At 43.2% G+C, this 230,686-nt stretch carries 208 protein-coding genes and 3 tRNA genes (2 of these 211 running past the window's edge); 134 read left to right on the top strand and 77 right to left on the bottom strand.

Annotated features, from left to right (window positions below; all coding sequences use genetic code 11):
- The 8 genes from ACPD8L_RS11415 to ACPD8L_RS11380 all read left to right on the top strand — a co-directional run.
- Positions 1-612, top strand: partial view of a cation diffusion facilitator family transporter gene (locus ACPD8L_RS11415; protein WP_116216549.1) — the 3' portion only. 30 nt of this gene lie to the left of the window's left edge; only the last 612 of its 642 coding nucleotides appear in the window; its start codon lies beyond the left edge, outside the window; it ends in the stop codon at positions 610-612.
- Positions 605-1,027 carry a Fur family transcriptional regulator gene (locus ACPD8L_RS11410; RefSeq protein WP_116216550.1) on the top strand — a complete coding sequence of 141 codons (423 nt, stop codon included), beginning with the start codon at positions 605-607 and terminating at the stop codon, positions 1,025-1,027. Before ACPD8L_RS11415 ends, ACPD8L_RS11410 begins: the two co-directional genes overlap by 8 nt.
- A gap of 27 nt (positions 1,028-1,054) precedes the next feature.
- Positions 1,055-1,846, top strand: coding sequence for a cation efflux transmembrane domain-containing protein (locus tag ACPD8L_RS11405; RefSeq protein ID WP_181898143.1), 792 nt, complete (start codon positions 1,055-1,057; stop codon positions 1,844-1,846).
- A gap of 33 nt (positions 1,847-1,879) precedes the next feature.
- Positions 1,880-3,844: a heavy metal translocating P-type ATPase gene (locus ACPD8L_RS11400; protein ID WP_116216551.1), complete on the top strand. Its 1,965-nt coding sequence runs from the start codon at positions 1,880-1,882 to the stop codon at positions 3,842-3,844.
- A 29-nt stretch (positions 3,845-3,873) separates the two neighbouring features.
- Positions 3,874-4,998 carry a DUF4238 domain-containing protein gene (locus tag ACPD8L_RS11395; protein WP_116216552.1) on the top strand — a complete coding sequence of 375 codons (1,125 nt, stop codon included), beginning with the start codon at positions 3,874-3,876 and terminating at the stop codon, positions 4,996-4,998.
- Between the two features lie 174 nt (positions 4,999-5,172).
- Complete coding sequence (locus ACPD8L_RS11390) at positions 5,173-5,544, top strand: ArsR/SmtB family transcription factor (RefSeq protein WP_116216553.1); 372 nt, start codon at positions 5,173-5,175, stop codon at positions 5,542-5,544.
- Positions 5,545-5,556: 12 nt separating this feature from the next.
- On the top strand, positions 5,557-6,159 hold the full coding sequence (gene merTP, locus ACPD8L_RS11385) for a mercuric transport protein MerTP (RefSeq protein WP_099546398.1): 603 nt from the start codon (positions 5,557-5,559) through the stop codon (positions 6,157-6,159).
- Positions 6,159-6,365, top strand: a complete 207-nt coding sequence (locus ACPD8L_RS11380) for a GDCCVxC domain-containing (seleno)protein (protein WP_099546397.1) — start codon at positions 6,159-6,161, stop codon at positions 6,363-6,365. Before merTP ends, ACPD8L_RS11380 begins: the two co-directional genes overlap by 1 nt.
- Before the next feature lie 382 nt (positions 6,366-6,747).
- On the opposite strand, the gene ACPD8L_RS11375 is transcribed toward ACPD8L_RS11380, so the two are convergent.
- Positions 6,748-6,821, bottom strand: a tRNA-Ala gene (locus ACPD8L_RS11375).
- A 56-nt stretch (positions 6,822-6,877) separates the two neighbouring features.
- The gene (locus ACPD8L_RS11370; RefSeq protein ID WP_116216554.1) at positions 6,878-7,675 is read right to left on the bottom strand and encodes a universal stress protein; all 798 of its coding nucleotides are present in this window, start codon (positions 7,673-7,675) and stop codon (positions 6,878-6,880) included.
- 53 nt (positions 7,676-7,728) lie between these two features.
- Between ACPD8L_RS11370 and ACPD8L_RS11365 the strand changes: the two genes are divergently transcribed.
- The 4 genes from ACPD8L_RS11365 to ACPD8L_RS11350 all read left to right on the top strand — a co-directional run bounded on the left by ACPD8L_RS11365 (position 7,729) and on the right by ACPD8L_RS11350 (position 11,316).
- Positions 7,729-8,229, top strand: coding sequence for a GNAT family N-acetyltransferase (locus tag ACPD8L_RS11365; protein ID WP_423943438.1), 501 nt, complete (start codon positions 7,729-7,731; stop codon positions 8,227-8,229).
- An 11-nt stretch (positions 8,230-8,240) separates the two neighbouring features.
- Positions 8,241-9,575 (top strand): MATE family efflux transporter, encoded by a 1,335-nt coding sequence (locus ACPD8L_RS11360; protein ID WP_421810358.1) that lies wholly within the window; start codon positions 8,241-8,243, stop codon positions 9,573-9,575.
- 88 nt (positions 9,576-9,663) lie between these two features.
- Positions 9,664-10,431, top strand: coding sequence for an enoyl-CoA hydratase/isomerase family protein (locus ACPD8L_RS11355; RefSeq protein ID WP_421810359.1), 768 nt, complete (start codon positions 9,664-9,666; stop codon positions 10,429-10,431).
- A 117-nt stretch (positions 10,432-10,548) separates the two neighbouring features.
- Positions 10,549-11,316: a UDP-2,3-diacylglucosamine diphosphatase gene (locus ACPD8L_RS11350; protein ID WP_116216558.1), complete on the top strand. Its 768-nt coding sequence runs from the start codon at positions 10,549-10,551 to the stop codon at positions 11,314-11,316.
- On the opposite strand, the gene ACPD8L_RS11345 is transcribed toward ACPD8L_RS11350, so the two are convergent.
- The 4 genes from ACPD8L_RS11345 to ACPD8L_RS11330 all read right to left on the bottom strand — a co-directional run bounded on the left by ACPD8L_RS11345 (position 11,313) and on the right by ACPD8L_RS11330 (position 15,225).
- Positions 11,313-12,569 (bottom strand): MFS transporter, encoded by a 1,257-nt coding sequence (locus tag ACPD8L_RS11345; RefSeq protein WP_116216559.1) that lies wholly within the window; start codon positions 12,567-12,569, stop codon positions 11,313-11,315. The two genes, ACPD8L_RS11350 and ACPD8L_RS11345, sit on opposite strands and share 4 nt — an antisense overlap.
- A 6-nt stretch (positions 12,570-12,575) precedes the next feature.
- On the bottom strand, positions 12,576-14,264 hold the full coding sequence (gene recJ / locus ACPD8L_RS11340) for a single-stranded-DNA-specific exonuclease RecJ (RefSeq protein ID WP_423943436.1): 1,689 nt from the start codon (positions 14,262-14,264) through the stop codon (positions 12,576-12,578).
- Between the two features lie 48 nt (positions 14,265-14,312).
- Complete coding sequence (locus tag ACPD8L_RS11335; protein WP_116216561.1) at positions 14,313-14,663, bottom strand: four helix bundle protein; 351 nt, start codon at positions 14,661-14,663, stop codon at positions 14,313-14,315.
- A 139-nt stretch (positions 14,664-14,802) separates the two neighbouring features.
- Positions 14,803-15,225 carry an OsmC family protein gene (locus tag ACPD8L_RS11330; RefSeq protein ID WP_423943434.1) on the bottom strand — a complete coding sequence of 141 codons (423 nt, stop codon included), beginning with the start codon at positions 15,223-15,225 and terminating at the stop codon, positions 14,803-14,805.
- 57 nt (positions 15,226-15,282) lie between these two features.
- On the opposite strand from ACPD8L_RS11330, the gene ACPD8L_RS11325 reads away from it, so the two are divergent.
- The 3 genes from ACPD8L_RS11325 to ACPD8L_RS11315 all read left to right on the top strand — a co-directional run bounded on the left by ACPD8L_RS11325 (position 15,283) and on the right by ACPD8L_RS11315 (position 17,279).
- Positions 15,283-15,885: a carboxymuconolactone decarboxylase family protein gene (locus ACPD8L_RS11325; protein WP_421811009.1), complete on the top strand. Its 603-nt coding sequence runs from the start codon at positions 15,283-15,285 to the stop codon at positions 15,883-15,885.
- Between the two features lie 155 nt (positions 15,886-16,040).
- Positions 16,041-16,643 (top strand): hypothetical protein, encoded by a 603-nt coding sequence (locus tag ACPD8L_RS11320; RefSeq protein WP_423943432.1) that lies wholly within the window; start codon positions 16,041-16,043, stop codon positions 16,641-16,643.
- Positions 16,644-16,694: 51 nt separating this feature from the next.
- A complete protein-coding gene (locus ACPD8L_RS11315; protein WP_423943431.1) occupies positions 16,695-17,279 on the top strand; it encodes a Crp/Fnr family transcriptional regulator in 585 nt (194 codons plus the stop codon).
- Here the strand turns inward: ACPD8L_RS11315 and ACPD8L_RS11310 are convergent.
- The 3 genes from ACPD8L_RS11310 to ACPD8L_RS11300 are packed head-to-tail and all read right to left on the bottom strand — an operon-like array spanning position 17,273 to position 19,302.
- Positions 17,273-17,851, bottom strand: coding sequence for a uracil-DNA glycosylase family protein (locus ACPD8L_RS11310; protein ID WP_421810363.1), 579 nt, complete (start codon positions 17,849-17,851; stop codon positions 17,273-17,275). The two genes, ACPD8L_RS11315 and ACPD8L_RS11310, sit on opposite strands and share 7 nt — an antisense overlap.
- A 41-nt stretch (positions 17,852-17,892) precedes the next feature.
- Complete coding sequence (rsmI, locus tag ACPD8L_RS11305; RefSeq protein WP_423943429.1) at positions 17,893-18,564, bottom strand: 16S rRNA (cytidine(1402)-2'-O)-methyltransferase; 672 nt, start codon at positions 18,562-18,564, stop codon at positions 17,893-17,895.
- Positions 18,565-18,612: 48 nt separating this feature from the next.
- On the bottom strand, positions 18,613-19,302 hold the full coding sequence (locus ACPD8L_RS11300; RefSeq protein WP_421810365.1) for a hypothetical protein: 690 nt from the start codon (positions 19,300-19,302) through the stop codon (positions 18,613-18,615).
- 158 nt (positions 19,303-19,460) lie between these two features.
- Between ACPD8L_RS11300 and ACPD8L_RS11295 the strand changes: the two genes are divergently transcribed.
- The 7 genes from ACPD8L_RS11295 to arfB all read left to right on the top strand — a co-directional run bounded on the left by ACPD8L_RS11295 (position 19,461) and on the right by arfB (position 26,793).
- The gene (locus ACPD8L_RS11295; protein WP_116216568.1) at positions 19,461-20,105 is read left to right on the top strand and encodes a thymidine kinase; all 645 of its coding nucleotides are present in this window, start codon (positions 19,461-19,463) and stop codon (positions 20,103-20,105) included.
- Positions 20,098-21,207 (top strand): alanine racemase, encoded by a 1,110-nt coding sequence (gene alr, locus ACPD8L_RS11290; protein ID WP_423943865.1) that lies wholly within the window; start codon positions 20,098-20,100, stop codon positions 21,205-21,207. The genes ACPD8L_RS11295 and alr overlap by 8 nt, the downstream gene beginning before the upstream one ends.
- Positions 21,208-21,284: 77 nt before the next feature.
- Entirely contained in the window at positions 21,285-21,692 is a 408-nt protein-coding gene (gene mscL / locus ACPD8L_RS11285; protein ID WP_116216569.1) for a large-conductance mechanosensitive channel protein MscL, read from the top strand.
- 339 nt (positions 21,693-22,031) lie between these two features.
- Positions 22,032-23,045 (top strand): aspartate-semialdehyde dehydrogenase, encoded by a 1,014-nt coding sequence (locus ACPD8L_RS11280; RefSeq protein ID WP_423943427.1) that lies wholly within the window; start codon positions 22,032-22,034, stop codon positions 23,043-23,045.
- A 74-nt stretch (positions 23,046-23,119) separates the two neighbouring features.
- Entirely contained in the window at positions 23,120-25,273 is a 2,154-nt protein-coding gene (locus ACPD8L_RS11275) for a prolyl oligopeptidase family serine peptidase (protein ID WP_423943426.1), read from the top strand.
- A 142-nt stretch (positions 25,274-25,415) separates the two neighbouring features.
- Positions 25,416-26,411, top strand: a complete 996-nt coding sequence (locus ACPD8L_RS11270) for an ABC transporter ATP-binding protein (protein WP_423943425.1) — start codon at positions 25,416-25,418, stop codon at positions 26,409-26,411.
- The gene (arfB, locus tag ACPD8L_RS11265; protein ID WP_423943423.1) at positions 26,389-26,793 is read left to right on the top strand and encodes an alternative ribosome rescue aminoacyl-tRNA hydrolase ArfB; all 405 of its coding nucleotides are present in this window, start codon (positions 26,389-26,391) and stop codon (positions 26,791-26,793) included. The genes ACPD8L_RS11270 and arfB overlap by 23 nt, the downstream gene beginning before the upstream one ends.
- Here arfB and ACPD8L_RS11260 read toward each other — a convergent pair whose 3' ends face one another.
- The 4 genes from ACPD8L_RS11260 to ACPD8L_RS11245 all read right to left on the bottom strand — a co-directional run bounded on the left by ACPD8L_RS11260 (position 26,794) and on the right by ACPD8L_RS11245 (position 30,560).
- Complete coding sequence (locus ACPD8L_RS11260; protein WP_136565129.1) at positions 26,794-27,123, bottom strand: hypothetical protein; 330 nt, start codon at positions 27,121-27,123, stop codon at positions 26,794-26,796.
- 257 nt (positions 27,124-27,380) lie between these two features.
- The gene (locus ACPD8L_RS11255; protein ID WP_423943422.1) at positions 27,381-27,830 is read right to left on the bottom strand and encodes a 3-oxoacyl-ACP synthase; all 450 of its coding nucleotides are present in this window, start codon (positions 27,828-27,830) and stop codon (positions 27,381-27,383) included.
- 13 nt (positions 27,831-27,843) lie between these two features.
- Positions 27,844-29,196 carry a sensor histidine kinase gene (locus tag ACPD8L_RS11250; RefSeq protein WP_423943421.1) on the bottom strand — a complete coding sequence of 451 codons (1,353 nt, stop codon included), beginning with the start codon at positions 29,194-29,196 and terminating at the stop codon, positions 27,844-27,846.
- A complete protein-coding gene (locus ACPD8L_RS11245; RefSeq protein ID WP_116216583.1) occupies positions 29,196-30,560 on the bottom strand; it encodes a sigma-54-dependent transcriptional regulator in 1,365 nt (454 codons plus the stop codon). The genes ACPD8L_RS11250 and ACPD8L_RS11245 overlap by 1 nt, the downstream gene beginning before the upstream one ends.
- Positions 30,561-30,734: 174 nt before the next feature.
- Between ACPD8L_RS11245 and ACPD8L_RS11240 the strand changes: the two genes are divergently transcribed.
- The 9 genes from ACPD8L_RS11240 (at position 30,735) to ACPD8L_RS11200 (ending at position 46,921) form a co-directional block, all read left to right on the top strand.
- Entirely contained in the window at positions 30,735-32,102 is a 1,368-nt protein-coding gene (locus ACPD8L_RS11240; protein WP_423943420.1) for a TolC family protein, read from the top strand.
- 8 nt (positions 32,103-32,110) lie between these two features.
- A complete protein-coding gene (locus ACPD8L_RS11235; RefSeq protein WP_423943418.1) occupies positions 32,111-33,361 on the top strand; it encodes an efflux RND transporter periplasmic adaptor subunit in 1,251 nt (416 codons plus the stop codon).
- Between the two features lie 67 nt (positions 33,362-33,428).
- Entirely contained in the window at positions 33,429-34,124 is a 696-nt protein-coding gene (locus tag ACPD8L_RS11230) for an ABC transporter ATP-binding protein (RefSeq protein WP_116216585.1), read from the top strand.
- 36 nt (positions 34,125-34,160) lie between these two features.
- Positions 34,161-36,539, top strand: a complete 2,379-nt coding sequence (locus ACPD8L_RS11225) for an ABC transporter permease (RefSeq protein WP_423943417.1) — start codon at positions 34,161-34,163, stop codon at positions 36,537-36,539.
- A gap of 24 nt (positions 36,540-36,563) precedes the next feature.
- The gene (locus tag ACPD8L_RS11220; protein WP_423943416.1) at positions 36,564-38,999 is read left to right on the top strand and encodes an ABC transporter permease; all 2,436 of its coding nucleotides are present in this window, start codon (positions 36,564-36,566) and stop codon (positions 38,997-38,999) included.
- Positions 39,000-39,022: 23 nt separating this feature from the next.
- The gene (locus ACPD8L_RS11215) at positions 39,023-41,422 is read left to right on the top strand and encodes an ABC transporter permease (protein ID WP_423943414.1); all 2,400 of its coding nucleotides are present in this window, start codon (positions 39,023-39,025) and stop codon (positions 41,420-41,422) included.
- Between the two features lie 26 nt (positions 41,423-41,448).
- Positions 41,449-43,809: an ABC transporter permease gene (locus tag ACPD8L_RS11210; protein ID WP_423943412.1), complete on the top strand. Its 2,361-nt coding sequence runs from the start codon at positions 41,449-41,451 to the stop codon at positions 43,807-43,809.
- 18 nt (positions 43,810-43,827) lie between these two features.
- Entirely contained in the window at positions 43,828-46,245 is a 2,418-nt protein-coding gene (locus tag ACPD8L_RS11205; protein ID WP_423943411.1) for an ABC transporter permease, read from the top strand.
- 13 nt (positions 46,246-46,258) lie between these two features.
- A complete protein-coding gene (locus tag ACPD8L_RS11200; RefSeq protein ID WP_423943409.1) occupies positions 46,259-46,921 on the top strand; it encodes an ABC transporter ATP-binding protein in 663 nt (220 codons plus the stop codon).
- Between the two features lie 91 nt (positions 46,922-47,012).
- Here ACPD8L_RS11200 and ACPD8L_RS11195 read toward each other — a convergent pair whose 3' ends face one another.
- The 7 genes from ACPD8L_RS11195 to pdxA form a co-directional block, all read right to left on the bottom strand.
- Positions 47,013-48,128, bottom strand: a complete 1,116-nt coding sequence (locus ACPD8L_RS11195; RefSeq protein WP_423943408.1) for an NAD(P)/FAD-dependent oxidoreductase — start codon at positions 48,126-48,128, stop codon at positions 47,013-47,015.
- Between the two features lie 34 nt (positions 48,129-48,162).
- The gene (gene accC / locus ACPD8L_RS11190; protein ID WP_116216593.1) at positions 48,163-49,515 is read right to left on the bottom strand and encodes an acetyl-CoA carboxylase biotin carboxylase subunit; all 1,353 of its coding nucleotides are present in this window, start codon (positions 49,513-49,515) and stop codon (positions 48,163-48,165) included.
- A gap of 88 nt (positions 49,516-49,603) precedes the next feature.
- Positions 49,604-50,095: an acetyl-CoA carboxylase biotin carboxyl carrier protein gene (accB, locus tag ACPD8L_RS11185; RefSeq protein ID WP_421810378.1), complete on the bottom strand. Its 492-nt coding sequence runs from the start codon at positions 50,093-50,095 to the stop codon at positions 49,604-49,606.
- 27 nt (positions 50,096-50,122) lie between these two features.
- Positions 50,123-51,118, bottom strand: a complete 996-nt coding sequence (locus ACPD8L_RS11180) for a beta-ketoacyl-ACP synthase III (protein ID WP_116216595.1) — start codon at positions 51,116-51,118, stop codon at positions 50,123-50,125.
- A gap of 172 nt (positions 51,119-51,290) precedes the next feature.
- Positions 51,291-51,491, bottom strand: coding sequence for a 50S ribosomal protein L32 (rpmF, locus tag ACPD8L_RS11175; RefSeq protein WP_072876398.1), 201 nt, complete (start codon positions 51,489-51,491; stop codon positions 51,291-51,293).
- A 7-nt stretch (positions 51,492-51,498) separates the two neighbouring features.
- Positions 51,499-52,029 (bottom strand): YceD family protein, encoded by a 531-nt coding sequence (locus ACPD8L_RS11170; protein WP_116216596.1) that lies wholly within the window; start codon positions 52,027-52,029, stop codon positions 51,499-51,501.
- A 113-nt stretch (positions 52,030-52,142) separates the two neighbouring features.
- On the bottom strand, positions 52,143-53,195 hold the full coding sequence (pdxA, locus tag ACPD8L_RS11165; RefSeq protein ID WP_293303817.1) for a 4-hydroxythreonine-4-phosphate dehydrogenase PdxA: 1,053 nt from the start codon (positions 53,193-53,195) through the stop codon (positions 52,143-52,145).
- A 58-nt stretch (positions 53,196-53,253) separates the two neighbouring features.
- Here pdxA and ACPD8L_RS11160 point away from each other — a divergent pair, with 58 nt between their 5' ends.
- Positions 53,254-53,844, top strand: coding sequence for a riboflavin synthase (locus tag ACPD8L_RS11160; protein WP_423943405.1), 591 nt, complete (start codon positions 53,254-53,256; stop codon positions 53,842-53,844).
- A gap of 19 nt (positions 53,845-53,863) precedes the next feature.
- Here ACPD8L_RS11160 and ACPD8L_RS11155 read toward each other — a convergent pair whose 3' ends face one another.
- Together ACPD8L_RS11155 and ACPD8L_RS11150 are read right to left on the bottom strand one after the other, a co-directional pair.
- Complete coding sequence (locus ACPD8L_RS11155; protein ID WP_423943403.1) at positions 53,864-54,952, bottom strand: acyltransferase family protein; 1,089 nt, start codon at positions 54,950-54,952, stop codon at positions 53,864-53,866.
- 10 nt (positions 54,953-54,962) lie between these two features.
- Positions 54,963-56,774, bottom strand: a complete 1,812-nt coding sequence (locus tag ACPD8L_RS11150; RefSeq protein WP_116217603.1) for a sodium:solute symporter family protein — start codon at positions 56,772-56,774, stop codon at positions 54,963-54,965.
- Between the two features lie 69 nt (positions 56,775-56,843).
- Here ACPD8L_RS11150 and ACPD8L_RS11145 point away from each other — a divergent pair, with 69 nt between their 5' ends.
- Complete coding sequence (locus tag ACPD8L_RS11145) at positions 56,844-57,599, top strand: sulfite exporter TauE/SafE family protein (RefSeq protein WP_423943402.1); 756 nt, start codon at positions 56,844-56,846, stop codon at positions 57,597-57,599.
- Between the two features lie 65 nt (positions 57,600-57,664).
- Here the strand turns inward: ACPD8L_RS11145 and ACPD8L_RS11140 are convergent, their stop codons facing one another.
- Positions 57,665-58,204, bottom strand: a complete 540-nt coding sequence (locus ACPD8L_RS11140; RefSeq protein ID WP_423943400.1) for a DUF2911 domain-containing protein — start codon at positions 58,202-58,204, stop codon at positions 57,665-57,667.
- A 176-nt stretch (positions 58,205-58,380) separates the two neighbouring features.
- Positions 58,381-59,076, bottom strand: coding sequence for an NUDIX hydrolase (locus tag ACPD8L_RS11135; protein ID WP_116216601.1), 696 nt, complete (start codon positions 59,074-59,076; stop codon positions 58,381-58,383).
- Between the two features lie 98 nt (positions 59,077-59,174).
- Between ACPD8L_RS11135 and ACPD8L_RS11130 the strand changes: the two genes are divergently transcribed.
- The 10 genes from ACPD8L_RS11130 (at position 59,175) to ACPD8L_RS11085 (ending at position 70,442) form a co-directional block, all read left to right on the top strand.
- Positions 59,175-60,026 carry an SDR family oxidoreductase gene (locus ACPD8L_RS11130; protein WP_293303809.1) on the top strand — a complete coding sequence of 284 codons (852 nt, stop codon included), beginning with the start codon at positions 59,175-59,177 and terminating at the stop codon, positions 60,024-60,026.
- 9 nt (positions 60,027-60,035) lie between these two features.
- Positions 60,036-61,214 carry a mannonate dehydratase gene (uxuA, locus tag ACPD8L_RS11125; RefSeq protein WP_421811011.1) on the top strand — a complete coding sequence of 393 codons (1,179 nt, stop codon included), beginning with the start codon at positions 60,036-60,038 and terminating at the stop codon, positions 61,212-61,214.
- Complete coding sequence (uxaC, locus tag ACPD8L_RS11120) at positions 61,211-62,617, top strand: glucuronate isomerase (RefSeq protein WP_421810383.1); 1,407 nt, start codon at positions 61,211-61,213, stop codon at positions 62,615-62,617. The genes uxuA and uxaC overlap by 4 nt, the downstream gene beginning before the upstream one ends.
- Before the next feature lie 16 nt (positions 62,618-62,633).
- A complete protein-coding gene (locus ACPD8L_RS11115) occupies positions 62,634-63,614 on the top strand; it encodes a TRAP transporter substrate-binding protein (RefSeq protein ID WP_293303805.1) in 981 nt (326 codons plus the stop codon).
- 2 nt (positions 63,615-63,616) lie between these two features.
- Positions 63,617-64,081, top strand: a complete 465-nt coding sequence (locus ACPD8L_RS11110) for a TRAP transporter small permease (protein WP_293303803.1) — start codon at positions 63,617-63,619, stop codon at positions 64,079-64,081.
- Positions 64,081-65,385 (top strand): TRAP transporter large permease, encoded by a 1,305-nt coding sequence (locus ACPD8L_RS11105; protein WP_423943399.1) that lies wholly within the window; start codon positions 64,081-64,083, stop codon positions 65,383-65,385. The genes ACPD8L_RS11110 and ACPD8L_RS11105 overlap by 1 nt, the downstream gene beginning before the upstream one ends.
- An 11-nt stretch (positions 65,386-65,396) precedes the next feature.
- A complete protein-coding gene (locus tag ACPD8L_RS11100; protein ID WP_423943397.1) occupies positions 65,397-66,797 on the top strand; it encodes a 3-keto-disaccharide hydrolase in 1,401 nt (466 codons plus the stop codon).
- A gap of 10 nt (positions 66,798-66,807) precedes the next feature.
- Complete coding sequence (locus ACPD8L_RS11095; RefSeq protein WP_293303799.1) at positions 66,808-68,139, top strand: Gfo/Idh/MocA family protein; 1,332 nt, start codon at positions 66,808-66,810, stop codon at positions 68,137-68,139.
- 3 nt (positions 68,140-68,142) lie between these two features.
- Complete coding sequence (locus tag ACPD8L_RS11090) at positions 68,143-69,324, top strand: Gfo/Idh/MocA family protein (protein ID WP_116216608.1); 1,182 nt, start codon at positions 68,143-68,145, stop codon at positions 69,322-69,324.
- 152 nt (positions 69,325-69,476) lie between these two features.
- On the top strand, positions 69,477-70,442 hold the full coding sequence (locus ACPD8L_RS11085; protein WP_116216609.1) for a PIG-L deacetylase family protein: 966 nt from the start codon (positions 69,477-69,479) through the stop codon (positions 70,440-70,442).
- Between the two features lie 52 nt (positions 70,443-70,494).
- Here ACPD8L_RS11085 and ACPD8L_RS11080 read toward each other — a convergent pair whose 3' ends face one another.
- The 3 genes from ACPD8L_RS11080 to mce form a co-directional block, all read right to left on the bottom strand.
- The gene (locus tag ACPD8L_RS11080) at positions 70,495-71,151 is read right to left on the bottom strand and encodes a hypothetical protein (protein WP_423943394.1); all 657 of its coding nucleotides are present in this window, start codon (positions 71,149-71,151) and stop codon (positions 70,495-70,497) included.
- 130 nt (positions 71,152-71,281) lie between these two features.
- A tRNA-Ile gene (locus ACPD8L_RS11075) sits at positions 71,282-71,355 on the bottom strand.
- Between the two features lie 60 nt (positions 71,356-71,415).
- Positions 71,416-71,823 carry a methylmalonyl-CoA epimerase gene (gene mce / locus ACPD8L_RS11070; protein WP_116216631.1) on the bottom strand — a complete coding sequence of 136 codons (408 nt, stop codon included), beginning with the start codon at positions 71,821-71,823 and terminating at the stop codon, positions 71,416-71,418.
- A gap of 102 nt (positions 71,824-71,925) precedes the next feature.
- Here mce and rbfA point away from each other — a divergent pair, with 102 nt between their 5' ends.
- Together rbfA and ACPD8L_RS11060 are read left to right on the top strand one after the other, a co-directional pair.
- Positions 71,926-72,321: a 30S ribosome-binding factor RbfA gene (gene rbfA, locus ACPD8L_RS11065; RefSeq protein WP_116216632.1), complete on the top strand. Its 396-nt coding sequence runs from the start codon at positions 71,926-71,928 to the stop codon at positions 72,319-72,321.
- A 2-nt stretch (positions 72,322-72,323) separates the two neighbouring features.
- Positions 72,324-73,532, top strand: a complete 1,209-nt coding sequence (locus ACPD8L_RS11060; RefSeq protein WP_423943392.1) for an ABC transporter permease — start codon at positions 72,324-72,326, stop codon at positions 73,530-73,532.
- On the opposite strand, the gene dusB is transcribed toward ACPD8L_RS11060, so the two are convergent.
- Entirely contained in the window at positions 73,529-74,521 is a 993-nt protein-coding gene (dusB, locus tag ACPD8L_RS11055) for a tRNA dihydrouridine synthase DusB (RefSeq protein WP_421810386.1), read from the bottom strand. The two genes, ACPD8L_RS11060 and dusB, sit on opposite strands and share 4 nt — an antisense overlap.
- Positions 74,522-74,572: 51 nt before the next feature.
- Positions 74,573-76,993 (bottom strand): outer membrane beta-barrel protein, encoded by a 2,421-nt coding sequence (locus ACPD8L_RS11050; protein ID WP_423943390.1) that lies wholly within the window; start codon positions 76,991-76,993, stop codon positions 74,573-74,575.
- A gap of 152 nt (positions 76,994-77,145) precedes the next feature.
- Between ACPD8L_RS11050 and lepA the strand changes: the two genes are divergently transcribed.
- Positions 77,146-78,942: a translation elongation factor 4 gene (lepA, locus tag ACPD8L_RS11045; protein ID WP_423943389.1), complete on the top strand. Its 1,797-nt coding sequence runs from the start codon at positions 77,146-77,148 to the stop codon at positions 78,940-78,942.
- 30 nt (positions 78,943-78,972) lie between these two features.
- Here lepA and ACPD8L_RS11040 read toward each other — a convergent pair whose 3' ends face one another.
- Both ACPD8L_RS11040 and ACPD8L_RS11035 read right to left on the bottom strand, forming a co-directional pair.
- Entirely contained in the window at positions 78,973-79,275 is a 303-nt protein-coding gene (locus ACPD8L_RS11040) for a hypothetical protein (protein WP_423943388.1), read from the bottom strand.
- Positions 79,276-79,424: 149 nt separating this feature from the next.
- On the bottom strand, positions 79,425-81,263 hold the full coding sequence (locus ACPD8L_RS11035) for a cation:proton antiporter (RefSeq protein ID WP_116216637.1): 1,839 nt from the start codon (positions 81,261-81,263) through the stop codon (positions 79,425-79,427).
- Between the two features lie 199 nt (positions 81,264-81,462).
- On the opposite strand from ACPD8L_RS11035, the gene ACPD8L_RS11030 reads away from it, so the two are divergent.
- The 11 genes from ACPD8L_RS11030 to ACPD8L_RS10980 all read left to right on the top strand — a co-directional run bounded on the left by ACPD8L_RS11030 (position 81,463) and on the right by ACPD8L_RS10980 (position 93,412).
- Positions 81,463-82,329, top strand: a complete 867-nt coding sequence (locus ACPD8L_RS11030; protein WP_423943387.1) for an MBL fold metallo-hydrolase — start codon at positions 81,463-81,465, stop codon at positions 82,327-82,329.
- Between the two features lie 17 nt (positions 82,330-82,346).
- Entirely contained in the window at positions 82,347-83,999 is a 1,653-nt protein-coding gene (locus tag ACPD8L_RS11025; protein ID WP_423943385.1) for a S8 family peptidase, read from the top strand.
- Between the two features lies 1 nt (position 84,000).
- Positions 84,001-85,851 (top strand): M1 family metallopeptidase, encoded by a 1,851-nt coding sequence (locus ACPD8L_RS11020; RefSeq protein WP_423943384.1) that lies wholly within the window; start codon positions 84,001-84,003, stop codon positions 85,849-85,851.
- A 73-nt stretch (positions 85,852-85,924) separates the two neighbouring features.
- Positions 85,925-86,308 (top strand): ribonuclease P protein component, encoded by a 384-nt coding sequence (gene rnpA / locus ACPD8L_RS11015; protein WP_116216641.1) that lies wholly within the window; start codon positions 85,925-85,927, stop codon positions 86,306-86,308.
- Entirely contained in the window at positions 86,292-87,923 is a 1,632-nt protein-coding gene (locus ACPD8L_RS11010; RefSeq protein ID WP_293303746.1) for a S41 family peptidase, read from the top strand. Before rnpA ends, ACPD8L_RS11010 begins: the two co-directional genes overlap by 17 nt.
- 134 nt (positions 87,924-88,057) lie before the next feature.
- A complete protein-coding gene (locus tag ACPD8L_RS11005; protein ID WP_116216643.1) occupies positions 88,058-89,014 on the top strand; it encodes a hypothetical protein in 957 nt (318 codons plus the stop codon).
- Between the two features lie 59 nt (positions 89,015-89,073).
- On the top strand, positions 89,074-90,024 hold the full coding sequence (locus tag ACPD8L_RS11000) for a DUF2157 domain-containing protein (protein ID WP_423943381.1): 951 nt from the start codon (positions 89,074-89,076) through the stop codon (positions 90,022-90,024).
- Positions 90,021-91,088: a DUF4401 domain-containing protein gene (locus ACPD8L_RS10995; protein ID WP_423943379.1), complete on the top strand. Its 1,068-nt coding sequence runs from the start codon at positions 90,021-90,023 to the stop codon at positions 91,086-91,088. Before ACPD8L_RS11000 ends, ACPD8L_RS10995 begins: the two co-directional genes overlap by 4 nt.
- Positions 91,075-91,563 carry a GDYXXLXY domain-containing protein gene (locus ACPD8L_RS10990; protein WP_423943378.1) on the top strand — a complete coding sequence of 163 codons (489 nt, stop codon included), beginning with the start codon at positions 91,075-91,077 and terminating at the stop codon, positions 91,561-91,563. Before ACPD8L_RS10995 ends, ACPD8L_RS10990 begins: the two co-directional genes overlap by 14 nt.
- Before the next feature lie 15 nt (positions 91,564-91,578).
- Entirely contained in the window at positions 91,579-92,814 is a 1,236-nt protein-coding gene (gene dcm, locus ACPD8L_RS10985) for a DNA (cytosine-5-)-methyltransferase (protein ID WP_423943376.1), read from the top strand.
- Positions 92,804-93,412, top strand: a complete 609-nt coding sequence (locus tag ACPD8L_RS10980) for a hypothetical protein (RefSeq protein WP_423943374.1) — start codon at positions 92,804-92,806, stop codon at positions 93,410-93,412. Before dcm ends, ACPD8L_RS10980 begins: the two co-directional genes overlap by 11 nt.
- A gap of 1 nt (position 93,413) precedes the next feature.
- Here the strand turns inward: ACPD8L_RS10980 and ACPD8L_RS10975 are convergent, their stop codons facing one another.
- Together ACPD8L_RS10975 and ACPD8L_RS10970 are read right to left on the bottom strand one after the other, a co-directional pair.
- Positions 93,414-93,854, bottom strand: a complete 441-nt coding sequence (locus ACPD8L_RS10975) for a GNAT family N-acetyltransferase (protein ID WP_423943372.1) — start codon at positions 93,852-93,854, stop codon at positions 93,414-93,416.
- Between the two features lie 62 nt (positions 93,855-93,916).
- Positions 93,917-94,348: an RpiB/LacA/LacB family sugar-phosphate isomerase gene (locus ACPD8L_RS10970; RefSeq protein ID WP_423943370.1), complete on the bottom strand. Its 432-nt coding sequence runs from the start codon at positions 94,346-94,348 to the stop codon at positions 93,917-93,919.
- A 593-nt stretch (positions 94,349-94,941) separates the two neighbouring features.
- Between ACPD8L_RS10970 and rnr the strand changes: the two genes are divergently transcribed.
- From rnr to ACPD8L_RS10955, 3 genes are read left to right on the top strand one after another with little or no spacing between them, the layout of a single operon-like run.
- On the top strand, positions 94,942-97,125 hold the full coding sequence (rnr, locus tag ACPD8L_RS10965) for a ribonuclease R (RefSeq protein ID WP_423943368.1): 2,184 nt from the start codon (positions 94,942-94,944) through the stop codon (positions 97,123-97,125).
- 52 nt (positions 97,126-97,177) lie between these two features.
- A complete protein-coding gene (locus ACPD8L_RS10960; protein ID WP_423943367.1) occupies positions 97,178-97,858 on the top strand; it encodes a head GIN domain-containing protein in 681 nt (226 codons plus the stop codon).
- Between the two features lie 6 nt (positions 97,859-97,864).
- Positions 97,865-98,524, top strand: coding sequence for a LysE family translocator (locus ACPD8L_RS10955; RefSeq protein WP_116216653.1), 660 nt, complete (start codon positions 97,865-97,867; stop codon positions 98,522-98,524).
- Between the two features lie 27 nt (positions 98,525-98,551).
- Here the strand turns inward: ACPD8L_RS10955 and ACPD8L_RS10950 are convergent.
- The 6 genes from ACPD8L_RS10950 to ACPD8L_RS10925 form a co-directional block, all read right to left on the bottom strand.
- Positions 98,552-98,622 (bottom strand) — tRNA-Cys (locus ACPD8L_RS10950).
- A 45-nt stretch (positions 98,623-98,667) separates the two neighbouring features.
- Positions 98,668-99,030 (bottom strand): dihydroneopterin aldolase, encoded by a 363-nt coding sequence (folB, locus tag ACPD8L_RS10945; RefSeq protein WP_116216654.1) that lies wholly within the window; start codon positions 99,028-99,030, stop codon positions 98,668-98,670.
- Positions 99,031-99,073: 43 nt separating this feature from the next.
- A complete protein-coding gene (locus ACPD8L_RS10940; protein WP_116217608.1) occupies positions 99,074-100,024 on the bottom strand; it encodes a PorP/SprF family type IX secretion system membrane protein in 951 nt (316 codons plus the stop codon).
- Between the two features lie 20 nt (positions 100,025-100,044).
- Entirely contained in the window at positions 100,045-114,333 is a 14,289-nt protein-coding gene (locus ACPD8L_RS10935) for a T9SS type B sorting domain-containing protein (protein ID WP_423943365.1), read from the bottom strand.
- 2 nt (positions 114,334-114,335) lie between these two features.
- On the bottom strand, positions 114,336-116,414 hold the full coding sequence (locus ACPD8L_RS10930) for a PorP/SprF family type IX secretion system membrane protein (protein ID WP_423943364.1): 2,079 nt from the start codon (positions 116,412-116,414) through the stop codon (positions 114,336-114,338).
- A gap of 6 nt (positions 116,415-116,420) precedes the next feature.
- Entirely contained in the window at positions 116,421-118,682 is a 2,262-nt protein-coding gene (locus tag ACPD8L_RS10925) for a T9SS type B sorting domain-containing protein (RefSeq protein WP_423943362.1), read from the bottom strand.
- Positions 118,683-118,948: 266 nt separating this feature from the next.
- On the opposite strand from ACPD8L_RS10925, the gene ACPD8L_RS10920 reads away from it, so the two are divergent.
- Entirely contained in the window at positions 118,949-120,634 is a 1,686-nt protein-coding gene (locus tag ACPD8L_RS10920) for a glutamine--tRNA ligase/YqeY domain fusion protein (protein WP_423943360.1), read from the top strand.
- 234 nt (positions 120,635-120,868) lie between these two features.
- Here the strand turns inward: ACPD8L_RS10920 and ACPD8L_RS10915 are convergent, their stop codons facing one another.
- Positions 120,869-121,795 (bottom strand): SPFH domain-containing protein, encoded by a 927-nt coding sequence (locus ACPD8L_RS10915; RefSeq protein WP_293303721.1) that lies wholly within the window; start codon positions 121,793-121,795, stop codon positions 120,869-120,871.
- Positions 121,796-121,883: 88 nt separating this feature from the next.
- Positions 121,884-123,389 carry a glutamate--tRNA ligase gene (gltX, locus tag ACPD8L_RS10910; protein ID WP_423943359.1) on the bottom strand — a complete coding sequence of 502 codons (1,506 nt, stop codon included), beginning with the start codon at positions 123,387-123,389 and terminating at the stop codon, positions 121,884-121,886.
- 163 nt (positions 123,390-123,552) lie between these two features.
- Between gltX and ACPD8L_RS10905 the strand changes: the two genes are divergently transcribed.
- From ACPD8L_RS10905 to ACPD8L_RS10885, 5 genes are all read left to right on the top strand, one after another.
- Complete coding sequence (locus tag ACPD8L_RS10905) at positions 123,553-126,921, top strand: hypothetical protein (RefSeq protein ID WP_423943357.1); 3,369 nt, start codon at positions 123,553-123,555, stop codon at positions 126,919-126,921.
- A complete protein-coding gene (gene ybeY / locus ACPD8L_RS10900) occupies positions 126,914-127,333 on the top strand; it encodes an rRNA maturation RNase YbeY (protein WP_116216661.1) in 420 nt (139 codons plus the stop codon). Before ACPD8L_RS10905 ends, ybeY begins: the two co-directional genes overlap by 8 nt.
- 3 nt (positions 127,334-127,336) lie before the next feature.
- Positions 127,337-129,205: a tRNA uridine-5-carboxymethylaminomethyl(34) synthesis enzyme MnmG gene (gene mnmG / locus ACPD8L_RS10895; protein ID WP_423943356.1), complete on the top strand. Its 1,869-nt coding sequence runs from the start codon at positions 127,337-127,339 to the stop codon at positions 129,203-129,205.
- A gap of 132 nt (positions 129,206-129,337) precedes the next feature.
- Complete coding sequence (locus ACPD8L_RS10890; protein WP_423943354.1) at positions 129,338-130,168, top strand: class I SAM-dependent methyltransferase; 831 nt, start codon at positions 129,338-129,340, stop codon at positions 130,166-130,168.
- 239 nt (positions 130,169-130,407) lie between these two features.
- The gene (locus ACPD8L_RS10885; protein ID WP_423943352.1) at positions 130,408-130,914 is read left to right on the top strand and encodes an OmpH/Skp family outer membrane protein; all 507 of its coding nucleotides are present in this window, start codon (positions 130,408-130,410) and stop codon (positions 130,912-130,914) included.
- A 102-nt stretch (positions 130,915-131,016) separates the two neighbouring features.
- Here ACPD8L_RS10885 and ACPD8L_RS10880 read toward each other — a convergent pair whose 3' ends face one another.
- Genes ACPD8L_RS10880 through ACPD8L_RS10870 form a run of 3 tightly spaced genes read right to left on the bottom strand, consistent with a single transcriptional unit; the run spans position 131,017 to position 133,406 of the window.
- Positions 131,017-131,817, bottom strand: a complete 801-nt coding sequence (locus ACPD8L_RS10880) for an endonuclease/exonuclease/phosphatase family protein (RefSeq protein WP_423943350.1) — start codon at positions 131,815-131,817, stop codon at positions 131,017-131,019.
- A gap of 32 nt (positions 131,818-131,849) precedes the next feature.
- On the bottom strand, positions 131,850-132,245 hold the full coding sequence (locus ACPD8L_RS10875) for a DoxX family protein (RefSeq protein ID WP_423943348.1): 396 nt from the start codon (positions 132,243-132,245) through the stop codon (positions 131,850-131,852).
- A gap of 9 nt (positions 132,246-132,254) precedes the next feature.
- The gene (locus ACPD8L_RS10870) at positions 132,255-133,406 is read right to left on the bottom strand and encodes a DNA polymerase III subunit (protein ID WP_423943347.1); all 1,152 of its coding nucleotides are present in this window, start codon (positions 133,404-133,406) and stop codon (positions 132,255-132,257) included.
- Positions 133,407-133,538: 132 nt separating this feature from the next.
- On the opposite strand from ACPD8L_RS10870, the gene ACPD8L_RS10865 reads away from it, so the two are divergent.
- The 3 genes from ACPD8L_RS10865 (at position 133,539) to ACPD8L_RS10855 (ending at position 137,464) form a co-directional block, all read left to right on the top strand.
- Positions 133,539-134,729, top strand: coding sequence for a phosphoglycerate kinase (locus ACPD8L_RS10865; RefSeq protein WP_423943345.1), 1,191 nt, complete (start codon positions 133,539-133,541; stop codon positions 134,727-134,729).
- A 119-nt stretch (positions 134,730-134,848) separates the two neighbouring features.
- On the top strand, positions 134,849-136,462 hold the full coding sequence (locus tag ACPD8L_RS10860; protein ID WP_423943344.1) for a lytic transglycosylase domain-containing protein: 1,614 nt from the start codon (positions 134,849-134,851) through the stop codon (positions 136,460-136,462).
- Between the two features lie 12 nt (positions 136,463-136,474).
- Complete coding sequence (locus ACPD8L_RS10855) at positions 136,475-137,464, top strand: DUF4837 family protein (protein WP_423943342.1); 990 nt, start codon at positions 136,475-136,477, stop codon at positions 137,462-137,464.
- Between the two features lie 86 nt (positions 137,465-137,550).
- On the opposite strand, the gene ACPD8L_RS10850 is transcribed toward ACPD8L_RS10855, so the two are convergent.
- Positions 137,551-137,721, bottom strand: coding sequence for a DUF6747 family protein (locus tag ACPD8L_RS10850; RefSeq protein WP_313786778.1), 171 nt, complete (start codon positions 137,719-137,721; stop codon positions 137,551-137,553).
- Between the two features lie 73 nt (positions 137,722-137,794).
- On the opposite strand from ACPD8L_RS10850, the gene ACPD8L_RS10845 reads away from it, so the two are divergent.
- The gene (locus ACPD8L_RS10845; RefSeq protein WP_423943341.1) at positions 137,795-137,938 is read left to right on the top strand and encodes a hypothetical protein; all 144 of its coding nucleotides are present in this window, start codon (positions 137,795-137,797) and stop codon (positions 137,936-137,938) included.
- 32 nt (positions 137,939-137,970) lie between these two features.
- On the opposite strand, the gene ACPD8L_RS10840 is transcribed toward ACPD8L_RS10845, so the two are convergent.
- Positions 137,971-140,013 (bottom strand): OmpA family protein, encoded by a 2,043-nt coding sequence (locus ACPD8L_RS10840; RefSeq protein ID WP_423943339.1) that lies wholly within the window; start codon positions 140,011-140,013, stop codon positions 137,971-137,973.
- Between the two features lie 225 nt (positions 140,014-140,238).
- A complete protein-coding gene (tatA, locus tag ACPD8L_RS10835) occupies positions 140,239-140,433 on the bottom strand; it encodes a twin-arginine translocase TatA/TatE family subunit (RefSeq protein ID WP_116217611.1) in 195 nt (64 codons plus the stop codon).
- 167 nt (positions 140,434-140,600) lie between these two features.
- On the opposite strand from tatA, the gene ACPD8L_RS10830 reads away from it, so the two are divergent.
- The 16 genes from ACPD8L_RS10830 to ACPD8L_RS10755 all read left to right on the top strand — a co-directional run bounded on the left by ACPD8L_RS10830 (position 140,601) and on the right by ACPD8L_RS10755 (position 158,429).
- On the top strand, positions 140,601-141,470 hold the full coding sequence (locus ACPD8L_RS10830; RefSeq protein ID WP_423943337.1) for a M23 family metallopeptidase: 870 nt from the start codon (positions 140,601-140,603) through the stop codon (positions 141,468-141,470).
- The gene (locus ACPD8L_RS10825; protein WP_423943335.1) at positions 141,471-142,967 is read left to right on the top strand and encodes a GH3 auxin-responsive promoter family protein; all 1,497 of its coding nucleotides are present in this window, start codon (positions 141,471-141,473) and stop codon (positions 142,965-142,967) included.
- A 56-nt stretch (positions 142,968-143,023) separates the two neighbouring features.
- Entirely contained in the window at positions 143,024-144,709 is a 1,686-nt protein-coding gene (locus tag ACPD8L_RS10820) for a DUF6909 family protein (protein ID WP_116216673.1), read from the top strand.
- Positions 144,710-145,004: 295 nt separating this feature from the next.
- A complete protein-coding gene (locus ACPD8L_RS10815) occupies positions 145,005-145,712 on the top strand; it encodes a hypothetical protein (RefSeq protein WP_147300806.1) in 708 nt (235 codons plus the stop codon).
- Positions 145,713-145,725: 13 nt separating this feature from the next.
- Positions 145,726-146,502 carry a dTDP-4-dehydrorhamnose reductase gene (gene rfbD, locus ACPD8L_RS10810; RefSeq protein WP_423943333.1) on the top strand — a complete coding sequence of 259 codons (777 nt, stop codon included), beginning with the start codon at positions 145,726-145,728 and terminating at the stop codon, positions 146,500-146,502.
- Between the two features lie 59 nt (positions 146,503-146,561).
- Positions 146,562-147,623 carry a dTDP-glucose 4,6-dehydratase gene (rfbB, locus tag ACPD8L_RS10805; protein ID WP_423943332.1) on the top strand — a complete coding sequence of 354 codons (1,062 nt, stop codon included), beginning with the start codon at positions 146,562-146,564 and terminating at the stop codon, positions 147,621-147,623.
- A 6-nt stretch (positions 147,624-147,629) separates the two neighbouring features.
- Positions 147,630-148,493 (top strand): glucose-1-phosphate thymidylyltransferase RfbA, encoded by an 864-nt coding sequence (gene rfbA / locus ACPD8L_RS10800; RefSeq protein ID WP_421810415.1) that lies wholly within the window; start codon positions 147,630-147,632, stop codon positions 148,491-148,493.
- Between the two features lie 5 nt (positions 148,494-148,498).
- Positions 148,499-149,032 carry a dTDP-4-dehydrorhamnose 3,5-epimerase gene (rfbC, locus tag ACPD8L_RS10795; protein ID WP_423943863.1) on the top strand — a complete coding sequence of 178 codons (534 nt, stop codon included), beginning with the start codon at positions 148,499-148,501 and terminating at the stop codon, positions 149,030-149,032.
- A 135-nt stretch (positions 149,033-149,167) separates the two neighbouring features.
- A complete protein-coding gene (locus tag ACPD8L_RS10790) occupies positions 149,168-149,749 on the top strand; it encodes an acyltransferase (RefSeq protein ID WP_293303683.1) in 582 nt (193 codons plus the stop codon).
- Entirely contained in the window at positions 149,746-150,840 is a 1,095-nt protein-coding gene (locus tag ACPD8L_RS10785) for a DegT/DnrJ/EryC1/StrS family aminotransferase (RefSeq protein WP_293303681.1), read from the top strand. Before ACPD8L_RS10790 ends, ACPD8L_RS10785 begins: the two co-directional genes overlap by 4 nt.
- A complete protein-coding gene (locus ACPD8L_RS10780; protein WP_421810416.1) occupies positions 150,837-151,775 on the top strand; it encodes a Gfo/Idh/MocA family protein in 939 nt (312 codons plus the stop codon). The genes ACPD8L_RS10785 and ACPD8L_RS10780 overlap by 4 nt, the downstream gene beginning before the upstream one ends.
- Before the next feature lie 7 nt (positions 151,776-151,782).
- Entirely contained in the window at positions 151,783-153,051 is a 1,269-nt protein-coding gene (locus ACPD8L_RS10775) for an oligosaccharide flippase family protein (RefSeq protein ID WP_423943861.1), read from the top strand.
- Entirely contained in the window at positions 153,048-154,292 is a 1,245-nt protein-coding gene (locus tag ACPD8L_RS10770) for an O-antigen ligase family protein (RefSeq protein WP_423943330.1), read from the top strand. The genes ACPD8L_RS10775 and ACPD8L_RS10770 overlap by 4 nt, the downstream gene beginning before the upstream one ends.
- Positions 154,293-155,287: 995 nt before the next feature.
- Positions 155,288-155,554 carry a hypothetical protein gene (locus tag ACPD8L_RS10765; protein ID WP_421810418.1) on the top strand — a complete coding sequence of 89 codons (267 nt, stop codon included), beginning with the start codon at positions 155,288-155,290 and terminating at the stop codon, positions 155,552-155,554.
- 247 nt (positions 155,555-155,801) lie between these two features.
- Positions 155,802-157,331, top strand: coding sequence for a D-glucuronyl C5-epimerase family protein (locus tag ACPD8L_RS10760; protein WP_423943328.1), 1,530 nt, complete (start codon positions 155,802-155,804; stop codon positions 157,329-157,331).
- Positions 157,332-157,334: 3 nt separating this feature from the next.
- Positions 157,335-158,429 carry a glycosyltransferase family 4 protein gene (locus ACPD8L_RS10755; protein ID WP_421810420.1) on the top strand — a complete coding sequence of 365 codons (1,095 nt, stop codon included), beginning with the start codon at positions 157,335-157,337 and terminating at the stop codon, positions 158,427-158,429.
- Between the two features lie 36 nt (positions 158,430-158,465).
- Here the strand turns inward: ACPD8L_RS10755 and ACPD8L_RS10750 are convergent, their stop codons facing one another.
- From ACPD8L_RS10750 to ACPD8L_RS10730, 5 genes are all read right to left on the bottom strand, one after another.
- Positions 158,466-159,338: a metallophosphoesterase family protein gene (locus tag ACPD8L_RS10750; protein ID WP_421810421.1), complete on the bottom strand. Its 873-nt coding sequence runs from the start codon at positions 159,336-159,338 to the stop codon at positions 158,466-158,468.
- 2 nt (positions 159,339-159,340) lie between these two features.
- The gene (locus tag ACPD8L_RS10745) at positions 159,341-159,961 is read right to left on the bottom strand and encodes an inorganic diphosphatase (RefSeq protein ID WP_421810422.1); all 621 of its coding nucleotides are present in this window, start codon (positions 159,959-159,961) and stop codon (positions 159,341-159,343) included.
- 27 nt (positions 159,962-159,988) lie between these two features.
- Positions 159,989-160,714 (bottom strand): polyphosphate polymerase domain-containing protein, encoded by a 726-nt coding sequence (locus ACPD8L_RS10740; protein WP_423943326.1) that lies wholly within the window; start codon positions 160,712-160,714, stop codon positions 159,989-159,991.
- Positions 160,695-163,520, bottom strand: coding sequence for a hypothetical protein (locus ACPD8L_RS10735; RefSeq protein ID WP_423943324.1), 2,826 nt, complete (start codon positions 163,518-163,520; stop codon positions 160,695-160,697). The genes ACPD8L_RS10740 and ACPD8L_RS10735 overlap by 20 nt, the downstream gene beginning before the upstream one ends.
- A 198-nt stretch (positions 163,521-163,718) precedes the next feature.
- Positions 163,719-164,411, bottom strand: coding sequence for a DUF4956 domain-containing protein (locus ACPD8L_RS10730; protein WP_293303655.1), 693 nt, complete (start codon positions 164,409-164,411; stop codon positions 163,719-163,721).
- 269 nt (positions 164,412-164,680) lie between these two features.
- On the opposite strand from ACPD8L_RS10730, the gene wecB reads away from it, so the two are divergent.
- The 5 genes from wecB (at position 164,681) to purD (ending at position 170,615) form a co-directional block, all read left to right on the top strand.
- The gene (gene wecB, locus ACPD8L_RS10725; RefSeq protein ID WP_293303654.1) at positions 164,681-165,772 is read left to right on the top strand and encodes a non-hydrolyzing UDP-N-acetylglucosamine 2-epimerase; all 1,092 of its coding nucleotides are present in this window, start codon (positions 164,681-164,683) and stop codon (positions 165,770-165,772) included.
- Entirely contained in the window at positions 165,772-166,971 is a 1,200-nt protein-coding gene (locus ACPD8L_RS10720; RefSeq protein WP_293303653.1) for a glycosyltransferase family 4 protein, read from the top strand. The genes wecB and ACPD8L_RS10720 overlap by 1 nt, the downstream gene beginning before the upstream one ends.
- A 74-nt stretch (positions 166,972-167,045) precedes the next feature.
- Positions 167,046-168,197 (top strand): glycosyltransferase family 4 protein, encoded by a 1,152-nt coding sequence (locus ACPD8L_RS10715; protein WP_293303652.1) that lies wholly within the window; start codon positions 167,046-167,048, stop codon positions 168,195-168,197.
- Positions 168,194-169,165 carry a UDP-glucuronic acid decarboxylase family protein gene (locus ACPD8L_RS10710; RefSeq protein WP_423943322.1) on the top strand — a complete coding sequence of 324 codons (972 nt, stop codon included), beginning with the start codon at positions 168,194-168,196 and terminating at the stop codon, positions 169,163-169,165. The genes ACPD8L_RS10715 and ACPD8L_RS10710 overlap by 4 nt, the downstream gene beginning before the upstream one ends.
- Positions 169,166-169,343: 178 nt before the next feature.
- A complete protein-coding gene (purD, locus tag ACPD8L_RS10705) occupies positions 169,344-170,615 on the top strand; it encodes a phosphoribosylamine--glycine ligase (protein WP_423943320.1) in 1,272 nt (423 codons plus the stop codon).
- Here the strand turns inward: purD and ACPD8L_RS10700 are convergent.
- Positions 170,610-170,831, bottom strand: coding sequence for a DUF6341 family protein (locus ACPD8L_RS10700; protein ID WP_116216695.1), 222 nt, complete (start codon positions 170,829-170,831; stop codon positions 170,610-170,612). The two genes, purD and ACPD8L_RS10700, sit on opposite strands and share 6 nt — an antisense overlap.
- Before the next feature lie 39 nt (positions 170,832-170,870).
- On the opposite strand from ACPD8L_RS10700, the gene ACPD8L_RS10695 reads away from it, so the two are divergent.
- The 3 genes from ACPD8L_RS10695 to ACPD8L_RS10685 are packed head-to-tail and all read left to right on the top strand — an operon-like array spanning position 170,871 to position 173,477.
- The gene (locus ACPD8L_RS10695) at positions 170,871-171,800 is read left to right on the top strand and encodes a DUF6427 family protein (protein ID WP_423943319.1); all 930 of its coding nucleotides are present in this window, start codon (positions 170,871-170,873) and stop codon (positions 171,798-171,800) included.
- Between the two features lie 38 nt (positions 171,801-171,838).
- The gene (locus ACPD8L_RS10690; protein WP_423943317.1) at positions 171,839-172,444 is read left to right on the top strand and encodes a DUF4254 domain-containing protein; all 606 of its coding nucleotides are present in this window, start codon (positions 171,839-171,841) and stop codon (positions 172,442-172,444) included.
- Complete coding sequence (locus ACPD8L_RS10685) at positions 172,404-173,477, top strand: glycosyltransferase family 9 protein (protein ID WP_423943316.1); 1,074 nt, start codon at positions 172,404-172,406, stop codon at positions 173,475-173,477. The genes ACPD8L_RS10690 and ACPD8L_RS10685 overlap by 41 nt, the downstream gene beginning before the upstream one ends.
- Here the strand turns inward: ACPD8L_RS10685 and ACPD8L_RS10680 are convergent.
- Entirely contained in the window at positions 173,474-174,085 is a 612-nt protein-coding gene (locus ACPD8L_RS10680; protein ID WP_423943314.1) for a TetR/AcrR family transcriptional regulator, read from the bottom strand. The genes ACPD8L_RS10685 and ACPD8L_RS10680 overlap by 4 nt on opposite strands.
- Before the next feature lie 351 nt (positions 174,086-174,436).
- Here ACPD8L_RS10680 and ACPD8L_RS10675 point away from each other — a divergent pair, with 351 nt between their 5' ends.
- The 8 genes from ACPD8L_RS10675 to ACPD8L_RS10640 all read left to right on the top strand — a co-directional run bounded on the left by ACPD8L_RS10675 (position 174,437) and on the right by ACPD8L_RS10640 (position 179,190).
- Complete coding sequence (locus tag ACPD8L_RS10675; protein ID WP_293303646.1) at positions 174,437-175,309, top strand: carboxypeptidase-like regulatory domain-containing protein; 873 nt, start codon at positions 174,437-174,439, stop codon at positions 175,307-175,309.
- The gene (locus ACPD8L_RS10670; protein ID WP_293303645.1) at positions 175,309-176,208 is read left to right on the top strand and encodes a carboxypeptidase-like regulatory domain-containing protein; all 900 of its coding nucleotides are present in this window, start codon (positions 175,309-175,311) and stop codon (positions 176,206-176,208) included. Before ACPD8L_RS10675 ends, ACPD8L_RS10670 begins: the two co-directional genes overlap by 1 nt.
- Positions 176,209-176,337: 129 nt before the next feature.
- Positions 176,338-176,841 (top strand): hypothetical protein, encoded by a 504-nt coding sequence (locus tag ACPD8L_RS10665; RefSeq protein ID WP_421810428.1) that lies wholly within the window; start codon positions 176,338-176,340, stop codon positions 176,839-176,841.
- Positions 176,842-176,961: 120 nt separating this feature from the next.
- Positions 176,962-177,603, top strand: a complete 642-nt coding sequence (locus ACPD8L_RS10660; protein ID WP_421810429.1) for a hypothetical protein — start codon at positions 176,962-176,964, stop codon at positions 177,601-177,603.
- 17 nt (positions 177,604-177,620) lie between these two features.
- Positions 177,621-177,914: a hypothetical protein gene (locus ACPD8L_RS10655; protein ID WP_421810430.1), complete on the top strand. Its 294-nt coding sequence runs from the start codon at positions 177,621-177,623 to the stop codon at positions 177,912-177,914.
- A 76-nt stretch (positions 177,915-177,990) separates the two neighbouring features.
- Positions 177,991-178,428: a hypothetical protein gene (locus ACPD8L_RS10650; RefSeq protein ID WP_421810431.1), complete on the top strand. Its 438-nt coding sequence runs from the start codon at positions 177,991-177,993 to the stop codon at positions 178,426-178,428.
- Between the two features lie 2 nt (positions 178,429-178,430).
- Positions 178,431-178,796 carry a hypothetical protein gene (locus ACPD8L_RS10645; protein WP_423943311.1) on the top strand — a complete coding sequence of 122 codons (366 nt, stop codon included), beginning with the start codon at positions 178,431-178,433 and terminating at the stop codon, positions 178,794-178,796.
- Positions 178,789-179,190, top strand: a complete 402-nt coding sequence (locus tag ACPD8L_RS10640) for a hypothetical protein (RefSeq protein WP_423943310.1) — start codon at positions 178,789-178,791, stop codon at positions 179,188-179,190. The genes ACPD8L_RS10645 and ACPD8L_RS10640 overlap by 8 nt, the downstream gene beginning before the upstream one ends.
- A gap of 36 nt (positions 179,191-179,226) precedes the next feature.
- On the opposite strand, the gene arsS is transcribed toward ACPD8L_RS10640, so the two are convergent.
- From arsS to ACPD8L_RS10625, 3 genes are all read right to left on the bottom strand, one after another.
- Positions 179,227-180,315: an arsenosugar biosynthesis radical SAM (seleno)protein ArsS gene (arsS, locus tag ACPD8L_RS10635; protein WP_423943309.1), complete on the bottom strand. Its 1,089-nt coding sequence runs from the start codon at positions 180,313-180,315 to the stop codon at positions 179,227-179,229.
- Positions 180,316-180,325: 10 nt separating this feature from the next.
- Complete coding sequence (locus ACPD8L_RS10630; RefSeq protein WP_136564998.1) at positions 180,326-180,661, bottom strand: arsenosugar biosynthesis-associated peroxidase-like protein; 336 nt, start codon at positions 180,659-180,661, stop codon at positions 180,326-180,328.
- 85 nt (positions 180,662-180,746) lie between these two features.
- The gene (locus ACPD8L_RS10625) at positions 180,747-181,460 is read right to left on the bottom strand and encodes a TIGR04282 family arsenosugar biosynthesis glycosyltransferase (protein WP_423943307.1); all 714 of its coding nucleotides are present in this window, start codon (positions 181,458-181,460) and stop codon (positions 180,747-180,749) included.
- A gap of 277 nt (positions 181,461-181,737) precedes the next feature.
- Here ACPD8L_RS10625 and ACPD8L_RS10620 point away from each other — a divergent pair, with 277 nt between their 5' ends.
- Positions 181,738-182,517 (top strand): patatin-like phospholipase family protein, encoded by a 780-nt coding sequence (locus ACPD8L_RS10620; protein ID WP_423943305.1) that lies wholly within the window; start codon positions 181,738-181,740, stop codon positions 182,515-182,517.
- Position 182,518: 1 nt separating this feature from the next.
- On the opposite strand, the gene ACPD8L_RS10615 is transcribed toward ACPD8L_RS10620, so the two are convergent.
- On the bottom strand, positions 182,519-183,568 hold the full coding sequence (locus ACPD8L_RS10615) for a 2Fe-2S iron-sulfur cluster-binding protein (RefSeq protein WP_293303635.1): 1,050 nt from the start codon (positions 183,566-183,568) through the stop codon (positions 182,519-182,521).
- Between the two features lie 234 nt (positions 183,569-183,802).
- Between ACPD8L_RS10615 and ACPD8L_RS10610 the strand changes: the two genes are divergently transcribed.
- Positions 183,803-185,293 carry a BspA family leucine-rich repeat surface protein gene (locus ACPD8L_RS10610; protein ID WP_423943303.1) on the top strand — a complete coding sequence of 497 codons (1,491 nt, stop codon included), beginning with the start codon at positions 183,803-183,805 and terminating at the stop codon, positions 185,291-185,293.
- Between the two features lie 205 nt (positions 185,294-185,498).
- On the opposite strand, the gene ACPD8L_RS10605 is transcribed toward ACPD8L_RS10610, so the two are convergent.
- From ACPD8L_RS10605 to ACPD8L_RS10595, 3 genes are read right to left on the bottom strand one after another with little or no spacing between them, the layout of a single operon-like run.
- Positions 185,499-185,870, bottom strand: a complete 372-nt coding sequence (locus ACPD8L_RS10605) for a SnoaL-like domain-containing protein (protein ID WP_116216711.1) — start codon at positions 185,868-185,870, stop codon at positions 185,499-185,501.
- A 38-nt stretch (positions 185,871-185,908) separates the two neighbouring features.
- A complete protein-coding gene (locus ACPD8L_RS10600; protein WP_423943301.1) occupies positions 185,909-186,568 on the bottom strand; it encodes a DUF2461 domain-containing protein in 660 nt (219 codons plus the stop codon).
- Entirely contained in the window at positions 186,565-186,882 is a 318-nt protein-coding gene (locus ACPD8L_RS10595; protein ID WP_423943299.1) for a hypothetical protein, read from the bottom strand. The genes ACPD8L_RS10600 and ACPD8L_RS10595 overlap by 4 nt, the downstream gene beginning before the upstream one ends.
- 111 nt (positions 186,883-186,993) lie before the next feature.
- Between ACPD8L_RS10595 and ACPD8L_RS10590 the strand changes: the two genes are divergently transcribed.
- The 19 genes from ACPD8L_RS10590 to ACPD8L_RS10500 all read left to right on the top strand — a co-directional run bounded on the left by ACPD8L_RS10590 (position 186,994) and on the right by ACPD8L_RS10500 (position 204,193).
- Entirely contained in the window at positions 186,994-188,007 is a 1,014-nt protein-coding gene (locus ACPD8L_RS10590; RefSeq protein WP_116216714.1) for a GlxA family transcriptional regulator, read from the top strand.
- 114 nt (positions 188,008-188,121) lie between these two features.
- On the top strand, positions 188,122-190,659 hold the full coding sequence (gene porW, locus ACPD8L_RS10585) for a type IX secretion system periplasmic lipoprotein PorW/SprE (RefSeq protein ID WP_423943298.1): 2,538 nt from the start codon (positions 188,122-188,124) through the stop codon (positions 190,657-190,659).
- 21 nt (positions 190,660-190,680) lie between these two features.
- Positions 190,681-191,112, top strand: coding sequence for a bactofilin family protein (locus ACPD8L_RS10580; RefSeq protein ID WP_293303631.1), 432 nt, complete (start codon positions 190,681-190,683; stop codon positions 191,110-191,112).
- Positions 191,090-191,326 carry an AtpZ/AtpI family protein gene (locus tag ACPD8L_RS10575; RefSeq protein WP_423943296.1) on the top strand — a complete coding sequence of 79 codons (237 nt, stop codon included), beginning with the start codon at positions 191,090-191,092 and terminating at the stop codon, positions 191,324-191,326. Before ACPD8L_RS10580 ends, ACPD8L_RS10575 begins: the two co-directional genes overlap by 23 nt.
- Entirely contained in the window at positions 191,323-191,715 is a 393-nt protein-coding gene (locus ACPD8L_RS10570) for a DUF6168 family protein (protein ID WP_116216718.1), read from the top strand. Before ACPD8L_RS10575 ends, ACPD8L_RS10570 begins: the two co-directional genes overlap by 4 nt.
- Before the next feature lie 114 nt (positions 191,716-191,829).
- Entirely contained in the window at positions 191,830-192,969 is a 1,140-nt protein-coding gene (atpB, locus tag ACPD8L_RS10565; RefSeq protein ID WP_423943294.1) for a F0F1 ATP synthase subunit A, read from the top strand.
- A 31-nt stretch (positions 192,970-193,000) separates the two neighbouring features.
- Positions 193,001-193,192, top strand: coding sequence for an ATP synthase F0 subunit C (gene atpE / locus ACPD8L_RS10560; RefSeq protein ID WP_053970734.1), 192 nt, complete (start codon positions 193,001-193,003; stop codon positions 193,190-193,192).
- Positions 193,193-193,282: 90 nt separating this feature from the next.
- A complete protein-coding gene (locus ACPD8L_RS10555) occupies positions 193,283-193,783 on the top strand; it encodes a F0F1 ATP synthase subunit B (RefSeq protein ID WP_129653938.1) in 501 nt (166 codons plus the stop codon).
- A gap of 7 nt (positions 193,784-193,790) precedes the next feature.
- Positions 193,791-194,330, top strand: coding sequence for an ATP synthase F1 subunit delta (gene atpH / locus ACPD8L_RS10550; protein ID WP_421810441.1), 540 nt, complete (start codon positions 193,791-193,793; stop codon positions 194,328-194,330).
- Positions 194,331-194,332: 2 nt separating this feature from the next.
- Positions 194,333-195,913 (top strand): F0F1 ATP synthase subunit alpha, encoded by a 1,581-nt coding sequence (atpA, locus tag ACPD8L_RS10545; protein ID WP_421810442.1) that lies wholly within the window; start codon positions 194,333-194,335, stop codon positions 195,911-195,913.
- A gap of 99 nt (positions 195,914-196,012) precedes the next feature.
- Positions 196,013-196,870 carry an ATP synthase F1 subunit gamma gene (gene atpG / locus ACPD8L_RS10540; RefSeq protein ID WP_116216724.1) on the top strand — a complete coding sequence of 286 codons (858 nt, stop codon included), beginning with the start codon at positions 196,013-196,015 and terminating at the stop codon, positions 196,868-196,870.
- 130 nt (positions 196,871-197,000) lie between these two features.
- Positions 197,001-198,470 (top strand): lipopolysaccharide biosynthesis protein, encoded by a 1,470-nt coding sequence (locus tag ACPD8L_RS10535; protein ID WP_293303625.1) that lies wholly within the window; start codon positions 197,001-197,003, stop codon positions 198,468-198,470.
- Complete coding sequence (dut, locus tag ACPD8L_RS10530; RefSeq protein WP_129653943.1) at positions 198,460-198,894, top strand: dUTP diphosphatase; 435 nt, start codon at positions 198,460-198,462, stop codon at positions 198,892-198,894. The genes ACPD8L_RS10535 and dut overlap by 11 nt, the downstream gene beginning before the upstream one ends.
- Before the next feature lie 83 nt (positions 198,895-198,977).
- The gene (locus ACPD8L_RS10525; RefSeq protein ID WP_421810443.1) at positions 198,978-199,289 is read left to right on the top strand and encodes a GIY-YIG nuclease family protein; all 312 of its coding nucleotides are present in this window, start codon (positions 198,978-198,980) and stop codon (positions 199,287-199,289) included.
- Positions 199,290-199,359: 70 nt separating this feature from the next.
- On the top strand, positions 199,360-200,376 hold the full coding sequence (locus ACPD8L_RS10520; RefSeq protein ID WP_293303623.1) for a sugar phosphate nucleotidyltransferase: 1,017 nt from the start codon (positions 199,360-199,362) through the stop codon (positions 200,374-200,376).
- A 34-nt stretch (positions 200,377-200,410) separates the two neighbouring features.
- Positions 200,411-201,337 (top strand): tetratricopeptide repeat protein, encoded by a 927-nt coding sequence (locus tag ACPD8L_RS10515; RefSeq protein WP_423943289.1) that lies wholly within the window; start codon positions 200,411-200,413, stop codon positions 201,335-201,337.
- Positions 201,334-202,125: a lipoprotein insertase outer membrane protein LolB1 gene (gene lolB1 / locus ACPD8L_RS10510; RefSeq protein ID WP_293303621.1), complete on the top strand. Its 792-nt coding sequence runs from the start codon at positions 201,334-201,336 to the stop codon at positions 202,123-202,125. Before ACPD8L_RS10515 ends, lolB1 begins: the two co-directional genes overlap by 4 nt.
- Before the next feature lies 1 nt (position 202,126).
- Positions 202,127-203,353, top strand: a complete 1,227-nt coding sequence (locus ACPD8L_RS10505) for a murein hydrolase activator EnvC family protein (RefSeq protein WP_423943287.1) — start codon at positions 202,127-202,129, stop codon at positions 203,351-203,353.
- Positions 203,354-203,356: 3 nt separating this feature from the next.
- Complete coding sequence (locus ACPD8L_RS10500; RefSeq protein WP_421810446.1) at positions 203,357-204,193, top strand: aldo/keto reductase; 837 nt, start codon at positions 203,357-203,359, stop codon at positions 204,191-204,193.
- 338 nt (positions 204,194-204,531) lie between these two features.
- Here the strand turns inward: ACPD8L_RS10500 and ACPD8L_RS10495 are convergent, their stop codons facing one another.
- Together ACPD8L_RS10495 and ACPD8L_RS10490 are read right to left on the bottom strand one after the other, a co-directional pair.
- Positions 204,532-205,044, bottom strand: a complete 513-nt coding sequence (locus ACPD8L_RS10495; protein WP_293303616.1) for an acyl-CoA thioesterase — start codon at positions 205,042-205,044, stop codon at positions 204,532-204,534.
- A gap of 58 nt (positions 205,045-205,102) precedes the next feature.
- A complete protein-coding gene (locus ACPD8L_RS10490; protein WP_421810447.1) occupies positions 205,103-206,047 on the bottom strand; it encodes an HU domain-containing protein in 945 nt (314 codons plus the stop codon).
- Positions 206,048-206,152: 105 nt separating this feature from the next.
- On the opposite strand from ACPD8L_RS10490, the gene dprA reads away from it, so the two are divergent.
- Positions 206,153-207,259, top strand: a complete 1,107-nt coding sequence (dprA, locus tag ACPD8L_RS10485) for a DNA-processing protein DprA (RefSeq protein WP_421810448.1) — start codon at positions 206,153-206,155, stop codon at positions 207,257-207,259.
- Positions 207,260-207,301: 42 nt separating this feature from the next.
- Here the strand turns inward: dprA and trpS are convergent, their stop codons facing one another.
- The 3 genes from trpS to ACPD8L_RS10470 all read right to left on the bottom strand — a co-directional run bounded on the left by trpS (position 207,302) and on the right by ACPD8L_RS10470 (position 210,321).
- A complete protein-coding gene (gene trpS / locus ACPD8L_RS10480) occupies positions 207,302-208,270 on the bottom strand; it encodes a tryptophan--tRNA ligase (protein ID WP_421810449.1) in 969 nt (322 codons plus the stop codon).
- 83 nt (positions 208,271-208,353) lie between these two features.
- Positions 208,354-208,596 (bottom strand): GlsB/YeaQ/YmgE family stress response membrane protein, encoded by a 243-nt coding sequence (locus ACPD8L_RS10475; protein WP_116216735.1) that lies wholly within the window; start codon positions 208,594-208,596, stop codon positions 208,354-208,356.
- Between the two features lie 105 nt (positions 208,597-208,701).
- Entirely contained in the window at positions 208,702-210,321 is a 1,620-nt protein-coding gene (locus ACPD8L_RS10470) for a sensor histidine kinase (protein ID WP_423943285.1), read from the bottom strand.
- A gap of 449 nt (positions 210,322-210,770) precedes the next feature.
- Between ACPD8L_RS10470 and ACPD8L_RS10465 the strand changes: the two genes are divergently transcribed.
- The gene (locus tag ACPD8L_RS10465; RefSeq protein WP_421810451.1) at positions 210,771-211,505 is read left to right on the top strand and encodes a lysophospholipid acyltransferase family protein; all 735 of its coding nucleotides are present in this window, start codon (positions 210,771-210,773) and stop codon (positions 211,503-211,505) included.
- Positions 211,506-211,542: 37 nt separating this feature from the next.
- Here ACPD8L_RS10465 and ACPD8L_RS10460 read toward each other — a convergent pair whose 3' ends face one another.
- The 6 genes from ACPD8L_RS10460 to recA form a co-directional block, all read right to left on the bottom strand.
- Positions 211,543-213,342, bottom strand: a complete 1,800-nt coding sequence (locus tag ACPD8L_RS10460; protein ID WP_423943283.1) for an Ig-like domain-containing protein — start codon at positions 213,340-213,342, stop codon at positions 211,543-211,545.
- Between the two features lie 169 nt (positions 213,343-213,511).
- A complete protein-coding gene (locus ACPD8L_RS10455) occupies positions 213,512-214,630 on the bottom strand; it encodes a histidine kinase (RefSeq protein WP_423943281.1) in 1,119 nt (372 codons plus the stop codon).
- Between the two features lie 183 nt (positions 214,631-214,813).
- Positions 214,814-216,292, bottom strand: a complete 1,479-nt coding sequence (locus ACPD8L_RS10450; protein WP_423943279.1) for a hypothetical protein — start codon at positions 216,290-216,292, stop codon at positions 214,814-214,816.
- Positions 216,293-216,303: 11 nt separating this feature from the next.
- Complete coding sequence (locus ACPD8L_RS10445; RefSeq protein WP_423943277.1) at positions 216,304-216,840, bottom strand: RNA polymerase sigma factor; 537 nt, start codon at positions 216,838-216,840, stop codon at positions 216,304-216,306.
- A 36-nt stretch (positions 216,841-216,876) separates the two neighbouring features.
- On the bottom strand, positions 216,877-217,314 hold the full coding sequence (locus ACPD8L_RS10440; RefSeq protein ID WP_116216741.1) for a hypothetical protein: 438 nt from the start codon (positions 217,312-217,314) through the stop codon (positions 216,877-216,879).
- A 104-nt stretch (positions 217,315-217,418) separates the two neighbouring features.
- The gene (gene recA, locus ACPD8L_RS10435; protein WP_116216742.1) at positions 217,419-218,426 is read right to left on the bottom strand and encodes a recombinase RecA; all 1,008 of its coding nucleotides are present in this window, start codon (positions 218,424-218,426) and stop codon (positions 217,419-217,421) included.
- A gap of 287 nt (positions 218,427-218,713) precedes the next feature.
- On the opposite strand from recA, the gene trhO reads away from it, so the two are divergent.
- The 8 genes from trhO to ACPD8L_RS10395 all read left to right on the top strand — a co-directional run bounded on the left by trhO (position 218,714) and on the right by ACPD8L_RS10395 (position 226,616).
- Positions 218,714-219,745: an oxygen-dependent tRNA uridine(34) hydroxylase TrhO gene (gene trhO, locus ACPD8L_RS10430; protein ID WP_293303605.1), complete on the top strand. Its 1,032-nt coding sequence runs from the start codon at positions 218,714-218,716 to the stop codon at positions 219,743-219,745.
- Positions 219,746-219,952: 207 nt separating this feature from the next.
- The gene (locus ACPD8L_RS10425; RefSeq protein ID WP_421810456.1) at positions 219,953-221,107 is read left to right on the top strand and encodes a PSP1 domain-containing protein; all 1,155 of its coding nucleotides are present in this window, start codon (positions 219,953-219,955) and stop codon (positions 221,105-221,107) included.
- Positions 221,100-221,585, top strand: a complete 486-nt coding sequence (locus ACPD8L_RS10420; RefSeq protein ID WP_293303603.1) for a gliding motility lipoprotein GldH — start codon at positions 221,100-221,102, stop codon at positions 221,583-221,585. Before ACPD8L_RS10425 ends, ACPD8L_RS10420 begins: the two co-directional genes overlap by 8 nt.
- A gap of 2 nt (positions 221,586-221,587) precedes the next feature.
- Positions 221,588-223,918: a penicillin-binding protein 1A gene (locus ACPD8L_RS10415; protein WP_421810457.1), complete on the top strand. Its 2,331-nt coding sequence runs from the start codon at positions 221,588-221,590 to the stop codon at positions 223,916-223,918.
- A gap of 96 nt (positions 223,919-224,014) precedes the next feature.
- Positions 224,015-224,722, top strand: coding sequence for a CoA transferase subunit A (locus ACPD8L_RS10410; RefSeq protein ID WP_423943274.1), 708 nt, complete (start codon positions 224,015-224,017; stop codon positions 224,720-224,722).
- A 10-nt stretch (positions 224,723-224,732) separates the two neighbouring features.
- Positions 224,733-225,089: a four helix bundle protein gene (locus ACPD8L_RS10405; protein ID WP_129653967.1), complete on the top strand. Its 357-nt coding sequence runs from the start codon at positions 224,733-224,735 to the stop codon at positions 225,087-225,089.
- Between the two features lie 37 nt (positions 225,090-225,126).
- Positions 225,127-225,780 (top strand): 3-oxoacid CoA-transferase subunit B, encoded by a 654-nt coding sequence (locus ACPD8L_RS10400; protein WP_116216749.1) that lies wholly within the window; start codon positions 225,127-225,129, stop codon positions 225,778-225,780.
- Positions 225,781-226,091: 311 nt separating this feature from the next.
- Positions 226,092-226,616 carry a GNAT family N-acetyltransferase gene (locus ACPD8L_RS10395; protein WP_423943273.1) on the top strand — a complete coding sequence of 175 codons (525 nt, stop codon included), beginning with the start codon at positions 226,092-226,094 and terminating at the stop codon, positions 226,614-226,616.
- Here ACPD8L_RS10395 and ACPD8L_RS10390 read toward each other — a convergent pair.
- Positions 226,605-226,925: a hypothetical protein gene (locus tag ACPD8L_RS10390; protein WP_293303599.1), complete on the bottom strand. Its 321-nt coding sequence runs from the start codon at positions 226,923-226,925 to the stop codon at positions 226,605-226,607. The genes ACPD8L_RS10395 and ACPD8L_RS10390 overlap by 12 nt on opposite strands.
- Before the next feature lie 146 nt (positions 226,926-227,071).
- Between ACPD8L_RS10390 and ACPD8L_RS10385 the strand changes: the two genes are divergently transcribed.
- A complete protein-coding gene (locus ACPD8L_RS10385) occupies positions 227,072-227,785 on the top strand; it encodes a helix-turn-helix domain-containing protein (RefSeq protein WP_423943272.1) in 714 nt (237 codons plus the stop codon).
- Between the two features lie 11 nt (positions 227,786-227,796).
- Here ACPD8L_RS10385 and ACPD8L_RS10380 read toward each other — a convergent pair whose 3' ends face one another.
- From ACPD8L_RS10380 to ACPD8L_RS10365, 4 genes are all read right to left on the bottom strand, one after another.
- Positions 227,797-228,942, bottom strand: coding sequence for a methionine aminotransferase (locus tag ACPD8L_RS10380; RefSeq protein ID WP_423943270.1), 1,146 nt, complete (start codon positions 228,940-228,942; stop codon positions 227,797-227,799).
- A complete protein-coding gene (locus ACPD8L_RS10375) occupies positions 228,935-229,441 on the bottom strand; it encodes a very short patch repair endonuclease (RefSeq protein WP_423943268.1) in 507 nt (168 codons plus the stop codon). The genes ACPD8L_RS10380 and ACPD8L_RS10375 overlap by 8 nt, the downstream gene beginning before the upstream one ends.
- Positions 229,442-229,739: 298 nt before the next feature.
- On the bottom strand, positions 229,740-230,486 hold the full coding sequence (locus tag ACPD8L_RS10370) for a succinate dehydrogenase/fumarate reductase iron-sulfur subunit (protein ID WP_116216756.1): 747 nt from the start codon (positions 230,484-230,486) through the stop codon (positions 229,740-229,742).
- A gap of 6 nt (positions 230,487-230,492) precedes the next feature.
- Positions 230,493-230,686, bottom strand: the end of a protein-coding gene (locus ACPD8L_RS10365; RefSeq protein WP_116216757.1) for a fumarate reductase/succinate dehydrogenase flavoprotein subunit. The gene runs 1,810 nt beyond the window's last position; only the last 194 of its 2,004 coding nucleotides appear in the window; its start codon lies beyond the right edge, outside the window; the stop codon is at positions 230,493-230,495.

The raw sequence follows: 230,686 nt of genomic DNA, 5'->3' as shown, positions 1-230,686 counted from the left end.
GTAGCAAGAACCTTACAGATTTGGAACGTCATCTACGATGTTATTGAAGTTGCGGTCTCGCTTATTGCTGGATTTACAGCAAATAGTTCGGCTCTGATAGGTTGGGGATTGGACAGCACGATTGAAGTGGTTAGTGCGGGAACATTAGGCTGGCGACTACACGGCGAGATTAAAGGTATCGATGAAGAAAAAGTAAAACGAAGACAAAAAATCACGTTAAACGTAATTGCAGTTTCCTTTACGCTCATCTGTATTTTCATTTCCTACGATTCCATTACAAAGCTTATAAATAAAGAAACCGCAAACTGGAGCACGATGGGACTGATTATATTATTGGTTTCCCTGGTTGTAAATCCTATCCTGATCTATTTCAAAAGAAAGTATGGAAAGAAATTAGACAGTCCAGCCTTGCTGGCTGATGCTAAAGACACCTTTATTTGCTTATACCAAACCGTGGTCGTACTTATAGGATTGCTATTGGTCAACTGGTTAGGCTGGTGGTGGGCAGATCCTGTGGCTGCATTACTTATCGTTCCGTACGCTGCAAAAGAAGGCTATGAAGCCTACAATAAAGCTAAAAATATCAATTATAACACCGCACAAAATGACTGAAATTGAAAAAACATTAAATGACCATAACGTGCGTCCCACCGCAATGCGCATCTTGATTTATAAGTATATGGCCGATAGGGATGCCGCCATCGCCCTGACTGATATTGAGAATGCTTTCGCAAAAGCGGATAGAACCACATTGTACCGAACCCTAAAAACGTTTGAAGAAAAAAACGTGGTGCATCACATAGATGACGGAACTGGAATCTCTAAATACGCACTTTGTGAAGAAGGCTGTAATTGTGAAATAGAACAGGATTTGCATTTACATTTTCATTGCACTAACTGTGACGAAACAGTTTGTTTAACGGAACTAAAAATCCCGCATATCAATTTGCCAGATGGATATTTGGCAGAGGATGTTAATCTCGTGGTTACGGGAATATGCGAAAAATGCAGCAGTAATTTACTTTAATAAACAAACGAACAAATTAGATTGATTTTGAAAAAAAGCACTTTTATAATAACTAAAATGGACTGCCCTTCAGAAGAGCAGATGATTCGGATGAAGTTAGAGTCTTATGCTCAAGTAAAACACTTGGATTTTGATATTCCAAACAGAAAATTGGAAGTATATCACGTGGACGACGTCAAGGCGATAAAAACGTCTATAGCCAGCTTAAAACTTGGGGATTCCTTAGAAGGAACCACAGAAGCCGAACCACCCGTAATGGAAGACCAATCCAAACAAAAAAGAATCCTATGGTGGGTCTTGGGCATCAACTTTGGCTTTTTCGTTATCGAAATGACCACCGGTTGGATTTCTTCTTCGATGGGTCTTGTGGCAGACTCATTAGATATGCTGGCAGATTCCATCGTATATGCATTAAGCCTATTTGCGGTAGGCGGTGCCATTTCAAGAAAAAAGAAGGTTGCGAAATACAGCGGATACTTTCAGATGGCATTGGCAACACTTGGGTTTGCAGAGGTCTTGAGAAGGTTTTTTAGCAATACCGAAACACCCTTGTTTCAATGGATGATTATCGTTTCAATTTTCGCATTGGCAGGTAATTTGATATCGCTCTGGCTCATCAACAAGGCAAAGAGTCAAGAGGCTCATATGCAGGCAAGTGCCATTTTTACATCCAATGATATTATTGTTAATGGTGGTGTTATAGTAGCTGGGGTGCTGGTTTATTTTCTGAATAGTAAATGGCCCGATTTAGTGATTGGCGGCATCGTTTTCACTTTTGTAATGCGCGGTGCATTGAGAATATTGAAATTATCGAAGTAGTTTTTAAAATGATATCAAACTTGATTAGAACATATGAAAAAGAAAAAAATAAACTTACGTGACTTAGAACCAAAAAAACAACAAGGCGAGCACAGTCACGACGATGGCCATAACCATAGCAGCCCTGAAGAAATTTCAAATTTCAGAACCTATCTACCGGCTATTTTCAGCTTCGTAATGTTGATAGCCGGAATTGCTATTGATTACTTTGATGCGTTTCCTTTCTTCAAAGGATGGATTCGCGTAGTATGGTACACGGTAGCCTATATCCCTGTGGGATTCCCTGTAATAAAGGAAGGCTGGGAAAGTATTAAAAAGGGGGATTTCTTTACTGAATTCTTCTTAATGTCCATTGCAACCCTCGGTGCTTTTGCCATAGGCGAATACCCTGAAGGTGTAGCCGTTATGCTATTTTATGCCGTGGGCGAACTCTTCCAAAATGCGGCCGTTAACCGTGCTAAGGGAAATATAAAAGCCTTACTCGATGTAAGACCCAATGAGGCTTTGGTTTATCGTGATGATGATTTTGTTTCAGTAAATCCCGAGACTGTTGAGATTGGCGAAAAGATACAGGTGCGTGTAGGCGAAAAAGTTCCGCTTGATGGCATTCTGCTTTCTGAAAAGGGTTCTTTTAATACTGCTGCCTTGACAGGCGAAAGCAAACCTGATACTATTGCTAAAGGTGATACTGTTTTTGCAGGAAGCATAAATCTTGATGGCGTAATCGAGATTGAAACCACAAAAGAATTTAAAGACAGTTCCATTGCACGAATTTTGGATATGGTGCAGAATGCAACCGCCAGAAAATCAAAGACCGAATTGTTCATTAGAAAATTTGCACGGATTTATACACCAATCGTGGTATTCCTCGCTATCGGACTTACTTTTCTGCCTTACTTTTTTATAGATGATTATGTATTTAGGGATTGGCTCTATCGAGCATTGATATTCCTCGTAATTTCCTGCCCTTGTGCGCTGGTCATTTCCATTCCTCTGGGCTATTTTGGCGGATTGGGTGCGGCATCGCGAAACGGTATTCTATTCAAGGGTGCATCCTTTTTGGATGCAATGACCCAAGTAAACACGGTCGTAATGGACAAAACAGGAACCGTTACCAAAGGCGTTTTTAAAATCAAGGAAATCAATTCCATCACATTTGAGGAAGCCGAATTTATGAAATACCTGATGGCGATGGAAGAACAATCTACTCATCCCATCGCAAAAGCAATTCTCGAATACAAAGCGGACGGGTCAGATTATGAAGCGACAGATGTATCGGAAGTTGCCGGAAAGGGATTGAAAGGAAAGGTCAACGGGAAAACGGTATTGGTAGGTAACAAAGCCTTGATGACCTCAAACAGCATAGAAGTCCCTTCGGAAACAGATGGTATTGTAGAATCAATCGTTATGGTGTCCATAGATGGAACATTTGCAGGTTATGTTACCATTGCAGATGAATTAAAGGATGATGCGCACCAAGCCATTAAACAAATTAGGGATGCAGGAATTTCCAAAATTATAATGCTATCGGGTGACAAAGACTCAATTACACAACAGGTTGCAAAAGAGTTGAAAATCGATTGGGCAAAAGGCGGACTGTTGCCTGAAGATAAACTCAATGAGGTTGAAGAGCTCAAAAAGCAACCCGAAACCAAAGTAGCATTTATTGGCGATGGTATTAACGATGCACCCGTTTTGGCAGCAAGTGGTGTAGGTATTGCAATGGGTGGTTTGGGTAGCGACGTTGCTATAGAAACAGCCGATGTTATCATACAGACCGACCAACCCAGTAAGATTGCAAGAGCGATTAAAATTGGTCGTTCAACGCGACGAATTGTCTGGCAAAATATTGCGCTTGCATTTGGTGTCAAGGTCATAGTCCTCATTCTCGGTGCAGGTGGATTAGCGACAATGTGGGAAGCTGTTTTTGCTGATGTGGGTGTGGCGTTTTTGGCTATATTGAATGCGATACGATTGCAGAAGATGGAATGGAATTAGTACATTCATGAAAATTCATTATTTCATGTATGGCTAAAAACGAACCCATCAAGCAACAATACATACCACGGTCTTACCTGAAAAATTTTGGTGTTGAAGGTAATAACGGCAACTATTTTGTTGATGCTTACAGATTGGAAGATGATTTGCTTCTTGAACAGATTAGTACAAAAAGTATTTGCTTTCAGAAAAATCTTTATACGATTCCGAATGCCGAGATTGATAGGAAATACGATTTGGAATATCATTATGCCGAACACGTCGATTCTGAATTCCCTAAGATTTATAAACTACTTGTCGATGAAAATGTGAAGATATTGACCTCTGAGCAAAAAAGGCAAGTACTATACGTCTGCCTATCCCTTTATTTTAGAACCCCGAGGTTTCTTAATCATCAGAACGCATTTACCGACCAAATTTTAGATAGAATGTTATTGTACGCCGACGAAAACGGCGATGTGAAATTTACATTTGAAGAAGAAAAGCACGAATTCAATATTAAGGATATTGGTAAAGTTAGACACGAATTTAAAGAGCGTAACAGGATTAAATTCTTGGTTCAACATTTGGAAAAATGGAAAGAATTTGTGGATTTCAAATATGATTGTACTATAAATGTCCACCGAATCAATGATGAGGATGCACCATTAATTACTTGCGATAATCCGGTATCAATACGCGGCGTAAAATCAACTCGATTTGAAGGCCTTTTTAATCCTGACTCAGTAATAACTTTGCCTTTAGATACCAAATACTACTTAGAAATCTTTCCAAACAGTATTGCTGATGGTCAAACCAGAATTAATAGGATGGTTCACGATAGGGACTATGTTTTTACTACAAATGGAATCGTTCAGATTAATGCTGAGAAATTGATAATTGGAAAACCGGGTACGATAGAACGACATTTTGAAATTCAATCGAGTTACGAGGATTCTGAAAATGGGGAACAATTTGTTGAAAAGGCAAAGTACAAGTTAGAGCAACTTCAGAAATTTACCGAACTTTTTGAAAAAAAGGGATTAACTTCAAAAGAAACCGTTGGTCAACTGAGAAAAATGCTAAGTCATGAATATTTCAAAGATGAAGACCAACTTATTCAAATGAAAAGGCTACTTATTGCTGCCGGACATTGGAATCAGAATCCGAAATAGAAATATCATAGTCCCCTATTTTTTTCACTGGTGCTACAAAAACTCGGTAGGCATTCGTCTATAAAAACTAAAACAAAGAACCAATCCAACTTCCTAAATAATATGTCTACAGTTTTAGTATATAAGTATTTGCTTAAATAATGATATATTTGTAGACGCGTTAAGTTAAAATTGATGAGCTTGGAAATAACCTGTACCCGGAATGAAGCCGACCATAAACAAATATCACGGTGCAAGAGGACAATAGAAAATTCTTCCGATAGTTTTAAGGCCATGAGCAAAATTTTGGCCCTTGCCGGAAGTGAGGTACGACTGAAAATCCTATTTCTTTTGAACATAGAAAATGAATTGTGTCCTTGCGATATTGCTGACATTCTTGAAATGAGTGTCCCCGCGGTATCCCAACATATCCGTAAAATGAAGGATGCAGGAATTATCACATCGAGACGTGAAGGTCAAACATTATATTATTCGTTGGTAAAGAGTGAGGATAATGTTTTAAATGGAATTTTCAGTTCAATTTCGATAAGAAAGAAAACAGCTTAGAAAGTTTAAATTATGGCATCGAATAATACTTCAAACACCGCGGCCTATACCAGTATTTTTACCGCAGTTGCAGCATCAATATGCTGTATTACCCCTGTCTTGGCACTGATTGCTGGAACAAGCGGCATTGCATCTACCTTTTCCTGGGTCGAGCCGTTTAGACCCTATTTTATCGGCTTGACCATTATTGTTTTGGTATTTGCATGGTATCAGAAATTACGGCCAAAAACAAAGGAAGAAATAGATTGTGCCTGTGACGATGATGCGAAACCTACATTTTGGCAATCCAAACAATTTTTGTTCATCGTAACCGTATTTTCGGGATTGATGCTGGCCTTCCCGTACTATTCCAACTTATTTTATGCACAGCCCACAAAGGACATCGTCTATGTCTCTCAATCCAATATCGAAAAGCACACGTTTTATGTTGAGGGAATGACTTGTGTGGGTTGTGAGGCACACGTAGAAAGTGAAGTCAATAAGTTGGATGGAATTATTTCGGTAAAAACCAGCTACGAAAATGCCAACACCATAGTGGAATTTGACAAGACCAAAACCGATTTGCCCGCAATCAAAAAAGCCATAAACAGTACAGCTTATAAAGTAGTCAAATAATGAGACCTCAGTTAATATCAACAATTACTTGCCCAAATTGCGGGCTTGAAAAAGAAGAGGAAATGCCAACAACGGCCTGTCAATTCTTTTATGAATGTGACAATTGCAAAAAAGTCCTTAAGCCAAAAGAAGGGGATTGTTGTGTCTTTTGTTCCTACGGTACTGTCGCTTGTCCACCTATTCAGAATAACGAAGATTGTTGCTGATTGATTGCCTACACAGTTCTCTAGTAAAAGAAAACTTTTTCGGTGCATTTAAAAACAGTTCATTTTAACGGCCCTTTTTTTGAACTTCTTTTCTATTTCAAAAATTCTGTTGTCATTCGGTCACATTTGTGGTCTCTTTTATTTGTTTCGTTAATTGACCTTTTATGGGACTTAGATTCATAAATCTAATACTGAAGCTAACGCATGTAATAAATGTGATACTTTTTCAAAAAATTATGCTATAAAGGATTAAAAAGCATAGAAATAGCCCAATTTGAATCAAATAATACCGAGCTTAATTTAAAACCAGTTTTGCGTGCAAATTGCGTGCAAATGAAAAAAGCTCCAAAAGTTAAAAACTCTTGAAGCCTTACTGTTACTGTGGAGAATACCGGATTCGAACCGGTGACCTCTTGCCTGCCAGGCAAGCGCTCTAGCCAACTGAGCTAATCCCCCTAAGAGAGCGCAAAGGAAATACTTTTTTCCGAAACTATCAAAAATAGTGCGCCTGCTTAGTCTTTTTTAACGCTGAGCACCAATACGGGAATGGGTACAAAGAACTCGGACTTTCTAATGGTGTTCTTTTCCCACAGTTTTTTAAAGAACCCGCGTTTTCTTCGGAACACGCACAGCATGTCCGGATGTTCGTTCCTAAAATGCTCCGTTACCCCCAGATAGGTGGTGGCGTTTTCGGTAATGGTCAACTGCTTGCTCAAGTCCATAAGGGCGGTGTTCACCTTAAGATCATCCTCGGAATACCCGGGGCGTTTTACCAACAACAGACTCACCTCTGCCCTGAATTTGTTCTTTATGGTCACCAAGGGGCTCAAAATGCTGCTCCGTTTCAAGATCCCCGACCCAAAGGCCGTCAAAACCTTCTTGATCGGCTTGAACTCGGTTCCCTTGGGAACGATCAAAGTGGGGATATCGGTCTGTTTAATGATCCTCCCCGATGTGTTCCCCAGATAAAGCTCCTCCATAATGTCGTTGCTTCGTGGTGCTATAATGATCAGGTCTATGCCCAACTCCTTGTTTATGCTGTTCAGGCCATCCACAATATCACCATTGTACGTGGCCATCTTGATTTCCACACCTTTGGTGTCCACTTGGTCAATGACTTCCTTTAAATGCTCCTTGCCACTTTTTGAAACCTTCTCTTCCACATTGGCCAAGCTCCCGATCCCAGTAGCTACATGGAACACATCCATGACAAAGATCTTGGCACCAAAGTTCGATGCAAAGTCTACGGCATACTGCAAGGTTTGTGAAGAATCCGGTGATGTTCCAATGGGTACAAGAATGTTGTTCATTATTTGGCTGTTATGATTTAACCCTAAATTTACAATTAAATTGAAATGAATCCATGATACGGCACGCAAAGATATCTGAAATTGACCATATCCTGACCATTACCAAGGCCTGCGCCCTGAAAATGCAGTCCAAAGGTATTTTTCAATGGAACGAGAACTATCCCAACAAGGCTGCTTTTATCAATGACCTTGACCGAAACGAACTCTACGTGAAGGAGCACGAAGGCTCCGTTGTGGGGGCCATTGTGGTTTCCACCTTCATGGATGAGGAGTATGTGCCCATAGAATGGCTCACCCCAAATGGCAACAGTACCTACATCCACAGACTTTGCGTGGACCCGGCCTGTCAGGGCAAGGGTTTTGCCCAAGAGCTCATGGATTTTGCGGAGGAACATTCCAAAGCAAAGGGGTTTGTATCAGTGCGGTTGGATACGTTCTCGCAAAACAAACGGAACCAGCGTTTTTATGAGCAACGGGGGTATCAAAAGCTGGGCGATATCTTCTTTCCCAAACAAAGTGAGCATCCTTTTCATTGTTATGAATTAGTGCTGTAACTTGCAGCGTCTTGAGCACGCAGATCAATTTTAAAAGCATCAACCAACTGGCAGTTCCCGCCACCATTTCGGGCATTGCGGAACCCATTCTTTCCATAACGGATACCGCCATTGTGGGCAATATCCCCGTGGATGGTTTGGAGTCGCTGGCCGCGGCCGGGATTGTGGGGTCATTTTTGTCCATGCTCATCTGGGTGCTGGGCCAAACCCGAAGCTCCATTTCCGCGATCATCTCCCAATATTTGGGTGCCGGCAAATTGGAAGAGGTGAAACATCTGCCCGCACAGGCCATCTTTTTCAACATTTTGTTGAGCATCGTAGTGCTGTTGTCCACCGTCTTTATCATTGAGGATATTTTTAGCCTTTTCAATGCCACGGGGAAAATATTGCAGTATTGCATTTCTTACTATTCCATTAGGGTCTGGGGCTTTCCCCTCACCCTGTTCACCTTTGCCATTTTTGGCATTTTTAGAGGGTTGCAGAACACTTTTTATCCCATGGTGATTGCCTTGATCGGTGCCGTACTCAACATTGTGCTCGATTTTCTATTGGTCTATGGAGTGGACGGCTATATCCCGGCCCTATATCTGGATGGGGCCGCTTGGGCCAGTTTGATATCGCAGGCCATTATGGCCTTGATTGCGTTTGTCCTTTTGCTGAAAAAGACCGACATCAGTCTTAGACTGGTACTGCCGCTGAACAAGGAACTCACCCGATTGGTCTTCATGAGCCTCAACCTTTTTGTACGGGCATTGGCACTGAATGCCGCATTGATCATCGCGGTTAGGGAAGCCACCTCCCTTGGCGACAAATACATTGGAGCACATACTATTGCGATAAATCTTTGGCTCTTCGCCGCCTTTTTTATTGATGGATATGGCGCCGCCGGAAACAGTATGGGCGGAAAATTGTTGGGAGCCAAGAACTACAATGGTTTGTGGCAACTCGCCAAGAAAATTATTTTCTATGGGCTCACGGTCAGTGTGGTCCTTATGCTGATAGGTTTTGTGTTCTACAGACCCATTGGGCATCTTTTTTCCAACGAGACCGTGGTGCTGGAAACCTTTTACGGCATTTTTTATATCGTTATTCTAGGCTTGCCCATGAATACCTTGGCCTTTGTTTTTGATGGTCTTTTTAAAGGTCTGGGCGAAATGAAATACTTGCGGAACGTGCTGCTCTCGGCCACCTTTTTGGGCTTTATTCCGGCGCTGTATCTTGGTAAATACCTCGGGTGGGGATTCCATGCCATTTGGATTGCCTTTGTGGTTTGGATGATGATCAGAGGATTTGCCTTGGTCTGGAAATTCCGGCAAAAGTTCAGGCCCTTGGTGCAAAACGTTTAATTTAGTGATTGAAAAGCTCAAGAACCAAGAACCAAGAACCAAGAACCAAGAACCAAGAACTCATAACTCATAACTCATAACTAAAATAATGCCCACAGACAGACCCAACGGAAGTTTATATACCAAGATCGACAACGGTGTTGCAACGGTAGAATTTGGCCATCCTGCCAGTAATTCCTTTGTTTCTGAACTTTTAGAGCGATTGACCAAGGAGTTTGACAAGCTTTCCGGGAATGATTCGGTTTCGTTGATTGTCCTTAAATCGGAAGGGGAGCGTGCTTTTTGTGCCGGTGCTTCCTTTGACGAACTGGTGGCCATTTCCAATTTGGAAGAGGGGAAGGCTTTTTTCAGTGGCTTTGCCAATGTAATCAATGCCATGCGCAAATGTCCCAAACCCATCATCGGAAGGGTACAAGGAAAAACGGTTGGCGGAGGGGTAGGGTTGGCCTCTTCGTGCGACTATGTATATGCCACGGTGGATGCCGCCATTAAATTATCGGAGATTTCCATCGGGATCGGGCCCTTTGTAATTGCCCCGGCCGTGGAACGAAAAATGGGAAAGGCAGCCCTGGCCGAACTCAGTTTTAACCCTACCGAATGGAAAAATGCCTATTGGGCCAAGGAAAAAGGACTCTTTGCCAAGGTATTCGACTCCATTTCAGAAATGGACAAAGAGCTGGACTTCCATGTCCAGAAATTGGCGACCTATAATCCCAGCGCCTTGGCCGAAATGAAACGGATCCTTTGGGAAGGAACCGAACATTGGGACGACTTATTGGCAGAACGCGCCGAAATTTCAGGAAAACTGGCCCTTTCCCCCGATACAAAAAAGGCATTGGAAAAATTTAAAAAATAGCCCATGGATATTCTTTCTTTTCTCAATAGTGATATGGTACTACCACTAGTGGCTCTTTTGGTCATTGTGGTCTATGTCATCACCAGAATACGAAATAACAGGAAGTTCAAAAGATAGATGAAGAACATCAGCCTACCCAAAAACAAGAAGGTCTATTTTGCCAGCGACAACCATCTTGGGGCACCCACCCGAAAGGACAGCCTGCCCCGGGAAAAAAAGTTTGTGGCTTGGTTGGATTCCATTAAGCATGATGCCCATGCCATTTTTTTGATGGGCGATCTTTTTGACTTTTGGTTTGAGTATAAAACCGTTGTGCCCAAAGGGTTTACCCGAACGCTTGGAAAACTGGCCGAACTCTCGGACATGGGCATCCAGATTACCTATTTTGTGGGTAACCATGATCTGTGGATGAATGGCTATTTTGAGGAAGAACTCAACATTCCCGTCTATCACAAACCCCAACAATACCTCATTAACGATACATCATTCTTTATTGGCCATGGGGATGGTCTGGGACCTCATGACAAAGGGTTCAAACGGATGAAGAAGGTGTTTACCAATCCCGTTGCCAAGTGGTTCTTCAAATGGTTGCACCCTGATTTGGGTGTTCGCTTGGGGCAGCACCTTTCCGTGAACAACAAGGTGATTTCCGGTGATGCCGATGCCACTTTTTTGGGCGAGGACAAGGAATGGCTCATTCTGTATGCCAAACGGAAGTTGGAACAGCAACACTATGACCATTTCATTTTTGGACATAGGCACCTTCCCATGGAAATCAAGCTCAACGAAAAATCGACCTATACCAATCTAGGGGATTGGATTTCGTATTTTACCTATGCTGTTTTTGATGGGGAAAAACTCACCTTGGAAAAGTTGGAAGGCTAGTCCTTTTCATGCTCATCAATGTCTTTTTGAAGATCCAGTCTCCTAAAAGTAGGGGAAACTATGGCCGTGGTTCCTGCCGTCAATAAGGTCATGCAACCTCCAAAAACTACAGCGGTGACAGTGCCCAGAAGTTTGGCGGCCAAGCCACTTTCAAAAGCGCCCAGCTCATTGGACGACCCCACAAAAATGGAATTCACAGAAGCCACCCTACCCCGCATATTGTCCGGAGTCTTCAATTGTAGAATGGTCTGGCGTATGATCATGGAAACCCCGTCCACTGCACCACTCAAGAACAGCGCTACCACGGACAACCAGAAGAGTTCCGAGACCCCAAACACAATGATACAGACCCCAAAAGCAAAAACGGCCCACAAGAGTTTTTTTCCTGCCTGCCTATGCAGCGGGAAACGTGTCGAACCCAACATGGTCAAGGACGCGCCTACCGCTGGAGCAGCTCGCAAAATACCGAAGCCCTCAGAACCCACATGCAAGATATCCTGGGCATAGATGGGCAATAAGGCCACGGCCCCACCAAACAATACTGCGATCATATCCAACGTCAAGGCCCCAAAAATGGCCTTATTCCCAAAGACAAATTTGAGTCCGTCCTTTAAGCTCTGCATCACAGGCTCTCCAATTTTTGGGTTGAGGATGGGTTTCTTGGGAATTTGAAACAAGAACAAAAGTGCTATCAGGGAAAACATAAAAATGACACACATGGACCAATGCACCCCAATCCAACTGATGGAAAATCCGGCTAAGGCTGGACCTAAAACAGAGGCCAACTGCCAAGTGGAACTGCTCCACGTAGCGGCATTGGGATAGATTTTCTTGGGAACGATCAAAGCTATCAGTGAAAAAATGGTGGGGCCCAAAAAAGACCGTACCAATCCGCCCATGAACACCAAAGCGTAGATGGAATACAAAATCTGCTTGGACGACCAAGAATCCTCAAGGCCAGGCCAACTCAATAAAAACAGGCCCAGACTGATCACGGAAAAACCGATGATGCAGGTCACCAAAAGGTTTCTTTTTTCCCGTTGATCCACCACATGCCCAGCAAACAGGGCCATACCCACGGCGGGAATCACCTCCATCAGTCCAATAATACCCAAAGAGAGTGGGTCTTTGGTCAGCGAATACACCTGCCATTCAATAACGATAAACTGCATGGACCAAGCAAAGACCATGGCAAATCTGACCAGCAAAAATATGTTGAACTCCTTATAACGAAGCGCAGCGTAGGGATCCATAAATGTCTAGCGAATGTCTCTTAGTTTCAATTGAAGGCTTACAGTTCCGTTCCATTCATTTTCATCCAGCGAAAATACGGCATCAAAAGGTTTTTTATCCTTGATTTGATTCAATTTATTTCCAAGGTTGAAGCCTATGGCTCCAATGGGAGGTGAGTCGTTTTGGGTCAAAGAAGCTTTCAAATGTTTTTCATCTTCGCCCACCCCTCTTGCATAACCACTATCCTGCAAACCTTCGGCCATAAAAACGGGGGTCATATTACCCGGACCAAAAGGAGCAAATTGTTTTAGGATGCGCATCAGTTTTGGAGTGATTTGATGTATTGAAATTTTGGCATCGATAGAAATTTCAGGCTGCAATAGCTTAGGGTCGATGGTTTCTACCACCACTTTTTCAAAACGCTCTTTAAAGGTTGGGTACTGTTCCTCCAAAAGAGTCAAGCCTGCAGCATATTTATGTCCCCCAAACTGCTCCAAACAGTCTGCACACCCTTCGAGTGCATTGTAAATATCGAACCCTTTCACCGATCGGGCCGATGCCGCCAATTTCTCCCCACTTTTGGTGAAGACCAATGTAGGGCGGTAATAGGTTTCGGTAAGTCTGGATGCCACAATGCCTATAACACCCTTATGCCAATTTTCATTGTATACCACCGAGGTGAATCGATTCTCTTCCGCGTTTTCTTGAATCTGCAGCAAAGCTTCCTCAGTAATCTCTTGGTCCAAACTCCTTCGTTCCGTATTAAAGGATTCTATCTCTCCAGCAAATTTTTGGGCTATGTTGAAATCCGTCTCGGTCAACAGTTCCACAGCATGTTGCCCATGTTTCATCCTTCCAGCAGCATTGATCCGCGGTGCAATAATGAACACCACATCGGTAATGGTCAAAGTTGTTTTCCTGACCTGATCAATGATGGCCTTGATGCCCGCCCTTGGGTTGGAGTTGATCACTTGAAGCCCGAAATACGCCAACACTCTGTTTTCCCCCGTGACCTGAACTATATCTGCCGCTATGGCCGTTGCCGCCAAATCCAGATACGGGATAAGGTCTTTCACAGTTTTCCCTTGCCGGGAACCCAAAGCCTGAATCAATTTAAAGCCCACACCACATCCGCAGAGTTCCTTGTAGGGGTATGGGCAATCATCCTGTTTAGGGTCGAGAATGGCTATGGCATCGGGGAGTGAATTTCCGGGTCTGTGGTGATCACAGATGATAAAATCGATGCCTTTTTCCTTGGCGTACTGTACCTGTTCAAGGGCTTTCACGCCACAATCCAAAGCAATGATCAATGAAATGTCGTTGTCTTCGGCAAAATCGATTCCCTGCAAAGACACGCCATACCCTTCCAAATACCGATCAGGGATATACGTGGCCACATTGGGATAATTTTCCAATAGGAACGAGCTCATCAAGGCCACGGCCGTTGTGCCGTCCACATCATAATCGCCATACACCAATATATTCTCTTGGTTCGCCATGGCCAATTCAATACGGGCCACCGCCTTGTCCATGTCCTTCATCAAAAAAGGATCGTGCAGATGGGACAATTGCGGACGAAAAAAGTGTTTGGCCTCTTCGTAATTGGTAATCCCCCTTTGAATCAGCAAATGGGAAACCAGAGGGTCAACATTCAGCTCTTGGGAAAGCTGTTGTATGTTTTCTTCAGTGGGTTTAGGTTTTAGGGTCCAACGCATGATATTTAAAGTTCAAGTGTCAAAATCAAGCTCTAGATAAATTTGGGATTACTTTTTCTTTTTAATGATTGTAGCAGTGATCTTGATCAATTGTTCAACTTCATCCAATAAACTTATGCGCATTTGCATATTGCCATAGTCTATTTTGTTCAAAATCTTGAGGTTTACTCTTGACTCTTTCAGCTCCCTTAATGATATGGTGGCCCTGTACACATAATCTTTATCGGTATTTGTTCCTTGGGCCTCGCCAAAATTCAATGCTGCACCGCCTGCAGAGCGAAGCAACTGATTACCATAATATTGACCGGTAAAATCGTTGGATAAATCTTGGCAAAAAGAAGCAATATTAGCTGCCAAATCAACAAACCTTTCCTCTAAATCAAACTTTTTTTGGGTCATAAATCATTTTTATTTGATTTTGAGGTTGACCTGATAAATATAAGTGATTTACCTGAATCTAAGTTTTGTACTTGGACTTTACACTTGTACTTACTCTTTTCTTGAGTTTGCGCTTGAACTTGAGTTTTGTACTTGACCGCTACTTCTTATGAAAAATCGTCTTGATCTCCAATTGCGCAAACCGTCTGAACATTTCCATGACCCCGCAGTATTTTTCCACGGAAAGATCTACAGCTCTTTGGAGTTTGTCCTCTTTTAGGTTGGACCCATAAAAATGGTATTCAATGACTACGGAATCGTAATATTTAGGGTGTTCATCTGTGAGGTTGGCGATGGTTTCAATGGTAAAATCGTCCAACTCAAGTTTCATTTTTTTGATCAACGAAGCCACATCCAATCCAGAACAACCGGCCAAACCCGACAACATAAGTGCCTTGGGGCGCAAGCCTGAGCCTTCCCCTCCATCGTCCGGTCCTGCATCTATTCTTAAATTGTGCCCCGAAGGGTTGTTGCTCTCAAAGGCCATTCCGCCCAACCATTTGGTAGTGATGTGATTTGTCATGGAGTCAAAAAATTTTGTTTCTTGTAGATGTCAAAAATACAATTTAAAATCGCATCCATGGCCTTAGTGAACCCTCTAGACCCCAATCATGACCAAGAAACCAAACAACTTGCTGAGTTCTTTAATGAAACCTTGGGATTTTGTCCTAATTCGGTATTGACCATGCAGCACCGTCCTGCCATTTCCAAGGCGTTTATCAACCTCAACAAAGCGGTCATGGCCAACGAAGGACGGGTCACCTCAGCCTTAAAGCGAATGATCGCCTGGGTGAGCAGTAATGCTACGGGATGTCGCTATTGCCAGGCCCACGCCATACGGGCTGCGGAACGCTACGGGGCCGAGCAGGAGCAGTTGGACCATATATGGGAATACCGTACCCACCCTGCTTTTTCGGAAGCGGAAAGAGCTGCATTGGATTTTTCCTTGGCCGCTTCGCAGGTACCCAATGCCGTAAATGCCGAAATCAAGGAACGCTTGTACCAACATTGGAACGAAGGGGAAATTGTGGAGATGTTGGGGGTGATTTCCTTATTTGGTTATCTCAACCGATGGAACGATTCCATGGGCACCTCCATTGAGGATGGAGCTGTGGAAAGTGCCGACCAATATCTGGGCAAACATGGTTGGGAAAAAGGGAAGCACGATGGATCTAGGTATTAGACCATAGATGCTAGACGTTAGACGCTTCGCTTTTAGATTATATTTATTTAACCCTTTTCATGGCTCATTGACGATGGCCATAGATTTCTTGACCTGCATCAATATTTATGTTTCCATGATGTTCAACCTTTGTAGAAATCAAAAAACGAACTATTATGGCCCAATTGCTCCTTAGCCCTGAAAACCACATCCAGCGATTAAACACTATTCTCAACAAGGTTGACCAACTTCAAAATCTTGGGTTGACTTCGCTTATAACTCCCCCTAATACGAAATCGTGGAACATTTTGGAGGTCTTGGTGCATCTCAATATAGCGTATGGCCATTATCAACAAAAATTCAATCAACACATTCCCAAATTACCAGATGCCAAATCTGAAAACGAGGGTTTTAGAATTAGAAGATGGCAAAAAATGGTGGTTGATAGCCAACGGCCAAAAGAAGGTGTGCGCAAATGGAAGATGAAGACCCTAAAACGATTTGAGCCCCTTTTGGACCAAAACCAGTTGAGTCCCGAAAAAGCGGAAGAAATCTTCAAAACTTTTATGGAGTTGCACAACCATCTCAAAGAAGCGGTCTTGATCTGCAGGAAAAAAGAGGTGTCCCAACTAAAAATTCCTTCAGCCATTGGTCCTGTGGTCCGTTTTTATCTTCCGGAAGCCTTTGAGTTTCTTATTTGCCATTTAGAAAGGCATATGGTACAGATAGATGAGATCCTTCAGCAACAAGAATCCTTGGTTTCTCCCCAACAACCTTAGCTCTAGCTGCAACTTAATCCCTATTTTTAAGGCAATCAAGTCATTCCTGTTATGAACGATGAAGCATCCCGTATTCTAAAAGGATTCTTTCCAAATATCTATTTTACTAAAGAAGAGGAACGGTATTTTTGGTCGTTGTGGTCCATTAAAACATTTGACCAATATGATTTGATCACCGAAGCGGGCAAGATTGAACGCTTTTTTTACATCGTGCTTGATGGTGTTCAGGCCATTTATCTTTTAAATGAGAAAGGAGAAAAAGTAGTGCTGGGGTTTTCCTATTCGGGGAGTCCGTCGGGTGCGTTCGATTCCTTTATCCAACAAACACCCTCAAAAACATTTTTGGAAGCCTTGAAACCTTCAAAGCTTTTGGCCATATCAAAGAGCGACTATGATTCCATGTTCAAAAAACATCCTCGTTTTTATGTTTGGGGACATCATTTTTTTCAGAATATCTTGTTTGGTCGCCTCTCCCGTGAGGTAGAATTATTGACCCTTACTGCCGAACAACGGTATATTGCCTTTATGCAGCGCTGTCCAGATGAGTTAAAAGTAATCCCCCAGAAATATTTGGCCTCCTACCTCAATATGAAACCTGAAACTTTCAGCCGATTACGGGCTTCTGTGTCCTATTGATTTTTTAGGATAATGGAAACTGCTTTTTGAAGTTGAGGGACTATTTCCTCCTCAAACCAAGGATTTTTACTCAACCAAAAACGGTTCCTGGGCGATGGATGGGGCAATACAAGAAAATCCGGCCCATAGGCTTGATGGTTCCTTACCGTTTCTGTCAGGGTATTTTTTCTAGCTTTCCCCAAATAATGGGCTTGTGCATATTGACCTATGAGTATCGTCAGTTTTAATTTTGGCATTTGGTCCAATAACGGTTGATGCCATAGCGGAGCACATTCGGTTCTGGGAGGCAAGTCGCCCGATTTTCCTTTTCCGGGATAGCAGAACCCCATGGGAATAAGGGCAAACAAACGCTCATCGTAAAACTGTGCATCCGTTACATTGAGCCATTTTCTGAGTTGCTTTCCACTGGGGTCGTCCCACGGCACTCCGGTTTGGTGCACTTTGGTTCCCGGCGCCTGCCCAATGATCACAATCTTGGATTCTGGATGGGCCGAAACTATAGGTCGGGGACCCAGAGGCAAATGCGCTTTGCAAACAGAACAATTTCTAATTTCAGAAAGAAGTTGGTCCATGTTTTTCTTTTTCGGTCGGAAAACCACAAAACAGCTAACATCTATTTCTTCCCGCCCACCACGATAACAAATTCTCCCTTGGGAGGTTTTTCCGTAAAATGTGAGAGTACCTCCGCCACGGTACCTCGAACCGTTTCCTCATAAAGTTTGGTAAGTTCCCGGGAGACTGAAATGGGTCTGTCCGCCCCAAAATAGTCCACAAATTGGGTCAAGGTCTTTATCAATTTATGGGGAGATTCATAAAACACCATGGTGCGGGATTCTTCGGCCAACTGCAGCATTCGGGTCTGACGCCCTTTTTTTATGGGGAGGAAACCTTCAAATACAAAACGGTCATTGGGAAGGCCGCTGTTCACCAAGGCTGGCACAAAGGCCGTTGCCCCAGGTAGGCATTCCACTTCAATATGGTTTTCCACACAAGCACGGGTGAGCAAAAAACCGGGGTCCGAAATAGCTGGGGTCCCCGCATCCGAAATCAGCGCCAACCTGGCCCCGCTCTTTAACTTTTGTACCAATGCATCCACTTGTTTGTGTTCATTGTGCATGTGATGGCTCTGCAGGGGAGTGGCAATTTCAAAATGTTTGAGCAGTTTTCCGCTGGTGCGGGTGTCTTCGGCCAAGACCAAATCCACTTCCTTCAAGACCTTGATGGCCCGAAGGGTAATATCCTCAAGGTTTCCTATTGGGGTCGGAACCAAATACAATTTTCCCATATCCCAAAGTTACGGTCTTGTTCCGAAAAGTGATTGAAAAGATATGTTTTAGGCAAACCTTCGTTCAATAAGGGCCATCAAACGGGTTTCGTATTCTTCCTTGCCTTCCCAGTTGTTGTATTCCGGTTTTACCATATTGTTGATGAAGGCAACGGAGCGTTCCTCGGTATCAATGGTGTTCAATTGGGACAAGACCCGGGTATAATCCTCCATATTATTGTTGAACAAGTGCTTCACAAAGGCCAACCTGTCATTGAGCCCTACCTGCATATCCTTAGCGAGTGTATCATTCAAGGATTTAGGTTTATTGCCCTGTTCTGCTTTTATCTGCTTTTCAACAGAAGTCACATCCTCTTTATCATTTTTTACAAATTCGGGCGTGGCCACAAATTCGGCAAACACTTGTTCCAAGGCCATTTCAGATGGCATTTCCGAAACCATCCCTTTAATGGTTTCCATGCCTGGTGTCATGATGTCCTCCTCATGAGGGTTGCTCTCGGGTACGGCAATATTTCCGCTGAGAACGGCATTGGCCACTTTCTCAAAACGTGAGGCGACCACATTCTTGGAGACATCGACCTCCACATCGCTCAATTTCTCATCGATGAATTTGAGTACGGCCAATCTTTCATAGATACTCCTTGCCTTCTCATACAAAACCACCAAATCCTGATCTTCCCTTGTGGTGATGATCTCGGTGGACAATTTTATCAGTTCTTCCCTTAGTTTATGTATCATAGCCATATTCTTTATTATAAAAATATAATCATTTTATATTTACCGCTGCGAACAAAAGGTTAAATTTTAACCTAAGGTCGGGGGTACATTTTTTTAGTAGCTTTGTGCTTCGTCCCAATACAACGAAAAAAACGTACAGTTTCGTTCAAAAATACGCTATGTTTCTTGAAAACACGGTAAACCCCAAAGAACAGTTCGGATGGATAGAGGTCATCTGCGGTTCCATGTTTTCTGGAAAAACTGAGGAACTCATCCGCAGATTGAAGCGGGCACAGTTTGCCAAACAAAAAGTAGAGATCTTTAAACCCATGGTGGATACCCGCTACCATGAGGATATGGTGGTATCGCATGATGCCAACGAAATTCGTTCCACTCCGGTGCCTGCTGCAGCCAATATCCGCATTCTTGCAGATGGTTGTGATGTTGTAGGAATTGATGAAGCCCAATTCTTCGATGATGAGATTGTGACCGTATGCAACGATTTGGCCAACCGGGGGGTACGTGTGGTGGTGGCCGGTTTGGATATGGACTTCAAGGGCAATCCCTTTGGCCCCATGCCCGCCTTAATGGCCACTGCCGAATATGTGACCAAGGTACATGCCGTTTGTACCCGTACCGGGAATTTGGCCAATTATAGTTTTCGGAAATCCAGCAATGATAAATTGGTGCTTTTGGGCGAGACCGAGGAATACGAGCCCCTTAGTCGAGCTGCTTTTTATAAGGCCATGCTCAAGGAAAAAATCAGCCAAATGGATGTGGATGCGGAGGAAGTGGATGCAAAAAAGAAAAATGGCAATGAATAAGGTCGGGGAAACCACTCTGGAAATAAACCTGTCTGCCTTAGCGCACAACTACAGGTTTCTCCGCTCAAAAATAGCACCGGACACCAAATTTTTGGCGGTGGTAAAAGCCTTTGCCTATGGCAGCGACATGGTTGCCATTGCAAAAAAAATGCAGAGCCTTGGCGCAGATTACTTTGCCGTGGCCTATGCCCGTGAAGGCATTTTGTTGAGGGAAGCCGGGATTACCAAGCCTATTTTGGTATTGCACCCGCTGCCAGTGAATTTTGAGGAAATCATTGAGCATCGTCTGGAGCCCAACATCTACTCCCCCAAAATCCTGAAAGCGTTTTTAGGAACTGCCCAAAAAAAGGGTCAGGTCCAATATCCCATACACCTTAAGTTCAATACAGGACTCAACCGTTTGGGCTTTGGAGAAAATGATGTTGACTTTATTTCGGAACAGGTCAAGGATGCACCCGAGGTAAAGGTAAGCTCCCTGTTTTCGCATTTGGCCGCTTCGGAAGATCCAAACGAAAAGGATTTCAGCGAAAATCAAATCAACACCTTCAAAAAAATTACTGAAGCGCTCAGCAAAAAATTGGGATATAGACCCATGAGGCATATGCTCAACACTTCGGGTATCATAAATTATCCCGAGGCCCAATTTGAAATCGTCCGGAGTGGAATCGGTCTGTACGGCTACGGGAACAACAAGACCATTGATGCCCAATTAAGGCCTGTGGCCACCCTAAAGACAATCATTTCACAAATACATCAATTGGAACCTAATGAAACTGTGGGATACAACCGGGCCTTCAAATCCGATGGTCCACGAAAAACCGCTACGCTTCCCTTGGGCCATGCGGACGGCATTGGGCGTCCCTATGGCAATGGAAAGGCCCACGTCCTCATTCAAGGAAAAAAAGCCCCAATCATTGGCAATGTCTGTATGGATATGATCATGGTGGATGTTACGGATATCGATTGCAAGGAAGGTGATGAGGTCTTGGTTTTTGGACCGCAAAAATCGGCCGAGGAATTCGCTTCTGGGGCAAAGACCATCTCCTACGAAATCCTAACGGCCCTATCCCAGCGGATAAAACGCGTAATCGTGGAAGACTGATTTTTCCCAAATGTTTGTGCAATCAATGCCTTTTTTTGATTATTTTGTTTCTTGATTAACCAATACTTAACTATAACATGGGATTTTTAAAAGAGTTTAAGGACTTCGCCATGAAAGGAAACCTAGTGGATATTGCCGTAGGTTTCGTAATGGGCGCAGCGTTCAACAAAGTAGTATCCTCCTTTACCGGGGGCATTGTTTCACCCTTGATCGGGCTATTGTTCAATTCAGATTTCAACGATTTGAAATACGTGATTACGGAAGGGACCGTCAACGACGCAGGGGAAACCGTAGGGGAAATTGCGGTCCTATACGGTGCATTCCTGACCAATGTCATCGACTTCTTGATTGTTGCCTTCGTAATGTTCATGATCGTGAAGGGCGTTAACAAGATGAAAAAGAAAGAAGAGCCTGCACCAGAAGCTCCAAAAGGTCCGACCCAAGAAGAGTTGCTGGCTGAAATCCGGGATTTGTTGAAGAAATAATTGAATCTCCATAATCAATCGTAAGGCAATGTCACTTCGAGCGCAGTCGAGAAGTAAACGGGTACAGTGTCTTAAGATAAGGTCTCGACTGCGCTCGACCTGACAATTTTTTATTTGTATGATTGATTACGGCCAATCAGAAAACAAACATCGTTGGTGCTGAATTTTTCAGCATCCCCGCTACATCACAATTAACCCTTTAAAAACCATCAATTTGCCCCGCAAGCAGGTTGATGGTTGTTTTATTTATAACTTTTTGTTATTTTTTGATTATTCTTCCCTCGGATGCTTGTTTAGATCGCTATCTGGCGTACCTTTGCGGTTCAAATTTAAGTAAGCATGAAAGTAGCAGTTGTAGGTGCCACAGGAATGGTTGGCGAAGTGATGTTGAAAGTTTTGGCGGAACGCGATTTCCCCATTTCAGAATTGTTATTGGTGGCCTCGGAACGTTCCGTAGGCAAAACGTTGACATATAAGGGGGAGGAGCATACCGTTATTGGGCTTGCCGATGCCGTTGCGGCCCAACCCGATATCGCCATCTTCTCCGCAGGTAGGGACACTTCTTTGGAGTGGGCTCCCAAATTTGCCGAAGTTGGTACCACCGTCATTGATAATTCTTCTGCTTGGCGAATGGACCCCACCAAAAAATTGGTGGTGCCTGAAATCAATGCGAATGAATTGACCGCCGAGGATAAAATCATAGCCAATCCTAACTGTTCCACCATTCAATTGGTGATGGTGTTGGACCCGCTACATAAAAAATATGGGATGAAACGCGTGGTGGTCTCTACCTACCAATCCGTTTCCGGGACCGGGTTAAAAGCCGTTCAGCAAATGGAGAACGAAGCTGCCGGCATAGAGGGTGACATGGCATATCCCTACCCCATCAACCGAAATGCATTGCCTCATTGCGATGTGTTCTTGGATAACGGCTACACTAAGGAAGAAATGAAATTGGCCCGTGAGCCCCAAAAAATATTGGACGACCGTACCTTTTCGGTTACGGCCACCGCAGTGCGTATCCCAACCGCTGGTGGGCATTCAGAATCGGTGAACATTGAGTTCCTAAACGATTTTGACCTTGCCGAAATGCGACAACTATTGAGCGAGACTCCCGGTGTTGTGGTACAGGACAACACGGACACCAACACCTACCCCATGCCCATGTTTGCCCATGGCAAGGACGATGTGTTCGTGGGACGTATCCGTAGGGACGAGACCCAACCCAACACCTTGAACATGTGGATCGTGGCGGACAACCTTCGTAAGGGAGCGGCCACCAATGCCGTTCAGATTGCCGAGTATTTGGTGGAGAACCATTTGGTTTCCAACGCCTCCGAGGCAATTTCATAAAATACGTTAAAGCCATAGCAGCAGCTAGGGATTGTCGGTTTTTATGGTATTTTTATCAGCATCAATCTGAAAAAATGCGAAACCAAAATCTCCTAGCTGTTGTGGTTTTATGCGCTGCCTGCCAGACCACTCCCAAAAAAGAACCCATCATTGTGAACTACCCCGCAACCCAAAAAGTCGATACCGTAGATACCTATTTCGGAACCGAGGTCAAAGACCCTTACCGCTGGTTGGAGGACGACCGAAGCCCAGAAACCGAAGCTTGGGTAAAACAACAAAACGCCTCCACTTTTGGGTATTTGGACAAGATCCCGTTCCGGGAAGACCTTAAAAACCGTCTGGAAAAACTCTGGAACTACGAAAAAGTGGGCTCCCCCTTCAAAGAAGGGATATATACCTATTTCTATAAAAACAATGGACTGCAGAACCAATATGTGGTCTACAGAAAAAAGGGTGATGGACCAGAGGAAGTGTTCCTGGACCCCAATACCTTTTCGGAAGATGGCACCACCTCTTTGATGGGGCTAAGCTTCACCAAGGATGGCTCCAAAGCTGCCTATCTTATTTCCGAAGGGGGCAGCGATTGGCGCAAGGGCATTGTCATCGATGCCGAATCGCGCGAGGTCGTGGAAGACACCTTGGTCGACATCAAGTTCAGTGGCCTTTCATGGAAGGGGAACGAAGGTTTCTTCTATTCCAGCTACGACAAGCCGGATGGCAGCGAGCTTTCGGCAAAGACCGATCAGCACAAACTGTACTACCATGCCTTGGGCACGCCCCAATCCGAGGACAAAATCATCTTTGGGGGCTCCCCAGGGGAAAAACATCGCTATGTGGGCGGATATGTTTCAGAGGATGAAAAGTATCTGTTCATCTCCGCATCCGTTTCCACATCGGGGAACAAATTGTTCCTTTTGGACCTCACCGACCCCAATGCAAAATTGGTCATCATTTTGGACGATACCGATTCCGATACCTCTGTGATCGACAACGAAGGCTCTAAACTATTTTTGGTCACCAACCGGAACGCACCCAATAAAAAAGTGGTGGTGACCGATGCATCCAACCCCACTCCGGAACAGTGGACGGATTTAATCCCAGAAACGGAAAATGTACTCACGGTAGGCGCCGGAGGCGGTTACTTTTTTGCCGAATATATGGTGGATGCCATTTCCAAAGTATTCCAGTACGATTATCAAGGCAACCTAATCGGGGAGGTGAACCTTCCCGGAGTGGGAAGCGCCAGTGGTTTTGGGGGCAAAAAGGAGGAAAAGGAATTCTATTTTTCCTTCACCAATTACAATACGCCCGGCTCATCCTATAAATTCAATGTAGAGACAGGGGAATACGAGCAATATTGGAAACCACAAATCGATTTCAACCCAGAAGACTACGAGTCCGAGCAAGTGTTCTATACCTCCAAGGACGGCACCAAGGTTCCCATGATCATCACCTATAAAAAAGGATTGGAGCGCAACGGTAAAAACCCCACCATCCTGTATGGGTATGGAGGGTTCAACATTAGCCTGACACCCGCTTTCAGTATTGTAAATGCCGTTTGGATGGAGCAGGGAGGCGTCTATGCAGTACCTAACCTCAGAGGGGGTGGCGAATATGGCAAAGAATGGCACATTGCAGGCACCAAGCTCCAAAAGCAGAACGTTTTTGACGATTTTATCGCCGCAGCGGAATACCTCATCGACAACCAATATACCTCCAAGGCATATTTGGCCGTTCGGGGGGGGTCCAATGGCGGACTTTTGGTAGGAGCCACCATGACCCAAAGACCCGATTTGATGCAAGTGGCGCTTCCGGCCGTTGGGGTCTTGGACATGCTCCGCTACCACACCTTTACCGCCGGCGCGGGCTGGGCCTACGATTATGGCACCGCGGAGGACAATGAAGAAATGTTCAATTACCTGAAAGGGTATTCGCCTGTGCATAACGTAAAGGAAGGCACCGAATATCCAGCCACCTTGATCACCACGGGAGACCATGACGATCGTGTGGTGCCTGCCCATAGTTTCAAGTTTGCGGCAGAACTGCAGGAAAAACAGACCGGGACCAACCCGACCCTAATTCGGATAGAGACCAACGCAGGACACGGGGCCGGCACCCCGGTAAGCAAGACCATAGAACAATATGCGGATATCTTTGGGTTCACCTTTTACAACATGGGATACGACCAGCTTCCCAACCAAGCAGTGCTCAAGGAGTTTAAAGATTAATTAATTATAGCTGTCCAGAAAATTAGATAATGCGTCATTCTGAATTTATTTCAGAATCCCATATGCTTTATTGAAGGGTTTTATAAGAACCTGAAACAAGTTCAGGTTGACGTATTTCTTTCTAAACTGCTTTTATCCATTTATGCTCAACGTACAGATTCCATCGTTTCAATACAAATCCAAGGTCATTTTGGAAGATGTGTCCTTTGAAGTTGCCCCCGGTGAACACGTGGCCCTGATGGGCGAAAGTGGTTCGGGGAAAAGCACCCTCCTAAAAATCATTTATGGGTTTTTGCATGTGGAGGACGGTTCCATTTTTTGGGGCGACAGGCAGGCCTTGGGACCCAATTTCAATCTGGTGCCCGGCGAACCGTACATGAAATACCTCTCCCAAGATTTTGACCTGATGCCCTTCACCACGGTGGAAGAGAACATTGGGCAATATCTTTCGGTCTTTGAACGGGAAACCCACCAAGAGCGCATCGCGGAACTGTTGGCCCTGATAGAACTGGAGGCCTATGCCAAGACCAAGGTGAAAAACCTGAGTGGCGGACAACAACAGCGGGTGGCCCTGGCCCGGGTGTTGGCCCAAGAGCCCGAAATCCTCTTGTTGGACGAACCTTTTGGACACATCGACAACTTTAAACGGAACTCCCTTCGCAGGAACCTTTTTGCCCATCTCAAGAAAAAGGGAATAACCGTCCTCACCGCCAGCCACGACCCCAGTGATGTACTTCCGTTTGCAGAGCGGACCCTGATTTTGGAAAAAGGGCGCATCATTGCCAACCAAAAGACCAAAAAGCTCTACCGGAATCCACCCAACTACTATACGGCCAGCCTATTTGGCGAGGTGAACGAACTGCCCATAAAATTGCTGAAATCGTACTCGCAAATCGATAAATCGGTGTTGGTATACCCCGATGAGTTCAAGGTGTCCGCCACTTCGGGATTGAAGGTAGAGGTGACCCATTCCTTTTTTAAAGGAAGCCATTACCTCAACGAGGGGCAGGTGGAAGATGGGCCCATGCTCTATTTCAACACGCCCAAAAAACTGAAGGTGGGCGATACCGTTTTCCTTAATGTATCTTTGGGGACCATAAACAGGCGTCTCCAAGGTGGACAAAAAACAAATCCATAGCGAACTACAGTTTAAAGCCGTCCGAAGCAGCGGCGCGGGCGGGCAGCATGTGAACAAGGTTTCCACTAAAGTGGAACTGGCCTTTGATGTGGCCGCGTCCCAAGGATTGTCCGCGGTGGAAAAGGAACGCCTGCTCCTGAAACTGAAATCCAGGCTCACCAAGGACGGGGTCCTGCAATTGCACTGCGACGAATCCCGAAGCCAGCACAAGAACCGTGACCTTGTGGTGAAACGCTTTTTTGACCTGCTGAAAAATGCCTTGGCCGTTCCCAAAAAACGAAAACCCACCAAACCCACCCGATCTTCCGTGGAAAAACGGTTGAAATCCAAAAAACAGGCCGCGGAAAAGAAGTCGCAACGCAAAAAACCGGGGTTGGAGTAGCTAGTCTTCCTTTTCCAAAGTAGAAATGAGTTCCCGCATCTGGTCCAAAAACCCGGCTTCCTCAAACGGGATAAGTTGGGCGGTGAGCTCCAGGACTTTCTGGATGTGCACCTGCGGTTCCCTGATCTGCGTATGCTCCCCCACATGGGGATTGTCCAAGGCCAAGATGCAGACATTGATCAAGGATTCCAGATGGAACAACAGGTCCTGATAGCCTTTAATATACAAGTGCTCCACCTCAAAACCCGATCTGTAGGGCCGCAACGACCTAAAATGTTCCTCGGCCAAAATTTTAACGCCTTTTAAAAAGGCGGTCTGGTTGTTTTCCATGGTTAAAGATTTGAGTTCATTTAACCAAAGGAAAAGAATCTAAATGAGAAAAGCGCGGACGATAATCCGCACTGGTTCAGATTGATAGCGATAAAACCGTAAATTAGAGGATATAAACCCTAGTTATGGAAGCCGAAAAAGAAACAATCTCAGTAATTACCAGTGCCGCTTTGACCGGAATAGCCTTAATTGCTGTTTGGTTGTACAGGCGTTATCAAGCTAAAAAGAGATCCAACTAAAAATGGGCCTGGAACAGTTTAGCCCACCTCCAAGATGGTATGGGTGTTTCCATTAAAGTCAAAGGTCTGGCCTGCCTCTTTCCCCATGAGCAATTGCGCAATGGGCGATCCCGCCGATATGCAGTAGACCGTCTGGCCCTCCCATGGGGCGGCCCCGCAGGAAATGGCCAAAAAATACTGGGCCGTACTGGTCTTTACCCAACTTCCCAACCGTATTTTGCCCTGTGCGGTTTCAACATTGATCTTTCGTAATACTTCCTTGAGTCGGTCAAGTTCCACCAATTGCTGCGCCAGTTTTTCCTGCTCCAGTTGCACCATGGCCCGCCCGGTCTCGTGCTTGTCCCCGGCGCTGCTCTTGGTTTCCGAATCCAAGGATTCCTGTAGGGCCGCGGCACTTTTTTTCAGGCGCTCCGTTCGGGTGTCCACATAGCCCCAACAGAATTTTAATAGCTGTTCTTTCTTCTGCATTTTCACTCGCGGTTTAGGCAAACGTCAATCTAAAAACGGTCTCTTGGTCGGGTACGGAGTGTACCTGTATGCCCCCGCCGTGCAGTTGCATCACCCGTTTGCTCAGGCTCAGGCCAATCCCAGTTCCCTCAATCTTGGTGGTGAAGAAGGGTACAAAAATCTCTTCCAACACTTCGGGTTGAATGCCCGGGCCGTTGTCCCTTACTTCGATATATTTTTTTCCGTTGCGGTCCATCCCGGCCACCATCTGCACCTTTCCATTTTTGGTATCCCCTACGGACTGAAGCGCATTCTTGCCCAGATTGATCAATACCTGAACAATCTGCTTTTCATCTATGAACAGCTCCAAATCCTCCGGGTCGCACAACACCTGAAAATCGGTTTCGCCCTCATGCAGCCGCGCGGACATGAGCACATCGATCTTGCCCAAAAGGGCCTTCCCCTGTACAATGGTCCTGTTGGGTTCGGGTACGTGCAAAAGGCTTCGGTAAGATTGTACAAAGTCCATGAGGTTGCCCCCCTGTTCCTTGATCACCTCCAACCCTTTCAGGGTATTCTTGATCTGATGTTCCTCTAACTCCTCCATGGGAGTGATCTTTCCGTTGTTCCGATAGTACTTGATGATGGAATCTGAAATGGAGGCGATGGGGGTAATGGTGTTCATGATCTCATGCGTCAGCACCCGGATGAGGCGCACCCAGGACTCGGTCTCCTTTTCGTCCAGTTCTTTATGGATGTCCTGTATCACCACCAACAAGAGCGATTTTCCGTCCAAGGTAAAAGGGGTGGACTTGATGGCCAGATGGATCTGCTCCCGCTCATTGGTGAGTTGAAACTGTTTGCGCTCAAAAGGCTCAAAGGTTTCAAAGATCTTGAACAGGTTTTCATCCACTTGGGCCAATTGTTTGATGTGGTTCAACGGGGAATAGTCCAACAACTTTTCCATGGTGGGGTTGGAAAACAGGATATGGCCCTTCTCGTTATAGGTCATGATGCCTATACTGGCCTGTTTCAGGATCTCTTGATAGTATTGTTCCCTGATCTGCAATTGCAGATGCACTTCCTGGATCAACCCATTGACCCGGTTCAGGCTTTGGTTGAGCTCCTTGAAGGATTTGATGGCCACCCGTTCGGGAAAGCGTAGGGTAAAATCCTCATTGCGGATGGCATCGAAAAAATAGGCAATCTTGCGGTTGGTCCTGTTGATGAATATGATCAAGGCATACACTTGGGACACCAAAAAAATCACCGAAAATGCCAAGGTGAAATACCACATTTTAGAGATTGCAAAAGCGAGGGCCAAGGCCGTGAGCGTAATCAAGATCACCCGAACAATCAACTGGATATAAAAATGTCGACTGGCCATTATTCGTGCTTTTTCTTCAATTTATTGTAGAGGGTCTGTCTGGAAATGCCCAATTGTTCCGCCGCCGCGCTGTAATTGCCATCGTGTTGGTCCAAAGCCCGTAAGATCATCTGCTGTTCCATTTCGTTCAGCGTCAATGGCTGATGGTCCAACGATTGCATGGGTTTGGCGTGCAACAGAAAATCGGTGGGCTTGAGCACATTTCCGTCCGAAAGGATCACGGCCCGCTCCATGGTGTGCTGCAGCTCCCTAACATTGCCCGGCCATTGGTATTCCATTAATTTTTCTTGGGCCACATTGTTAATGCGTAGCCCCGGTTTATCATATTTATGGGCAAATTTTTTCAGGAAAAAGTCGGCCAGCACCAAAACGTCCCCTTCGCGCTCACGCAAGGGCGGCACTTCAATATGGATGGTGTTGATGCGGTAGAGCAAATCCTCCCGAAACAGTCCATCCGCTACCATTTGTTCCAGATTGCAATTGGTGGCACAGACCAAACGGATATCCACCTGAGAGGAGGTGTTGGACCCCACCCGGACCACGGCCCTATTTTGGATGGAAGAGAGCAACTTGGCCTGCATCTGTAGGGAAAGGTTCCCGATTTCGTCCAGAAACAAAGTGCCTTGGTGGGCGGCCTCAAATTTTCCCGCCCGATCTTCCTTGGCATCGGTGAAGGAGCCTTTTACGTGTCCGAACAATTCACTTTCAAAAAGGTTCTCGGCAATGGACCCCATGTCCACCCCAATGAACACCTCACCTTTTCTTGCGGATAATCGGTGTAATTCCCGGGCGATGAGTTCTTTCCCCGTTCCATTTTCCCCAGTAATGAGCACATTGACATCGGTCTTAGCTACCTTGGCCACCAAGTTCAAAACCGAGGAGAGCGCCTTGGACTGGCCAATGATAAAGTTTTTGTCCTCATTGATGACCTGTTTTAGGTTGCTTTCCTTTTTCTTCAAGTTATGGATCTCTTGTTTGGATTTCCGCAACTCGTAGGCCGATTGCACCGTGGTCATGAGCCGTTCATTGTTCCACGGTTTCAGGACAAAATCCGATGCGCCCTGCTTCAAGGCCTTTACCGCCAAGTCCACCGCACCGTAGGCCGTCATCATGATGACAGAGGTGTTGGGGGATTTCTTTTTGATCTCGTTGAGCCAAAACAATCCTTCGTTCCCTGTGTTCACCCCAGCGGAAAAGTTCATGTCCAACAGCACAATGTCCATTTCCTCCATATTGGGAAAGGAAGAAATCTGGTTGGGGTTGAACAAGGTCTGAACGCTTTTGTATTCAAACTGGAGTAAAATCTCCAAAGCGCTCAATACGCTTTTGTTGTCATCTACCACTAAAATCTTGGCATCGGTCATAACTCCTATAATTCCTTTTTCAATTCTAAAACTACGAATTGGTACAATGCAAGCCATCGATGTGTAAAATAATTTGACATTTTTTGTATAAATATTTTACACCTATGCTTAACTTTCTTTTTAGAAAATATTTTAATGCGCTGATAATTAGAGAATTATGTTTTTGGCACAAGAATGGACATAGTTTTGGCACAGGAATACATTATGAACCTCAGAACATACATTACCGGCCTTTTATTTTTCGTTGCAATCTCCGGGTTTTCGCAAGAGACCTGGACTTTGGATGAATGTGTGGCCTATGCCATTGAGCACAACCTTCAGGTAAAGAACACCAACTATAACCGCGACTCGAGCAAAGAAACCTATCGCCAGTCCATCCGTGATTTGTTGCCCTCTGTGAGCGGCTATACGGATTATAGGATTCGCTATGGTAGATCGGCCGACCCGAACACCAACGATTATGTGAACACGGAGTTCTTTAGCAACAACTACTCCCTAAATGCCAATATGGGGCTATTTCAGGGGTTTCAAAAATTGAACTCGATAAAGGCCTCAAAATTTATTTTGAAAGCTACACAGGAAGATGTGTTGCAAGAGAAATTCCTCTTGGCCTTTAGGGTGATGAGCGCTTTTTACGATATTAAGTTTTACGAAGGGCTTGTGGCCAATTCCTTGGAGCAACAGGAAATCTCCCAAGCCAATTACGACCTTGTTGCAAAGCAAGTGGAACTGGGTATCATGGCAGGGGCCGACCTCTACGAGGCCGAATCCAATCTATTGGGTGATAAATTATTGGTGACCCAGAACAGAAACCTGCTCACCAATGCCAAGTTGGTTTTGCTTCAAGAAATGAACCTCAACGAAGTAACGGATATTACCCTACAGGAAACTTTGGAACCCCTTGCCAATGAAATTGAAAGCGCTCCCTTGGACTCCTTATATGAAACTGCCCGAGGATTTGTGCCCATGGTAAAATCACAGGAATACCGGGTAAGTGCTGCCAAAAAACAACTTCAGGCCACAAGGGGAACACTTTATCCTTCCCTTTCCTTGGTCGCCGGGTATGGGACCAGTTATTTTGAGACCAATGTGGATGAAAACGGAAACATCATTCCCTTTAAGACCCAGTTCAACGACAACACCTCCAAGTTTGTTGGGGCCGAATTGAGCATCCCTATCAGCAATGGATGGTCCAACCATTCCCGGGTGAAGCAGCAAAAAATTGCCTATTTGCAGGCACAGAACAATCTTAAGATCCAAGAGCAGGAACTTTTTCAGTTGTTGCAACAGCTCGTACAGACCAATCAGGCATTGATTGCCGAATACGAACAGAGCAACCAAAAGGTAGAGGCTCAACAATTGGCGTTCACCATTGCCCAAAAACGCTACGAAAAAGGACTCATCAATGCCTTGGACCTTTTTCAGGCCAAAAATTTGTACGGCGTGGCACAAAACGAAAACTTACAGGTAGGTCTCCGGTTGAAAGTGAACAAGAGCACCATAGATTTTTATAGCGGCCTACCCATTTTTAATATCAACTAATCAGAACCATGGATATACAATTAGAGAAAAAGAAAGGACTTAAACCCAAACATTACGGCTACATAGCCTTGGGCGTACTTTTATTGTTCGTGGGATGGAAGCTGCTTTTTGCCAGTTCCGTTTCCACCTTCAGGACCGAAAAGGAACGCCTTTCCATAGCACAGGTTACCGCCGGCAAGTTTGATGATTATATTACCATCAACGGTACCGTGGCCCCAATAGCCACCATTTATATGGATGCCTATGAAGGCGGACGGGTTTCGGAAAAGTTGATTGAAGAAGGTTCCATGGTAAAAAAGGGTGACATCATTCTCAAGCTCGAAAACATGGGTCTCTACGAACAGATCTTGGCGAGCGAGAGTAACTTGGCCCTCAAGCAGAACGACCTTCGCTCCACCAAACTTACCTTCGATTCAAGACAGGTAGAGGGAAGACGAAACTTGGCCACGGCCGAGTATGATCTTCAACGCCTAAAGCGAAACTACGAGCAAAACGAAGAGCTGTTCAAGGACGAACTGGTTTCCAAAGAAACCTACCTTCTTTCCAAAGAAAATTACGAGCTCGCCAAAAAACAATACGACATTGTAAAACTGCAGACCGAGCAGGATGATGAGCTGAGGGAAACTTCCTTGACCGGTTTGGATGCCGATTTAGCCCGGATGCACAAGACCCTATCCATGGTCTACGAGCGCTTGGACCACCTTAATGTACGCGCCCCTGCTGATGGTCAGCTTGGCTTTTTGGATGCCGAAATTGGACAGAACATTGCCCAAGGGGAACGTATCGGTCAGATTAATGTGCTCACCGATTTTAAAATCGAGGCCGAAATAGACGAGCACTATATTGATCGGGTAAAACGGGACCTATCCGCAACCTTGGAGCGCAATGAAAAGGAATATGGCCTTCGACTGCGTAAGGTGTATCCCGAAGTTCGGAACGGTCGCTTTAAGGTGGACTTGGTGTTTACCGATGAAAAACCAGAGACCATCCGCGCCGGGCAGAGCTACAACATTCGCCTACAGTTGGGCGAATCCAACGAAGCCCTTTTGTTGCCCAAAGGTGGGTTCTTCCAGAGTACCGGAGGCCAATGGGTATTTGTGGTAAACCCTGATGGCGGTGAGGCCCTAAAACGCAATGTACGTCTAGGCAAACAGAATTCAAGGTACTACGAGGTCCTTGAGGGCCTACAACCTGGAGAAGAAGTAATTACCAGTAACTATGACAGTTTTGGAACCGCAGAACGGATTGTGTTAAAATAACCGTGCATTCTGTAACACCTATTGATTTAAAGAAGTCTATATACTAACAGCGAAACAACCCTAAAAAATGATACAAATACAGAATCTTAAAAAAAGCTTCAGAACCGAAGAAGTGGAAACCTTGGCCCTGAACGGGGTAAACCTAAAGGTTGCCGAAGGAGAATTTGTGGCCATCATGGGCCCTTCCGGATGCGGAAAATCAACCCTCCTCAATATTATTGGCATGCTGGACAATCCTACCGAGGGAAGCTATGAATTTGCCGGTCACCAAGTAGGCGGACTTAAAGAAAGCCAACGCACCCAACTGCGCAAGGGGAACCTAGGTTTTGTCTTCCAGAGCTTTAACCTTATTGATGAGCTTACGGTTTTCGAAAACGTGGAGCTGCCGCTCATTTACCTAAAAATGAACAAATCTGAACGCCGTGAAAAAGTGAAGGCGGTCTTGGAACGCATGAAAATTGCGCACAGGGAAAAGCACTTTCCGCAGCAATTGTCCGGGGGTCAGCAGCAAAGGGTGGCCATTGCCCGTGCCGTGGTTACCAACCCTAAATTGATTTTGGCGGATGAGCCTACGGGGAACCTGGATTCCAAAAATGGTATAGAGGTGATGAACCTGTTGACCGAATTGAACCAAGAAGGCACCACTATTGTTATGGTGACCCACTCCGACCGTGATTCGCATTATGCGCATAGGGTCATCAACCTGTTCGATGGGCAAATTGTCACTGAAAGTCAAAACAAGCCCATGGGAGCAATGGTATAGGAGTTTATTCATCAATCATCATCAAAAACAACCATCATGTTCAAAAACTATATCCGAATCGCTTGGAGGAACCTTATCAAAAGAAAGGTGTTCACCACTATAAATATCCTAGGCTTGGCCATAGGCTTTGGCAGCAGTATTTTGATATATCTGTTTTTGACATTTCATCTTTCCTTTGACAATTTTCATGAGAACTCGGACAGAATCTACCGGGCCGTTACCGAAAGTCATCAAGATCAGATAGGGTACAATGCCTCTGTACCCCCAGCTTTTGCAAAAGTGTTCCGCGAAGAATACCATTACGCTGAAAAAGTGGCCAAAATGGTCAATTGGGATGAGGTGCTTATCAGAGTGGAAGCCCAAGGGCATAATCAACCATACATGGAAGGTGTTGCCTTTGTGGAGCCAGATTTTTTCGACATCATGACCTTTCCTCTAATGGAAGCTACGGGCAATCGGTCTTTGGAAGAACCCAATACGGCATATATCACCCAAAAAATGGCCGAGAAGTTGTTCGGCACAGTCAATGCTGTTGGAAAAACCTTTCTTTATGACAACAAAGAGACCATTGAAGTTATTGGAATTCTTCAAAATGTTCCCAAAACTTCCTTGGTAACCGAAGGGCTGTTCATCTCGTTCAAGACCTTGGAAAATTCCGATGAGTTTGTGGCAGAAGAGACTTGGGGAGGAATCTCTTCGAACCTGCAATGTTTTGCCTTGTTGCATCCCAACCAAAATATCGCCGACATTGAAAATGCTTTGTTGGAACTCCCAAAAAAGCATCGCCCGCAAAGCAAAAACAAACACGTTTACAAGCTACAACCACTGTCCGATATTCATTTTAATTCAAAATATGGTGGTGTAGATCCGGCTTTAATGTGGGTTTTTGGAGTCATTGGCTTGTTCTTGATACTGATTGCTTCAATCAATTTCATCAACATCTCCACCGCCCAAGCGTTCTATAGGTCAAAAGAAATTGGGGTAAGAAAGGTGTTGGGCAGCTTTAGGCACCATCTGTTCTGGCAATTCTTGTCGGAAACCTTTGTAATCAGTCTTTTTGCCATTGGGTTGGGCATATTATTGGCTGTTTTGTTTCTTCCCTCGTTCAATCATCTGTTTGAACTGGAACTCTCCATGACCAATCTTTGGAATGTCCAATTTTTTGTATTTCTGACAACGGTCTTGCTTTTGGTCTCATTCCTATCCGGAAGCTACCCAGGAATATTGATGTCCCGCATTGTTCCTGTGCTTGCCCTAAAGGGCAAATTGAACCATAACGATACAGGCGGAACCACAACCCGAAAAGTTTTGGTCGTTGCACAATTTGCCATTTCCATCACTTTGATCGCTGCAACACTCATCATTTCCAGGCAGATAGATTATGCTGTAAACACCAATTTAGGTTTTGATCGGGAATCCATTGTCATGGTGAACATCCCCACGGACATTGAATCCGTAAAGCTAAAATCGCTTAAAGATCAATTGTCCCAAATTGGGGGAGTAAACGATATTTCCGCATGTTTGGACAGTCCTGGAGCTTCGCACAGCAATTGGGGAACCAGCATAAAATTCCACAATAGGCCAGAAGATGAGGAATTCAGCATTCAGGCCAAGCTTGCCGATAAAGACTATCTAAAAACATTTGATATTCCATTAGTGGCCGGGAGAAACTTTTTTGAGCACGACTCTATCACTGAAGTCCTTGTCAATGAAAAACTGGGAGAAAAATTGGGCTTGGCCTCTTCCAATGACCTGTTGGGCAAAAAAATCGAAGTAAATAGTGAAAGAACAACCATTGTTGGGGTTATTGCCAATTTTCACGACAGCGATTTCACGGAAGACATTAGCCCCATTTTTATAGCGTACAAGCCCCAGTGGTTCAGTCAAATAGCAATAAAAATAAGTGCCCAGAACACCAAATCAATTTTAGATCAAATTGGGGAAAAATGGTACAACACTTTTGAAGGCTATATTTTTGACCCGCATTTTATGGATGAACGTGTTGCAGAGCAATACGAAGCGGAACAACGGTATTTATCCCTTTCCAAAGTTTTCTCAGGCTTGGCCATATTGATTGGCTGCCTTGGCCTCTACGGTCTTATTCTCTTCTTTGTGGGTCAAAGAACCAAGGAAATTGGTATTAGAAAAGTATTGGGCAGCAATGTCACCAACATCTTAACCCTTTTTTCCATGGATTTCTTCAAGCTTATTCTTATTGCTGGGGTTTTGGCCACTCCCATTGCTTGGTATCTCATGGAACAGTGGCTTCAAGGGTATACCTACAGAACCCAAATACATTGGTGGATTTTTGCCCTTGCCATTATGTCCATCATGGTCATTACATTGATCACCATAAGCTATCAGACCCTAAAAGTGGCCTTGGCCAGTCCTGTTAAAAGCCTGCGAACCGAATAAACTAAAATATCAAAACAACACGTCATGTTTAAGAACAACATAAAAATTGCTTGGAGGAATCTAAAAAAGCAACCTTTTTTTACGTTTCTCAACACTTTTGGCCTTGCCATTGGAATGGCGGGTGCCTTGCTTATCTGTCTTTTTATCCATGACGAATTGAGCTATGACAAAATGTTTGCGGATGCCGAACGCATTTACAGGATTGATACTGATATTAAATTTGGTGGAGCCGAAATCAAAGCTTCCGAAGCCGCAGCCCCCATGGCCGAAGTCATGCTCAGGGATTTTCCACAGGTGGAATCTGCCATGCGGTTTCGGGACCGGGGAAGCTTGCTCTTGAGAAAAAGCGAAACCTCCACAAACACCAAGGAACCCAGGGTTGCTTTTGCCGATTCTACCTTCTTTGACTTCTTTGGAATCAACCTCTTGGTGGGCGATTCCAAAACGGCCCTGACCCAACCCAACACCTTGATCTTGACCAAAACTGCAGCCGAAAAGCATTTTGGGGTCGACGACGCTTTAGGGCAACGTCTATTGCTGAACAATGCGGACACTTACACCGTTACCGGGGTCATTGATGACCTTCCAAAAAATTCGTTCCTGAGGGACCATTCCGTTTTTATGGCCATGAGCGGTTATGCCGATTCCCGATCACCCGATTGGGGCAGTCACAATTACTTTACGTTCATCAAACTCATTCCTTCGGCAAACGTGGCAGATTTCCAAGTTCCACTGAATACTCTATTCGACAACTATTTGCTGCCTTGGGCGCAGAATTATTTTCCCGGGATAACCAAGGAGTCCTTTCTTGCTTCGGGCAACTATGTCAATTATCATACCATGCCCTTGACGGATATCCACCTGTATTCAAATAGGCAATCTGAAATGAGCGCCAACAGTACCATGCAAAATGTGTACATTCTTTCCTTTATAAGCTTGTTTTTGATTGTTCTCGCCTGTGTGAACTTCATGAACCTCTCCACGGCTTATTCCTTGAAAAGGGCCAAAGAAGTGGGGATAAGAAGAACCTTGGGGTCCAATAAAATAGACTTGGTACGCCAGTTCTTGATCGAATCAGGGCTTATCTCGTTCATTTCACTCTTGGTGGCTCTTGTTGTAGCTACCCTAGTACTGCCTTTTTTCAATGACCTTGCAGGTAAATCCATTGCCATTCCCTTTTCAAATCCAATATTTTGGGGAATCCTGCTGTTGGCCACCGTTATCTTGGGGATATTCTCCGGCAGCTATCCTGCCTTTTTCATGTCTCGGTTTATGCCCGTGAAAACACTTAAAGGCGGTGGACAAAGTGATGTGGGAGGCGGCAACGTACGCAATGCATTGGTGGTGTTCCAGTTTGCCATTTCGGTCTTCTTGATTGTCAGTACCATTGTTGTTTTTCAACAGCTGACGTTCATTCAAAACAAAGACTTGGGCTTTACCAAAGATCAAGTGGTTCTGATAGACGATGTTTTTTCCGCCGGATCTCAGGTAGAGGCTTTGAAAGAAGAGGTTCTCAAACTAAGTCAGACCAAAAATGCCACCTTAAGTTATTATTTCCCAACACCATCTTCCCGTTCCAACGGCTCCTTTGTTAAGGAAGGATCTTTGAGCCAAGAAAATGCCGTTCAAATGCAAACATGGGCCGTTGATGAAGATTATATAGGTACAATGGATATGGAACTCATTGCCGGACGCAATTTCAGCAACGAATTTGGTACCGACTCTACCGCTATGATCATCAATGAAGCAACCCTAAAGATTCTTGGTGTAAGCGCTGAAGAAGCATTGGGTCTACAAATGACGGACGACCTCTCAGTGGAAGAACTCAGGTTCAGCACCATTATAGGAGTGGTCAAAAACTTCCATTACGAGTCCTTGCGGGAAAATATTGGGGCCTTGGGCCTCTTTTTGGACCGGCAACCTTCTGGGATGTTGGCAGTACGATTAAATGCTGGGGACTTTTCCACAGCCATTGCCAAAATCGAGGGAATTTGGAACAAGTTTGCTCCGGGGCAGCCTTTCAGCTATCGATTTATGGACGATTCCTTCAACACCACCTATGATGCAGAGCAGCGTTTAGGCAAAATATTTATGGTCTTTACGGTCCTATCCATTTTGATTGCGTGCTTGGGCTTGTTCGGGCTCGCCGCCTTCAATGCCCAAAAACGAACCAAGGAAATCGGTATCCGAAAAGTATTGGGGGCCAGTGTTCAACAGATAACCTATCGCCTAACCACCGACTTCCTAAAAATGGTCGGAATATCCATCCTTATCTCCTTGCCCATTGGCTGGTTTGCCATGGACAAATGGCTTGAGGATTTTTCCTATCGCATAGAGATAGGGTGGTGGGTATTTGCCCTAGCGGCCCTATTGGCCATTGGAGTGGCCGTGCTTACCGTGGGCTATCAAAGCATAAAGGCTGCCGTGGTGAATCCCATAAAAAGCCTTAGAACAGAATAATCATCATCAAAAACAAAACCATTATGTTAAAGAACTATTTAAAAATCGCTTGGAGAAACTTGACCAAGCACAAGGCATACACCATCATAAACGTGGGTGGGTTGGCCTTGGGCATGGCGGTTGCCCTCATCATTGGCCTTTGGATGCAGGATGAGCTCACCCATAACGATTATTTCTCCAATAAAGACACTATCGCCCAGATATTCCAATCACAGACCTTTAATGGGGAAACCGGCACAGGCCCCGCCATTCCCCGGCCCTTGGAAAAAGCATTCCGAGATGGGTATATGGACAACTTCAAGCGCTTGGTGATGGCTTCATGGACCAACTCCCAATATCTGAAGTACAAGGAGACCAGTATTTCAAGGACCGGAAACTTTATGCAACGGGAAGCGCCTGAAATGTTTGACCTAAACATCATAAAAGGAGAAAAGGACGGTCTAAGGGAAATCAATTCCATTATGCTCTCCACTTCCACGGCCAACGCCCTTTTTGGCAATGAGGAACCCATCGGAAAAATCATTAAGGTCAACAGTCAGTATGATATGATGGTCACCGCAATCTATGAGGACATTCCTTTTAATGCTTCCTTTAATGACATGCATTACCTCATGCCCTGGGATAAATATATCACCACGGCAGAATGGCTTCAGAAATCAGAGGACCAATGGGGGAACAATTCTTTCCAAATGTTTGTTCAAATTGCAGACAACACCACCATGGAAGGGGTTACATCCGCCATTAAAGATGTAAAAAAAGATTTGAACGAAGATACCGTTGAATTTAACCCCCAGCTTATGTTGCTGCCCATGAAGGACTGGCACCTACGCAGTTTTTTTGAAAATGGGAAGCAAGTGGGCGGACGTATCAAATACGTTTGGCTATTTGGCATCATTGGGGTCTTTGTGTTGCTTTTGGCCTGTATCAACTTTATGAACCTCAGCACGGCCCGTTCTGAAAAAAGGGCCAAGGAAGTTGGTATACGAAAGTCCATTGGATCCCAGCGTGGACAATTGATCAACCAGTTCTTGGGAGAATCCTTTTTAGTGGTCCTATTTGCCTTTGTCATTGCCGTTCTTATTGTTGTGATATCCTTGGCCGGATTCAATGAACTGGCCAGAAAGGAAATGGTTTTTCCATGGACACTTCCGAGTTTCTGGGCGATTTCCATTCTTTTTATAGTTGCTACAGCCTTGCTGGCGGGAAGCTATCCTGCCCTATACCTCTCCTCCTTCAGACCTGTAGATGTACTCAAGGGCACCTTCAAGGCAGGAAAGCATTCCGGTTTGCCCAGAAAAATTTTGGTCGTGCTCCAATTCACCGTTTCGGTCGCCTTCATCATCGGAACTGTTATCGTAATGCAACAAATCAACCACGCTAAAAACCGACCTATTGGATACGATCGCGAAGGCTTGGTACAAATTCCTGTCATGAGCCAAGACTTTACTGGGAAATACGAATTAATGCGCAATGAATTCATTGCTTCCGGGGCGGTTGTGGAAATGTCATCCTCCAGTAGCCCAACCACCAATATTTGGTCCAACCGAAGTGGATGGACCTGGGAAGGCAAACCTGAAGGGTTTCAGGAAGATTTGGCCTATACGGAAGTTTCCCCCGAATATGCCAAATCGCTCAACCTTAAAATTGTGGAAGGCAGGGATTTTTCAAGGGAATTTCCTTCGGATTCCAATGCTGTTTTGCTCAATGAGACCGCTGTAAAATATATGGGGCTTAAAGACCCTATTGGTAAACTTCTAAAGGATAAGGACACTGAAAATCCTAGTGAACCCCTAAAAGTTATTGGCGTGGTTCAGGATATGATTGCCCAATCCCCATATGAGCCTGTAAAACAAGGAATGTACACCTTTGATAAATACGGCAATGCTTCCTTCTACAACCTACGATTGAACCCCAAACAAAGTGCCGGACAAAATCTGGCTGTTATTGAGCGGGTCTTCAAAGAACATTTTCCCAATATTCCGTTCCAGTACGACTTTATAGATGAGGAATACGGTGAAAAATTTGCCGCCGAGGAGCGTATTGGTCGTCTTTCAGGAATCTTTACTGCGTTGGCCATCCTTATCAGCTGTTTGGGACTCTTTGGATTGACATCCTTTGTTGCGGAACAGCGTACCAAGGAAATTGGGGTCCGCAAAGTATTGGGAGCCACAGTTTTCAATGTATGGAACATGTTATCCAAAGACTTTTTAAAACTGGTCATCATTTCATGTTTTATAGCTGTACCCATAGCCTATTACGTTATGAACGGATGGTTGCAGGAATATCCTTATCGCGTGATTTTAAAATGGTGGATTTTTGCCTTGGCCATGCTCGGGGCCCTGTTCGTGACCGTGGTCACCGTAAGCTTCCAGGCCATTAGGGCCGCAAAGGCGAATCCCGTGAAAAGTTTGCGGACGGAATAAGACATTTGAATTGGAAATAATATCCCATGTTTAAGCATCATCTAAAAATATCATTCCGAAACCTTTTAAAGAACAAGGGGTATACTGTGATCAATAGTATTGGATTGACCTTGGGTATTTGGTGCTGCCTCATGATTTCTCTTTTTATAAAAGATGAAATTGGATGGGACAATTTCCATGAAGGGGGTGGTCAGCTTTCCCAAGTAATGGCCAATGTAGCAGCACAAAATGGTGATATTGATACATGGGATGGTATTGGATACCCCGTTGGAGAAGCATTATTGGAACACATTCCTGAAATTAAGGCCCTGACCCGCACGGCCGGACCAAGGTCTTCCGCTTTTGGAACTACCGAAAACCTTATGGATGTTAGAGTCATGGGAGCGGATCCAAACTTTTTCACTTTGTTTTCCTTTCCGCTTGACAATGGCGCCTCCCAAAGTTGTTTGGAAAACCCAAAAAGTGTGGTGATTTCCCAAGAACTGGCCTCATCCTACTTTGGCAAAGCAAATCCCGCGGGAAAATCCATATCCATTACGTTGGATGAAAATGCACAGGAATATTTAGTAACAGGAGTGTTCCAAAAGATTCCACGAAAATCCACCTTACAGTTTGATGCCGTGGTGCCCTTGGACAATTTCTTGCCCATGAACAACACCAGTTGGGGTAACGGGTGGACAAAGACCTATGCCTTATATGATGACAACCTTACCTTGGGTCAAATCAATGAAAAAATCAAGGAGACCCCAAAAAATTGGGGTAACTCCGATTGGTTCACACTCTTTCTCCAACCCTTACAGGACCGCTATCTATACGGAAAATTTGAAAATGGAAAAGTAGCGGGGGGACGCATAGACAACATATACTTGTTCCTCATCATAGCCATTGTCACCTTGGTGATTGCTTGTTTTAATTTTATTAACCTGGCTACTGCCCGCGCTGTACGGCGCACCAAAGAGGTAGGAATAAAAAAAGTCATCGGCGCGGGAAAAACTTCTTTGATGTTCCAATTTTTCATGGAATCATGGATACTTGTTACTATTTCCTCTCTATTGGCATTGGTCCTCGCCCAATTGTCAATTCCTGTATTTAATTCCATTACATCCAAAGCGCTTTCCCATATCCTCAATGAACCTTTTGTTTACATAGCGCTCCTATGTATCATTCTCATCACTGTTCTTTTATCTGGCATATATCCCGCATACTTTTTATCCCACTTTAAAGCGGTAGCGGCGCTCAAAGGTGTTTTGAAAGAAGATTTGGGTCAGAAAAAAATAAGGGCGGGACTAGTGGCTTTTCAGTTTTGTGTCTCCATTGTCATGGTTGCCGGGACTATGATTGTCTACTTCCAAATGCAATACGTCCACAACAAAAATCTAGGGTTAGACCGTGAAAACATCATCTATGCACCAATGGATATGGGCACCTACAAACATGCAGGGACCATAGTGGAGGAGCTACAGCAGTTTTCCGACTTTAAAGCCATAAGCAGGGCCAGTGGAGATTTTGTACATATGGAAGGAGGCTCATCCGACCCTATTTGGGAAGGGCAAACCCAAAAGGATGAAAAATTGTGGTTTACCATTCTCAATGTGGATTTTGGTCTGTTGGAAATGCTCGATATTCAGCTCGATCAAGGACGGTTTTTTTCTCCGGAAATGGCCACCGACACCTTGAATTATATTGTGAACGAAGAAGCGGTCAAGGCCATGGGAATGGAAAATCCCATTGGCAAAAAACTCAGTTTTTGGGGTGATGAAGGCGGACAAATTGTGGGAGTGGTCAAAGACTTTCACTTCACCTCCCTGCATACTGCCATTAAACCTTTGATCATTCGCTGCAGACCAAAGGAGTCTTATCTGTTCTATGCCAAAACCAATGTTGAAAAAACCAGTCAGGCCATTGCCCATTTAGAAACTGTCCATAAAAAATTCAGCGATTTACCTTTTTCCTATCATTTCTTGGATAACACTTTGGAGAAACGATATCAAAATGAGATGAAAATCCAAAATCTAAGCAGCATTTTTGCCCTTATTGCCATAGCTATCTCTTGTTTGGGGTTGTTTGGACTGGTAGTGTTTACCATAAATCAGCATACCAAGGAAATTGCAATTCGAAAAGTTTTGGGAGCGAACATTCCTACCCTGTTGGGTTTTCTGTCCATCGATTTTTTAAAGATTGTTTCCCTTTCTTTTTTGATTGCAGCCCCCATATCATGGTTTTTTGCCCATAAATGGATACAGGGCTTTGCCTTCCATATCACTATTGGCTGGTGGATATTCGCCTTTGCCGGATTGATGGTTCTATGCGTAGCCATGGCCACAGTTTGCCTATTGACCTTACGGGCTGCCATGGCCAATCCCGTAAAAAGTTTACGAATGGAATAACCCTTAACAAGAAAGTCTATGAATCCCATATTTCTAAAAATAGCCACACGATATCTCCTAAAAAACAGGCTCTATTCCTTTATCAACATCTTAGGGCTAACGGTGGGCATAGCTTCCTTTGTGCTGATCATGCTATATGTAAACTATGAACGCAGCTACGATACGTTCAGCGGTTCGGAGCATGTGTATCGGGTGTATATGGATTATATGGAGGGAGATGCTTTTGCCCCTGGGGATGCCCAAGTCTATAATTTATCCGGCCCAACAATTAAGCAAGAATTTCCTGAGGTGCTTGAACAGGTTCGCTTATATCATATGGGTGATGTTACTTTGGTCAACAAGGGTACCGTATTGGGTGAGAATATAGGTTCTTTGGCAGACCCATCCTATTTTGACATTTTTCCCTATCCCTTGATCAAGGGGGACAAAAACACCGCTTTGGAGGAACCCTATTCCATTATATTGAATGAATCCCTTGCACATAAGCTGTTCGGTGATGAAAACCCTCTGGGAAAAACGGTATCCACCTTTTGGGGAAACGAAGCCGTAATGACCGTTACAGGGGTCATGAAAGATATTCCCCGTAACACCCACATGAAAAACAGCTTTCTCATTTCATTTGATACCCTATGGACCTGGGAGATGTTCCAAGGGCAACAAGAATTGAATTGGGGCCAGAACAATTTCTTCACCTATTTGAAAGTTGCTGAAAATTCCAACATTGCTGCGCTCAGGAAAAAAATCCAAGAAAACAATGCCGATGGCCAAGATGATGAAAGACATAACATTGAAGCCTTGGAACGTATTCATTTATACTCCAATAAACCGTATGAGGCCGAAGCCAATGGAAGCGCAAATCGGGTCAATTTTCTATCGGCCATTGCCCTGATCGTATTATTGCTCTCTTGGTTGAACTATATAAATCTCGCCACGGCCAAATCCTTGGAAAGGGCCAAGGAAATTGGAATCCGAAAAGTGGCAGGGGCACAACGACTCCATTTGGTCTGGCAAATCTTTTCGGAATCTATCCTCATCAATGGGTTTGCCTTGATACTGGCGCTTAGCCTTGTGGCCTTGGCATTGCCTTGGTTCAACAGCTATATGGGTCAAGAATTGATGGTGGCCTTGCCCAATCTATATTCCCTTTGGCCTTTTTTTGTCTTTATCCTATTGGGAACCATCATATCGAACATCTATCCTGCTTTTATCCTGAGTGGCTACCGTCCAGCGAAAACATTGAAAGGAAAAATTCAGGGTTCCTCCCAAGGCTTGTTGCTTCGAAAAGGATTGATAACCGTTCAGTTTTTGGCAACCATAGTGCTTTTGATAGGAACCTTGGTTGTGGGAAAACAAATTCGATTCCTAAAAAATCAGCCCATCGGGGCACAACTCAATGGTGTGGTAGCCCTTAAAGGCCAAATATTGGACCAATCTTCAGATTCCCTCAAGGTCAAGGACTTTCAGGTATTAAAAGAAGAGCTGGCCAACCTAAGCTTTGTAAATGCGGTTTCAACTGCGGAAACCTATCCCGGAGGCGGATACGATAACCTATCTTCTTTTATGGGAATTACCAAACCGGATGGTTCTTTTGAGGAACAGACCGTATATTATCAGTATCAGGTACAACCCGATTTTTTCAAGGTCATGGGCATATCCTTTTTGGCCGGCGATGTATTCCATGCCAACGCCAATGGATATGGGAATGACATTGTGGTCAATGAACAGTTTGCAAAAAAAATGGGGTTCTCCAATGCTACGGAGGCTTTGGAAAAAGAGGTCAAATACTGGGGGCAGACCTGGAAGATTGTTGGGGTAATGGAAAACTACCATCACTTTGGGCTAAAAACCGCTATTCAACCACTGCTGGTACGACCAGGCACAGCGACCAGTGCCCTTTTGGTAAAATTGGATGATGCTGCCCTAAGCTCTGCCCAATTGGAGTCCGCCATGGCATCTTTGCAAAGCAAATGGAAGTCTGTCTTCCCCGAGAGTACCTTTGGCTATACCTTTTTGGATAAAAATTTTGAAGCCCAATACAACGATGACAAAAAATTTGGTGAAGCATTCGGGTTCTTTACCTTTCTTGCCATACTCATTGCCCTGATGGGATTGTTCGGGCTTACTTCCTATACCATACTACAACGGAGAAAAGAAATTGGCATACGAAAGGTAAACGGCGCCACCATGGGACAGATTCTTTCATTGTTGAACCAAGACTTTGTAAAATGGATCGGACTTGCCTTCATCTTTGCCGTCCCCATTTCCTGGTTTGCCATGAACCGATGGCTCGAAGGCTTTGCCTACAAGACAACCATAAATTGGTGGATTTTTGCACTGACCGGATTTTTAACCCTTTTCCTTACATTGCTTACCGTGAGTTTCCAAAGTATCCGTGCGGCTTCGGCCAACCCTGTTGAAACCCTTCGGGAAGAATAAATACATACAAATCATGCTACTACAACTCAACAACATTTTTAAATGGGTCAACTCTGGGGGCCAGCGTATTTTTTTGTTAAAGGACATCAACCTTGAAGTGCAGGAAGGTGAGTTCATCTCCATCATGGGGCCATCGGGTTCCGGAAAATCCACCTTGCTGAACGTCATTGGGATGCTGGACGGGTTTGATGAAGGGGGATACCAATTTTTGGACGAGCCGGTACACTCCATCAAAGAAAAACACCGGGCCAACCTGTACAAAGAATACATTGGTTTTGTGTTCCAATCCTATCATTTGCTGGATGAGCTCACCGTAAAGGAAAATCTGGAAATGCCCCTGCTCTATAAAAAATATAAAGGCGCCGAACGCAAGGCCATGGTGGCCGATATGCTGGACCGATTCAATATTGTGGGCAAAAAAGACCTTTTCCCTGCCCAATTGAGTGGTGGACAACAGCAATTGGTGGGCATAGCGCGGGCCCTCATCTCCAATCCAAAACTGATTTTGGCCGATGAGCCCACGGGAAACCTCAACTCCAAGCAAGGGGAAGAAATCATGGAACTTTTTAAGCAGTTGAATGACGAAGGCGTAACCATTATCCAAGTGACGCACTCAGAGAAAAACGCAGCCTATGGTTCAAGAATCATCAATTTGTTGGATGGACGAATGATTTAATAAAACTCAAGCATCAAGTTCAAGTTCAAGTTCAAAAAAGTATTCAAGAAACCAATATGATAGCGGTCATTGGTATTTGAGCTTGTACTTTCTAAATCAAATCCGCAAGCTCCGTTCCCACCAAACTGCCCAAAGCAACACCCATTCCGCCAAGTCGCACACCACAGTAAACGGAATTGGAAATTTGCTTTACGATGGGAGTTTTTTGGGTGCCCACCCCCATAATCCCGCTCCATCTTTGGTCAATTTCGAAGTCTTGATTGGGAAGGATTACGTTCTTGAGAAATTTTTCCAATGCATCCTGAATAATCCGGGTTTCTCCAAATTCCATGGTCTCTTCGGTTTGAAAATCGAGGTTTCGGCCGCCGCCAAACAGAATTCGGTCGTCTATATTCCTAAAGTAGTAGTAGCCCTCATCCAAATGGAACGTTCCCTTTATCTTTAGATTTTTAATGGGCTTTGTGATCAATACCTGTGCCCTAGCAGGCTTCACAGTTTCGTATCGTAGCAGTTTTGAGGCAAAACCATTCGTCGCCACAAACACCTTTTTGGAATCAAATCCAAAGCCTTCTGCATTGATGGTCACTTTGCTGCCAGTGTCTTCAATGCGTTGGACCTCTACTCCATTTAAAATGGGAATTTGGTTCTCATGGCATTTTTGAAGCAGGGCCTGCATCATTTTTCCGGTATCCAACTGACCCTCAAATTGATGGGTAATGTAGGTGTCATAGATGCCCTTAAACCCAAATTTATTCTTGGTTTTCACAAAAGATTGGGTTCCAAAAATAGGGAGAAGTAGTTTGTTCAGATGTTCCATGCTATCCGAACAGGACGCAAACAGTTCCGAATCATTCTCTAAAAAAAGCTCATGGCCACCATGCTGTTCAAACCCGATGGCTTTATTTCCCAAAAGCTTTCGTAGTACCTGGATGCCCTTATATCGCTTTTGCACCAGCTGTACCACTTCTTCCTCAGTATGCGTCTTTACATCCGATAGCACTTCTGAAATACTCCCGAAACAGGCAAAGCCGGCATTCTTGGTGCTGGCTCCTTGGGGGAGACTGCCTCTTTCCAGAACCAGAATCTTACTTTTGGGATGTTTCTCCCTTAATCGGAGTGCACAGTTAAGCCCTACGATGCCACTACCAATTACGGTGAAATCCACATGGGACAACCAGATCTTATATTCCCAATAGCTTAGCTCCATAAAACAAAAACCCCGATAAAAATCGGGGCTATATTTAGTCTTGATATTTGGAATCCATCTTGAAACCTTCCATGAATTTGGTGGTATAATTCCCGGCCAAATAATCTGGGTGGTCCATCAATTGTCTGTGGAACGGAATCGTGGTTTTCACACCTTCGATCACAAACTCATCCAAAGCCCTACGCATTTTGTTGATGGCCTCTTCCCTAGTCTGGGCGGTGGTAATCAATTTGGCGATCATGGAGTCGTAGTTCGGCGGAATCATGTACCCGCTGTACACATGGGTGTCTAAACGGACTCCATGCCCTCCGGGCGTATGAAGGGTCGTAATCTTTCCTGGAGAAGGCCTAAACTCATTGTACGGATCTTCCGCATTGATCCTACACTCAATAGAATGCAATTTTGGGTAATAGTTCTTCCCAGAAATAGGCACACCTCCTGCAACCAAAATCTGCTCACGGATCAAATCATAATCCACCACCTGTTCCGTGATGGGGTGCTCCACTTGGATACGGGTATTCATCTCCATGAAGTAGAAGTTGCGGTGCTTGTCCACCAAAAACTCTACGGTTCCCGCGCCTTCGTATTTTATGTACTCAGCTGCTTTAACGGCTGCTTTTCCCATATCTTCGCGAAGCTTGTCCGTCATAAAGGGTGACGGCGTCTCCTCTGTCAATTTTTGGTGTCTTCGCTGCACGGAGCAATCCCTTTCGGAAAGGTGACATGCCTTTCCATATTGATCGCCTACAACTTGAATTTCAATATGGCGTGGCTCCTCGATAAGCTTTTCCATGTACATTCCGCCATTGCCAAAAGCTGCTGTGGCTTCTTTCACGGCGCTTTCAAAATTCCTTTCCATTTCGTCCTCGGACCAAATGGCGCGCATTCCCTTTCCTCCACCACCGGCAGTAGCCTTGATCATAACGGGATAGCCCATTTTTTTGGCCTCTTTTCTGGCATGGTCCACATCCTTGAGCAATCCATCCGATCCAGGGACGGTGGGAACTCCTGCTTTTTTCATGGTTTCCTTGGCCGTGGCCTTATCCCCCATTTTTTCAATCTGTTCCCCCGAAGCACCAATGAACTTGATATCGTGCTCAGCACAGATTTTCGAGAACTTGGCATTTTCGGAAAGAAACCCATATCCCGGGTGAATGGCATCGGCATTGGTAATTTCTGCCGCAGCAATGATGTTGGGGATCTTTAAATAGGATTCGTGGCTGGGGGCCGGACCAATACAAACGGCTTCATCCGCAAAGCGTACATGGAGACTTTCCTCATCGGCCTTGGAATATACGGCAACAGTCTTTATTCCCATTTCCTTGCAAGTACGGATAATCCGCAGTGCAATTTCTCCCCTATTTGCAATCAATATTTTTTTAAACATAGAACACAATCTTAAATTCTGAATTCTAAATTTTAAATGACTTTAATCCTCCTTGTTAAGGTGATTAAAATTTAGCATTTAAAATTCACTACGATGGATCTACCAAGAACAATGGCTGATCAAATTCCACCGGAGAGGAGTCATCAACCAATACCTTGACGATTTTTCCGGAAACTTCGGATTCTATATCGTTGAACAATTTCATGGCTTCGATCACACAAAGCACATCTCCTTGGCTAATGGTGCTGCCGACCTCAACAAAGGCAGGTTTATCAGGAGAAGGTTTTCTATAGAACGTTCCTATGATAGGTGATTTAATGGTGATGTATTTGGAGTCATCGGATTTAGGAGCAGATTCCGCTGCAGGTGCCGCGGTTTCTTGAGTAGCTGGAGCAGCAGCCACAGGTGCGGCAGGTGCTTGGGCCATGGGAATTTGCTGTACAATGGTTGTCTCAGGGGTACTTGAGCTTGTACTACCGGTTCGGATGGTGATCTTGATGTCTTCCATCTCCAACTTCACCTCGCTGGCACCCGATTTGGCCACAAACTTGATTAAACTTTGAATTTCCTTAATGTCCATGGAATATGATTTTGTTAGTTGTGCTATTTAAGAATTATAGGCCCATTTTAAGTAAATGGAACCCCATGTGAAGCCTCCTCCAAAGGCGGCAAAAATTAAATTGTCTCCTTTTTTCAATTGTTTTTCATAATCGAACAACAACAATGGCAAGGTGGCAGATGTTGTGTTTCCGTAGCGGTGGATATTGATCATCACCTTTTCGGAATCCACTCCCATTCTATTGGCCGTGGCATCTATGATACGTTTATTGGCCTGATGGGGCACCAACCACTGTACGTCCTCATGGGTAAGATTGTTCCGCTCCATGATCAGCGCGGACACCTCGGCCATGTTGGAAACCGCAAATTTAAAAACGGATTTCCCATCTTGGTATACATAATGTTGTTTGTTCTTCACCGTTTCTTCGGACGCAGGCAAGATAGAGCCTCCTGCATCAATTTTCAAGAACTGGCGTCCAATTCCATCCGATCTCAAATACTCGTCCTGTACCCCAAGCCCTTCCTCATTGGGTTCAAAGAGTACAGCCCCGGCACCATCACCAAAGATAATGCAGGTAGTACGATCTGTATAATCAATGATCGAGGACATCTTATCGGCCCCGATCACCAAAACTTTCTTGTATTTTCCCGATTCAATATAACTGGCTGCGGTTGACATTCCATACAAAAAACTGGAGCATGCAGCCTGTAAGTCATATGCGAAAGCATTTACGGCCCCTATTTCCGAAGCCACATATGCTGCGGTCGACGCAACGGGAAGATCGGGAGTGGCCGTGGCCACCAATACAAAATCAATCTCCGAAGGGTCCACATTTCCTTTTTTAATAAGGTCTTGGGCGGCCCTTATGGCCATGTACGAAGTTCCGGCGTTCTCTTCCTTTAATATTCTCCGTTCTTTGATTCCGGTCCTTGTGGTTATCCATTCATCATTGGTATCTACCATGGTTTCCAACACTTTGTTGGATAGCACGAAATCGGGAACATATCCTCCCACAGCTGTGATCGCTGCTGTTGTTTTATTCATTTTAGCGTCTCTTTTTGTCAAAAACATTAAAATTTGACCCAGAAGAGGTGAAAATTAGTCATTTTATATGACTTTTTTATCAAAATAGGGTCGTTTTTGAAATTAACTTCAGTCCATAAAAAAACTCCCGTTAGTTTGGAACGGGAGTTGGTTTATTTTGAGGGATTTGCCATTAGGCAGCAGTTTCTTCCTCTGTTTTGTCAATCAATACTTGACCTCTGTAGTACAGTTTGCCTTCATGCCAGTGTGCTCTGTGGTACAAATGCATTTCTCCTGTTACGGAATCTTTGGCAATTGTAGGGGCTACAGCTTTGTAGTGGGTTCTTCTTTTGTCCCTTCTGGTCTTTGATGTCTTTCTTTTAGGATGTGCCATTATAAACCTATTTGTCCGTTAGTAACTTTTTTAAATCATCCCATCTGGGATCTGTTTTTTCTGATGGTTTCTTTTCCTCTTTTGGCTGCAATTCTTCCAGCTTGTCCAAGATTTCCGATTTCAACGTTCCGTCCAATACACCTGGGTGTACTCTTTTTTGAGGGACGGCCAGCACCAACATCTCATAGATGTACTGTGCAATGTTGATTTGGTACTCACCATGGGGAATGATCAAAATTTCATCATCTTCATCATTGTACTCTTCCCCAAACTTGATGACCAAGTGCAAATCTGAATGGATGGGTTGGTCAAAGGGTTCGCCGGTCATGTCACAATCCACATTCACTGTTCCCTCGGCCTCGATTTCCAATTCCATCATATTGCTCATCTTTTCCAATATGGCGGTCACCTGCACGGAAGCCCCGTTAAATTCTTGGTATTCAAAAGATTCAAAGAACGCATTGTCAATCTCGTACACAAATTCGTGTTTTCCCAACTTCAAGCCTGAAAATGGGATAAAAAACTCCTTCAGCTTCATTGTTTCTACACTTAAGGTTTGTGTACCAGCCTCTAAAGGCGGGTGCAAAGATACTACTTATTTATAAAACTGCAATTCCAACACCAACAAATATCCATCTTTGTGGAACTTTTTTAGCTCGCACGCTTGGTCTTTTGTTTTTTCAGTGGGTTTTTGCTCAATTCCATATACTCCGTACGGTTCTTAAATACTTCAATGGCCATAAAAACCGCTTCTTTAAAAGAGCTGTTGTCCGCTTGCCCTTTTCCCGCAATTTCATAGGCCGTGCCATGGTCCGGTGATGTCCTAACCTTATCAAGTCCAGCGGTATAGTTTACCCCTTTTCCAAAGGAAAGGGTTTTAAAGGGAATAAGCCCCTGATCGTGATAGGCTGCTAAAATGGCATCAAAATTCTTATGGTTGTCCGAACCGAAAAAGCTGTCTGCCGAATAAGGACCATACACTAAGGTTCCCTTATTGAACAGCTCTTTGATCACCGGCTTCAAAATTTTGTCGTCCTCTTCGCCAATGGTGCCGTTATCCCCGCTATGCGGATTTATGCCCAACAAAGCAATTTTTGGCTTACGGATTCCAAAATCCATTTTTAGGGATTTTTCCATAGTGGCTATCTTATGCCTCACCAAACTGGGTGTTATGGCCTGAGCCACATCCTTAACGGCAATATGATCCGTGAGCAACCCCACCCGAAGGGTGTCTGCCACCATAAACATTAGGCTTTCCCCGTTCAATTCTTGGGCCAGATAATCGGTATGGCCGGGAAATTTAAAATCTTCGGACTGTATGTTGTTCTTGTTGATGGGTGCCGTTACCAAAACGTCTATGTTTCCATCCTTCAAAGCGGAAACCGCGGCCCGAAGCGATTTAATGGCATAGCTGCCTCCCTCTTGTGTGGCCTGTCCGAATTCAATTTTCGGGACTTCTTTCCAAACATTTACAATGTTGATCTTTCCTTCCACTGCTTGGGATGCCTCCCTAACCCCATTGAACGTTATATCGATTCCCAAATCCGATTTCTGTTGGGAAACGGTTTTGTTCGATGCAAAAATAATTGGGGTACAGAAGTCCATCATTCGTGGGTCTTCAAATGTTTTTAAGGCAACTTCACACCCAATTCCATTTAGGTCCCCAATGGAAATCCCCAGTTTTATTTTTTGATTTTCCTTCATATAATCACTGCCGATATGGCTACTTTTGCATTACAAAACTAGTCAATTAATAAGACACATGTTCACAGGTATCATAGAGACTTTGGGGAAAGTTGAAAAGCTTGAAATAGAGGGGGGCAATTTGCACATTACCCTGTCCTCCAATATTACATCGGAACTGAAGATAGACCAAAGCGTTTCGCACAATGGGGTATGCCTTACCGTGGTGGCCATAAAAGATGACTTATACACCGTGACCGCCATTGAAGAGACCTTGATCAAAAGCAATATAGGGGACTTAAAGACTGGCGATGTGGTGAATTTGGAACGCGCCATGGTCTTGGGTGCTCGATTGGACGGCCATATTGTTCAGGGGCATGTGGACCAAACTGCACAATGCATTTCCATAGAACAAAAAGACGGGAGTTGGGTCTTTGGGTTTCAGTACGATTCCGGCTTGAGCAATGTAACCATTGAAAAAGGGTCCATTACCGTGGACGGTGTGAGTTTGACCGTGGTTGATTCCAAAAAAGACAGCTTTAGCGTGGCCATCATCCCTTATACTTTTGAACATACCCGTTTCAATACCTATATAATAGGTACAACGGTCAACTTGGAGTTCGATGTGGTTGGAAAATATGTAGCCCGTTTAATGGAACTTCGACAATAATGTCGAAAAATTCTTCGCCTTATACTTTTATAAAAATCTTCCGCTTGTACAATATGTAGGCCAATAGGCAATAAAATGCCACTACCGTTAAACCATACAGCAGTGATGATAGCTTCATGGACATAAAATCGTGCACATAAATGGTCTGGAACAACCATCCGTGCAGGGAATTGCCATCGCCCACCTTAATCATTCCAAACAGCTTGCTGATAAAACTGGACAAGAAATACACCACTATGGCATTGGCCCCGGCGTATTTAAAGATACTTCCGAATTTGATCCCCTTGACATCGGTGAGGTGATAAATAATCGCCAATACCATGTTGGCCCAACCTGCCGTTACCAAAACGAAGCTACTGGTCCACAACGCCTTGTTGATGGGGAATACCAAATCCCAAACATGGCCCAGAATTAAAAATGCACCTCCCAAACCGAACAAAATTGTGGTTTTCTTCTCTTGCTTTGAGGTCAATATCAATCCTGTGAAAATGCCCAACAACGAACTTACTATGGCAGGAAGGGTACTTAAAAGGCCTTCAGGATCATAATCGGCTTTCCACATGTGTGAGCCTAATACGTTTAGGTCAATATAGTTGGCCAAGTTGTTCGGTGCCCTTTCCAAGGTGGACGCCACCCCTTGAACTGGAACAAAAACCATGAGCAACCAATACCCAATCAACAAAATCCCTGAAACGGCAACGAGTTTTTTCCAGTCCAAATTGATAAACAGGATGGAAGCAAAGAAAAACACTACCCCGATTCGTTGTAAAACCCCAGGAAACCGAATGTTTTCAAAATCCTTGAAGAAAGGAAAAGTCAATGTGAAAGCTCCCAGGAAAAGACCCAGCCCTATCAATTTTAAACTTCGGATAGCAATCTTTTTGTAGGTGCTGGAATCTGTCTTTTTATTTTGATAGGCCAGCGCAATGGAGGTTCCCACAATAAAAAGGAAAAATGGAAACACTAAATCCGTGGGAGTGTACCCATGCCATTGTGCATGCAATAACGGGGCATACACATGGCCCCAAGTACCCGGGGTGTTCACCAGTATCATCAATACGATAGTCATTCCCCTAAAAATATCTACGGATAAAACTCTATTTTTCATGGTGCTGCTATTATAAGATGTTATCCTTGATCCTACCCCAAGCCTTGATCAGGAAAAATCCTGAAACAAGGGCCACACCGGTCAAAATGAGAGCCAGTTGGGTCTCTTGATAGATCCAATAGCCCGTTGCGAACATAATGGAGTAAATCAATACCACACCCAACAACATGGCCGTAATCCCTGCGGGAACACTCCATTTTTCGTTGCTCTTTACGATTTTTACGTTCTCAGCGTCAGCTTCATCCACAATCCTTTTCCAGCCTGGACCACCTGGCTGAATTTTGAGATAAAAGCTTCGCAAAACTTCTTTGCTTTCCGGTTGTGTCACAAACGTGGCCGTTAACCAGATGATTGATGTCACCACCATAATAAATGGTAAGTCTGCCCATTCTGGGAACACCCCGGTTTCAGGAGCAAAAAGGATTTCCCTTAATGAAGTGGTCTCCAAGAGAACGGCCAAGATCCCAGAGGAAAACATCGCTGTGATTTCACTCCAAGCATTGATACGCCACCAAAACCATCGTAGAATAAAGATAAGTCCCGTTCCTGCTCCAAAAGACAACAATAGGTTGAACACACCCATGGCATCTTGTAGTGCCAAGGCCAAAAATGCACTCAAGACCATCAATACCACAGTGGACAGTCTTCCCACATTCACCATTTGTTTCTCCGTGGCGTTTGGATTTATCTGTTGTTTGTAAAAGTCATATACAATATACGAAGAGCCCCAGTTCAACTGTGTGGAAATAGTACTCATATAAGCCGCCACCAAAGACGCCAGTACAATCCCCAAAAGACCCGTGGGCAATTTGGTCATCATCGCTGAATAGGCCAAATCGTGCCCCAGCTTATCCTCTGTTACATTAGGAAAGGCTTCATGGATACTGGCAATGTCCGGATATACCACCAAAGAGGCCAGTGCTACCAAAATCCATGGCCAAGGACGCAAGGCATAGTGCATGATATTGAAGAAGAACGTGGCTCCAATGGCATGGTTCTCATCTTTTGCCGCCAACATCCGCTGCGCGATATAGCCCCCGCCGCCGGGTTCGCCCCCAGGATACCATGAACTCCACCATTGTACGGCCAATGGAATGATCAAGGCCGTAATCAACGCTTTCTTATCGCTAAAATCGGGAAGGATACTCAGCTTCCCTTGTACATTTTCATTTTCCAAAATGGAATGAATTCCACCAACCTCGGGAAGATTAACCAGATACACGGCAGCCCCTATGGCACCTCCCATGGCTACAAAAAAGAGAAGAAAATCGCTGTAAACCACTCCTTTAAACCCTCCAAGGGCACTAAAAATAACTGTTATTAAGCCTGCGCTGATCACGGTTACCCAAGGATCCAGCCCCAACATAACACCACCAATCTTAATGGCCGCCAAGGTAACGGAGGCCATGGTGATCACATTAAAAAACACCCCAAGGTAAATGGCGCGGAATTTCCTTAAAAAACTTGCCGCCTTTCCGCCATATCTGATTTCATAAAACTCCAAATCCGTATTAACGTTGGACTTCCTCCATAACTTCGCATATACAAAAACCGTGAGCATTCCCGTCAATAGGAAACACCACCATCCCCAGTTTCCGGAAACACCTTTGGAGCGGACCAAATCGGTTACCAAATTGGGCGTATCCGTGGAAAATGTGGTTGCCACCATGGAAAGTCCCAATAACCACCAAGGCATGGTTCTTCCTGATAAAAAGTATTCTGATGAGCTTTTTCCCGATTTCTTGGAAACATAAATTCCTATGAAAAGGACAATAGCGAAAAAAGTAAAGATTATGGCATAATCTAAGGTTTGTATATCCATTGGTTTGGTTTTGGTAAGAACCAAAGATAGTTTTTTTAGGTTACTTTTGTACTCCACCAAATGTTTTGGATGTTTCTCTCCCTTCCCTCCGAAATCTCAATAATGGCATGGGCCATGGCCGCCACGGCAGTTTTTTTAATGGGAGCCTCCAAAGCCGGCCTAAAGGGCATGTCCATATTGAATGTTACCCTCATGGCCTTGGCCTTTGGCTCCAAGGCATCTACAGGAATATTCATGCCTTTGTTGATCGTTGGTGATATCATTGCCGTCATCTATTATAACAGACACACGCAGTGGAAATACATTCTCAAGTTTATTCCATGGATGGTATTGGGTATCCTTATTGGTGTTCTCGTTGGAAAGGACTTACCAGAAATGGAGTTCAAATGGGGCATGGTCACCGTTATTTTTATCAGCTTGGGCCTGCTTTACTGGTGGGACCGAAGAAAATCTACCCATGTTCCCACCCATTGGATGTTTGCTGGCTCCATGGGAATCATGGCTGGAATATGCACCATGATCGGAAACTTGGCGGGGGCGTTTACCAATATCTTCTTCCTAGCCATGCGATTGCCCAAAAACCAGTTTGTGGGTACCGCGGCATGGCTCTTTTTCATTACCAATCTTTTTAAGCTTCCCTTTCACATTTTTGTGTGGAAGACCGTTACACTAGAGACTTTATGGGTGGATATAAAACTGATACCCGCCATTTTAGCAGGGATTTATGTGGGTATCCGACTGGTAAAAATCATTCGTGAAGGATTTTTCAGGAAAATGATTCTTGTGCTTACCGCCTTGGGGGCCTTGCTTTTGCTATTCCGATAAAAAGCAACAAAAAACCCACCTTCTTTTGAAGAAGATGGGTCGAGTTTTTTTAAACTTTCCCGTATTTAGTCAATGGAAACTGGGAGTACCACATTGGCCCATTCCATGGTAAATCCGTCATTGTTAATAGCATAGGTCAATTGCTCCTTGGCTTGGGATGCCTTTTTTGGCGATGCTTTAACCCGAAGCACGTCTGTTGATTTGTTTTCCTTATCATATTCGGCCAAGGTCAGTCCTTCAACAGAAGAGCCGCTGCGTCCATGATTAGAATTAAAAATTACGGTCCAATCCCCTTTGCTGGGCACAAAGAACAAGGCATAGGTGCCGGCGGAAAGCTTTTCCCCTCCAACTGTAATATCCTTGTCCGTGGTAAAGGTTGTGGCCATATTGGCTCCTGCTCTCCAAACCTTGTCATAGGTAACAAGGCCTCCGAAAATTTCGCGACCCCGCATGGAAGGGCTGTTATACGTAATCTCGATGGATGCATCAGCTGCTTTACCCTCAACGCTTTTATAAGGGCTCTTTTGTGCAAGACTGCACATGCTAAAAAGAATGGTTAGGGTAAACAAGCTGGCCCAACGGACCGAAGTTTTTAGTTTTTTCATGGGTTTTGGTGTATTAAATCAGTTGAAACATTACAATTTTGTCTAAAGATACGGATACTGGTATAATCCAAAATGGTTCGTTTCACTACCCGCATTTGGCCTTGATTTTTCTTTCAATCCGTTGCAAAATCAACATATATTGTTGTCTTTGTTATGAAATGGAAGCGGAAATGACCTTACTCATGGTCTTTATACGAATATAACATGGGTCCCCCCTTTACTCCTGGTTTTTTTTCGCCTGTATTTTTAAGAATATCCATTTGGAAGATGCGCTTTCTAAAATTGCGTTTGTCCAATTCCAAGCCTAAAATATTCTCATAGAGATTCTGTAGTTCGGGTAGGGTAAATTTCTGTGGAAGCAATTCACCAACCACAAGGGTGTCCTTTAGATTCTTTTTAAAGAATTGATGCGCATCCCGGATAATTTGGTTGTGATCAAACCCAAGATTGGCCGGAATATGGTCCAAATCAAACCAATCAATCTGCTCCACACCACTTTTTAAGGTCAAGGGGTGGTTTTCGGGTTTTACCAAAGCATAAAAAGAGATGGTGATCACTCTTTTTGTTGGGTGCCTATCTATTTCGGAATACGCCTTTACCTGTTCAAAATGGATGTTTTCAAATCCGGTCAAGGCAAACAATATCTTTTGGGCACAATCTTTTAGGGTTTCATTCGCTTGCAAGACACCGCCCGGCAACATCCAATGATCGGTAAAGTTACCCACTGATCTTTTGGTCAGTAAAATCTTCAATTGGTTGTCCACATACCCAAAAACAGCAATGTCCGTGGTCATGGAACATTCATAGGAATCTTCGTTTACTTGATAATCATTGAGCCCATTAAGTGTTGCTGCCGATAAATCTCCTTTCATTTTTTTTTTCGCCAAAAAATTCTAATTTAGTAACTGTGTATAAATGACACAGAAATTGTTTTGGTCACTATCAAACCCTAAAATTACAGAAAAGGCCTATGAATCAACCTAAATATAAAGAATTAGAAGGCAAAGTAGTTGTCATTACCGGAGGAGGGGGCGTCCTCGGCAGTGCTTTGGCTTTATCCATTGCAAACCAGGGGACCAAGGTGGCCATCCTTGACTTAAAGGAAGAAGCTGCGCAGGAAGTGGCAAAAAAAATAAACGCCAATGGTGGTACGGCAATCGGTGTTGGTGCCAATGTGCTGGAAAAGGAGTCCCTTATCAAAGCAAGGAACATTGTAAAAGAGCAATGGGGAGGTTGCGATATCCTCATCAATGGTGCGGGTGGCAACCACCCCAAGGGCACAACCACAAAAACCCATTTTTTCGAGGAGGATCTAAATCCACCTGAAGATTTGACCACCTTCTTTACCTTGGATCCCAAAGGCATCCAGTTTGTGTTTGACCTTAACTTTATTGGGACCCTTTTACCTACTCAAGTATTCGCAGAGGATATGGTTGGGAAAGAAGGCACAACGGTTTTGAACATCTCTTCCATGAATGCTTTTCGGCCCTTGACCAAGATACCGGCCTACAGCGCGGCCAAAGCTGCCGTGAGCAATTTCACCCAGTGGTTGGCCGTGCATTTGGCTCCTGTTGGGGTTCGGGTAAACGCCATAGCCCCCGGTTTCTTTTTAACCGATCAAAACAGAAGTTTACTGACCCAAAAAGATGGGTCGCTTACCCCTCGTGGAACTACCATCTTGGAACACACACCCATGAACCGGTTTGGGGAACCGGACGATTTGGTGGGAACCGTACTATGGTTGATGGGCAACGGATCAAAATTTGTAACAGGAATTGTAGTGCCCATCGATGGGGGCTTCAGTGCATATAGCGGCGTATAGAGTATGGGATTGGAACAAACATGGAGGTGGTACGGACCCAATGACCCCGTTTCCTTGGCAGATATAAAAATGGCAGGTGCCACAGGCATTGTCACGGCGTTGCATCATATTCCCAATGGGGAAGTATGGCCCGTTTCAGAAATAAAGAAACGTGTGAAGCAGCTCCAAGCGTATGGGTTTACATGGTCCGTGGTGGAAAGCATCCCCGTACACGAGGACATTAAAAAGCGTACTGGAGACTTTGAACGCTATATTGAAAACTATAAAGAGAGCATCCGAAATCTAGGGCAATGTGGAGTGGACACCGTCTGCTACAACTTTATGCCCGTACTTGATTGGACGCGTACCGATTTGGCCCATCAAATGCCAGATGGATCATTGGCCCTGCGGTTTGACAAAGCTGCTTTTGCCGCATTTGAACTATTTCTCCTTAAAAGACCGGGGGCCGAAGAAGACTATACCCAAGAGGAAATTAAACTGGCACAACAAGCCTACGAAAGAATGGACGGAGCCTCCAAAGAGAAACTGATCCGTAACATTATTGCCGGGCTGCCCGGAGCGGAAGAGGGTTATACTTTGGAGCAATTCCAAAATGTGTTGGACGCCTACAAGCACATCGGTCCTGATCAATTGCGGGAAAACCTGCACGCCTTTGTCAAAGCCATAGCCCCAACAGCTGAAGAAGCCGGGGTATTTCTGACCATTCATCCCGATGATCCTCCTTTCCCGATTTTGGGATTGCCCAGGGTCATGAGCACTTTACAAGATGCCAAAGACCTCATCAATGCCCACAACAGTCCAAATAATGGTATTTGTTTCTGTACGGGTTCGTTCGGGGTTCGCGAAGACAATGATTTGGTCAACATGGCCCATCAATTGGCTGACCGAATCAACTTTATCCACCTGAGAAGCACCAAACGGGACAATCAAGGCAATTTCTATGAAGCAGACCATTTGGATGGCGATGTGGATATGTACGGTGTGCTTAAGGAACTTTTGACGGAACAGGGCAAAAGAACACAGACCAACCGCCCCGACCGACGTATGCCCATGCGTCCTGATCATGGGCACCAGATGTTGGACGATTTGGGCAAAAAAACCAACCCGGGCTATTCGGCCATAGGTCGTTTGCGGGGATTGGCCGAATTACGGGGGTTGATGTTGGGCATTGAAAAATCGGGCATATGAGTTTTATCCAAGAAAACTTTCTGCTACAGACCCCATATGCCGAAGAGTTGTATCACGGCTATGCCAAAAACATGCCCATCATTGATTATCACAACCATCTGACTCCGGAGTTGTTGGCCAATGATGGACACTATAATAATATGGCCCGGGCGTGGTTGGACGGTGATCATTACAAATGGCGTGCCATGCGTGCCTTGGGAATCGAGGAAAAATACATCACTGGTAACGCATCCGATCAAGACAAGTTTTTAAAATGGGCCGAGGCCGTACCCTATTTGGTGCGAAACCCCCTCTACCATTGGACCCATTTGGAGTTGCAGCGCTTTTTTGGAATCACGGATTTACTGTCCAAGGACAACGCCCTTGAAATCTATCAAACCACTTCTGACAAGCTACAGGAAAAGACATCTTCAGCTTTGGGAATGCTACAACAAATGAATGTTGAGGTGGTCTGTACCACCGATGATCCCATAGATGATTTGCGATTTCACCAAAAATCCAGAAAAGCAGGCCATCACCCAAAAATGTTGCCAGCCTTTCGTCCGGATAAGGCCTACGCGATTGAGAACCTTACCACGTATAAAAGCTATTTGGAGCAACTGTCCGATGCTTCCGGTATTACCATATCTTCTTATTCTGATGTGTTGGAGGCCCTAAAAAATCGGATTGCGCATTTCCATGAAAACGGGTGCCGATTGGCAGACCACGGTTTGGAACAGTTATATTTTTTCGAGGAAGGAGCCTATGATATTGAGGCCATTTTCAAAAAAATGGGTTCAGGGCAACGCTTGGAGATAGGAGAGATTCATTATTATAAATTTCAAATCTTGGTTTTTCTGTGTAGGGAATACCACTCTTTGGGCTGGGCACAACAGTTTCATTTGGGCCCTTTACGCAATGTCAACCAAAGCATGCTGGACAAATTGGGTCCGGACACGGGCTTTGATTCCATTGGCGATAAAGAACAAGCGTATCCCCTCGGTAAGTTTCTGAACCTTTTGGAGAGCACGGACCAATTGGCAAAGACTATTTTATATAACTTAAATCCATCACAGAATGAGGTTTTTGCCACCATGGCCGGAAACTTCAACAGCGGTGGAATCAAGGGAAAGATACAGTATGGTTCTGGTTGGTGGTATTTGGACCAATTGGACGGGATGGAAAAACAAATCAACACCCTATCAAATTTAGGCGTGCTCAGCACCTTTATAGGTATGCTCACCGATTCGCGAAGCTTGCTGTCCTTCCCAAGGCATGAGTATTTCAGACGGTTGCTCTGCAATATTTTGGGGAATGACATCCAAAAAGGATTATTGCCTGCAGACCTGCCGCATTTGGGCAATATTGTACAGAATATCTGCTACAACAATGCCAAGGAATACTTCAATTTTGATAACGCATGAAAGAGTTGAAAAAATAATGAGATCATATACTTCCATAGTGCTTTGGGTAGGCCTTATGCTATTTCTGATGGGGTGTCAGGGAGAAAATGGGGTCAAGACCATAAAGCTGGCGCACGGATTGGATGTCAACCATTCCGTTCACAAAGCTCTGGTAAAGATGGGAGAGGACCTTGAAGAGATTTCCAATGGTAAGATGGCGGTTGAAATCTATCCCAACCAGCAATTGGGCACCGAACGTCAAATTGTTGAACTGTTGCAGATTGGAAGTCTGGACATGACCAAGGTATCTGCCGCCACGCTAGAAAATTTTGCGCCAAAGACCCGGGTTTTGGGACTTCCCTACCTCTTTCGGGATCGGGAGCATTCCTTTAGGGTTTTTGATGGACCTATTGGTGAAGAATTGTTGAACGATGGCAAAAAATACTGGCTAAAAGGCCTTGGGTTTTACGATGCAGGCAGCCGTAGTTTCTACACCAAGAAAAAAGCAATTGAAAGTCCCGGGGACCTAAAAGGGCAAAAAATCAGGGTAATGCCCAGTGTCACCGCCATGGAGATGGTCCGTGGATTTGGGGGCTCGCCCACTCCTATTTCTTGGGGAGAACTGTACACCTCCTTGCAGCAGGGCGTTGTGGACGGAGCGGAAAACAATCCACCTAGTTTTTACCTTTCCAAACACTACGAAATATGCAAATACTACTCCTTGAATGAACACACTTTCTCCCCAGATATCATTTTGGTGGCCACCCACTTCTGGGACAAGCTTTCGGAAGAGGAACAGGGTTGGCTCCAAGAAGCGGTAGATGCATCCGTAGTATATCAAAGAGAGCTATGGGCCAAGGCAGAAGCAGAAGCTTTGGAAGCTGTTCAAAAGGCAGGGGTAAAAATCTTCAGACCGGATAAGTCCCTTTTTTCAAAAGAGACGGAAAGGGTCTATAAAAAGTATGAAGAGGACGAGGCGCTGTTCAAATTGATACAACAAATAAAAGCCGTTGAATGATTATGGGCGCCAAAAAAACCATAGATAACGTATTGGGTGGTGCATTGGTCATCATCATGTCTGCCATGGTCCTCAATGTGCTTTGGCAAGTTTTTACCCGTTTTGTGATGGGAACCCCAAGCTCGTTTACGGATGAATTGGCCCGATACCTCATGATCTGGGCCGGAATATTGGGAGCGGCCTATGTGGCTGGGAAAGATATGCATGTCGCCATTGATGTACTGCCCCAAAAGTTCAACAAAACCACCCAAAAAAGACTATCGGCCGCAGTTAAAATTGCAGTAATCCTGTTTGCGTTATCGGTTATGGTCATTGGAGGCATCCGTTTGGTGTACATCACTTTTGTGTTGGAACAGTTATCGCCCGCCCTTCAAATACCATTGGCCTATGTGTATTTGGTCATCCCCATAAGCGGACTACTCATCGTCTACTATAAAATTACGGACATTTTAAATCAAAGCGAATAATGGAATATTTCCCCGTCTTGGTGTTGCTGATTAGCTTTATTGGTCTTTTGGCCATAGGCGTTCCTGTGGCTTGGAGTATTTCCATTTCCGCTTTATTGACCATGTTGGTCAGTATTCCCTTTTTACCGGCAACCACCACCTTGGCCCAACGCATGGGCGTGGGCTTGGATAGTTTTGCCCTTTTGGCCATTCCTTTCTTTATCCTTGCCGGAAACTTGATGAACAAAGGGGGCATGGCCCATCGTTTGATCGCTTTTGCCAAGACCTTGGTGGGTGCGCTTCCTGGCGGACTTGCCTTGATCAATATAACGGCCGCCATGCTTATGGGAGCCATAGCAGGTTCGGCCATGGCATCAGCCTCTGCCATGGGCAGTATTTTGGGTCCCGAGATGGAAAAAGAGGGCTACTCCAAGGAATTTGGTGCCGCAGTGAACATCACTTCGGCCACTACGGGCCTGATCATCCCCCCCAGTAATATCCTGATTGTGTATTCCCTAGCCAGTGGGGGCGTTTCCATTGCTGCCCTGTTTTTGGCAGGCTACATACCCGGAATTCTTGCAGGAGTGTTTTTGATGATCGTGGCCATGATATGGGCCAAAAAGAAAGGATATACCGGACACGCCAAAAAAGGCGATTCTGGTATTCTGGCAATCGTAAAGACCTTTGTGGACGCTTTCCCAAGTCTCTTGTTATTGGTCATCGTTATCGGGGGTATCGTGGCAGGCATATTCACCGCTACGGAAGCGTCGGCCATTGCGGTGCTCTACTCTTTGATTCTAGGGTTTGTTTACAAGGAAATCTCCTTTAAAAACCTACCCAATATTTTATTGGATTCTTCCGTGACCACGGCTATGGTGTTGTTGTTGATAGCGGCTTCCATTGGCATGTCATGGGCCATTTCCTATGAAAATATCCCACAGGCCACCAGCGATGTGCTATTGGGAATCAGTGATAATGTGGTGGTGGTCCTGCTGATCATCAATGCCATTTTATTGTTTGTGGGCATCTTTATGGACATTACCCCGTCGGTCCTCATTTTTACCCCTATCTTTTTACCAGTTGTCACCAAATTGGGTATTGACCCTATTCATTTTGGTATCATCATGATATTCAATCTATGTATTGGTCTGTGCACTCCGCCCGTAGGTTCCGTCCTCTTTGTGGGCGTAGGTGTGGCCAAAACCTCGATACAAAAAGTCATAAAGCCCCTTTTACCCTTGTTTTTGGCCATGATCGCCGCATTGTTGTTGATTACCTATGTCTCTCAACTGACCTTGTGGTTACCTAGCCTATTCGATGTATAAAAAAGAAGAAAATGAATCATTTAAACTCTAGAAAAGTGAAGAATACCCAAAAAATCCTGAGTAGGATAACCGTACTGCTGACCTTGGCTTTAATAGCCAGTTGCGACCAAAAACCCAAGGATGATACCCCTTGGGTACCCCTGTTTGATGGAGAAAACCTCGAAGGGTGGACCATAAAGGGAGGAACTGCCGAGTATTCGGTGGAAAATGGTGCCGTTGTGGGCACGACCAAACACAACACACCAAACACCTTCCTCACCACGGATGCCTTATATGGTGACTTTATCTTGGAGTTGGACTATTTGGTGGATTCTACCATGAACTCTGGCATCCAGATACGCAGTAACAGCATTCCAGAGTATCAGAACGGACGGGTCCATGGCTATCAAATTGAGATTGATCCTTCGGACCGAGCTTGGAGCGCAGGAATCTATGATGAAGGCCGAAGAGGATGGTTAAACCCCCTTACGGAAAACGAGGCTGCACAGAAAGCTTTCAAACAGAATGAATGGAACCACTATCGTATTGAAGCCATAGGTGATACCATAAAAACATGGATCAATGGGGTTCCTGCAGCCCATCTTGTTGATGATGCCACCGCTACAGGCTTTATTGCCCTTCAGGTGCACAGTATTGGGGAAAACCAAAAAGCAGGCACGGAGATTCAATGGAAAAACATCCGAATTGTAACCGAAAACCCTGAAAAATACGCAACGGAATCGCCCATACCGCCCATCACTACCAAAAATCAACTTATTGCCGAGGACAAGAAGAGCAATTGGGAAATGCTTTGGGACGGAGAAACCACAAATGGTTGGCGTGGGGCAAAATTGGACCATTTTCCCGAGAAGGGATGGATCATTGAAAATGGGGAGTTGACCGTGCTTTCCACAGGAGGTGGTGAATCCGAAGCCGGTGGGGACATCGTCACGGACAAACAGTACGACAATTTTGAGCTAAAACTGGAATTCAAGATAACCGAAGGGGCCAATAGCGGTATCAAGTATTATGTGAACACGGATTTGAACAAGGGTGAAGGCTCCTCCATTGGATTGGAATTCCAAATTTTGGACGATGCCCGCCATCCCGATGCCAAACTTGGAAACCACGAAGGCAGCAGAACCTTGGCCTCACTATATGATCTGATCCAAGCCGACCCCAACAAATATGTAAAACCCATTGGGGAGTGGAACACGGCGCATATCAAATCCAATAACAACCATGTGGAGCATTGGCTCAACGGAATGAAGGTTTTGGAGTATGAGCGCAAAAGCGATGCCTATAGAAAATTGGTCTCGGAAAGCAAATATGTTACTTGGCCTCAATTTGGGGAAGCGGACAAAGGAAATATTTTATTGCAGGACCATGGAGATCGGGTCTCGTTCAGAAACATAAAAATCAAACAACTCTAAACATAACAGTATGGGAACGAGAAGAAATTTTATCAAAAAAACAACAGCAGGTACAACAGGTTTGGCCTTTGCAGGAGTTTTGATGCCCAACATGGGGTTTTCCAGTATTCTAGGCGCGAATGACCGCTTGGGAGTTGCCGTCATCGGGGTACGTAGTCGGGCCAAGGCCCATGTCATTGCCATCCACCAAGATGCCAATGCGAGGATTCTGTACAATTGCGATGTGGACGACACTATTATCGAGGAGCACAATGCGTGGTGCCAGAAGAATATTGGCTATATCCCCAAAGTGGAAAAGGATTTCAGAAAAATATTGGAGGATAAGGATGTGGATGCCGTGTTCATTGCCACGCCGGAACACTGGCATGCCCCTATGGCCATTATGGCCCTACAGGCCGGAAAGCACGTATATGTGGAAAAACCCTGTAGCCACAATCCTTACGAAAACGACCTTTTGGTAGCCGCCCAGAACAAGTACGGGAAGAAAGTACAGATGGGTAACCAGCAGCGCTCTGCCAAAACCTCGGCATCAGCAATTACCGATATCCGCAATGGGGTCATTGGAGAGGTCTACAAGGGAGAAGCCTATTATTCCAACAATAGGGGTTCCATTGGAAAAGGAAACAAAATAAGCGTTCCCAATACATTGGATTGGGGACTTTGGCAGGGGCCAGCCCCAAAAGAAGACTATCGGGACAATGTACATCCATACAATTGGCATTGGTTCAGGACTTGGGGAACGGGTGAAATCCACAACAATGGCACCCATGAAATTGATATTTGCCGATGGGCTTTGGGAGTGGATCTACCTTCGACCGTAACCTCTTTTGGTGGAAAATATACCTATGATGACGATTGGGAGTTTGTCGATAATCAACAAGTGACCTATACCTTTCCTGGGGATAAGTTTATCACTTGGACAGGACACAGTCGAGGCATTATGAAACCGGAACGTCCGGGGAGGGGCGCCACCATTTATGGAAGCAAAGGAACCATCCAACTCGACAGAAATTTCTATAAGTTGTTCGATTTGGCGGGAAATCCCATAAAACTTGAGTACGAGCGTTCACAAAGTGCCACCACCAATACCCAGGGGATTGGGGGCTTGGATGTGGATCATGTGGCCAATTTTTTCAATGCCATCAGAAAAGATGAGTCCTTGAACTCTGATATCAATGATGCCAGCGTTTCCACGATGCTTTGCCATTTAGGCAATATGGCGCAAGATGCGGGACATACTTTGGAAGTCGACACCAAAACCGGAAAAGTGCTCAATGACAATGCCATTATGCAGAAAAGCTGGAAGCGGGAATACGCAAAAGGATGGGAACCTAAATTGTAATCTATGAAACGAAGAGATTTTGTTACGAAAACTGGAGTGGCCGTAGCTGGAATTTCAGCGGTTGGTGCCACGCCACTATATCCCCTAAAAAAAGATGTGGTGCGCATCGGTGTTATTGGAACGGGCTCTAGGGGCGGAGGTCTTATTCCCCATATCAACAGTATTCAAGGTCTTGAAGTGGCGGCATGTTGCGATGTGTTGCCCTTTAGACTGGAAAAGGGATTGGCCAAAGTTGAAGGCAAAGCAAAGCCATATTCCGATTACAGGGCCCTTTTGGACAATCCCGCTATTGATGCCGTCTTAATCGCCACTCCTTTGAGTGAACATGCCCATATTGCCATTGATGCACTTGATGCCGGAAAACACGTGTATTGCGAAAAAACCATGGTAAAAGGATATACCGCCATACAAAACGTGGTCAAAAAAGCATCGGAATCAAAAACAGTTTTCCAGACCGGTCACCAATACCACAGTTCCCGGTTGTATACCCATGTGGTGGATTTGATAAAAAACGGGAAAATAGGAAAAATCGCCGCCATTGAGTGCCAATGGAACCGAAATGGTAATTGGCGAAGACCCGTGCCAAGCCCTGAGTACGAAAGAGCCATAAATTGGCGCATGTACCAAGAGTTTTCCGGAGGGTTATTGGCCGAATTGTCTTCCCATCAGCTCGATTTTGCCAACTGGTTGCTCGAGGCCGAACCCATTAAGGTTATGGGAGATGGAGGCATAGACTATTGGAAGGACGGTCGGGACATCTATGACAACGTCCATATGATCTATACCTACCCCAATGGAGTCCGGGCCACGTATACGTGTCTCACCAGCAACTCCAAGGACGATTATCTCATCAAAGTAATGGGAGACAAGGGCACCATCACCATTGATTACACCAAAGCTTGGTTTTATCCCGAAAAAAAGGAGGAATACAGAGAAGTTGGTGAGGTTGATGGGGTTTCCGGGGCCACTATCAAATGGGATCAAAGCAAGGGCATTCCCATTGAAGTGGAACATTTGGATCCCAGCAAACAGGCGTTGCTCGACTTTAGAACAAGCATTGTGGACAATACGATGCCAAAATCCAATGTAATTAGTGGGGCCAAGGCAGCCATATGCGTCCAAATGGGATTGGATGCTTTACATAAAAAGGAAATCATTCCTTGGAATTCAAGCGTCCTGCCATAGGTTTAAAAGCCCACGACTTAGAAAAGGTTTGTAATAATTTCTTGGTTTCCAACAATCCACAAAAATGCCCAATAGCGTTACAAATTGCATGAGGCGTGTATTGACCTGAGCTGGTTATTTCCTTATTTTTAGGTAATAACCAAACCAAAATTATGAAACGAAGATCTTTTCTTAACAGTAGTATGGCCTTGCCCTTTCTTCATGTGGGCCTAGGCGGTAGGACTTTTGTGGACGACGAGACCATGGTCGTTGAAAAGTCCCAAAAAGGACGCCCCCATGAGGGCAAAGTATTGGCCGCAATCCAACCCCATTCCGATGATGTCCCCATCTTTGCCGGAGGCACCGTCGCAAAACTCATCAATGAAGGTTATACGGGCTATCTTATCCGAACCACAAATGATGACCATGCGGGAAGAGGGGATACTTTTGGCGAGCTTATCGGCAACAATGAGCGCGATAATGAAGCCGTTGCCAAGGCTTTGGGCCTGAAAAAGACGTATGATCTTCATTATCGAAATCACAGAATGGACAACATTAGCCCCGTTGAGCTTAGGGCACGATTAGTCTTTTTGATCAGAATGCTGAAAATTGATACCATCATCACCTATGACCCTTGGGGCCATTATGAAGAAAACCCGGACCATTATGTTACAGCCAGGGCTGTTGAGGCCGCCAGATGGATGGCTGGAGGAGGAAGGGATTACCCTGAGCACTTGGACGCGGGAATCCAACCGCATTTGGTCAAGGAACTCTACTATTTTGCCCGCGGTCCCCAACTTGTAAATCGGATTGTGGATATTTCCGACCATATAGACACCAAGGTGGCCGCCAATAGGGTGAACATTACACAAGGCCCTGCGGGGGAACATGGTTCAAGACTAAGGGAGCGCCTTCTCAAAGAGGGAAAGAAGCTGGATATTCTAGGAAATGATGCGGAAACGGCCAATCGAAATTATATTAAGCATTTTGTGCTGGATATTGACTCCAAACGATTGAGGGGAACTCCTTCAGACAAAGAATTGGGCAGTCAGTTTAATTGCGAATATGCCGAAGCTTTCCATTATCGCGGTCCCGAACATTCAAAATTGGACGACTATATTGAAAAGCATGCCTATTGAGCAAAATAGCCTTTAAAGCCATAATCTTTAACAAGTTAAAGATTATGGTTGACTATTGCATCCCAAAAATACGGATTAAGTCAGCTTCCTTTTTGAAGGAAAGCTTTTCCTTTTTTGCGGCTTTTAAAATCTCTGGAGCTAAAATGCTCTCCATTGATTTTTTCTTTGAAGGCAATTTTTGAATCCCATCCGGATCGCCATAATAGAGTTTCTCCGTAATAACAATCTTATCCTTGTTCTCAAGATTAAGTAAGGTAGCGTCCGAAGCTGCTTGTACTATCTTGGCATCATAATGTTTATACAGTCCATTGGGTCCTGCAACCAATTGTTCCACGAATATGGGATGGGTGGAGTTTTTCAACTTGGCAGGAACAAAAGTCTTGCCCCCCAACATTACCGATACCCCTTTGGCTGGAATTAGCGCTATGATGCTTTTTTCCTTGAGGAGCTCTATTTCCTTGGTATAGGCATTGAAACGCGCCAGGAGTCGTACTTTTTTATTGATATTCAAGTCAATGACTGTGGCCTGTTCCCATTCTTCATTCAAGAATTCCGACCCTTCGATCTCACCTGTGGAATTTGTACTTGCCCTAATAAAAGGATTGCTTATGGTACCCGTCTGAAGTTCTGCACCTTCTTCAAAGGTATTGCCAACCTGACTGTAACCACAACTTATGGTCAATATAAATAAGAGTATCGTATATTTCATAGAGACGTTAAAGTTCCAAAAATACCAAATTTGATTTGGTAAATACCATGGTTGAAGATCACATAAGCGATTCTAAGCAACACCTTTAAAATAAAAACCCTTCCAAATCAATGACTTGAAAGGGTTTATGTGGTCCCACCTGGGCTCGAACCAGGGACCACCTGATTATGAGTCAGGTGCTCTAACCAACTGAGCTATAGGACCGGCATTTTTGCGGATGCAATATTAGTGTTTATTTTGCTTCACTGCAAGGTTTTAACGCCCCTACCCTTCTTTTATTTCTTGGCACAGCTCTATCAATACCCCATTGGTGCCCTTTGGATGCAAAAACGCAACCAGTTTGTTATCAGCACCTTTTTTTGGGGTTTCGTTTAAAATTATAAATCCTTCGCCCTTTAATCGTTTTATTTCGGCAAGAATGTCATCCACGGCAAAGGCAATATGGTGTACCCCTTCCCCTCTTTTTTCCAAAAACTTGGCAATGGGGCTGTCCGGCCTTGTCGCTTCCAATAATTCAACCTTGTTTGGCCCTGATTTAAAAAAAGAGGTCTTCACGCCTTCAGAGGCCACTTCCTCAATCTTGTAGTGTGAAACACCCAAAAGTTTCTCGAACAAGGCATTGGAAGCTTCCAAGTCTTTTACGGCAATGCCAATATGCTCGATTTTGTCCATAGGTTCCTCTTTTTAATTAAAAACACAGTCCTATCCCCAAAAATACACACTGTTATCCTATCCTTTCGTACAGTTGGTCATTAATTCGCTTATTTTTGCACCATGGAGGAAACACAAAGGCAAAAGAAAATAGCGGGAATCATCCAAAAAGACTTGGCCGATATCCTACAGAGAGCAGCCACTGATGGTGGCTTAAAGGGAACCTTGATCTCTGTTTCCAAGGTGTCCGTGACCACTGATCTGTCCATCGCAAAAGTATATGTGAGTATTTTTCCCAATAAGGATGCTCAAGAACTCCTGAAAGGTATCAAAGCCAATCAAGTGGCCATACGCTATGAACTGGCCCAACGGACCAAAAACCAATTGAGGAGGGTCCCAGAACTTAATTTTTACCTTGATGATTCCTTGGAGTACATCGATAACATTGAAAAATCGCTCAAAGGCGAAGAAAATCCCATTGAAAATCGGGACTTGCTCGATAAACGAAAGAAATCCTGATTTTGAACTTTCCTGTCTATATCGCAAAGCGTTACTTACGATCTAAAAGCAGCCAAAATGCGGTAAACATCATCAATTTTATTACATTTTTGGTGATTGTTATTGGTTCTGCGGCCCTATTTGTGGTGCTTTCGGCCTTTGCGGGACTCAAAACCTTCAGTCTTTCCTTTTCCAATACATTTGATCCCGATCTTAAGGCAACTGCTTCAATCGGGAAACATTTTTCCCTTACCCCTGATCAAGAAAATGATTTGGCAAAGCTCCCAGGGGTTGTCAATTATTCCAAAGAATTGGAGGAAAAGGTCTATCTCACGTATAAGGAGAAGAGTTTCTTTCCTTTCATCAAGGGTATCGATGCCAGTTACAGGGCTGTTACCGGCGTGGACAGCACCCTCTATTTTGGCACTTGGGGCAATATGGAATATAGTGCCGTTATGGGGATTGGCATCTATAATCAGCTTGGGGTGCCCATTGACAATTACCGAAATCCCATGACTGTATTGGCCCCTAAACCGGGCAAGGGCTCTTTCTCGCAACAGGGGTTCAACTCCAAACCCTACAATCAACTTTCCTTGGTGGTCAGTGGGGTGTACGCCGTTGAGGAACATTTGGACAAAAAATACGTGTTTGCCCAACTTCCCCTAGTTCAAAAATTATTGGAAAAAGACAGTACGGAAATCTCCGGAATCAATTTTAAGCTGGATGGCAGTGTTCCTGTGGATGATGTAAAGAACTCCATTAAATCGGTTATGGGCGATACCGTGCTAATCCTAACCCGACAAGAACAGAACGGTACCTTGCACCGCATGCTCAACACCGAAAACCTCGCCACCTACCTCATTTTTACCTTGGTATTGATCATTGCCCTTTTCAATGTGGTTGGGGCCATCATCATGATGATTTTGGACAAGCAACAAAACTCCAAGACCCTCTTCAGTCTGGGAACCACCATCAAGGAGCTCCGTAAAATATACTTTGTACAAGGGTTGTTGGTAACTTCCTTGGGTGGATTTATTGGGGTGCTGATAGGTTCCTTGCTGATTGCCTCGCAATTGGCCTTCAGTTGGCTAAAAATCACCCCTTCCTTGGCCTATCCCGTGGAATACAACATCATGAATGTGATCTTGGTACTGGCCACGATCGTGGTTCTGGGGTTTGTCTCTTCAAAAATTGCAAGTAGCCGGATTACCAAGAAACTGATTACGGCCTAGGCAAACTGAAAGTCGCCAAACTTCTCCAAAACTTCATCAAAAGCGGCAAACACATCGGCAGATTCATCGCTGGTGACCATCTTCATCCGATATTCCTTGAAGTGGGGAATACCCTTAAAGTAATTCGTGTAGTGCCTCCGGGTTTCAAAGACTCCCAGTTTTTCTCCCTTCCAATCAATGGACATTTGAAGATGCCTTCGAGCAGCTTCCACGCGTTCTTCCATGGTAGGGGGTTGTAGATGGGTACCCGTCTTGAAATAGTGCTTCACTTCTTTGAAGAACCATGGGTAGCCAATGCTGGCACGACCGATCATGGCGCCGTCCAGTCCATATTCATCCCGCATTTTAACCGCAGCTTCGGGCGTGTCCACATCGCCATTTCCGAAAACGGGGATATGCATTCTGGGGTTGTTCTTGACCTCGGCAATGGGTTTCCAATCGGCCTCGCCTTTGTACATCTGTACCCGGGTACGCCCATGGATTGATATGGCCTGGGTACCCACATCCTGAAGTCGCTCCGCAACCTCAACGATTTTTATGGAATTGGCGTCCCAACCCAAGCGTGTCTTTACAGTAACCGGAAGTTTCGTGCGTTTCACGATTTCCTCGGTAAGCTTTACCATAAGGGGAATATCCCGCAGAATACCGGCCCCTGCATTTTTGCAGACCACTTTCTTTACGGGACAACCAAAATTAATGTCAATGATGTCCGGGTTGGATTTTTCAACAATGTCCACCGCTTGCAACATGGAATCCAGCTCCGCACCAAATATCTGGATGCCCACTGGGCGTTCCTTCTCATAAATGTCCAGTTTGATGACACTTTTGGCGGCATCCCTGATCAGACCTTCCGATGAAATGAACTCGGTGTACACCACATCGGCCCCTTGTTCCTTGCATAAAGCACGGAATGGAGGGTCGCTCACATCTTCCATGGGGGCAAGAAGCAACGGAAAATCAGGCAGTTCTATGTTTCCAATTTTTGGCAAATCCTATCTTTTTTGGACTGCAAAAGTACAAAATACCCGAAAATCAGGGCATTATTCCGTGGTTTGAAGCCTATCGCGCTCTTTTTTATCGATTCCACGCTGGTTGTCCTCCAACCTAAAGTTCCCAAAATTATAGGTAAAGCCCACTCGGATGAACTGGGTTTCGGGTCTTCTTCGGTAGAAATTGTCCTGATTTAGATACTGAGATCGGTAGGTAGGCACATACTGCTCCAAAATATCCTCTGCCGCTATGGAAATGGTGGCCCTGTTGTTGAAAAGTGACTTGCGAAGCCCCAACGTCAGGTTCATCTGCTCATCGGAAATATAGGACCCGAACAAAAATTGTGAGATATAGGTGAAAGTCACCTCACCCGTGAAGGTTCCATCCTTGGAAAGGGTAAGGTAGTTGGCCAAATAGCCATAAACGCCGTCTACTTCGTTGGTGTATTCAACATTGTTGCTCTCCACGGCCAAAAAAGTCTCCTCTTCATGAAAAAAAGAGGTGTAGGCATAGATGAACCACGGGGGCAAAATGGTCTTGCTCAGCGTAAAGTCCAATCCGTAGGAGGTACTTTCCAACACATTTTGCTTTAATTCCACCAATGTCTGGTTGTCGTTGTCCTGAAATACGAGGTCGGCAATATTGCTTCCGTTGTCCCGGTAATAGATGTCGAAGAAATATTCGCTGTTAAGCGTATAGTTGAGGTTAAAATTGTTGCTGAAGTTCGGGGTGAGCCTTGGGTTACCCTCTTCATAGTCATTTTCATTGAAGAAAAACCGGAAAGGATTCAAATCGTTGTATTTGGGCCGATTTACATTTCTACCGTAATCAAAGGAAAAGCTATGGTTCACCGAAGGGGAATACAATATATACAAAGATGGAAACGGCTCAAAAAAATCCTGGGTGTTGGTCTGGTTCAGGGTCAGGGACCTTCCCTCTGCTTCGGTAAGCTCTCCGCGTAAACCAAGTTTCATGGACCATTTCTCCCAGTTCTTCACAAAACTCAAATAGGCCGCATATACATTTTCATCATACAGATATCGGTCGGACAAGGTGGCATTTACCGTATTGCTACTGCCCAAAAAGTTGAAAAAATCTACTTGGCTTTCCGATGCAATGGAAGAGATTTTAGCCCCGGTCTCCAAGGATGCATTGCCAATGGGGGTGGAATAATCCACCTGCCCGGTAAAGATCTCTATATCTTGCCGCGAATCCGAATCAAACCCAAAACTGCGCAAAAACCCGCCACTGGCATCATAATAGTCCGACGCTAGATTTTGAAAGGATGTTCCGTTATAGTTTGTATAATGGCCGTTGGCGCTCAGCCGGGCCCCTTCTTTCTTCAACTTGTGCACATAGGTCAGATCAAAGGCCAAGTTGGTGTTGTCCAGCATAGCATTGTTGTACGTTGTGAATGTGGAATCCAGTTGGCCAGTTCCATTCCGCATATCATTGGTCAATCGGGTCTGTTGATCTTGGTTGGGATTGAACACCAAGTTAGAGGTCAGGTTCAAGCTGTTACGGTCATCCAGATCGTAATCCAAGATAAGGCTCGCATTGTGCGACTGTGTCTTTTTGGTCTGATTGTACTTGGTATCCCATTGCGAAAAAACGGTATTGGTACCGTCCATGAAATGGATGTCCTTGTCCGTTTTTCGTACTTCTTTCTGCGGATTGATGCTATAATTGGCAAACAAATGGAGTTTGTCCGTTTTATAGTAGTGACTGGTTCCCAAACTAAACTTTGGGAATACCGCTTGGGTATACGTACCGTTGAGGCTTCCCTTGTACCCGGGAACAATGTTTTTGTTGGTGACAATGTTCAAAATAGGACCTCCTTCCGCATCGTAACGTGCTGGTGGGTTGGCAATGACCTCAACTGATTTGATATTGATCCCGGAAAGGCCCTGTAGCAAATCCTGTACCTCTTGACCGGACAATTGTACCTTTCTGTCATTCAAATAAACCGTTGCATTTTGTCCACGGATCAAGAGCTCATCTTGATTAACGATCACCCCGGGTGTACTTTTCAGGATATCCCATGAGGTTCCTTGCGAAATGACGGTGTTTTCAACCGAAAAGACCAGTCTGTCTGGCAACCTTTGGAGTTTTGGGCGTTGTGCTGTAACCACCACTTCGTCAAGGGAATTGGTCTCGAGAGGTATGATCAACGCGCCAAGGGAAATGTCTTTGGTAATGTCCAAGGCCCTGGGCTCCGAACCTCTTCCCACATAGCTCGCCTGTAGCAGATATAAGTCCGGTTCAACCCCTTCAAGTACAAATGCCCCATTATCATCTGCCGAAGTTCCCTTTACAAAAGTGGTATCGGTTGCCTGCAACAGCAAGATGTTGGCAAAGGGTATGGTCTGGTTTTGTTCATCCACTACCTTTCCCGTAATCTGATAGGTCTGCCCAACGAGTCCATTGGATACCAAAAACACCAATAACAAAATAGAGGTGATGTGCTTCATTTACAGATGGGGTTGAACCTCAAATCTAAGAAATAATTTCAGAGCGATGTGCAGCACACATTTTCTTATTCATAAAAAAGCATTTGTAGGTAGCTAAAACAGCTATATTTGCAGTTGCTATCAATCTGCTTTTGGATTGACAACCGATGGATATGGAGAAGATTAGGAATTTTTGCATCATTGCACATATAGATCATGGTAAGAGTACCTTGGCGGACCGTTTATTGGACTTCACGGGATCTGTTACCGAACGCGAAAAACAGGACCAATTGCTGGACAATATGGATTTGGAGCGCGAGCGTGGCATTACCATTAAAAGCCATGCCATACAAATGGAGTATGTGCACAATGGGGAAACCTATGTCCTTAACTTGATAGACACTCCCGGGCACGTGGATTTTTCCTATGAGGTTTCCCGTTCCATTGCGGCCTGTGAAGGAGCGCTTTTGGTTGTTGATGCCGCACAGAGCATACAAGCACAGACTATTTCCAACCTGTATTTGGCCTTGGAGAACGATTTGGAAATCATTCCTGTTCTCAACAAAGTGGATTTACCCAGTGCCAACCCGGAAGAGGTGACCGATGATATTGTAGACCTTTTGGGCTGTAAGCCCGAAGAAGTGATTCCGGCCAGTGCCAAAACTGGAATAGGTATCGAGGAAATCCTAAATGCCATTATTGAGCGTATTCCAGCTCCAAAAGGTAACGTAGATGAGCCTTTGCAGGCCTTGGTCTTTGATTCGGTCTATAATCCATTCCGAGGCGTTGAGACCTACTTTCGGGTCATCAATGGAGAAATTAAAAAGGGGCAGAAAATTAAGTTCGTAGCCACTGGAAAATCCTATGATGCCGATGAAATTGGCACCTTGAAATTACGCCAGTTGCCCAAAAACAAAATATCCGCAGGGGACGTGGGCTATTTGATCACCGGTATCAAAGATGCCCGTGAGGTAAAAGTGGGAGATACCATTACCGATGCCGCCAACCCCACCAAAAATGCCATTGAAGGTTTTGAGGATGTAAAACCTATGGTTTTTGCTGGAATCTATCCAGTGGACACCGAAGATTTTGAAGAACTGCGCTCCTCCATGGAGAAACTGCAGCTCAATGATGCTTCCTTGGTCTTTACCCCCGAAAGTAGTGCGGCTCTGGGCTTTGGGTTCCGATGTGGCTTCTTGGGCATGCTGCATATGGAAATCATCCAGGAACGTCTGGAGCGCGAATTTGATATGACCGTGATCACCACGGTGCCCAACGTTAGCTACCATGCCTTTACCACCAAGGATAGGGAAACTGCTGTTATTGTCAACAACCCATCAGATTTACCTGATCCTTCCACCGTAGACCGTGTGGAAGAACCCTACATTAAGGCCACCATCATTACCAAATCTGATTTTGTGGGGAACGTCATGTCACTCTGTATCGAAAAGCGTGGGCAGATCGTCAACCAGACCTATTTGACCACGGAACGGGTGGAGCTTATTTTTGATATGCCTTTGGCCGAAATCGTTTTTGACTTTTACGACCGCTTGAAAACCGTTTCAAAAGGGTATGCTTCTTTTGATTATACCCCTATTGGAATGCGGGTATCCAAGCTGGTGAGGGTAGATATCCTATTGAACGCACAACCCGTTGATGCCTTGTCCGCATTGGTGCATTTTGACAATGCCCACACCATTGGCAAGAAAATGTGCGAAAAGCTGAAGGAACTTATCCCAAGGCAGCAGTTTGATATTCCCATACAGGCTGCCATTGGTTCCAAAATCATTTCTAGGGAAACCATCAAGGCGTTGCGAAAAGATGTGACCGCCAAGTGTTATGGTGGGGATATTTCCCGTAAACGAAAACTCTTGGAAAAACAGAAAAAGGGTAAAAAGCGTATGCGCCAAGTAGGAAATGTGGAAATTCCACAACAAGCATTTATGGCCGTTTTAAAGTTGAATGATTAGAGGTTGATGATATTGTCTACTCTTTCAGTGCTATAATTCCAAGTTTTCCAATTGGCATCCAATGCCCACAAAATCCTTGGCGGAATGTCCTTCCAAATCTTCCTCGGTGAGGGATTTTTCAATATCGCCATGGTATAGGGTGTACGTCCCGTCCAGATGGTCGCAAATTTCCAATTCAATACCATCTTTGGCCATGCAGGAGTAGCACTCCATATTTTTGCTTACTTCCGGAGCTTCTTCCAAAATTGAATTTTCTTCAATAAATCGTTCTGCATCAAAAGAGCAAGATGCAAAAACCCATAATACAATACCAGAAAATAGTGTCGTTCTCATTTTGTTCCTGTTTAATTGGTTAACAATCAACAAGGAAGGTATCCATAGTCAGCCTAGAATAGGTATATGAATTGACGGATGGCCCATTTGAATTGACGGATGGGCAAAAATTGAGGATTTCGACTGGATTTATTTCCTAATATGGGTTTTTAGGACGGTTCTTTCTCTGTGGAAAAGCGTTTTCCCAAATAGACCAGTTTGTACCCGTCGCCCTTGGGCTCAAAGTCCTTACTGTTGGCGGGCATGATTTCTATGCTTCCGTTGGGCGATTTGGTAAATACGGGAATGATGTCATTCTCCTGTTGGGTAATGTCTATCAAACTGTCGTAATGTGCTTTGTCCTTCAAATCAATTTCATGAATGGCAGGATACTTTCGCACCGTATCCATAAGTTTGATGAAGTCATCGGTATGGGAAAACAATCCTTCCTTGGGGTTGACATCCGGATTGTTCACCTCTTCGGTATTCACCAAGCGGAAGGCTCCGTTTTCACCAAACTGCTTTTGGAACTTGTCTATGGCAAACTTGTTAATGTCCGAGTTTCCGGTCAGTGCCATAAGATATCCCATATCGTTCAACTCAATATTATCTGTCAGGGTGTCCGAAAATATATTGGCGGTAATGGCGTCCAGTCCCAGTTTTTTGGCCTTGTCCACATTGGTTTGGTTGTTGTCTATCAGCACCACATGCCTGTTGTTCTTCCGTAAATAGTTTCCAATGATCCTGGATAATCTGGAAGCTCCTATAATTAAAATGCCTTCCGATTTTTTTAGGAACACCCCAACCAATTTGGCAAAAAGCCTTGCCGTGGTAGCGTTCAGCAATACTGTTCCCAAAACAATCATAAAGACCAATGGGGTAATGTATTCCGCGCCGGGTTCTCCTTTGGCCAGCAACTTAGACCCAAACAGGGAGGCAATACCCGCGGCCACGATACCCCTTGGACCCACCCAGCCAATGAAGAGTTTCTCGTTGAGCTTTAAATTGGACCCCTGAGCACTCAGGAAAACCCCCAACGGCCGTATGATAAAAACCACCACGGCAAAAAGAGCGACCGTGTTCCAGTTCATGATCAGTTCCATATCGGCAATGTTGATATTGGCGGACAACAGTATAAAAAGTATGGAAATGAGCAGCACACTCAACGATTCCTTAAAATATAACAGCTCCTTAAGATTGGGCAGGTTCATGTTCCCCATGACCATTCCCATGACCACCACCGCCAACAGCCCCGATTCATGGGCAAAAAGATCGGACTCCACATATACGAGCAACACCGTAGACAGGGAAACCACATTCAACAAATAATGGGGGATAAAGTTCTTTTTTATGGCAAAGGCCAATGCATGGGCAAACGTAAACCCAAAGGTGGTCCCGAACAGTAGAATCTTACCAAACTCAATCAAAGCGGTTTGGGTAAAGGTAGATCCCTCACCAACACTGATGAACTCAAACACCAAAACCGCGACCAATGCCCCGATTGGGTCGATTAAGATTCCTTCCCATTTCAATACGGCCGAAACGTCCTTTTTTAAAGGTATGTTCCTAAGAATTGGGGTAATAACCGTAGGGCCCGTAACAATGATCAATGCGGAAAAAAGGAATGAAATCTGCCATGTAAGCCCAAAAATATAATGGGTGGCCACTCCAGCTCCAAAAAATGTGACCACGGTCCCTATGGTAATCAACTTGGTGATTACCGGACCCACATTGGATATTTCGGCCCGTTTTAAGGTAAGACCTCCCTCAAACAGAATCACACTGATCGCCAAGGAAACAAAATAATAAAGTCCTTCTCCGGGGAACAATCCTTTTTCACCATTCCATATGGGTTCTATGAGTTTTGAGCCGTCTTCGGTATACAGGGTGGATACAGGTCCTACCAGCAATCCTATGAGTATCAGGGGCAAAATGGCCGGAAGTTTAAACCTCCAGGCCACCCACTGTGCAATGATGCCAAGAATAATGATTCCCGCAAGTTCAAGCATGGGTCTTAGTTTTTTTGAAATTTACTGCTTTTCTTTTAGAATTTACCCCATATGGCAAATGGGATAAATTTTTTGTTGTTGGCATTTAATTCGGATAACCCTTTAATTCTTCCAATTTGTTAAAATAGGGCCAATAAAACCGTATTTTTTAACTTTATGCATTGGGCTTTTCTTATTTTGCATGCCATTTGTTTTCTGAATGACGATATATCCTGTAGAGACCGGTAATTTTAAATTGGACGGCGGCGCCATGTTCGGAGTGGTCCCAAAATCCATTTGGAACCGTACCAATCCTGCCGATAACAACAATATGATAGACCTTGGGGCACGCTGCCTTTTGGTCGAGGATGGTGACAAGCTCATCTTGATCGATACGGGTCTGGGCAACAAACAATCCGAAAAGTTTTTCAGCTATTATTACCTATGGGGAGACCATTCCTTGGATGGTTCCTTGAAAAAATTGGGGTTTCATAGGGATGATATCACCGATGTCTTTATGACCCATCTTCATTTTGACCACTGTGGTGGCAGTATTCAATGGAACAAGGATCGAACAGGATACGAGCCCGCTTTTAAAAATGCCTCTTTTTGGACCAACAAATCCCATTGGAAATGGGCCACTGAACCCAATGCAAGGGAGAAAGCTTCCTTTTTAAAGGAAAACCTACTTCCTATGGAAGAAAGTGGTCAGCTTAAATTTCTAGAGAAGTCAAGTTCATCCTTTCAGGAAAAATCGGAATTGGGGTTTGGCATCCACTTTGTGGATGGTCATACCGAAAAGCAAATGCTCCCCCACATCAACTATAAGGGCAAGACCCTTGTTTTTGTGGCAGACTTGGTGCCCACCGTCGGGCATATTCCGTTACCCTACGTAATGGGCTATGACACCCGTCCATTGTTGACACTTGAAGAAAAAGCAGCATTTTTAAACGCTGCGGCCGACAATGGTTGGCTATTGTTCTTTGAGCACGATGCCCATAATCAGCTTTGCTCTTTAAAACACACGGAGAAAGGCGTTCGATTGGACGAAGTGTTCTCTTTCAACGAAATATTCAATACACAATAACAGTTTACTTTTTATATATGAACCCTACCTATCGTATCCTCTCGCTCGCTTCCTTATCCGCATCAATGTTTTTGATGGGTTGTGGCGCTACCACCACTTTGGTTTCCACTCCTGTGGAGAATATCGATACCGTTCCGTTAAAAATCTCTGAGCTTTCGGATGCAGAGAAAAAGAGCTGGGGCCATGCCGACCTCATTACGGATACCATTCCCGGAATGAGCGTGGACAAGGCCTACAACGAAATCATTAAAAACAAAAAGGGCAAGACCATCATTGTTGCCGTTGTGGATTCTGGAATCGACCTGGAACATGAAGACCTGAGCGGAGTACTCTGGACCAACAAGGGAGAAAAACCCAATAATGGGAAGGATGATGACGGCAATGGATATGTGGACGACATCCACGGGTACAATTTTCTTGGCGATGCCTATAATGAACAATTGGAGTATGTTAGAATGCTTCGATTGAATGTGGGTGATGCATCCGAAAGGGCAAAGGCACGCATCCTTTTGGATGGTGAATACCCGGAGGCTCTACAGAACAAACAACAGTACGAACAGATTTTCCAAGTGGTTACAAATGCGGATAATACCGTTAAGGAAGCTCTTGGCAAAGAAACCTATACCAAAGAGGAGCTGTTGGCCATAGAGGCCAAGACTGAACAAATGCAGCAAAGTGTTGCCATTTTATCCCAAATGTTCACCTATGGGGAAAGTATTCCCAGTGTTTTGGAAGAACTGGAAGAGGGCATTACTTACTTTGCCGATCAGGTCAACTATAACCTCAACAAAGACTTTAATGGCAGGGCTCCCATTGGCGATAATCCCTATGACATAGCCGATGTGCCTTATGGAAACGGCAATCCCAAAAACCAGGTAGATTCCGAAAGCCATGGCACCCACGTAGCGGGAATCATTGCTGCTGAGCGCAATAATGGCAAAGGAATCAACGGTGTGGCCCAAAATGTGGAAATCATGAGTTTACGTGCCGTTCCCAATGGGGATGAATACGACAAAGATATTGCTCTCGCCATCCGATATGCGGTGGACAATGGGGCCAAGGTCATCAATTGTAGCTTTGGAAAGTCGTTTTCCCCAAAAGCGGAATGGGTGTACAATGCCATTCAATATGCCGCATCAAGGGATGTTTTAATAGTACATGCCGCAGGTAACGACGGGAACAATCTGGACAATCCCGAAAACCCCAACTATCCAAATGACCATAGGTTTGGCACTGTTGAGTTCGTTGACAACGTCATCACTGTTGGGGCCCTTACCAGCAGTTATGGTTCCAAGATGGTGGCCACTTTCTCCAACTATGGTGAGCAAAACGTGGATGTTTTTGCCCCTGGTGACGATATTTATTCCACCATGCCCAACAGCACGTATGAGTTTCAGGGAGGCACTTCCATGGCTGCCCCGGCAGTGGCCGGTGTTGCCGCATTGATTCGCTCCTATTATCCCAATCTCACGGCCACGCAGGTAAAGCATATCATCATGCAATCTGGTTTGCGATCAAAGGCCTCTGTCATCTTATCTGGTGATGCTGCAAAATCAGATGCCTTCAATACTATTTCAAAATCTGGAAAAATGGTCAATGCCTACAATGCCCTACTTTTGGCAGATAACATTGCAACAGGCAAAATGACCTTGGAAAGCAATTCAAAATAAAATGAAACAACTACACCTATTCCTTTTTGCCGTTGTAACCACACTTACAACCCTTTCTGCACAGAATACTGCCTATTGGCAACAGCATGTGGATTACACCATGGATGTAAACATGGATGTAAAGACCTATCAATATACCGGAACACAGAAACTGGTCTACACCAATAATTCTCCCGATGCCCAGAACCGTGTATTCTATCATTTGTACTATAACGCTTTCCAGCCTGGGAGCGAGATGGACATGCGACTACAGAGCATAAAAGACCCAGATGGACGCATGATGGAAAACGGGAAAAGCCGCATTGCTTCCCTTTCGGAAAGTGAAATGGGTTATTTACATGTGGAAAACCTTACCCAAGACGGACAAGCGGTTTCCTTTGTTGAGGAAGGCACTATTTTGGTGGTAGATTTGGCCAAGCCCATCCCTTCCGGAGGAAAAACCACCTTGGAAATGACCTTTAAAGGTCAGGTTCCCCTTCAAATTAGAAGGGCCGGAAGAAACAGCAAAGAAGGTGTGGCCCTTTCCATGAGCCAATGGTATCCCAAACTTTCAGAATATGATTTTGAGGGATGGCACCCCACCCCGTACATTGCCCGGGAATTCCATGGGGTCTGGGGCAATTTTGATGTAAAGCTTACCTTGGACAAAACCTATACTGTAGGCGGGTCCGGTTATCTGCAAAACCCAGATGAGATTGGACACGGATATGAATCCCCCGGAACCAAGGTAAAGACCAAGGGCAAAACGCTCACTTGGCATTTTGTGGCGCCAAACGTACATGATTTTATGTGGGCCGCCGACCCGGAGTATATTCATGACACTTTAAAAATGCAGGACGGACCCGTGCTTCATTTCTTTTACAAAAATGACCCCGAAATCATTGAAAACTGGAAAAAACTGCAACCCAAAACCGAAGACGCCATGCGCTTCTTCAGCAACAACATTGGGCAATATCCCTACGAACAATATTCTGTGGTACAAGGGGGTGACGGCGGTATGGAATACGCCATGAGTACCTTGATCACTGGGGGCAGGGATTTTGGAAGCTTGGTCAGCGTCATGGTCCATGAAATGGCACATTCCTGGTTTCAACATGTGTTGGCCACCAACGAGTCCAAGCACGAATGGATGGATGAGGGCTTCACTACCTTTATCAGTAGTTTATGCAAAAGTGAAATCATGGACCAAAACACGGAAAACCCTTTTGAGGGCTCTTACAAAGGGTATTATGCCCTGGTGAACTCTGGTCTGGAAATGCCGCAATCCACTCATGCAGACCGATATCCCACCAACTTTGCCTATGGTATTTCGGCCTATAGCAAGGGAGCTGTTTTTCTTTCGCAGTTGGGCTATATCATTGGACAGGATAAATTGATGGAGACCATCCACAAGTATTTTGATGATTTCAAGTTTAAGCACCCCGTGCCCAATGATGTGATCCGAACCGCCGAAAAAGTATCGGGCATGCAATTGGGTTGGTACCTTACCGATTGGACCCAGACCACCAATACCATCGATTACGGCATCAAGAGTGTTGAGGCTGATGGCGACAAAACCAAGGTCACCTTGGAACGCATTGGTGAAATGCCCATGCCCTTGGATATTTTGGTCGTTGGGGCAGACGGCTCCCAGACCACCTATTACATTCCTTTGCGGATGATGTACGGTGAAAAGGACAACCCTTATCAAAATTTAAAAAGAACAACCTTGGAGGATTGGCCTTGGGCATATCCAACCTATGAGTTCACTTTGGACATGCCTGTGGAAAACGTTCAAGCCATGGTGATAGATCCATCACAGCTCATGGCCGATGTAAATGTTGAAAACAACATATATCAAGCCAATCCATAGGTTTTCTCAATGTATATTTGAGTAATTTGGCATAGCAATTTGTCTTGTTGGACAAAGCTCTAGATAAATACTGATGCATACTTTCCCAAGAAAAGAGAAACTTAAAAGCAAAAAGGTTTTTGAAGACCTCTTTATGGATGGAAAAAACATCAGTGAATTTCCCATAAAACTTATCTACAGAAACACCAATTTTAAGGATGGCGTACCCATTAAGGTCGGTGTGGTCGCGCCAAAGAAAAAATTTAGGCATGCCGTTGATCGCAATCGCATAAAACGTCTTTTACGGGAAGCCTACAGGCTCAACAAGCCCCTCATTTTTAACAACATTGAGGGAAACTTTGCGTTCTTATTTTTATACCTTGGCAAGAGACAGCCCTCGTTTAGCGAGCTGGATATGGCCATGAAACAACTTTTGGAAGCCTTTCTAAAAAAAGAATCCCATGAAAGCAACAACTAAAAAAAAGCTCCTCATTCCCATTTTAGCGGCAATCGTTTTGGTGGGGGCCAGTGGTTTTGCCGTAAAGAGTGATTTTTTTGAAATCGCAAAACAGATTGAAATCTTCACCACGCTTTTCAAGGAGTTGAACATGAACTATGTGGATGAGACCAATCCCGCGGAACTCATGGATTCTGCCATCAAGAACATGTTGGGCGAATTGGACCCCTACACACAGTTTTTGAACGAACAGGATGTGGAGGCCTATAAAATCAATAATGCTGGGGAATATTCCGGTATTGGGGCCGTGGTACGTTCCTATGAAAGCAAGCTGCTCATTGTGGAACCGTATAAGGGGTATGCCGCGGACAAGGCCGGCCTAAAGGCCGGGGATGAAATCATAAAAATTGGCGAGACCAAGGTTTCCGATTTTGACGATGATGCCGGTGAACTTCTCAAAGGGGCGGCAAATACAAGTGTGGAAGTAACCTTTGTGAGGCAAGGGGAAACCAAAACGGCCACCATTACCCGTGAAGGCGTTGAGGTGGATGCTGTTCCTTTTTATGACATGATCGACGAGAAAACCGGATATATTGTCCTTTCCCGTTTCAACCGAAAGGCTTCTGGCCAGACCAAATCCGCCCTTCAGGACCTAAAAGGTCGTGGTGCCGAAAGATTGGTGTTGGATTTACGTGGAAACCCAGGCGGACTGCTTTCAGAAGCCATTAATGTGACCAATCTCTTTGTGCCCAAGGGTGAGCTCATTGTCACCACAAAATCCAAGGTCAAGAAATTCAATCAGGAATACCGCACCAAAAACCAACCTGAGGATAAAGACATCCCATTGGTGGTCTTGGTAGATGGTAGCAGTGCTTCGGCCAGTGAAATTGTATCCGGTGGATTACAGGACTTGGACCGCGCCGTGGTCATGGGAGCCCGAAGTTTTGGAAAAGGCCTAGTGCAACGTCCTTTGAAGCTTACCTATGGAACCCAATTGAAAGTCACTATATCCCGTTATTTTACACCTTCAGGCAGATGCATCCAAGCGTTGGATTACTGGCATCGGGACGAGGAAGGAAATGCCGTGCGAAACACCAATTTTAAAGAGTTCTCCACCCGAAATGGGCGAAAGGTCCAAGATGGTGGCGGGGTAATGCCCGATGTGGTCATCAATTCCTTGCGAACCAATTCCCTCATAGATGCCTTGGAGCATAACAATATTGTTTTTGACTTTGCCACCGACTATTATTACGACCATTCTTTTGATTCTGTAGACGATTTTTCTTTTTCCAATGCTGATTACACCGCATTCAAAAAATACGCCCAAGAACAGAATTTTTCCTTCCAAACGGAAACAGAGTCCATATTGGAGCAATCTATCAACGCTGATGACACCCTATTGGGCCCTGATGTACAGGAAAAATACAAAGACCTTCTGCTTGCAGTAAACCGGGGAAAAATATCGGCTTTGGACACCTATCAGAATGAAATTCAAAAGAATTTGGAAGATGAAATCATCACCCGTTATTTTTATAAGGACGGACTCTATGCCTACTATCTACAGCACGATGATGCCATTTTAACCGCAAAGGAGCTTCTTTCAGATGCTTCCAAGTACTCGGAAATCTTACAGTAAATTTTCGTTTTTGGCGTAATGCCTCTTGCAACAGGCCAAATAGAATGGCCTTTTCGTCAACCCAAAGCTGGTAACGGTCAGATCGCGGGGTATTCTTCTCCTCGTTTCCGTATTTTTCCTAAAATCTAACCCTAATGACCTACACCATTATAACCTTGGCCGTTGTGGGGCTGACATTACTGTATTGGCTCTATGTTTTGGTGTCGAATTGTTTTCGTACACATTTTTCCATCTGGACCGCACAAAAGAAAGGTTTGGCCCCAGTAATGCAGGCTACCATTCTCTCTACAAAAACCCTTAAGCCCGGAAAGTATCCTTTGTTGGAGCTCCAGATTGTCTTTGAGAATTTCTCCGGTCATACCATTCATAGGGCCATTCGGTTTAGAGATAGCCAGCCCGGGTTGGAACGGTTTGTGCCCAACAAAGTAATCCATGTGGGACTGGACCCCACCAAAAGACCCCGTGATCCCGTATTGCCCATGTATGTTAAGCGCCCTGTTTCCTTTGCTTTTATGTTATTCTGTAGTTTGTTTACCATTGGATATATTGCTGGGTGTTATTTCCTTGTGGGCGAAGCCTTTTCAAGAATCTATCTTTTGCCCGAAAAATACGAACGGGTTTTTGCAGCTTCTGCGGTTTGGCAATTGGGTTTTGTTTTTTTGGTTATTTACATTGTCCTTAGATGGGTACTCATACGAATAGGTCTATTTGTAAAAAAATCCACCAAATTGCAAAATTGGGACCTGTTCTATAGTGGTTTGGGTACTACGGCAATGATCAAGGAATATAGAGATACCGGGATATTGATCAATGAGAATCCAAAGGTTGAGTTTACCTACACTTTTATGGACTATTCTGGACAAATTGTTAAGGGAAAGGATCAAAAAGTAGTGGGAAAACTGAAAACTGCCAAGCTATCCATGATGAGTGGTATGGAAATCATGTATTTACCCGATGATCCATCCGTTTCACGAATGTTGGAGAATCTGGGGGACCACGAAACCCAGCAGGCAATAGGTTTTTTTATGCAATTGGGCCTATTTCTCTTTTCGGCTATTGTTGTGTCACTTTTTTGCCTGGATATACTCTAAAAAATGAAAGGTTCATATATGTCCAGTCTATATCCCTTTTTTAGTACATTGTAATGGATATGTCAAAAATTACCAGGGAAGATATTCAAATCATAAGCCGTTGCAGCAATTGGTCGGAAAAAGGTGTTTCCAAAACTTTGACCGATGCTGTTTATGCCGATAAATCATCGTGGCTGGCATTTTTAAGGCTTTTATTCCTAGGCATCGGGGTTTCATTTACCGTTGCGGGAATCATTTTTTTCTTTGCCTACAATTGGGCCGACCTTAACAAATTTGTAAAGCTTGGACTAATGGAAGGATTGGTCCTCCTAGTTTCTTTAGGGGCACTTTTTTTCAAAACAAACCCATTGATCAAAAAAATATTGCTTACTGCGGCAGCAGTACTTATCGGTGCTTCATTGGCGGTCTTTGGTCAGGTTTATCAGACCGGGGCCAATGCGTACGATTTCTTTTTGGTTTGGGTCTTGTTCATTACACTATGGGTCGTTATATCCCGCTTTGCTCCTTTTTGGATCATCTACATTGCACTGATCAATACCACTGTGTTTCTTTATGCAGACCAAGTGGCCAAAGATTGGTCCGAAATTTTTGTGCTTACATTGTGTTTCCTGATAAACCTCTTCTTCTTAATTGGTTTTTTATTGGTATCTAAATATAAAACTGATATGAAATTCCCGATATGGAGTACCCATCTGATTGGTTTATCCGCAATTACACTGGCGACCATGGGCATTTCAATTGGGATTTTTGACGACCCTGAATCTCCATTTTGGGAATTATTGGCCATAACCTGTTTGTTTTATGTTCTAGGTGTTTGGTATGGATTAAAGAACAAGAGCACTTTTTATTTAGCCGCAATACCCTTTAGTGTCATCCTAATTATCTGCGTCTCGTTCCTTCATGTATCTGAAGAAGCGGGAATGTTTTTCATCATTGGCCTGTTTATCATTGGCAGTGTCACCGTATTGATCAAAACCTTAATGGAACTTCAACGCAAATGGACAACATGAAAAACATAGAACCCTTTTTGGATACCATAGGTGCTGTAGAAGGGACCTCCTTCTCCTATAACGAAGGTGCCATCAAGGCAGAATATGCCAAACAGCACAAAAGTAGATCCAATCTGGTCATCAAGGTGCTTTCTGTTTTTGGAATCTTATTTGCCACATTTGCTTTTTTTGGGTTTTTGGCCCTTTTGGGCATCTATGAGTCTGAACTGGGTATGCTACTTTTGGGGAGCATCCTTATGGTATTGTCCCTGTTATTGAACATAAAATTTGACACCCTCATCATTGATACTTTCGGGGCATCCATCTATGTGCTTGGCATTGTTCTGGTAATCTTTGGTTTGGCTTCATTTGATATGCATGAGGACCTTATAACCCTTCTGGTCATCAGCATAGCCTTATGTACTCTGTTCATTGTTCAGAACTATATCGTCTCCTTCATATCGGTATTGATCATTGCCTCCTGTTTTTTGGTTTTAATTTTTTCCAACGATTTGTTTGAGTTACTGCACTTTTATTTGACCTTCTACGCATTGGCCTTGGCGTATTGTTTTTTTAATGAACCTCTTTTTTTGACTTCCGGGACCAAGATGTCCAAAATATATGGCCCGCTTCGCATTGGGTTGATTTTTTCTTTGCTGTTTGGCCTTATTGCCATAGGCAATTACCGACTTGCCCCTCTATCCCAAAACATAAATTGGATATCTTCGCTTGTAATTATCGTTATCATACTATACTTGGTGGGATCTATTGCAAAAACCCTTGGTGTAGATTCCAAAAAAACCAAAATTTGGATATATACCCTTACGGGTCTCACTCTTTTACCAACGCTTTTTGCCCCATCCATTTCCGGGGCGCTTTTGATTGTGCTGCTCAGTTTTAGGGTACATCACAAAACAGGTTTGGGTATTGGCGTGGTGGCCTTGATCTATTTCGTGGTACAATATTACTATGATCTTAATTTGACGCTCTTGGTCAAGTCCATGCTGCTTTTTTCATCTGGGGTGGTCTTTGTGCTGTTTTACTTGTTTTTAACCAAAAAGTCCCGTGGTAATGAAAAAGTATAGTGCGGTCATCATCATGGTCAACCTTGTGGCCTTTTTTGTCTTTTTTAATCATTCCATTGTCAAAAAAGAAGAACTTTTGGAGCAGGGTGAACTGATTCTTTTGGAGTTGGCCCCAGTGGACCCACGATCCCTGATGCAGGGAGATTATATGTGGTTGCGGTACACCCTTTCAGAGGATATCAATAGCGACAGTATTCCCAAACGCGGGTTTTGCGTAGTGGGCTTGGATACCCGTGGCATTGCCCAGAAAAAAAGGTTCCAAAAAGAAAGGGCTCCGCTTGGCCAAAACGAATATCTTATTGAATACACTTCCCAAAATCGATGGAACATAAACATTGGCGCGGAATCTTTTTTCTTTCAGGAGGGAGAGGCCGAAAAATATGAGGCCGCAGAATATGGCGCTGTAAAAGTGGATAAAAAGGGCAACAGTATTTTGGTGGGATTGTACGATGCAGACCTCAAGAAAATAGAATAAATCCTATTTTTGGGCATGCAACAACTCAAGGTGTGTGAACTTTTTGCCGGTGTGGGCGGTTTTCGATTGGGTCTGGAAAAAACCGGACACTACAAAGTAGTGTGGAGCAATCAATGGGAGCCCTCAACCAAGACGCAGCATGCATCCAAGGTCTATGAGGCCCGTTTTGGTCCAGAAAACCATTCCAACACCAATATTGAAGAAGTTAACACCCCAGAAATTCCAGACCATGACATTTTGGTGGGCGGTTTTCCGTGCCAAGACTATTCCGTGGCCACATCACTCAAAAACTCTAAAGGACTTATTGGCAAAAAAGGGGTGTTGTGGTGGTCCATCCATCGTATTCTGACCGAAAAAAAGAACAAACCCAAATACCTTTTCTTGGAAAATGTGGATCGGCTTTTAAAGTCTCCATCATCGCAAAGAGGGCGTGATTTTGCGGTTATGCTGCGCAGCTTGTCCGATTTGGGTTATGCCGTGGAATGGCGCGTTATCAATGCGGCAGATTACGGTATGCCCCAGCGCCGAAGGCGCGTTTTTTTTCTGGCTTATCATATATCGACCCCTATTTATACCTCACTTAAAAAAGCCCATCCAAAGGATTGGTTATTCACCAACGGGGTAGTTTCCAATGCTTTTCCGATTGAACATAGCAACAAGCCCCATGTCTCTTTTGATTTGGATAAAGATTTGGTTTCCGTATCGAACGATTTCAACAAGAATCAAAAACTATCTCCTTTTTTAAATACCGGTTTGTGCATTGACGGAAAGGTTTATACCCAAAAAACAGCTCCTTCCTTCGATGGAAGTCGTACCACGCTTTCAGATATTTTGGAGAACGGGTCGGCTGACCCAAGTTTGTATATCGACACAAACGACCTTGAAAAATGGACGTATTTAAAAGGCGCCAAAAAAGAAATACGCAAGACCGGTACAGGTTTTGAATACAATTATAGCGAGGGAAGCATGGTGTTTCCCGATGCACTTGATCAACCTTCCAGAACCATTATAACCGGAGAAGGGGGCAAATCGCCTTCCCGGTTTAAGCACGTGGTCCAAACCTCCAAGGGACTACGAAGACTCTCCCCCATTGAACTGGAACGGTTGAACATGTTTCCCGACAATCACACCTTACTGGATGGAATCCCAGATGCCAAACGTGCATTTTTTATGGGTAACGCCCTTGTAGTGGGTATTGTGGAACAAATAGGTTCTGCCCTGTTCCACAAAATATCCCAACTTGAAAAGTAAGTTCTTATCCGACCTTTCCAAAGAAAAACAACTGGCCCCATTACTGGATTTTTATTACCAAAAGCACCTACAGCAATATGCTTTTGAGCGGGTTTCAAATCTAAAACAACAACGACAGGGCATAGATCTTATCCTTGAGCACAAAACCTCAAAAAATATATTCTATGTGGATGAGAAAGCCCAATTGGATTATGTAAACGAGAGTTTGCCCACTTTTGCTTTTGAACTTTTTTATCATAAAAATGGATATCAAAAACATGGCTGGCTATTCGATAATTCCAAAAAAACGCATTTTTATGCCTTGGTCACCAGTATTTTTTCTGATGAAGAAAAGATGTTCACTTCATGCAACATCACTTTTGTAAACCGAAAAAAATTGATTGGCCATCTGGTGGATTTAAATCTGACAGAGGAGCATTTGACCAAAGTTATCCGAAACAACGCGCAAACTAATGGAAAATTGATTTTGGAAAAACTTCATCCCAAAAAAGAGGGGTTTCTGTTCTTTTCCAAATCAAACAAAGCGGAAAAACCTATAAATCTTGTTTTAAGATTGGAGTTTTTAATTGAAATCGGGGTAGCAAAAAGGTTGGTATAATCTAATTTTTTATCATTTTCACATGGGGAATCCCATCTTCCAAGTATTCTTCCCCTATGCGTTCAAAACCTAATTCAGTATAAAATTTTAAAAGGTAGGTTTGGGCCGATATTTCAACAATGGTATTGGGAAAGCGTTGTTCTATTGCTTGTAAGGATGCCAACATGATTTGCTTCCCATATCCATATTTACGCTGATCGGCACCTACCACAACTCTTCCTATGCTGGAATTTTTAAAATAGTCGCCAGGTTTAAAAATCCGGGTATAGGCCACCACTTTATTATCCTTTGATCCAACTACATGAAGCGCTTTTTGGTCCTTGTTGTCCAAGTCTTGGTATACACAATCTTGTTCCACCACAAATACCTCGCTTCGCAAACGCATGATTTGGTAGAGTTCTGTGTTGGATAGTTCGTTAAAAGTCTTGGTAACTATTTCCATGAATGTTAGACCATACTATTTTGGAATGATCGGCACCAATGCGAATTGTACTTCCTCAATTTTTAGCTACAAGGAATCTTATCTATTCTTCGTTCATGTCTGCCTCCTTCGAACTTTGTGTTCAAAAAAGTTTCTACCATGTCCAATGCTTGCGGCAACGCAATAAATCGCGCAGGTAGACTTAATATGTTGGCATCATTGTGCTCCCGGGCCAAGGCCGTAATTTCCTTGTTCCAACAAAGGGCACCCCTAACTTTTTGATGCTTGTTTATGGTCATGGAGGCACCATTGCCACTTCCACAGATCACTATCCCCATATCCACTTTACCTTCCTCTACATCTGAGGCAACAGGATGCGTAAAGTCGGGATAATCCACACTATCGGTACCATCGGTACCATAATTGACAACATCGATACCTTTGGATTTCAAAAGTCCTATAATGGCCAATTTATAGTCGGTTCCTGCGTGATCGTTTCCAATGGCAATTTTCATAGTGCATGTATTAAGATGGTGGATTGCAAAGGTACGATTCTTTTTGAGTGCATGTGTTGATAAAAAACACGCCATTCTTGCATTTTGTTGTTTTACAAGGAATTACGATTTCACCCATTTTGTTGATCGTTTTAAGAAAACTTGGAGCAATTAAATTTTGTAATTCTAAAAAATACATGCAATACAAGAATTTCCTTTGGTTCAACCGATAATCCATTAAAAATTAATCAACCTATTGGAAACATTATTTTACAGTAATTAACATTAAAGACATATTAAGTTTTCAATAAATTCATGTTGAAAACGGTTATCAAAAATCGTTCATAAAAAACCTAACCGTTTGATTTCTAAAAATATTTGTAACTGAAAAATTGTCAATAAAATTCTCTTACTGTTCAAAGCAATTTTTTTTCGGAAATATTATTCCATATTTCAACATACTATCATAATCACCATTTTTAATTTTTTAAAAAAGAAAGAAAAGAGATTATATTGATTATTGTTGATAAAAGCGGTTGGGGACTATGATTAGTTCATAGATCATAGTGCCTCAAGGATTATAATTTGTATTTTTCAAAAAAATAGAAATGTAAATGTCAAAGAAAAAGAAGAGGGCCAGAAGTCAGCGGAAGAATGAGATTACAAGAGGCATTTTCACAGTACTGGAGAAAGAACCATCCAAAAGCTTTAATTATAAGCAAATAGCTTCAAAACTTGGAATTACGGATACCCAAGACCGTAATGAACTCATTAAACGATTGGGACAGCTCAAGTCCAGTGATCGGATTGTTGAGGAAGAAAGGGGCAAATACAAAAAGAAACCATCTGTACATACCTATTTTACTGGTAAAATGGATTTGACCTCCAGCGGTAATGGCTATGTTATCGTTGATGAGTTGGAGGATGACATTTTTGTACCCTACAACCGATTGAACAAGGCGTTTCATGGTGATACGGTAGAAGTATTTTTAAAACCGAGAAGGAAGGGGAAAAAGCAGGAAGGGGAAATCTCCAAAGTATTGGAACGCAAGAAAACTTCCTTTGTGGGGATTTTGGACAAACAGAAAACCTTTGCCTTTGTCCGTCCTACCGACCCTAGGATGTACACGGATATCTTTATCCCCCAAGAAAAGATGAAAAAGGCCAATAATGGGGACAAGGTACTGGTACATATTGGCGACTGGCCTAATGATGCCGATTCACCTTATGGTGAAATTATTGAGGTTTTGGGAAAACCAGGCGAGCACAATACTGAAATCCATGCCATTTTAGCGGAATATGGCCTGCCGTACGAGTTCCCCTATGAAGTGGAACAGTTTGCCAATACGTTGGACACCTCCATTAAGGAATCGGAGATAGCCAAGCGGAGGGATATGCGTGAGGTACTTACCTTTACCATAGATCCAAAGGATGCGAAGGATTTTGATGATGCCCTATCGTTCCAAAAATTGGAGAATGGAAACTATGAGATTGGAATCCATATTGCGGATGTATCCCATTACGTACTCCCTGATACCATTTTAGAGGAAGAAGCCTATAATAGGGCCACATCGGTGTATTTGGTGGATCGGGTGGTTCCCATGTTGCCCGAGGTATTGTCCAACAATGCCTGTTCTCTTCGGCCCAATGAGGAGAAATATACGTTCTCAGCTGTTTTTGAAATGGATGACAAGGCTCGTTTGGTGGACCAGTGGTTTGGAAGAACTGCTATCAACTCCAACGAACGGTTTGCCTATGAAGAGGCACAGCATGTTATTGAGACAGGAGAAGCACAAATTCCAGAGGATATTTCCATTCGAGGAAAAGAGTATTCGGTTTCCGATGAGATTGTGGAGGCTATTTTAACCTTTGATAGATTGGCCAAAATCATGCGGACCGCACGTATGGATGCCGGCGCCATTTCATTTGATAAGATTGAGGTACGATTCAATCTCAATGACAAAAGTGAGCCGGAAAGTGTTTATTTTAAAGAGGCCAAGGATGCCAATAAGCTCATTGAAGAGTTTATGCTCTTGGCGAATAGGAAGGTGGCCGAGTTTATAGGCAAGCAAAAGAAAACCTTTGTATATCGAATACACGATGAACCCGATCAGGAGAAATTAATGGCCTTGAACGGGGTTGTTTCCAGATTTGGACATAGCATCAACCTTAAGGATAGAAAGAGTGTCAATAAATCTTTAAACCAGTTGTTGGAAGATGTAAAGGGAAAGAAAGAACAGAATTTGGTGGATACCTTGGCCATTCGCAGTATGAGCAAGGCCATCTATACCACGGAGAATATTGGTCATTACGGTTTGGGGTTTGACTACTACACCCATTTTACATCGCCCATTAGACGATATCCAGATGTCATGGTCCACCGATTACTGCAGTATTATTTGGATGGAGGCAAGTCGGCAAAATCCGTGGTTTATGAAGAAAAATGTAAACATTCATCGGATATGGAACTCTTGGCGGCCAATGCAGAAAGGGATTCGGTTAAATACATGCAGATCAAGTTCATGGAAGATCATAAAGACCAAGAATTCTTGGGTGTGATTTCCGGGGTTACCGAATGGGGCATATATGTGGAAATTGTTGAAAATAAGTGCGAAGGAATGGTGAGGATCAGGGACATCAAGGACGATTACTATGTTTTTGATGACCGTCAGTATGCCATTATTGGTGAGCGGACCAAGCGAATGTATCAGTTGGGTGACGAGGTCTATGTGATGGTAAAGGATACGGATTTGATGAAAAGGCATTTGGACTTTTCGTTGATCGGCAAAAAGGAATAATACTATTTTGGAATAAAATTTGTTATCCTATTGAGAACCAAATTTTTGAGACATGAAACCAATTACGATTGTTTTACTGTTGCTTTCCTTACAGTGCCTGAATGCACAAGACCGGGAGATTGTAAAAGATCTTCAGAAGTTTACAGAAGTCAAGGGTTTCGATGGGCTATCCATACACCTTATCAAATCCACTGAAAACAAAGCGGTCATTACCGGAGCCAATACCGATAAAGTGGCCATTGTGAACAATGATGGGGTATTGAAAATCCGCATGGAAATCGATAAAATTTTCAGCGGGTACCGAACGTATATCGATTTATACCATACCGAGGCCCTAAATGTCATTGATGTGAATGAGGAAGCCAGAATGTATTCCGATGAGACCTATGTGCAAGATGTCTTGGAACTGAAAGCACAGGAGGGTGGGGAACTTGAAATTGCGTGTCAGGTAGACCAATTATTGATAAAGGCCGTATCTGGAGGCGAAATTTTGGTTTCCGGTTTTTCCAACAATCAAGATATTATCATCAATACGGGGGGAGAATATTACGCCAAAGCCTTTAAGACAAAATTTACGACCATTCGTGTGAATGCAGGTGGAAATGCCGAGATTTACGCCACAGATTATGTCAAGGCCAATGTCAAGGCAGGAGGAGAGGTCCTTGTGTATGGTGATCCAGTAAAAATGGACGAATCCACTGTTTTTGGTGGAAAAATAAAGAGAGTGGAATAATACAATATGATCGACGATATCCAAGCAGCGATACCCTTGGGATTTTTACTGAGCTTTATGATCGGGCCGGTTTTCTTTGTTCTGTTGGAAACCAGCGCCACAAAAGGATTTAGGGCTGGGGTAAGTTTTGATGTAGGGGTGATCATTGCCGATATCGTTTTTTTGGTCATTGCCTATTTCAGTAGTTTCCAATTGCTTGAAAACCTGAGTAACCAGCCTGGACTTTTTGTGTTTGGCGGTATGATTTTGTTGGTGTATGGCATTGTCCTCTTTATGAAAAAACCAGGAAAAAAGGCCAATCTTAAAGCTACAAAAGGAAACTATCTGGTGCTTATGGCCAAAGGGTTTTTGTTGAATTTTATAAATATTGGGGTATTGGCATTCTGGTTGGGACTTCTCATTGTAGTGGGCCCAAGCTTGGACAATGATCCCAACAGAATATTGGTTTTCTTCGGAACGGTGATAGCAGTATATTTTGGTACCGATTTACTAAAGATCATACTGGCCAAACAACTCAAAAAGTACTTGACCCATGAACGGATAGTCCTTATTAAAAAGGGATTGGGCCTGGTATTGGTCATATGCGGTATTGTGCTCATTACCAAAGGGTTTCTTCCCAAGGATGAGTTCAATATAAAACAAGAAATAGAACGGATAAGTGAATAAAAAAACCCAACATTTGTTGGGTTTTTGAGGCATCGAGCGGATTCGAACCGCTGTACAAGCTTTTGCAGAGCTGTGCCTAGCCACTCGGCCACGATGCCATACAGGAGTGCAAATGTACTACTTTTTTTAGCTTGCCCAAACCCTTATTTTGGCCTTTCCAATTCTAAAACAGCAGTTACACTTTCTACATCACCGCCTATGGGTGGGTTAATTTTGGAAACTTCAACAATCACATTTGTCACTTCAGGTATTTCTTGGAGAATACGATTGATGATACGTTTTGCAACGTGCTCCAAAAGATTGGAGCGGATGCCCATTTCTTCCTTTACAATATTGTTCAGATGAACATAGTCGACCGTTTCACTAAGTTTATCGGATTCGGCAGGTAAAGATAGGTCCGCGGATATTTCCAAATCCACACGATAATCACTGCCAATGAGCATTTCTTCCTTTAAACATCCATGATTGGAATGTATCCTGATATTGTTTACCCTAATTTTTCCCACAAGAGTTGAATTGAAGGGCAAAAATAGATCAAAACCAGCTAAATCAATACATACATCTACAATTGCTTATCCCTTGGAAGAGATCCATACCCACGGTAAGTACATGTGTTCCTGTACTATATCCTAAAATTTCGTTGGTAATGACCTGATAGGAATAGCCAAAATAGAAATTACTTTTTTTAAATCCTGCTATTGGAGCTATGTACAATGGAGAACCGAATTGATCGTTCAAAAAACGATAGGTGAGTCCCACATAATAGTAATCCTCAAAATCATGGAATCTGAACTTGGCATTAAGGTCTGTTACGGAACGGTTATCACTTTCGAACCATTGGAAGAAAACAGAGGGTTCCAGTTCCAGTTTGCTGTTCTTGTTTTTGGAAAAACTATATCCTGTGTACAGGTAATAGTTTCTTAAGGTATTGGGTTCAAAAACAGGATTGAACTGTTCCAAATTCTTGTTGAGGATGTTGGATGCATTGAGGCTCAAATAGAACTTATCATATCGGTAAAGCACTCCAAGATCAAAATTGTGGTTGGTAGTGGCTTTGTCATCCGTAGGAAGTTGTCCATTGTTTGCCGTAAAGTTCTCTACATCTATCCGAAACTGGTTAAAGTTATAGGAGATTCCAAAAGAGAGAAAAATATCATCATAGCGATCTAGGGTAAGGTGGTGGGCAAAAGATACCCTGGCCCCTCTTTGTTTGGTCTCACCATTGCTATCATTGTACAACAGCATTCCAAGTCCTGATCGGTTTCCTATTCGGGCGTCCGCTGCCAAGGTTTGCGTATCTGGAGCATCCTCAATCCCCACCCACTGGGTCAACCCGTTCAACCGGACCTTTATGTGGTCCCCAATCCCAGCATAGGTTGGGGACATGATAAAGGGGTTGTCAGCTATATACTGGGACAGCTGAGGTATAGTCAATTCCTGCCCTCTGGCCATAAAGGCCAAGAGGAACAGAAAGACAGAGGGATATATTTTCTTTAGCATGGGGTTGCGTAGGTTAAGCATTATTGTCGATATAGGGTAAAGTGGCCCACAAACTCACGGTTATCCAGTTCACCATTTAAACGAATTACGTACCAATAATCACCGGTTGGTAATGGTTTACCGTCATATTCTCCGTTCCAGCCATCGGTGTCCCGGGTCATTTTCTCCACTACTCTACCATAACGATCGTAAATGGTAATTAGTACGTCTGGGAAGCCTTCAATGTTATCTGGAATCCACATATCATTGAGACCATCCCCGTCAGGTGTGAAGAAGTTGGGCATTTCAATATCAATGAACTCCATGAATATCTCTGCAGTGGCTTGACATCCGTTTTGATCGATTACTGTAACGGTATAGGTATCTGTTCTATTGATATAGAAGGTGTTTTCACTTCCGTTGTCAACATCGTCAAAATAGAAGGTGTACGGAGCCACACCACCTTCGGCAACGGCGGTTATCTGGTTAATACTATTGTTTTCCAAGATCAAGGTCAATGGCTCAAAGCCTTCTATGGTGAAATCATAGGTGGTCATACATCCATTGGCGTGGGCAATGGTGATGTAATGATCGCCGGGAGCCATGTTGGTGAAGTCCGCATTCAATTGCATATCGGCTGGATCGGTAGAATCCAAAGCGTACAATACATCGGCAGATACTGTTGGATCTTCAAAGACAATCTCCAAAGAGTTGTTGGGGATGTTTCCGGTACACTCATACATTGGGGTTACCGTGGCCCCTAGGTTTACTCCAGGTTCAATTTCCACAAAGACATTGGTATCACACCCTTGAGCATCCCTAATGAAGACCACATGGGTTCCGGCACTTAGATTTTGGAAGACGGTCTGTCCAGGAACAAAATCGGCATCCGCATTGGAATCCAAAGCTGTTTCGTATGGCGCAGTACCACCCGTAATCTGAAGTTCAAAGGAACCATCGGCACTATCAAAGCAAACTTCATGCATGATATTGATGGCCTCTGCCTGAATAGGCTCGGGTTGTTCAATATCAAACTGGAAGGTCATGAAACATCCATTTACATCTTGGGCAATGACATCATAGGTGCCAGGCGCTAGATCGGTAAAGGTGTTTACCGTATCAAACTGATCTAAGTTGGGTGAAATGGCATATAAAATCTGCCCAGTTCCACCAGAGACTTCCACAGTGATGGTACCATCGTTTATACCAGAACAGGTCGCATCTGTAGATTCCTCACGATCCACTTGCAATGGTGCAGGGTCTACAATTGGGATAACAGGGGAAACCTCAACACAATCTTCACTGGTGACCCTTACATAATAGTCCCCGGCATAAAGACCGTTAAAGACTCCATTGGTATTTGGTCCTGCTACCAAGTTGGTCAAGGCAGCATCGCTGAACAATTCATAGTTATAATTGCCCAGACCGCCCGTTGCATGTGCAATGATGGTACCAGTAGGCTCTCCGAAACAGTTGATAAAGGCTGCGGAATCATCAATGGTAAGGATAAGCTCTGGCACTTCGTCAATGGTTACTTGGTTGGACACCATGGCCGTACAACCATTGCTGTCCCTTACCATGAATTGATAGGCATCGGCCAACATGTTAGGGAAATCATGGTAACTTCCATTGTTGAAGCTTTGCCATGTAGATGTGTTCACATCGTAATATTCATAGGAACCACTTCCTCCGGAGGCAGACAAACGCATACTACCATCCATGGTACAAGTCATTTCGGCGGTCTGAACCAAATTGCTCTCTACTTCATCGGGTTCTTGGATTTGAATTGGACCAACATCCACACCACAGTTCCAGTCGTCAGATATGGTGATGCCATAGTACCCTGCACCCAAACCGGTAAAGGTTGCGCTGCTTTGTACTCCGGAAGTAAACACAATGTTTGTTCCGGTTGCATCGTAAACATTCAATTGGTATTGATATACACCTTGACCACCCAAAACATTAATAGCGGTAATGGAGGCATCATCTTGGCCATAGCAATCCAGCATAGTGGTTGAAGCACTGATGCTTGCAGTAATGTCATCTGGACGAACCAAGGTTATGGTTCTGGTCAAAGGACAACCATTGGCATCGGTGATTTCCACATCAAAGTCACCAGCGGACAATCCTGTGAACAGGAAGCTGGCCACATTATTGGCATTGTACACTTGACTGGTATCGGTATTGGTCAATACAATATTGTAGGGAGCGGTACCACCTGTTGGGGCCACATAAATCTGTCCTTGGTCATTGGTACAGGTAACATTGGCCACTTCCAAAGGTGTGGCATCCAAAGCCGCACTTGGAGAAATGATCTGTACCGTGTTGGAATCTTCCACACAGAATGGGGCACCGGTTTCCGTAACTCGGATATAATAGCTTCCACCCACCAAAAGGTTTGTTGGATCAGGAATCTCAAAAGGATTCACAGCGGTATTACCACTTCCTGTAACCCCTGTGGATGTACCGTCTGTCCTAAACACTTCATAATCGTAGGCACCGGTATATCCTGTAACATCTATTTCCAAGGTTCCAGCCTCACCATAGCACATGGCATGGGATACAACCGATGCTACTACATCAATGGTATCATAAGGAGCTATCGTATAGGTGATTTCCTCATAACATCCTGTGGTATCGTTTGTGGCACGGAATGTATAGTTTCCGGGAATGGACAAATCAAAAGTAGCCGTTGTTGATGTGCTGGAAACCACACTTCCATAAGGGTTTCCTACGGGCAGCAATGCAAAGGTATAGCTATCACCACCAATACTTTCAATCACAGTGATGGTAACCCTTTCAGGATCATTACAAGTAATGACTATGTCCTGTGATGTATTCAATGTGAAAGTGTTCAATGGTTGAACATCAACACTGTCCACATACTCACAGCCATTGGCATCCCTTACAATGTAATTGATAGTCTGTACAGAACCATTATCGGTTACGCCGAATGTAGCATCTTGGGTAAAGCCATTACCATTAAAGCTATAATAGTAGGTGCCCGTTCCGCCATTGGCCGTTACAGTAACAGTAGACTCATCTACGGAATTATCTGGGCTACACACAAAGGCAGAAGCCGTTGCGGAAGCTGTTAAAGCCGTTGGTTCGGTGATGGTTTCCGGCCTGATGTCTTCACAACCCCTAGAGGATACTACACGTACTTCATAATTCCCAGCAGGAAGGTTTTCAAATAATGGCGTGTCTTGCAATGGTCTGCTTGGGGCCCCAACACTTATTCCGATAAGTTCATATCTATATATTGGGTTCGTAGCTGTTGCAGGGTCCAAATTAGCCAAGATACTACCATCACTGCCACCAAAACAGCTTACATTTTGTATGGTTGAAGCCAATAGTGAAGGATTAACCTTATCATCCAATTCCTGGGTCAACGTAAACGTACATGGTGTAGTGGTATCACTGTCTGTAACGGTGAATGTATATGTTCCAGGCTGTGTAAGTGCAGTAAAAATACCTGTGGTGTTGTTTGCTGTGGTCAATCCGTCAGGGAAAACCACTTCAAAGAACAGGTTGGAGGAACCACCAGAAACATTGATGGTTATCTGTCCTCCTGGATCTACAGTACAATCTATTGGTTTTACCACGGTTGCAGTTGCAGACATGGCTTCGCTCAAGACTACTGGCCCAACAGTGGTATCACAACCCCATTGGTCAATGATGTAGACCTCGTAGGAACCTGCCCCTAGGCCAGAGAAAATGGTGCTGGTCTGAGGAGAACCTACATTGCTTCCATTACGGATCAATTGATAGGTGTAGTTGCTTCCCTGACCACCTGTAACTGGGTTGGTGGCTGGGATGCCCACAACCTCGATTTCGCCTTGTAGGTCAACACAGTTTTCATTGTTGACCTGAAGGTCTGCCACTATGGGCAGTGGATCGGCCAAGGTTTCATCCGGTAGTTGCGTAGCGCAGCCAAATTGGTCAATCACCCAGATTTCATACGTACCGGCCACAAGGTTTTCAAACCTTGGGTTGGCCACATAGTTTGAGGAATCATTAGGGTCAGGATTGGCCACAGTGCTCACATAGTACAGATAGCCTCCCCATCCTCCTTGGGCATTGATGATTTCAATGATACCATCGTCATTTCCTGGGGTACAGGTAATATCGGTTATGGCCGTAGCTGCGGTTATGGCTGCAGCTGGACCAGCAATATTAAAAGATTGGGTATACACACAGGCCGCCCCCGGAGGATTGGTGTCGGTAACCTCAATATAGTATGTTCCAGCAGCAAGACCAGTGATGGTAAAACTACCATCAGCATCAGAACCTGTGGTAACCACATCATCGGCCAAGTTGGTGGGCGTATTGTTTATGTCATAATATAGGGTATAGCTTGTTGCACTGGCATAGGTTATGCTAGATGCATCTACCAAGTTCAATTCCACTTCGCCATCTGCGGCACCAAAACAAGTGATATTGGTGGTGCTTACCACATCCAAATCCAATACTTCGGGACTGGCCACGGTATGGGAAACGGAGATGATACATCCCGTAACGGTATTTCTAACTTCAAAGTTATGGATGCCTACGGCCAATCCGGTAAAGCTTCCAGAAGCTTGGAATACGCCTGATGGCAACAACCTAAACTCGTAATTGGCTGGGTCTGTTGTGGAATTGGTGATAGAACCTGTGGCGGTAATGGTGATGTTTTCACCCGTAACACAAGTTGCAACGGCATCAATGGCCACAGAGGCTGATAATAACTCATCAAATGGGGCGATGGTCTCCGTAGTGGTTCCCATACAGCCATTGTTGTCATATACATTGATGATATAACTTCCGCCGGCCATGTTGGTTTCAATGTACACATTGTTCGATCCAGACTGAACCACAACATCATCGCCTGTTGCTACGGTCCCTTGGTTATTGATGAACTCATAAATCACGTAGGTACCACTTCCACCAGTAATTGAGGCCGTATCCACAGTAATAGTGGCATTGTTCATATTGTTGCCCGTGGTACAACCAAACTCTACCACACTGGTGTTGATGTTGGCAATAGGGTCGGGCTGACTTATAATTTGGGTCAAGGTTGCGGTACAACCATTGGCCGCGGTAACCTCAATGGTATAGGTGATTCCTGCAACAGTTCCTTCAAGTCCTGTAAAGGTAGCCGTAGTGGCATTGCTTGAGGTTGGTGCAATTGGGAAGGAAGCAGAACTTCCGGGTCCAGAAATAATTTCAAAGGTATAAGGTCCTGTACCGTTGTCCACGGCGCTTACCGAGATAGTACCATCTGCATCTCCATTACAGGTAACCTCTGAGAAGGATGTAATGCTGAACGAAGGCATAATGGCCGGAGGAACCGATACATTGAATACCCTTGAACATTCAGGGGAAGCGGTATTGTTGTCATAAATGGTGATGATGTAATCCTCTACTGTTGTGGTACTGAACACCAAGGGATTGGTGGACAAGCTTGTTCTGCTGACCACAATTCCAGAACCATCGGAAATTTCATAATCATAGCTTCCAGAGCCTTGAAGTACCTCAAGGGTAATTTCAGCATCAGGGCTTGGAGAACAATCCAAAAGCTTGGTCAATGCCACATCGGCCTGAAGTACGGGATGAACCGTTACGGTATCTGTATCAATACAGCCGTTGCTATCAATGATGGACACATTATAGGTTCCTGCTGCGATATTGTTGAATACCCCACCATTATCAAGATAAGAGGTTCCACCATCCAAAGAATAGAATATTTGTGCGGCCGTAGTGGTTGCCGTAATGGTCACCGTAGCGGGATCGGTACAGTTATCCACAGCGATACCGGTAATTGTCGGATTGGGTGTCAAATCGAGATCCACCGTACCCAAAGGCATGGAACAACCAAATTGATCCTGAATTTCGACAGCATAGGTTCCAGCAGGTGAATTGGCAGGAATCTCAATAGGATTATCAGATGTTGTTGTAATGGTTACAAACGGAGCGGGTCCAGTTACGGTATAGGTATAGATTCCGCCTCCACCAAGAGGGTTTTGAACCTCAATGAGTCCAGAGGCATTACAACTTATGTCTTGTAGGACAACAGGGGTTCCACTCAACGGGTCCAGTTCTATCAATAACTCATTCTCAGTGGCGCCAACACAACTATCATTGTTTGAACCATCTACTTCAACAACTTCGATGAAGTAGTTTCCAGGAGCCAAATTATTGATGGTAACATCCTGTTGTGGAGTAGAGAAGGGAACTATTCCCCCACTATCTGTTACAAAAACAGCAGAACCGGAACTCATATCATACAAGGTCCATCTGAACTGTGTTTCAAAAGGAGCTTGGTTATCGGTTACGGTATAGGTGATACTTCCGTTGTTTGCGCCATCACAGCTTGGAGTGATGCTTGATGTAATTTCCAAAGGAACCGTGATGATATCGTTCACGTTCACGTTACTTTGACGAACACAACCTGCGCTATCCCTAACGTAGAAGGTATAGGTTCTACCAGGGACCAATCCGACAAAGGTGTGGGTTGTTCCCAAAGGCAAAGGAGCGGTCCATGCTGCAGTAGCTGGATTAAAATTGGCCGGGTCGTCCGAATAGGCATATTCATACGGCGCCGTACCGTTTTGTCCTCTCACCGTAACTTGTAGTTCATTACAATTGACAATTATTGGCAATATGGTAATGTCCAAGTCATCCAATGGGTATGGTATAATGAACGGAGGAAGGTCAGTCTGACAAATGGTATTGTTGGATCCATCCACGGTTCTCATGGAAGGATAAACTGTTTGACCAGAAGTATATCCAGTAAATTGATCTGATGTACCTGGAACAGAGTTGTCCCCTATCCATGTGGCACCACCATCGGCACTGAATTGAATGGTTCCCAAAGTGGTGGGATATCCAGAGAATTCAAAACCAAAATCATTGATGTCGCCAGTACAAGTTGCGGGTGTAACCCCTGTCACAACCCCTGTCAACTCATCTGGATTGTTGATGGTCTGTGTATCGGTAATGGTACAGCCTGTGGCATCAGTGACATTGATGGTATAATCCCCGGGCATCAGGTTGTAATAGGTTCTGCTTGAGGCAAGCACATTGGTGTCGGTCTGGTCTGAAGCACCTCCATTGTCCAAATCAACAATCTGAATAGTGTATGGGGCAAGACCTGAAGTGATATCCACCAAAATAGAGCCGGTTCCATCATGACATTCGGGGTCTGTTGGAGTGGCCGTCATGGTCAATGGCGTAGCGGGATTCACGGTCACGGTTTCCATAAACTCACAGAAAGGAGCTGTTGCGGAATTGTCCCTAACATATACATCATAAGTACCTTCGTTACCAGCAGTAACAGTAAAGGTGTTGGTTGGGGAGAAGGATCCAGTTGGATCAGTGGTGGTAGGCACAAAAGCATATTCCAAGGTAGGTGAACCACCAGAAGCGGTAACGGTAATGCTACCATCGGCACAGGTGGTAATGTCCTCAACGGCCACACTGGCAATCAAGGCGTCTACAATGGTCACGTTTTGAAGCGTACCTGTACAACCAAATCCATCCCTTACATTAATGGTATAGTTTCCAGCAGCTAGGCCAGAGAAAGTGTGTGTTGTAGCCGTAGCTGGACTTGGTGTGATCCAAGGACCCCCATTTAAACTAAATTGATAATCGCCATTTCCGCTGGTCACATCCACTTGAATGGTGCCGTCATTGTTTCCACTATAACAGGCTGTGGGCGTAACATCAAATAGGATATCGGCGGGAGGCGCAATGGTAATTGCCGCATCAACAGGGTCTTCACACAGGTTTGTGTCGATAACCCTAACAATATAATCGCCATCGGAAAGACCGGTAAATATGTTGGAAGATTGGTAAGCAACAAGCACACCGCCAACATTATCCTCTAACTGATATTGGTAGGCTGGGGTTCCACCAGTGGCCGAAGCCGTAATGGTAGCCCCTCCATTGGTACAGGTCATCACACTGGTAACAGAGGCCGAAGCAACCAATGCATTGGGTTCTGTTAAAGTTTGATTTAAGATAACTGAACACGCAGGGTCTCTTAGATCTACAATGGTGATAGTATGATTGCCTGCCGTTAATCCGTTTACGGTGATTGGGCTTGCAAATTGAGCTGCAGAAACCGCACCACCATCCACTTGATAGGTAAATCCTGTGGCAGGATCAAAGTTTTCTGCTTCAAAAGTAATGGAACCGTCGGCAACACCATTACAAGAAATATCGGTAAAGGCCGTGATGGCGCCATCAAAGGCGTGGCCATCCTCAACATTGACATCAACCGTCAATGAACCGGAACAAACCTCAGGAGTCTGGAATGCCTGAATATCGTCAATGGCGATGTCATTTCCACCCGTAACAGCAGAGTTGGTACGAATTACAATATCCAAATTGGTATTGGCCCCTGGATTTAGGGTAACCGTATAGTTCTGCCAATCATCAGCATCATTGTTTTTAGGAACCTGTCCTGTTGTGGTACTGGCAATAACAGTACCTACACCGTCAACCAATTGAATATCGATATCAGGATCGGCGCCACCGGTACCAACTCTCAACAAGTTGAAAGCCCATAATGAAATGGTGATATCCCGGTTGGGCACCACTTCAATATCTCTTTTGGCATAGATAATTCCATTGGGTCCTACGGCACCACCTACATTCATGGCCAAGAACCTACCATTGGCCAAGGCGGAATGATCATTAGGGTTTCTCCATGTACCATAGGGGTTTACAATGGTTTGTGTAACTGAATATTCCCCGTCTTGGATATGGGTGTCTATACCCCAACCGCAGGTGTTCACCGTACCATTTTGAGGTTCGTAGCAATAAGCAGGATCCACCTCAGGAATACTGGTGTTGGGTCCTGTTCCAAAAGTTTCCAACAGCAACACACTTGGAGTTGGTGCTGAATTGCTGGTATAGTTTACCGTAATGGTGTGTGATCCAACGGGAACATTGTTAAAGATATTTGAGTTGGCGGGAGTGTTTGGATTCCCATCAATTTCGTAAGTGTAATCAAAATCTGCGCTGTCCGGAGTCAAGGTAATGATGCCTTCGCCATCACATTCGTAGTCTATGGCTGGAGTAACATTAGGTGGGGTGGGAACAGGGTCAATGGTCACCGTCATGGGATAGGTACAAAGATTGGCATCCCTGATGTAAAGTGTATGTGTCCCTGGGAATAGATACCCTATGGAGCTTGATCCATATGTGGACCCACCATCAAAACTGTACTCGTAAGGAGCGGTACCCCCTAAAGCATTGGTAATACGCACCTCAGCACCCAACCCTGGGTTACATTCTGCCAATTGGGTAACGGCGGCAGAAGCGGAAAGGGTCAATGGTTCGGTTATGGTATAAATTTCATCAACGATACAGTTGTTGGCATCCCTAACGCGGATGTTGTAACTGCCCGCAGCTTGGTTCACAAAAGTGTTTGATGCTTGATACGTAGCACCATTGTTGATACTGTATTGATAGGGAGCTTCACCACCTGAAGCGGTGATGGTAATGGTAGCTTGTGCCTCTCCACTACACAAAATTCCTGTATCAGCAACGGAAATGGCCAATGGAGGGTCTTGGGCTATGGTGATATCGTAGGAAGCCTCACAGTATCCAGCAGCGCCATTGTTATCTCGAACATACACATCGTAATCACCGGCACCCGTTACGGTAACGGGGTTGGTGGTTGAAAAATCCCCATCAGCTGGAGTAACCCCATTGCCCACAACAGCGTATACATAGTTGCCATCGCCACCGGCAGCGGTGATGGTAATATCAGTATCTGTTCCGCAAGCAATAATGTTTGGAGCCGAAGCAATCACGCTCAACTCTGGATCAATGGTGATGGAGGCTGAATCTGTACAGCTGTTCCCGTCTCTAACATCAATGGTGTAGGTTCCTGAAGCTAGACCAGAAAATACATTGCTGGCCTGAAATGGGCCTCCATTAAGACTATATTCATAGTTTCCGTCACCACCAGAAGTCACATTGGCGGTGAGGGTGAGGCCTACGGCATCATCATAACAAATGTCGTTGGGTACAATGGCCAAAACAGGGGCCACGGCTTCAATAACATCAAAGGTATCTGTAAAAACACATCCGTTGGAATCGGTAACCGTGTAGGTATAGGTTCCTCCCATGTTAAGATTGGCAAATATTCCGTTTGATTGCGCGGCAGGAAGGACATATCCGACCGGACCTGCAGTGATTTCAAAACTGTTGCCTCCCCATCCTCCTGATGGCGTAATGGTAACCGAACCGTTGGCAATACAGCTAGGTTGGGCAACCACGTGGGAAGCTGTCAATGCTGAAGGTGGTGCGTTTATGGTAACACTGGCCGTATCGGTACAGCTGGTAAAGTTATCTGTTACGGTAATGGTATAGGTTCCTTCGGCCAATCCGGACAAAGAAATGGTTCCATTGGTCTGTGCACTTCCGTTGAAAGTGGCAGGACCTGTTACAGAATAGTCATAATCTGTATTGAAGTTGGCTACATTGAATTGGAGTTCCCCGTCTGTATCACCAAAACAAGTGATATTGCTCAACAATTGCCCTGTCACGGAAATTTCGGTAACGGGGTCTATGGTGTAGCTTTCATCATAGAAACATCCATTACTATCGGTAACCCTGAACATGTACGTGTCTGGGGCCAACCCTGTAAAAGAGTTGTTATTGCCGTTATTAACCGCACTTCCGGCAGGGGAAATAATCTCATAGGTTAAATTGGGTGTGCCTCCTGTAACGGTTAAGGCAACATCGGAAACAAAGGTTGGGCATACTGGATTGGTAGCCGAAAAAGCGATATCCGTTGGGGGATCAAGGGCATCCAATGTAATGGGGTCCATGGTTATGGCACACCCATTGTCGTCCCTAATGGTGATGGTATAGGTGCCATCTGTGAGTCCAGAAAAGGTTTCAGCTCCTGGACCGTTGACAAAATTTACCCCGTCAATACTGTATTCATAGGGAGCTGTGCCCCCGGTTACGTTTTGGGCTTCAATAATACCATTTTGCAAACAGGTATAGTCTTGGGTCAGGACTGCATCCGCATCCAAAGCATTTGTGGGTTGAGAGATGGTGTGATATTCAATATGATCACAAGAAGCGCTTCCATTTTGTTGATTTACAACGAGCACATAATCTCCGGCAGGCAGGTTGGGAAAATACCCAGTAGCATTGGTGGCCAATGCATCTACATAGTCATAGTCCGTGTCGTCAAATCCCGTGGCATCAAATAGATAATAGGTTAACGAATATCCATTGCTATTCAGCAGATTGAAAGTTAGTGCACCGGTAGATTCACCGAAGCAGAGTACATCCGTTACTGTGGTTGGATCAAAATCTGCTGCAGGTTGTGAGTAAACGGTCACTGTATTGGAAAAATCATAACAGTTGTACCCATCGACCACTACAAAGGTGTACTGCCCGGGAGCAGTTGTAGGAATACTAAATGTGGTACCGCTTTGAAATTCGGAAGGTGGAATATCTGCTACTGTAGGGTAGGAAGTAATGGTAGTGCTGGATTCATCCACATAGGACCAGATAGCATATAGATATGGAGTCCTACCCCCAGTTGCTTCTACCTCTACAAGGCCATCTACACAGGTTATATGTTGGTTCACTTGGGCATTGAGGTCCAAATTGGCCAAATCAAGAATAGTGACTTGTTCGGTATAGGTACAACCGTCGTCGGTGGTTACGGTAACATCGTAAACCCCATCGTTTAAGTTCTCAAAGGTGTAGTTGTTGTCTGTGGATGGTCCGTGGGTATCCACTACAGTACCACCTTGCGCTATTTCATAATAGTATTGGGGTTCTACATTGAGCACAGAAATGGCAATTTCACCCAAACCGTTACAGTTGGTGTCTTCTGTGGTGATGTCCACTTGGAAGTTTCTTTCCAGAATCCCAATGTTTTCAAGCATAAACACACAACCATCGGTAACACCTTGTTGTCTCATTTCAACCGCATAGGCACCATTGGTGTCTATATCAAAGCTTGGACTTGGCCCATAAGGAACCAATACGTTTCCTGTGGTTTGATCCAAAAGCTGATATTCGTAGTTGATGGGCATATTGGTCACGGTAATGTTTCCATCCGTATCACAGATAATATCGCTGGAAGTGTATTGTGGGTTGAGCGGGTTCTTGTAAATGTTGAAATAGAACCTGCTGAAACATCCGTTCTGATAGTTGATGACCAATCGGTACTGCCCAGAATCGGAAGCCAAGAAGTCGTTGCCCGTATCTACAGTGTTCCAAGTACAGCTTGCGTTGGTGTTGGCACAACCTGAAACGGCCGATCCACAACTGGTTTCGTCCAATTGTTCCCAGACAATGCTCTGTGCATCAGGAATGTTGACCTGAATAAGCTCGGTGTCATTTAGACCACACAAGAAAATTTCAGGCAATTCGCTACCATCATTGGGACAGATTTGGATTTCGCCATCAATGGTGTTGGAGGTATCGTTGATCAACGCCGTAATAGGATTGCTCTGTACGGAACCGAACAATTCAACCACAATGATTTCCATGAAATCCTTACAGGGATCAGCAACTTGTTTGTCTACAAGATAAGTTCCTGTATCACCTACTAAAATGGTGCTTGGATCGTTGTCGGCATCGGCATCGGTAATGACTGTATCCGTTCCTAGATCAATCTGGTTATTGCCGTTTTCATCACGGTACCAGATATAGTTATCAAAATTATCTCCTGCATCCAAAAGCACAGTGTCACCACAAAGCTGTACGGTCCTACTAAAATTACAGGCGCTGAGGTCATCCAACAAGAAATTGGTGGCCCCAGGTGTGGGGAAACCACAACCATCAAATTCGGACACACTGGGGTCGTCTGTGATCTGCGCATTGTTGATGGCCCCACTATAGGTAGAGTAGGCCAAGTTCTGGATGATATCGGTACAGGCGTCAATAAAATCAAAGCAGTTTTCTGCCACTTGTACACGCATTCGGATAGTAGCCAAAGGATCCCCTTCCTCTACCATACTGTCCGGAACATTGAACAAAATGGTCCGAGTGGCAGGGTCATAGGAGTAGGTTACTCCCGCAGGCATGGAAATACTACCTTCGTCCAAGGTTACGTTGATGGGCAATACATCCCGAATTACATAACCAACGGCATCATCATTACCTACATTTTCAAAGGCGAGTACATAATCCAAGTATTGTCCCAAGTTAACCCCTTGACCAGTAATATCGTTACCGCCGATATCCTCAACGGTTTTGGTCAATTCAATGTTGGGTTCAATGATCTCTACATCCAAAGAGGTAAAGAAGATATCATATTTATCCTGAGTTGAGGAAGCTCTTAAAGTAGCCCCGGTCTCACTGTTTGGAATAACCGTCTGGTTGGGGTTTGGAATGGTGAACAAATCCACATCCCAACCCAAAGTGTTCACACTATTGGGGTTTCGTGTGGTGATAATATTGTCCTCAATGGTAATGTTACTGTTAAAGAAGTTGGTGGTGGGATTCACCGTGTTTCCAAGAGTTGTAAAAGAACCATTGCTGTCCGCACGAATGGCAAGCCTGTCCCCAGAGATTCGGTTGTCTCCTTCCAAAGTGGCCACACCCAATTTTGCACGTACTGGAAATGGTGCGGGCAATGTGGTAAACCCACTAAACGGTACATCTACGGTTTGTCCTGATTTGATACCGGCATACCCGTCAAATGTAGTGATGTATTTACCGGGAAGCGTTGGGTTTTCATAAACCACGACCAAGGTCCAACCTCCAGAAATACCTCCGGTAATGGAGCTTCCGGAACTGGCCCTGACGTTGGCTACAAAATACTCCCCATCAGGGTTGGCCAATGCGGATACCATGGAGGTTACATCCTTATAACAGGCATAGGGACTATAGCTCCCAAAATCGGAATCGTTATATCCATCAAATAAGATTTCATCTGCGGTCAGATCCACATAGGAACCACCAGGAACCCTAAACTTGACCTGATTGAAATCGCTCCTATCACTGCCCTTGTATACCGCGGACCAGTATAGTCCGGCGTAACGTATCAATGAACAGGAAGGGTCGGGTACCGCCAAGGTGGCACTACTGGAACTAAAGGTGGAACCATCCCCGTCTATATCAATGTATTGCATGTTAAGGTCATCATTATATGATGAGCTTGAACCGGTTGCATTGTATGGGTCTTCAGGGTCTCTACTCCCAGAGTCCCTGTTTACTATATTGTTGGCAATAAAGGTCAGATCTCCCCTGAGTTCGTTTTCATAACGTACGTCAAAGGTGTTCTTGACCTGGGAAGTACCCACCCAAGAAATGAGTGCCATCCCTAAGAACAGCAATATTTTATGTAAAGGTTTGGCCATGGTTAGCTATTGTAGTTTGGTTTCACGCGCATGATCCACATTTGGTCATCATACGAAGCGTTTAGTTTGGAATAGTATGAGGTTAAGGCGTTGTTCCAGGTTTCATGTTTTTTGAGGTACACATACCTGTGGTTGTCCTCTGGATTTATGAAGTAACTGGCGTTTAAGCCTCGGGAATTCAGTGCTTTTACAAATTGTTTGGCACTGGTTGAATTGTCAAATACGCTGGCTATGATATAGAAGCCCTCTGGCAAGCCATTTGCGTTTATGGTTTTGTAAGTTACCCGGCCAGAGTTAGCATTACTTTTGTTAACATTCTTGTGCAAGGTGTTGTTACCATATTTGGAAGGAGTTGTGGTAGTGCTGGTTGTACTGTTCACAAAGCCTCGGATGGTAGCAGTACCATCGTTGACGTTCATCACCCATGCATCACCTTGGTATGAACCATTGAGTTTGGAATGGTATGCCTCCAAAGCTTCTTTTTTATCCTTGTATCCTTCCAAGTACACATAGTTGAGACCGTTCTTTGGATTTTCAAAGAAACCGGCATCAAGAATACCTTGTTCATGGAGTTTTTGGATAAAGGCATCCACGTTTTCTGGATTTTTAAAGACGTTGGCTATCAGATAATGTCCACTTTGAACATTTGGAATTGCATTTGATTTGAAGCGGGCAGACTTGATTTTCTTGGTGTTGGAGGTTTTGTCCCTTTTTACCGAAGAGGTGTGGGCTACCGCTGTATTGGTTTTGGTTTCGTTAATACGAATCACTTTTTTGGTTGACGTTGTATTGGTAAGTCCATGATTGGAGACGGGCTGTGTCTTGGTTTGGGTCACAAGATCGGCACTGTCCATATTGGCAAAATAGACTTGCTTGGCCTTTTCTTCAAGCGCTGGGTTTTGCCCCCTTGTCTCACGTTTTACCATTTTCATGACCGTTTCAAAACGTTTTTCCAAATCTTGTCTACGAGTGGTTTCTATAGAATCCTGTCGCATTAATAGCTCATCCAAAATGGCATCGTTTTCGGCCAACTTGTCTTTTAATTGTGCTATTTCAAGGTCTTTTTCGGTAATGCTCAAGCTGTCCTGTGGAACATTTTCGTTTTCCACCAAGGCTTCGTTTTCTTTTTCTAGCATTACGCGGTCCTCAGTAAGATTGGGCGTAAAGGAATACGCAAGGGAAATCTCATGACTCACCCCAAAGTTTTCAAAGTTGTTGGAAAGACCTTTTTCCATGGTGTAACCCAGGGAGATGTTCTTGGTCAAGTTAAACCCAAGCCCTGCCGATGCACCGTAGAAATCGTCATAACCTGCCTGTAACCACCCTAGCTTGGGAAGATCAAGGATAAGGTTTCCTCCCAATACGAGGTTTTCCTCACCCACTTTTCTCACTCGGGCCATGGGCATCAATCTGGCGCTTTCCAAAAGCCCAGCACCATTTTTAAACTGATGGGTATATTGTAAGTGACCGGAATAGGTTTTTTCGTTGAATTCTGTAACGGATTCGCTGTTCTTGAGGTTGTAATCAAACAGGTTTTCGGCAAAACCACCAATGTCAAAGCTTCCTATGGAAAAGTTGAAACCGGGTTGAAAGCTTACCAAGGAACTGCTCTCCAAAGTGTTTAAAAACGGATCATCCTCAATGGCGTTGACACGGTCTTGGTTCAAGGCGCTTTGATAATATGAAAAGTTGGCTCCGAAAGTAAAAGTGCTTTTTGGGGCCAATCGCACACCATAGGCGTAGTTGGCGTGAACACCAAAGTTGTTGAAAACCCCTTCCCTATTGGTGAACAAGCTAAGACCCACACCACTTCTGTCACTTACCCTACCACTATAACTCAAGAAGTATACTTGGTTGTTATCGTTAAAAGATACCGACTGGTTTCTATGAAATAAGTTGATATATGACTTGTCTTCACGCACTGTTGAAAATGTTGGGTTCAACAAAAACCTGTTGAATTTCAGCAAGTTCTGGGACGGGATGTTATAGGGCACAAAAGGATCCTCCTCTTGTCCGTAGGTCCCGGATGAAGCAAGTAGCAAGATATAGACGAGTAGTAGTAAAGGTTTTTTGGTGTGCATTTCTGTTTATTTGATAACAGTTATGGTGCCTTGTTTCAGGCTTTTCCCTCCTTTGCTGATCTTGTAATAAAAGATCATGCTGGATTTGTTGAACGTTGAGGTAGATTGCGGCCAATTGTTTTCATAATTGGTCTGGCTGAATACCTCCTTCCCTCTTTCATTGAATATGGTCACTAAGATTTCTTGGTCCCTTGAGTAGGTGTTGGGCAATATCCATAGGTCATTGATGCCATCGCCATTGGCGGTGATTACATTGGGAATGGCAAACATGTCCCTATATACCACGGTAATGACACGGCTTACGGTACACCCACCAAAATGGGCTACCAATAGGTATTGTCCTTCCTCTTGGAAACCAAAATAGTCCTGTGTGGATACTAAATTGTTGTTGTAGTCGAACCATTCATAAGAATCTGCACCGCTTGCGGTCATGGTCATGGTTTCGCCCTCAATAATGATAAGTTCTTGAGGCTTGTCCAAGACCAATAATGATTCATCAAAGGCCTGTATTGTAATTTCATTGGATGTCAATGGACAATCGTTGGTCCTGATGACAAGTTTGTATACCCCAACTTCAGTAACGGTATAGCTTTCAGATGAGGTGTCCACAACAATACCATCCTTAACCCATTCAAAAGTTTCACCTTCCAGACTTTGTGTGCTGTTCAGTACGATAGGTTCTGAACCTTCGCACAATACGGTTCCGGTAGTTGAAATATCAAGGGCCTGATTAACAACAAGCTTGACATTTAGGGTGTTGGACGATGCGTTGAACCCATCCAAGGAACCATTTAGTTTGTAGTTTCCATTGTTCCCGTGGTCAGATAGGGTTATGGTCTTAGAGGTTTCCCCACTTACAGTACTACCATCTTTTAGCCATTGATAGCTGAATGAAGATTGCAAATCCGAGGTTACATCGGTTTTTGCCCCACCATCGCCTACGGCATTAATGGTTGACAAACTCAATGTGGCATCAGAATTTTCACATGAGGTATAGGAACCTACATAGGCAATCACAAATTCAAAGGAATTGGGAGATACCACTGTGGTGACCGTAGAGTTTTTCGGAGAAACGGAACAAGACCCACCGTTTTGGGTAACCGTTGCGTAATACTCCCCTACTTCACTGATATTTAATGTGTTTGTTGTTGCTCCTGAGATGGCGCCACCATCTTTGTACCATTGGTAAGATGGAGATGCTGCAGTTGTGGAAACTGACAGGGTTTTGTTCTGAGAAGGCAGCAACACAATATTTTCTTCATTGTTAAGGGTCACTTCAAAGGAACCTGCACTTTGTACGGAAACTGCGGCGGAACGTTCTTTACAGGCACTTGGCCCTTCAATTTCAACTTCATAGCTTCCATCAAACCCAACAAGATTGGTGTTTATCGCATAGGAATCACCTTCCAAGGTAGGTCCACTTACTTTTGTACCATCCTTATACCAAGTGTAGGTAAGGCCCATTCCTGTGATGTTGGCTTGTAGGGTATAAGGATCTCCGGGGCACAGCTCAACATTGCTGGCACCGTTTATAGCGATACCCATACTGCTGCCTGTATTGATTTCAATGGTATTGGACAGGGTGTTTGCCGATCCGGAACAGATAGAACCATAATCCAACTCCACATAATACATCCCAGGAGTAGAAACGGTGATGCTCTCTGTCTTCTGGGGAAGTAGTGTGCCGCTGCGGTACCAATTATATTTATAGGTACTGGCATTGGGTATGTTGTGCGGTTTTAGGGTTACGGTGCCACCATCACATATTTGGATGGTTCCGCCGGATGGAATGCTTCCACTGCCATTCTCACTGATGAGCAAGGGCGAATTATAATCAATATAATACATGGGATAAGCATCAGAGGCAGGACTGGTTTTTGAAGGACTGGTACTGCGCACCCGGAATTTGTAGTTTTCTCCACGGACATAGTCTGGTACGGAGAATTGAAATTCGAAATCAAAAACGGTGTTTTTATCACTCACCCTAGATAGTTCTATGGGTGAACCAAAATTTCCATTGGCATCGGACAGCTCCAGGACAAACTCATTGTTTGAGTTCACCAATGGCAGATTCCAAGTGAAATTCACATAATATTCGTTGAAACTGCTCGAGGCACAAGCAGCGGTCCAAGGGTCGCTGCTTCCATAGTTGGGATTGGGAGCGGCGGTTGGTTTGTTTAGGATTTGGGCCTCCATTGTGGATGCGCCAAAAATGACCAGCATAAGGGTCAGTACCAGAAGGCCATACGTTGAACTACTTTTTTTCATCACCGTTAGTTTTAAGAGGTTGAGGGCATACAATGCCCAGTTAGTTTGTGCCCCTTAATGTCTTTTAGTTCGTTAGAGCGTTTCTCAAGCGCCCCATTTTCATATAGCTTTCCATTAACAAATATGATTTTATTTTCATCGAATGGAAATATATTGTTGTAGGGGGCACTAAAAGTGTTGTGAAATGGCGTACTTTGTATACACTAAAGCGTGATTTTTAGCTACAAAGACACGTTTTTACTACATTTGCGCTTCAAATTTTGGATATGGCCGAGGATGTTAAATCGCTGAATTTTATTGAGCATATTGTTGAGGAAGATTTAAGAAATGGGTACGATACTGAAAGCCTTCGTTTTCGTTTTCCGCCGGAACCCAATGGGTATCTTCACATTGGGCACGCCAGCTCCATCTGCCTCAATTTTGGATTGGGATTGCGTTATAATGCACCCGTAAATCTTCGTTTTGACGATACCAATCCCGCCAAGGAAGAAAAGGAGTATGTAGACGCCATTAAGAAAGATGTCTCTTGGCTTGGTTATGAGTGGGATACGGAGTGTTATGCCTCAGATTATTTTCAGCAGTTGTATGATTGGGCCGTGGAGCTCATCAAGGCAAATAAAGCTTATGTTGACAGTCAGTCTTCAGAGGAAATAGCCAGTCAAAAAGGAACCCCAACGGAAGCCGGAACCGAAAGTCCATACCGAAATCGTTCCGTGGAGGAAAACTTGAAGCTGTTCGAGGGCATGAAAAACGGAGATTTCAAGGAAGGTGAGCACGTCTTGCGAGCCAAAATTGATATGTCCTCTTCCAACATGCTCATGCGTGATCCGGTCATGTACCGAATTCTGCATAAGCCCCACCATAGAACAAATACCGATTGGTGTATTTATCCCATGTATGATTGGACACATGGGGAGAGTGATTATATCGAGCAAGTCTCGCATTCCCTATGTACACTGGAGTTTTTGCCGCACAGGGAACTGTACGATTGGTTTTTAGACCAATTGGTAGATTCTGATAGATTGCGCCCAAAACAACGCGAGTTTGCCCGAAGAAACCTTAGTCATACCGTGGTCAGCAAACGAAAATTGCTTCAATTGGTGGAGAGTGGTGTAGTAAATGGATGGGATGATCCAAGGATGCCAACAATCTCTGGATTGCGGAGGAGGGGGTACACCCCGGAATCTATCCGAAACTTTGCGGACACCATTGGCATTGCCAAGCGTGAAAATGTGGTTGATGTATCCTTGTTGGAATTTCATGTGCGTGAACATTTGAACAAGGTTGCCCCACGTGTTATGGCGGTACTTAACCCGTTAAAAGTGGTCATCACCAATTACGAAGAAGGGAAAGAGGAGTGGTTGGATGCCGAGAACAACCCAGAAGATGAATCAGCAGGGGAAAGAAAAGTTCCTTTTTCCAGGGAATTGTATATAGAGCAGGATGACTTTAAGGAGGAAGCCAATCGTAAATTCTTTAGATTGAAGTTGGGGGGTGAAGTACGGTTGAAGAACGGTTACATCATTAAAGCAGAAAGCTGTACCAAGGATGCGGAAGGAAATGTTATAGAGGTGCAATGTACTTATGACCCCAAAAGTAAAAGTGGTTCCGGAACGGAAGAAAGTTTGCGAAAGGTGAAGGGAACGCTACACTGGGTTTCCATTCCGCATGCCATAGAGGCAGAAGTTCGTTTGTACGATCGTCTTTTCAATGATGCCACACCGGATGCCCATAAGGATAAGGATTTTATGGATTTCATTAATCCAGACTCCTTGACGAAAGTCACCGGTTATTTGGAGCCCAGCTTACAAGAAGCCAAAATAGGGGATGTATTTCAATTTCAACGCTTGGGTTATTTTAATGTTGACAAGGATTCCACTCCCGAACAATTGGTTTTTAACCGAACAGTTACGTTGAGGGATACTTGGGCAAAATTGGAGCAAAAAAACTAACATAGTTTTTTCTTATCACAACATTAAATACCATTTGGTTTTCTTATTAAAACCCGCTCATTTTTAGCTTGTTTAAGGCATTTTTAAAACAAGACAACCCATTTCCTTTTGTTACGTGTAGATCTTCTCGTAAAAGGGGGGAAATGAGTTTTTTGTCCAAAAATCGAGGATATTTGGTGAAACAATAAAAAAGGGAGCTAAAGGCTCCCTTTTTCAATGCACTAAAAGTTAAAATTATTCTTCTTTCTTTTTGTTTTGTTGTTTCATGGCTTCTCCAATTTGGTTGCTGGCCGTGAAGGAGGCCACCATATTGTTGAGCATGTCGCTACCCGCTTGTGGGGAGTTGGGCAGAAGAATGAGATTGGTATTGGTTTCTTCACCGATGGCCTGTAGTGTGTCATAATGTTGTGTGACCACGATCAAAGCCGATGCTTCTTGGGAATTGATGCCCACTTTGTTCAATACTTCAACAGACTCTTCCAGACCTCTAGCGATTTCACGACGCTGATCGGCAATACCCTGTCCTTGAAGTCGTTTGCTTTCTGCTTCGGCCTTTGCTTTTTCTACGATAAGGATTCGGGCTGCATCCCCTTCAAATTGGGCGGCGATTTTTTCACGTTCCGAAGCATTGATACGGTTCATGGCCGCTTTCACTTGTGCATCGGGGTCAATATCGGTCACAAGGGTCTTGATGATATCATAACCGTATTCCAGCATAGCGTCCTGAAGTTCGGACTTTACTGCGATGGCAATATCGTCCTTTTTCACAAAGACATCATCCAACTTCATTTTGGGAACTTCGGCACGGACCACATCAAAAACATAGGAAGTTATCTGATCATGGGGGTACTCCAATTTGTAGAAGGCATCATATACCTTGTCTCTGATGACTACATACTGGACTGAAACTTTGAGTTTCACGAACACATCGTCCAAAGTTTTGGTCTCTACGATAACATCAAGTTGTTGAATTTTTAAACTAAGCCTTCCTGCAATACGGTCCACTAACGGGATTTTCATTTGTAGTCCGGAATTGCGAATACTTTGGAATCTACCAAACCGCTCTATAACCACTGCGGTCTGTTGCTTTACAATAAAGAAGAACTTAAATAGAACAATAAGCCCAAGAAATACAATTGGTAATAGTAAGTAGTTGCCCATGTTGATCGGATTTTACGTTAGAAATGGAATTTACGAAACTCTCTAACATATCAGTAGTCAACCATCAAGATTTGTTACAGAATCTGTATTATGATAAGAGGGAAATCGCACTTTTAATTCGCCCTATACTGTCTTCTTTACCAATAAGTTCCATGATATCAAATAGGTGGGGACCCTTCATGTCACCAACAATGATCAATCGGAGGGGGGGCATTACCTTTCCAAAGGAAAGTTCTTGCTCTGCAATCCAAGCTTTTACCTTTTCTTCAATAGCCGGTGAGGAAAAATCATCGATGCTTTCCAAGATGGAAACAACATGGTCCATGATTTGTGGCGTATCTTCTTTCCATTGTTTTTTTACCGCCTTTTCATTGTATTCGGATGGCGCTTCAAAAAAATAGCCGCCCAGTTCCCAAAAGTCAGAAACAAAACTTGCCCGCTCCTTGATGAGTCCCACCACCTTTTGGACATATACTTTGGATGTTTCAATGGTCTCTGGTCTTTTTGAGAGCTCTTGTAGAAACAAATCGGCTAGTTCTTCATCAGTCTTTCGTTGCAACCACTGCTGATTATACCACTTGTTTTTTTCTGGGTCAAAACGCGCACCGGATTTGTTCACCCTTTCCAAAGAGAAGGATTGGATAAGCTCATCCAAGGAAAAAATTTCTTGTTCGGTACCAGGGTTCCACCCCAAAAGCGCCAAAAAGTTCACCACGGCCTCCGGAAAGAAACCGGCTTCACGGTAACCTTCCGATTCGTTCCAGGACAAGGGGAACACTGGGAAACCGCCTTTTTCTCCATCCCGCTTGCTCAGTTTACCTTTTCCAACCGGCTTCATAATAAGAGGAAGGTGGGCAAATTTTGGCGCGGTCCACCCGAATGCTTTGTACAACAATGTATGTAAGGCCAAGGAGGGAAGCCACTCTTCGCCTCGGATCACATGGCTGATGTCCATCAAATAATCATCTACAATATTGGCCAAGTGATAGGTGGGCATACCATCACTTTTGAAAAGGATTTTGTCATCCAGTATGTTGGTGTCTATTTTAATTTCGCCACGGATGATATCTTGTAGAACGAGTTCTTCGTCCTGTGGGGACTTGAAGCGGATAACGTAATCTTCACCGGCATCCAATTTGGATTTTACCTCTTCTTGGGTCAGTGAAAGTGAATTGTTGAGTTTTAACCTGTTGTGCCAATTATAGATAAAGGTCTTGCCCTTTTCTTCGTGGTCCTTTCTATGAAAGTCCAATCGCTCTGCGGTATCAAAAGCATAGTATGCTTGGCCGTTTTCAATAAGTTCCATGGCGTACGCTTTATACATGTCCTTGCGTTCACTTTGCCGGTAGGGGCCAACAAAACCTTCTTTCCCCGGTCCTTCATCAAAGGGAATACCGCACCAGTTCAATGCTTGAATGATATAGTTTTCAGCTCCTTCCACAAATCGGTTCTGATCGGTATCCTCTATACGCAATATAAATTCCCCACCGTGTTTTTTAGCAAATAGGTAATTGAACAGCGCAGTGCGAAGACCCCCTATATGTAATGGTCCGGTTGGGCTTGGGGCAAAACGCACTCTAATCGTATCACTCATGGCATATATTCTTGTAGTGCAAAGATACATTCCCTTATAAGATCTGGAAAGAGTTTGGTAAGGACCTTGTGTGTATTCTAAAAGTGTTTGTATACCAAGCTTTAACAAAAATTTTCAGCGGTTTTCACCAGTATCGGGTATCTTGGTGATAAAATACATTGCTTTGAGCGGCTATCAGGACATATTGCGGAAACTGGGTGGCTTCACCAAGAAGTATTACACCAAACAATTGATCAAGGGAAGTATTCTTTTTTTGACCCTTGGGTTGTTGTTTTGGATGGCGGTTATGTTCTTGGAGTATCTGCTATGGATGGACCAACAATGGCGATTGACGTTCTTCATTATATTTTTATTGGTTGAGTTCTTTTTGCTCTATAAGTTCATTTTGATTCCTTTGATGTATTTGTTTCGTTTACGCAAGGGGATTGGCCACAAGGAGGCCTCTAAATTGATTGGAAAGCATTTTCCTGATGTTGATGATAAATTGCTGAATCTTCTTGAATTATCTGAATGTCAGAAGAAGACCGATCTTTTGTTGGCTAGTATAGAGCAGCGTGCCAAAAGTCTGGGCACGGTTCCCTTTGTGGAGGCTGTTGATTATAGGGAAAGTTATAGGTATGCCAAATATGTTTTAGTTCCGTTGGGGTTACTTGGCTTTATCTGGGTAACGGGAAACATCGCTTCTTTTTTTAATTCCAATACAAGGGTCATGAATTATGATTTGGCCTATGAGCGCCCAGCACCATTTACTTTTAAGATATTGAATGAAAGTTTGGAAGTGTTGGACAATGAACCCTTGGTGATCAAGGCAACTACCGAGGGCAGTGTCAAACCGGGAGATGTTTATTTGGTAGTCAATGGTGAACAGTTATTGTTGCAAGAGCAAGGTGGGGTGTATACGTATCGGTTTGAAGCCCCTGTTATAGAAAGTTCTTTTTACCTAACGGCCAATGGCTGGAGTTCTAGGAGTTATAACATCAAAAGTTATAGAACGCCTGCGCTGGTAGATTTTCAAATGCAGCTGGACTATCCTAGGTACTTAAATCGTAGATCTGAGGTAATCACTGCCACTGGTAATGCTGTGGTGCCAGAGGGGACCAAGTTGTCCTGGAAGATTGTTGGGGCAAATGTTGATGGGATTTCCATGCAGACATCAGATAGCATCTATACTTTTTCCAAGGACGTCAATGAGTTTGTACATTCATTGCGGGCTTTTAATGATTTGCGATACGAACTTCGAACTTCCAATTCCCATGTTTCTGATTTTGAACGTCTAGCGTATGCTGTTGATGTTGTAAAGGACGCAAACCCTACGGTAAAGGTGGATCAGGTTTTGGACTCGCTTAACCCTAATCAGTCGTTTTTTACCGGGCAAGCTGCTGATGACTATGGTATTGCCTCTATCCGACTGGTTTGTTTTCCGGTGGATGATGTTCAGAATGAACAGAGAATTGTATTACAGTCCCCTATAACCAATGTGCATCAGTTCTACTATACCTTTCCGTCTGGACTTCAACTAGATAAGGGGAAGGAGTATAAGATGTTTTTTGAAGTAGTCGACAATGATGGTATACGAGGGGGTAAAATCACTAAAAGCCAGGTATTTACCACCTCGCTCTACAGTGATAAACAACTGAAAAAGAAGGAGTTAGAGTCTCAAAACTCAACTTTGTCCAAAATGGAACAATCCCTGCGGCAGTACAAAGAAAAACAAGATGTACTTACCAAAATGAATAAGGAACAAAAGGAGGAAAGAGGATTGACTTTTGAGGATAAGAGTCAGATTAAGGATTTTTTGCAGAAGCAACAGATGCAAGAGGAATTAATGCAAAAATTCAGTAAGGAATTAAAGGAAGGGGTTAGTAATAGTGAGGAAAGCAATGAACAGAAAAAGATGCTTCAAGAGCGATTGGAACGGCAGGAGCTTGAGGCCAAAAAGAATGAGAAACTACTTAAAGAACTGAATGAGCTTACTGATAAAATGAACAAGGAAGAGCTTCAGAAGAGGCTTGAAGAGCTTGGGAAGAATCAATCCAAAAACGCTAGAAACCTAGAGCAGATTTTGGAACTTACCAAAAGGTACTACGTCACTGAGAAGATGGCCCAGTTGGCCAATGAACTTGAAGAGTTGGCCAAAGAGCAAGAGAGGTTGTCGGAAGCTACGTCGGAAGACAATGAAGAAGATTTGCAAAAGGAATTGAACCAACAATTTGATGAGATTTCTGATGAATTGGATGAACTTAGAAAGGATAATGATGGGTTGCAGAAACCTTTGGATTTTGAGGTTGCCAAAAAACAACAAGAGGATGTGGACAGGGATCAAAAGGAAGCTTTGGAAGAACTGGAGCAGATGAAGCAAGAGGGTTCGGATGGGCAGGAGAAGGATGGCAAGGATAACGCAAAACGCAAACAGAAATCAGCCGCTCAGAAGATGATGGAAATGAGTCAGGCTATGCAACAAAGTGCTTCAGCCGGTGGGTCCAATGATACGGAAGACGCAGAGATGTTACGTCAGATATTGGATAACTTGGTTACCTTTTCTTTTAAACAGGAAAGCTTGTTTGACAAGATGGAAGATGCAGATGTGGACATTTCACAGTTTTCAAGAACGGTTCGTGACCAAAAGGATCTTAGAAGGCTTTTTGAACATGTGGACGATAGCTTGTTTGCATTGTCACTACGCAGGGCGGAGTTATCTGAGTTCGTGAATGAGCAGATTACAGAGGTATATTATAACATTGATAAGTCATTGGAGAGTATTGCCGAGAATCAGGTGTATCAAGGTGCATCCTATCAACAATACGTAATTAATGCCACGAATGCGCTTGCCGATTTTTTGGCAAATATTTTGGACAACATGCAACAAAATATGAGTCCTGGTCAGGGGAGTGGCCAGGGGTCGGATTTTCAATTGCCAGACATCATTAAGGGACAACAGAGCATCCAGCAAAAAATGAATGGCTCTGGACAAGAAGGGAAGCCATCTGGTCAGAAAGGAGAGCAAAAAGGGGGTAGTGGGCAACAGGATAATGGTCCAGCTGATGGAGATAAAGGAAAGCAACAAGGTGAGGGCAAGCAAAACGAAGGTGGAAATGCTGGCAATGGAGAGAATGAAATAGGGCTGAATGAGGTATATGAGATATACAAAGAGCAACAAATGTTGCGTCAAATGCTGGAGAAGCAGCTTGAGGATATGCTGAATGCTTCTGATAGAAATTTGGCCAAGAAGTTGTTGCAGCAAATGGAGGATTTTGAGAACGACTTGTTGGAAAATGGAATTACTGAGCGTACAGTCAGTAAGGCGAATGCCATAGAGCATCAATTGTTAAAGTTGGAGAGTGCCGCTATGGAACAAGGGGAGAAGGAAGAACGCGAAAGCGAAACCAATAGCATTGACTACGCAGCACCCATTATTACCAAACCTGAACTTCTAAGGGATAATCAAAGTGATATTGAGATATTAAATAGGCAAGCACTACCTTTGCGCCAAAATTATAAGAAACGCGTAAAGAGGTATTTCAAGAATGATTGAGTTTCACTTTGAATTGGATTTTCAATTGGAGCATGAGCCCAAGTATTCCGATTGGGTTACTAGAATTTTGGATTCTGAAGGCTTTAAAGTAGGTCAGATAGATTATATTTTCTGTTCGGATGAGTATCTACTTGAACTCAATAATGAATACTTGAAGCATGATACGCTGACAGACATCATCACTTTTGATTATACGGAAGGGGTTGTTGTCTCTGGCGATATTTTTATATCCGTGGACAGGGTAAAGGAAAACGCCGTAACCTTCGGCGTCCCATTGCAGGATGAAATAGTAAGAGTAATGTCTCATGGAGTTTTACATCTTGTCGGATACGGGGACAAAACAGATGAAGAGGCGGAAATCATGAGAAGTAAAGAAGATGAAAAAATAAGAATGTTCCACGTGGAACAATAGATTATGTTCGATAAAGAATACGACGTTGTAGTAGTAGGGGGAGGCCATGCTGGAGCAGAAGCCGCGGCCGCGGCTGCCAACATGGGCTCTAAAACCTTATTGGTTACCATGAACTTGCAAACCATTGGGCAAATGTCCTGTAATCCTGCAATGGGTGGTATTGCCAAAGGGCAGATTGTACGAGAGATAGATGCGCTTGGTGGCTATAGTGGAATTATTACAGATAAATCTGCCATTCAATTTAAGATGCTCAACAAGTCTAAAGGACCGGCCATGTGGAGTCCAAGGGCGCAGAATGACAGAATGCGATTTGCAGAGGAATGGCGCTTGGCTTTAGAGGCTACCCCGAATGTGGATTTCTATCAGGAGATGGTTTCTGGGTTACTTATTGAAGATGGCAATGTTGTTGGGGTGCGTACCTCTTTGGGCATTGACGTGAAGAGCAGGGCAGTGGTTTTGACCAATGGAACCTTTTTGAACGGCCTTATCCATATTGGTGAAAAACAGTTTGGCGGAGGAAGGGCCGGTGAAAAGGCAGCCACAGGCATTACTGAACAGTTGGTTGATTTAGGTTTTGATAGCGGTAGAATGAAAACGGGAACCCCTCCCAGGGTTGATGGTCGCTCATTGAATTATGACCTGATGATACCACAACCTGGGGATGACAAGCCAGAGAAGTTTTCATATTTAGACACACCAATTTTGAAAACCCAGAGGGATTGTCACATGACACATACCAGTGCCTTGGTTCATGATTTGTTGCGTGATGGTTTTGATAGATCTCCTATGTTCAATGGTAGAATACAAAGTTTGGGACCACGGTATTGTCCTTCCATAGAAGATAAGATCAACCGATTTGCCGATAAGGATGCCCATCAAATTTTTGTAGAACCAGAGGGCTGGAATACGGTAGAAGTATATGTAAATGGCTTTTCCACATCATTGCCAGAGGATGTTCAGTTTAAAGCTTTGAGGTCTGTAAAGGGCTTTGAGGGTGTCAAATTTTTTAGGCCTGGCTACGCTATCGAGTATGACTATTTCCCTCCCACACAGTTGAAACATACGCTCGAAACCAAGTTGGTGAACCATCTGTACTTTGCTGGCCAGATCAATGGAACCACAGGGTATGAGGAAGCCGCTTCGCAAGGGTTGATGGCGGGCATTAATGCACACCTAAAAATCAATGAACAAGAACCTTTTATTCTAAAAAGGGACGAGGCATATATTGGTGTTTTAATTGATGATTTGATTACTAAAGGAACCGAGGAACCGTACAGAATGTTTACTTCAAGAGCGGAGTATAGGACCCTTTTACGACAAGATAATGCCGATCTTAGATTAACCCCAAAGGCTTATGCTATTGGTTTGGCCAAAGAGGAACGGATGAAGAAAATGGATGTAAAACAAAGAAAGTCCAAAGAGTTCATAAAGTTTTTCAAGAAAACCAGCTTTGTTCCCGAAGAGATCAACCCCATTTTGGAGTCATTGGATTCGGCAGTTGTAAAGCAGTCCGATAAACTTTTTAAAGTGTTCTCCAGACCTAAGGTCACCATGGATCATATGCTTCAGCTGGATTCCGTTTCGACTTTTGTAGAAGAGCACGAACTCAATTCAGAGGTGCTGGAGCAGGCCGAAATTGAGGTAAAATATTCCGGGTATATTGAAAAGGAGAAAAACAATGCGGATAAATTGCATAGACTGGAAAATGTGAGAATTCCGGATGATTTTGACTATTCAAAGTTAAAATCGCTTTCTTTTGAGGCAAGGGAAAAAATGGAAGCTATACGCCCCGTTACCATATCTCAAGCATCTAGGATAAGTGGCGTCTCTCCTGCTGATATTAGTGTGCTGTTGGTCTACCTTGGACGATAGAGATTTTATGTTCCACGTGGAACAAATGTCAAGAATGCTTTCCTGGAAAACTTCAATTCAAATGTAATCCAATGATGAAAGACGGTTGCTTTTTTTTATTTCAGAACACCGATACTATTTTCTAAAATGGCCATGAAGTTGTTTTTAAAGACTAAGGATTTTTCTGTTTCCGGTGAATCTTTCGAACTGCATAAGGATGCAGAATTTGATATGTTGGTTACGCGACCCATACCCGAAAACCTTGCCCGCTATTATGAGAGCGAGGATTATATTTCCCATACTGATGCAAAAAAATCGTTCACAGACAAGATTTATCAAAAAGTAAAGCGATTAAACCTAAAGAATAAGGTTCAACTTATTGATAATCAAACAAATAAAGAAAAAAAAATACTGGATATTGGTGCTGGGACCGGAGATTTTTTGGCAATGGCCAAATCTCAGGGTTTTGTGGTAGAAGGAGTAGAGCCTAGCGAGGTTGCCCGGACCAATGCGATTAAGAAAGGGGTTCAGTTGCATGCAGATCTAGATGCCTTGAACGGGCAAAGGTTTAATGTGATAACCTTATGGCATGTATTGGAACACCTCCCGGATTTGGACAAGCAGATTGAGCGGATGGTTTCCTTTTTGGAAGAGAACGGAACTTTGATCATAGCAGTTCCCAACTACAATTCTTTTGATGCCAAGCATTACAAATCTTTTTGGGCGGGATATGATGTGCCGAGACATCTATGGCATTTTTCAAGAAAGTCGATCAGTACACTTTTCCAAAGACATGATATGAAAGTTGTAAGAACCAAGCCCATGTGGTTTGATGCATTTTATGTCTCTTTGCTTTCCGAAAAATATAAAGGCAACCCATTGTACTTGATGAGTGCTTTTTTTGTGGGATTATGGTCAAACATAAGGGCGTGTTTCAATAAAGAGTATTCATCGATCATCTATATCATCAAAAGAGTCAATTAAGCATTTTCGCAGCCTCTCCCGTTCGTATTGCGCACTACTGGCAATACACCTCAAAAGCTTAATGAAAAGCGCAGAGAGCCCCATTTATACGGGTTAATTCAAATAGACCAAGTCAATTTAATGGGCTAAATGGCATAGATATTTCTTATAGTAAGGTTTTTAGAGTTTTGGTTCACAAAAAGATAATGATGAGCATTCCAAAAGCTTTTCTATTTTTGCGCATCATTAAATAGTGAAACATGAAAAAAATTATAATGCTTGCCGTGGTATTGACCACCATGGCCTGTCAACAAAACAAGATTGGTTATGTGGACAGCGTGAAGTTGATGGATGGCTATCAAGAAAAAATTGATGTGGAAGCCCGATTCAAGACCAAGGCGGATGCGATGACCAAAAAGAGGGACAGTATTTCACAATCTTTTCAATTGGAACTTCAGGCATTCCAGACCAAGGCACAAAAAATGTCACAGAAAAATGCTCAGGAAGAATATGGCCAGTTGCAACAACGTGGTCAGTTCGTAGGGCAGCAGTTGCAACAAGAGGAGCAACAATTGCAGTTGATCAGCCAGGCAGAAATGGACTCTTTGGTGAAAAAGGTGAAAAAAGAGATCAAGGATTATGGTAAGGCCAACGGATACACTTATATCTTGGGTGGTGGAGACGGCGGTGCCGTATTGTATGGGGAAGACGCCAATGACCTTACAGAGACCGTGCTGAAAATACTTAACGATAAGTACAAGAAATAATAGCTTGTCCCAAGAATGTAAAAAGGCCCATTTTTAAATGGGCCTTTTTTGTTTAAATTTTTTAAAAGCAGATCAAATCAATATCGTGGCGGTTCTGATTTGTTATTTGTCTCCAAGCAATTCAAGTGTAACCAAATAAGCACAATGGTCCGATGCGATCGTATCCTGAATGACTTTGGTTTCAATGACCCTCCATCTGTTCTTAGGGAAGAACATCACATAATCAATCTTTTTTTCAGGTTTGTCGGAAGGGTAGGTGAAGGCAATGTTATTTGAGTCGTATGAAGCGGCCCAAACTTCTTCCAAGACAGAAATGGGGACACTTCCAGGAACATCATTAAGATCGCCGGCCAAAATGGTGGGATAACGGTTTTTGGAAAATACAGTGTTGATTCGTTTTACTTGGGCAATCCGGTCAGTGGCATCTTTCAAATGGTCTAAATGGGTCCCTACAAAGGCCACGGTATCTCCAGAGGGAAGTGTAGTGACCACTTCCAAGGCTGCCCTAGGTTCATTTTTTGGGCTATGCGGCAAAGCAATGTTTTGGGTACTCAAAAAAGAGTATTTGGATAAAACACCTTCGCCATACTCCCCACCATCATAGGGCATGGCCTTGCCAAACAAGGGAACGAGCTTAGAGCGCCAGCCCAATTCGGTCACCAAATCATATTTTTTTGCCCTATTGGTTTTAAAGTCCACTTCCTGAAGGGCGACAAAATCAGGGTTGGCATCTTGTATGACCTTGGCAAGCAGGTCCAGATTAAAGTCTCCTTTTGTGGTTGCTCCATGGAGAATATTGAAAGTGAGCACGCGCACTACAGGGTTCTGTTCTGTATTCTTCTGTCCAAAGATTGAGGAACAAACCAAAAGAATGATCAAGCAAAAGGGTATTCTAAACTTCATGTTTTAAAAAGGAGATTGATTGAAAAAATCATTTATTGCAACAGATAGACCAAGAAAACGGTGGGAATCAAATACACCACAATGGTTTTGGCACCTTCGTAGTCCTTGGCCATACGCTGTCCAAAAAGTAAGAGCAATAGCGTAATCGATGAAACCGCTGCGGCGTGGAACCCAATAGAGCTTTCACCCTCAAAGACAAATTGAAAAATGGCCACAGCCGCAAGAATCCCAGAAACCATCTCCATAAAAAGTACTATGCCCAATAGAATGGCCACACTGCCCTTAAAAGCTGTTTTGGAAAAATGGCCGTTGAGCCAACTGAGGTTTCCCCGCCAATCAATGATTTTGTCTATCCCACTTTGCAAAAAGGTAATGGTCAAAAAAATGAGGAGCAAGATTTCGGTGGCGTTGTTGGTAAAGTTTTCCATGGTTGGTTTTTAAGCGGCCTTCGCATGCAAAAGCCGGGTTAGTTTTATGGATAGGTCAGTAAAGATCAACTTGGAATTTCCGTTGCGTTCCACGTGAAAAATGGCCTTTTCCAGTTCCTCTACAATATCCAAAATATTGTTTTCGTGGACAAAGGGGGCAAATCGCTTGAGGTCAAAGTCCTCCATGTGGATTTTGGTATAGACAAGCTCATGGGCGTTGTAGTTGAGCAACAAGGCTTGACGCATAAGGGAAAGACAATAGTTCAAGAATTGTTTTTGTACTTCCCTGCCTGTTTTGGCCACTTCATCACTCCATAAGATGAGCTCCTGAATGGCAGCTTTGTTGCCTTTTGCCTTAAAGGCACTCCTCACCCATTGTACAAACCAACGCTCAAAAACAAGATCCTCAGAATCTTTGTTCAACAGATCCAAGGCCTTGTTGAAATTCCCGTGGGCCTCTTGCGCTATGGCATGTGCTTCGGGCTGACTCACACCACGGTTAACGAGCTCGTTCAATATATTTTGTTCCGCCAAAGGGGGAAAATGCAAAATCTGACACCGGGACCTAATGGTGTTGATGATTTGTTCCTCCTCTTCGGCCAATAATAGCAAAATGGTTTTTTGAGGCGGCTCCTCAATAAGTTTGAGCAGTTTGTTGGCGGCGGAGATGTTCATTTTTTCGGCCATCCAAACGATTAGGATCTTGTACCCACCCTCATACGATTTCAAAGAAAGCTTTTTGACCATATCCTGGGCTTCATCCACACCAATTTGCCCCTGCTTTTTCTCAATGCCGATATGTCTGTACCAATCAAAAAGATTGCCATAGGGCTGTTCTTTTACAAATTGCCTCCACTCCTGCAAATAGTGATCACTTACTGCATGTGATTTCACCTTATCCGAACTCGCTACGGGAAACGCAAAATGGAGGTCGGGATGGGATAAAGAGGCACATTTGGTGTTGCAAACAGCATCGCCACCTTCATTTTCACCACCGGTATTGCTACAGAGCAGATATTGGGCATACGCCAAAGCCATGGGAAGTACTCCGGAGCCTTCTGGGCCAACAAAAAGTTGGGCGTGTGCCACCCTACCAGAATCGGCGGTGGTCACCAAATGGTTTTTAATGTGCTCCAGGCCCAAGACATTTTTGAACAACATGCACCAAAGATAAGGTTTTTAGGGGCTTGGTCTTTTCACGTTTTTTTGGATAGGCAACCAAAAAATAACAACAGGGGCCAAGGCAAAAGGCAGGAAATCTTTACTTTTGGACTTCTTATAAAGACACACTACATGAAGACGATAGACGATTACAATTTTGACGGAAAGAAAGCATTGATCAGGGTTGATTTCAATGTGCCTTTGGATGGCGACTTTAACGTTACGGATACCAGTAGGATAGAGGCGGCAAAGCCTACCATCCTCAAGGTTTTGGAAGATGGGGGTTCTGCCATTTTGATGAGCCATTTGGGACGCCCAAAAGGAAAAGTGAATCCAGATATGTCCCTTTCCCATATTTGTGAAACGGTATCGGAAATTATTGGTGTCCAAGTAAAGTTTGCAGGGAACTGTGTGGGTAAAGTGGCGGATGATGCTGTGGCCGAACTGAAAAGCGGCGAGGTACTCTTGTTGGAAAACCTTCGGTTCCATGCAGAAGAAGAGGCTGGTGATACATCCTTTGCGGAAGCCTTGGCCAAACACGGGGACATTTATATAAACGATGCCTTTGGAACGGCCCACAGAGCACACGCATCCACCACCATAGTGGCCCAATTCTTCCCAGGCAACAAGTGTTTTGGATATTTATTGGCCAAGGAAATCAAGGCTATCGAAAAAGTGATGCAGACCGGTGAAAAACCGGTAACGGCCATCTTGGGTGGAGCAAAAGTGTCGTCCAAGATTACCATCATTGAAAATATTTTGGACAAGGTGGACAACCTCATCATTGGGGGTGGAATGACCTATACGTTTGTCAAGGCAAAAGGAGGCAGCGTAGGCGATTCCATTTGTGAGGATGACAAAATGGATTTGGCCTTGGACATTTTAAAACAAGCAGAGGCAAAAGGGGTCAAAGTGCATATCCCTGTGGATGTTTTGGCAGCGGATGCTTTTGACAACAATGCCAACACCCAGTTTGTGGACGTGAACAAAATCCCTGATGGGTGGCAAGGTTTGGATGCTGGGCCAAAGACCTTGGAGAATTTCAAAGAAGTAATCTTGAATTCCAAAACTATACTTTGGAACGGTCCTGTTGGTGTGTTTGAAATGGAAAACTTTGCCCAAGGAACCATCGCCATTGGAAATTATATTGACGAGGCCACACAGAAAGGTGCTTTCTCCCTAGTTGGGGGCGGAGATTCCGTGGCCGCGGTGAAGCAATTCGGTTTTGAGGACAAAGTGAGCTACGTATCTACAGGAGGAGGCGCCATGTTGGAGAGCCTTGAAGGGCGAACCTTACCAGGAATCGCTGCAATATTGGACTAGTCCATACGTTATGGATTAATGGGACTAATCCCAAATAATTGTGTTTTGGTCTGAAAAACTTTAGTATTTCAGAAAAAAACGCCATTTTCGTTGGTCCCTACAACTCAAATCCTGTCCAAATGAACCAAATTTTGAAAACAGCGGTATACGCAGCGCTGATTTTTACAGCGCCCTTGGGATATGCCCAACAAGTTGATTCCATCCCAACCTCTACCTTGGATACCACCAAGTTGAAGACAGAGGAATTCCAGAACATTTCGGTATCGGAAAAGAAACTCGATGGGAATTTGGTGGAGCTGGAAGTGGGCTCCAAGGAAAAAATCCAATTGCAGGATTTGGAAGCTGCCCGAAAGTACGACAGCCTGTGGCTGAAAGAACTTCACGGCAGCGCACAGTTGTTCAGCGATATGCTTTTGGAAATTGAAAATGGACCGGGAAGCGATTCAATTGTTGTGGTGGATCTGCCCACGGATACTTTGAAGGCCCGTTTGGCATTGATGAATGAAAAAACGCCTTTCAATATTTCGTACAACCCTTCTTTGGAAAGTGTGATCAAATCTTTTTTGACGCGCAGAAGGGATTTGATGCAGCGGATGATCACAGCAAGTCAATTTTATTTCCCACTTTTCGAACAGGAATTGGACAACCAAGACATTCCTTTGGAGATTAAATACCTCGCCATTATAGAGTCTGCATTGAATCCAAGGGCGCGATCTAGGGTTGGGGCCAAAGGCTTGTGGCAGTTTATGTACAGCACGGGAAAAATGTACGGTTTGGATGTAAGCAGTTATGTGGATGAACGCCATGACCCCATTATGGCAACCAAGGCTGCCAGCAAATACCTTTCCAAGCTCTATGATATTTTTGATGATTGGGATTTGGCCCTTGCCGCCTATAACTCTGGGCCCGGAAATGTAAACAAGGCCATTCGCCGATCGGGAGGATATGAAAATTATTGGAACATACGTCCGTTCCTTCCACGTGAAACAGCGGGATACCTACCTGCATTTTTGGCGACCATGTACATTTTTGAGTATGCAGAGGAACACGGACTACAATACAAGAAGGCGGACAGACCTTATTTTGAAACGGATACCATCCATGTAAAGAACCTGATTTCGTTTGATCAAATTTCCAAGTTGGTGGACATCAGTACCGAAGAATTGGAAATGCTGAACCCGGCATACAAGCTTAACATCATACCCAAGGTTAAGGGTAAAAACTATGCACTTCGGTTGCCAAAATCCAAGATTGGCAAGTTTGTGGCCAACGAGGAACAGATTTATGCCTATGTAAAGAAGGAGATGGATTCCTCGGAAAAGCCTCTTCCACAAATGATCACGGCCAACGACCAGATTCGGTACAAGGTAAAGAGTGGGGATTATTTGGGTAAGATTGCAGAGCGCTACGGTGTAGGGGTAAGTCAGATCAAAAGATGGAACGGATTGCGGAGCAACAACCTTAGGGTAGGTCAACGATTGACTATTTTTCCAAGAAAACCGTATATCCCCAACAAGACAGCGGCATCCAAAACGAACACATCAAAATCATCTTCTTCAAGAAGTGTGGCCAGCAACTCAAAGGTGCACACGGTACAACCAGGGGATTCCCTTTGGACCATTTCAAAAAAATATCCTGGGGTTTCTGTGGAAAATTTGCGAGAATGGAACGGTCTTAGCAGTAATAACCTAAAACCGGGCACAAAACTTAAATTGTGCGATTGTTCTTCGTAAATTTAACTCGAGATGAAAAAAATTGGAACACTATGTTGCGCCATATTCCTTATGGTGCTATGGTCTTGTAAAGACTCTGGATCAAAACAAAAATTTCTTCCGCCGTCAACTGGAGGCATCAATTCGTTAATGGTGGTGATGGACACCGAACTGTGGCAGAGCGGTGTTGGGGACAAGATAAGGGAACACTTTGCGGCCCAAGTATTGGGTGTGCCCCAAAGAGAGCCTATTTTCACGATTACACAATTGCCTCCCAGGGTATTCAAGGGAGCTACCACTTACTCTAGGTCTGTACTGGTTGTAGAACAAGATTCCACCTCTGTGGCGCATATCAAATCCAATGTATATGCCACACCTCAAAAAGTTGCTGTGGTTACGGGAAGAAACCATGATGAGTTGATAGAAAATTTGGATGCATTGGCTCCCAAGGCGGTTGCCGCTTTCAAGCAGTTGGAAATAGAGGAGGCCCAAAACCGATTTAAACGCTCCCTAAGCAAGGATAAGGCACTGCAAGAGGAGTTTGGACTTAGTCTTCAAGTTCCTTCGCTGTATAAAGTTGGAAAGCGCGAGAAGAACTTTGTGTGGATGGATATCCAGATTCCAAAAGGGACCATGAACATTGTTGCCTATGAAATGCCGTGGAACAGTTTTTCCAACGACTCCACTTTTGTGGAGGATATTGTGAAGATGAGGGATTCCATAGGAGAAAAGTACGTTCCAGGGCCATATGAAAATACTTTTATGATAACCGAAAAGGCTTTTGCCCCTTATGTTTTCCCTGCGGAAATTGGCGGAAAAAAGGGAGTTGAGGTACGGGGTATTTGGGAAATCAGCGGATATCCCATGGCCGGGCCTTTCTTGACCTACATTATCAATGATGAGGAAAACCAAAGAAAAATGGTTTTGGAAGGCTTTACATTTGCCCCTTCAGCTGAAAAAAGAAACTATATGTTCGAGCTGGAGGCCATCTTAAAAACAGTCAACTTCGACCCAACTCCGTAGAAGACCTATAACGTTTTAAAACAGGAAGGCCCGAACCATTGGTTCGGGCCTTCCTGTTTTTTGTATGTTGTTTCTCGGGAGAATTCTTAGTCAAAAGCAAAGCCTGTGGCTATTCTGTATACAAATGCATATAGAACTATAAAGAACATCACAAAGCTGAACCATGCAAATATTCTAAAGTACTTTTCTATAAGTATGTGTCCCAGATTTCGAAAAGCTTCTAAATAAATTTCTTTAACGAGTAATAATTTTTTCATAAGTATGGTTTAAAGATTTAAGACTTAGCAAAGATTTGGATTTCCATACGTCCTTGGAAAACTAAAGGACGAAATGTCAAAAAAGAGAGATAAAAGTGAGGGGCAAGCCCTTGGAATCCACAAAACACCTGCATTCATCGACGAAAGGACCAGAGGAGAGTGTTGTTTGGCGAGCAAAATTGTCGATGTAGGGCAGCAATTGGAAGAAAAAGGATAAAAAAAGCCCCGATATTGTCGGGGCACTATGTTTTACTGACGAACTATGATGAATTCCGATCGCCGGTTTTGTCGATGTCTTTCCCGGTCACACCGTATCCCATCTGAGCAATCATTAAGTAATCGCTCCTCGCCATATCCTATGGCGCTTTCAATCCTGGAAGGATCAATGCCTTGGGATATGATATAGTCCCTAGTGGATTTGGCCCGTTTGTCCGAAAGGTATTTATTGTATGCCCTAGGACCAATGGCGTCGGTATGCGCCTCGATCTTAATGACCATATCCGTATATTCATTGAGTATGGCCACTAATTTGTCCAGCTCTTTGGCTGCTTGGGGGCGTATGTTATACTGATCAAAATTAAAGTGTATGGCCTCCGGCTCCAAGACTACCTGTTGTTTTTCCTCATCGATGAGTTCTTTGAGCTTTTTTAGGGATTGGGCAACCTCAATGGTCTCATTATTCTTGGTAATGGCTTTTAGTGCATCTTCAAAATATCCGTCTTTACTTGCCTTGATCGTATATTCGGATGTTGGATCAAGATTTCTGAACTGGTAGCTACCATCGGCATCCGTGACAACTTCGGCCATTTGGTTCTGTTCTTGATTGAACAAAACAATTCTGGCTCCGGCAATGGGCTCTTGAGTTTGATAATCTTTCACTATTCCTGCAATTACGTTTCGGTTTAGGGAATAGGTAAAGGAATAAATGTCGTCATCCCCTTTGCCTCCTTTTCGGTTTGAGGCAAAATATCCTTTCTCGCCGCCGGCCTCAATAATATAGGAGAAATCGTCCCTGCTGCTGTTTATAGGTTGGCCAAGGTTGTAGGCGGGACTGAAGTTGTCTTGGGCAAAATCAGACTTATAAATATCCAACCCCCCAAATCCCATGGCCCTATCGGATGAAAAATACAGAGAACCCTCCGTGGCATAAGGAAACATCTCTTTACCTCCCGTGTTGATGGTTCTACCGAGATTTTTGGGTTCGGAAAACATACCAGTTTCCAAAATATCAGCCACATAGACGTCGGTTTGTCCATACCCTCCCGGACGATCCGAAACAAAATATATCTTTTTGCCATCAGGGCTTACGGAAGGATGTCCTGTGGAATAGTTTTCACTGTTAAAGGGTACTTCTTTGGCCTCGGTCCATTCCCCATCCACAAATTTGGAGGTATATATCTTTAAGTGATTGATGCCATTTTTTCCGCGCTTTAGTTTTTTACCGTAGTTGTTCCGGGTAAAATACATGGTTTCTTGGTCCGGGGAAAAAGCTACGGAAGCCTCGTGGTATTTGGTATTGACCATTTTTGAAAGCTTTTGCGCTCCAAACAGGTCATTTCCCTTGGAATTGGTTTTGGCCACATAGAGGTCCAAAAAGGGTTGGTTGTTCCATTTATACCTTCTTGTAGTTAGGAACGAGGTATCCCTGGCAGATGCAAATACCACTTCAGAATCTTTGTGGAACATAGGGGCAAAATCAGAATATTTGGAGTTTATTGCCAGGTTCTTGATCTCTACGGATGCGGGACCTTTCCAAGTATTGGTGACGGTACTTTCCAATTCATTGAGGGGCTCGTCCCTTTTCTGACGAAACAATTTGGTGAGTTTTGCCGCCCTGCGATATTTTCCGGTGCCCTTTAGGCTGTGGGTATATTTATAGAAGTGATCTTCAGTGATATCATTGGGATATAATTGGTACAGTTCATTGTACCAGACATATGATTTTTCCAGATTTCCACTGTAGTAATGCGAGTCCCCTGCTTTTGAAAGTAGTTCCAAAGTGTGTTTTACACCAGATTTCTCAAGAACTATGTCATATAATCGGGCCGCTTCGGCATACCACATCTTATCAAAGTATTCGTCCCCTTTTTTAATGAGCTTTGCGGCCATGCCCTTTTTTCTGGCAAAATTGGCCAGCTGTCTATGGTCAAGGCCATCCAAATACGTTGCGTCTGAAATAGGGTCTTTTTGGGCAATGGTAGTCCCATCCTCCTCAAATTGCACGAAGGAAACCTCTTGGGATTTTACCCCAAGAGCAAGTAAAAGAAGAAAAGGTAGTATTAGTTTATTCATTCCACTCTGTCTGCGCAGTTGATTTGTTATGACCAACTGGAGGCTAAGCAAAGAGAGCCTAACGTCGTTTTCAAACGCTAAAATAGAATAAGGAATTAGCTGGGCTAACTTTTTGTTGTGAAAGAGTGAATTTATGGCATGTAGGCGACAAAAATGTGGTTCTTTATCGAAAAGCCCTTTAAATACAGGGGTTTACACGGCCATAAAATAAGCGGGAAGAAAGGCTTATGACTTGGACTCGTTGCCTCCTTCTAACTTCTCCTCCTCTTTGGACGCATCCTTGAATTCTTTGATGCCACTACCTAGGCCTCTCATCAGTTCGGGGATTTTTTTGCCTCCAAAAAGCAAAAGAACCACGACCACGATAAGCACAATTTGCCATGGACCGAGCATACCAAGAAAAATAGTTTGAGCAATCATAATGTCAAAACCTTTAAAGTGAAACGTAAAATTACTAAAAAGAACTGTAAGAGCCATCGGATTAACGAAAATTAGCAAATGGGTATGATATTGTTAGCATTATAGCAGTTGCAGTATTTTAAAAAGCTTAACATCAAAATTAAAATGGAAGAGTATCTTTGTTGATTATGGCCAAGGAAAAGAAAAAAAGAAAAGAGATCAAACGAAAGCTGCTGCACAAGTACCGCTTGGTCATTCTCAATGAAAGCACCTTTGAGGAAAAGATTTCTTTCAAGCTCAGCAGGCTTAACGTTTTTGTTACAGGAATGCTGTTCATAATTGTCCTGATCGGTCTTACCACACTCATCATTGCCTTTACGCCACTACGGGAATATATCCCGGGATATTCCTCTACCCGATTGAAGCGGCAGGCCACGGAGCTCACCTATAAAACGGATTCTTTGGTCAACGTCCTGAATTATACCAATGGGTATTTGGAGAATGTGCGTAAGGTTCTACGTGGGGATATTGAGAACAACGAAGCCAACAGGGATTCTCTATTTGAGCAGTACAAGCTGGACCCCTCAACAGTTGACCTGACACCTATTCGCCAAGATTTATTGCTTCGGGAAGAGGTGGAACTGGAAGACAAGTACAATCTTTTTGAACGAAACATGGAAAATGTGGGCACGTTGCTCTTTTCCCCATTGAATGGAACGCTGTCTCAGACCTTTGATCCCAAGGCGAAGCATTTTGCTGTCGATGTTTTGGGCCCAAAGGACTCTCCGATTAAATCCATTGCGGATGGAATTGTTCTCTTTGCGGAATGGACCTCTGAAACCGGGTTTGTGATCATTATAGAACATCAGGATGGAATCACGTCAGTCTATAAACACAACAGTTCGCTGAGTAAGTCCCAAGGCGATTTGGTCAAGGCGGGCGAAGTAATCGCTACCATTGGAAACACTGGGGAGTTGACCACTGGACCACACCTACATTTTGAACTTTGGAGAAAGGGTAAGCCTGTAGACCCTTTGAACTATATCGATTTTGATTAAATGTCCTTAAAAGCATTTGCAGCAAAACTTTTTGCCAAGCGCATTGCCCATAAAACTGCAAAATGGGTAAAGCATCCCGTACAAACCCAAAATAAGGTGTTCCAAGAGCTTGTTTCCCAAGCCTCCCAGACCCAGTTTGGTATGGATCACGGGTTTGGGACGATTATATCGCACCAAGATTTTGTGGATAAGGTTCCTGTTCGGGATTACGAAGAACTTAAGCCGTATGTACAAAAGATTTTGGATGGCCAAGAGAGTGTGCTCTGGCCGGGAAAACCCATTTATTTTGCGAAGACTTCGGGAACTACTTCGGGAGCAAAGTACATCCCCATTACCAAAGGGTCTATAAAGCACCAAGTAGAAGCTTCCCGTAATGCCATATTGAGCTATATCCATGAAACAGGAAACGCGGATTTTGTGGATGGAAAAATGATATTTCTCCAAGGAAGTCCCATTTTGGAGGAAAAAAACGGAATCAAACTGGGGAGGCTTTCCGGGATTTCTGCCCATTACGTGCCCAATTATCTACAGAAAAACCGATTGCCCAGTTGGGAGACCAACTGTATGGAGGATTGGGAGGCCAAGGTGGACAAGATTGTGGAAGAAACCGAAAATGAGAACATGACCGTTATTGCGGGCATTCCGTCTTGGGTACAAATGTATTTTGAAAAACTGAACACCAAGACAGGTAAAAAAGTTGGGGAACTCTTCAAAGCATTTCAGTTGTTCATTTATGGTGGAGTAAACTATGAGCCCTACCGGGCCAAATTTGAAAACCTGATCGGCAGAAAGGTGGACAGTATTGAACTGTTTCCGGCCAGCGAAGGGTTTTTTGCATATCAGGATTCTCAAAAGGAAAAGGGCATGCTATTGCTTTTGGATTCTGGGATTTTCTATGAATTCATCAAGGCCGATGAATTTTTCTCTGAAAACCCAAAGCGGTTGACCATAGCCGATGTAGAGTTGGATGTTGACTATGCCATGGTCATTTCCACAAACGCCGGATTGTGGGCCTATAACCTTGGCGATACCATTCGGTTTATTTCTAAGGGCCCCTACCGCGTTATCGTTTCGGGTCGCATTAAGCATTTTATTTCGGCTTTTGGTGAACACGTGATTGCCAAGGAAGTGGAAGAGGCCCTTCGGTTGGCCGTTGAACAGACCGATGCCTTGGTAAATGAGTTCACCGTGGCGCCCCAAACAGACCCAGGGAATGGTGAGTTGCCCTATCACGAATGGTTTATAGAATTTGAAAGGCAACCTTCGGACACTTCAAAATTTTGTAAGATCATTGAGGAAAGTATGAAAAAGCAGAACAGTTACTATTACGACCTTATCACGGGTAACATTTTGCAACCGTTAAAAGTTACCCCGGTACAACAAGGAGGATTTCAAGATTACATGAAGACTCTTGGTAAACTTGGTGGTCAGAACAAAGTACAACGGCTTTCCAATGACAGAAAAGTGGCCGATGGATTGGAGCCCTTCAAAATATAGATTTTGGGAAGCATGCAACTTTCGTAGGAATTCATGTATTTTTACCAGAATTCATTATGGCAACCGAAATAAAACAGACCACTAGGGCCCAGGAGTCCACCAATGCAATTGAACGCTTGTACATTACCATGCGACATTTGCTCAACAGGGGATTTTATAAACCTTCAGGGGTTTCGGGCAACGCCCTTAGAAGTGCCCTTTTGCTGTTACGACCCGAGATATATGGTACTGTTGCTGAAGAAAAGGCAGAATTGAACGGCCTTATCTATGTTCTGGAACGATTGCCGAACGGTATTGAGGAATGTAGGTTCATCAATCTTACCTCGGATGAGGGGTACTCCAAATCACATTTAGTACCGATTGTCCCTCCAAAGCGTCGAAGAAACTGCTACAGGATTGACGATGAGCAGATGAACATTGAGATTACACGGGGCCGTAGCGATATTTATGATATTCTTACCCATCTAACCTTTTTGTTCATTGAATCCGGTAAAATCTGTAAAAGGGTCTTGGTGGATGAAGGAAGTGCCACCATTCGCGATTGGGACAAGCTGACCAGTTTTGTCCTAAGTGAAGAAAAAGGGGATGATGAACGGGAAGTGGCCTTGATCCATGCTGCCAATATTTTGGGAAGGACCTTTGATGAGGTTGTGGAGATCCAGAACAAACTGGCCACTCCAGAGAGTCCGGATCAATTCCTTAATGTGATCCATTGGCTGGGCAAATTGGCCATAGAGGAAGAAACCACGGGGAACAAGCGAACCATTACGTTTAGCCCGTTGCTCAGGGAGCGATTGGGACATCATATCCATGGGGAGCGATGGGCCGACATGATTAAGCAGACCCTAAAGGACAACAACCTTCTGCACAGACCCCTTCACATCATAAGTGCTAATATGCACAGTGTCATGAATTCCCTTTTTGCCAAGAAAGCATTGGCAAAGGAGTTCCCCAATACCAATTCGTTGGAAGTTTTTGAAGCGTTGAGCGCGGCAAAGAACAAAAACCTTAATAAAAAGGTGAAGTCGGCCGCAGAGAAAAATGGCATGCTATTTTTGGATGATACCTCTGGAGCGAATATAGACGTACAGATTTTCGATACTGCCAAATTTGGTATGGGCACTTGCTGCTATGATTTGCCAGAGGGTATTTCGGAAGAACAAAAACCAGTTATATTTGTGATGGATTATGCCTTTGGCGAGCAGGCGTATGAGACCATTGACGAACTTTTGAAACCTTTTGAACAAGGAGACCAAAAATGGTTTTTGAACGTGGACTCGGTTTCCATTATGGGCAAAGCCGGTATTTTGGAAGGGGGCAAGGGAGATTTGATGATTCCTTCAGCACATATTTTTGAAGGAACGGCAGATAACTACCCGTTTCACAATGAGTTGTGCGCCTCGGATTTTGAAGGAAACGGCTTAAAAGTTTTGGAGGGAGCCATGGTGACGGTTTTGGGAACATCGTTGCAAAACAAGGACATCCTTCGATTTTTTCATGAATCTACGTGGAACGTAATAGGATTGGAAATGGAGGGGGTACACTACCAAAAAGCAATCCAATCGGCTTCCCAGATTCGGAAAAGCATTAAAAAAGATGTAAAGGTGAGATATGCCTATTATGCATCGGACAACCCCTTGGAGACAGGGAGCACCTTGGCCTCCGGAGGTTTGGGGACAACAGGGGTGAAACCCACCTATTTGATAACGGACAGGATTTTAAAACAAATATTCAATTCATAACATGGCAGACCAACCAGCAAATCAGAACTCCTCGGATGAAATAGATTTGGGGCAATTGCTTCAACTAGTTGAAAAGGGTTTCAATAAACTTGGGACCATCTTTTTACGTCTTTTTCTTTATCTTAAAAAGAATGCCATAGTCCTTTTTGGGCTGGTTGTTTTAGGTGCGGCCATAGGGTATGGACTAAAGTTTATTTCCACAGAAAAGCTCAAGGTCGATGTCATTGTTCGGCCCAATCTGCACAGTAAAGACTATTTATATGATGTAGTTTCGGAAATTGAGGCTAATGTAAAGATGCAAAATGAAGCTTTTTTCCAAGAGCTGGGAATCTCAAGTGAAGATTTAAAAGGGTTTCAAATTTCAATAGAGCCGGTAAAAAAAGACGCTGAAAAAGCTGCAGATAAAGAATTGGAATATCTGGAAGTTCTTCAAAAGCTTGAAAAAACAGATTTGATATCTGATATTCTTCGGGAAGAAGTACTCAATCAAACAGAATTCAACCATAGGATAACGTTTCAATATAAGGACATTGGGGGTGACAAGATTGCCAGAAAACTGATGGACTATATAAATTCCAATGACTATTTCAAGGAACTTGTTGTTATTCAGGCCACCAATTCAAGGGAAAGAATACAGAAAAATGAAGTTTTAATTGCCCAAATAGACACTATAATTAAAAATTATTCCACAAACCTAGGTAAACAACAAGGCACATTGGGTTCAGGACAGGTGGTGCTTCAAAATGAAGAAAAGGTGAATGTTGCAGCTCTCTTCAATTTAAAGACAGAGTTGATAAAGGATATTGAGGACAGAAAGATTGAACTTTCTGAGCTTACCACCCCCATTGGGATAATTAACTTTGGAACCCCACATCAGGTCAGCAAAGCGTTTTTCAGTAAGAAGATAATCCTTATTCCACTTATTCTGCTAATAGGGTTCTTCTTGTTTTCTTTTGTTAGATACCTTAACAAAAAGGCAATCGAAATGGAAGCAAGGGACTAGAAGCTTCGAGAAAATGAAAAAGGTTGTGGTCACCGGTTCGGATGGGCAATTGGGAAGGACGCTCAAGGAATTGGCCCCAAAGGCCAAAAACATACTTTTTGATTTTAGGACTTCCGCGGATTTGGACATCACCAATGAGCAACAAGTTTCCGATTTTTTCAAAAGTCAACAATACGGATACTGCATCAACTGTGCCGCTTACACCAATGTTGAGCAAGCAGAGAAGACCCCTGAAGTAGCATACCGGGTAAATTCTGAGGGGGCCAAAAATCTGGCACTGGCCTGTAAGGCCCATCAGATGACGTTGATTCATATTTCAACAGATTATGTTTTTGATGGTGAAAAGAAGACCCCCTATACCGTTGAAGATGAACCCAATCCCATCAATGTGTATGGTAGGTCCAAACTAAAAGGGGAAGAATATATCCGAAGGACTTTACCCAACCATTTCATTGTTAGAACATCCTGGCTTTACAGCAAAAAGTATGGGCACAATTTTTATCGGACCATTCTAAGGAAGGCAGTGGAAGGCATTGCTCTTCATGTGACCGATGACCAAAAGGGATGCCCTACGAATACAGAGACGTTGGCCAAATTCATTTTAGATGATATCATAGAGGGAAAGAAACCATATGGCACCTATCATTGCACTGATGGTGTGCCCATGACCTGGTACGATTTTGCCCAAAAAATATTGGAAGAAAACGGGTTGAGCGAAAAGGCCAACCTTGTATTGGATAGGAATTATCGTACTTTCGCAAAGAGACCGAAGAACAGCATTCTGTCTTAGCCAAGGGTTGGCTTTTGGAGCCGCATAGCACCAAAAAAGCTTATGTTAAAAATGCTTTAATGAAAGAGTATGCCCAAAAGGACATATTGATTACGGGAGGAGCAGGCTTCATTGGGTCCCATGTGGTACGGCGGTTTGTTGAAACCTATCAAGAGTACCACATCCACAACCTTGATGCACTGACCTATGCGGGCAATCTTGAAAACCTGCGGGATATTGAAGCAGCGCCCAATTACTCTTTTATCAAAGGAGATATCTCCGATACGGATTATATCAATCAACTCTTTTCGCAAAAAGGGTTTGATGGCGTGATACATTTGGCGGCAGAATCTCATGTGGACCGCTCTATAACCGACCCCTTGTCGTTCGTGAAAACCAATGTGTTGGGCACGGTAAACCTGTTGAACGCCTCATTGGATTTAGCCAAAAGGAATCCAGATTTTCGATTCTACCATATTAGTACGGATGAGGTCTATGGAGCTTTGGGTAACACCGGCCTCTTTACGGAGACCACTCCTTATGCCCCCAACTCTCCCTATTCGGCATCAAAAGCAGGTTCGGACCATTTTGTGAGGGCCTATGGGGAAACCTACGGATTGCCTTATGTGATATCCAATTGTTCCAACAACTACGGACCCAACCACTTTCCGGAGAAGTTGATTCCACTGTTCATCAACAATATTATCCATAATAAGCCATTACCGGTTTATGGCGATGGCAACTATACGAGGGATTGGTTGTATGTAAAAGATCATGCAGCTGCGATTGACTTGGTTTTTCATAAAGGAAAAAAAGGGGAAACCTATAACATTGGTGGGTTTAATGAATGGAAGAACATTGATTTGGTACGATTGCTTTGCCAATTGATGGACGCAAAGTTGAATAGGGCCGAAGGAAGTTCAGAAAAGCTCATCACCTTTGTGAAAGACCGTCCAGGACACGATCTACGCTATGCCATAGATGCCGCCAAGATCCATAAAGAATTGGGTTGGGAACCCTCTGTTACCTTTGAGGAAGGACTTGACCTGACCATTGACTGGTATTTAAAGAATCAGGAATGGTTAGATCATGTAACTTCAGGGGATTATAAAGCGTATTATCAAAAACAATATCAACAATAAGGCAGCATGAAAGGAATTGTTTTGGCCGGCGGAACTGGCACCAGATTGCACCCATTGACCCTTTCGGTGAGCAAGCAACTGATGCCCATTTATGACAAGCCTATGATCTATTACCCCTTGTCTACCCTACTGTATTCTGGTATTAGGGAGATATTGATCATTTCAACCCCCAAAGACCTTCCCCTATTTCAAGAACTATTGGGAGATGGCAAAAGATATGGTTGCTCTTTTTCTTATGCCGTACAGGAAGCTCCCAACGGATTGGCAGAGGCATTTATCATTGGGGAGGATTTTATTGGAAACGACAAGGTGGCCCTGATTCTTGGGGACAACATTTTTTATGGAACGGGACTTTCAAAATTATTGCAGTCCAATAATGACCCGGACGGAGGAATTATCTATGCATACCAAGTAAACGATCCACAACGGTATGGCGTAGTTGAATTTGATGAAGAAGGGAAGGCCATTAGTATTGAGGAAAAACCGCAAAATCCAAAATCCAACTATGCGGTGCCAGGAATCTATTTTTATGATAACGAAGTGGTTTCAATAGCGAAGAACATTAGGCCCAGTGCCAGAGGTGAACTGGAGATTACCGATGTGAATAAAGAATATCTAAAAAGAGGGAATCTCAATGTAAGTATTTTGGACAGGGGTACTGCTTGGTTGGACACTGGAACCTTTCAGGCATTGATGCAGGCCTCACAATTTGTTGAGGTGATTGAGGAACGTCAGGGGGCTATAATTGGATCTATTGAGGTTGCGGCCTATGAAATGGGGTTCATCAACCAAGAACAATTTGAGGGATTGGCCCAGCCCTTGATGAAAAGTGGGTATGGAAAAAGATTGTTGGGCATTTTGAACAAGTAGGCATGATCAAGGCTATAGAAACCAAATTAAAGGGGTGTTTTATATTGGAGCCCCAAGTGTTTGAAGATGATAGGGGTTACTTCTTTGAAAGTTACAACCATGAGGCTTTTTGCAATGCCATTGGAATGGAAGTAGTTTTTGTACAAGACAATTTTTCCTTTTCCAAAAAAGGGGTTTTAAGAGGGTTGCACTATCAAAAAGGAGAACATGCCCAGTCCAAATTGGTCTCTGTTTTGGAAGGTAAGGTGCAGGATGTGGTGGTGGATATTCGCAAGGATTCCCCAACGTATGGACAACACATCTCTATTGAGCTGAGCAGTGATAATAAAAAACAGCTATTTGTTCCCAGAGGTTTTGCCCATGGGTTTTTGGTGCTTAGTGAAACCGCCCATTTTTTTTATAAATGTGATAATTATTATAACAAAGAGGCAGAGGAGGGAATAAGGTATGATGATGCAACGTTAGGCATTGATTGGAATGTAGGGTTGAACAAACCATTCCTGTCCAAAAGAGATAGTTCACTGTACCAGTTCATGTAAGTTTAAAATGGCAAAGACAGCAAAATCCTACGGAATTGTTTTAGATTTGTACGTATTAGTTAAATTTTGGCCCTTGATAAAAGAGGTTTAAGAATAATAAATCAAGACCAAGAAAATTCTCTTCAAATACTTTTAATGGATAAAGCATCTCCTTTTTTCTCTCATGAAACTGCTGTAATAGACGAAGGCTGCGCTATAGGTAAAGGAACCAGAATATGGCATTTTTCACATATTATGCCTAATTGTACAATAGGAGAGTCCTGTAATATTGGCCAGAATGTTGTGGTTTCGCCAAAGGTAGTCTTGGGGAACAACGTAAAGGTTCAGAACAATGTATCCATATATACTGGGGTAATTTGTGAAGATGACGTTTTTTTAGGCCCTTCCATGGTATTTACGAACGTAATCAATCCACGAAGTGCCATCAATAGAAGAAACGAGTATATGAAGACCACTGTTAAAAAGGGTGCCACAATAGGGGCCAACGCTACTGTGGTTTGCGGAAACGATATAGGAGAATTTGCATTGATCGGTGCTGGTGCCGTGGTTACAAAATCGGTTCCCCCATATGCTTTATTGGTGGGCAATCCGGCCAAGCAAATAGGCTGGGTAAGTGAATATGGCCATCGCTTGAACTTTGATATAACGGGTACTGCGGTTTGTCCGGAAAGCAACGAAAAGTATATGCTCGAACATAATAAAGTCAGAAAAATATGAACATAGATTTTGCCAATCTCACAAAGGCTTTTAAGGAACATGAAGAGGAATTTAAGAGAGTTTCCCTTGAAGTCATGTCATCGGCGCACTATATTTTGGGCAAGGAGACCGAAGAATTTGAAAAAGGTTTGGTGGAATTTACGGGGAATACATATGCCCTTGGCTGTTCCTCTGGTACCGATGCACTTCTTTTGGCCATGATGGCTATGGGACTAAAACCAGGGGATGAGGTAATAACAACCCCCTTTACTTTTATAGCTACGGCGGAAACCATAGCATGCCTTGGTGTAAAACCGGTTTTTGTTGACATAGACGAAGAAACGTACAATATTGATGTTAACAAGATAGAACAGGCCATAACCAAGAACACAAAAGCAATCATGCCTGTATCCCTCTATGGACAAATGTCAGATATGGATGAGATTAATGCAATGGCGGAAAAGTATGGTTTGGCAGTAATTGAAGACGCCGCTCAAAGTTTTGGGGCAATTTATAAAGGAAAGAGAAGCTGCAATGTTTCAACATTTGGGTGTACCAGTTTTTTTCCGGCCAAGCCCTTGGGCTGTTTTGGGGATGGAGGCGCCATCTTTGCCTCGAACGAGGAGGATTATCAGAAAATTAAAGCTATGCGCGTACATGGCCAAGTAAAACGATATACCCACCATTATATTGGAATGGGAGGGCGATTGGACAATTTGCAAGCAGCTATTTTGAATGTGAAGTTGAAAGCCTATGAAAAGGACTTGGAGAGAAGACAGCAAGTTGCGGAGAGTTATTCCAAAAATATTGATGATAAGGTAATTAAGCCTTGTGTGAAGGAAGATAGAACATCGGTATGGGCACAGTACACCATAAGGGTTCAAAAAAGGGATAGGATCCAACAAGAATTGCAAAAACAAGGTATTCCAACGGCAGTACATTATCCAATCCCTATGCACCTTCAGAAATGTTTTTCCTATTTGGGTTATAAAAAAGGGGATTTCCCAATTTCTGAAATATGTTCGGAAGAGGTTATGAGTCTTCCAATGAACCCATATTTGGAAACATCAGAAATAGAATATATAACATCAAAACTCAATAAAGTAATATGAAGAATTTTGCATTGATAGGCGCTGCTGGATATATTGCCCCAAGACATATGCGGGCGATAAAGGACACAGGTAATAAATTGTTGGCGGCGTATGATAAGGGAGACAGTGTTGGAATTATTGATTCATATTTTCCCGATGCCGATTTTTTTGTTGAGTTTGAGCGTTTTGATCGTCATATTGAGAAATTAAAGTATGAAAGGAACCTATTCTTGGACTATGTGAGTATATGTTCCCCAAACTATCTTCATGATGCCCATATACGATTTGCTTTGAGGAGTGGTGCCGATGCGATTTGTGAAAAACCTTTGGTACTAAACCCGTGGAACATTGACAAACTAAAAAAAGTTGAGGAAAACACCGGAAAGAAAGTCTATAATATTCTTCAGTTAAGGGTGCACCCAAGCATTATCGCCTTACGTGAGAAAGTTGCCAAGGCAGGTAAGAAAACCAAATTCGATGTTGATTTGACCTATCTGACCTCTAGGGGACATTGGTACCAGACGTCATGGAAAGGTGATGTGAGCAAATCAGGAGGGATTGCTACGAACATAGGCGTACATTTTTATGATATGCTTTCATGGATATTTGGTGATGTTCAGGAAAATGTGGTACATATTCACGAAAAGGATAGGGCTGCTGGCTATTTAGAGTTTGAGAATGCACGGGTCAGATGGTTTCTGTCCATCAATTCGGAGTACTTGCCTGATGAGGTAAAGAAGAAGGGTCAAACAACGTTCAGGTCTATTACCATTGATGGAGAGGAACTTGAATTTAGTGGGGGCTTTACCGATTTACACACGATGGTTTATAAAGATATTCTTTCTGGAAAAGGATATGGGCTTGAAGCGGCCAGGACAGCCATTGAGATTGTGCACGATATTAGAAACTCGGAGCCAATCGGTTTAAAGGGGGAGTATCATAATTTCGCTAAATAAATAGAAGATTAAAATAATATCTCAAATCTGGACCAGATTCTCTAGATCAGAGTTTACTAAAAATGTTTCATCCCAAATAGTGGGCACCGGGATGGCACAGGCACTTCCTTTACTGGCAACCCCTATACTCACTAGGGTGTTTAGTGAAAAGGATTTCGCAACATATACATCCTTTTTTGCCTTCGCTACAATTTTCGCAGTAGGTGTCGGCGCAAAATATCCTATGGCTTTGGTTCTGCCAAAAGAAGATTCAGAAGCAGGTAAGCTATTTACCCTGAGTATCTATATAACAGTGTTATACTCTTTGTCCATTGCTGTTTTTTTCCTTGTTTTTAATAATCAATTGCCACAAAGTTTAGGGTTGGTTTCTCATTTTGTTCCATTATATGTCCTGTTTTTTGGGATTTGGACTTCATTCAGCAATTTGTCAATTCGCTTTAAAAAATTTAAGGATAATGCTGTTGCCAAAGTGATACAATCTTTGGGATATATTGTAGCTGCGCTATTATTGGGTCTAACCAAATTTACTTTGTACGGACTGGTTTTAGCCAAAATTATTGGCACATTCATTTCTTGGCTGTTCCTGTATAAAAAATCCTCCGTTAAAATGGGCCTAATTGAACCCGCCAAACTCAAGGGTGTCGCTATGGAGTATATTGATTATCCTAAATATGGAGTAGTCCCTGCATTTTTGAACACCATTTCATCCCAGGCCCTAGTCTTGGCAATAACCAAGTTTTATTCTATCGAGGATTTGGGTCAATTTGGATTGACATATATTGTGTTAAGCGCTCCTCTTGCATTGATAGGAACATCTTACAAGGATGTTTTTTATCAGAGAATGGCATTTTTAATAAACGCGGAAGATTTTAACGCTGCATTGAAGCTTTTTAAAAAATCTGCAGGAGCACTGTTCTTTTTAGGGCTTCCCATATGCGCTATATTGTATTTTATGGGAGAAGACATATTTGGTTTCATATTTGGTGAAAAGTGGATAAGAGCTGGTGAATTTGCGGCAATTTTGGCATTTAGTTTTATGATTAAATTAGTGGTCAGTCCATTGTCGTCAATTTTTAATGCTGCAAATAAACTCAAAATTTCATCCATTTGGCAGACCTTGTACTTTGTTACAACATTCTTGACGTTGGGTATTTGCACTTTTTTGTTTAAATGCCCCATTAATACTCTTTTGTACATTTATGTAATCCATGAGTTGATCATTTATACCGTTTATTTTTTATTACAGTATAGGACTTTGCGAAAATTTGGGAGATGATGACACTTAGTTTGAAAAGATTCTACTTCTTTGGGGCTCTTTTATATGCTCTCTTACTTCCATTTCATCAACAGGTTGCCACTTTTGCTTTAGGGTTTTGGTTGTTTGCTTCCTTTGTAAGTTTTCGTGTTTATGAACTAAACAAGAATTGGCTTCTTTTTTCTTTGCCTATATTATTCTTCATATATGTCATCAATTCTTTTCCGTTAGGAGAAGTTTCCATAAAAATTTTGGAACACAAGCTTTCCTTGTTGGCTTTCCCTATTGTTTTTTTTCTTCACCGCTATTCAAAAACAGAATTGAAAAAGATGATGAGGTTATTTGTCATTGGGCTTGCCGCCTCTTCTTTATTTTGTCTAGGGATAGCAATGTACAATTCTTTGGACATTCAACAAGGAGTGTTGCATTTTAATCCCAGTGTCCTATCCGAAAAAGATTTTTTTGATTCAATAATTTTCGGTGGAAATTATTTTTTTGGGAAGCATTTATCAGTTTTTCATCAAACAGTCTACTTTTCTATATACTTGTGTATAGGGGTTGTCATTCTTCTTTTTAATCCACAATTGTTTGGCAAAAAAAGTAGAAAGTCCCTCCTGTTTTTTTTAACCACGATGGTTTTTTTAATATCGAATAAAGCGAGTTTCATTGTTTTGGGACTTATCATTTGTCTTCGATTGTTCACATGGGATTTGGTCTATTGGAAGAAAATTCTGGGTTTTTTTTCGATTATTATCTTTATGGGTTTTTTCATTTATCTTAATCCAAGATCAAAAGAAAGTATCGACAAAATAGCAGAGGGAAAATTGGCATTGGACAGTGCTGCCAGATATGGTTTCACTACTAGAATACTTAGTTGGGATGCTGCTTTGACGTTAATTAAGAATAGACCATTTTTTGGATACGGAACAACAGACACACAGGAGGAATTGAACGAGGTATACAGACAAAAAAAATACATCCATCCTCTGAAAGAGTCCTATAATGCCCATAATCAATGGCTTCAAATTTGGTTGGAAAATGGACTTGCCGGATTTATTTCGCTGGCAGTGGTTTTTTCTATACTATTTTATTTGGGTTTTATGGAGAAGAATACTTTTGGATTGATTTTGGGAGCAACATTGGCACTTTTTGTAAACTCAATGTTTGAAAGCATTTTTAACCGATTTTCGGGCATTTCTTTTTTTTCATTCATTGTTTGCTTTATTTTTTCATTGTCAAGTGTCAATACTTTTGAAAAATGAAGTACAAACTATCTTTGAACGCAAATTACCTTGTCTACTTTTTCCTGTTGCTTGGTTTATACCATTATAAGATCAAACACTATCCCTATTGGAATCTGGTCGCCTTCAAGGAAGAAACTTATTTTGATTTGTCACTTCAAAGGTTATTGGTAGCTATATTAATCTTTTTGGTCGACCTATACTTTCTTTTAAAGGTGAAAAGGGGCAAACTCAGTTATGCAGTTCTTTCATTTTTCTTCTTGCTGCTCACGATTCCTTCTCTTATTGCGTTTACATCACAAAATATGTATCAAACAAAGTTGATGTCGTATCATCAACTATTGTTTTTTGGTGTACTGATGTTCTCTAAGATCAAAATGGATTTTTCAAAAATCCCAGTACTTAACAAGAAACAATCACTATATGTCCTTTTCGGTTTGATCACACTGGGGATGATTCCATATCTGGTCGTTTATGGCCCCCACTTAAACATAAAGAATTTGTTTTTTTTGGATGTTTATGAAACCAGAAGAAGCATAAGTGGAGTTTCAAACCCTTATTTTGGTTACACTTATTCTTTGTTCACAAAGATATTGGTTCCTCTTTTTTTGATCTTTGCCCTTGAGTTGAAAAATAAGGTCATGACTTTTATTGCTATTCTATACCTTATCTTATTTTATCTATTTGGAGCACACAAAACGGTTTATGCAAGCATAATCGTAATATTTGTCTTTTATTCCCTAAACTATTCCAGCGCGATCAGTAAAATTGTAACATGGTCGAATTTTTTGATAGTCATATGTTTTGCTTTTGCCTTAATTGGGATAGACCAGCCCTGGATTTATTCTTTCAGAAGGGTACATTTTATCCCGACGCTTCTGGACATTACCTACCTTGATTTTTTTGAACACAATCCGATTTTTTGGTCAGAATCGGTCTTGGGAGCCTTTATAAGATATCCATTTGAAACCACACATGCCCACCTGATTGGGGAGGCATATTTCAACAGTCCGGGTATGGATGCAAACAACGGGTTGATTTCGGATGGATACATGAACTTTGGCACATGGGGAGTGGTCATTAATGTTTTCATCGTGGCCTGTTATTCAATGATTTTGGATAGTATGAAAGTTGCGCCAAAATATTTCGGACTTTTTGTCTTGATGTTGTTTTCTTTTATGAGTTCTTCCACCCCTACGGTAATGCTTACCCATGGCGCTTTGGCACTATTGGTCATTTCAATGTTTATATTGAACAGAAGTGGATTATCGACTGAACATTGAAAACCATTTTTGAGGATAGACCTCAATTTCATAGTTTTGACACTAATTAATCAGAAGGGAATAAATGGACAAAATCATTATAAGAACAACAGGTATAATTTCTTTAGTTCTTTTTTTTGGATGTACATCTCCAAATAAAAATCACCACAAGTCCAATAACAAATATCACCAACAGATTAAACCAATTATTTGGGGCTGCAATCCTGTTGGAGCGGAACAAAAGCTCAAAGATTTTTCAAGTACCCGTTTGGAACCGCACCCATTGGATTTGGGGCGATTTTTGTTCTATGTAACCTATAAATACGAACAAACAGCAGACGCAAAATTTAAGGAATTGGCAAATGGCTATATAAGTTTAATAGACACATTGACCAATAACCCAACTTATTTTAGTGATAATACATTTAAATATAATTTTGCCCACGGGAAGATAAAGGCCGGTTGGTGGTCCGGAATGGCCAATTCTGCTATGGTAGCCGGGTTGTCGTATGCAGATAAGGTGTTCGGCTCCAATCATAATGATATAATAGACTCTTTGATCACCAACCTTACTACAAGTTATGAAAAAGGGGGGAGCCTTTACTCCGATTCGGAAGATAAGGCCTGGATTCTTGAATATGCATGGAAAGGAATGGATGAAGCATCTATTAAATCAGTATTCAATGGTTTTGTTTTTGCGTTGGTCTGTTTGGAAAGGGCCAATATGATTTCACCCAACCCAAAACTTGAAAAACTTATTCTAGACGGCAAGAATGCACTGGAAGAAGAGGTTGATCAATTTTATTTTGAAGACATTGAATGGACAAAATACGACCTATTGCCAACCATAGAACCTCCACACTATGCCATTTTTGATATTATGTTGTTGGAAGCCTTGAACGGGGGTCAAGAATGGGTGCTGAATGATTTGGAAAGAAGAAGGCGTATCCTAAAAAATGGTTACAGATTTAATGCACAGATTAATGAAGATGGCCGTTATTCCATGTTGTTCAGCCTAATTGGCCCCCCCCACCCTTATTGGATTGACACCTACCCTTTGGAAATGGAGGCGTTTTTCTCTTTTGGAAAGAAGAAAATCTTCTTGTCCAATCCTCCCAAAGACTTTGATGTTGAAATTTCAAAAAGAGGTTTTGTTGCGTTTGATTTGACCGAAAGGGAATTCAATGACTTAAAAAAGATTGAGATTCAAGCGGTTTATTCTGGTGAAAGACAAAAAGTCGCAACATATGGTAAAAAAGAAATAAGTATAATAACATACGATGAAAGCGCACCTAATGAAATCGACCATAAAGAATTGATTGTTGGGTTTGATGCATATTTGGATGGGCATGAAATAGCAGTGGATCCAAATAGAAAGTACGATAGTATCAATGAAAATTATCGCAACAACATAGCACAGATTATCATCCCCTTTAGGGATGGCCTTCAATTGAAGGAAAATGAAAATCTGATATTGAAAACGGAATTTGATTTTGATGTTTCTCCCCATAGGTTTTATTTATACACGGAAAGCGGTAAGGTGTATGATCGATATTACTTGCCTTTGAGGGCAGGGAAGAACATTGTTGTCCTTAATCCGGTCGGATTTTCAGAATTTGATGTCAAAGAGAATATTGTCAAATTGGCATGGAGAATTTATACCAACAAAATGACAAATAAGGGAAGAATGAAATGGGGGGGGATATACAAAACAAAGAACAACTTTCAGCTAAAGAAAATTCTCGACCATCCCGAGTTTCTTTTTGAGGAAAAAAGAGTGGGTGGAAATATTTATTGATATATGAAAGTTTGCCATCTTACCTCCGTTCACCAAAGATTTGATATAAGAATTTTTAAAAAGGAATGTGTTTCCCTTTCACACTTTGGGTTTGATGTATCCTTAGTGGTCGCCGATGGACTGGATGATGAAGTGGTGGACAATGTTAAGATATATGGTGTTCCCAAAGAAACGTCTAGGATAAAACGGTTCATTAAAGCAACTAGAAACGTTTATCGAAAAGCCATCGAAATTGATGCGGATATTTACCATTTTCATGATGCGGAGCTGCTGCCCATAGGAAATAAATTAAAACGACTGGGGAAAAAGGTTGTTTTTGATTCCCATGAAGACCTTCCGAGACAGATATTGAGCAAGCCTTACCTTCCAAAATACATTAGAAAGTCCTTAGCAGCCATTTTGGAAAAATATGAAGATTATTGCTGCAAAAAATATGATGCAATTGTTACTGCTACACCTTATATAAACAAGCGGTTTTTGAAAATCAACAATAACAGCGTCAATATAAACAACTATCCATTTTTAAATGAGTTCAATGTAGAGGCCTCTAATGTATCCAAACAACCGAACGCCATCTGTTATATTGGGGGAATAACCAAGATAAGAGGCCTGGATTATGTGGTGGGAGCATTAAAAAAAACGGAAGCAAAACTTGAGTTGGCCGGAGGGATATCTCCAAATTCTTATAAAGATGAACTGACCAGTAAGGGAGGATGGGAAAAGGTCAATTATCATGGTAACGTTTCACGGGAAAAAGTGAAGGAAATTCTAAACCAAAGTATGGCAGGTATAGTTACGTTTTTACCAGTACCAAACCATATTAATGCCCAACCCAATAAACTATTCGAATATATGTCCTCGAGTATACCTGTGATCGCTTCGCATTATCCCCTTTGGAAGGGAATAGTAGAGAGGTATGATTGCGGTATCTGTGTAAATCCAGAGAACAGCGAGGAGATTGTCGAAGCCATTAATTATATTACGGCCAATCCATTAGAAGCAAAAAGGAAGGGGACAAATGGCAGAAAAGCAATCGAAGAGGTCTTTAATTGGGAGCATGAAGAGTTAAAACTTCAACTTCTTTATAGAGAACTGTAATCGCTTTTTGACTTCTGCAAAAGCCCTAATATTAGCTTAGGGCAAAACGTGATCTTCCAGTTTCCCCAACGCGTTGATTTCATCACCGTTCAATGCCACCAGTTGAAAGTTTACAGAATCGTATTTGTTCACATTCACCAAAATAAAGTTGTCTTGTATTCTGCCCCCCATTCCCGAGGCAATAAAAGTAATGTTGTTGTCTTTGTGGTACATTACACCCTTTTCATATACGCCTGTGTCTCCTGCAAACATATAAATAGGTTTGCCAAGGTTGCTGAACAAGGGATATACCTCAGTAAAAAAATTGTTGTCCTCCTTGCCGCCCGATGTGGAATTGGGTTTATAACTTTTAAACTCATTTTCTGGGGTCCACCATAAAAGTTGATGAAAAAAGACAAAGATATTCTTTACGGTATCTTTATTAGAATCGAGCTGCTCTTTTAGCCAAGTCAATTGATCACCTTTAATACTCCATCCGTTTAAATTGGGGTCCAAGATTATGATCAAGTCCTCTCCTTGTATAAAACTCTGATAAGTAGGGCCATATCTTCGGGTAAAGATGGCCTTTTTTTTGGCGTTGCCAACATCGTGGTTGCCCGGGGCAAAGTATACTTTTTTATTGATGAAAGCAATATCTTGGTCAACCTCATCCCACTCCTTTTCCTTTAGGGCATCAAAAACAATATCTCCGGTGAAAACCCCAAATTTTATTTCGGCATTGTTTTTGATCATTTCCAATTTTTGTTTAAACGGAGGGTGCACACCAATATTGGTTTCTGTTTCGCCCGGTTTGCCATATACATGGCCAGCGACAAAGAAGGAGTAGGTTTTACTTTCATCATCATTTGAATGGCTGCATCCGCCAAGGGCCGCAATCATAAACAGCATTAATATGGTAAGGTTGTTCATGGTCAATCTTTTAATTGGCTCTGGATATCTTTTAACGCCTCTTTTTCATCACCCCATCCTTTTACCTTGGCAAGGTCATCCTTGTTATAATTTAAGAACCAGAGCTCGATAATTTCCATTATGGCAGGGTAGTTTTTGGATAACTGTGCAAAATTCTGGGCATCGATCACCCGCTTTTTGTTTTTTAAAGGTATTGCAATAATTTTATAGTCTTCTTCCCCATCATCCATGAGCTTAAGTACCCCAACTGGAATGCATTCTATTACGGTCCCTGTTTCTAAGGCTTCGGCCAAGACCAAGACATCCAAGGCATCCCCATCCCCACCTGTCAGTGTGTCGGATAAGGTGGAGGGAATGAAGCCATAGTTGGCTGGGTATGGCAGAAAGTCAATGACTCTCTCCTTGCCATTCTGTTCATCCACCCTAAATATTTTGCCCTTTTCATCATATTCAATTTTTTTGTTGGTGCCAGCTGGAATTTCGATCACAGCATTAAAAGTTCCCTCAGAAACGAATGTAGGCAGGCTGTAAAACATTTTTGGACCATTACAGGCCAATACCATCCATGAGAGAAAAATCCCCCACAAACAGGCCCTTATTACCTTTGAACATGATGTTTTCATTGTGAAGTTTTGGGTGGTACATTCTTACTATACATGATGGTACAATAAATTGATTCCAGTAACGTATTTGGAATTTTTGGAAAGTCTGGCACCAATTTGTTGCGATACTTGTCTGGCATCCCCATCATTCTCTGTTGAATACTTGAGTTCCACAACTATCTCGCCAATTTGAGTGTTGCTGTTTTGCAAAATGGGATAGTTGGGATTATAGAAATTTTGATTGTAATCAATGGTTATTCTAAAGCGACCACAGAAAGATAAAAAATATCTACGCTCATAGGTGTTCAGCAATGTTGGGTGCAAAACCTGCAAGGTTTCATACAATGGCCTGTTCTGTTTAACCCTCTCTAGGAGAAAGGGATATATATCAAAAGGACTAAGTAAGTCAAGGTTTAATGTAGAAGCTCCATTTATTTTGAACGAATCCTTGTCACCGACCTCTCCTATTTTTTTTTTGATTTCGATGGTGGGGCTTTCAATTTTTGACGTAGTATCCCCATACCAACGCAACCTTATTTTTTTTCTATTGGCAACACCTTCGACATTTTGTTTATAGAAGGTGTAATTTGAATCATCAAAATAAATGTTGTTTATTTTACGTCTGTGAAAGACCTCCCTGAACCCAAAGGAGTTGAGTTGGATTCTTCTTATGATATTGTTGGCATCGCCTTTGGGAAAAACAAACTTGCGTTCAAACCTTAGGTTGGTTCCGGTCAACGGGGTATTGGCAGGCTTATCTACTACTTTTTCCATACTGGTTGCCATACATTTTGTCAATTACCTTTTCTGATTTGTCCTTGACCAAAACATTGTCAATGATTAACTCGGATGTGGCCTCAACTAGATGAAAAACCTCATTACCCCTGAATTGGACCTTATTAAGATCGATTATGCCTGGACCAAACTCACTTTTCTTTTGAAAACAAGAAATGGCCAATCGGGTATTTTCTATGAGTACATCGGTCAGGGTAATCCTGGACAAGTCTTTACTTACCATGCCTATTTCACCACCAATTACGGTTACGTTGCGTCCTGTAATGGTACTTCCTTCACCTGCACTTACTCCTTTGTCAGCCGGATTTTCTATATAAATATTGCTTATTTCAATAGTAGAGCCGGATACATCAATGCCGTCGTTCCCAGAGTTGGTAAAGGTCGAGTTTGAAATACTTCCTTCAACAAAATCGCCATCAAAGGAATCGGAAAAAGTCTCTACAAACGCTATGGAATCAATTTCGAATTTTGAGCGGATGATATTCAAGGCATCCTCTGATCGGTTTTTTTTGAAAACACAATTTTTGATTTGTACCTGCGCTTCATTAAAATTAACTGCCCCCGAGAGAGACCAAGAAGCCATTTGGGGCACTGAAAGATTTGTGAAGTTAACATGTTGTACAATAGAGGGCACGCTGGTCGATGAAACAAATACTCCCCCACCGGAACCATCATCTGAATATATGTTTATGGGATTTGAGGCCGTACCATTGAAAAATATTGGTGAATATGAAATGACCGAGGCGTTATCGACCAAATCAAGGTTGAATCCAGCTTCAATTTCTACCCTGTAATTTTCTGGGATATGCAAAACTTTGTCCAATACATAATTTCCAGATTTGAGCACGATAGTTTTCTCGTCTTCGTCTATCAAGATAAACCCAAACTCACGAATGTTGCTTTTTAGCTGATTATTTGCAACGACATCTTCATCAAATCGCGAGGCGTATGGAAATATGGGACTCAGTGTATGGGTTGTTGAACCAAGCAGGTGATATTTTAGTTGAATTTTCTTTAAATCTTTTGGATATCTGAAACCACCTTCTTTATTTTTTTTGGAGACAAAAGCATTGTTAAAGGCATCTTTTAATCTATAACTAAAATCAATGGTGTCGTTGGAGTCTATGATCAGTTGCTCAAAGGGGGTCTGATTTAGGGACTTGCCATTTTGAAGGACCAATCCATCGACTACGACAGGGAATTCAGCAAAGTTCCTTATTTCAAGGGTCATCTGATTTTGATTATGCTGAATCAACGAGGCGCCAACAATAGTGTTTGGCTGTATTTTCTTTTTAATCAGATTGGCGTTGTGTTGTAAGATGGTATAATCCAGGGATGCTTCTGGAAATTCACCCGATAATTCAAAGTATAGGTCGTTTAACTCTTGAAAATACTTGTCCATAAACCCATTGATAAATTCTGGAGAAGACACTAGCACATATTTTTCCATAAGCTTTTCCTTGAATCCTTGATCGTGGACACCGATGGGGTAGGCCCTTAGGGAAGTTATCTCATGGCCAGAATTGGAATCGAAAGAGATGGGTTCAAGTTTGTTTGTAACAGGATTATAGTAAATCCTTATGTTTTCGGTATGCAATCCGTGATGCCCTCCAAAAAGATTGGAAAGGGCAATATACAAGGTCAATTTATCTACATCGAAGGCTTCAGAAAGGGTCAGCTCACCATTCCTTAGCCCAACAACCAAATTTTTGGCTATTTTAAACTGCTCGGATAGTACCGGAGAGGAAAGGACTTTGTTCTCATTATAAACTTTTACCGGTAAATCTTCCCTCTTCTTTACATCTGCATCTTTGGGATATTCCAGAGCTAGATCTTTCACTTGTTTTCTTTCGGACCAGTACATGGATTCGTCAAGGGCCAAAATAAGTCCTTCCCGCCTTTTATTGTTCTCGATCAATATTTTATCGAAACTCTCTTCCATGGCCATGATTCCCATGGGGATGGTCGAATCGATGTCTGTCACTCTCAATTCCACATTTAGAAAATCATACCGTAGACCGGTAAGATCATTGTCCTTTACGACTTTATTGAAGAGCCATTCCCAAATAAAGTTTCGTGATTTTGGATGTTGAATGGATAATTTGCGAATGCCAAAAACGGTTTCCTCGCCTTTTGGGACTATTCGGTAGGACCATTTGGAAGGATCTATCAGATGATCGGTAAGATCACCCTTTAACCGCATTTCAACCGGAATCTCTGTTTTGCCATCAGCAGAAACTTTACCCTTGACTAAATCATCATCAGTTGTAATCAGAAACCCAGATTCAAGCGCTTGATTCCGCTTGTCGGAGATGGCTTCAAAATCCTTGGCCTTTAAAAAAATTTGAAATTTTTTTAAAGTGTTTCGGGTTGGATTCGGATATGAATATCCTATTTCCTGAAGATTGATGATTGCCTCTTCGGATTTGCCAAATTCTCGTGTATGGCGTACAAACCTTAGCTCCTTAAGGTTGTCAATAGCAAAATACGGGTGTTCCAATTGAAATTTGAATACATGGTACAATCTGTTGCCCAACTGTTTGGTGATTGGATTCAAAGTCTCTTTGGCCAAAAGAATATAATCGGTTTTATTGTTGGCAGCTTTCCACTTTTCCAAGTTCTTTAAATAAAGAAAAGCAAGGAACCTGCTGTTCTTTTGTGTTTGACTCAATGAATCTGAATAAACAACGAACAAGGTCGGAATGCCGAGCTCATTGTTTAAAAACAAGGAAAGATTATCTTTTTGGAAAATACGGTTTTCGCCGGAAACAAGTTGATCGTCCAAATGTGGACCCGGCTTTATCAGGGTGGGAGTTTCAACGGAACTGTTTGGTTCGTTCGAATTAGATTTCCCGAATAAATCTCCTTCCCAGTTTTTTGAAGAAGCACTTAAAAGGAGTAGAATGGCCGTCAAAACCAATGCGCTCAAAATCGTTATCTTGTAAGAACCTGTTTTTTTTGAACTTATTAGCATGGTTATGGTTTATATGGTCATATTTTGACTATCAATAAATGTCATGGAAATGTTTTTGTTCAGCCCCAAGAGTCCATCGGTTATCTTGTTTACACTTTCGTAATCACTTAGAACGATCAAAAAATTGCAATCCAAGCCGGATTCGTTGATGTTTAGCCGTACCAACTCGGTCCTTGTAGAGTTTTGGGAAACTATATTCAAGATTTTTGATTGTAGATCTTTCAGGTCGATATCTGCATTTATACCACTTAAACTGACAATCAAATTTTGACCTAGATCTTGCATCGTCTTTTTCCTGTTTGACAATACAACCACTAGAAATACAAAAGCCATGCCTATAACGGTTGGAAACGGTTGGTTTGCACCAAACCCCAGCCCTATGGCAATGGCGATAAAAAAATACCCCAACTCCTCAGGCTCTTTAATAGCAGTTCTAAACCTAATAATTGATAATGCACCAACAAGCCCCAAGGAAAGTGCCAAAGAGGATTTTACAATGCTTATGATAATAAAGGTTGTTACCCCAACCAAAATGAGAACCTTGGAAAGATGGGACCTATTGGACAAAGATCTGCCGTACTTTACATAAACAACCGAAAGAAAGAATAGCAATAGAATACATAGAACAATGTTTAAGATGTAACTGGTCAATGAAAAAGTATCACTTGCGCCAAGGTCAAATTGATTGATTAAATCAGTCATTTAAAGGTTTTTTAAAAATGAATTAACAATAAGATAACGCAAATAACGGAAACCTATAAATAAAATCAAATTTGAAAACCGTAAAGTGTACAGAAAAGCTTTGGGGTTCAATAAGGTTCGTCTTGTTAAATTCATTGATATTAAAAGGACATGTTTTTAATTCCTATTTTTGCCTCGACAAACAAAAAAATGCTTCAAGCATTTCTTAAGGGTGTTATGGAAAATCGTACAATGCTGTTCCAGTATTGTAAAAACACAAATAGCCAATAATGAAAATAGTAACAATAGTAGGGGCAAGGCCTCAATTTGTTAAGGCCGCAGTGCTCAGTAGGGCCATAAGTGAATACAATGGAAAGGCGGGCAGGTTAGAGATAGAAGAGGTCATTGTACATACGGGGCAGCATTTTGATGAGAACATGAGCGATGTCTTTTTTAATCAAATGGACATACCAAGACCCCAATATAATTTAAAGATCAACAATCTTTCGCATGGTGCAATGACGGGGATGATGTTGTCCAAAATAGAAGAGGTTTTACAAAACGAGAACCCTGACTGGGTACTCGTATACGGTGACACCAACTCAACATTGGCAGGAGCCCTGGCAGCCAAGAAAATGCATATAAAAGTTGCCCATGTTGAGGCGGGACTGCGCTCATTTAATATGCGTATGCCGGAAGAAATCAACAGGGTCTTAACGGATAGAATCAGTGATTTGCTCTTTTGCCCAACGGAAACGGCGGTTTTTAATCTTAAAGAAGAAGGGTTTAATAAATTAACAAACTCAATAGTACAATGTGGTGATGTCATGTACGATGCGGCGATGTATTATAGTAAACAGGTGGTAAAGCCGCAAAGCATTGATGATAATCAAAAATTTGTGCTCTCCACGATTCATCGACAAGAAAACACAGACGATGGAACAAAGCTTGCCTCCATATTTGAGGCATTGTCCGAGATTGCCTCAGAACAGAGTGTAGTTTTGCCGCTACACCCTAGAACTATAAAGAAAATGGAGCAATTTAACATTACTTCCTCAAAAGATATACAAATAATAGAACCGGTTGGCTATTTTGAAATGATATGGCTCTTATCCAATTGTAGTTGTGTTGTTACCGATAGTGGAGGATTGCAAAAGGAGGCGTTCTTTTTTAAGAAACCGTGCATTACCGTCAGAGAGGAAACCGAATGGGTTGAGTTGATACAGCACAATGTGAATTTCTTGACCGGTTCGGACAAGGATCAAATAGTAAGGGCTTTCAAGAAGATTGATGAAAAGAAGATTGAATTTGACATTAATCTTTATGGTGAAGGAAATACAGGGCAGATTATAGTAGAGCAATTATTGGTATACGAGAAGTAATGAAGATTCTTTTTCTTTCGGATAATTTCATTCCTGAGACCAATGCACCTGCCTATAGGACTTTTGAACATTGTAGAGAGTGGGTCAAACAAGGTGTGGAGGTAACGGTAATATCATGTTTCCCTAATTTTCCCCATGGAAAGGTATATGAGGGATACAAAAACAAACTCTATCAGGTAGAATTTATTGAGGGCATTCGTGTCATTAGGGTTTGGTCTTTTATGGCGGAGAACAAAGGATTTGTGAAACGTGTTTTGGACTTCTGTAGTTTTATGATTTCATCCTTTGTTGCAGGTCTTTTTATAAAAACAGATTTGATCATTGCAACATCCCCACAATTTTTTACCGCGATTTCTGGAAAATGGCTGGCATTTTGGAAAAGAAGGAAATGGATAATGGAGGTAAGGGATTTGTGGCCAGAATCACTTAAGGTGGTAGGTGTAATGAACGATAATATATTTATCCGTTTCTTTGAACTTATTGAGCATAGACTCTATAAAAGTGCATGGAAATTGGTTACTGTAACCAATTATATGAAACAGGAAATCCAAACAAAACATAGGATTGCTGACACAAAGATTAAAGTAATACGCAACGGTGCGGATTTTGATGAATTTCAACCACTTCCCAAAAACCGGGAACTGATTTCCAGACTGGGACTCGCCAACAAATATATTATTGGTTATGTGGGGACCCATGGCCTTGCACATGGCCTTGCGTTTATTTTGGAATGTGCGGCAAAATTAAAATCAGATAAAGTACATTTTCTGTTTGTAGGCTCTGGAGCAGAAAAACCCAATCTTTTAAGACTGCAAAAAGAATTACAATTGAGTAATGTGACATTTTTGGAACCAGTTCCAAAAAATGAAGTAAAAGAATATTTGTCCATTCTAGATGCCGGGTTGGTAAACTTGATTAAATCCCCAGTTTTTATGGGAGCACTACCTTCAAAGATCAATGAGCTTGTTGCCATGGGAATTCCAATATTGCTTGGTGTTGAAGGAGAGGCGGAGGAGTTCGTTGGGTCCAATGGACTGGGTGTTTGTTTTGAACCGGAAAACGAAGAAAGTTTTATTCATGCTGTAGATCAAATGCTGGATAAAAAGAATGATTTTTGGGGCAATGGCTCAAAAGAGGTGAAAAACTTGATCGACAGAAAAGAACTGGCTGATCAAATGTTGGCTTTTATCAGGAAATGATAATAGCAAGGAACCTTTACTTTATATTTACTAGGACAAAAAATTGTTAGTCATCTAAAACCAAAAGTTCAAATTTGTTTTTTTTAGAAACTGCCATATCATTATTTATAGGAGCCTTTCTGCTTACTTATTTAACAATCCCAAAGATTATCGGTGTTGTCGAATATAAGCGTTTAATGGATAATCCAAACTCAAGAAGTTCCCATAAAGACAGGACCCCCACCTTGGGGGGAATTTCATTTTTTTATACACTCATCTTCGCATTGTTTTTTATAAAAGGAAAGGCAGAGCATTTGGAATACATGTACATTATACCGGGCCTTACCATCTTATTTATTGTAGGTCTAAAGGATGATATGGTTGTGCTTTCCCCTGGATCAAAACTTATAGCTCAGGTCTTGGCAATATCCTTTGTATTAGTCAATGATAGCTTCGGGATAGAATCCCTAAACGGCTTTCTTAATATCTATGAGATACCCTACTATCTTTATATAGTGATTGCGGGGTTTTTAATGCTGACCATAATTAATTCTTATAATTTAATTGATGGAATAGACGGATTGGCTTCGGTGGTTGGAATTGTGATCATGGTTATCTATACCACTATCTTTTACCTGTCAAATGAATATTTTTTTGCGCTTTTGGCCATTACAATGAATGCCAGTTTAATGTCATTTTTTGGGTTCAACGTTTCCTCAAGTAAAAAGATTTTCATGGGAGATACAGGTTCTTTGATTGTTGGGTTTATTATAAGCATATTAACGTTAAAGTTTTTGGCTTTGGAACCTACAGCATATGGAGAGCTTCCTTTTTTATTGGAAAATGCTCCGCTCATTGCCATAAGCATTCTGATTGTCCCCCTTTTTGACACGGCCCGTGTTTTCACTATTAGAATAGCTAACAAGAGAGGCCCTTTTTCACCTGATAGAAACCACGTACATCATGTTCTTATAGATTTTTGGGGTTTGTCCCATAAACAGGCGAGTTTTATTATAGGGTGTTTTAACATTCTTTTTGTTGTTTTATTCATCATATTGGGAAGCAAGGCCAAAAATTTGGGAATGGTGATCATGCTTGTCAGTGTGGTCATACTATTGGCTTACATTTTCTTCAAGTATAATTACAACTTTACCACTTTAAAGCAGAAAATTTTGTTACGGCGTAAGATTGATGCTTTAAAAGGGAAAAAGGAATCTGTAACAAAAAAGAAAGAAAAGAAAAATTGAAAAAAACCCTTATCACCGGAGCAGCCGGATTCCTAGGTTCACACCTTTGCGATAGATTTATTGCCGAAGGCCACCACGTCATTGGCATGGACAACCTTATTACAGGAGACATGAAGAACATTGAACACCTGTTCCATCTGAAACGGTTTGAGTTTTTCCATCACGATGTGTCCAAATTTGTCCATGTCCCGGGGAGAATGGACTATATCCTCCATTTTGCTTCGCCTGCAAGCCCTATTGACTATTTAAAGATACCCATTGAAACCTTGAAAGTGGGCTCTTTGGGTACATTGAACCTTTTGGGTTTGGCAAGGGACCATAAGGCAAGGGTTTTGGTAGCTTCCACCTCAGAGGTGTACGGAGACCCCTTGGTGCACCCCCAAAATGAGGACTATTATGGTAATGTAAGTCCCATAGGTCCCAGAGGGGTATATGATGAGGCCAAACGCTTTATGGAGTCCATAACCATGGCCTATCACAGACATCATGGATTGGACACCCGTATTGTGCGGATTTTTAATACCTATGGTTCCCGAATGCGGTTGAACGACGGCCGGGTGGTGCCCGCTTTTATGGGCCAGGCCTTACGGGGGGAAGACCTAACGGTTTTTGGCGATGGATCCCAAACACGTTCGTTCACCTATATTGATGACCAAGTAGAAGGAATCTACCGCTTGTTGATGAGTGATTATGTAGAGCCCATCAACATAGGAAACCCAGATGAGACCACTATTCTGGAATTTGCAGAGGAAATCATCAAACTTACCGGGACCGATCAAAAGATCATATTCAAACCCTTGCCACAAGACGATCCCTTGCAACGACAACCCGATATATCCCGGGCCAAGGAAATTTTGGATTGGGAGCCCAAAGTACACCGCTCAGAAGGGCTTAAAAAGGTATTTGAGTACTTTAAATCACTTCCACATGACCAACTGTGGGAATCGCACAGGGAGTTTTTGCCGTAACACCATTGGCCAATTGTCGTATAGAAAAAGTACAGCGACTGAGAAATCTACTGGGTTTATCTCAATATTGAAGTAGTGGAAATTCATGAAATTCGTGTCGAACAGTAAGTTGTAGATCATTTTCCAATAACCCTTAAATTCAATTTGAATTAGGTTATTTTTGCCGAAACTTTTTATCATGAACATTTTGGTCCTGGGGTCTGGTGGAAGAGAGCATGCCATTGCCCTTAAAATTTCACAAAGCCCAAAAACAACCAAGCTATTTGTCGCACCGGGAAATGCCGGTACGGCCAAAATTGCCACGAACGTTGAGGTTGGGGTAAACGACTTTGCCGCTATCAAGGAATTAGTGCTGAAAGAAAGTGTCAACTTGGTAGTTGTTGGACCAGAAGACCCATTGGTGAATGGAGTTCATGACTATTTTCTAAAAGATTCATTACTCAAGCAGGTTCCCGTTATCGGGCCACAAAAAGCGGCGGCCGCTTTGGAGGGCAGTAAGGAGTTTGCCAAAGAGTTCATGATGCGGCACAATATTCCCACGGCAGCGTATCAGAGTTTTACCGGTGATTCCTTGGAAGAAGGCTATGCCTTTTTGGAAACCTTAAACCCACCGTATGTGCTTAAAGCAGATGGTCTGGCGGCAGGAAAGGGCGTATTGATTCTCCAGGATTTGCAAGAAGCCAAGGATGAACTAAAATCCATGTTGCTCGATTCCAAATTTGGAAATGCGAGTGCGACGGTTGTAATCGAAGAGTTTTTAGATGGTATAGAGCTCAGTTGTTTTGTGCTCACAGACGGTAGCAACTACAAAATTCTCCCCACAGCAAAAGACTATAAACGTATTGGGGAAGGGGACACCGGATTGAATACAGGCGGCATGGGCGCCATTTCCCCGGTTCCATTTGCCGATTCGGCCTTTATGGACAAGATTGAGCGTCAAATTGTAAAACCTACCGTAGAGGGGCTTAAAAAAGACAATCTGCCTTATGTGGGATTCATCTTTATCGGATTGATCAAGGTGGGTGATCAGCCCAAGGTCATTGAGTACAATGTACGGATGGGAGATCCAGAAACCGAAGTCGTTATACCCCGTCTTAAAAGCGATTTGGTTGAAGTGCTTTCGGCCATGGCCAATGGAACGTTGGACCAGATTGACCTACAGATTGATGAAAGGGCGGCTACAACAGTTATGGCCGTTTCTGGGGGATATCCCGAGGCTTACGAAAAAGGCAAGGAAATCAGTGGAACTGAAAACATCTATGATTCGATCGTATTCCATGCTGGGACCAAACTGGCCAATGGAAAAGTGGTCACCAATGGAGGGCGTGTCATTGCCATCACCTCCTTTGGGAACGATTTTAGGGAAGCATTGCAGAAATCCTATCAAAACATGGAAAAGCTCAATTTTGATGGGATGTACTACAGAAAAGATCTAGGGTTTGACCTATAGGTAAGAATGGGAGCTTATGCTCTTATCTTCCTCGCCATTGTCGTTGAAGATTTTCAACTGCTTCATCCAATAAATCATGGCGATAAAACCGATGACGAAGAAAATCCAATTGATGGAATTGGCTCCCCACCAGCTGTGCATAAAGCGAAAGAAATCGTAGGGGGCAAAAAGGTGGTTTACAAATAAGTCTTCTATACCGTAAAAAAACTTGCTCATCTTGGCTATATTTACTGTACAAAAGTAGCAAAAGAAAGGATGATTTCAAGCTTTTTCGGCAAAACAAAACCCATAAATTACATTGTCCTATCTGTTTTTTTGGTCCTTTTTTACTTTCTGAACGGTTTTTTTGCATTGGACCCAAGTCCAATCGGCAAGGAAATTCCCTTTGAGTTGCTGGTTCTCTTAACCTTACTTCTAATGGTATTTGCCATAGGCCAGGTTGTCCATATGGAAAAGATTACCGATTCGAATTCGTATACCAAGCTATTTTTTGTGTTGCTTTTGGGAGCCTTTCCCGGGACTTTTGACCAAGAGAACATCATTTTTGCCAACTTTTTCATTCTTTTGGCCATTTGGAGACTGTTGTCCATTAAATCCATCAAAAACGTAAAGCACAAAATTTTTGATGCTTCCTTGCTGATTTGCATTGCAAGCTTTTTTTATGAATGGGCCCTAGCTTTTTTATTGATTGTATTTGTGGTCATTAATATATATGATCGCAAGAATTTCAAAAATTGGTTGATTCCTTTTATGGGCATGGGTACTGTTTTCATTCTTATGTTTGCGCTGTTGCGGATATCCGGTTCAATGAATTTTCTTTGGGACCATTATCGTTTTTCCTTGGAAACCGTTTCTCTTTCAACATTGGGAAACATCGGTGTAAAAACACTTATCTATGTTCTTCTGATTTTGTTGACGGTCTTTGTGGTATTTTTAAAAATGAGAAAAACGGGCGGCGGAAAATTGGTTCAGCTGCGGGTGGTTTTTCTGGCTTTTGTTTTAGGGTTGGTCATAGGCTGGTTTGCAGAAGGGGAAAATCCCGTTGTTCTTTTTACGATTTTCCCGGCCGCAGTCTTCATGGCCAATTATATGGAGTCCATCAGAAGGGCTAAACTCAAAGAAGCTGTTTTGGCCCTTTGTATAGTGGTTCCCATAGTGCTTTTTGGTTTTCAGCTGAATTGGTAAGCCATAAACCAATATCTTTGCCCAAAATATGATGGTCCATGTTCAGTGATTTTGCCTTTACAATTTTTCAGGAAAGTATAGATACCTACCATATCAAGGATGATGTTTATCAAGAGTTCATCAATCCTTATCCAAAGGATAAAGTGGAGCATTTGCTCTATCGGAAAAACTGGATAGATACCGTACAATGGCATTATGAGGACATCATCAGGGACCCGGGAATTGACCCCGTGGCCGCCTTGGACCTGAAACGCAAGATAGATGCGAGCAATCAGGACCGAACAGATTTAGTGGAATATATTGACAGCTACTTTTTGAACAAATACCAATCGGTACAAGTTGATGAAAATGCCACGATCAACACAGAAAGTCCTGCATGGGCCATAGACCGGCTTTCCATTTTGGCCTTAAAGATCTACCATATGCAAGAGGAGGCCAACCGAACCGATGCTTCTCCAGAGCATATCAAAAAATGTAGCGAAAAGCTTGGCGTACTCCTGGAACAAAGAAAAGACCTATCTATCGCCATTGATCAGTTATTGACTGATATTGAAGCGGGGAACAAGTACATGAAAGTCTACAAACAGATGAAGATGTACAACGATGAGGAACTCAATCCGGTGCTCCGTGGACAAAAAGGGTAAATACACCCGAATCCTTGTTGTCCGTCTGTCCGCCATGGGAGATGTGGCCATGACCGTTCCCATACTCCGTTTCCTGACCGACAAGAATCCGCAATTGCAGATCACCGTTCTTACCAAAAAGGCATTCATGCCTATTTTCTCAGGTTTGGAACGAGTGGAAGTCTATGAAGCCGATGTGAAAAAGAAACACAAGGGACTCATGGGTTTATGGCGGTTGTACCAAGAATTGAAACCGCTAAAATTTGAGGCCGTGGCCGATCTGCACAATGTGTTGCGGAGCAGGGTTTTGAAGAAATATTTTGCCCTTGAAGGAATTCCGTTTGTTCAGATAGATAAAGGACGGGCTGAAAAAAAGGCACTTACTCGTTCCAAGAACAAGATCTTTAAATCATTAAAAACAACCCACCAGCGGTATGCCGATGTGTTTGAAAAACTGGGTTTTGCCATTGATCTTTCCAAAACACGGCCAGAGGAGCGCTTGCAACTTTCAGAAAAGGTTTTGGGACTGGTGCAGCAAGACACCAAGAAATGGCTGGGGATTGCTCCCTTTGCGGCGCACGAAGGCAAGATGTACCCTTTGCACCTCACGAAGGAAGTAATTCAACAACTCGATAAAACCAATAGGTATAAAATACTCCTTTTTGGCGGGGGAGCCATGGAGGTGGAAAAATTACAGGAATTGGCAAACTCATTCACCAATACCTTGAATATGGCCGGAAAATTAAATCTGTCGGAAGAATTGGAACTCATTTCCAATTTGGATGTGATGCTGTCCATGGATAGCGGCAATGCCCACTTGGCGACCAATTACGGCATTCCCGTAGTGACCCTCTGGGGAGTTACCCACCCCTATGCCGGATTTTATCCTTTTAACCAGCCTATGGAACATGCGCTTTTGGCAGACCGGGAGCGATATCCGCTGATACCCACCTCGGTGTATGGGAACAAAGTACCCAAAGGGTACGAATCCGTAATGGAAACCATAAAACCTCAAGATGTTGTGGACAGGTTATTGCAGATTCTGGAAGCCTAGGCAGCTGCTTTATGCGCCGCTATGGCATTGAAGTACTGCTTCAACTGCTGAATGTACTGATATTTTAACTGGCCGTTGGTGGAATCCATCATAAGGGAGCGCATGCCCAAAAAGGATGCAATAATATAGGTGGCGGCACCTTCACAATCTACATGGCGGGCAATATGGCCATCCACTTTTCCCCTTTTCAGGACAGATACCAGATTTACTTCCCACACGCTCAGGATACTTTTTAGGTGACTGCTGATTTCTTCGTTGCGCTTGTTGAACTCGGTCAAGAAATCATTCAGCATAAAACCATAGGCCATCTCGTTCTTTTTGCCAGGTTCCAAGGCATTTTCCAAGCTCTCCAAAATGGCGGGCAATGGATCTTCACAATGGTTCAAGGGTTCTACCAATAAGGCATATACCTTCTGCACGATCAAGTTTTGTACAATGTTGATGAAGTAGTCTTCCTTGGATTTAAAATGATGGTAAAAGGCACCTTTGGAAAGGGACAGTTCGTTAAGGATGTCATCCAAACTGGTGTTGTAATAGCCTTTTTCATTAAAGATTTCAAGGCCTTTTCCACACAGGCGGTGCATGGTTTCTCTTCGTTTGAGGGTCATTTGCATAAGATTTGGGTTTAGACTGTTTGGTCGGTTACAAAGATTCCTTGGAATGTGCCCCTGCCAAAGAATTAAAGATGTAGCTGTGCGAAAAATCGGTGAAGTGTTCAAAAACCGATAAAAAACCGGATGCTAAAAAAAGAAACCAGACCGATGGGTCGGTTTAGAGGATGGTTTTTGGGGATGAAAAAGAAAAATATGGGAGACGTTCGTCAATTGATATGGTGTATCCGTTGGGCCATATGGGCCATTCATCAATCTAACAAAGAATTTTTATAAACAATTCGAACCTTTAATATAGTGTCACGGGGATTTCAGAAACTTGAAAATGAGAAATAAAGAATCTAGGGTATGCTAAAAGCAACAGCATGTTTCCTTTTTTTTCTGAATGGGTATTGTCATGCACAATTGATAAGTGGCCACATCTTAAGCAAGGATACAAATGAACCTATTCCATACGCCAACGTAGTTTTTCAAAAGGCAAGAACAGGCACATACTCGGATACAAAAGGTTTTTTTCAAATCTATCTGTCCCAAGTGGAGCATGATACCATGATAATATCTTCGATTGGCCATAGATCCGAAAAGATTCCGGTCAAGATAATAAAAGATGGTGGCACATATAATTATAGCTTGGATAAAGCCATTTTTGATTTGCAAGAGGTTGTGGTCGTTCCCGGGACCAAACTCCGACCAACAAAAGTGCTCCTTGGCCCGGAAAAAGAAGGAAATATAGGGGTTTCTCCGCTTATAGGGCTTGAATACTGCTCTTTTATAGAGAACCGTTACGATCGATCGGTAGAGCTCGAATCTATCATTGTAAAACTAAAAAAGCGCAAAAAAACCAAACAAATAGCTGATATAAGGGTTAAAATTTATGAATATGACCCAATTAATGATAGACCTGGAAAATCCTTGCTCAATGAGAGCATGATCATAGCTCCCAAAAACAGCAATTATACATTGAAGGTGAATGTATCAAACAAAAACATAACAATCCCAAAAGAGGGTATTTGTGTTGGCGTTGAATTTATTAATGGCGAAGAAAATTTTCAAAAAAATGACAAAATAGGTCCTCTTCTTAGATATTCATATTCTGATGGGAAGCAATTGAAAACATGGACAAATTATCACAATGTTGGTTGGAAAAATGGGGTTTTCCAATATAGAAACCATAAAAAGGCCATTCCACTGATCAATGTGGAAGCAACGATATACCTGTAGTGAAAAAGGCTGTTTCATTTTTAATGATTCTCATTGGGGGCATTGGGTTTTCCCAAGAATTGATGTTCAAAGGAAGGATATTGGACGCTTCTACAGGTGAAGCTGTTCCGTATTCAAACCTTGTGGTACTGCATAAAAGACTTGGGGTTTCGTCTGATAAAGATGGAAAATTTGAATTGATTCTGAAAACTATATCAAAAGGAGATTCAATAAAAATATCTTCATTGGGGTACGAGAGCAAGGTAATTCCTCTGGATAAAATAAAATTCGATTCCAATAATCAAATTTATCTAAACGGGAGGAGCACGGACCTAGAGGAAGTTGTGGTGGCCAATACCCCTACATTCTACAACCAAAAAGTAGAACTTGGTTATACAAAAGAAGACCATATTACCTTCACTTCTTTTTTTGGGGATGAGGTGTCAACCCTTATTGAAAACCCCTACAACACAATGGGCAAAATGAAATCTTTGACCCTGTTCCTAAAAAAGACCAAAAAGGCCGATTATACCTCCAAGTTAAACATCAAATTTTATACTTACGACCCCATTGAGCATAGACCTGGTGTTGAAATTCACAAAAGAAACTTGATCATTGACCCAAAAAACAAAAAACAGAAGTTCAATATCAATTTGTTGGAGAAGAACATTGTTTTCCCAAAAAATGGAATCTGTATAGGAGTGGAATGGATCAATGATGAAGGAATAGAACCGAAGTTGTCGTATAGACTTGGCCCTTCTTTGGCATACACAAGAAGTAGCATGAAAGAAAAAACATGGGGAAATTATAGGGGCAAGGGTTGGTACTTAAGGACATTTAAAGATGGTATCCATGTCAATAATGCTTTGATCCAAGTTGAAGTATTGTTGCAAAGCGGTCAAGAAAAGATCAACCCATAAACCACATTGGTCAATTGCCAAGGGGCATTGATCAAGTCTGCACAAATTTTATTACAGGGATTCATCAACTTTATGTTTTGGACGCTTAAATGCAGTGACCAACAATAAGTCTACTAATACTTGATAATCATGAATGGAAATACAGAAAACAAAATCACCGGGAGAAGAAGAAAGTTGCTCCCATGGTGGATGAAAGTATTTATTTGGATTTTTATGTTCACTGGGGCATCTGGAATAGTTGTAGTGCTTTTAGAGGCAATAGGCTCGCCAATACACTTTTGGTTTGTCTCGGAAAGCTCAATTTATGGAATGCAGACCTTTGAGCGGTTCTCACTATTGGGGATTTTCATCAGCACACTGATAATTTTTAAAGGGTATACAGCTTTTGCCATGTGGACCGAAAAAAAACCGGCGATCAAATTGGGGTTGATAGATGCTGTGGTTGGAATAATAGTTTGCATTATAATGATGATCGTTAAGCCAGTTTTTGCTTTGGTTGATGGGATTTGGCAAATGAACCTTCGCTTTGAAATCCTTTTTCTTGTTCCATACTTGATCAAATGTTGGAGGATAAGAAAGTCTTGGCAACAAATACAGGAGCCAGACCATGTAAAAATGGGAACTCCAAGTTAAGGCTGAATTTTAGTCCAGGGGGTCAAAAAAACATGGGCTTCCATCACCAAATGGAATGTGTTATTGGCCTCAAACTTTTTTAGAGCATTTGTTCATGGATCATCATAAAAAATCAGAGGGATGTCACTTGAATTGATACCGGTCCTAGAAATTGGTTGTGGTGATCAAGAAATAGAAATCCCTAGCGATAAGAACCCCGAAATGTGGGAACAATATAATAATGAGTGCCATAAAAAGGCAGGGCTAAAGCCCTATAAAAAAGGGTTGTTTTTTTACAAACTTTCCGATGTTTCAGGGGAAAACCTCACCAAGCTTATACTGGACCATACACAGGAAATGCGGGAAGGAATTTTTGAAAGAGGGCAAATGTGTTCGTTTTTTGGCGGGTATGTTTTACGGGTTGGCCATCAAGATCAATTTTTTCCGCAGTGTTGCGGAGAACTAAGCGATATCTGGTATTGGGAACGGATTGCCATGGAGGAAAACTCATACTGCGAAGGACACCCTGCACCGCAAGTTTCTTTTAAGGAAGGCAAGATCACTTTTGATTTTTCGGTTGGGGAGCTCGATGAAGCGTTCCAACCTAATCCGCCCCGCTTGAAATTATGTGTTGATGGAAAAGAACTAAAAAAAGCAGTGGAAGTGGCCAAGAAGGAGCTTAAAAACTTTGGGCAGCGTCTCAACAAAATCAATGAAGAAAAAGGACTCAACATAGAAAATATTGAGGGATTGCTGATTTGGGACAACGCAAACTATGAATAGAAAAGCATTGATTTAAGATGGACACATATTATTTCCAGGTTTTGGGCAGCCCCGAAGATGGGTTTACTTCATCTGAAATATACCGAAGAAAAGACAACCGGTTGGTGGGCAGAATATTTGAACTGATAGATGGATGGTATATCCAAACAGATGATTTTGATGAACTAAACAACAAAGATTTTGTCCACTGTCTTAATCAAGCCAAAGAAAACCTGAAGCATTATACCAACAGAAAAGGAGCTCATTTTCCAAAGGATTGGACAAGGGGCCAGATATCCCTTTGGCTTATGCAGAGGGATGATGAAAAGTAATCAAAACAAAAAGTGAAGTGTAAGATGATGTGTTACAATCGATATCAAATTAATGAACCGAAGTTTTAAAACAGCAATGATACTGGTAGGACTGGTCATACTCCTTATAGGGGGAGACATATATTTCTTTTTTGGCAATCCCTACCCAAGGCTATCCTTGATCGGGACAGACCATATAGAAAACAGTGAGGAACTATCTGTATTGAACCAGCAACAAGAAGGGACATTTTATCTCATCAAAAAATACAAGTATTCCAAACATATTTGGGCCATAGGCTTTGGCGGTGGAGTGGATCGGACAGATGATTTTTATGGGTTTGGAATCGCCGATGGACAGAAAAAAACCATTTTGCCCCCCAAGTTCCAGTCTGTCCAAGCATACAGGGACTTTCAAACCCAAGAGGTCTACATAAAGTGCTTGCCGTACCCTCCCTATACCACCTATGATGGCTATGAGTACTATAAAATAGAGAACAACACAGCGGTTCCCATAAAAAGCAAACCGTATTACTAAAGATGAAAGAAGAGATTGAATACGGGTTTTGGTTCTGGAGCCATAAACTGAAAGGGATTCTATATATGTTGGCACAACTTTCCAACTACAACTTGGAAGAAACCGAAATGGAAAGTATCAAAGAGGCCTTGACCGGAACCAATGACGAATTAGACCTTTGGGCCAAAAAATGTTTTGTTGGACGACAATACCATTTGGATTTGCAACTTGCGTACGACGCTGAACAAAAATCGGAAATGATCCATACTAAGCATAAAACGGATTACGGGTTAAAACAAAAATTGGAAGTTTTAGACCTGTTCCAGTGTATGTTCAAAACGCTTGAAATGGAAAACGAAACAAAACAGTACAACAATAAAGATGAGTAAAGAGGTTTATAACTGGCTTGTAAAAGAAGGAGACTTGGTCATTTTCAAGAGTGGAGATCATTTACACGTATCGTTGAACAACTGCAACGAAGGGAAATGTCTTTTGACCAAAATGGACACTATCGAAATCATTGGAGTTTTCACCAAAATTGCACAAGAGATATGGGAAAGTGAAGGGTACATAAAAAAGCCGTATTTGAAAAACCTGTTTACGGAAAAGCAAGGCAACTATTCGTGGGACATTGATGGAACCGAACTGGCCATAGGCCCAGCAAAGGAAGGTGAAGAAATACAAATAGCTTACGATGGCAATAATGAATTGGACATCGAAATCAATTATGCGGTGGAAATGATACAGATCATGCAGTTTTTAATCAAAGACAAAGGCAACTGATCAATACGCAACATAATTCAACAGCAATACTCGCAGTTAAGCCACCGTCCCTTGGCAACTGCTTCCCGCCCCGGCCGTACAGCCATAGCAATGTTGCGAGATCACAATGTTGCGGTCGTTCAACACCTCCTCGTTATAATCCTTGATGTGCTTTACCTTGCTGGCCACCTTTAGGCCCAGCATCTGGTTAAAGTCGCAATCGTAGAGCCAACCATCCCAACTCACCGAAATGGTATTGGTGCACATCACATTTTCTACAGCCGCAGGGTTATAGGCCTCCACCAAAGAATACATATAATCCTCATAGTTGTCCGAAGCGATGAGGTAATCCAAAAATCGGGAAATGGGCAGATTGGTAATGGCGAACAGATTGTGGAACTCAATATTGAAATCCTCCTTCAATGCCTTTTTAAAATCACGCTCCATGGCCGCTTGGTCACTGGGCAGAAATGCCCCCGAGGGATTATAGACCAAATCCAATCGCAAATCACTGTCTGGCATGCCATAGCCCACGGCATTGAGTTGTTGTAATGCCTCAATGGATTTATCGAATACCCCATCCCCACGCTGCTTGTCCGTTTTGCCCCGGGTATAGTGCGGCATGGAAGATACTACATGTACATTGTGTTTTTTGAAAAACTCCGGTAGGTCATGGTATTTTTTATTGGCCCGGATGATGGTGAGATTGGAGCGTACAATAAAATCTTTTATGCCCGCTTTGGAAGCTTCTTCCACAAACCATCTAAAATTGGGATTCATTTCGGGGGCACCACCGGTAAGGTCCAAGGTATGCGCCCCAGTGTTTCGGATGACCTCCAAACACTGTTCCATGGTCTCACGGGTCATGATTTCCTTGCGGTCCGGTCCGGCATCCACATGGCAGTGCTCACAGACTTGGTTGCACATATACCCTACATTGATCTGTAAAATCTCCAACGCTTTGGGTCGGAGGGGGGAATGGCCAATTTCAGCTATCTTATCCTTAAAATAGGGTAGCTCCCCATCGGCAAATAGCTCTCCATTTAGGATTTCCATTTGCCGATCGGTATGGGCCAGTTCATTTTCACGGGCCTTAAGGGATTTTTTTGCTGCTTTTTTAAGCTGTGGCATAATGCTTTCCGCCATGGTTATAGGTTTACATGGATAATTTGTTGTACTTGTTCATCATCTGGACCCCGTGGACCAGGGTAGCGCCACTTTCTATGGCAGCTCCGGCGTGTACGGCTTCCATCATTTCTTCTTTGGTGATGCCTCGTTGCAGGCCATCTTTGGTATAAGCATCAATACAATACGGGCATTTGACCACATGGGCCACGGCTAGCGCTATCAAGGATTTTTCACGGGCAGAAAGTGCCCCTTCTTCAAAGACTTTTCCGTAGTAGTCAAAGAATTTGTTTCCGAGTTCTTCGCTCCATTCTGTGATGTTGCCAAATTTGCGTAGGTCCGCTGGGTCGTAATATGAGTTTGCCATGTTTTGTTTTTTAGTGGTTTAAAAATGTACGCCTCCCATGGGTAGGGATAGGCATAAAAAAGTAAGTAAGGATGTATCCAAGCACTTACACTTGGGCGACAAATGTTGGGAAAGGAAATAACGGAGAACCCTTGTTGAAAGGGATGTCCAGAAAATTGGTTTTGAATACCTTCTTGTGGATATTGTCAATAGCCATTTTTTGATGAAAGATGATGGAAAAAAGAGCCAACCACCTTTTGGCCAAGGTTTTGGTAAAATTGGAAAGTCGCTTGATGTCCCTTTTCGAATCCACATCGATCAATACGTTCAACAAGGCAACGGGTTCATCTTTGGAGGCAAAATAGGCCTGCGTTTCCTTGAGTAGGGAAGGCGATTGCCATGGCAAGGCCTGAAATTGCTCCGGGTTGAACTGGCCAAGATGGAGCCCAATAAGATAAAAACCACCATCCATGGTTGGGCCCAAAACGGATTTTCCATATTGGAGTAATCGGTGTGCCTCGAGCAGGTGCTGGGTTTTCAATTGAGGGCTGTCGTTCCCTATGGCAATCACATGGGCATAGCCTTTATCAAAAACCGATTGTAGGGCATGGGTAAAACGTTCCCCAAAAGTATTGCCTTGTTGTTCTTTTTCCGTAAAATGATAATATGGTAGGCCGGAAGTTTTGGCAATACCCAAGGTTTGCGTGGTCAGAGTTTCAAAGAAACTGGCATCCCCATCTATTTTTTTGATACCACTATCCCATTTCGCTGAATTTGCGAAAACAAGAATGGCGGTATTTTGAATGGGCCTTAGGGACAAATCAACCAAATAATTATCCTAAACTTACAATAATCTTAGCATAGAATTTGGTCGTTGGATGCTATTTTTGATTACATTTTCGAACAGGAAAACTAAAATTTAACATACCGACCCATGAGTCGGTTTTGATAATCAGGCCATTATCTTTTTGAGGATTAAAATCGAGAAACTCTCGACAAGCTACCCAAAACAGATGGCTTGAAGGTAAAAACAGACCAGAGGGTCGGTAAATGGAGCCCTGTTTATCCGTAAAACTAACCTCCAAAATGCGCTAAAAATGGATGTGGCACAGACAAAATCAGTAGGCTTGGTACTCTCAGGAGGAGGTGTACGCGGAATGGCCCATATTGGATTGATCAAGGCCATGCGGGAACATGGAGTAGAGGCAAACCTTGTGGCTGGTTCAAGTGTTGGGGCTTTGGTAGGGGCGTTGTACGCCAATGGCAACTCGGTGGAGAGTATGTTGAGCTTTTTTAGGGAGACACCACTGTTTCAATATAGCTTTTTTGCCATCAACAAACCCGGATTTATAGACACGGAACGCTATATCAAAATCTTTAAGGGCTATTTCCCTGAAAATACGTTCGAGAGTCTGGGCAAACCCCTTTATGTGGTCGCCACCAATCTGTTAAAGGGAGAGGAGCGGATGTTCAACCGAGGGGAGTTGATCAAACCTTTACTGGCCTCAGCGGCCTTGACCCCGGTTTTTAGTCCAGTGGACATTGATGGGGTGCTCTATGCCGATGGGGGCATCATGAACAACTTTCCAAAGGAGTATGTGGATGAGCATGCTTCATACATTATTGGCAGTAATGTCTCCATAGCGGCTGAAGTACGCAAGAACGACCTTAAAAATTCCCTGCAGCTGGCCGGAAGGGTCACCAGTTTGATGATTTATGCCTCCAACCGGGTAAAATTGGCCGAATGCAACATTTCCATCGAACCCAAGGAGTTGGACAAAATTGGGGTTTTGGACAAAAAAGGAATAGAGAATGCCTTTACCATAGGCTATGACCATGGCAGTAGGGCCATGGAGAGAATGTTGTCAACCCAATAAATTACACATCGTCATAATCCACCACAAGCTTAGGCGTCAAGGGGTGGGCCTGACAGGTCAAGATCAAGCCTTCGGCCACTTCGCCATCGGTGAGGATTTGATTTTTCACCATTTCTGCCTTTCCTTCCTTGATGCGGGCAATGCAACTGCTGCACACGCCTCCTTGGCATGAATAAGGGGCATCTATATCCTCATTCAGGACAGCATCCAGCACCAATTTCTTTTTATCCATGCTGAATGAAAAGGTCTCATCGTCCAAAATGACCTCCACTTGGGTCATTCCTTCCAAGCTTTCAGCCATTTCATCTTCAGTGTCGGCACTGGTGAACAATTCAAAATGAATACGATCCCCATCAACGCCATTGTTCTTCAAGGTATCCGAAACGGCATGGATCATATCTTCTGGCCCACATAGGTAAAAGGCATCAAAAGCGGTATCCTTGAACTTGTTCTTTACCACAAAGTTTATGGTGGAAGTGTCTATTCGGCCAAAAAGGGCATCATTTTCCCTAGATCGGCTGTAGATATACTGAACAAAAAACCTATTGGTATATTGCTCTTTTAGCTCTTGTATTTTCTGAAAGTACATGGTCTCTTCGGGGGACTGATTCCCAAAAACCAAAACAAAAATGTTCTCTGGATGGTTTTCCAAAACGGTTTGAGCAATGCTCATGATGGGGGTTATTCCACTCCCGGCGGCAAATGCGGCCACATTTTTTGGTAGGTCATCCGTATGAAATACAAAGCGGCCTTCTGGAGGTAGTACATCCAACACATCACCAGCCTTTAAGGATTCATTGGCATAGACAGAAAATGTACCTTCCGGCATTTTTTTAATGCCCACGGTCAGTTTCCCGGAAGAAGGGGCCGAAGAAATGGAATAGGCCCTGCGGAGTTCCTTTCCGTTGAGCTGATGTTTTATGGTAATGTATTGTCCTGCTTCGTAAGCATATACATCCTTAAGATTTTCTGGAACTTCAAAAGTGAGGGCTACTGCGTTCGGGGTCAATGCATCCACTGCGGTAATCTGCAATGCGTGGGAATCGCTCATAAAAAACAATTTTGCTGCAAAATTAAGCATTCATGACATTCTTGGATGGAAAATTTTGAAAGTATTGTATGAGTCTTCACAAAACCCAAAGGAAAAAGAAACATTTTGATCTTTTTGTCAACCGAAAGCACCGTTTCATCAATCCACAGTATGCATCCATCAATTCCCTACCTCATAAACGCCTGTTTTTGCCTTGTTTTATGGTTTCAATCAGATACACACAAATTAATTGTTATGAGAAAATATAGATATTTAAGGAATCTTGTACTGCTTGTAATTTTGATTGTACAAGCCTGCGGCAAAGACGATTCGCCAAATCCTGATTCAAATCCAACAAATGGAACACCGATCATAAAGGCACAAACATTCAATGTTCTTGAGGACATGGGTCCAGGGGTTATTGACAATGTTTTGGCTTCCGACCCCGATGATGATGCAATTACCTTTTCCATTACCACCAATTCCTCAGACCTATTCAACATTTCTGAAAATGGGGAATTAAGCTTGGCATCAGGCAAAGCACTGGATTATGAAACTGAAACTTCGCATCAACTTATTGTGGAAGTAACCGATGGGGAAAACTCTGCAAATGCGACCATAACCATAAATGTGGACAATGTGCGCGATGAACCCTTTGTTACCACTTGGGAAGTTGGCGCAGGGGATACCCTTGTAATTCCAACAGGTGGAGACTACACTTACAGTTGTACCATTGATTGGGGAGATGGCACCGTGGAAACCATAACCTCAAATACCCCGGAGCATACTTATGACGCTGATGGAAACTATACCGTTTCAATCGGTGTGGGTTTCCCAAGTATTGAAATGAAGGACAGTAGTAGTTCCAGAGATAAACTTACAAGCATTGAACAATGGGGTGAGATCGAGTGGGAAAAACTTGAAAATGCATTTTATTTTTGCCAGAATATGGTTGTAAAAGCAACGGATGCCCCAGACCTTTCCAAGGTAACTAGCCTTGAAGCGATGTTCTATGGTGCGATCTCTTTTACGGGCAATCTCAACAATTGGGATGTAAGCAATGTTACAAACATGGCAGAGATGTTTCAGTTTGCTATATTGTTCAACAGTGATTTGAACAATTGGGATGTAAGTAAGGTCACGGATATGAGTTATATGTTCAATGAAGCAGAATCATTTAATGGTGATATATCCAATTGGACAGTAACCAGTGTGGAAAATATGAGAGGAATGTTCACAACTGCTCAAGCATTCAATCAAAACCTGAATTTATGGAAGGTGGAAAAGGTGACAAATATGGCTTTTATGTTCTCTTCTGCTACAATATTTAATGGTGACATAAGCGATTGGGAGGTAAGTGCTGTAACAGATATGCAAGATATGTTTTCCTATGCCAATTCATTTGCCCAAGACTTAAGTTCATGGAAGGTAGGTGAAGTTACAAACATGAATGCAATGTTCACTTATGCTACGAGTTTTAATTCAGACCTATCAGGGTGGGATGTCCAAAAAGTGACCGATATGAGTGTCATGTTCAGTGATGCAACCAGTTTTAATGCAAATCTCTCTAGCTGGGAGGTAGATGCTGTAACAGATATGTGGGGCATGTTTAGGAATGCTGAGAGCTTTGACCATAATTTGGGTGATTGGAACATTGAAAATGTAGTTGATATGGCACAAATGCTGAATGAATCAGGACTTTCCATAGAGAATTATGACAATACCCTAATAGGTTGGGCCGATTAAGTTAATGCCCCTAACGACCTTGTTTTAGGCGCAGACCAACTTCAATATTGCAATGGGGAGGCAGCAAGAAATGCCTTGTTGGGTAAAGGATGGCAAATTGAAGGGGATAACATATCCTGTAATAATTAGATTAGCCTTGCCAACTAAATTAAAAATAGGCAGTCAAGAACACTTATTTGGGGTTTCTTGACTGCCTTTATTTACATTATTGTCCCATCATTGAAGTATCATAATGGAAACTGGCTTTAGTGATTTTTCCATTCTCCACTTGGTAGAGGCAGATTTCTTCCATGTCCATACGGTTGCCATCTTTAAAAGTAACATCACTGGTCATGGGTACGGCAAAGTGGTTGCCCACCACTACGGGATCACCAACACTGCCTCCATGGGTTTCCTGTATACTTTCGCCCCATTGTTTAAAACCTTCCAGAATGTTGTCAAGACCCTCGGTCACCTCATTGGGCATTCCGGGCATTTCAACACTTACGGCATCTTGTGCGTATAGGCTGTAGGCTTCATTGAACTTACCCTCCCGGCAGAAGGCCACTAATTTGTCTGCAATTTCTTGTGTGTTCATGTTTGTTTTGTTTTTATGATTACTAAATAAACTCAGATTCAATCAAAGGCTTGGTTTAGAAAAGTATTCAAGGGTCTAATGGCTTTAAAATGAAACAAGATCTCATCCAGTAGGTCTTCCGAATTATAAAAAGGTTCCAACGGAAATTCGGCCATGGCGTAAAACTGTTTGTTATAGATCAGTGCTGTTTTTTCTGCCGCTGGAAGGAGGCCTTTATCCAAGCGTTTGTTCTTTTCCCCTTTGATGCGACCAAAATTTTGGACAAAGGTCAAATCGTTAACCACGTCCAGGAGTCCTGAAGCATTCTTGGATATATGTTCCCGGACTAGATGGAGCTCCGGTGGGCGAAGTGTAAACAGGCCACCGCCCACATAAATGGTCGTGGCATCAATACCAAGATAGTAACCCGGCAATAGGGATTTTTTGCCATGTGGTGAAAATCCTGCCTTAAGTAGGGTATGGTAAGGAGTTTTGTCCTTGGAAAATCGCACATCTTTATTGATGCGGAACATGGCGTTCTTCGCATCGGAGGGAATGCGCCCATCCCACGAGGTCAACTCTTGCAACAACCCATCCATTAGGGACAAAAAGGGCAGTTTTACTTTTTCCTCATATCTTTTCTTGTTTGCATGGAACCATTCCTTGTGGTTGTTTTGGGCCAGTTCCTCAAAAAATAAAGTATACTCTTTTGTAATCATATGTCCTCTTGTATGTGGTTCAATGCCAGTTCAGTAAGGGTTTCCCATTGTCCATGGTCTTCAAAACGTGCCTCGTACCAACCTCCAAGTGGTTTTTTGGTCTTAAAGGGACTGAATTCTGACAGTGCTATGTCCAGAGTTTCAATAGGAAAATCCTTGCCCAATTTGAAAACCATGGTGTGGTTTTTGGACAAGAAGGCAAACACCTTCTTTTTATAATGTATGGCAGGTGAGCTCATCATCTTGCCTTCGGTCACCTCTACATGGGTTATGCAATATTTTTCCCGTATTTCGCTGAATTTTTCAAACGCCATGAACCAAAGCTACAAAAGGAAAAAAGGCACAGTTGTGGGCAAATAGGACACTTTTAAGGGTTGATTCTGCCAAACAGAAGTCTTACATTTATCCTTTGTAAACCAATGATTATGAAACACGTAAGCATTTTGGTGCCCAAAGGCAATACCATATTGAGCAGTGTGGTGGGTCCCTACAAGATTTTGTCCGCTGCCAATCAGTTTCTAAAGAAAAGGGGTGTTAGAAACGACGATTTTTTTGATATCCATTTGGTGGGACTGGAGCGAGACCATTCATTATATAATGGACTTTTTAGCATCCATTGCGATAAGATTATTGATGAGGTAGAAAAAACGGACATTATACTTATTCCTGCGTTGAAAACAGATAGATTTATAGAGGAACTGGAACAAAACAATCCTTTTGTGGATTGGATCCTTAAGCAACGGAATCTACACAATGCCGAAGTGGCCAGTATGTGTATGGGGGCCTTTGTTCTGGCCCGGACGGGGCTGGTGGATGGCAAGCAATGCTCTACCCACTGGGCGGCCATGGAAATGTTCAAAAACATGTACCCCAAGGTCAATCTTGTTTCCAATAAAATAGTGACCGAGGAAGATGGCATCTATACCAGTGGAGGGGCTTATTCCTTTTTAAACCTGATGCTGCACCTTATTGGAAAATACTGCGGTAGGGACGCTGCCATTTATATTTCGAAATATTTTGAGATTGAGATCGATCGGCAAGATCAAAACCAATTTGTCATTTTTCAAGGGCAGAAGGAGCATAATGATGTTGCCATCAAAGAAGCGCAAAATTTTATTGAGAGCAATGTAACCGATAAGATATCCGTGGAGGAATTGGCCAAAAAATCGGCCATTAGCAGTAGGAACTTTGTCCGAAGGTTTAAAAAAGCCACCCAGAATACCCCTTTGGAATACATACAACGAGTAAAAATGGAAGCGGCCAAACGCAGTCTGGAAAGCACCCAGCAAAACGTGAATGAAGTGATGTACCAGGTAGGGTATGCCGATCAAAAAGCATTCCGGACGGTGTTCAAAAAATACGTAGGATTGTCTCCCGTGGCCTATAAGGCCAAATACAATATGACGGTATTGAATCCGGAACGGACCACAGCATGGTAACGGGACCATTTCACCTTTGACCAAGGAGCAAATAAAAAATCCGACACTTTATCGATGAGCCTTATAATAATCTGGTTTTTTTTCAGTTAAGGTTACACAAGATCATCGATAATTTTGAAGCTTCGACACATACTTTTCAGCGCCATAGTTTTGGCCGGGTTGATTTTTGAATCCTGTTCCACCCAAAAGGACAAGTTCATCAACCGAAACTGGCACGCACTCAACACCAAGTACAATACCCTGTACAATGGCAATATTGCCTTTGAACAAGGCCGCGAGGAACTCAATGAGAGCTATCGGGACGATTATTGGGAAATCCTCCCCGTGGAACGTTTGGAGGTGACCGATGAAATAAAGCTCGATTCCGAGGACAACAATCCCAATTTCATCATTGCCGAGGAAAAGGCCACCAAGGCCATACAAAAGCACAGCATGGACATTAAGGACCAAGAACGCAATCCGCAAACGGATGAGGCCTTTTTGCTTTTGGGCAAGGCACGCTACTTCGATCAACGGTATATCCCTGCTTTGGAATCCTTCAATTACATCCTTAGAAAATATGTGCAGAGTGATAAATTGAACGAAGCCACCATTTGGAGGGAAAAGACCAACATGCGATTGGACAATCCGGAAGTAGCGATCAAGAACCTGAAAAGATTGTTCAAGTACGAGTCGCTAAAAGATCAGGAATATGCCGATGCCAATGCTGTTTTGGCACAATGCTACATCAATTTGAATGCACCGGATACGGCTATTCAAAAACTTAAGATAGCCCAGGCCTACACCAAAAAGAACCCCGAAAAGGGAAGATATCTATTTATTATTGGTCAGTTGTTCAACCAATTGGGACATAAAGACAGTGCCAATTATGCCTTCGACAAGGTGATTGCGCTCAACCGAAAGTCGCCAAGGGTGTATATGATCAATGCGCATCTACAGAAAATCCAGAATACGGAACTTACCGATGGGAATAGGGAAGAGCTGTTGGAATATCTCACCGAATTGGAGGAGAACCGCGAGAACCGCCCCTTTTTGGATAAAATTTATCGTGAAGTGGCCCAATTCCATTTGGCCAATGAATCGGATAGTTTGGCACTGGCGTATTACAACAAATCACTCAAGGCCACCCAAGGCGAGCAAAAGCTCAAAGCCCTCAACTACCAGAGCCTGGCCGATTATTATTTTGATGAGGATGCGTACAAAACCGCTGGGGCCTACTACGACAGTACGTTGACCAACCTAAAAGAGAATACCCGACAGTTCAGGAACATTAAAAAGAAGCTGGACAATCTGGAAGACGTGATCAAGTACGAGGATATTGTGCAGCATACGGACAGCGTAATTACCCTGTACGAAATGCCGGAAACGGAGCGTAAAGCGTATTTTGAGGACTATATCGCCGAACTAAAACGCAAAGCGGAAGAAGAGGAAGAGAAGAAACAGCAACAGGCTGCCGCAGGCTTTGCCACTTTTGCCAAGAGTAAGGGAGGAAAACAGAACCAAGGCAAGTTCTATTTTTATAATGTAACGAGCTTGGGGTATGGTAAAAATGATTTTAAGACCCGCTGGGGAGACCGGACCTTGGAAGACGATTGGCGCTGGAGCAATAAATCCCGAACCTTGATTTCCGAAGCTACGGGAGAGTTTGTAGGCAATGATTCATCTGGAGAAAACCTTACGGAAGACCAACGATATTCACTGGACTATTATTTGGACAGGATTCCCACCGATGTTACTGAGATTGATAGCCTCAGGACCGAAAGAAACTTTGCCAACTACCAATTGGGGCTGATCTACAAGGAAAAATTCAAGGACAACCTTTTGGCTGCCGCAAAATTGGAAAAGGTATTGGCCTCCAATCCAGAGGAACGTTTGATCCTTCCCTCCAAATACAACCTGTTCAAGATTTATGAGGAGAGCGGCAGTCCTTTGGCCCAGAACATGAAACAGGACATCATTGCCAATCACCCAGACACGAGGTATGCCGAGATTTTGTTGAATCCGCAGGCCGTTCTGGAGGGAAGCACCGACAGTCCGGATGCACGCTACGCAGCCCTTTTTAAATTATACGAGAAGCAAGAGTTCCTTCAGGTCATTACCCAGTCTGAGAGATACATCAACCAATTCACGGGAGACCCCATTGTCCCCAAATTTGAAATGTTGAAAGCCAATGCCATTGGGCGCTTGCAAGGTTTTGAACCGTTCAAGGAAGCCTTGAACTATGTGGCATTGACCTATCCCAACAATCCAGAAGGAAAGAAGGCCGAGGAAATGGTGGAGCAACAGCTTCCCAAATTGGAGAAGAAGGATTTTTCACCGGAGACCGGATCCAGCGGGGCAGGAAATTGGAAAGTGGTCTTTCCGTTTAAGATAAGGGACGATGAAAAAGCCGTAAAGCTTCAGGAAAGGCTGATGGAAGTCATTAAGGAACTGAACTACAGGAACGCCATTTCCAAAGATATCTACACCCTTGAAGACGAGTTTGTTGTGGTCCATGGTTTCCGCTCCAAGGACTTTGCTTTGGGCTTCGCAGAACTCATAAAAAACAATAGGGACTACCGCATCAACGATGAGAATTTCGTAATTTTATCGGATAACTATAAAATTATTCAAGTACATAAGAATTTAGAATCATACAAAGCACAATTTTAAACCCCAAAACCCTAGAACACAATGTTTTCTGACAACAAAAAACCACGACCTATGAATGAATTTGGAGGGCAGCCCAACAGAATTGAGAAGAACACAAAAATTAAAGGTGATATTACTTCCGAAGCGGATTTTAGAATCGACGGGAAACTGGAAGGCAACGTAAAGACCTCTGGTAAAGTGGTCATTGGCAAGGACGGTTACATCAACGGTAAAGTTGAGTGTGTCAATGCCGATATTGAAGGAAAGTTCAACGGCGAACTTTCGGTAGCGGAACTACTTTCATTGAAGGCTTCTGCCATTATTGAGGGCACCGTATCCGTGGCCAAATTGGCCGTGGAGCCCGGAGCTACTTTCAATGCAGCCTGTACCATGGGCAAAGGAGCTGTAAGTGCGTCTGGATCGGCGCCAAAAATGCAGTCCACCAAGAGCAATGAACCAGCAAAAGCTTCCTAATAAAAACACGCGTAGAGACACTTTAAACAAGGCGGCCCGCTTGTCGGGGATGGCCATACAAATGGGCGTCATCATCTATTTGGCGGTCAAAGGAGGGAGATGGTTGGACACCCATTACGGGACCGCAAAGGTATTCCTGCCCATATGTACCTTGTTTGGCGTGGCCGTTTCCATATATTTGGTGGTCCAGCAATTGAAAAGAATCAATAATTGAAGAATAGGTCTATTCCCATAATTTTTATCATAGGGTTGGTCGTTGGATCGATCCTTCTTTTTTTGGGCCATGCCAAGTTGCAGGCTTGGTATGGTTATGAACCCCACGGGAACCAACTGGTAAAAAGCTATTTGTTGAATTCCATATTGGCCTGCATTATTTTTTTTGCCATTTATTTTTACAGGAACAAGTATCGCGATTATCTAGGGTTCTTTTTTTTGATAGGGAGCCTTTTAAAATTTGGTGTTTTCTTCGTGGCGTTCTATTCCGGATATAAGGCAGATGGTGTTTTGGAGCGCGCAGAGTTCCTTGCTTTTTTTGTCCCGTACCTCTATTCCCTGACCTTGGAAACCCTCTTTTTGGGCAAACTGCTTAATTCTGTGAGATAAAGTCCAAAAAATCAACAAAAAAATCAATACTGTAAATAATACTGTAAAAGCTTTTTTCTTTTGAATGAGCAATGTATTTTTGCACCGATTTTTGAGGACCCATAGTTGCATCATATGCGATATTCGTTATTAAGTAAAAAATTGACCGCCGTGGTTTTTATGGCCGCGGGGATTTTATCGGCCCAAGACCATGGGGCACAGGAAGTTGAAACCGGAGCCCATGATTTGAAGACCGAAATCAAGGAATACATTGACCACCACCTTCTGGACTCCCATGACTTTAATCTGTATTCCTATACTACGGATGCAGGGGAGCACAAATACATTGGTTTTCCATTGCCGGTGATTTTATGGGACAATGGCCTTAAGGTGTTTTCTTCCTCCAAACTAAAGCATGGCGAGGGCGTTGCCGAAGCGGATGGCAACTACTACACCCTATATCACAATAAAATTTACAAGACAGACGCGGAAGGCACCATCAATTTTGGGGCACATCATGGAGAAGAGACCCATGAGGAGGATGCGTTTGGTGAAAATTTGGTAGTGGATGATGCCCATCCCACCAATGTAAAGCCATTGGATTTTTCCATAACCAAGAACGTGGTCTTTATCATGTTGGTCGGTTTGTTGATGTTCTTCATGTTCCGTGGTGTTGCCAATAATTACAAAAAGAACAGCCTTCCAAAAGGAATCGGCAGGGTATTGGAGCCCTTGGTGCTTTTTGTCCGTGATGAAATTGCCATCCCGAACATTGGTGAGCACAAATACAAAAGATACATGAGCTATTTGCTTACCGTATTCTTTTTCGTGTGGATTATCAACTTGTTGGGGCTTACGCCGCTTGGTGTAAACGTGACCAACAATATTGCGGTGACCTTTGCCTTGGCGTTGATTACCTATTTGATCACCACTTTTTCTGGAAACAAGAACTACTGGAAACATATTTTCTGGATGCCGGGCGTGCCTGCCCCCATGAAAATTATATTGGCACCGATAGAATTGTTGGGAACCTTCATCAAGCCATTTTCATTGATGATTCGTTTGTATGCCAACATTACTGCGGGCCACGTAGTATTGATGAGTATTATAGGACTTATGTTCATTTTCAAGAACTGGATAGGAAGTCCATTATCGTTTGTATTGGCATTCGCTCTTTCCTTGTTGGAATTGCTGGTTGCCGCGTTGCAAGCCTATATTTTCACCATGTTGTCGGCCCTTTATTTTGGAATGGCAGTGGAAGAAGATCACCATTAAGAAGAACGTTTAATATTTAAATTCATATATCATGACAATTCCAAACATCGTAGGTGCTGGTTTGATCGTAATCGGAGCAGGATTGGGTATCGGTAGAATCGGTGGTCAGGCAATGGAAGCCATTGCTCGTCAACCTGAAGCTTCTGGTAAGATCCAAACTGCTATGTTGATCGCAGCAGCCCTTATTGAAGGTATCGGTTTCGCCGCTCTTTTTGCAGCTTAATAACCGTAACAGTATTGATGAAGGCCATAGCGGTTGGCTATGGCCCTTCATTGATTTAAATGATATAGTAAAGATTTAATAGTAAGATACATGGATAAGTTAATCGAACAGTTTTCCTTCGGATTGTTTTTCTGGCAGTTGTTGCTCTTCGTGGGCCTATTGTTGTTGTTGCGAAAATATGCATGGAAGCCTATTCTAGGTGCGGTTGAAAAAAGGGAAGAAGGAATCAAGGATGCCCTTGAAGCTGCCGAGGCTGCCAAAAAGGAAATGCAGAACGTTACTGCAGACAGTGAAAAACTGTTGAAAGAAGCCAAGGCCGAAAGAGATGTGTTGTTGAAGGAAGCGAGGGAAATCAAGGAAAGTATCATTTCCGAAGCCAAGGAGCAGGCCCAGGTTGAAGGGGATAAGATGATCAAGCAAGCCCAAGCTGCCATTGAAGCAGAGAAAAAAGCGGCAGTGGCCGACATCAAGTCCCAAGTGGCCAACCTTTCCGTTGAAATCGCGGAAAAGATCATCAAAGAAGAGTTGTCCGACAACAAGAAACAACAGAAGTTGGTCGAGGACATGTTGGGGGATATCAAACTGAACTAATTAGAGCATGAACCAAAACAGGGCAGCCATACGCTACGCTAAAGCAACCTTGGACTACGCAGTCGAAAAGAAAGCGGCCGATGCCGTTGAGAAAGACATGCGGGACATTGCTGCAACGATATCTGAAAACGGGGAGCTCCAAAGTGTTTTGGAAAGCCCTATCGTAAAATCAGAGCTCAAGAAAAGTGCATTGCTGGAAATTTTCAAGGATGCCAACGAAATCACTAAAGGACTTATCCAGACCTTGGTGGACAACAAAAGGATTGCAATGCTACAGGAAGTGGCTTACAAATACATCATCCTTCACGAAAAAATGAAGGGAGAGGAAGTAGCCTATGTAACCACTGCAGTTCCTTTGACAGCCGATTTGGAAAAGAAAATCCTGGCTGAAGTGAAAAAAGCTACGGGCAACAAGGTCACCATTGAAAACAAGGTGGATGAAGCCATCATTGGTGGATTTGTGCTTAGGGTTGGCGATACCCAATACGATGCAAGCATTGCCAACAAATTGAACGGATTAAAAAGAGAATTTACAAATAGTCTATAAAAATGGCAGGAGTAAAAGCCGCTGAGGTCTCAGCAATTTTGAAAAAACAATTATCAGGTTTTGAAGCAGGCGCTTCGTTGAACGAAGTAGGTACCGTGCTACAAGTAGGTGACGGTATTGCCCGTGTCTATGGACTTTCCAATGCCCAGTACGGGGAGTTGGTGGAGTTTGATGGCGGTATGCAAGGTATCGTATTGAACCTGGAAGAAGACAACGTTGGTGTGGTATTGTTGGGCCCATCCAAAGAGATTGTGGAAGGTGCCACTGTAAAAAGAACAGAGCGTATCGCATCCATCAATGTTGGAGAAGGAATTGTTGGTCGTGTCATTGACACCTTGGGGACCCCAATCGACGGTAAGGGACCCATTTCTGGGGAAACCTATGAAATGCCCTTGGAGCGTAAGGCCCCTGGTGTAATTTATAGACAACCGGTTAACGAGCCACTACAGACCGGTATAAAGGCTATCGATGCCATGATTCCTGTAGGTCGTGGACAGCGGGAGTTGGTAATTGGTGACAAGCAAACAGGGAAGACCACGGTTTGTATCGATACCATCCTGAACCAAAAAGAATTTTACGATGCCGGTGAGCCTGTGTACTGTATCTACGTTGCCGTAGGTCAGAAAGCATCTACCGTTGCTGCCATCGCAAAGACCTTGGAAGACAAAGGAGCCTTGGCGTATACCACTATCGTCGCGGCCAATGCATCTGACCCTGCCCCAATGCAGGTATATGCTCCTTTCGCTGGTGCTGCCATTGGAGAATATTTTAGGGATACTGGACGTCCTGCTTTGATCATCTATGATGATTTGTCTAAACAGGCCGTTGCATATCGTGAGGTGTCCTTGTTGTTGAGAAGACCTCCGGGACGTGAAGCATACCCTGGTGACGTTTTCTATCTGCACTCAAGATTGTTGGAGCGTGCCGCAAAGGTGATTGCCGATGATGAGATCGCAAAGAACATGAACGACCTTCCCGATTCGTTGAAACCGATTGTAAAAGGTGGGGGTTCATTGACAGCACTTCCAATTATCGAGACACAAGCTGGTGACGTTTCCGCTTATATCCCAACCAACGTAATTTCCATTACCGATGGTCAGATATTCTTGGAGCAAGACTTGTTCAACCAAGGGGTGCGTCCTGCGATCAACGTGGGTATCTCCGTATCTCGTGTGGGTGGTTCCGCGCAGATCAAATCCATGAAAAAAGTAGCCGGTACCTTGAAATTGGACCAGGCCCAGTTCCGTGAATTGGAGGCCTTTGCCAAGTTTGGTTCCGATTTGGATGCCGCTACCTTGAACGTAATCGAAAAAGGACGTAGAAACGTGGAGATCTTGAAACAAGGTCAGAACGATCCCTTTACTGTGGAAGATCAGGTGGCTATCATCTTCGCAGGTTCCAAAAACTTGTTGAGGGATGTTCCTGTGGACAAGGTAAAAGAGTTTGAAAAGGATTTCTTGGAGTTCTTGAATGCTAAGCACAGAAATGTTTTGGATGCCCTTAAGGCAGGTAAATTGACCGATGAGGTAACCGAAACCTTGACTGCGGTTTGTAAAGACCTTTCAAGCAAGTATAAGGTGTAGTAATTGTCATTCCTGCAGTCACCCTGAGCGCAGTCGAAGGGCAGCAGGAATCCATAACAATAAAGATTCCGCATCAAGGGCGGAATGACAACAAAAGATATGGCAAATCTAAAGGAAATACGGAACAGGATATCATCCATTTCATCAACGATGCAGATTACCAGCGCCATGAAAATGGTTTCTGCTGCCAAGTTGAAGAAAGCCCAGGATGCCATTACCGCAATGCGTCCCTATGCCGATAAGCTTACGGAGCTCCTTCAAGGACTCAGTGCCAGTTTGGAAGGCGATGGTGGAAGCAAATTCGCGGAAAGCAGGCCCGTAAACAAAGTTTTGTTGGTGTCCATTACTTCCAATAGGGGACTTTGTGGAGCCTTCAATTCCAACATCATCAAACAGAGCAATAACTTGGTGGCCAACAAATATGCGGGCAAGCAGGTGGACTTTGTCACAATAGGAAAAAAGGGGAACGACATCCTTGGAAAAAAGAACACCATTGTGGCCAACCACAGTGATGTATATGATGACTTGACCTTTGACAATGTTGCCGAGATTGCCGATTTCTTGATGGAGCAATTTGCTTCGGGCAGTTATGACAAGATAGAATTGGTATACAACAAGTTCAAGAACGCGGCCACGCAGATTGTAATGACCGAACAGTTCTTGCCTATTTCCGTTGAAGGTGACACTCCAGTGGCTTCAGATTACATTTTTGAACCATCAAAAGCAGAGATTGTGGAACAACTGATTCCAAAATCCTTGAAGACACAGCTATACAAAGCTATTCGTGATTCCTTTGCCAGTGAGCACGGTGCCCGTATGACGGCCATGCACAAGGCTACGGACAACGCTGGAGAATTGAGGTCCCAATTGAAATTGACGTACAACAAGGCTCGTCAGGCCGCCATTACCAGCGAAATCCTTGAGATTGTTGGTGGTGCGGAGGCATTGAACAACTAGACTTTATAAGAATTGTATATAAAAGGCCGCTTTAAGCGGCCTTTTTTGTTTGGCAAATTTTGACACCAGTGGACTAAAGGGTTTTGTGTAACTTGTGGCTTTATTTAAAAGGTTTTAAAGAACACACCTATTGAACCCGTTAAAAAGGCTTTTTAAGCAGACTTTTATCTACGGCCTCGCTACAGTTTTGCCGAGGGTCATTTCCTTTCTACTGCTTCCCCTATATACCTCGGTCTTTGAAAATGCATCAGGTTACGGGCAATACACCAATATCTATGCTTGGATTGCCATTTTCAATGTGTTTTTGGCCTATGGTATGGAGACCGCCTTTTTTCGGTTTTACCATAAGAGTGAGGATAAGGAAAAGGTGGTTTCCACCTCACTTATCTCCCTGTTGGGGTCATCACTACTATTTTTGATATTGGCCCTGTCCGTAAAACAATGGCTGTCCGGGGTAACCAACATCAATCCGGATTATATAAAGTTCACCGCATTTATTCTGGTTTTGGATGCCTTGGTCATTATCCCGTTCGCCTTGTTGAGAGCACAGGAAAAGCCTATGCGGTATGCTGTATTGAAAACCATCAACGTAGCCATTAACTTGGCTTTCAATGTTTTTTTCTTGCTCATTTTGCCACAAATGGCCCAAGAAGCGGAAAGTGGTTTCTTCCATTCGATTTACAAAACGGATTGGGAAATCCACTATGTGTTGATTTCAAATGTGATTGCCAGTGGTATTACCCTGTTGATCTTACTGCCCACCTATATCAAAGTTCCCTACACCTTTGATTCGGTGCTTTGGAAACAGATGCTCCAATATGCAGGGCCGGTAATGTTGGCCGGGGTGGCCTTTACGATTAATGAGGTCTTCGATAAGATTTTGCTCACCGAAATGTTGCCTCAGGATATTGCCGAGGCCGAAGTGGGAAAGTATAGTGCATGTTATAAATTGGCCTTGTTCATGACCTTGTTCGGGACCGCATTCCGGATGGGTGTGGAACCTTTTTTCTTCAGTCATGCCAAATCGGAAAAACCACAAAAAACCTATGCCCAGATTACCAATTACTTTGTAATCTTGGGGAGTATCATCCTACTTGGGGTGGTGGTCTACGTGGATGTATTGGCCAAAATTCTGTTGGGTAATGCCATATATCGGGAAGCGCTCAATGTGGTGCCCATAATCCTTTTGGGAAGCTTTTGTCTGGGTATCTATCACAACCTTTCCGTTTGGTACAAGGTCACGGACCAGACCAAATTTGGGGCCTATATCTCCTCCATAGGGGCCTTGATCACCTTGATTATCAATGTAGGGTTGATTCCGAAAATGGGATATATGGCATCGGCCTTGGCCACGCTGGCCGCGTATGGTAGTATGATGCTCCTGTCCTATTTCTTTGGCAGGAAATACTATCCGGTACCGTATAATATGCGAAAGATAATCTTCTATCTTTTGGTTTCGCTGTTGTTTTCCGTTCTCTCTTTCTATGTTTTTAATAGAAATTTAATAGCCGGCAGCCTTCTTCTTTTGTTATTTTTGATGCTGATTTATAGAATGGAAGGAGATAATTTAAGAAGCATATTTTTAAAGCGTGAAAATTAAGGTAATCAACAAATCAAGTCACAAACTGCCCCATTACGAAACATTGGCCTCCGCAGGGATGGACCTAAGGGCAAATTTGGAAAACCCAATCACATTGAAACCCTTGGAAAGGGCCATTGTGCCCACGGGCATCTTTATGGAGCTACCTGTGGGGTATGAAGCCCAAGTAAGGCCCCGAAGTGGTTTGGCGGCCAAAAAAGGGATATCTGTTCTAAATGCCCCAGGAACCATTGACGCGGATTACCGTGGAGAAGTGGGGGTGATTTTGGTGAATCTGTCCTCTGAAGCATTTGTTGTTGAAAATGGCGAACGGATTGCCCAAATGGTATTGGCTAAACATGAACGTGCTGAATGGGAAGAAGTGGATTCTCTTTCGGAAACAGACAGGGGAGCAGGCGGATTTGGAAGCACAGGAACTAAGTAAAATTCCTGCGAAGGCAGGAATCTTTAAGAGCAAAGTCAAGAAGTTTAACTAAAATAGAAAATTGCATAACCTCTGTTCAATGTATGAAAGAATGGAATGTTTATATCATGTGCAATCGACCAGACGGGACACTTTATATTGGCATTACAGATAATCTTGAAGAGCGGGTAAAAGAACATAAGTTAAAAGTTTATCCACAATCATTTACAGCAAAATATAATTGTGATAAGTTGGTTTATTTTGAAGAGTTTGAAAATGGTGAAAAGGCTGTAAAGCGCGAAAGGCAAATGAAGAAATGGAAAAGAGAATGGAAAATCAATTTGATAAAGGAATTTAACCCGAATTGGATAGACATTAGCCTTAATTGGAAATTGAATAATAATAAATTTAGATAAACCGTTGTATCGAGAAAGAAACAAAGTTTAACAATAAAAGTGAGACACCTGCCTGCGCAGGTGAGTGAATATGAAAATAATCGTACCTATGGCGGGAAGAGGTTCCCGATTGAGACCACACACATTGACCGTTCCAAAACCATTGATACCGGTAGCTGGAAAACCTATAGTACATCGCTTGGTGAGCGATATTGCCAAAGTACTGGGCGAACCTATTGAGGAAGTCGCCTTTATTTTGGGCGATCCGGCCTTTTTTGGGGATGATGTGGTCGAGAGTTTGATGGAACTGGCCAAAGAATTGGGAGCCAAGGGGTCCATTTACCGACAAGATGAGCCTTTGGGAACCGGACACGCCATCATGAGCGCTAAGGAATCCTTGAGTGGTCCGGCGGTTATTGCGTATGCCGATACCCTTATCCGCGCCAATTTTGATTTGGACAAGTCGGCGGACAGCGTTATCTGGGTGAAACAAGTGGAGCGTCCTGAAGCCTTTGGAGTGGTTAAATTGAGTGAGGACAACCACATTGTGGAATTGGTGGAGAAACCCCAAGAGTTTGTATCCGACTTGGCGGTGATAGGCATCTATTATTTCAAGGACGTTGGCGTGCTCAAGAACGAACTGCAGCATGTGCTGGACAATGACATCACCAATGGTGGCGAGTATCAAATCAATGATGGTATCAAACGTATGATGGAAAAAGGCATGAAATTTGTGCCTGGTCAAGTGGATGAATGGATGGACTGTGGTAACAAAAATGTAACCGTGGAGACCAATCAGCGTATGTTGGGCTTCTTGGAAAAAGACGGGGAAAACTTAATATCCGATACCGTGAAAACTGAGAACGCAAACATTATTGAACCCTGCTTTATTGGTGATAATGTGGTGCTCAAAAACACTACGGTAGGTCCTTTTGTATCGGTTGGAGCGAACACAGTTTTGGAAAATTCAACCATTAAGAACAGCCTTATTCAAAATAATACCAAAATATCCAATGCTAATTTGGACAATGCCATGATTGGCAATCATGTGGTTTTTAATGGTAACTTTGAGGCAATAAGTATAGGGGACTATTCCGTTTTGGAATAAAGACTTTTTTGATTTCGATGGGGACTTGAACGTTATGGATAGAATGGCTCTTTTATGGATGTGTTTGGCAGTGTCCACGATGACATGGAGCACAGGCCATGCCCAAGAAGAGCAAGAAAGTTCCGAAGTCTATTTGGAGGAATACACCGATGAGTTCCAAGAAAACTTTTTTGAGGCCCTGAAACAAAAAGGGATTCAGAATTATGACAGGGCCGTTGATCTGTTCCTAAAGTGTAAGCAATTGGACCCTGCAAACAGCGTGGTGGATTACGAGCTGGCCAAAGCGTATTTGTTGGACAAACAATACATACTGGCCCAAGAGTATGCCATCACGGCCCTGAATGCAGAGCCAACGGACTTTTGGTATTTGGACAATCTGCTGAGTATTTTGGAAAAACAGGGCGTTCCATGGGATGCCATAAAAGAGCAAATCCCCTATTCCAATGGACAGCTAAAACAAAATCTGGCCTTGGGGTATTTCAAAAAGCAAAAGTATCAGGACGCCCTCAACGTACTCAAGGAGCTTGATAATTCAACCTTTGCCACAGATTTGACCTCCAAGATCAAGGATTCATTGGAGCACGGGGAAAAAGAGGCTGGGAACGTAGTGACCAGGGAAGCTCCTCGGACAAATGAAGATGACCCCATGACTGAATATCGGGGTCAAATTGACAATTTGTTGGCAGATGGCAACTATCAAGAAGCCTTGGCCATATCCAAAGAGGCTTTGGATACGTATCCGTTGCAGCCTTATTTTTATTACACTTACGGGGCTGCGCTGAACAATACCTCAAATGCTAACAAGGCCATTGAGGTCTTGGAAAGTGGATTGGATTATTTGTTGGATGATACGGATGCTTTGGCAAACCTTTTGTATAAAGAATTGTCGAAGGCCTATACCAGTATAGGGAACACTTCAAAGGCAAATGAATATTTGAACAAGATTAAATCCGGACTATGAGGATTCAAATAAAGGACATATGCAAGAATAGGGCAGTGATTTTGCTGTTGTCCATGGCTGTGCTTGGGACTTCTTGTAAAGGCACCAAGTCGGTCACGGGAGGCGAGGTGGATTCCCGCATGTCCGCAAAAAATATCATTGACAACCATTATAGCCATCAGCCCAAGTTCAAAACCTTGAGCGGACGGGTCAAGATAGATTATTCCAACGGTGATGGGAGCCAAGGGGTAAATGTAAGCCTTCGGATGGAAAAGGACAAGGTAATCTGGATGAGCGCTCCTTTGGGAGTGGTAAAGGCCCATATCACTCCAGAGAAAGTGTCTTTTTACAACAAGTTGGACAATGAGTACTTTGAAGGGGATTTCAGTTATTTAAGTGATCTATTGGGAACCGACTTGGACTTTGACAAAGTTCAGAACCTTTTGTTGGGCAGTTCGGTTTTGGATTTAAGGAAGGAAAAGTTCACCTCTTCCGTAAGTGGGGAGAACTATGAGTTGAAACCCAGAAAGGCAAGGGAGTTGTTCAAGATCTTGCTGCAATTGGAACCTAAAAACTTCAAGATTGCTTCACAAGAAATATCCCAACCTGAAAAAGCAAGACAGTTGCAAATAAAATATACCTATCAGGATATTTCGGGAAGTGTTTTGCCAGAGGACATCAATATCGTAGCGGCCGAGGCAAAGGACAAAACAACCATAGATTTGAATTTTAGGAACCTGGAATTGAACAAACCCATGAATTTTCCATACAAAGTTCCCAAGGGATTTGATAAAATCACATTAAAGTAATATGAGAGGTAAAATTTCATATTGCATTTATTTTCTGTGTTTTACAATTTTTCTTGTTGCTCCAGCGGCGGCGCAGACAAGTGAACAAAAGGCATTGGAGGCCAAAAGGGAACGACTTCAACAGGAAATCAAGGAAATCAACAGATTGCTCTTTGCTGAACGCAAGGAAAAAGGAACCATTTTGGATCAGATGGAGGCCTTGGACAACAAGATCAATGTGAGGCAAGAACTGATCAGGGTCACCAACCAGCAATCCAATTTGCTCAACAGGCAAATCAATGTCAACATAAGGAACATCAGTAAGCTTCGGGAAGATCTGAACCTATTGAAAGAAGATTATGCCCAGCTGATCCAAAAGACCTATCAGAACAAATCCCAGAACAATCGATTGATGTTCTTGTTGAGTGCCGAGAATTTTTTTCAGGCTTTTAAAAGATTGCAATACATGCAACAATATGCAAAGCATCGAAAGAAACAGGGGGAAGGTATCATCCAAAAAACAGAGGAATTGGCCCAACTCAACCAAGACTTGGTAGTGCAACGTAAGGAAAAGGAGCAACTCTTGGCAGAGAATACCAAGGCTAAGAACGAGCTTTCCCGCGAGGTGGAGTCCCAAAGAGACCTTTTAAGGAGCGTTCGCCAAAATGAGGCCAAGTATACCGCTGCCATTGCAGAAAAGCAAAAAGAGGCCCGTAGAATTGATCGTGAGATCGAAAGAATGATCCGTACTGCCATTGCCAGTTCCAATAAAAGCTCTGGAAAATCCACGAGTACCACCAAGTTTGCACTGACCCCCGAAGCCAAGTTGTTGGCAGATAACTTTTCATCAAACAAGGGACGGCTTATTTGGCCGGTGGAGAAAGGGATAAAAAGCCAAGGATATGGCGTTTACGCGGATAAGATCTATCCTGGGATAAAGCACCAGAACAATGGGGTTACCATCACCACGGACAAGGGAAGCCAGGCCCGGGCCATTTTCGAAGGCGAGGTCATTGCCATTATCTCTGTCCCCGGGGGCGGGAAGGGTGTGACCATCAAGCACGGGAACTATATCAGCACCTACTACAACCTTTCCACATTATATGTGAAGAAGGGCGATAAAGTAGCGGCCAAGGAAGCGTTGGGCGAAATTTATACCAATCGGTTGGATGGCTCCACAAAATTGAAGTTTTATTTGTTTCAGGATTCCAATCGACTCAACCCCGAGGATTGGATATATCAGCTATAACACATGGAAAAAATCACAGATTTACAAGGGACTTTTACATTGCACAATGAAGTCCAAATGCCTTATTTTGGATTAGGAGTATATCTCTCAAAGGATGGTACCGAAGTCATCAACGCGGTAAGGGATGCCTTGGACCATGGATACCGACATATAGATACCGCTGCCATTTACGATAATGAAGAGGGCGTGGGTATCGGTATCAAAGAAAGCAGGGTCCCTAGAAGGGACATTTTTTTGGTGAGCAAGGTCTGGAACACCGATCAAGGCTACGATAGCACGCTCAGAGCTTTTGAAGCCAGTCTAAAACGATTGGATACGGATTATCTGGACCTATACCTGATCCATTGGCCCAAGGGAGAATTATCCAAGGAAACATGGAAGGCCCTAGAACGACTTTATAAGGAAAGGCGTGTTCGCGCCATTGGGGTAAGCAACTTTTTACAGCACCATTTGGAGGATTTGTTGACCTCGGCCGAGATTGTCCCCATGGTGAACCAAATGGAGTTCCATCCGTATTTGGTGCAGCAGGATTTGGTGGATTTCTGTCGTGCCAAGGGCATCCAGTATGAAGCTTGGTCTCCCATGATGCAAGGTAACATCTTTGACCTTGAGATTATGAAGGCGTTGGCTTCCAAATACAACAAGACCGCTGCGCAGATCGTGCTGCGGTGGGACCTTCAAAAAGGGGTGATTACCATCCCAAAATCTTCCAAAAAAGAACGCATCATCTACAATGCGGCAATTTTCGACTTTGAGCTCAGCCCGGAAGATATGCAACGGTTGGATGCCTTGGACCGTGGCAAACGCTTTGGTCCGGACCCGGATAATTTTGATTTCTAAAAATCAAAAAGTAAACCCTCTGCCGCAAGATTGTACCCTGTGGCAAACACTCACACCGGGAAATCCGCAATTGTCATTTCGATATGAGGAAAGTAGTGACAATTGAGAAATCTCACGATTATAAGATTTCTCGTCGCTCGTACCTCGCTCTGTCGAAATGATTGAGACATTCGGGTCAATTGGGTAAGTTTTTGTCCGTCCCCAATATCATTACGTGCTTGACATGGAATCCCATAATCCTAAAATAAAATCATGGTTTCACTCGGCTTGGAAATCATCAATCGAGTGGTTTTTCCTTCAAATGAAATTGTTGAAGCCAAGAAAGACTGTATCGAGAATCAACCCAGAAACAAAGCCTTAAGCTCGGTAGCATCTGAAGGCTTTAGCTTTCCGGCCAAGACCAAACTCAATTGTTTTCTCCGCAAAGCGGCGGCAAAGCGTTCCTTTTCCAAATCGGTTTCAGGCTCCAAAGGTGGAACTTCGGTAGGTTTTCCGGTATCATCCACCGCCACAAAGGTATAAATGGCCTCATTGGCCTTGGTGCGTTCGCCGGTAAAGCGATCTTCGATCCATACATCGATAAAAATCTCCATGGAGGTCTTGAACGCCCGGGAAACGGCAGCTTCCACGGTGACCACACTACCTAGGGGCACCGCCCGGTTAAAGGCCACATGGTTCACTGAGGCGGTAACGGTGATCCTACGGCTATGCCTACGGGCCGAAATACTTGCCGCCCTGTCCATTCGGGCCAAGAGTTCCCCGCCAAACAGGTTGTTCAAGGGGTTGGTCTCGCTGGGGAGGACCAAATCGGTCATTACAGTTCTGGATTCGCTTGGAGTTTTAGCGCGCATACCTTTAAATTTTGCGCAAAGATATTGAAGTGAAGTATCGTTTTAAAGAAAAGTAGGCCTATTTCTCGGAAAGGAGCCAGGCATCACGTGATTCGGAGGTCTTTACCTTTCTAAGGAAGGTCAAGGCTTCTTTGGGGTCGTCAAAACTATCATAGGCCACTTGGTGCAGGCCATACTTGTTGACACCCAGATAAAAAGCATTAAAACCTTTGTTTTTGAGTTCCTCCACGCGTTTCTCGGCATTTTCTTCCATGCGGAAGGCACCGGCAATGACATGGTGTTTGCCCAATTTCTTTTTGGTTACATCCAAATTCAAGGCAGGCAGTTCCAAGGGATCGCTTTCAAAGAAAGTGGCTTCTTGGATCAAACGTGACACCTGTTCTTGGGCATCTTGTTGGACAGCGACCTGTTTTTGTTGAAGATCACCATAGGTGCGGTATGAAGTAACACCCAAGGAAACGGCCAAAAACAACACGGCAGCATATTTTAACCAAGGCCTGAACGAGGTTTGTTCCCGTTTCTCAGGAGTAATGATGAACGGAATTTTTTCTTCGAGTTCTTCAACTTCCTCTTTTAGGACCTCACGCTGAATGGGTGTGGCCGAAAAAGTGGATAACCCGAAAGATGAGGTCAAAAAGTTGGTTTTGTTCTCTGGTTGGAATTGGATGCGTTGTTCCCTATTGTACCAAAGTTTTCCAACCCCAAAAAGTTCAATGCTTTCCCCTTGTTCCAACTTATTTTTCCATGAACGGGACACTTCTTCCACTTCCTGCAACAACTCCTCATAGCCCAATTTTTTTTCCTTGGCAATATGGGAGACCAAAAGTCCATCATTTTTGGACAATTGGGCATTAAAGGAAATGGTTTTGGAAGGAGGGACCAAAGTGTTGGTGGTCACATCAATCTCTGCGGATTTTCCATGTGCGAGGAAAGCCCCAAAACCGGGCACCACAACACAATTGTAATCGAACAGCAATTTTTCTATGTAAGAATCAATCCGCATGGCCACAAATATTGCAAAAAATATAGGAGAACAAAATAGGAGGGATAACTTTTTATTAACATTTGAAAATCTGTATTTTGTGAACAATTATCACACCCAAATCAAATGACTGAACCTGAAATTATTGCGGCGCTCCGCCTGCAGGCCATTCCCAATATTGGTGATATCACGGCCAAGAAATTAATTTCCCATTGTGGTAGTCCAACGGCCATTTTTAAGGATAAACCACATCACCTTTTAAAGATTGAGGGGATTGGCCGGTTTACCTTGAAAGGGCTTCACGATGCCATGTATCTGGATGAGGCCGAATCCGAATACCAATTTATTTCCAAGGAGAACATCAAAGCCTCCTATTTTATGGAGGAAGACTATCCGGCCTATTTGAAACATTGTGTGGATGGTCCCATTCTTATTTTTAAGAAGGGTAACATCAATTTAAGGGAAAGAAGGATTATCAGTGTAGTGGGCACTCGAAATATTACAAGCTATGGTACTGCATTTTGCGAGGCGTTTGTGGAAGAGATTGCCCCATTGAACCCTATTTTGGTGAGTGGCTTTGCCTATGGGGTGGACATTGCCATCCAAAAGGCGGCCATGAAGAAGGGTTTGCAGACCGTGGCATGCCTGGCCCATGGACTCAATCAGATTTACCCTAAAGCACACAAAAAGTATGTGGCGCAAATGGAACGGAATGGGGGATTCATCACAGAATTTTGGAGCAGTAGCAAGCCGGACCGGGAAAATTTTCTAAAACGGAACCGGATTATAGCTGGGATGAGCGAAGCGACCTTGGTAGTGGAGTCGGCCGAAAAGGGAGGAAGTCTTGTGACGGCAGATTTGTCCAACGGGTATAATCGTGAAGTGTTTGCCGTGCCGGGTAGAAGCACGGATAAATTCAGTAGGGGGTGCAATGACCTTATTAAAAGACAAAAGGCCCATTTGCTTACTTCCGCAGCGGATTTAATCTATCTTTTGGGATGGGAGTTGGAGGAAAAAAAGGAAAAATACCCAGTACAAAAACAGCTTTTCATCGATTTGGATGCAACAGAAAGGTCTGTTCATTCCTACTTGCAGTTGAACGGAAAACAGTTGCTGGACACCGTGGCTTTTGAGTGTAATCTACCTATCCACAAAACCTCATCCACTCTTTTGAACTTGGAAATGAAAGGTTTGATCCGACCATTGCCCGGGAAATTGTTCGAGGCGATTTAATCAATAAACAATGGGCAATAAACAATGACTAATGAACAATGATCAATACCCCAACTTCTCCCGTACCCGTTCCAAAACCCCATTGGCCACTTTTTGGGCCTTTTGGGCGCCAATGGCCAAGGCTTGATCCACCTCATCCAAATGATTCATGTAGTAGTCGAACTTTTCACGGGGCTCTTTAAACTTCTCCACGATAAGTTCGTACAAGGCTTGTTTGGCATGACCGTAGCCATAATTGCCCACTAGGTAGTTGGCACTCATCTCTTCTATCTGTTCGGGTGTAGCTAAAAGTTTGTAGAGGGCAAAGACATTGTCCTTGCTCGGGTCTTTGGGTTCTTCCATAGGCGTGCTGTCCGTTACAATGCCCATAATCTGTTTGCGCAACTTTTTGTCCGGTTGGAACAGGTTGATGAGGTTGTTGCGGCTCTTGCTCATTTTCTCCCCATCGGTACCGGGAACATACATGGTGCCTTCATGGACCTTGCCCTCCGGTATTACAAAGGTCTCACCCATTTGATTGTGGAATCGGGAGGCCACATCGCGGGTCATTTCCAAGTGTTGCAGCTGGTCTTTCCCTACGGGGACTATGTCGGCATCGTACAGTAAAATATCGGCGGCCATGAGCATAGGGTAGGTAAAGAGCCCTGCGTTTACATCTTCCAAACGATCGGCCTTATCCTTGAACGAATGGGCCAAAGTGAGTCGTTGGTACGGAAAAAAGCAGCTAAGGTACCAGGCCAGTTCGGCGGTCTGTGGCACATCGCTCTGGCGGTAAAAAACGGTTTTGTCTATATCCAGCCCAAATGCCAACCAAGCTGCTGCTATCGCATAGGTGTTGTTTCGCAACAGTTCCCCATTTTTAATTTGGGTAAGCGAATGCATATCAGCAATAAAAAGAAAGGAATCGTTATTGGGGTCTTGCGCCATCTCAATGGCGGGCATTATAGCACCCAAAATATTACCCAAATGGGGCGTTCCTGTACTTTGGATTCCGGTGAGGATACGGGCCATGTTACGTTTTTGCCCGTAAAAATACGTATCCGATGGGGATAAAAAAAGCGGCAAAAGCCGCTAATTTGTTTTCTTTGGAAAAGCTACTTCTTAAATAGGCTGGCCACAAAAAGAAGTACTACCGCTCCAATGACGCCGGTAAGCAAATCACCAATGACCCCAGAGCCTATGTGGATGCCCAAAGTGCCAAAAAGCCAGTTGCCCACAATACCGCCCACAATACCAAGAATAATGTTCAACAAAACACCAAAGCCGCCTCCTTTCATGATTTTTCCGGCTAGCCAGCCTGCAAGTGCTCCAATCAATAATGCATAAAGTAATCCCATTGTTACAAGTTTTAACGGTTAGTCCTATAAAGATATTCAAAAAATCCACTATTGTGGCAGGCCTTCATTTTTATGAAAGATTGGGTCTGTTAGTAAACATTGTGATTAAACCTCAACGACCAGTTTTAAAATTACCTTGGTGCCCATTGGATTTCCGTTGGAATCCTTTTTGTCGATTATTTCATAATTATCGGATGTTTTTCCACTGGAATCAAGGCGGAGCTTACTCACCTCTATGCCTCTTGATTTTTTCTTTTCTTGTTGCCAAGGGCCATTATCCTCTGTTGCCTGCCTTCCCACTCCGGTATCATCTATGGTGCAGACCAGTAGGTTGCCTTCCATATTGAAATCAATGGTCAGTCTTTTTTCGCCATCCTGCTTTGGCAACAATCCATGTATTATGGCATTTTCGGCAAAGGGTTGACAAATCATGAATGGGATTTCAGTTGAAGCGGTATCTATGTCGGTTTGGCAATTTATCTCGTAAGAAAAAGCGTTGTCAAACCGCAAGGATTCCAGTTCCAGATAATCATTGAGCATTTTTATTTCCATTTCCAAGGCGGCATTCGACTCAAAAGAGCTTTCCAACACGTTGCGCACCAAACGACTGAAATTGGATAAGTATTTTAAAGATGAAACCGTATTGTTTTTTATGACCAGGTTTTGAAGTGAATTCAGGGCGTTAAAGATAAAGTGCGGATTTATTTGGGCTCTCAGGGCCTTGGTTTTTTCGGTGAGGGCATCTTGTTGAAGTGCCAAATTCCTTCTGAACTCCAAATGCACCTTGTAGTTTAAGCCAACACTAAAGATCAATATTTCAAAAGAACAGCCTATCAATAGGTAATATCTACTGTTCAAAAGCAACCCATCATTGGGGTCTGCAAAATATACATGTAACATATATGATATGAGAAAGGAGAACGACGCTGGCAGAACAAAATAGGCCTGGGCATTTTTTGCGTTGAAAATGATATAAACCAAGCCTAGGGCAGATAAGGCAAAAACAGCCTTCATAAAATAGGCGTTGATAAAGATCAAGCCATCCATGTAGTTAAAGAGATACAGGACCACGATCAATAGTATTGGCACAAAAATCAACGACATGATAATGTACATCAGGGAATGGATCTTGGGATAATCTTTTTTGGTTCCCAGATAGTATATAAAAAAGAAACCGTAGCAAACATTGGCCAATTGTATCACACTCTGCGATATCCAGTACTGCAACAAATGGTTCTCACTAAAAATGGAATCGTAAATGTTGAGGATGTCACCACAAACGTAAAAATAAAGAATCAGGATGTAGGTGGAGTAAAAAAGAAATTCCGGTCTTCGGAGATAGAAGTAAAAGGTAAGTGTGGATAACCAAATAACAAGACATAGGCCGGTAAAACCAAAATACGGCCATAGTCTTTTTAAATCGTTAAGGGTATAGTTTGTTTTGCTAGACCTTGCGAGAAGGCTAAACTCCCAATTCTGTATGCTTTCGTAAAAGGTGATGCGCTTTGCCCTTATATACAGGTATCTGTTGTCGATTAAACCATCAGCATCCAGTTTAACTTCGGAATAATAATTTTCAAAAGGTATTTTTTCACTTTCTGAACCCTTGTCAAAATAGCCTATGGTCTTTTTAGTGACACGGTTAGCTTTCCAGTAATAGAGACTGCCATGATCAAAGGTGTTCATCTTTAAATACAAGCTGTCATTTTCACTAAACGAGTCCATGAAACCTGTAAAGTCAAGCCGAATCCAATAAAATTCATCTGGAGAGGTTCTCTCCGTAAAGGAAGAGGAAGGTTTAAAATTTCCTCCAATGGGGCACGTTATCAACGGAATCCTCTTTCAGGTTGTCTTTGAACACCTCAAAGGGAATTTTCCTATCTTCTTGCACATTTGCATGAAGCGTAGAGCCCCAGCCAAAAACAATAATGAAAAAAGAAAGCCAATGTTTCATTTATTTTTTTAACGTTAGATTAGATGTCGAGGTCCCTTCTAAACCTTAAGATAGCCATTTAAATGATTAGTATTGAGGGCTTTATGAAAACAATACCTTTTGGAAAGAAAATGGATACAAGGCAAATAAGAATTTTTATCGATTTGGTAATGGTGCTTACAGTTTTCATCTAACTATTTTTAACAAAATTTGGTCGCATTAAAGGTTATATATTAAATACATGGCTCTTTTTTTTAAAAACATAGGTCATACAATTTTTAGGATTTGGTTTTACGTGCTGGTGGCCGTTCCCATTCTTGTTTTTTCTCCCTTTTTGCTGTTGGCCACGATTTCTGAAAGGACCTATCCCCAATTTTTTTGGATGGCCAAAAATTTATGGGCAAAGCCCATTCTGTACGGTATGGGATGTTTCCCAAAAATTATTCGGGAACAGGAAATGGAAAGAGGGAAGAGTTATATGCTGGTGCCCAACCATGCCAGTATGTTGGACATTATGCTGATGTTGGTGGTGAGCAAAAACCCATTCGTGTTCGTAGGTAAAAAGGAACTGGTCAAGATTCCAGTTTTTGGGTTTTTCTATAAAAGAGTCTGTATTATGGTAGATCGAGAGGATGTGAGGAGCAGGACCGGAGTATATAGACGGGCGCAGCGAAGATTGGACCAAGGGTTGAGCATTTGCATATTTCCTGAGGGGGGAGTACCGGAGGAGCATGTTGTTCTGGACGAATTCAAGGACGGGGCCTTTAAAATGGCCATAGCCCATAAGATTCCTATAGTGCCCATTACATTTTATGACAACAAAAAACGTTTTTCCTTCACGTTTTTAAGTGGTTCGCCAGGACCGGTACGGGCCAAAGTGCACCGCTTTTTTGAAACGGGGATATTGGCGGAAGAGGATAAATCCACCTTGCGGGAAGAGGTAAGGGAGGTGATTTTAACCGAACTTCAAAAATAGAGCCCAGCTTTGCGGAGCTGGGCTTATTTAAGTGAAACTATTTTAAGAAAATAGAATGTGCCCTAGTGTTGATCAAGTCATCGTCGGACTGTAAAACTTGTGAGTCGTTATTTACCCAATATAGGGCATTATTCACTGTGCCATTTGAATAGCCCACAACATGAACATTGGCATCTGATAAGGCAATTGAATAGGCAAAAGTGTCATTTGTGTCATCTGCAAACTCGCTAATTTCTTGCTGGTTTTTCCAAAGTTTGCCCACATACTGAACTCCATTTTTTTCAAGATGGCCTATTACATAATTGTTGTCTTGGGCATCAATTGCAACAGAATACCCATAGGAAGAGGTTAATCCATCCGCTAAATATTCACCAAGGCCGTTGATCCAAATTCTAGCTGTGGAGTTGTCCCCATCGTATTCTTCAAACCCGGCCACTACAGGAACGCCCAAATTATTAAGGGTCAACGATAAGGCTTCTGCGCTATTATCCCCATTGTTTAATTCGGCACCTTGGCCATTGGTCCAAACTTTTGCTATGTTGTTGTTTTTGTTGGGGTTATATTCAAACCCGGAAATATATACGCTTCCTTCCTTAACTAAGACATCCGAGGCATTTGCATTATTGGCTCCATCGGTTATATAGTCCCATTGGGAATTTGCACCAGCCTTGGTCCATAAAAATATTCTGTCTTTATTGTCATTGTTCTCATCGGAATGGCCCACCACGTATATCGTTCCATTTTCGTAATATATGCCCGTCGCAAAGCTAATGTATGTTTCACTCGTAAGTACTGTTGGGTTTCCATCGATCCATATTGTTCCAACAATTTTGTTGTTTATGACTTGATATCCAACAGCATAAACATTGTGATTGTCATCTACAAAAATGTCTTCGATTCGGGATCGGTATTCTCCAGAAACTTTAGTGGGTATGCCATTTTTCCATATCACCCCAATATCTGAACTAGTATCTCCAGTATTTCCATAACCACCGATGTATACATTGGGATTGATTTTTACCGGGATACTGGTTGATAGATTGTCTACCTGAACTGTAATCTCTGCTGTTCCAACGGCATTGGCAGTAATATTTCCTTCATCGTCAACGCTGGCAATTTCTGGGTTTTCTGAACTCCAGACAGGGGCACTTGTGCTCTCCACGGCTGCTTCGATGGTAAGCTCTAAGCCCTCGGATTCTCCGGTATAGAGTTCTACGATTTGGGGCGTGATCATCAAGGAGGTCACTGGCCCATCAACTACGGCAACCGAACATTCTGCATCGACACCATTTATGCTCGCTGTAATCGTAGTATTGCCTATGGCCAAAGGAATGATTTTCCCATTTTGATCCACGCTGGCCACTTCATTATCTGAGCTGACCCATGTAATTGAGGGGTTGTCCACATTTGTAGTGGCAACCAAGGTCTCACTATAATGTTCGTAGGGGTAAAGTATAAGATTGGTCTTATCAAGGGAAAGGGTGGTATTGTTTTCTTCCGTGGTAACCGTAAAGTCTTGTGTACTAGTGGCGGTTCCTTCTGAAGTACTCACCTTAATTTTGCCGGTGCTTGCTCCATCTGGAACTTTTCCGGTCAATTTAGTGGTAGAGGCATTGGTGAGCTCCACAGTAATATTGTTCAAAGTTACTGTATTGGCAGCAATGGAGGCGCCAAAATTTTCGCCTTCAATGATTAAAGTGGTGTTTATTGGCCCGCTTGTTGGGGTAAAACTATCTATCGTTGGAGTTTTCTGTTCTGGGCCATCATCTTTCCCGCAGGAAAAAACTATTAAAGCTACAGATATGGCAATGTAGGCAAGAGCATTGGATTTTTTCATGATTTTGGGTATAAATAATCATCTCAAAGTAAGCGGATGATTATGAAATAATTTGGTTCAAATTGATGGATGCTCCTTTTGAGTTGACGAATAGTGGCTTTTAGTTAACCTCTTATCATACAGGGGTTATATTTATTGAGGACCAAGATGTCAATGTACTGAAATGTTTTTAGTAATCGGGAAGGGTAAGGTTGGGAAACTGTAGTATAATATTTTTACAGTTGGGGTTGTTTTGGTCTGTGGTATGGGTAATACTGTATTCTTTTAAAGTGTTCAACAAATCAATTTGATCTTGCCATTGTAAAATATTCTCACGGTAATTAGTGTAGTTTTCCATGGATGCTCCCATATTTTTGCTTTTGTGCTGTACTTCCATGGTCACGGAAGCCTCGGAAACAACAAAAGAAATCATAAAATATTGGCCTTTCTGTTGATTGCCCATGGCATCTTCAATGAGGTTCTCAAAGAAAGTCTGTATCACCAAAGAGGGAACAATGGCCTCTTCCACTTGGCCCTCACCTTTTGAAATGGAAATGGCATAATCAAAGGAATCATCATAACGTAGCTTTTGGAGTTTCAGGAATGCATTCAGCATTTCAATTTCTTCCTTGAGGGATACAGTATCCTGCTCCAATTGATTTAAATAGAACCGGACCAGTTTGCTGAAGGTGGACAAGTATTCCAAGGCCAACTTCTTTTTTTCGGTGGTGATGTAGTATTGGATGGAGTTGAGCGCATTAAATACAAAATGAGGGTTCAGTTGGGAGTTCAAGGTCTTCAATTTCAGCTCCAGCATTTCCTCCTTTATTTCCAGTAGTCGGTCCTTTTCAGCCATCAAGGCCAAATTGTCCCGGACACTTTTAATTTTTATGGCACAGATGGAAGCTATGGCCGAAAGCATTTTTAAATGATGGTCAGTAAAAAAATTGGCCTGGGGGTGTTCACAATCAATAACCCCATAAATGGTGTCTTCATATACAATGGGCACACAGATTTCGGAAAGCCGTAAGGCATCGTCCTCTATATACCTGACATCCTTTGAGGTGTCGTTGATGATTTCCGCCTGTCCGCTTAGGGCCACATATCCGGTGATGCCATCACCAATATTTATCTCAACGGGCTTGTATAATTTTCGGTCTTTTGGATTTTTAGGTCCATAGGCGGCCTTTTGTACCAATAGATTGTTTTTATGGTCCACGAGGTAGACCACACAGTCCACAAAGCCCAGTTTGGCAATACAGTTTTTGGCCAAATCCCATAAGATATCCTCTTCATTTACTTTACCCATCAATGATTTTGAAAAGTAAATAAGAATATTCTCAAATGCTTCGCCCATAAGGAGATAGATGGTAGGTTTAGGAGTTTAAAGTACTAAATTTTTTTTGGGGTAGCATCAAAAAAAGTGCCCCAAGATTCGGGGCACTTAAGTGATTGCCTAAAGGGGCAATCTTCCTAACCAACATCTTTATAGCTAGAATTTAAAACTGACACCACTGTATACGCCAAGGGAAAAAGGCTGAAATTCCCCTGCGGTTTTGGAAAAGGTGTTCATCTGATATTTAAAAACAGGTTCTATGTTAAGCTGTACTTTAGAGGTAAACTTATAATTGAACCCCATGCCAAAATTGGCGCTGAAGTTTACATCATTGGCATTGGTGGCCTCTCCAATTTCGGTTACCAACCCTTCCGCCTCCAACAATACCGAATTGTCCACCAAAAACAGGGAACTTACCCCTCCGATAAGATCAACACCAAACTTTCGGTCTATCAAGGCATAATCTACCTCCAAAGGAACCTCAATGTAGCCCAATTGTTGGACCATTTTTCCATCAAAAACAGGAATCTCATTGGAAGCCAGTTCCAAAAAGGCATCTGTTGGAAGGTTGTTGGGAAGACTGTTCTTGCTCTGCACCACCACTGTCTGTGATTTTTGACTGTAGTTGATATTGTCCAGTTTCTCATCTGCAGCGATTCTTGAAGAGGAGGAAAAGACCACATCGTTGGTATCGTACCCATAATTTACCCGGTGCACCCCAGAACGCACTTTTACTTTTTTTCCTACTTCATAGGCAACGGTAAGTCCATAACTTAAATTAAAATTCCCTGATTTGGAATTACTGGCAAAATCGGAATGAATGGGAGAACCGCCTCCAGTGGCATTGAAGTATACCGGTGCCACGGAGGGGCCTACGGACCATTTGCCCGAGTTGTTGTTGGCCACTACCGCTTCTTCTTCCTGCTCTTTTATGGCGTCATAAATGGATTTCTTTTCGGGTTGCTCCTTTTGATTGGTCGCGATTGCTTCTTCCTTGTCTTTCTGATTGAAAGCTTCAGAAATTGATGGCTCTTTATTGCTGTTGTCAGGAGTAATGTGAGCTATGCCTTCTTGGGTATTGTTGTCTGTTATGGTGCTTTGAACGTCATCCGAAACATCTTTGTTCATGGCCAAGGCGGCATCTTTTTGATTTTGGTGTTTTGCGGAAAAACCTTGGTCCACTTTGGCAGTTTTGTTGTTTGGAGAATCTGCATCGGCCAATTGGTCTTTGGAAGCCATGCTTTGATTCTGGTTGAAGGTGCTTTCCGAACCATTTTGCTTGTTCTCTTCAGCTCCCGAAGAGGATTCTACCAACCCTTGTACACTTTCACTGGTGGAAGAATTGTTGTGTTGGGACGAATTCTCATCTGTAGTAGTCTTTTGTACAGGGGTTTCGGTGTCTGAAATAATGATTTGATCATTCGGTTGCTCCGTACCCAACGGATTGATGATGTAGAACAAGATGGCCAACAATGCGGCCACACCACCCAATTGCCACCAAATGGGCACTATCCGTTTTTTTCGTTTCTTCTTGTCCAAGGAAGCTTCAATGGACTCCCAGACTCTGTCGTCCGGGGTCTCTTGAAACCCATCAAAGGTCTCCTTGAACAATTGCTCTAAATTCTTTTTCCCCATTGTTAAGTTCTTTAAGCAATGTTTATTTTCTTTTTTTCAATTTTTTCCCTCAGAATCATTTTGGCCCGTGCCAAATTGGATTTGGAGGTTCCTGTGGATGTCCCCAACATCTCACTGATCTCTTTGTGGCTATAGCCGTCCAAAACATACAGGTTGAACGTTAACCTATACTTGTTCGGTAATTCTTGGATATAACCCAATAAGGTAGACAGGTTTATGTCTGTCTGTTCAATATCAAAATCCGAATCGGGATCATCTCCCATATTTTCCGATACCACATCCAGATATTGTTCCTTTCGGTATTTCTGAAGTACGGTATTTACGGTGATTCGTTTGATCCAACCTTCAAAGGACCCTTGAAAACTGTACTGATCTATCTTGCTGAAAATGGTCATAAAACTGTCATGGAGGTTGTCCTCCGCTTCGGTTCTATTCTTTGAGTACTTGAGGCACATACCGAAAAGAATACCGGAATATCTCCGGTATAGCTCGGCTTGTGCACGCCTTTCCCCTTTTTTACAGTTATATATCAGTTCTTCAAGATCCAAATGTTGGTCAATTTTGGATTGTTACTGTCTAAATTTCTAATTTGTTTGTGTGTCTGCTACCGGGACGCTGTATTCCAAAAACACAGGTTTGTCATTTTGATCTTGCCCGGCATAAAATTTAAAATGGTATTCTCCCGTGAAAATCACATTGAACTTTAGTGTGGCGATCACTTCTTCAAGAGCCTCTGTACAAGCCGTGTCATCATTGGTGAGGACGGACCCTTGTAGGTATACCTCCCTATCGGTTTCCCCTGTTTTGTACACCTCAAACTTTTCAAAATACGTACAGCCATTGGGTCTTACATATGTGACCTTGATGTCGTATGATTCATTGAGTTCAAAAGACTCGGGCATTTCAGCTTCCACCGTTTTCAAGGTAGTGAAATAAAAATTCGGGGTATCGTCGTCCAAGCTGCACGAGCTGAGCCACGTAAATGCCAAAATCCATAGTAGGGGAACTAATACTTTTCTCATTATAAAATCCTTGCTTTATATACCCTAGATGTGCAGTATAGCCAAGGGTTGCGTAAGATTTTCACAGGGAAAAGTTAAACCTGCCCAAATATTGTTTCGCGGATTTATGCGCTTACAGCGGAAATTGCTTCCTTGATTTTGGTCTCGAGTTCTTCCGAAAGTTCTGGGTTGTCCAATAAAAGTGCTTTAACGGCATCCCTTCCCTGGCCTAATTTGGTGTCGCCATAACTGAACCAGGAACCACTTTTCTTGATGATTTCATAAGCTACACCCAAATCGATGACCTCGCCTACTTTGGAGATTCCTTCGCCGTACATAATATCGAACTCAGCAGTCTTGAAAGGTGGGGCTACTTTATTCTTGACCACCTTTACACGGGTCTTGTTTCCTTGTACATCCCCATCGGTGCTCTTTATTTGGGTGGAACGTCTAATATCCAAACGGACCGAAGCATAGAACTTAAGGGCATTACCCCCAGTAGTGGTTTCCGGGTTCCCGAACATGACCCCGATTTTTTCCCGCAATTGGTTGATAAAGATTACCGTACACTTGGTCTTACTTATGGTAGAAGTCAGTTTTCGCAAAGCCTGCGACATAAGTCGGGCATGGAGTCCCATTTTGGAATCCCCCATTTCGCCTTCAATCTCACTTTTTGGGGTCAAAGCTGCAACAGAATCCACAATAACAATATCAATGGCCCCGGAACGAATCAGGTTATCCGCAATTTCAAGGGCCTGTTCCCCATGATCGGGTTGGGAAATGATGAGGTTGTCAATGTCCACCCCCAACTTTTTGGCATAAAAACGATCAAAGGCATGTTCTGCATCAATAAAGGCCGCGATGCCACCAGCTTTTTGGGCTTCGGCAATGGCGTGCAAGGTCAATGTGGTCTTACCGGACGATTCGGGACCATATATTTCAATGACCCTTCCCCGCGGGTATCCACCAACGCCCAAAGCAACATCCAGTCCCAACGATCCCGTAGGGATTACCTCAACATCTTCCACCACACTGTCGCCCATTTTCATTACGGCACCCTTTCCGTAGGTCTTGTCCAGCTTGTCCAAGGTTAGTTTAAGGGCTTTTAATTTTGCTTCTTTCTCGTTGCTCATGGTTCAAAGGATTAGGAAGGCTAAAATACCATTTCTTTCTACATACGACAAAGGCGACGCAACCTTTTTATAAGTTATGAATCTAAGGGGTACTAACTCAATATCCATAGGGCGAACATTGGTTCGACATTCAAGGTAGGGAGAAAATATAGCTATGAAAAAGACCAAAGTGGTTTTAAAAAGGGCTTCCGGACTCCGGAAGCCCTTTTCTTTTTCCCCTACTTGAAATTTGTATCTTTGCCCCGTTTTTATTTTGAACCATTCTTTAACTTAAATATTGGTATAGCATGCAACTGTACAATACGTTAAGCGCAAGGGAAAGGGAAAAACTTATTGAGGAAGCCGGACAGGATCGGCTTACCATCTCTTTCTACAAGTACGCGCACATTGGGAATCCCCAAATTTTACGGAACCATCTTTTTTTGGCTTGGAACGAAATGGACGTTCTCGGCAGGATTTATGTAGCCTATGAAGGGGTAAACGCCCAGCTCTCTGTTCCTGCTGAAAATTTCGAGACGTTCAAGACCCATTTGGACAGCATCACTTTCTTGGAAAATGTTCGATTGAACATTGCCATTGAGCAGGACAACAAATCTTTCCTAAAGCTGAAGGTGAAAGTCCGCAAAAAAATTGTGGCAGACGGATTGAACGACAACACTTTCGATGTCACCAACAAAGGCGTCCATGTGGGCGCGGAGCAATTCAATGAGCTTATTGAAGACCCTGATACGGTTTTGGTGGACATGCGTAACCACTATGAAAGTGAGATAGGGCATTTTAAAAATGCCGTTACCCCGGATGTGGACACATTCCGGGATTCTTTGGATATTATTGAAGCGGATCTAGCTGAGCACAAGGAAGACAAAAAGCTGGTGATGTACTGTACCGGTGGAATCCGTTGCGAAAAGGCCAGTGCCTATTACAAGCACAAAGGGTTTAAGAATGTGTACCAGTTGGAAGGAGGCATCATTGAATATACCCGTCAAGTGAAGGCCAACAATCTTGAAAATAAATTTTTGGGCAAAAACTTTGTTTTTGACCACCGAAGAGGGGAGCGTATTTCGGAGGACATCATCTCCAATTGCCATCAGTGCGGGAAACCCTGTGATACCCATGTGAACTGTGCCAATGAAGCCTGTCATTTGCTGTTTATCCAGTGCGAGGAATGTGCTACGGCCATGGACAACTGTTGCTCCACGGAATGCCAAGAAATCCATGCCCTGCCTTATGAAGAACAGAAGAAACTTCGCAAAGGCAAGGAAGTCAGCAACAAGATTTTCAAGAAAGGGCGTTCTCCCGTGCTGAAATACAAAAACTAGCATTTCTCGGTAGCCACAATTTGTGCTATATTTACAGTTGAGTAATTTTTATGAACCCTATTGAGGTTGTCCAAAAAGGATAAACGATGTTTGTATGTCACATCGAGCGCAGTCGAGATGTATGTTAAACAATGTTTGTTTTAAGGAGTTCTCGACTGCGCTCGAACTGACAATTTGTTTTTGTGCACCTCAATCAAGATACAAAATATGGCGTGTAGCAGTTGTTCAACCGGCAAGGATGGACAACCGCGTGGTTGCAAGAACAACGGGACTTGCGGCACTGATGGTTGTAACAAGCTAACGGTCTTCGATTGGCTTTCCAATATGTCGTTGCCCAACGGTCAAAAACCTTTTGATTGCGTTGAGGTACGTTTCAAGAACAGTAGAAAAGAATTTTATAGGAATGCGGACAATCTTCCGTTGTCCATAGGTGATGTGGTGGCCACCCAGGCCAAATCCGGCCATGATGTGGGTATGGTGACCCTCACCGGGGAACTGGTGCGCATCCAAATGAAGCGCAAAAAAGTCGCGGCAGACGACAAGACCCTTCCCAAAATCTATAGAAAAGCCACCCAACGCGACATTGATATTTGGCAAAAGTGCCGTGATCGGGAAGAGGAAATCAAAAAACGATCACGCGAAATAGCGATTTCCTTACGGCTAGAGATGAAGTTGAGCGATGTGGAGTTCCAAGGCGATGGATCCAAGGCCACCTTCTACTACACGGCGGAAGACCGAGTGGATTTTAGGCAGCTGATTAAAGATATGGCCAAGGCCTTTGGCATCCGTATAGAGATGCGTCAGATAGGGTATAGGCAAGAAGCACAGCGCTTGGGCGGTGTAGGTTCATGCGGACGGGAGTTGTGTTGCTCTACATGGTTAACAGACTTCAGGTCGGTAAGTACGGCATCGGCCAGATACCAGCAATTGGCCTTGAACCCCCAGAAATTGGCAGGACAATGCGGTAAATTAAAGTGCTGCCTCAATTATGAGCTGGACATGTATCTGGAGGCATTGAAAAATTTCCCACCCCAAGACAGCAAATTATTGACCAAAAAGGGAATTGCCTTTTGCCAGAAAGCGGATATTTTCAAGGAAACCCTATGGTTCTCTTACAAGGATGACCCTGCCACATGGCATACCCTGAGCAAGGACCAAGTGTTGGAAATCCTGGAACTGAACAAGAAGAACGAGAAAATTGATAGCTTGGAAGACTACGCCCAAGATAATATAGATGAGGAAAAAGCGACCTTTGAAAATGTAGTGGGGCAAGACAGTTTAACAAGATTTGACAGGCCTAAAAAGAGAAGGAAGAAAAAGCGTCGAAAGAAACCTAACCCAAAAGCATCCTCCAATGCGTAACGTTTTAGCCTTATTGGCGCTTGTCCTGATGGTCACATCCTGTAATGATCAATTGGTCTTTTCAGAATATGGCCCCATAAAAAATGGACAATGGGAGATGGACAGCCCCGTGGCATTTGAGTTTTCAGGATTGGATTCCACCATCACACACAATATGTTCATCAACATTAGAAATGATGATTCCTTTCCATTCAGCAACCTTTTTTTGATTGCCGAACTGGAGTCGCCGGGAGGCAATACCATCAAGGATACCTTGGAATACAAAATGGCCGAACCCACAGGGGAATGGTTGGGCACCGGTTTGGGAAGTGTCAAGGAAAGTAAACTTTGGTTTCAGGAAAACATCGTTTTTCCCGATTCAGGCGTATATAAAGTGAACATTTTCCATGCCATGCGCAGAAATGGGGATGTAGAGGGCCTCCATGTGTTGGAGGGCATCACAGATGTTGGTTTGGAAATAGAAAAAAGCACCCAATAACAATGGCAAAAGCAAAACAAAAGGAGCAAAAAGGCTTCTTTACCTACATTAAATGGTTTTGGATTCTTTTTGGGTCCGGCGTTCTCTTCGCTATATTGATTTTCCTCTTGGCCTCCTGGGGAGTATTTGGGGAGATGCCCACCTTCGAGCGATTGGAAAACCCAGAAACCAATTTGGCCACTGAGTTTATATCTTCTGATGGGGAAACCCTTGGGAAATTATACTTGGACGATAACCGTACCCCGGTTTCATTTGACAAACTACCTCAAAACTTGGTCAATGCCTTAGTGGCCACAGAAGATGCTAGATACTATGATCATTCTGGTATCGATGCAAGAGGATTTATCAGGGCTTTGGCCTATTTAGGTAAAAAAGGGGGAGCGAGTACTATTTCGCAACAGTTGGCCAGACAATTGTTTGTTGGTGTAAGGGACAAGGAAAGCACTACCAATGCCATTTTGCAAAAAATTCAGGAATGGGTAATCGCTACCCGTCTGGAGCGAAATTATACCAAGGAAGAAATCATAGCAATGTACTTGAACATTTATGATTTTGGTTATGCTGCTGATGGTATCCGTTCCGCTTCAAGAATATATTTTGGAAAAGAACCGCATGAACTTCGTACCGAAGAATCTGCTGTATTAGTGGGGATGTTGAAAAATTCATCTTTATACAATCCTATCCGGAGGGAAGAATTAGTATACAATAGAAGAAATACAGTGCTTGGTCAAATGGCCAAATATGATTACATCACTGAAGGGGAAAAAGATTCTTTGCAGGCTTTGGAGATGAAAATCAACTTTAATCCAGAATCGCATAGAGAAGGCTTGGCCACCTATTTTAGGATGTACATGCAACGCTGGTTGGGTAATTGGGTGGAAAACAACCCAAAACCAGATGGGGAGAAATACAATATTTACCTAGATGGACTCAAGGTATATACCACCATTGATTCCCGGATGCAAAAAAATGCAGAGGAAGCGGTAGAGGCCCACATGAAAAACCTACAGGCCGAATTCTTCCATCAAAATACACCAGATAGAAATCCAACGGCACCGTTCTTGGACATTAGCAAAGGTGCTATTGATACCATCATGCGTAGCGCCATGAAAACCTCACCTCGTTGGCGACATTTAAAGCGGGAAGGACTGTCCGAAAAGGAGATTGAAGCCACTTTCCATGAAAAAGCCGAGATGACCGTGTTTGATTGGAACAGCGATTCCTATGAAAAGGACACCATCATGACCCCCATGGATTCCATTCGCTACTACAAGACCTTCCTGAGAACGGCCATGATGTCCATGGAGCCCCAAACGGGCCATGTAAAGGCATGGGTAGGGGGTGTGGATTACAAACACTTTCAGTATGACAACGTGTATCAGGGAGCAAGACAAGCGGGATCTACCTTTAAACCTTTTGTGTATGCAGCGGCGATAGATCAGTTGCGGTATTCGCCCTGCGACTCATTGCCGGATAACCAATACTGTATTGAGCCATTGAAACATGGCAATATGGAGGCATGGTGCCCCAAAAACTCTGATGGAAAGTATTCCGGAAAGAACCTGACCTTAAAAAGTGCCTTGGCCAACTCGGTAAATACCATTACCGCCCAATTGATCGATAAGGTGGGACCGGGATCGGTGGTGGCCATCGCCAAGAACATGGGGATTAGCCGCGAAATTCCAGAAGTGCCTTCCATTGCTTTGGGAACCCAGGACATCAATGTCTATGAAATGGTAGGGGCCTATGGCACCTTTGCCAACCAAGGCGTATATGTTAAACCGGTCATGGTGACGCGTATAGAGGATAAGAACGGAACGGTACTTTATGAGTATACCCCCGAGACCAAGGATGTGCTGAGCAAAGATGTGGCCTATGCTATGGTAAACCTTATGGAGGGTGTAACCCTATACGGTTCAGGAGGAAGGTTAAGACATACTTATGGGAAGAACCAGACCGTGTACAAAGAAATTATCACGGGATACCCTTATGAGCTTACCAATCCCATTGCGGGAAAAACAGGAACTACCCAAAACCAAAGTGATGGTTGGTTCATGGGCATGGTACCCAATCTGGTAACCGGTGTATGGGTAGGAGGAGACAATAGGAGTATTCACTTTTCCCGACTGCTTTATGGTCAAGGGGCCGCTATGGCATTGCCTATTTGGGGCCTGTATATGAAAAAGAATTATGAGAACGAGGAGCTGGGAATCTCCAAAGATGCCTTTGAGAAACCCGAAAATCTGTCCATCAATGTGGATTGTACCAAAGTTTTGGAAGAACTTCAAGATGAGTTGGATACGGAGGACGACTTAGAGGATATCGATTTCTAACCTTGAAGAACATAAAAAAAGCTTTGGCCCCAAGCAGAATGTCTTGGGGCTTTTTTATTAAAATCGTATTTTCAAGCATCAGAAAATATAATATTCATGATCAATAAAACGGTTTCCAATGTCCATAAGGCCCTTGAAGGTGTTGCCGATGGGATGACCTTTATGTTGGGCGGGTTTGGCCTCTGCGGAATTCCCGAAAATGCCATTGCCGAGCTTGTACGATTGGGCATCAAGGACATTACCTGTATTTCCAACAATGCCGGAGTGGACGATTTTGGCCTCGGACTGCTTTTGCAGCAGCGCCAGATCAGAAAAATGATATCCTCCTACGTTGGTGAAAACGATGAGTTTGAACGTCAAATGTTGAGTGGCGAGTTGGAAGTGGAATTGACCCCCCAAGGCACATTGGCCGAAAAATGCAGGGCGGCCCAAGCAGGTTTCCCAGCTTTTTATACCCCGGCCGGATATGGCACTGAAGTGGCAGAAGGAAAGGAAACCCGTGAATTTGATGGGAAGATGTATGTTCTGGAACCTGCCTTTAAGGCCGACTTTTCGTTTGTAAAAGCCTGGAAAGGAGATGAGGCCGGAAATCTCATATTCAAGGGTACGGCCCGAAACTTTAACCCTTGCATGTGCGGTGCGTCCAAGATTACCGTGGCGGAGGTGGAGGAGCTGCTTCCAGCCGGAAGCTTGGACCCCAACGAGATCCATATCCCTGGCATTTTTGTGCAGCGAATCTTCCAAGGTGAAAAATATGAGAAGCGAATAGAGCAAAGAACGGTTCGTAAAATGAAATCAATGTAATAATGAATTAATGGTAAAAAGGGAAAATGTAATCGTTACCAAATCCGTTGATTTTGCCCTGAGGATAATTGATTTTTGTGAAACCCTAGAAAAACAACGGAAATTTGTTGTTGCCAATCAGCTGTTAAAATCAGGAACAAGTATTGGGGCCAATATTCATGAAGCACAAAATGCGGAAAGCAGAGCTGATTTTATTCATAAAGTAAAAATAGCCTTAAAAGAACTTGAAGAAGTGAAGTATTGGTTAACCCTTTGTGAAAAGGCAGAAAACTATCCTTTTAAACCAAGTTTAAAGGATAATGCGAACGAGTTGGGATTAATAATGTATAAGATTGTAAGTACAAGCAAGAGAAATCTTAAAAATTAATTCATTACTACATTAAAAACATTAGAGCATTATTTATATGTTGGACAAAAACGGAATAGCAAAACGTATTGCACGGGAAGTCAAGGATGGATACTATGTGAATCTGGGCATAGGCATACCCACCTTGGTGGCCAATTTTGTACGGGACGATATCAGTGTGGAATTCCAGAGCGAGAACGGAGTGTTGGGCATGGGTCCGTTTCCTTTTGAGGGCGATGAGGATGCTGATATCATCAATGCCGGAAAGCAAACCATAACCACCCTGCCCGGGGCTTCTTTTTTTGATTCTGCATTGAGTTTTGGAATGATCAGGGGAAAGCATGTGGACCTGACCATTTTGGGCGCCATGGAAGTGGCCGAGAACGGCGATATTGCCAACTGGAAGATTCCCGGAAAAATGGTAAAGGGCATGGGTGGGGCCATGGATTTGGTCGCCTCGGCTGAAAACATCATTGTGGCCATGATGCACACCAACAAGGCGGGTGAATCCAAACTATTGAAACGCTGTACCCTGCCTTTGACCGGAGTGGGCTGTGTAAAGAAGATCGTGACCAATTTGGCGGTTCTGGAAGTCACTCCGGAAGGTTTTAAACTCCTTGAACGGGCACCTGGGGTCACCGTGGAAGATATCGTGAAGGCCACCGAAGGAAAATTGATGGTTGGGGAAGCGGTGCCCGAGATGCACATTTAGCAAATATCATTCGCTTTTTTACAACAAAAAGAAACGGTTACACAACATTAGTTTTACATTGTCATTCATCGATTTTATATTTGGTTATATCGAATTTTTTACCCAAATTGACAACCGTAAAAACGACACCATGGCAGCCAAATTAAACCACACCACCATGGACGAAAACGTCCAAGTCTATCGAAACGATTTTTTTACAGGATTTATGTTACTGATCAAGAAGCTTTTTATGCTTTAGACGTATAATTTCCCCCTGAAAATTTAGGAGCCAACATTTTGTTAGGCTCTTTTTTTTGCGATATTTTTAAGCAATGACCTCGGCAAATCTATCTTTCAGGGAATGTAGTGTTTCAGATTTGGATACTTTGGTGAAAATCTCAAAGGACACCTTTGTGGCCGCTTTTGAAAAGGACAATGACCCTGATGACTTTTGGGAGTATATCAACAAAACGTTCAGTAGGGAAAGATTGGAAGTGGAACTTCAAAATCCCGGCTCACTCTTCCATTTTGTATATGAAAGCAACACCTTGGTAGGTTACTTTAAAGTGAACTTGGGTACAGCCCAAACCGATGTCCATGATGGAAAGGCCATGGAATTGGAACGGATTTATGTGCTTGGAGCACATCAGGGAAAACAGATAGGAGCGCAAATGCTTCAATACATCATCCAACTGGCGGCGGAACAAAAAATGGAATATCTATGGCTTGGGGTGTGGGAACACAACCCCAAGGCCATACGCTTTTACCAGCGCCATGGTTTCCAAAAGTTTGGGGAGCACCCCTACTATATTGGAACCGATGAACAGACCGATTGGTTACTTCGCTTAGAAGTTTAAAAGCTCTTCCAAAAACATGACATCGGTTTCAGAACGAATCTTATACCCAATTGAGTTTTCAAAAGCAACATAGATCAGTTGTGCAATAGCCGTGGCATTGGCCTTAGTGAGGCTATTGGTTCTGTAAACCACATCCCTGATGGTAGAAAAGCTGATTTTACACTTGATGGCAATGTTCGCCAAATCGTCCTTGGAAGCATTTCTTCGCAAAATTTCAGAAAGACGTTCGCTGATCGGTTTGCCATAATCTTCGTTGGTGAAGATGTTCTCACTTTTAATGACAAAGCGGGAATAATTAGGAGACCCCATAGATAATAGATTAAAGGATTAATAATTATTTTATTGGGGTTAATTCCTATTTTCTATATTTGGCTTGTAACCCAATTACAGAAAAGTAGCGAAATTGCTGCAGCTATAGTGTGTTGCGTAATAATATTACACAATATAGTAAACTTATGGTGATAATCAAGCAATTAAGACGCAAAAAAAAGATTAGTCAAACGCAATTGGGGGATGAAATTGGGGTTAGCCTCCGTACCATTCAGCTGTACGAGCGGAAAGATGCCAACATTCCCATTAAAAATCTAACCAAGATTGCCCAGTATTTTGAGATGACCATCGCGGAACTGCATCTGCGTGAAATCAATGATTTGGGCGAACCCTATGTCAAGGATAAGCCTTTTACCAAACATGGGAGTGTTTTTTATCCCTTGGAGCATGGAAAATATCTGGTGATGGCTCCCTTGGTCCTGATGGAATGGCACAAAAAATATATTGAAGCCTTGGATGCTTCGGATAAAGGGGGTAACAAAGTGCCTTTTCAATCCGCTTTTATCATAGATTCCGTGGCCAAAGAGTCCTACTACATATTTGAGGTTTCAGGCAATTCCATGAATGATTCCAGTATACACGCCATTCCCAACAAATCCTTTGTCTTGGGGTTGGCCCTTAAAAAGGAAGATTTGGCCAAGAAGGACGAAAGCTTATGGAACAAATCGTACATATTGGTCTGCAAGGACAGGATTATCTGTAAACAACTTACAGGATATGATTCAAAAATGGGAACGGTCCAATGCCATAATTTGAACACTTCTCCAGAATATCAGGATTTTGAACTGCCCTTGGATGATGTGCTCCAGGTTTTTAAGATCGTGAAAAAGCAGCTTTAGCCTTACGACATTCAAATTGAGTTCAAGATTTCGGAAGCTTGGTACAAAACGTCATTGGTCTTCGCGAAGCAAAACCGAAGGAATTTTTGGTCGTAATCCGCCTTGCAAAATACAGAGACCGGAATACTGGCAAGCTTGTACTCCTTGATCAAACGTTCTGCAAAGGCTGTGTCTTTTTCGTCTGTGATATCGGAATACTCCAATAACTGAAAATACGTACCACCGGAAGGGATCATTTTGAATCGAGAGCCTTCAATACCCTTTAGGAAAACATCCCGCTTTTCCTGATAAAAACTACCAAGGGTTACATAATGTTGTGGATCTTTTACATATTGGGCCAAAGCAACCTGAAGGGCATGGTTGACCGAAAACACATTGAACTGATGTACTTTTTGAAACTCCCGCATCAAGGGTTTTGGTGCTACACAATAGCCTATTTTCCAGCCCGTGGCATGAAACGTTTTTCCAAAAGAAGAGCAGATGACGGCTCTAGCGGCCAGATCCGGATATTTGGCTACGCTTTCATGGGGTTTGCCATCAAAAACAATGTGTTCGTAGACCTCATCGCTCAACAGGATAATATTGGTATCCCTTAAAATGTCTTGAAGCTGTACCATATCACTTTTGGACCAAATGGTGCCGGTGGGATTGTGCGGGGTATTGATGATGACCATTTTGGTCTTTGGGCTTATCGCCGATTTAAAAGCACTCCAATTCATTTTAAAATCATTTCCCTCCAGAGCCACTGGGATACATTTACCCCCAAAAAGCGTTATGGCCGGTTCGTAGCAATCAAAAGCAGGTTCTATGACAATGACCTCATCGTTTTGGCGCACAAAGGCAGCAATCGTCGTAAAAATGGCCTGCGTGGCCCCGGCCGTAACGGTGATTTCAGATTCAGGGTGGTAATCGCCCCCATATAAGCGCTGAATTTTCTCTGAAATGGCTTCCCGGAGAGAAAGCACTCCCTGCATGGGGGCATATTGGTTATGACCTTTTTTAAAAGCCTCGCCTACGAGTTGTAGAAGCTCAGGGTCAGGGTTGAAATTGGGAAATCCCTGGGATAGATTAATGGCATTATGTTCTTTGGCCAATTGACCAATGGTGGTAAAAATGGTGGTGCCTACCTGCGGTAATTTGGAGGATGGTTCAATCATTGGCGTCATGTTCTTTTAATCTTTCAAGCACTTTTTGCAAGCAACTTTCGAGGTCTTTTTTTACTTCGGTCTCCCAAAATCGAAACACGGTATAGCCCATTTTTTCCAAGGCTTCGTTGACCTCCTCGTCCCGTTGGATGTTGCGTTCAATTTTTGCAATCCAAAATTCGCGGTTGGTCTTGATTTTATGCCTGCGCTCCTCCCAATTATGGCCGTGCCAGAACTCTCCATCAATAAAGATGACCGTACTGTACTTTTTTAGGGCGATATCCGGCTTTCCAATGAGTTTTTTGTAATCGATGCGGTATCGGTATCCCGCTGCCCACAAAGCTTTCCTAAACGCAAGCTCTGGCTTGGTGTTCTTGCCGCGGATCTTGCCCATGATCTTGGAGCGTTCCGGGGTGGTATAAAACCCACTTTCCTCATTGAACCGAGGCACTTTGATACGCTCTTTGGGATACTTTTTGGACATGTTGGAATATACGAAGGATTCAATCAAAAATAAACTGTTGAAATATCATTCTGAGCAAATGGAAGAATCGATTAGTGGACAACAAAATGGTTTGACACGAATATGTCATGTCGAGCGCAGTCGAAATCGAAGTGAGAAATCTCAAAAAGGATTAAAGATTTCTCAATCGTCATTTCATTCCTCATTTCGAAATGACATAAGTGGTCTGTGTAATGTTTTAACCTTATCAGTATGGTCTGGACTGCGCTCGACCTGACAATATCCAGAGCAACAAAAAACCCCAACTCTTAAGAGTTGGGGCTTTTCCATATAAGATGTCTATGACTTATCCCTTTAGGGTAGCTGATAGGTATTCGCGGTTCATTCTGGCAATGTTGGTCAAGGAAATCCCCTTGGGGCATTCCACTTCACAAGCTCCAGTGTTGGTACAGTTTCCAAAACCTTCCAAATCCATTTGGCGGACCATGTTCTGAACCCGTTCCACAGCTTCGACCCTTCCTTGGGGCAGTAGCGCAAATTGGGAAACCTTCGCAGAGGTGAACAACATGGCACTTGCATTTTTACAAGCGGCCACACAGGCACCACAACCAATGCAGGTAGCGGCATCCATGGCTTCATCTGCAGCATGCTTATTGATAGGAATGGCATTGGCATCCACGGTATTTCCAGAGGTGTTTACCGAGATATACCCTCCAGCTTGTTGGATACGGTCAAAAGAACTACGATCTACAATCAAATCCTTGATCACGGGAAATGCTTTGGCTCGGAATGGTTCAATCACGATGGTATCCCCATCATTGAACTTACGCATGTGCAATTGGCAAGTGGTCACCAAACGGTCTGGACCGTGAGGTTCGCCGTTGATCTGCAAGGAACAGGTTCCGCAGATACCCTCCCTACAATCATGATCAAACTCAACCGGTTCCTCACCTTTGGAAATCAATTCCTCGTTCAAGATGTCCAGCATTTCCAAGAAAGACATGTCCCCTTCTACACCGTCAAGCGTATAATCCACTATTTTTCCTGCTGAGGACGCGTCTTTTTGACGCCATATTTTTAAATATAATTTCATAGTTTCTTATTTGTAGGATCGTGTCTTCAGTTCAATGTTTTCATAAACCAAATCCTCTTTGTGCAATTTGGCATCTTTGGGCTCACCGGCAAACTCCCAAGCGGCCACATATTTAAAGTTCTTGTCGTCACGCAATGCCTCACCTTCTTCGGTTTGGTATTCCTCACGGAAATGTCCACCACAGGATTCGTTTCTGTGAA

Origin of the sequence: Flagellimonas algicida (genome assembly GCF_049629585.1) — a bacterium.
Classification (GTDB): domain Bacteria; phylum Bacteroidota; class Bacteroidia; order Flavobacteriales; family Flavobacteriaceae; genus Flagellimonas.
This window is presented reverse-complemented; position numbering and strand designations above follow the sequence as displayed.

Bases quoted from the DNA above. Each gene is read 5' to 3' on its own strand.
- ACPD8L_RS11410 (WP_116216550.1), top strand. From the start codon at position 605: ATGACTGAAATTGAAAAAACATTAAATGACCATAACGTGCGTCCCACC.
- ACPD8L_RS11400 (WP_116216551.1), top strand. From the start codon at position 1,880: ATGAAAAAGAAAAAAATAAACTTACGTGACTTAGAACCAAAAAAACAA.
- ACPD8L_RS11395 (WP_116216552.1), top strand. From the start codon at position 3,874: ATGGCTAAAAACGAACCCATCAAGCAACAATACATACCACGGTCTTAC.
- ACPD8L_RS11390 (WP_116216553.1), top strand. From the start codon at position 5,173: ATGAGCTTGGAAATAACCTGTACCCGGAATGAAGCCGACCATAAACAA.
- merTP (WP_099546398.1), top strand. From the start codon at position 5,557: ATGGCATCGAATAATACTTCAAACACCGCGGCCTATACCAGTATTTTT.
- ACPD8L_RS11380 (WP_099546397.1), top strand. From the start codon at position 6,159: ATGAGACCTCAGTTAATATCAACAATTACTTGCCCAAATTGCGGGCTT.
- ACPD8L_RS11370 (WP_116216554.1), bottom strand. From the start codon at position 7,675: ATGAACAACATTCTTGTACCCATTGGAACATCACCGGATTCTTCACAA.
- ACPD8L_RS11365 (WP_423943438.1), top strand. From the start codon at position 7,729: ATGATACGGCACGCAAAGATATCTGAAATTGACCATATCCTGACCATT.
- ACPD8L_RS11355 (WP_421810359.1), top strand. From the start codon at position 9,664: ATGCCCACAGACAGACCCAACGGAAGTTTATATACCAAGATCGACAAC.
- ACPD8L_RS11350 (WP_116216558.1), top strand. From the start codon at position 10,549: ATGAAGAACATCAGCCTACCCAAAAACAAGAAGGTCTATTTTGCCAGC.
- ACPD8L_RS11345 (WP_116216559.1), bottom strand. From the start codon at position 12,569: ATGGATCCCTACGCTGCGCTTCGTTATAAGGAGTTCAACATATTTTTG.
- recJ (WP_423943436.1), bottom strand. From the start codon at position 14,264: ATGCGTTGGACCCTAAAACCTAAACCCACTGAAGAAAACATACAACAG.
- ACPD8L_RS11335 (WP_116216561.1), bottom strand. From the start codon at position 14,663: ATGACCCAAAAAAAGTTTGATTTAGAGGAAAGGTTTGTTGATTTGGCA.
- ACPD8L_RS11330 (WP_423943434.1), bottom strand. From the start codon at position 15,225: ATGACAAATCACATCACTACCAAATGGTTGGGCGGAATGGCCTTTGAG.
- ACPD8L_RS11325 (WP_421811009.1), top strand. From the start codon at position 15,283: ATGGCCTTAGTGAACCCTCTAGACCCCAATCATGACCAAGAAACCAAA.
- ACPD8L_RS11320 (WP_423943432.1), top strand. From the start codon at position 16,041: ATGGCCCAATTGCTCCTTAGCCCTGAAAACCACATCCAGCGATTAAAC.
- ACPD8L_RS11315 (WP_423943431.1), top strand. From the start codon at position 16,695: ATGAACGATGAAGCATCCCGTATTCTAAAAGGATTCTTTCCAAATATC.
- ACPD8L_RS11310 (WP_421810363.1), bottom strand. From the start codon at position 17,851: ATGGACCAACTTCTTTCTGAAATTAGAAATTGTTCTGTTTGCAAAGCG.
- rsmI (WP_423943429.1), bottom strand. From the start codon at position 18,564: ATGGGAAAATTGTATTTGGTTCCGACCCCAATAGGAAACCTTGAGGAT.
- ACPD8L_RS11300 (WP_421810365.1), bottom strand. From the start codon at position 19,302: ATGATACATAAACTAAGGGAAGAACTGATAAAATTGTCCACCGAGATC.
- ACPD8L_RS11295 (WP_116216568.1), top strand. From the start codon at position 19,461: ATGTTTCTTGAAAACACGGTAAACCCCAAAGAACAGTTCGGATGGATA.
- alr (WP_423943865.1), top strand. From the start codon at position 20,098: ATGAATAAGGTCGGGGAAACCACTCTGGAAATAAACCTGTCTGCCTTA.
- mscL (WP_116216569.1), top strand. From the start codon at position 21,285: ATGGGATTTTTAAAAGAGTTTAAGGACTTCGCCATGAAAGGAAACCTA.
- ACPD8L_RS11280 (WP_423943427.1), top strand. From the start codon at position 22,032: ATGAAAGTAGCAGTTGTAGGTGCCACAGGAATGGTTGGCGAAGTGATG.
- ACPD8L_RS11275 (WP_423943426.1), top strand. From the start codon at position 23,120: ATGCGAAACCAAAATCTCCTAGCTGTTGTGGTTTTATGCGCTGCCTGC.
- ACPD8L_RS11270 (WP_423943425.1), top strand. From the start codon at position 25,416: ATGCTCAACGTACAGATTCCATCGTTTCAATACAAATCCAAGGTCATT.
- ACPD8L_RS11260 (WP_136565129.1), bottom strand. From the start codon at position 27,123: ATGGAAAACAACCAGACCGCCTTTTTAAAAGGCGTTAAAATTTTGGCC.
- ACPD8L_RS11255 (WP_423943422.1), bottom strand. From the start codon at position 27,830: ATGCAGAAGAAAGAACAGCTATTAAAATTCTGTTGGGGCTATGTGGAC.
- ACPD8L_RS11250 (WP_423943421.1), bottom strand. From the start codon at position 29,196: ATGGCCAGTCGACATTTTTATATCCAGTTGATTGTTCGGGTGATCTTG.
- ACPD8L_RS11245 (WP_116216583.1), bottom strand. From the start codon at position 30,560: ATGACCGATGCCAAGATTTTAGTGGTAGATGACAACAAAAGCGTATTG.
- ACPD8L_RS11240 (WP_423943420.1), top strand. From the start codon at position 30,735: ATGGACATAGTTTTGGCACAGGAATACATTATGAACCTCAGAACATAC.
- ACPD8L_RS11235 (WP_423943418.1), top strand. From the start codon at position 32,111: ATGGATATACAATTAGAGAAAAAGAAAGGACTTAAACCCAAACATTAC.
- ACPD8L_RS11230 (WP_116216585.1), top strand. From the start codon at position 33,429: ATGATACAAATACAGAATCTTAAAAAAAGCTTCAGAACCGAAGAAGTG.
- ACPD8L_RS11225 (WP_423943417.1), top strand. From the start codon at position 34,161: ATGTTCAAAAACTATATCCGAATCGCTTGGAGGAACCTTATCAAAAGA.
- ACPD8L_RS11220 (WP_423943416.1), top strand. From the start codon at position 36,564: ATGTTTAAGAACAACATAAAAATTGCTTGGAGGAATCTAAAAAAGCAA.
- ACPD8L_RS11215 (WP_423943414.1), top strand. From the start codon at position 39,023: ATGTTAAAGAACTATTTAAAAATCGCTTGGAGAAACTTGACCAAGCAC.
- ACPD8L_RS11210 (WP_423943412.1), top strand. From the start codon at position 41,449: ATGTTTAAGCATCATCTAAAAATATCATTCCGAAACCTTTTAAAGAAC.
- ACPD8L_RS11205 (WP_423943411.1), top strand. From the start codon at position 43,828: ATGAATCCCATATTTCTAAAAATAGCCACACGATATCTCCTAAAAAAC.
- ACPD8L_RS11200 (WP_423943409.1), top strand. From the start codon at position 46,259: ATGCTACTACAACTCAACAACATTTTTAAATGGGTCAACTCTGGGGGC.
- ACPD8L_RS11195 (WP_423943408.1), bottom strand. From the start codon at position 48,128: ATGGAGCTAAGCTATTGGGAATATAAGATCTGGTTGTCCCATGTGGAT.
- accC (WP_116216593.1), bottom strand. From the start codon at position 49,515: ATGTTTAAAAAAATATTGATTGCAAATAGGGGAGAAATTGCACTGCGG.
- accB (WP_421810378.1), bottom strand. From the start codon at position 50,095: ATGGACATTAAGGAAATTCAAAGTTTAATCAAGTTTGTGGCCAAATCG.
- ACPD8L_RS11180 (WP_116216595.1), bottom strand. From the start codon at position 51,118: ATGAATAAAACAACAGCAGCGATCACAGCTGTGGGAGGATATGTTCCC.
- rpmF (WP_072876398.1), bottom strand. From the start codon at position 51,491: ATGGCACATCCTAAAAGAAAGACATCAAAGACCAGAAGGGACAAAAGA.
- ACPD8L_RS11170 (WP_116216596.1), bottom strand. From the start codon at position 52,029: ATGAAGCTGAAGGAGTTTTTTATCCCATTTTCAGGCTTGAAGTTGGGA.
- pdxA (WP_293303817.1), bottom strand. From the start codon at position 53,195: ATGAAGGAAAATCAAAAAATAAAACTGGGGATTTCCATTGGGGACCTA.
- ACPD8L_RS11160 (WP_423943405.1), top strand. From the start codon at position 53,254: ATGTTCACAGGTATCATAGAGACTTTGGGGAAAGTTGAAAAGCTTGAA.
- ACPD8L_RS11155 (WP_423943403.1), bottom strand. From the start codon at position 54,952: ATGAAAAATAGAGTTTTATCCGTAGATATTTTTAGGGGAATGACTATC.
- ACPD8L_RS11150 (WP_116217603.1), bottom strand. From the start codon at position 56,774: ATGGATATACAAACCTTAGATTATGCCATAATCTTTACTTTTTTCGCT.
- ACPD8L_RS11145 (WP_423943402.1), top strand. From the start codon at position 56,844: ATGTTTCTCTCCCTTCCCTCCGAAATCTCAATAATGGCATGGGCCATG.
- ACPD8L_RS11140 (WP_423943400.1), bottom strand. From the start codon at position 58,204: ATGAAAAAACTAAAAACTTCGGTCCGTTGGGCCAGCTTGTTTACCCTA.
- ACPD8L_RS11135 (WP_116216601.1), bottom strand. From the start codon at position 59,076: ATGAAAGGAGATTTATCGGCAGCAACACTTAATGGGCTCAATGATTAT.
- ACPD8L_RS11130 (WP_293303809.1), top strand. From the start codon at position 59,175: ATGAATCAACCTAAATATAAAGAATTAGAAGGCAAAGTAGTTGTCATT.
- uxaC (WP_421810383.1), top strand. From the start codon at position 61,211: ATGAGTTTTATCCAAGAAAACTTTCTGCTACAGACCCCATATGCCGAA.
- ACPD8L_RS11115 (WP_293303805.1), top strand. From the start codon at position 62,634: ATGAGATCATATACTTCCATAGTGCTTTGGGTAGGCCTTATGCTATTT.
- ACPD8L_RS11110 (WP_293303803.1), top strand. From the start codon at position 63,617: ATGGGCGCCAAAAAAACCATAGATAACGTATTGGGTGGTGCATTGGTC.
- ACPD8L_RS11105 (WP_423943399.1), top strand. From the start codon at position 64,081: ATGGAATATTTCCCCGTCTTGGTGTTGCTGATTAGCTTTATTGGTCTT.
- ACPD8L_RS11100 (WP_423943397.1), top strand. From the start codon at position 65,397: ATGAATCATTTAAACTCTAGAAAAGTGAAGAATACCCAAAAAATCCTG.
- ACPD8L_RS11095 (WP_293303799.1), top strand. From the start codon at position 66,808: ATGGGAACGAGAAGAAATTTTATCAAAAAAACAACAGCAGGTACAACA.
- ACPD8L_RS11090 (WP_116216608.1), top strand. From the start codon at position 68,143: ATGAAACGAAGAGATTTTGTTACGAAAACTGGAGTGGCCGTAGCTGGA.
- ACPD8L_RS11085 (WP_116216609.1), top strand. From the start codon at position 69,477: ATGAAACGAAGATCTTTTCTTAACAGTAGTATGGCCTTGCCCTTTCTT.
- ACPD8L_RS11080 (WP_423943394.1), bottom strand. From the start codon at position 71,151: ATGAAATATACGATACTCTTATTTATATTGACCATAAGTTGTGGTTAC.
- mce (WP_116216631.1), bottom strand. From the start codon at position 71,823: ATGGACAAAATCGAGCATATTGGCATTGCCGTAAAAGACTTGGAAGCT.
- rbfA (WP_116216632.1), top strand. From the start codon at position 71,926: ATGGAGGAAACACAAAGGCAAAAGAAAATAGCGGGAATCATCCAAAAA.
- ACPD8L_RS11050 (WP_423943390.1), bottom strand. From the start codon at position 76,993: ATGAAGCACATCACCTCTATTTTGTTATTGGTGTTTTTGGTATCCAAT.
- lepA (WP_423943389.1), top strand. From the start codon at position 77,146: ATGGAGAAGATTAGGAATTTTTGCATCATTGCACATATAGATCATGGT.
- ACPD8L_RS11040 (WP_423943388.1), bottom strand. From the start codon at position 79,275: ATGAGAACGACACTATTTTCTGGTATTGTATTATGGGTTTTTGCATCT.
- ACPD8L_RS11035 (WP_116216637.1), bottom strand. From the start codon at position 81,263: ATGCTTGAACTTGCGGGAATCATTATTCTTGGCATCATTGCACAGTGG.
- ACPD8L_RS11030 (WP_423943387.1), top strand. From the start codon at position 81,463: ATGACGATATATCCTGTAGAGACCGGTAATTTTAAATTGGACGGCGGC.
- ACPD8L_RS11025 (WP_423943385.1), top strand. From the start codon at position 82,347: ATGAACCCTACCTATCGTATCCTCTCGCTCGCTTCCTTATCCGCATCA.
- ACPD8L_RS11020 (WP_423943384.1), top strand. From the start codon at position 84,001: ATGAAACAACTACACCTATTCCTTTTTGCCGTTGTAACCACACTTACA.
- rnpA (WP_116216641.1), top strand. From the start codon at position 85,925: ATGCATACTTTCCCAAGAAAAGAGAAACTTAAAAGCAAAAAGGTTTTT.
- ACPD8L_RS11010 (WP_293303746.1), top strand. From the start codon at position 86,292: ATGAAAGCAACAACTAAAAAAAAGCTCCTCATTCCCATTTTAGCGGCA.
- ACPD8L_RS11005 (WP_116216643.1), top strand. From the start codon at position 88,058: ATGACCTACACCATTATAACCTTGGCCGTTGTGGGGCTGACATTACTG.
- ACPD8L_RS11000 (WP_423943381.1), top strand. From the start codon at position 89,074: ATGTCAAAAATTACCAGGGAAGATATTCAAATCATAAGCCGTTGCAGC.
- ACPD8L_RS10995 (WP_423943379.1), top strand. From the start codon at position 90,021: ATGAAAAACATAGAACCCTTTTTGGATACCATAGGTGCTGTAGAAGGG.
- ACPD8L_RS10990 (WP_423943378.1), top strand. From the start codon at position 91,075: ATGAAAAAGTATAGTGCGGTCATCATCATGGTCAACCTTGTGGCCTTT.
- dcm (WP_423943376.1), top strand. From the start codon at position 91,579: ATGCAACAACTCAAGGTGTGTGAACTTTTTGCCGGTGTGGGCGGTTTT.
- ACPD8L_RS10975 (WP_423943372.1), bottom strand. From the start codon at position 93,854: ATGGAAATAGTTACCAAGACTTTTAACGAACTATCCAACACAGAACTC.
- ACPD8L_RS10970 (WP_423943370.1), bottom strand. From the start codon at position 94,348: ATGAAAATTGCCATTGGAAACGATCACGCAGGAACCGACTATAAATTG.
- rnr (WP_423943368.1), top strand. From the start codon at position 94,942: ATGTCAAAGAAAAAGAAGAGGGCCAGAAGTCAGCGGAAGAATGAGATT.
- ACPD8L_RS10960 (WP_423943367.1), top strand. From the start codon at position 97,178: ATGAAACCAATTACGATTGTTTTACTGTTGCTTTCCTTACAGTGCCTG.
- ACPD8L_RS10955 (WP_116216653.1), top strand. From the start codon at position 97,865: ATGATCGACGATATCCAAGCAGCGATACCCTTGGGATTTTTACTGAGC.
- ACPD8L_RS10940 (WP_116217608.1), bottom strand. From the start codon at position 100,024: ATGCTAAAGAAAATATATCCCTCTGTCTTTCTGTTCCTCTTGGCCTTT.
- ACPD8L_RS10935 (WP_423943365.1), bottom strand. From the start codon at position 114,333: ATGGCCAAACCTTTACATAAAATATTGCTGTTCTTAGGGATGGCACTC.
- ACPD8L_RS10930 (WP_423943364.1), bottom strand. From the start codon at position 116,414: ATGCACACCAAAAAACCTTTACTACTACTCGTCTATATCTTGCTACTT.
- ACPD8L_RS10925 (WP_423943362.1), bottom strand. From the start codon at position 118,682: ATGAAAAAAAGTAGTTCAACGTATGGCCTTCTGGTACTGACCCTTATG.
- ACPD8L_RS10920 (WP_423943360.1), top strand. From the start codon at position 118,949: ATGGCCGAGGATGTTAAATCGCTGAATTTTATTGAGCATATTGTTGAG.
- ACPD8L_RS10915 (WP_293303721.1), bottom strand. From the start codon at position 121,795: ATGGGCAACTACTTACTATTACCAATTGTATTTCTTGGGCTTATTGTT.
- gltX (WP_423943359.1), bottom strand. From the start codon at position 123,389: ATGAGTGATACGATTAGAGTGCGTTTTGCCCCAAGCCCAACCGGACCA.
- ybeY (WP_116216661.1), top strand. From the start codon at position 126,914: ATGATTGAGTTTCACTTTGAATTGGATTTTCAATTGGAGCATGAGCCC.
- mnmG (WP_423943356.1), top strand. From the start codon at position 127,337: ATGTTCGATAAAGAATACGACGTTGTAGTAGTAGGGGGAGGCCATGCT.
- ACPD8L_RS10890 (WP_423943354.1), top strand. From the start codon at position 129,338: ATGAAGTTGTTTTTAAAGACTAAGGATTTTTCTGTTTCCGGTGAATCT.
- ACPD8L_RS10885 (WP_423943352.1), top strand. From the start codon at position 130,408: ATGAAAAAAATTATAATGCTTGCCGTGGTATTGACCACCATGGCCTGT.
- ACPD8L_RS10880 (WP_423943350.1), bottom strand. From the start codon at position 131,817: ATGAAGTTTAGAATACCCTTTTGCTTGATCATTCTTTTGGTTTGTTCC.
- ACPD8L_RS10875 (WP_423943348.1), bottom strand. From the start codon at position 132,245: ATGGAAAACTTTACCAACAACGCCACCGAAATCTTGCTCCTCATTTTT.
- ACPD8L_RS10870 (WP_423943347.1), bottom strand. From the start codon at position 133,406: ATGTTGTTCAAAAATGTCTTGGGCCTGGAGCACATTAAAAACCATTTG.
- ACPD8L_RS10865 (WP_423943345.1), top strand. From the start codon at position 133,539: ATGAAGACGATAGACGATTACAATTTTGACGGAAAGAAAGCATTGATC.
- ACPD8L_RS10860 (WP_423943344.1), top strand. From the start codon at position 134,849: ATGAACCAAATTTTGAAAACAGCGGTATACGCAGCGCTGATTTTTACA.
- ACPD8L_RS10855 (WP_423943342.1), top strand. From the start codon at position 136,475: ATGAAAAAAATTGGAACACTATGTTGCGCCATATTCCTTATGGTGCTA.
- ACPD8L_RS10850 (WP_313786778.1), bottom strand. From the start codon at position 137,721: ATGAAAAAATTATTACTCGTTAAAGAAATTTATTTAGAAGCTTTTCGA.
- ACPD8L_RS10845 (WP_423943341.1), top strand. From the start codon at position 137,795: ATGTCAAAAAAGAGAGATAAAAGTGAGGGGCAAGCCCTTGGAATCCAC.
- ACPD8L_RS10840 (WP_423943339.1), bottom strand. From the start codon at position 140,013: ATGAATAAACTAATACTACCTTTTCTTCTTTTACTTGCTCTTGGGGTA.
- tatA (WP_116217611.1), bottom strand. From the start codon at position 140,433: ATGATTGCTCAAACTATTTTTCTTGGTATGCTCGGTCCATGGCAAATT.
- ACPD8L_RS10830 (WP_423943337.1), top strand. From the start codon at position 140,601: ATGGCCAAGGAAAAGAAAAAAAGAAAAGAGATCAAACGAAAGCTGCTG.
- ACPD8L_RS10825 (WP_423943335.1), top strand. From the start codon at position 141,471: ATGTCCTTAAAAGCATTTGCAGCAAAACTTTTTGCCAAGCGCATTGCC.
- ACPD8L_RS10820 (WP_116216673.1), top strand. From the start codon at position 143,024: ATGGCAACCGAAATAAAACAGACCACTAGGGCCCAGGAGTCCACCAAT.
- ACPD8L_RS10815 (WP_147300806.1), top strand. From the start codon at position 145,005: ATGCAAAATGAAGCTTTTTTCCAAGAGCTGGGAATCTCAAGTGAAGAT.
- rfbD (WP_423943333.1), top strand. From the start codon at position 145,726: ATGAAAAAGGTTGTGGTCACCGGTTCGGATGGGCAATTGGGAAGGACG.
- rfbB (WP_423943332.1), top strand. From the start codon at position 146,562: ATGAAAGAGTATGCCCAAAAGGACATATTGATTACGGGAGGAGCAGGC.
- rfbA (WP_421810415.1), top strand. From the start codon at position 147,630: ATGAAAGGAATTGTTTTGGCCGGCGGAACTGGCACCAGATTGCACCCA.
- ACPD8L_RS10790 (WP_293303683.1), top strand. From the start codon at position 149,168: ATGGATAAAGCATCTCCTTTTTTCTCTCATGAAACTGCTGTAATAGAC.
- ACPD8L_RS10785 (WP_293303681.1), top strand. From the start codon at position 149,746: ATGAACATAGATTTTGCCAATCTCACAAAGGCTTTTAAGGAACATGAA.
- ACPD8L_RS10780 (WP_421810416.1), top strand. From the start codon at position 150,837: ATGAAGAATTTTGCATTGATAGGCGCTGCTGGATATATTGCCCCAAGA.
- ACPD8L_RS10770 (WP_423943330.1), top strand. From the start codon at position 153,048: ATGATGACACTTAGTTTGAAAAGATTCTACTTCTTTGGGGCTCTTTTA.
- ACPD8L_RS10765 (WP_421810418.1), top strand. From the start codon at position 155,288: ATGGATGCAAACAACGGGTTGATTTCGGATGGATACATGAACTTTGGC.
- ACPD8L_RS10755 (WP_421810420.1), top strand. From the start codon at position 157,335: ATGAAAGTTTGCCATCTTACCTCCGTTCACCAAAGATTTGATATAAGA.
- ACPD8L_RS10750 (WP_421810421.1), bottom strand. From the start codon at position 159,338: ATGAACAACCTTACCATATTAATGCTGTTTATGATTGCGGCCCTTGGC.
- ACPD8L_RS10745 (WP_421810422.1), bottom strand. From the start codon at position 159,961: ATGAAAACATCATGTTCAAAGGTAATAAGGGCCTGTTTGTGGGGGATT.
- ACPD8L_RS10740 (WP_423943326.1), bottom strand. From the start codon at position 160,714: ATGGAAAAAGTAGTAGATAAGCCTGCCAATACCCCGTTGACCGGAACC.
- ACPD8L_RS10730 (WP_293303655.1), bottom strand. From the start codon at position 164,411: ATGACTGATTTAATCAATCAATTTGACCTTGGCGCAAGTGATACTTTT.
- wecB (WP_293303654.1), top strand. From the start codon at position 164,681: ATGAAAATAGTAACAATAGTAGGGGCAAGGCCTCAATTTGTTAAGGCC.
- ACPD8L_RS10720 (WP_293303653.1), top strand. From the start codon at position 165,772: ATGAAGATTCTTTTTCTTTCGGATAATTTCATTCCTGAGACCAATGCA.
- purD (WP_423943320.1), top strand. From the start codon at position 169,344: ATGAACATTTTGGTCCTGGGGTCTGGTGGAAGAGAGCATGCCATTGCC.
- ACPD8L_RS10700 (WP_116216695.1), bottom strand. From the start codon at position 170,831: ATGAGCAAGTTTTTTTACGGTATAGAAGACTTATTTGTAAACCACCTT.
- ACPD8L_RS10695 (WP_423943319.1), top strand. From the start codon at position 170,871: ATGATTTCAAGCTTTTTCGGCAAAACAAAACCCATAAATTACATTGTC.
- ACPD8L_RS10690 (WP_423943317.1), top strand. From the start codon at position 171,839: ATGTTCAGTGATTTTGCCTTTACAATTTTTCAGGAAAGTATAGATACC.
- ACPD8L_RS10685 (WP_423943316.1), top strand. From the start codon at position 172,404: ATGAGGAACTCAATCCGGTGCTCCGTGGACAAAAAGGGTAAATACACC.
- ACPD8L_RS10680 (WP_423943314.1), bottom strand. From the start codon at position 174,085: ATGACCCTCAAACGAAGAGAAACCATGCACCGCCTGTGTGGAAAAGGC.
- ACPD8L_RS10675 (WP_293303646.1), top strand. From the start codon at position 174,437: ATGCTAAAAGCAACAGCATGTTTCCTTTTTTTTCTGAATGGGTATTGT.
- ACPD8L_RS10665 (WP_421810428.1), top strand. From the start codon at position 176,338: ATGAATGGAAATACAGAAAACAAAATCACCGGGAGAAGAAGAAAGTTG.
- ACPD8L_RS10660 (WP_421810429.1), top strand. From the start codon at position 176,962: ATGTCACTTGAATTGATACCGGTCCTAGAAATTGGTTGTGGTGATCAA.
- ACPD8L_RS10655 (WP_421810430.1), top strand. From the start codon at position 177,621: ATGGACACATATTATTTCCAGGTTTTGGGCAGCCCCGAAGATGGGTTT.
- ACPD8L_RS10650 (WP_421810431.1), top strand. From the start codon at position 177,991: ATGATACTGGTAGGACTGGTCATACTCCTTATAGGGGGAGACATATAT.
- ACPD8L_RS10645 (WP_423943311.1), top strand. From the start codon at position 178,431: ATGAAAGAAGAGATTGAATACGGGTTTTGGTTCTGGAGCCATAAACTG.
- ACPD8L_RS10640 (WP_423943310.1), top strand. From the start codon at position 178,789: ATGAGTAAAGAGGTTTATAACTGGCTTGTAAAAGAAGGAGACTTGGTC.
- arsS (WP_423943309.1), bottom strand. From the start codon at position 180,315: ATGGCGGAAAGCATTATGCCACAGCTTAAAAAAGCAGCAAAAAAATCC.
- ACPD8L_RS10630 (WP_136564998.1), bottom strand. From the start codon at position 180,661: ATGGCAAACTCATATTACGACCCAGCGGACCTACGCAAATTTGGCAAC.
- ACPD8L_RS10620 (WP_423943305.1), top strand. From the start codon at position 181,738: ATGGATGTGGCACAGACAAAATCAGTAGGCTTGGTACTCTCAGGAGGA.
- ACPD8L_RS10615 (WP_293303635.1), bottom strand. From the start codon at position 183,568: ATGAGCGATTCCCACGCATTGCAGATTACCGCAGTGGATGCATTGACC.
- ACPD8L_RS10610 (WP_423943303.1), top strand. From the start codon at position 183,803: ATGAGAAAATATAGATATTTAAGGAATCTTGTACTGCTTGTAATTTTG.
- ACPD8L_RS10605 (WP_116216711.1), bottom strand. From the start codon at position 185,870: ATGAACACACAAGAAATTGCAGACAAATTAGTGGCCTTCTGCCGGGAG.
- ACPD8L_RS10600 (WP_423943301.1), bottom strand. From the start codon at position 186,568: ATGATTACAAAAGAGTATACTTTATTTTTTGAGGAACTGGCCCAAAAC.
- ACPD8L_RS10595 (WP_423943299.1), bottom strand. From the start codon at position 186,882: ATGGCGTTTGAAAAATTCAGCGAAATACGGGAAAAATATTGCATAACC.
- ACPD8L_RS10590 (WP_116216714.1), top strand. From the start codon at position 186,994: ATGAAACACGTAAGCATTTTGGTGCCCAAAGGCAATACCATATTGAGC.
- ACPD8L_RS10580 (WP_293303631.1), top strand. From the start codon at position 190,681: ATGTTTTCTGACAACAAAAAACCACGACCTATGAATGAATTTGGAGGG.
- ACPD8L_RS10575 (WP_423943296.1), top strand. From the start codon at position 191,090: ATGAACCAGCAAAAGCTTCCTAATAAAAACACGCGTAGAGACACTTTA.
- atpB (WP_423943294.1), top strand. From the start codon at position 191,830: ATGCGATATTCGTTATTAAGTAAAAAATTGACCGCCGTGGTTTTTATG.
- atpE (WP_053970734.1), top strand. From the start codon at position 193,001: ATGACAATTCCAAACATCGTAGGTGCTGGTTTGATCGTAATCGGAGCA.
- ACPD8L_RS10555 (WP_129653938.1), top strand. From the start codon at position 193,283: ATGGATAAGTTAATCGAACAGTTTTCCTTCGGATTGTTTTTCTGGCAG.
- atpH (WP_421810441.1), top strand. From the start codon at position 193,791: ATGAACCAAAACAGGGCAGCCATACGCTACGCTAAAGCAACCTTGGAC.
- atpA (WP_421810442.1), top strand. From the start codon at position 194,333: ATGGCAGGAGTAAAAGCCGCTGAGGTCTCAGCAATTTTGAAAAAACAA.
- atpG (WP_116216724.1), top strand. From the start codon at position 196,013: ATGGCAAATCTAAAGGAAATACGGAACAGGATATCATCCATTTCATCA.
- ACPD8L_RS10525 (WP_421810443.1), top strand. From the start codon at position 198,978: ATGAAAGAATGGAATGTTTATATCATGTGCAATCGACCAGACGGGACA.
- ACPD8L_RS10520 (WP_293303623.1), top strand. From the start codon at position 199,360: ATGAAAATAATCGTACCTATGGCGGGAAGAGGTTCCCGATTGAGACCA.
- ACPD8L_RS10515 (WP_423943289.1), top strand. From the start codon at position 200,411: ATGGATAGAATGGCTCTTTTATGGATGTGTTTGGCAGTGTCCACGATG.
- lolB1 (WP_293303621.1), top strand. From the start codon at position 201,334: ATGAGGATTCAAATAAAGGACATATGCAAGAATAGGGCAGTGATTTTG.
- ACPD8L_RS10505 (WP_423943287.1), top strand. From the start codon at position 202,127: ATGAGAGGTAAAATTTCATATTGCATTTATTTTCTGTGTTTTACAATT.
- ACPD8L_RS10500 (WP_421810446.1), top strand. From the start codon at position 203,357: ATGGAAAAAATCACAGATTTACAAGGGACTTTTACATTGCACAATGAA.
- ACPD8L_RS10495 (WP_293303616.1), bottom strand. From the start codon at position 205,044: ATGCGCGCTAAAACTCCAAGCGAATCCAGAACTGTAATGACCGATTTG.
- ACPD8L_RS10490 (WP_421810447.1), bottom strand. From the start codon at position 206,047: ATGCGGATTGATTCTTACATAGAAAAATTGCTGTTCGATTACAATTGT.
- dprA (WP_421810448.1), top strand. From the start codon at position 206,153: ATGACTGAACCTGAAATTATTGCGGCGCTCCGCCTGCAGGCCATTCCC.
- trpS (WP_421810449.1), bottom strand. From the start codon at position 208,270: ATGGCCCGTATCCTCACCGGAATCCAAAGTACAGGAACGCCCCATTTG.
- ACPD8L_RS10475 (WP_116216735.1), bottom strand. From the start codon at position 208,596: ATGGGATTACTTTATGCATTATTGATTGGAGCACTTGCAGGCTGGCTA.
- ACPD8L_RS10470 (WP_423943285.1), bottom strand. From the start codon at position 210,321: ATGGACTCGTTTAGTGAAAATGACAGCTTGTATTTAAAGATGAACACC.
- ACPD8L_RS10465 (WP_421810451.1), top strand. From the start codon at position 210,771: ATGGCTCTTTTTTTTAAAAACATAGGTCATACAATTTTTAGGATTTGG.
- ACPD8L_RS10460 (WP_423943283.1), bottom strand. From the start codon at position 213,342: ATGAAAAAATCCAATGCTCTTGCCTACATTGCCATATCTGTAGCTTTA.
- ACPD8L_RS10455 (WP_423943281.1), bottom strand. From the start codon at position 214,630: ATGGGTAAAGTAAATGAAGAGGATATCTTATGGGATTTGGCCAAAAAC.
- ACPD8L_RS10450 (WP_423943279.1), bottom strand. From the start codon at position 216,292: ATGGGGAAAAAGAATTTAGAGCAATTGTTCAAGGAGACCTTTGATGGG.
- ACPD8L_RS10440 (WP_116216741.1), bottom strand. From the start codon at position 217,314: ATGAGAAAAGTATTAGTTCCCCTACTATGGATTTTGGCATTTACGTGG.
- recA (WP_116216742.1), bottom strand. From the start codon at position 218,426: ATGAGCAACGAGAAAGAAGCAAAATTAAAAGCCCTTAAACTAACCTTG.
- trhO (WP_293303605.1), top strand. From the start codon at position 218,714: ATGCAACTGTACAATACGTTAAGCGCAAGGGAAAGGGAAAAACTTATT.
- ACPD8L_RS10425 (WP_421810456.1), top strand. From the start codon at position 219,953: ATGGCGTGTAGCAGTTGTTCAACCGGCAAGGATGGACAACCGCGTGGT.
- ACPD8L_RS10420 (WP_293303603.1), top strand. From the start codon at position 221,100: ATGCGTAACGTTTTAGCCTTATTGGCGCTTGTCCTGATGGTCACATCC.
- ACPD8L_RS10415 (WP_421810457.1), top strand. From the start codon at position 221,588: ATGGCAAAAGCAAAACAAAAGGAGCAAAAAGGCTTCTTTACCTACATT.
- ACPD8L_RS10410 (WP_423943274.1), top strand. From the start codon at position 224,015: ATGATCAATAAAACGGTTTCCAATGTCCATAAGGCCCTTGAAGGTGTT.
- ACPD8L_RS10405 (WP_129653967.1), top strand. From the start codon at position 224,733: ATGGTAAAAAGGGAAAATGTAATCGTTACCAAATCCGTTGATTTTGCC.
- ACPD8L_RS10400 (WP_116216749.1), top strand. From the start codon at position 225,127: ATGTTGGACAAAAACGGAATAGCAAAACGTATTGCACGGGAAGTCAAG.
- ACPD8L_RS10395 (WP_423943273.1), top strand. From the start codon at position 226,092: ATGACCTCGGCAAATCTATCTTTCAGGGAATGTAGTGTTTCAGATTTG.
- ACPD8L_RS10390 (WP_293303599.1), bottom strand. From the start codon at position 226,925: ATGGGGTCTCCTAATTATTCCCGCTTTGTCATTAAAAGTGAGAACATC.
- ACPD8L_RS10385 (WP_423943272.1), top strand. From the start codon at position 227,072: ATGGTGATAATCAAGCAATTAAGACGCAAAAAAAAGATTAGTCAAACG.
- ACPD8L_RS10380 (WP_423943270.1), bottom strand. From the start codon at position 228,942: ATGATTGAACCATCCTCCAAATTACCGCAGGTAGGCACCACCATTTTT.
- ACPD8L_RS10370 (WP_116216756.1), bottom strand. From the start codon at position 230,486: ATGAAATTATATTTAAAAATATGGCGTCAAAAAGACGCGTCCTCAGCA.